The 228,649-nt window shown below is 49.8% G+C and carries 224 protein-coding genes, 9 tRNA genes, 1 rRNA gene, 1 other RNA gene and 11 pseudogenes; 105 read left to right on the top strand and 141 right to left on the bottom strand.

Annotation, left to right across the window (positions count from 1 at the left end; translation table 11 throughout):
* Positions 1-110: 110 nt before the first annotated feature.
* Genes HS1genome_RS10705 through HS1genome_RS10715 form a run of 3 tightly spaced genes read right to left on the bottom strand, consistent with a single transcriptional unit; the run spans position 111 to position 4,434 of the window.
* Complete coding sequence (locus tag HS1genome_RS10705; protein ID WP_126451047.1) at positions 111-890, bottom strand: SDR family oxidoreductase; 780 nt, start codon at positions 888-890, stop codon at positions 111-113.
* 1 nt (position 891) lies between these two features.
* Positions 892-1,485, bottom strand: a complete 594-nt coding sequence (udg, locus tag HS1genome_RS10710) for a type-4 uracil-DNA glycosylase (protein ID WP_126451048.1) — start codon at positions 1,483-1,485, stop codon at positions 892-894.
* A 27-nt stretch (positions 1,486-1,512) separates the two neighbouring features.
* Entirely contained in the window at positions 1,513-4,434 is a 2,922-nt protein-coding gene (locus HS1genome_RS10715) for a COG1361 S-layer family protein (protein WP_126451049.1), read from the bottom strand.
* A 458-nt stretch (positions 4,435-4,892) separates the two neighbouring features.
* On the opposite strand from HS1genome_RS10715, the gene HS1genome_RS10720 reads away from it, so the two are divergent.
* On the top strand, positions 4,893-6,194 hold the full coding sequence (locus HS1genome_RS10720) for a radical SAM protein (RefSeq protein WP_126451050.1): 1,302 nt from the start codon (positions 4,893-4,895) through the stop codon (positions 6,192-6,194).
* Positions 6,195-6,855: 661 nt separating this feature from the next.
* Here the strand turns inward: HS1genome_RS10720 and HS1genome_RS12365 are convergent.
* From HS1genome_RS12365 to HS1genome_RS10730, 3 genes are all read right to left on the bottom strand, one after another.
* Entirely contained in the window at positions 6,856-7,170 is a 315-nt protein-coding gene (locus tag HS1genome_RS12365; protein ID WP_197721491.1) for a hypothetical protein, read from the bottom strand.
* Positions 7,170-7,409: a hypothetical protein gene (locus HS1genome_RS12370; RefSeq protein WP_197721492.1), complete on the bottom strand. Its 240-nt coding sequence runs from the start codon at positions 7,407-7,409 to the stop codon at positions 7,170-7,172. Before HS1genome_RS12370 ends, HS1genome_RS12365 begins: the two co-directional genes overlap by 1 nt.
* Before the next feature lie 115 nt (positions 7,410-7,524).
* Positions 7,525-8,226: an FKBP-type peptidyl-prolyl cis-trans isomerase gene (locus tag HS1genome_RS10730; protein ID WP_126451051.1), complete on the bottom strand. Its 702-nt coding sequence runs from the start codon at positions 8,224-8,226 to the stop codon at positions 7,525-7,527.
* A gap of 914 nt (positions 8,227-9,140) precedes the next feature.
* On the opposite strand from HS1genome_RS10730, the pseudogene HS1genome_RS10740 reads away from it, so the two are divergent.
* Positions 9,141-9,997: pseudogene (locus tag HS1genome_RS10740) on the top strand (NAD(P)-dependent oxidoreductase).
* A 1-nt stretch (position 9,998) separates the two neighbouring features.
* Here the strand turns inward: HS1genome_RS10740 and HS1genome_RS13395 are convergent.
* A pseudogene (locus HS1genome_RS13395) lies at positions 9,999-11,614 on the bottom strand (ABC transporter permease subunit).
* A pseudogene (locus HS1genome_RS10750) lies at positions 11,611-12,299 on the bottom strand (ABC transporter ATP-binding protein). The pseudogenes HS1genome_RS13395 and HS1genome_RS10750 overlap by 4 nt, the downstream one beginning before the upstream one ends.
* Before the next feature lie 703 nt (positions 12,300-13,002).
* Here HS1genome_RS10750 and HS1genome_RS10755 point away from each other — a divergent pair.
* The 3 genes and pseudogenes from HS1genome_RS10755 (at position 13,003) to HS1genome_RS10765 (ending at position 14,887) form a co-directional block, all read left to right on the top strand.
* The gene (locus HS1genome_RS10755) at positions 13,003-13,251 is read left to right on the top strand and encodes a biotin/lipoyl-containing protein (RefSeq protein WP_126451053.1); all 249 of its coding nucleotides are present in this window, start codon (positions 13,003-13,005) and stop codon (positions 13,249-13,251) included.
* Positions 13,241-14,106 (top strand): annotated as a pseudogene (locus HS1genome_RS10760) (lipoyl synthase). Before HS1genome_RS10755 ends, HS1genome_RS10760 begins: the two are co-directional and overlap by 11 nt.
* Positions 14,087-14,887 (top strand): lipoate--protein ligase family protein, encoded by an 801-nt coding sequence (locus HS1genome_RS10765; RefSeq protein WP_126451054.1) that lies wholly within the window; start codon positions 14,087-14,089, stop codon positions 14,885-14,887. Before HS1genome_RS10760 ends, HS1genome_RS10765 begins: the two are co-directional and overlap by 20 nt.
* Before the next feature lie 13 nt (positions 14,888-14,900).
* Here the strand turns inward: HS1genome_RS10765 and HS1genome_RS10770 are convergent, their stop codons facing one another.
* Entirely contained in the window at positions 14,901-15,635 is a 735-nt protein-coding gene (locus HS1genome_RS10770) for a lipoate--protein ligase family protein (protein ID WP_126451055.1), read from the bottom strand.
* 95 nt (positions 15,636-15,730) lie between these two features.
* On the opposite strand from HS1genome_RS10770, the gene HS1genome_RS10775 reads away from it, so the two are divergent.
* Positions 15,731-16,084, top strand: coding sequence for a winged helix-turn-helix transcriptional regulator (locus tag HS1genome_RS10775; protein WP_126451056.1), 354 nt, complete (start codon positions 15,731-15,733; stop codon positions 16,082-16,084).
* A 1,165-nt stretch (positions 16,085-17,249) separates the two neighbouring features.
* Positions 17,250-18,077, top strand: coding sequence for a 3-methyl-2-oxobutanoate hydroxymethyltransferase (gene panB, locus HS1genome_RS10780; RefSeq protein WP_126451057.1), 828 nt, complete (start codon positions 17,250-17,252; stop codon positions 18,075-18,077).
* On the opposite strand, the gene HS1genome_RS10785 is transcribed toward panB, so the two are convergent.
* Positions 18,038-18,952 carry a sodium:calcium antiporter gene (locus HS1genome_RS10785; protein ID WP_126451058.1) on the bottom strand — a complete coding sequence of 305 codons (915 nt, stop codon included), beginning with the start codon at positions 18,950-18,952 and terminating at the stop codon, positions 18,038-18,040. The genes panB and HS1genome_RS10785 overlap by 40 nt on opposite strands.
* Before the next feature lie 54 nt (positions 18,953-19,006).
* Between HS1genome_RS10785 and HS1genome_RS10790 the strand changes: the two genes are divergently transcribed.
* The 3 genes from HS1genome_RS10790 to HS1genome_RS10800 are packed head-to-tail and all read left to right on the top strand — an operon-like array spanning position 19,007 to position 22,170.
* On the top strand, positions 19,007-19,372 hold the full coding sequence (locus tag HS1genome_RS10790; RefSeq protein ID WP_126451059.1) for a DUF2203 domain-containing protein: 366 nt from the start codon (positions 19,007-19,009) through the stop codon (positions 19,370-19,372).
* 59 nt (positions 19,373-19,431) lie between these two features.
* Positions 19,432-21,456, top strand: a complete 2,025-nt coding sequence (locus HS1genome_RS10795; RefSeq protein WP_126451060.1) for a xanthine dehydrogenase family protein molybdopterin-binding subunit — start codon at positions 19,432-19,434, stop codon at positions 21,454-21,456.
* 30 nt (positions 21,457-21,486) lie between these two features.
* A complete protein-coding gene (locus HS1genome_RS10800; protein WP_126451061.1) occupies positions 21,487-22,170 on the top strand; it encodes a hypothetical protein in 684 nt (227 codons plus the stop codon).
* A 56-nt stretch (positions 22,171-22,226) separates the two neighbouring features.
* On the opposite strand, the gene HS1genome_RS13120 is transcribed toward HS1genome_RS10800, so the two are convergent.
* The 5 genes from HS1genome_RS13120 to HS1genome_RS10820 form a co-directional block, all read right to left on the bottom strand.
* Complete coding sequence (locus HS1genome_RS13120; RefSeq protein ID WP_268243626.1) at positions 22,227-22,352, bottom strand: hypothetical protein; 126 nt, start codon at positions 22,350-22,352, stop codon at positions 22,227-22,229.
* A 329-nt stretch (positions 22,353-22,681) separates the two neighbouring features.
* Positions 22,682-22,756 (bottom strand) — tRNA-Val (locus HS1genome_RS10805).
* Between the two features lie 48 nt (positions 22,757-22,804).
* Positions 22,805-23,554, bottom strand: coding sequence for a TatD family hydrolase (locus HS1genome_RS10810; RefSeq protein WP_126451062.1), 750 nt, complete (start codon positions 23,552-23,554; stop codon positions 22,805-22,807).
* Between the two features lie 81 nt (positions 23,555-23,635).
* Positions 23,636-24,940 carry a hydroxyacid-oxoacid transhydrogenase gene (locus HS1genome_RS10815; RefSeq protein WP_229768274.1) on the bottom strand — a complete coding sequence of 435 codons (1,305 nt, stop codon included), beginning with the start codon at positions 24,938-24,940 and terminating at the stop codon, positions 23,636-23,638.
* Positions 24,937-25,752 (bottom strand): N-acyl homoserine lactonase family protein, encoded by an 816-nt coding sequence (locus HS1genome_RS10820; protein WP_126451063.1) that lies wholly within the window; start codon positions 25,750-25,752, stop codon positions 24,937-24,939. The genes HS1genome_RS10815 and HS1genome_RS10820 overlap by 4 nt, the downstream gene beginning before the upstream one ends.
* Positions 25,753-25,955: 203 nt before the next feature.
* On the opposite strand from HS1genome_RS10820, the gene HS1genome_RS10825 reads away from it, so the two are divergent.
* The 3 genes from HS1genome_RS10825 to HS1genome_RS10835 all read left to right on the top strand — a co-directional run bounded on the left by HS1genome_RS10825 (position 25,956) and on the right by HS1genome_RS10835 (position 28,163).
* Positions 25,956-27,284 (top strand): aldehyde dehydrogenase family protein, encoded by a 1,329-nt coding sequence (locus tag HS1genome_RS10825; RefSeq protein ID WP_126451064.1) that lies wholly within the window; start codon positions 25,956-25,958, stop codon positions 27,282-27,284.
* An 83-nt stretch (positions 27,285-27,367) separates the two neighbouring features.
* The gene (locus HS1genome_RS10830) at positions 27,368-27,850 is read left to right on the top strand and encodes a ferritin family protein (protein ID WP_126451065.1); all 483 of its coding nucleotides are present in this window, start codon (positions 27,368-27,370) and stop codon (positions 27,848-27,850) included.
* Positions 27,837-28,163, top strand: coding sequence for a ferritin family protein (locus HS1genome_RS10835; RefSeq protein ID WP_126451066.1), 327 nt, complete (start codon positions 27,837-27,839; stop codon positions 28,161-28,163). The genes HS1genome_RS10830 and HS1genome_RS10835 overlap by 14 nt, the downstream gene beginning before the upstream one ends.
* Positions 28,164-28,250: 87 nt before the next feature.
* Here the strand turns inward: HS1genome_RS10835 and HS1genome_RS10840 are convergent, their stop codons facing one another.
* Together HS1genome_RS10840 and HS1genome_RS10845 are read right to left on the bottom strand one after the other, a co-directional pair.
* Complete coding sequence (locus tag HS1genome_RS10840; protein WP_126451067.1) at positions 28,251-29,291, bottom strand: alcohol dehydrogenase catalytic domain-containing protein; 1,041 nt, start codon at positions 29,289-29,291, stop codon at positions 28,251-28,253.
* A 12-nt stretch (positions 29,292-29,303) separates the two neighbouring features.
* On the bottom strand, positions 29,304-29,732 hold the full coding sequence (locus HS1genome_RS10845) for an SCP2 sterol-binding domain-containing protein (RefSeq protein ID WP_126451068.1): 429 nt from the start codon (positions 29,730-29,732) through the stop codon (positions 29,304-29,306).
* Positions 29,733-29,933: 201 nt separating this feature from the next.
* On the opposite strand from HS1genome_RS10845, the gene HS1genome_RS10850 reads away from it, so the two are divergent.
* Positions 29,934-30,707: a BtpA family protein gene (locus tag HS1genome_RS10850; protein WP_229768273.1), complete on the top strand. Its 774-nt coding sequence runs from the start codon at positions 29,934-29,936 to the stop codon at positions 30,705-30,707.
* Here the strand turns inward: HS1genome_RS10850 and HS1genome_RS10855 are convergent.
* The 6 genes from HS1genome_RS10855 to HS1genome_RS10870 form a co-directional block, all read right to left on the bottom strand.
* A complete protein-coding gene (locus HS1genome_RS10855) occupies positions 30,704-34,357 on the bottom strand; it encodes a protease pro-enzyme activation domain-containing protein (protein WP_126451069.1) in 3,654 nt (1,217 codons plus the stop codon). The two genes, HS1genome_RS10850 and HS1genome_RS10855, sit on opposite strands and share 4 nt — an antisense overlap.
* Positions 34,358-34,671: 314 nt before the next feature.
* Entirely contained in the window at positions 34,672-34,845 is a 174-nt protein-coding gene (locus tag HS1genome_RS12165; protein WP_158613817.1) for a hypothetical protein, read from the bottom strand.
* A 248-nt stretch (positions 34,846-35,093) separates the two neighbouring features.
* Positions 35,094-35,267: a hypothetical protein gene (locus tag HS1genome_RS12170; RefSeq protein WP_158613818.1), complete on the bottom strand. Its 174-nt coding sequence runs from the start codon at positions 35,265-35,267 to the stop codon at positions 35,094-35,096.
* 133 nt (positions 35,268-35,400) lie between these two features.
* Positions 35,401-35,691 carry a TA0938 family protein gene (locus tag HS1genome_RS10860; RefSeq protein WP_158613819.1) on the bottom strand — a complete coding sequence of 97 codons (291 nt, stop codon included), beginning with the start codon at positions 35,689-35,691 and terminating at the stop codon, positions 35,401-35,403.
* Complete coding sequence (locus tag HS1genome_RS10865) at positions 35,681-36,571, bottom strand: thiaminase II/PqqC family protein (protein WP_126451071.1); 891 nt, start codon at positions 36,569-36,571, stop codon at positions 35,681-35,683. The genes HS1genome_RS10860 and HS1genome_RS10865 overlap by 11 nt, the downstream gene beginning before the upstream one ends.
* 9 nt (positions 36,572-36,580) lie before the next feature.
* Positions 36,581-36,796 carry a hypothetical protein gene (locus HS1genome_RS10870; protein ID WP_126451072.1) on the bottom strand — a complete coding sequence of 72 codons (216 nt, stop codon included), beginning with the start codon at positions 36,794-36,796 and terminating at the stop codon, positions 36,581-36,583.
* A gap of 126 nt (positions 36,797-36,922) precedes the next feature.
* Here HS1genome_RS10870 and HS1genome_RS10875 point away from each other — a divergent pair, with 126 nt between their 5' ends.
* From HS1genome_RS10875 to HS1genome_RS10905, 7 genes are all read left to right on the top strand, one after another.
* Positions 36,923-37,459, top strand: a complete 537-nt coding sequence (locus tag HS1genome_RS10875) for a hypothetical protein (protein WP_126451073.1) — start codon at positions 36,923-36,925, stop codon at positions 37,457-37,459.
* Complete coding sequence (locus HS1genome_RS10880) at positions 37,456-38,028, top strand: hypothetical protein (RefSeq protein ID WP_126451074.1); 573 nt, start codon at positions 37,456-37,458, stop codon at positions 38,026-38,028. Before HS1genome_RS10875 ends, HS1genome_RS10880 begins: the two co-directional genes overlap by 4 nt.
* Complete coding sequence (locus HS1genome_RS10885; protein WP_126451075.1) at positions 38,001-39,110, top strand: ATP-binding cassette domain-containing protein; 1,110 nt, start codon at positions 38,001-38,003, stop codon at positions 39,108-39,110. Before HS1genome_RS10880 ends, HS1genome_RS10885 begins: the two co-directional genes overlap by 28 nt.
* 598 nt (positions 39,111-39,708) lie before the next feature.
* Positions 39,709-40,434 (top strand): electron transfer flavoprotein subunit beta/FixA family protein, encoded by a 726-nt coding sequence (locus HS1genome_RS10890; protein ID WP_126451416.1) that lies wholly within the window; start codon positions 39,709-39,711, stop codon positions 40,432-40,434.
* Positions 40,431-41,282, top strand: coding sequence for an electron transfer flavoprotein subunit alpha/FixB family protein (locus HS1genome_RS10895; RefSeq protein WP_126451076.1), 852 nt, complete (start codon positions 40,431-40,433; stop codon positions 41,280-41,282). Before HS1genome_RS10890 ends, HS1genome_RS10895 begins: the two co-directional genes overlap by 4 nt.
* A complete protein-coding gene (locus tag HS1genome_RS10900) occupies positions 41,279-42,487 on the top strand; it encodes an FAD-dependent oxidoreductase (protein ID WP_126451077.1) in 1,209 nt (402 codons plus the stop codon). The genes HS1genome_RS10895 and HS1genome_RS10900 overlap by 4 nt, the downstream gene beginning before the upstream one ends.
* Positions 42,484-42,747, top strand: coding sequence for a ferredoxin family protein (locus HS1genome_RS10905; protein WP_126451417.1), 264 nt, complete (start codon positions 42,484-42,486; stop codon positions 42,745-42,747). The genes HS1genome_RS10900 and HS1genome_RS10905 overlap by 4 nt, the downstream gene beginning before the upstream one ends.
* A 364-nt stretch (positions 42,748-43,111) precedes the next feature.
* On the opposite strand, the gene HS1genome_RS10910 is transcribed toward HS1genome_RS10905, so the two are convergent.
* Both HS1genome_RS10910 and HS1genome_RS10915 read right to left on the bottom strand, forming a co-directional pair.
* The gene (locus HS1genome_RS10910) at positions 43,112-43,900 is read right to left on the bottom strand and encodes a hypothetical protein (RefSeq protein WP_126451078.1); all 789 of its coding nucleotides are present in this window, start codon (positions 43,898-43,900) and stop codon (positions 43,112-43,114) included.
* A gap of 10 nt (positions 43,901-43,910) precedes the next feature.
* Positions 43,911-44,684 carry a tyrosine-protein kinase family protein gene (locus HS1genome_RS10915; protein WP_158613820.1) on the bottom strand — a complete coding sequence of 258 codons (774 nt, stop codon included), beginning with the start codon at positions 44,682-44,684 and terminating at the stop codon, positions 43,911-43,913.
* Between the two features lie 1,162 nt (positions 44,685-45,846).
* On the opposite strand from HS1genome_RS10915, the gene acs reads away from it, so the two are divergent.
* From acs to fdhD, 5 genes are all read left to right on the top strand, one after another.
* A complete protein-coding gene (gene acs, locus HS1genome_RS10920) occupies positions 45,847-47,853 on the top strand; it encodes an acetate--CoA ligase (protein ID WP_229768195.1) in 2,007 nt (668 codons plus the stop codon).
* Positions 47,854-47,990: 137 nt separating this feature from the next.
* Positions 47,991-48,431, top strand: coding sequence for an STK_08120 family protein (locus tag HS1genome_RS10925; protein ID WP_126451080.1), 441 nt, complete (start codon positions 47,991-47,993; stop codon positions 48,429-48,431).
* Between the two features lie 63 nt (positions 48,432-48,494).
* Positions 48,495-51,407, top strand: a complete 2,913-nt coding sequence (gene fdhF, locus HS1genome_RS10930; protein WP_179950423.1) for a formate dehydrogenase subunit alpha — start codon at positions 48,495-48,497, stop codon at positions 51,405-51,407.
* 46 nt (positions 51,408-51,453) lie between these two features.
* Positions 51,454-51,753, top strand: coding sequence for a DUF1641 domain-containing protein (locus HS1genome_RS10935; protein WP_126451082.1), 300 nt, complete (start codon positions 51,454-51,456; stop codon positions 51,751-51,753).
* The gene (fdhD, locus tag HS1genome_RS10940) at positions 51,704-52,447 is read left to right on the top strand and encodes a formate dehydrogenase accessory sulfurtransferase FdhD (protein WP_126451083.1); all 744 of its coding nucleotides are present in this window, start codon (positions 51,704-51,706) and stop codon (positions 52,445-52,447) included. Before HS1genome_RS10935 ends, fdhD begins: the two co-directional genes overlap by 50 nt.
* A gap of 765 nt (positions 52,448-53,212) precedes the next feature.
* Here fdhD and HS1genome_RS10945 read toward each other — a convergent pair.
* The 8 genes from HS1genome_RS10945 to HS1genome_RS10965 form a co-directional block, all read right to left on the bottom strand.
* Positions 53,213-53,857, bottom strand: a complete 645-nt coding sequence (locus HS1genome_RS10945; protein ID WP_126451084.1) for a metal-dependent transcriptional regulator — start codon at positions 53,855-53,857, stop codon at positions 53,213-53,215.
* A gap of 667 nt (positions 53,858-54,524) precedes the next feature.
* On the bottom strand, positions 54,525-54,671 hold the full coding sequence (locus HS1genome_RS12175; protein ID WP_158613821.1) for a hypothetical protein: 147 nt from the start codon (positions 54,669-54,671) through the stop codon (positions 54,525-54,527).
* 22 nt (positions 54,672-54,693) lie between these two features.
* Complete coding sequence (locus tag HS1genome_RS11915) at positions 54,694-54,849, bottom strand: long-chain fatty acid--CoA ligase (protein ID WP_145986058.1); 156 nt, start codon at positions 54,847-54,849, stop codon at positions 54,694-54,696.
* A 521-nt stretch (positions 54,850-55,370) separates the two neighbouring features.
* Positions 55,371-55,520 carry a hypothetical protein gene (locus tag HS1genome_RS12180; RefSeq protein ID WP_158613822.1) on the bottom strand — a complete coding sequence of 50 codons (150 nt, stop codon included), beginning with the start codon at positions 55,518-55,520 and terminating at the stop codon, positions 55,371-55,373.
* 730 nt (positions 55,521-56,250) lie between these two features.
* Positions 56,251-57,630 (bottom strand): hypothetical protein, encoded by a 1,380-nt coding sequence (locus HS1genome_RS10950; protein ID WP_126451085.1) that lies wholly within the window; start codon positions 57,628-57,630, stop codon positions 56,251-56,253.
* Positions 57,631-57,796: 166 nt separating this feature from the next.
* Positions 57,797-58,396 carry a hypothetical protein gene (locus HS1genome_RS10955; RefSeq protein ID WP_126451086.1) on the bottom strand — a complete coding sequence of 200 codons (600 nt, stop codon included), beginning with the start codon at positions 58,394-58,396 and terminating at the stop codon, positions 57,797-57,799.
* A complete protein-coding gene (locus HS1genome_RS10960) occupies positions 58,397-58,999 on the bottom strand; it encodes a hypothetical protein (RefSeq protein WP_126451087.1) in 603 nt (200 codons plus the stop codon).
* 8 nt (positions 59,000-59,007) lie between these two features.
* Positions 59,008-60,033, bottom strand: a complete 1,026-nt coding sequence (locus HS1genome_RS10965) for a hypothetical protein (RefSeq protein ID WP_126451088.1) — start codon at positions 60,031-60,033, stop codon at positions 59,008-59,010.
* An 81-nt stretch (positions 60,034-60,114) separates the two neighbouring features.
* On the opposite strand from HS1genome_RS10965, the gene HS1genome_RS10970 reads away from it, so the two are divergent.
* From HS1genome_RS10970 to HS1genome_RS10980, 3 genes are read left to right on the top strand one after another with little or no spacing between them, the layout of a single operon-like run.
* Positions 60,115-60,564, top strand: coding sequence for an SLC13 family permease (locus HS1genome_RS10970; protein WP_158613823.1), 450 nt, complete (start codon positions 60,115-60,117; stop codon positions 60,562-60,564).
* Entirely contained in the window at positions 60,561-61,217 is a 657-nt protein-coding gene (locus tag HS1genome_RS10975) for a TrkA C-terminal domain-containing protein (protein ID WP_126451090.1), read from the top strand. Before HS1genome_RS10970 ends, HS1genome_RS10975 begins: the two co-directional genes overlap by 4 nt.
* Before the next feature lie 38 nt (positions 61,218-61,255).
* Positions 61,256-61,786 (top strand): transporter permease, encoded by a 531-nt coding sequence (locus tag HS1genome_RS10980; protein WP_126451091.1) that lies wholly within the window; start codon positions 61,256-61,258, stop codon positions 61,784-61,786.
* Between the two features lie 98 nt (positions 61,787-61,884).
* Here HS1genome_RS10980 and HS1genome_RS10985 read toward each other — a convergent pair whose 3' ends face one another.
* On the bottom strand, positions 61,885-62,607 hold the full coding sequence (locus tag HS1genome_RS10985; protein WP_126451092.1) for a helix-turn-helix transcriptional regulator: 723 nt from the start codon (positions 62,605-62,607) through the stop codon (positions 61,885-61,887).
* Positions 62,608-63,662: 1,055 nt separating this feature from the next.
* Positions 63,663-65,123 (bottom strand): MFS transporter, encoded by a 1,461-nt coding sequence (locus HS1genome_RS10990; RefSeq protein WP_229768194.1) that lies wholly within the window; start codon positions 65,121-65,123, stop codon positions 63,663-63,665.
* 128 nt (positions 65,124-65,251) lie between these two features.
* Between HS1genome_RS10990 and HS1genome_RS10995 the strand changes: the two genes are divergently transcribed.
* Positions 65,252-66,034 carry a dienelactone hydrolase family protein gene (locus HS1genome_RS10995; protein WP_126451093.1) on the top strand — a complete coding sequence of 261 codons (783 nt, stop codon included), beginning with the start codon at positions 65,252-65,254 and terminating at the stop codon, positions 66,032-66,034.
* A gap of 89 nt (positions 66,035-66,123) precedes the next feature.
* Here HS1genome_RS10995 and HS1genome_RS11000 read toward each other — a convergent pair whose 3' ends face one another.
* Genes HS1genome_RS11000 through HS1genome_RS11010 form a run of 3 tightly spaced genes read right to left on the bottom strand, consistent with a single transcriptional unit; the run spans position 66,124 to position 68,096 of the window.
* A complete protein-coding gene (locus tag HS1genome_RS11000) occupies positions 66,124-66,633 on the bottom strand; it encodes a nucleoside-triphosphatase (RefSeq protein ID WP_126451094.1) in 510 nt (169 codons plus the stop codon).
* Positions 66,630-67,385, bottom strand: coding sequence for an SDR family oxidoreductase (locus tag HS1genome_RS11005; RefSeq protein WP_126451095.1), 756 nt, complete (start codon positions 67,383-67,385; stop codon positions 66,630-66,632). The genes HS1genome_RS11000 and HS1genome_RS11005 overlap by 4 nt, the downstream gene beginning before the upstream one ends.
* A gap of 24 nt (positions 67,386-67,409) precedes the next feature.
* Positions 67,410-68,096 carry a DUF4234 domain-containing protein gene (locus tag HS1genome_RS11010; protein WP_126451096.1) on the bottom strand — a complete coding sequence of 229 codons (687 nt, stop codon included), beginning with the start codon at positions 68,094-68,096 and terminating at the stop codon, positions 67,410-67,412.
* A 35-nt stretch (positions 68,097-68,131) separates the two neighbouring features.
* On the opposite strand from HS1genome_RS11010, the gene HS1genome_RS11015 reads away from it, so the two are divergent.
* The 4 genes from HS1genome_RS11015 (at position 68,132) to HS1genome_RS11030 (ending at position 73,190) form a co-directional block, all read left to right on the top strand.
* Positions 68,132-69,007, top strand: a complete 876-nt coding sequence (locus HS1genome_RS11015; RefSeq protein ID WP_126451097.1) for an alpha/beta hydrolase — start codon at positions 68,132-68,134, stop codon at positions 69,005-69,007.
* 258 nt (positions 69,008-69,265) lie between these two features.
* Positions 69,266-70,675, top strand: coding sequence for an APC family permease (locus HS1genome_RS11020; RefSeq protein ID WP_126451098.1), 1,410 nt, complete (start codon positions 69,266-69,268; stop codon positions 70,673-70,675).
* Between the two features lie 23 nt (positions 70,676-70,698).
* A complete protein-coding gene (locus HS1genome_RS11025) occupies positions 70,699-72,579 on the top strand; it encodes a 4Fe-4S binding protein (RefSeq protein WP_126451099.1) in 1,881 nt (626 codons plus the stop codon).
* Positions 72,576-73,190, top strand: a complete 615-nt coding sequence (locus tag HS1genome_RS11030; RefSeq protein ID WP_126451100.1) for a hypothetical protein — start codon at positions 72,576-72,578, stop codon at positions 73,188-73,190. The genes HS1genome_RS11025 and HS1genome_RS11030 overlap by 4 nt, the downstream gene beginning before the upstream one ends.
* 3 nt (positions 73,191-73,193) lie before the next feature.
* On the opposite strand, the gene HS1genome_RS11035 is transcribed toward HS1genome_RS11030, so the two are convergent.
* Positions 73,194-74,027 carry a zinc ribbon domain-containing protein gene (locus tag HS1genome_RS11035; RefSeq protein WP_126451101.1) on the bottom strand — a complete coding sequence of 278 codons (834 nt, stop codon included), beginning with the start codon at positions 74,025-74,027 and terminating at the stop codon, positions 73,194-73,196.
* A 278-nt stretch (positions 74,028-74,305) separates the two neighbouring features.
* Between HS1genome_RS11035 and HS1genome_RS12185 the strand changes: the two genes are divergently transcribed.
* Entirely contained in the window at positions 74,306-74,611 is a 306-nt protein-coding gene (locus tag HS1genome_RS12185; protein ID WP_158613824.1) for a ribbon-helix-helix domain-containing protein, read from the top strand.
* Positions 74,612-74,637: 26 nt separating this feature from the next.
* Positions 74,638-75,504 (top strand): inorganic phosphate transporter, encoded by an 867-nt coding sequence (locus HS1genome_RS11045; RefSeq protein ID WP_232018765.1) that lies wholly within the window; start codon positions 74,638-74,640, stop codon positions 75,502-75,504.
* Positions 75,505-75,592: 88 nt separating this feature from the next.
* Here HS1genome_RS11045 and HS1genome_RS11050 read toward each other — a convergent pair whose 3' ends face one another.
* Positions 75,593-76,246, bottom strand: coding sequence for a DUF47 domain-containing protein (locus tag HS1genome_RS11050; protein ID WP_373286776.1), 654 nt, complete (start codon positions 76,244-76,246; stop codon positions 75,593-75,595).
* 775 nt (positions 76,247-77,021) lie between these two features.
* Here HS1genome_RS11050 and HS1genome_RS11055 point away from each other — a divergent pair.
* Both HS1genome_RS11055 and HS1genome_RS11060 read left to right on the top strand, forming a co-directional pair.
* Positions 77,022-78,407, top strand: a complete 1,386-nt coding sequence (locus tag HS1genome_RS11055; RefSeq protein WP_126451103.1) for an MFS transporter — start codon at positions 77,022-77,024, stop codon at positions 78,405-78,407.
* A gap of 57 nt (positions 78,408-78,464) precedes the next feature.
* Complete coding sequence (locus HS1genome_RS11060) at positions 78,465-79,058, top strand: histidine phosphatase family protein (RefSeq protein ID WP_126451104.1); 594 nt, start codon at positions 78,465-78,467, stop codon at positions 79,056-79,058.
* A gap of 170 nt (positions 79,059-79,228) precedes the next feature.
* Here HS1genome_RS11060 and HS1genome_RS12910 read toward each other — a convergent pair.
* The 3 genes and pseudogenes from HS1genome_RS12910 to HS1genome_RS11075 all read right to left on the bottom strand — a co-directional run.
* Positions 79,229-79,363 (bottom strand): annotated as a pseudogene (locus HS1genome_RS12910) (zinc ribbon domain-containing protein); the annotation flags it as partial.
* Between the two features lie 256 nt (positions 79,364-79,619).
* On the bottom strand, positions 79,620-80,984 hold the full coding sequence (locus HS1genome_RS11070; protein ID WP_126451105.1) for a hypothetical protein: 1,365 nt from the start codon (positions 80,982-80,984) through the stop codon (positions 79,620-79,622).
* Positions 80,977-81,699, bottom strand: coding sequence for an ABC transporter ATP-binding protein (locus tag HS1genome_RS11075; protein ID WP_126451106.1), 723 nt, complete (start codon positions 81,697-81,699; stop codon positions 80,977-80,979). The genes HS1genome_RS11070 and HS1genome_RS11075 overlap by 8 nt, the downstream gene beginning before the upstream one ends.
* Positions 81,700-81,770: 71 nt before the next feature.
* Here HS1genome_RS11075 and HS1genome_RS11080 point away from each other — a divergent pair, with 71 nt between their 5' ends.
* The 9 genes from HS1genome_RS11080 to HS1genome_RS11125 all read left to right on the top strand — a co-directional run bounded on the left by HS1genome_RS11080 (position 81,771) and on the right by HS1genome_RS11125 (position 91,700).
* Positions 81,771-82,262 carry a hypothetical protein gene (locus tag HS1genome_RS11080; protein WP_126451107.1) on the top strand — a complete coding sequence of 164 codons (492 nt, stop codon included), beginning with the start codon at positions 81,771-81,773 and terminating at the stop codon, positions 82,260-82,262.
* Between the two features lie 673 nt (positions 82,263-82,935).
* On the top strand, positions 82,936-85,044 hold the full coding sequence (locus HS1genome_RS11085) for a DEAD/DEAH box helicase (RefSeq protein ID WP_126451108.1): 2,109 nt from the start codon (positions 82,936-82,938) through the stop codon (positions 85,042-85,044).
* Complete coding sequence (locus HS1genome_RS11090) at positions 85,004-85,183, top strand: hypothetical protein (protein WP_126451109.1); 180 nt, start codon at positions 85,004-85,006, stop codon at positions 85,181-85,183. Before HS1genome_RS11085 ends, HS1genome_RS11090 begins: the two co-directional genes overlap by 41 nt.
* Before the next feature lie 1,028 nt (positions 85,184-86,211).
* Positions 86,212-86,589 carry a hypothetical protein gene (locus HS1genome_RS11095; protein ID WP_126451110.1) on the top strand — a complete coding sequence of 126 codons (378 nt, stop codon included), beginning with the start codon at positions 86,212-86,214 and terminating at the stop codon, positions 86,587-86,589.
* Positions 86,590-86,706: 117 nt separating this feature from the next.
* On the top strand, positions 86,707-87,246 hold the full coding sequence (locus HS1genome_RS11100) for a hypothetical protein (protein ID WP_126451111.1): 540 nt from the start codon (positions 86,707-86,709) through the stop codon (positions 87,244-87,246).
* Between the two features lie 488 nt (positions 87,247-87,734).
* On the top strand, positions 87,735-87,998 hold the full coding sequence (locus HS1genome_RS11105) for a hypothetical protein (RefSeq protein ID WP_126451112.1): 264 nt from the start codon (positions 87,735-87,737) through the stop codon (positions 87,996-87,998).
* Positions 87,999-88,110: 112 nt separating this feature from the next.
* Complete coding sequence (locus HS1genome_RS11110; RefSeq protein ID WP_126451113.1) at positions 88,111-88,578, top strand: hypothetical protein; 468 nt, start codon at positions 88,111-88,113, stop codon at positions 88,576-88,578.
* Between the two features lie 964 nt (positions 88,579-89,542).
* Positions 89,543-91,255: an MFS transporter gene (locus tag HS1genome_RS11120; protein WP_126451115.1), complete on the top strand. Its 1,713-nt coding sequence runs from the start codon at positions 89,543-89,545 to the stop codon at positions 91,253-91,255.
* Positions 91,242-91,700 (top strand): MarR family winged helix-turn-helix transcriptional regulator, encoded by a 459-nt coding sequence (locus HS1genome_RS11125; RefSeq protein WP_126451116.1) that lies wholly within the window; start codon positions 91,242-91,244, stop codon positions 91,698-91,700. Before HS1genome_RS11120 ends, HS1genome_RS11125 begins: the two co-directional genes overlap by 14 nt.
* Here the strand turns inward: HS1genome_RS11125 and HS1genome_RS11130 are convergent.
* The 7 genes and pseudogenes from HS1genome_RS11130 to HS1genome_RS11160 form a co-directional block, all read right to left on the bottom strand.
* Positions 91,689-93,265, bottom strand: a pseudogene (locus HS1genome_RS11130) (sodium:solute symporter family protein). The gene HS1genome_RS11125 and the pseudogene HS1genome_RS11130 sit on opposite strands and share 12 nt — an antisense overlap.
* Positions 93,262-93,456 (bottom strand): DUF3311 domain-containing protein, encoded by a 195-nt coding sequence (locus HS1genome_RS11135; RefSeq protein ID WP_126451117.1) that lies wholly within the window; start codon positions 93,454-93,456, stop codon positions 93,262-93,264. The pseudogene HS1genome_RS11130 and the gene HS1genome_RS11135 overlap by 4 nt, the downstream one beginning before the upstream one ends.
* A gap of 251 nt (positions 93,457-93,707) precedes the next feature.
* The gene (locus tag HS1genome_RS11140) at positions 93,708-95,039 is read right to left on the bottom strand and encodes an FAD-binding oxidoreductase (protein ID WP_126451118.1); all 1,332 of its coding nucleotides are present in this window, start codon (positions 95,037-95,039) and stop codon (positions 93,708-93,710) included.
* A 31-nt stretch (positions 95,040-95,070) separates the two neighbouring features.
* On the bottom strand, positions 95,071-96,042 hold the full coding sequence (locus tag HS1genome_RS11145; protein WP_126451119.1) for a histone deacetylase family protein: 972 nt from the start codon (positions 96,040-96,042) through the stop codon (positions 95,071-95,073).
* Positions 96,043-96,944: 902 nt separating this feature from the next.
* A complete protein-coding gene (locus tag HS1genome_RS11150) occupies positions 96,945-97,517 on the bottom strand; it encodes a hypothetical protein (RefSeq protein WP_126451120.1) in 573 nt (190 codons plus the stop codon).
* Between the two features lie 40 nt (positions 97,518-97,557).
* Positions 97,558-98,571: a 3-hydroxyacyl-CoA dehydrogenase gene (locus HS1genome_RS11155; protein WP_126451121.1), complete on the bottom strand. Its 1,014-nt coding sequence runs from the start codon at positions 98,569-98,571 to the stop codon at positions 97,558-97,560.
* Positions 98,568-99,864, bottom strand: a pseudogene (locus tag HS1genome_RS11160) (phenylacetate--CoA ligase family protein). Before HS1genome_RS11160 ends, HS1genome_RS11155 begins: the two are co-directional and overlap by 4 nt.
* Positions 99,865-99,912: 48 nt before the next feature.
* Here HS1genome_RS11160 and HS1genome_RS11165 point away from each other — a divergent pair.
* Complete coding sequence (locus HS1genome_RS11165) at positions 99,913-101,685, top strand: S9 family peptidase (protein WP_126451122.1); 1,773 nt, start codon at positions 99,913-99,915, stop codon at positions 101,683-101,685.
* A 5-nt stretch (positions 101,686-101,690) separates the two neighbouring features.
* On the opposite strand, the gene HS1genome_RS11170 is transcribed toward HS1genome_RS11165, so the two are convergent.
* From HS1genome_RS11170 to HS1genome_RS11190, 5 genes are all read right to left on the bottom strand, one after another.
* A complete protein-coding gene (locus HS1genome_RS11170) occupies positions 101,691-103,991 on the bottom strand; it encodes a hypothetical protein (RefSeq protein ID WP_126451123.1) in 2,301 nt (766 codons plus the stop codon).
* Between the two features lie 659 nt (positions 103,992-104,650).
* A complete protein-coding gene (locus HS1genome_RS11175; protein ID WP_126451124.1) occupies positions 104,651-105,484 on the bottom strand; it encodes a cation diffusion facilitator family transporter in 834 nt (277 codons plus the stop codon).
* 74 nt (positions 105,485-105,558) lie between these two features.
* Positions 105,559-107,148: a B12-binding domain-containing radical SAM protein gene (locus HS1genome_RS11180; protein ID WP_126451125.1), complete on the bottom strand. Its 1,590-nt coding sequence runs from the start codon at positions 107,146-107,148 to the stop codon at positions 105,559-105,561.
* Positions 107,149-107,596: 448 nt separating this feature from the next.
* Positions 107,597-107,881 (bottom strand): hypothetical protein, encoded by a 285-nt coding sequence (locus HS1genome_RS12915; RefSeq protein ID WP_126451126.1) that lies wholly within the window; start codon positions 107,879-107,881, stop codon positions 107,597-107,599.
* 622 nt (positions 107,882-108,503) lie between these two features.
* Complete coding sequence (locus HS1genome_RS11190; protein WP_126451127.1) at positions 108,504-109,790, bottom strand: APC family permease; 1,287 nt, start codon at positions 109,788-109,790, stop codon at positions 108,504-108,506.
* A gap of 103 nt (positions 109,791-109,893) precedes the next feature.
* Here HS1genome_RS11190 and HS1genome_RS11195 point away from each other — a divergent pair, with 103 nt between their 5' ends.
* On the top strand, positions 109,894-110,247 hold the full coding sequence (locus HS1genome_RS11195) for a DsrE family protein (RefSeq protein WP_126451128.1): 354 nt from the start codon (positions 109,894-109,896) through the stop codon (positions 110,245-110,247).
* Positions 110,248-110,553: 306 nt separating this feature from the next.
* Entirely contained in the window at positions 110,554-110,928 is a 375-nt protein-coding gene (gene hsp14 / locus HS1genome_RS11200) for an archaeal heat shock protein Hsp14 (protein ID WP_170166200.1), read from the top strand.
* On the opposite strand, the gene HS1genome_RS11205 is transcribed toward hsp14, so the two are convergent.
* Complete coding sequence (locus HS1genome_RS11205) at positions 110,915-112,390, bottom strand: ABC1 kinase family protein (protein WP_229768192.1); 1,476 nt, start codon at positions 112,388-112,390, stop codon at positions 110,915-110,917. The two genes, hsp14 and HS1genome_RS11205, sit on opposite strands and share 14 nt — an antisense overlap.
* Before the next feature lie 546 nt (positions 112,391-112,936).
* A complete protein-coding gene (locus tag HS1genome_RS11210; RefSeq protein WP_126451129.1) occupies positions 112,937-113,866 on the bottom strand; it encodes an indolepyruvate ferredoxin oxidoreductase subunit alpha in 930 nt (309 codons plus the stop codon).
* Positions 113,867-113,999: 133 nt separating this feature from the next.
* Between HS1genome_RS11210 and HS1genome_RS11215 the strand changes: the two genes are divergently transcribed.
* Positions 114,000-114,260 carry a hypothetical protein gene (locus HS1genome_RS11215; RefSeq protein WP_126451130.1) on the top strand — a complete coding sequence of 87 codons (261 nt, stop codon included), beginning with the start codon at positions 114,000-114,002 and terminating at the stop codon, positions 114,258-114,260.
* On the opposite strand, the gene HS1genome_RS11220 is transcribed toward HS1genome_RS11215, so the two are convergent.
* The 3 genes from HS1genome_RS11220 to HS1genome_RS11230 form a co-directional block, all read right to left on the bottom strand.
* A complete protein-coding gene (locus HS1genome_RS11220) occupies positions 114,206-114,967 on the bottom strand; it encodes a dioxygenase family protein (RefSeq protein ID WP_126451131.1) in 762 nt (253 codons plus the stop codon). The genes HS1genome_RS11215 and HS1genome_RS11220 overlap by 55 nt on opposite strands.
* 413 nt (positions 114,968-115,380) lie before the next feature.
* Positions 115,381-117,333 (bottom strand): thioredoxin domain-containing protein, encoded by a 1,953-nt coding sequence (locus tag HS1genome_RS11225; RefSeq protein ID WP_170166201.1) that lies wholly within the window; start codon positions 117,331-117,333, stop codon positions 115,381-115,383.
* 34 nt (positions 117,334-117,367) lie between these two features.
* Entirely contained in the window at positions 117,368-118,573 is a 1,206-nt protein-coding gene (locus HS1genome_RS11230; protein ID WP_229768191.1) for a metal-dependent hydrolase family protein, read from the bottom strand.
* 100 nt (positions 118,574-118,673) lie between these two features.
* On the opposite strand from HS1genome_RS11230, the gene HS1genome_RS11235 reads away from it, so the two are divergent.
* Together HS1genome_RS11235 and HS1genome_RS11240 are read left to right on the top strand one after the other, a co-directional pair.
* Complete coding sequence (locus HS1genome_RS11235; RefSeq protein WP_126451133.1) at positions 118,674-119,432, top strand: ZIP family metal transporter; 759 nt, start codon at positions 118,674-118,676, stop codon at positions 119,430-119,432.
* Positions 119,433-119,521: 89 nt separating this feature from the next.
* Positions 119,522-120,460, top strand: coding sequence for a transcription initiation factor IIB (locus HS1genome_RS11240; RefSeq protein WP_126451134.1), 939 nt, complete (start codon positions 119,522-119,524; stop codon positions 120,458-120,460).
* A gap of 10 nt (positions 120,461-120,470) precedes the next feature.
* Here HS1genome_RS11240 and HS1genome_RS11245 read toward each other — a convergent pair whose 3' ends face one another.
* A complete protein-coding gene (locus HS1genome_RS11245) occupies positions 120,471-121,247 on the bottom strand; it encodes a nicotinamide mononucleotide deamidase-related protein (protein ID WP_229768190.1) in 777 nt (258 codons plus the stop codon).
* 34 nt (positions 121,248-121,281) lie between these two features.
* On the opposite strand from HS1genome_RS11245, the gene HS1genome_RS11250 reads away from it, so the two are divergent.
* Positions 121,282-122,475, top strand: coding sequence for an aminotransferase-like domain-containing protein (locus HS1genome_RS11250; protein ID WP_126451135.1), 1,194 nt, complete (start codon positions 121,282-121,284; stop codon positions 122,473-122,475).
* Between the two features lie 833 nt (positions 122,476-123,308).
* Here the strand turns inward: HS1genome_RS11250 and HS1genome_RS11255 are convergent.
* Positions 123,309-124,178: an MDR/zinc-dependent alcohol dehydrogenase-like family protein gene (locus tag HS1genome_RS11255; protein WP_126451136.1), complete on the bottom strand. Its 870-nt coding sequence runs from the start codon at positions 124,176-124,178 to the stop codon at positions 123,309-123,311.
* A gap of 49 nt (positions 124,179-124,227) precedes the next feature.
* On the opposite strand from HS1genome_RS11255, the gene HS1genome_RS11260 reads away from it, so the two are divergent.
* Positions 124,228-124,560: a helix-turn-helix domain-containing protein gene (locus tag HS1genome_RS11260; RefSeq protein WP_232018766.1), complete on the top strand. Its 333-nt coding sequence runs from the start codon at positions 124,228-124,230 to the stop codon at positions 124,558-124,560.
* 13 nt (positions 124,561-124,573) lie between these two features.
* Here HS1genome_RS11260 and HS1genome_RS11265 read toward each other — a convergent pair whose 3' ends face one another.
* On the bottom strand, positions 124,574-124,969 hold the full coding sequence (locus HS1genome_RS11265; RefSeq protein WP_126451137.1) for a hypothetical protein: 396 nt from the start codon (positions 124,967-124,969) through the stop codon (positions 124,574-124,576).
* A gap of 85 nt (positions 124,970-125,054) precedes the next feature.
* On the opposite strand from HS1genome_RS11265, the gene HS1genome_RS11270 reads away from it, so the two are divergent.
* Entirely contained in the window at positions 125,055-125,759 is a 705-nt protein-coding gene (locus tag HS1genome_RS11270; protein ID WP_126451138.1) for a DUF2192 domain-containing protein, read from the top strand.
* Between the two features lie 26 nt (positions 125,760-125,785).
* Positions 125,786-126,688 carry a CBS domain-containing protein gene (locus HS1genome_RS11275; RefSeq protein ID WP_126451139.1) on the top strand — a complete coding sequence of 301 codons (903 nt, stop codon included), beginning with the start codon at positions 125,786-125,788 and terminating at the stop codon, positions 126,686-126,688.
* Positions 126,689-126,900: 212 nt separating this feature from the next.
* Here HS1genome_RS11275 and HS1genome_RS11280 read toward each other — a convergent pair whose 3' ends face one another.
* From HS1genome_RS11280 to HS1genome_RS11420, 29 genes are all read right to left on the bottom strand, one after another.
* On the bottom strand, positions 126,901-129,543 hold the full coding sequence (locus HS1genome_RS11280; protein ID WP_126451140.1) for an ATP-dependent helicase: 2,643 nt from the start codon (positions 129,541-129,543) through the stop codon (positions 126,901-126,903).
* Positions 129,544-129,591: 48 nt separating this feature from the next.
* The gene (locus HS1genome_RS11285; protein WP_126451141.1) at positions 129,592-130,953 is read right to left on the bottom strand and encodes a glycosyltransferase family 2 protein; all 1,362 of its coding nucleotides are present in this window, start codon (positions 130,951-130,953) and stop codon (positions 129,592-129,594) included.
* A complete protein-coding gene (locus HS1genome_RS11290; RefSeq protein ID WP_158613825.1) occupies positions 130,950-131,462 on the bottom strand; it encodes a ParB N-terminal domain-containing protein in 513 nt (170 codons plus the stop codon). Before HS1genome_RS11290 ends, HS1genome_RS11285 begins: the two co-directional genes overlap by 4 nt.
* Positions 131,425-132,183 carry an endonuclease III domain-containing protein gene (locus HS1genome_RS11295; RefSeq protein ID WP_229768189.1) on the bottom strand — a complete coding sequence of 253 codons (759 nt, stop codon included), beginning with the start codon at positions 132,181-132,183 and terminating at the stop codon, positions 131,425-131,427. Before HS1genome_RS11295 ends, HS1genome_RS11290 begins: the two co-directional genes overlap by 38 nt.
* 13 nt (positions 132,184-132,196) lie before the next feature.
* Positions 132,197-132,270, bottom strand: a tRNA-Pro gene (locus HS1genome_RS11300).
* A gap of 362 nt (positions 132,271-132,632) precedes the next feature.
* A complete protein-coding gene (locus tag HS1genome_RS11305; protein WP_229768188.1) occupies positions 132,633-133,604 on the bottom strand; it encodes an MraY family glycosyltransferase in 972 nt (323 codons plus the stop codon).
* Positions 133,601-134,536 (bottom strand): polyprenyl synthetase family protein, encoded by a 936-nt coding sequence (locus HS1genome_RS11310; RefSeq protein ID WP_373286774.1) that lies wholly within the window; start codon positions 134,534-134,536, stop codon positions 133,601-133,603. The genes HS1genome_RS11305 and HS1genome_RS11310 overlap by 4 nt, the downstream gene beginning before the upstream one ends.
* Positions 134,537-134,583: 47 nt before the next feature.
* Positions 134,584-135,681: a type 2 isopentenyl-diphosphate Delta-isomerase gene (gene fni, locus HS1genome_RS11315; RefSeq protein ID WP_126451144.1), complete on the bottom strand. Its 1,098-nt coding sequence runs from the start codon at positions 135,679-135,681 to the stop codon at positions 134,584-134,586.
* Positions 135,682-135,773: 92 nt separating this feature from the next.
* Positions 135,774-135,983: a hypothetical protein gene (locus HS1genome_RS13245; protein ID WP_126451145.1), complete on the bottom strand. Its 210-nt coding sequence runs from the start codon at positions 135,981-135,983 to the stop codon at positions 135,774-135,776.
* Between the two features lie 198 nt (positions 135,984-136,181).
* Positions 136,182-136,257, bottom strand: a tRNA-Asn gene (locus HS1genome_RS11325).
* A 41-nt stretch (positions 136,258-136,298) separates the two neighbouring features.
* Positions 136,299-136,682: a 50S ribosomal protein L7Ae gene (gene rpl7ae / locus HS1genome_RS11330; RefSeq protein WP_126451146.1), complete on the bottom strand. Its 384-nt coding sequence runs from the start codon at positions 136,680-136,682 to the stop codon at positions 136,299-136,301.
* A gap of 51 nt (positions 136,683-136,733) precedes the next feature.
* A complete protein-coding gene (locus tag HS1genome_RS11335; protein ID WP_126451147.1) occupies positions 136,734-138,386 on the bottom strand; it encodes a glutamate--tRNA ligase in 1,653 nt (550 codons plus the stop codon).
* Complete coding sequence (locus HS1genome_RS11340) at positions 138,383-139,072, bottom strand: phosphoglycolate phosphatase (protein ID WP_126451148.1); 690 nt, start codon at positions 139,070-139,072, stop codon at positions 138,383-138,385. Before HS1genome_RS11340 ends, HS1genome_RS11335 begins: the two co-directional genes overlap by 4 nt.
* On the bottom strand, positions 139,069-140,262 hold the full coding sequence (locus tag HS1genome_RS11345) for an HD domain-containing protein (RefSeq protein WP_126451149.1): 1,194 nt from the start codon (positions 140,260-140,262) through the stop codon (positions 139,069-139,071). Before HS1genome_RS11345 ends, HS1genome_RS11340 begins: the two co-directional genes overlap by 4 nt.
* A gap of 31 nt (positions 140,263-140,293) precedes the next feature.
* Positions 140,294-140,413: ribosomal RNA gene (rrf, locus tag HS1genome_RS11350) — 5S ribosomal RNA — on the bottom strand.
* A 34-nt stretch (positions 140,414-140,447) separates the two neighbouring features.
* Positions 140,448-140,630: a hypothetical protein gene (locus HS1genome_RS11355; protein WP_126451150.1), complete on the bottom strand. Its 183-nt coding sequence runs from the start codon at positions 140,628-140,630 to the stop codon at positions 140,448-140,450.
* A gap of 10 nt (positions 140,631-140,640) precedes the next feature.
* Positions 140,641-141,777: a DUF1512 domain-containing protein gene (locus HS1genome_RS11360; protein WP_126451151.1), complete on the bottom strand. Its 1,137-nt coding sequence runs from the start codon at positions 141,775-141,777 to the stop codon at positions 140,641-140,643.
* A 256-nt stretch (positions 141,778-142,033) separates the two neighbouring features.
* A complete protein-coding gene (locus tag HS1genome_RS11365) occupies positions 142,034-142,705 on the bottom strand; it encodes a hypothetical protein (RefSeq protein WP_126451152.1) in 672 nt (223 codons plus the stop codon).
* Complete coding sequence (gene amrB / locus HS1genome_RS11370) at positions 142,698-143,540, bottom strand: AmmeMemoRadiSam system protein B (RefSeq protein ID WP_126451153.1); 843 nt, start codon at positions 143,538-143,540, stop codon at positions 142,698-142,700. The genes HS1genome_RS11365 and amrB overlap by 8 nt, the downstream gene beginning before the upstream one ends.
* Positions 143,537-144,214: a 30S ribosomal protein S2 gene (gene rpsB, locus HS1genome_RS11375; protein ID WP_126451154.1), complete on the bottom strand. Its 678-nt coding sequence runs from the start codon at positions 144,212-144,214 to the stop codon at positions 143,537-143,539. Before rpsB ends, amrB begins: the two co-directional genes overlap by 4 nt.
* Before the next feature lie 10 nt (positions 144,215-144,224).
* Positions 144,225-144,425: a DNA-directed RNA polymerase subunit N gene (locus HS1genome_RS11380; protein ID WP_126451155.1), complete on the bottom strand. Its 201-nt coding sequence runs from the start codon at positions 144,423-144,425 to the stop codon at positions 144,225-144,227.
* Between the two features lie 8 nt (positions 144,426-144,433).
* Entirely contained in the window at positions 144,434-144,856 is a 423-nt protein-coding gene (locus tag HS1genome_RS11385) for a 30S ribosomal protein S9 (RefSeq protein WP_126451156.1), read from the bottom strand.
* The gene (locus HS1genome_RS11390; RefSeq protein WP_126451157.1) at positions 144,846-145,283 is read right to left on the bottom strand and encodes a 50S ribosomal protein L13; all 438 of its coding nucleotides are present in this window, start codon (positions 145,281-145,283) and stop codon (positions 144,846-144,848) included. Before HS1genome_RS11390 ends, HS1genome_RS11385 begins: the two co-directional genes overlap by 11 nt.
* Positions 145,283-145,633, bottom strand: a complete 351-nt coding sequence (locus HS1genome_RS11395) for a 50S ribosomal protein L18e (RefSeq protein WP_126451428.1) — start codon at positions 145,631-145,633, stop codon at positions 145,283-145,285. Before HS1genome_RS11395 ends, HS1genome_RS11390 begins: the two co-directional genes overlap by 1 nt.
* Positions 145,633-146,421 (bottom strand): DNA-directed RNA polymerase subunit D, encoded by a 789-nt coding sequence (locus tag HS1genome_RS11400; RefSeq protein WP_126451158.1) that lies wholly within the window; start codon positions 146,419-146,421, stop codon positions 145,633-145,635. The genes HS1genome_RS11395 and HS1genome_RS11400 overlap by 1 nt, the downstream gene beginning before the upstream one ends.
* A 5-nt stretch (positions 146,422-146,426) precedes the next feature.
* On the bottom strand, positions 146,427-146,825 hold the full coding sequence (locus HS1genome_RS11405; RefSeq protein WP_126451159.1) for a 30S ribosomal protein S11: 399 nt from the start codon (positions 146,823-146,825) through the stop codon (positions 146,427-146,429).
* Positions 146,815-147,333: a 30S ribosomal protein S4 gene (locus HS1genome_RS11410; protein ID WP_126451160.1), complete on the bottom strand. Its 519-nt coding sequence runs from the start codon at positions 147,331-147,333 to the stop codon at positions 146,815-146,817. The genes HS1genome_RS11405 and HS1genome_RS11410 overlap by 11 nt, the downstream gene beginning before the upstream one ends.
* A gap of 9 nt (positions 147,334-147,342) precedes the next feature.
* Entirely contained in the window at positions 147,343-147,825 is a 483-nt protein-coding gene (locus HS1genome_RS11415; RefSeq protein WP_126451429.1) for a 30S ribosomal protein S13, read from the bottom strand.
* A gap of 391 nt (positions 147,826-148,216) precedes the next feature.
* On the bottom strand, positions 148,217-149,530 hold the full coding sequence (locus HS1genome_RS11420) for an AIR synthase related protein (RefSeq protein WP_126451161.1): 1,314 nt from the start codon (positions 149,528-149,530) through the stop codon (positions 148,217-148,219).
* Positions 149,531-149,563: 33 nt separating this feature from the next.
* Here HS1genome_RS11420 and HS1genome_RS11425 point away from each other — a divergent pair, with 33 nt between their 5' ends.
* The 5 genes from HS1genome_RS11425 (at position 149,564) to dnaG (ending at position 152,962) form a co-directional block, all read left to right on the top strand.
* Positions 149,564-149,827, top strand: a complete 264-nt coding sequence (locus HS1genome_RS11425) for a hypothetical protein (protein WP_197721493.1) — start codon at positions 149,564-149,566, stop codon at positions 149,825-149,827.
* A 1-nt stretch (position 149,828) separates the two neighbouring features.
* On the top strand, positions 149,829-150,224 hold the full coding sequence (locus HS1genome_RS11430) for a secondary thiamine-phosphate synthase enzyme YjbQ (protein ID WP_126451163.1): 396 nt from the start codon (positions 149,829-149,831) through the stop codon (positions 150,222-150,224).
* A 41-nt stretch (positions 150,225-150,265) separates the two neighbouring features.
* Entirely contained in the window at positions 150,266-150,574 is a 309-nt protein-coding gene (locus tag HS1genome_RS11435; protein ID WP_126451164.1) for a hypothetical protein, read from the top strand.
* A gap of 86 nt (positions 150,575-150,660) precedes the next feature.
* Entirely contained in the window at positions 150,661-151,737 is a 1,077-nt protein-coding gene (locus tag HS1genome_RS11440; RefSeq protein ID WP_126451165.1) for a tyrosine--tRNA ligase, read from the top strand.
* A 7-nt stretch (positions 151,738-151,744) separates the two neighbouring features.
* A complete protein-coding gene (dnaG, locus tag HS1genome_RS11445) occupies positions 151,745-152,962 on the top strand; it encodes a DNA primase DnaG (protein WP_126451430.1) in 1,218 nt (405 codons plus the stop codon).
* A 44-nt stretch (positions 152,963-153,006) separates the two neighbouring features.
* Here dnaG and HS1genome_RS13250 read toward each other — a convergent pair whose 3' ends face one another.
* Positions 153,007-153,225 (bottom strand): hypothetical protein, encoded by a 219-nt coding sequence (locus HS1genome_RS13250; RefSeq protein WP_126451166.1) that lies wholly within the window; start codon positions 153,223-153,225, stop codon positions 153,007-153,009.
* Positions 153,226-153,457: 232 nt separating this feature from the next.
* Between HS1genome_RS13250 and HS1genome_RS11455 the strand changes: the two genes are divergently transcribed.
* Positions 153,458-154,243, top strand: coding sequence for a metallophosphoesterase (locus tag HS1genome_RS11455; RefSeq protein ID WP_126451167.1), 786 nt, complete (start codon positions 153,458-153,460; stop codon positions 154,241-154,243).
* A gap of 747 nt (positions 154,244-154,990) precedes the next feature.
* On the opposite strand, the gene yciH is transcribed toward HS1genome_RS11455, so the two are convergent.
* Both yciH and cobT read right to left on the bottom strand, forming a co-directional pair.
* Positions 154,991-155,299: a stress response translation initiation inhibitor YciH gene (gene yciH, locus HS1genome_RS11460; RefSeq protein WP_126451168.1), complete on the bottom strand. Its 309-nt coding sequence runs from the start codon at positions 155,297-155,299 to the stop codon at positions 154,991-154,993.
* 65 nt (positions 155,300-155,364) lie between these two features.
* Positions 155,365-156,354, bottom strand: a complete 990-nt coding sequence (gene cobT, locus HS1genome_RS11465; RefSeq protein ID WP_229768294.1) for a nicotinate mononucleotide-dependent phosphoribosyltransferase CobT — start codon at positions 156,352-156,354, stop codon at positions 155,365-155,367.
* A 1,092-nt stretch (positions 156,355-157,446) separates the two neighbouring features.
* On the opposite strand from cobT, the gene HS1genome_RS11470 reads away from it, so the two are divergent.
* Genes HS1genome_RS11470 through ahcY form a run of 3 tightly spaced genes read left to right on the top strand, consistent with a single transcriptional unit; the run spans position 157,447 to position 160,018 of the window.
* On the top strand, positions 157,447-158,256 hold the full coding sequence (locus tag HS1genome_RS11470; protein ID WP_308423739.1) for an SAM hydrolase/SAM-dependent halogenase family protein: 810 nt from the start codon (positions 157,447-157,449) through the stop codon (positions 158,254-158,256).
* An 11-nt stretch (positions 158,257-158,267) separates the two neighbouring features.
* Entirely contained in the window at positions 158,268-158,729 is a 462-nt protein-coding gene (locus tag HS1genome_RS11475; protein ID WP_420877957.1) for a nicotinamide-nucleotide adenylyltransferase, read from the top strand.
* 41 nt (positions 158,730-158,770) lie between these two features.
* The gene (gene ahcY / locus HS1genome_RS11480) at positions 158,771-160,018 is read left to right on the top strand and encodes an adenosylhomocysteinase (protein ID WP_126451172.1); all 1,248 of its coding nucleotides are present in this window, start codon (positions 158,771-158,773) and stop codon (positions 160,016-160,018) included.
* 455 nt (positions 160,019-160,473) lie between these two features.
* Here the strand turns inward: ahcY and HS1genome_RS11485 are convergent.
* The 3 genes and pseudogenes from HS1genome_RS11485 to HS1genome_RS11495 form a co-directional block, all read right to left on the bottom strand.
* Positions 160,474-161,610: pseudogene (locus HS1genome_RS11485) on the bottom strand (RNA-guided endonuclease TnpB family protein).
* Positions 161,611-161,745: 135 nt separating this feature from the next.
* Positions 161,746-162,084, bottom strand: coding sequence for an Lrs14 family HTH-type transcriptional regulator (lrs14, locus tag HS1genome_RS11490; RefSeq protein WP_126451173.1), 339 nt, complete (start codon positions 162,082-162,084; stop codon positions 161,746-161,748).
* 92 nt (positions 162,085-162,176) lie between these two features.
* Positions 162,177-162,599, bottom strand: a complete 423-nt coding sequence (locus HS1genome_RS11495) for a CoA-binding protein (protein WP_126451174.1) — start codon at positions 162,597-162,599, stop codon at positions 162,177-162,179.
* A 379-nt stretch (positions 162,600-162,978) separates the two neighbouring features.
* On the opposite strand from HS1genome_RS11495, the gene HS1genome_RS11500 reads away from it, so the two are divergent.
* The 12 genes from HS1genome_RS11500 to HS1genome_RS11555 all read left to right on the top strand — a co-directional run bounded on the left by HS1genome_RS11500 (position 162,979) and on the right by HS1genome_RS11555 (position 170,873).
* A complete protein-coding gene (locus HS1genome_RS11500; RefSeq protein ID WP_126451175.1) occupies positions 162,979-163,914 on the top strand; it encodes a HesA/MoeB/ThiF family protein in 936 nt (311 codons plus the stop codon).
* 17 nt (positions 163,915-163,931) lie between these two features.
* A complete protein-coding gene (locus tag HS1genome_RS11505) occupies positions 163,932-164,858 on the top strand; it encodes a hypothetical protein (protein WP_126451176.1) in 927 nt (308 codons plus the stop codon).
* A 3-nt stretch (positions 164,859-164,861) separates the two neighbouring features.
* Complete coding sequence (locus tag HS1genome_RS11510) at positions 164,862-165,836, top strand: SSO0295 family DNA-binding domain-containing protein (RefSeq protein ID WP_126451177.1); 975 nt, start codon at positions 164,862-164,864, stop codon at positions 165,834-165,836.
* Positions 165,837-165,838: 2 nt separating this feature from the next.
* Positions 165,839-166,132 (top strand): KEOPS complex subunit Pcc1, encoded by a 294-nt coding sequence (locus tag HS1genome_RS11515; protein WP_268243624.1) that lies wholly within the window; start codon positions 165,839-165,841, stop codon positions 166,130-166,132.
* 34 nt (positions 166,133-166,166) lie between these two features.
* Entirely contained in the window at positions 166,167-166,679 is a 513-nt protein-coding gene (locus tag HS1genome_RS11520) for a 50S ribosomal protein L16 (protein ID WP_126451179.1), read from the top strand.
* A gap of 13 nt (positions 166,680-166,692) precedes the next feature.
* Positions 166,693-167,691 carry a diphthamide biosynthesis enzyme Dph2 gene (gene dph2, locus HS1genome_RS11525; protein WP_126451180.1) on the top strand — a complete coding sequence of 333 codons (999 nt, stop codon included), beginning with the start codon at positions 166,693-166,695 and terminating at the stop codon, positions 167,689-167,691.
* Positions 167,692-167,695: 4 nt separating this feature from the next.
* Positions 167,696-168,271 (top strand): exosome complex RNA-binding protein Csl4, encoded by a 576-nt coding sequence (locus HS1genome_RS11530; protein ID WP_126451181.1) that lies wholly within the window; start codon positions 167,696-167,698, stop codon positions 168,269-168,271.
* Positions 168,255-168,527 carry a DNA-directed RNA polymerase subunit L gene (locus HS1genome_RS11535; protein ID WP_126451182.1) on the top strand — a complete coding sequence of 91 codons (273 nt, stop codon included), beginning with the start codon at positions 168,255-168,257 and terminating at the stop codon, positions 168,525-168,527. Before HS1genome_RS11530 ends, HS1genome_RS11535 begins: the two co-directional genes overlap by 17 nt.
* Positions 168,524-168,778, top strand: coding sequence for a hypothetical protein (locus HS1genome_RS11540; RefSeq protein WP_126451183.1), 255 nt, complete (start codon positions 168,524-168,526; stop codon positions 168,776-168,778). The genes HS1genome_RS11535 and HS1genome_RS11540 overlap by 4 nt, the downstream gene beginning before the upstream one ends.
* A 31-nt stretch (positions 168,779-168,809) precedes the next feature.
* A complete protein-coding gene (locus tag HS1genome_RS11545; protein ID WP_126451184.1) occupies positions 168,810-169,139 on the top strand; it encodes a transcription factor S in 330 nt (109 codons plus the stop codon).
* Positions 169,140-169,172: 33 nt separating this feature from the next.
* Positions 169,173-169,247, top strand: a tRNA-Arg gene (locus tag HS1genome_RS11550).
* A 636-nt stretch (positions 169,248-169,883) separates the two neighbouring features.
* Positions 169,884-170,873 (top strand): acyl-CoA thioesterase, encoded by a 990-nt coding sequence (locus HS1genome_RS11555; RefSeq protein WP_126451185.1) that lies wholly within the window; start codon positions 169,884-169,886, stop codon positions 170,871-170,873.
* Positions 170,874-170,954: 81 nt separating this feature from the next.
* Here the strand turns inward: HS1genome_RS11555 and HS1genome_RS11560 are convergent, their stop codons facing one another.
* The 6 genes from HS1genome_RS11560 to ffs form a co-directional block, all read right to left on the bottom strand.
* The gene (locus HS1genome_RS11560; RefSeq protein ID WP_229768272.1) at positions 170,955-172,691 is read right to left on the bottom strand and encodes a peptide-N4-asparagine amidase; all 1,737 of its coding nucleotides are present in this window, start codon (positions 172,689-172,691) and stop codon (positions 170,955-170,957) included.
* The gene (locus HS1genome_RS11565) at positions 172,688-176,515 is read right to left on the bottom strand and encodes a protease pro-enzyme activation domain-containing protein (protein WP_126451186.1); all 3,828 of its coding nucleotides are present in this window, start codon (positions 176,513-176,515) and stop codon (positions 172,688-172,690) included. The genes HS1genome_RS11560 and HS1genome_RS11565 overlap by 4 nt, the downstream gene beginning before the upstream one ends.
* 230 nt (positions 176,516-176,745) lie before the next feature.
* Positions 176,746-177,027 carry a 4a-hydroxytetrahydrobiopterin dehydratase gene (locus tag HS1genome_RS11570; protein WP_126451187.1) on the bottom strand — a complete coding sequence of 94 codons (282 nt, stop codon included), beginning with the start codon at positions 177,025-177,027 and terminating at the stop codon, positions 176,746-176,748.
* Between the two features lie 40 nt (positions 177,028-177,067).
* Positions 177,068-177,412 carry a hypothetical protein gene (locus tag HS1genome_RS11575; protein ID WP_126451188.1) on the bottom strand — a complete coding sequence of 115 codons (345 nt, stop codon included), beginning with the start codon at positions 177,410-177,412 and terminating at the stop codon, positions 177,068-177,070.
* A 33-nt stretch (positions 177,413-177,445) separates the two neighbouring features.
* Positions 177,446-178,924, bottom strand: a complete 1,479-nt coding sequence (gene lysS, locus HS1genome_RS11580; RefSeq protein ID WP_126451432.1) for a lysine--tRNA ligase — start codon at positions 178,922-178,924, stop codon at positions 177,446-177,448.
* Positions 178,925-179,590: 666 nt separating this feature from the next.
* An RNA gene (ffs, locus tag HS1genome_RS11585) (signal recognition particle sRNA) lies at positions 179,591-179,899 on the bottom strand.
* Between the two features lie 83 nt (positions 179,900-179,982).
* Here ffs and HS1genome_RS11590 point away from each other — a divergent pair.
* Positions 179,983-180,110 (top strand) — tRNA-Trp (locus HS1genome_RS11590).
* A gap of 234 nt (positions 180,111-180,344) precedes the next feature.
* On the opposite strand, the pseudogene HS1genome_RS11595 reads toward HS1genome_RS11590, so the two are convergent.
* Positions 180,345-181,777 (bottom strand): annotated as a pseudogene (locus tag HS1genome_RS11595) (4-hydroxyphenylacetate 3-hydroxylase N-terminal domain-containing protein).
* Positions 181,778-182,992: 1,215 nt separating this feature from the next.
* On the opposite strand from HS1genome_RS11595, the gene HS1genome_RS11600 reads away from it, so the two are divergent.
* Positions 182,993-183,081 (top strand) — tRNA-Ile (locus tag HS1genome_RS11600).
* 233 nt (positions 183,082-183,314) lie between these two features.
* Here the strand turns inward: HS1genome_RS11600 and HS1genome_RS12925 are convergent.
* A complete protein-coding gene (locus tag HS1genome_RS12925) occupies positions 183,315-183,584 on the bottom strand; it encodes a hypothetical protein (RefSeq protein WP_126451189.1) in 270 nt (89 codons plus the stop codon).
* A gap of 181 nt (positions 183,585-183,765) precedes the next feature.
* Between HS1genome_RS12925 and HS1genome_RS11610 the strand changes: the two genes are divergently transcribed.
* Positions 183,766-184,008, top strand: coding sequence for an Rdx family protein (locus HS1genome_RS11610; protein WP_126451190.1), 243 nt, complete (start codon positions 183,766-183,768; stop codon positions 184,006-184,008).
* Between the two features lie 83 nt (positions 184,009-184,091).
* Entirely contained in the window at positions 184,092-184,424 is a 333-nt protein-coding gene (locus HS1genome_RS11615; protein ID WP_126451191.1) for a DsrE family protein, read from the top strand.
* Positions 184,425-184,427: 3 nt separating this feature from the next.
* Here HS1genome_RS11615 and rimI read toward each other — a convergent pair whose 3' ends face one another.
* The gene (gene rimI, locus HS1genome_RS11620; protein ID WP_126451192.1) at positions 184,428-184,883 is read right to left on the bottom strand and encodes a ribosomal protein S18-alanine N-acetyltransferase; all 456 of its coding nucleotides are present in this window, start codon (positions 184,881-184,883) and stop codon (positions 184,428-184,430) included.
* A gap of 28 nt (positions 184,884-184,911) precedes the next feature.
* Here rimI and HS1genome_RS11625 point away from each other — a divergent pair, with 28 nt between their 5' ends.
* Positions 184,912-185,940, top strand: a complete 1,029-nt coding sequence (locus HS1genome_RS11625) for an mRNA surveillance protein pelota (RefSeq protein ID WP_126451193.1) — start codon at positions 184,912-184,914, stop codon at positions 185,938-185,940.
* 63 nt (positions 185,941-186,003) lie between these two features.
* Positions 186,004-187,029, top strand: coding sequence for a radical SAM protein (locus tag HS1genome_RS11630; protein ID WP_170166196.1), 1,026 nt, complete (start codon positions 186,004-186,006; stop codon positions 187,027-187,029).
* A 3-nt stretch (positions 187,030-187,032) separates the two neighbouring features.
* Here the strand turns inward: HS1genome_RS11630 and HS1genome_RS11635 are convergent, their stop codons facing one another.
* Together HS1genome_RS11635 and HS1genome_RS11640 are read right to left on the bottom strand one after the other, a co-directional pair.
* Positions 187,033-187,581 carry a DUF1122 family protein gene (locus tag HS1genome_RS11635; RefSeq protein WP_126451195.1) on the bottom strand — a complete coding sequence of 183 codons (549 nt, stop codon included), beginning with the start codon at positions 187,579-187,581 and terminating at the stop codon, positions 187,033-187,035.
* Positions 187,574-188,223: pseudogene (locus tag HS1genome_RS11640) on the bottom strand (nucleotidyltransferase domain-containing protein). Before HS1genome_RS11640 ends, HS1genome_RS11635 begins: the two are co-directional and overlap by 8 nt.
* Positions 188,224-188,253: 30 nt before the next feature.
* Between HS1genome_RS11640 and HS1genome_RS11645 the strand changes: the two are divergent.
* Positions 188,254-189,324, top strand: coding sequence for a site-2 protease family protein (locus tag HS1genome_RS11645; protein WP_126451196.1), 1,071 nt, complete (start codon positions 188,254-188,256; stop codon positions 189,322-189,324).
* A 408-nt stretch (positions 189,325-189,732) separates the two neighbouring features.
* Here HS1genome_RS11645 and HS1genome_RS11650 read toward each other — a convergent pair.
* From HS1genome_RS11650 to HS1genome_RS11660, 3 genes are all read right to left on the bottom strand, one after another.
* Positions 189,733-189,807, bottom strand: a tRNA-Val gene (locus tag HS1genome_RS11650).
* Between the two features lie 478 nt (positions 189,808-190,285).
* A tRNA-Gln gene (locus tag HS1genome_RS11655) sits at positions 190,286-190,358 on the bottom strand.
* A gap of 258 nt (positions 190,359-190,616) precedes the next feature.
* Positions 190,617-190,701 (bottom strand) — tRNA-Leu (locus HS1genome_RS11660).
* An 886-nt stretch (positions 190,702-191,587) separates the two neighbouring features.
* Between HS1genome_RS11660 and HS1genome_RS11665 the strand changes: the two genes are divergently transcribed.
* A complete protein-coding gene (locus HS1genome_RS11665) occupies positions 191,588-191,899 on the top strand; it encodes an ArsR/SmtB family transcription factor (protein WP_126451433.1) in 312 nt (103 codons plus the stop codon).
* A 49-nt stretch (positions 191,900-191,948) separates the two neighbouring features.
* On the opposite strand, the gene serS is transcribed toward HS1genome_RS11665, so the two are convergent.
* From serS to hisC, 12 genes are read right to left on the bottom strand one after another with little or no spacing between them, the layout of a single operon-like run.
* Entirely contained in the window at positions 191,949-193,313 is a 1,365-nt protein-coding gene (gene serS / locus HS1genome_RS11670; protein ID WP_126451197.1) for a serine--tRNA ligase, read from the bottom strand.
* Between the two features lie 30 nt (positions 193,314-193,343).
* Positions 193,344-193,742 carry a metal-sulfur cluster assembly factor gene (locus HS1genome_RS11675; RefSeq protein WP_126451198.1) on the bottom strand — a complete coding sequence of 133 codons (399 nt, stop codon included), beginning with the start codon at positions 193,740-193,742 and terminating at the stop codon, positions 193,344-193,346.
* Positions 193,743-193,779: 37 nt separating this feature from the next.
* Positions 193,780-194,157 (bottom strand): phosphoribosyl-AMP cyclohydrolase, encoded by a 378-nt coding sequence (gene hisI, locus HS1genome_RS11680; protein WP_197721494.1) that lies wholly within the window; start codon positions 194,155-194,157, stop codon positions 193,780-193,782.
* Positions 194,154-194,750 (bottom strand): imidazole glycerol phosphate synthase subunit HisH, encoded by a 597-nt coding sequence (hisH, locus tag HS1genome_RS11685; protein WP_126451200.1) that lies wholly within the window; start codon positions 194,748-194,750, stop codon positions 194,154-194,156. The genes hisI and hisH overlap by 4 nt, the downstream gene beginning before the upstream one ends.
* Complete coding sequence (hisE, locus tag HS1genome_RS11690) at positions 194,747-195,028, bottom strand: phosphoribosyl-ATP diphosphatase (protein ID WP_126451201.1); 282 nt, start codon at positions 195,026-195,028, stop codon at positions 194,747-194,749. Before hisE ends, hisH begins: the two co-directional genes overlap by 4 nt.
* Positions 195,021-195,353 (bottom strand): histidinol dehydrogenase, encoded by a 333-nt coding sequence (locus HS1genome_RS13255; RefSeq protein WP_338067376.1) that lies wholly within the window; start codon positions 195,351-195,353, stop codon positions 195,021-195,023. The genes hisE and HS1genome_RS13255 overlap by 8 nt, the downstream gene beginning before the upstream one ends.
* A gap of 26 nt (positions 195,354-195,379) precedes the next feature.
* A complete protein-coding gene (gene hisD, locus HS1genome_RS11695) occupies positions 195,380-196,219 on the bottom strand; it encodes a histidinol dehydrogenase (protein WP_338067362.1) in 840 nt (279 codons plus the stop codon).
* Positions 196,216-196,971: an imidazole glycerol phosphate synthase subunit HisF gene (gene hisF, locus HS1genome_RS11700; protein ID WP_126451202.1), complete on the bottom strand. Its 756-nt coding sequence runs from the start codon at positions 196,969-196,971 to the stop codon at positions 196,216-196,218. The genes hisD and hisF overlap by 4 nt, the downstream gene beginning before the upstream one ends.
* Positions 196,968-197,537, bottom strand: coding sequence for an imidazoleglycerol-phosphate dehydratase HisB (gene hisB / locus HS1genome_RS11705; protein WP_126451203.1), 570 nt, complete (start codon positions 197,535-197,537; stop codon positions 196,968-196,970). The genes hisF and hisB overlap by 4 nt, the downstream gene beginning before the upstream one ends.
* Positions 197,538-197,541: 4 nt before the next feature.
* Entirely contained in the window at positions 197,542-198,234 is a 693-nt protein-coding gene (gene hisA, locus HS1genome_RS11710) for a 1-(5-phosphoribosyl)-5-((5-phosphoribosylamino)methylideneamino)imidazole-4-carboxamide isomerase (protein ID WP_126451204.1), read from the bottom strand.
* Positions 198,231-199,088, bottom strand: a complete 858-nt coding sequence (hisG, locus tag HS1genome_RS11715; RefSeq protein ID WP_126451205.1) for an ATP phosphoribosyltransferase — start codon at positions 199,086-199,088, stop codon at positions 198,231-198,233. Before hisG ends, hisA begins: the two co-directional genes overlap by 4 nt.
* The gene (gene hisC, locus HS1genome_RS11720) at positions 199,066-200,178 is read right to left on the bottom strand and encodes a histidinol-phosphate transaminase (RefSeq protein WP_229768266.1); all 1,113 of its coding nucleotides are present in this window, start codon (positions 200,176-200,178) and stop codon (positions 199,066-199,068) included. Before hisC ends, hisG begins: the two co-directional genes overlap by 23 nt.
* A gap of 30 nt (positions 200,179-200,208) precedes the next feature.
* On the opposite strand from hisC, the gene HS1genome_RS11725 reads away from it, so the two are divergent.
* Positions 200,209-200,802 (top strand): hypothetical protein, encoded by a 594-nt coding sequence (locus tag HS1genome_RS11725; protein ID WP_126451207.1) that lies wholly within the window; start codon positions 200,209-200,211, stop codon positions 200,800-200,802.
* Between the two features lie 626 nt (positions 200,803-201,428).
* Here the strand turns inward: HS1genome_RS11725 and leuS are convergent.
* Complete coding sequence (gene leuS / locus HS1genome_RS11730; protein WP_126451208.1) at positions 201,429-204,299, bottom strand: leucine--tRNA ligase; 2,871 nt, start codon at positions 204,297-204,299, stop codon at positions 201,429-201,431.
* 50 nt (positions 204,300-204,349) lie between these two features.
* On the opposite strand from leuS, the gene HS1genome_RS11735 reads away from it, so the two are divergent.
* Entirely contained in the window at positions 204,350-204,880 is a 531-nt protein-coding gene (locus HS1genome_RS11735; RefSeq protein ID WP_126451209.1) for a cob(I)yrinic acid a,c-diamide adenosyltransferase, read from the top strand.
* Here HS1genome_RS11735 and HS1genome_RS11740 read toward each other — a convergent pair.
* The 3 genes from HS1genome_RS11740 to HS1genome_RS11750 all read right to left on the bottom strand — a co-directional run bounded on the left by HS1genome_RS11740 (position 204,864) and on the right by HS1genome_RS11750 (position 207,259).
* Complete coding sequence (locus HS1genome_RS11740; RefSeq protein WP_126451210.1) at positions 204,864-205,820, bottom strand: TIGR00269 family protein; 957 nt, start codon at positions 205,818-205,820, stop codon at positions 204,864-204,866. The genes HS1genome_RS11735 and HS1genome_RS11740 overlap by 17 nt on opposite strands.
* Positions 205,817-206,101 (bottom strand): DUF211 domain-containing protein, encoded by a 285-nt coding sequence (locus HS1genome_RS11745; protein WP_126451211.1) that lies wholly within the window; start codon positions 206,099-206,101, stop codon positions 205,817-205,819. Before HS1genome_RS11745 ends, HS1genome_RS11740 begins: the two co-directional genes overlap by 4 nt.
* Before the next feature lie 777 nt (positions 206,102-206,878).
* On the bottom strand, positions 206,879-207,259 hold the full coding sequence (locus tag HS1genome_RS11750) for a hypothetical protein (RefSeq protein ID WP_126451212.1): 381 nt from the start codon (positions 207,257-207,259) through the stop codon (positions 206,879-206,881).
* 57 nt (positions 207,260-207,316) lie between these two features.
* Here HS1genome_RS11750 and speD point away from each other — a divergent pair, with 57 nt between their 5' ends.
* A complete protein-coding gene (gene speD, locus HS1genome_RS11755) occupies positions 207,317-207,691 on the top strand; it encodes an adenosylmethionine decarboxylase (protein WP_179950425.1) in 375 nt (124 codons plus the stop codon).
* Positions 207,692-208,618, top strand: a complete 927-nt coding sequence (locus tag HS1genome_RS11760; RefSeq protein ID WP_126451213.1) for an NAD(P)-binding protein — start codon at positions 207,692-207,694, stop codon at positions 208,616-208,618.
* Here the strand turns inward: HS1genome_RS11760 and HS1genome_RS11765 are convergent.
* Positions 208,586-208,804: a PolB1-binding protein PBP2 family protein gene (locus HS1genome_RS11765; RefSeq protein WP_126451214.1), complete on the bottom strand. Its 219-nt coding sequence runs from the start codon at positions 208,802-208,804 to the stop codon at positions 208,586-208,588. The genes HS1genome_RS11760 and HS1genome_RS11765 overlap by 33 nt on opposite strands.
* A gap of 41 nt (positions 208,805-208,845) precedes the next feature.
* Here HS1genome_RS11765 and HS1genome_RS11770 point away from each other — a divergent pair, with 41 nt between their 5' ends.
* Both HS1genome_RS11770 and HS1genome_RS13125 read left to right on the top strand, forming a co-directional pair.
* Complete coding sequence (locus HS1genome_RS11770; protein WP_232018769.1) at positions 208,846-209,445, top strand: UbiA family prenyltransferase; 600 nt, start codon at positions 208,846-208,848, stop codon at positions 209,443-209,445.
* A gap of 119 nt (positions 209,446-209,564) precedes the next feature.
* Positions 209,565-209,696, top strand: a complete 132-nt coding sequence (locus HS1genome_RS13125; RefSeq protein WP_269470934.1) for a hypothetical protein — start codon at positions 209,565-209,567, stop codon at positions 209,694-209,696.
* A 27-nt stretch (positions 209,697-209,723) separates the two neighbouring features.
* Here the strand turns inward: HS1genome_RS13125 and HS1genome_RS11775 are convergent, their stop codons facing one another.
* A complete protein-coding gene (locus tag HS1genome_RS11775; RefSeq protein WP_126451215.1) occupies positions 209,724-210,671 on the bottom strand; it encodes a hypothetical protein in 948 nt (315 codons plus the stop codon).
* A gap of 45 nt (positions 210,672-210,716) precedes the next feature.
* Between HS1genome_RS11775 and HS1genome_RS11780 the strand changes: the two genes are divergently transcribed.
* The 6 genes from HS1genome_RS11780 to hjc all read left to right on the top strand — a co-directional run bounded on the left by HS1genome_RS11780 (position 210,717) and on the right by hjc (position 215,600).
* Positions 210,717-211,475, top strand: a complete 759-nt coding sequence (locus HS1genome_RS11780; RefSeq protein WP_126451216.1) for a GTPase — start codon at positions 210,717-210,719, stop codon at positions 211,473-211,475.
* Between the two features lie 10 nt (positions 211,476-211,485).
* Positions 211,486-211,977, top strand: a complete 492-nt coding sequence (locus HS1genome_RS11785) for a magnesium-dependent phosphatase-1 (protein WP_126451217.1) — start codon at positions 211,486-211,488, stop codon at positions 211,975-211,977.
* A gap of 175 nt (positions 211,978-212,152) precedes the next feature.
* Positions 212,153-213,862, top strand: coding sequence for an acetolactate synthase large subunit (locus HS1genome_RS11790; protein WP_126451218.1), 1,710 nt, complete (start codon positions 212,153-212,155; stop codon positions 213,860-213,862).
* Entirely contained in the window at positions 213,840-214,163 is a 324-nt protein-coding gene (locus HS1genome_RS11795; protein WP_126451219.1) for an ACT domain-containing protein, read from the top strand. The genes HS1genome_RS11790 and HS1genome_RS11795 overlap by 23 nt, the downstream gene beginning before the upstream one ends.
* Positions 214,150-215,154, top strand: coding sequence for a ketol-acid reductoisomerase (gene ilvC / locus HS1genome_RS11800; RefSeq protein WP_126451220.1), 1,005 nt, complete (start codon positions 214,150-214,152; stop codon positions 215,152-215,154). The genes HS1genome_RS11795 and ilvC overlap by 14 nt, the downstream gene beginning before the upstream one ends.
* A gap of 11 nt (positions 215,155-215,165) precedes the next feature.
* Entirely contained in the window at positions 215,166-215,600 is a 435-nt protein-coding gene (hjc, locus tag HS1genome_RS11805) for a Holliday junction resolvase Hjc (RefSeq protein WP_126451221.1), read from the top strand.
* Here the strand turns inward: hjc and HS1genome_RS11810 are convergent.
* The 3 genes from HS1genome_RS11810 to pdxS form a co-directional block, all read right to left on the bottom strand.
* A complete protein-coding gene (locus HS1genome_RS11810; RefSeq protein ID WP_126451222.1) occupies positions 215,583-217,127 on the bottom strand; it encodes an ATPase, T2SS/T4P/T4SS family in 1,545 nt (514 codons plus the stop codon). The two genes, hjc and HS1genome_RS11810, sit on opposite strands and share 18 nt — an antisense overlap.
* 123 nt (positions 217,128-217,250) lie before the next feature.
* On the bottom strand, positions 217,251-217,850 hold the full coding sequence (gene pdxT, locus HS1genome_RS11815; RefSeq protein ID WP_126451223.1) for a pyridoxal 5'-phosphate synthase glutaminase subunit PdxT: 600 nt from the start codon (positions 217,848-217,850) through the stop codon (positions 217,251-217,253).
* Positions 217,847-218,830, bottom strand: a complete 984-nt coding sequence (pdxS, locus tag HS1genome_RS11820) for a pyridoxal 5'-phosphate synthase lyase subunit PdxS (RefSeq protein WP_126451224.1) — start codon at positions 218,828-218,830, stop codon at positions 217,847-217,849. Before pdxS ends, pdxT begins: the two co-directional genes overlap by 4 nt.
* A gap of 297 nt (positions 218,831-219,127) precedes the next feature.
* Here pdxS and HS1genome_RS11825 point away from each other — a divergent pair, with 297 nt between their 5' ends.
* A complete protein-coding gene (locus HS1genome_RS11825) occupies positions 219,128-219,469 on the top strand; it encodes a hypothetical protein (RefSeq protein WP_126451225.1) in 342 nt (113 codons plus the stop codon).
* Complete coding sequence (locus HS1genome_RS11830) at positions 219,466-220,452, top strand: V0D/AC39 family V-type ATPase subunit (protein ID WP_126451226.1); 987 nt, start codon at positions 219,466-219,468, stop codon at positions 220,450-220,452. The genes HS1genome_RS11825 and HS1genome_RS11830 overlap by 4 nt, the downstream gene beginning before the upstream one ends.
* A 346-nt stretch (positions 220,453-220,798) precedes the next feature.
* On the opposite strand, the gene ubp is transcribed toward HS1genome_RS11830, so the two are convergent.
* Positions 220,799-221,113, bottom strand: a complete 315-nt coding sequence (ubp, locus tag HS1genome_RS11835) for a UBP family nucleoid-associated protein (RefSeq protein WP_126451227.1) — start codon at positions 221,111-221,113, stop codon at positions 220,799-220,801.
* 39 nt (positions 221,114-221,152) lie between these two features.
* Between ubp and HS1genome_RS11840 the strand changes: the two genes are divergently transcribed.
* The gene (locus tag HS1genome_RS11840; protein ID WP_126451228.1) at positions 221,153-222,121 is read left to right on the top strand and encodes an aldo/keto reductase; all 969 of its coding nucleotides are present in this window, start codon (positions 221,153-221,155) and stop codon (positions 222,119-222,121) included.
* 3 nt (positions 222,122-222,124) lie between these two features.
* On the opposite strand, the gene HS1genome_RS11845 is transcribed toward HS1genome_RS11840, so the two are convergent.
* Positions 222,125-222,442 (bottom strand): 30S ribosomal protein S25e, encoded by a 318-nt coding sequence (locus HS1genome_RS11845; RefSeq protein WP_126451229.1) that lies wholly within the window; start codon positions 222,440-222,442, stop codon positions 222,125-222,127.
* Positions 222,443-222,491: 49 nt separating this feature from the next.
* Here HS1genome_RS11845 and HS1genome_RS11850 point away from each other — a divergent pair, with 49 nt between their 5' ends.
* Genes HS1genome_RS11850 through HS1genome_RS11860 form a run of 3 tightly spaced genes read left to right on the top strand, consistent with a single transcriptional unit; the run spans position 222,492 to position 224,267 of the window.
* Positions 222,492-223,235 (top strand): TrmB family transcriptional regulator, encoded by a 744-nt coding sequence (locus HS1genome_RS11850; protein WP_126451230.1) that lies wholly within the window; start codon positions 222,492-222,494, stop codon positions 223,233-223,235.
* A gap of 35 nt (positions 223,236-223,270) precedes the next feature.
* Positions 223,271-223,417 carry a ribbon-helix-helix domain-containing protein gene (locus HS1genome_RS11855; protein WP_126451231.1) on the top strand — a complete coding sequence of 49 codons (147 nt, stop codon included), beginning with the start codon at positions 223,271-223,273 and terminating at the stop codon, positions 223,415-223,417.
* A gap of 55 nt (positions 223,418-223,472) precedes the next feature.
* Positions 223,473-224,267, top strand: a complete 795-nt coding sequence (locus tag HS1genome_RS11860; RefSeq protein WP_126451232.1) for a tRNA (adenine-N1)-methyltransferase — start codon at positions 223,473-223,475, stop codon at positions 224,265-224,267.
* On the opposite strand, the gene HS1genome_RS11865 is transcribed toward HS1genome_RS11860, so the two are convergent.
* The 6 genes and pseudogenes from HS1genome_RS11865 to HS1genome_RS11890 all read right to left on the bottom strand — a co-directional run bounded on the left by HS1genome_RS11865 (position 224,241) and on the right by HS1genome_RS11890 (position 227,769).
* Entirely contained in the window at positions 224,241-224,807 is a 567-nt protein-coding gene (locus tag HS1genome_RS11865; RefSeq protein ID WP_126451233.1) for an XTP/dITP diphosphatase, read from the bottom strand. The genes HS1genome_RS11860 and HS1genome_RS11865 overlap by 27 nt on opposite strands.
* Positions 224,770-225,423, bottom strand: coding sequence for a Kae1-associated kinase Bud32 (locus tag HS1genome_RS11870; RefSeq protein ID WP_126451234.1), 654 nt, complete (start codon positions 225,421-225,423; stop codon positions 224,770-224,772). The genes HS1genome_RS11865 and HS1genome_RS11870 overlap by 38 nt, the downstream gene beginning before the upstream one ends.
* Complete coding sequence (gene kae1, locus HS1genome_RS11875) at positions 225,414-226,406, bottom strand: KEOPS complex N(6)-L-threonylcarbamoyladenine synthase Kae1 (protein WP_126451235.1); 993 nt, start codon at positions 226,404-226,406, stop codon at positions 225,414-225,416. Before kae1 ends, HS1genome_RS11870 begins: the two co-directional genes overlap by 10 nt.
* Entirely contained in the window at positions 226,406-226,591 is a 186-nt protein-coding gene (locus tag HS1genome_RS11880) for a 30S ribosomal protein S27ae (RefSeq protein ID WP_126451236.1), read from the bottom strand. The genes kae1 and HS1genome_RS11880 overlap by 1 nt, the downstream gene beginning before the upstream one ends.
* Positions 226,584-226,925, bottom strand: a complete 342-nt coding sequence (locus HS1genome_RS11885; RefSeq protein WP_126451237.1) for an eS24 family ribosomal protein — start codon at positions 226,923-226,925, stop codon at positions 226,584-226,586. The genes HS1genome_RS11880 and HS1genome_RS11885 overlap by 8 nt, the downstream gene beginning before the upstream one ends.
* 38 nt (positions 226,926-226,963) lie before the next feature.
* Positions 226,964-227,769 (bottom strand): annotated as a pseudogene (locus HS1genome_RS11890) (sulfide-dependent adenosine diphosphate thiazole synthase).
* Positions 227,770-228,121: 352 nt separating this feature from the next.
* Here HS1genome_RS11890 and HS1genome_RS12930 point away from each other — a divergent pair.
* Positions 228,122-228,358: a flavoprotein gene (locus HS1genome_RS12930; protein WP_308423709.1), complete on the top strand. Its 237-nt coding sequence runs from the start codon at positions 228,122-228,124 to the stop codon at positions 228,356-228,358.
* The last annotated feature ends 291 nt before the right edge of the window (positions 228,359-228,649 follow it).

The following is a 228,649-nucleotide window of genomic DNA, read 5'->3' on the forward strand; positions in this document are numbered from 1 at the left end:
GTGTTCACTTCAATGGAGTATTACCGTTCAAGGCGTTAAAATGGTTGGGCGTCTAAAAAGAAGGCAATTTCTCTTCTTCAAGAAATAGGAGGTATTATGGGCAGTACTACTTAAAGGCTCGATCTCAAGTATCCTCCGTCTACGGGTATGAGAGCCCCAGTGACGTAAGTGGCAAGAGACGACGCCAAGAAAACGATGACGTTGGCCACCTCCTCAGGAGAAGCTATCCTGCCCAACGGAATGTTCTTTGTCATTTCCTCCTCCGCCTCCTTCTCAGTAATGGCTTTGGACTTGGCCCTGAACTTAACTAATTCCCTCACCCTGTCTGTCATGGCGTAACCTGGCATCACTCCGTTAACGAGGATCCCTTTGGGACCCAGTTGTCTGGCGACGCTTCTGATGAGTCCTGCCAGCGATATCCTCACTACATTGGATAAGTCTAGGTTATCCACTGGTTCCTTGAGGGTCATGGAGGTGGAGAGAACGATTCTCCCTCCCTTGCCCATCACCTTTGCCGATTCTCTCACTGCCACTACGGCGCTCATGAGCAGGAGTCTGAAGGCGTATTCCCAGTCGTCGTCCTTGAGGTCCATTATGGTGCCTGCCCGCGGGCTACCGGTGACGTAAGCCAAGACATCGAGACCTCCTAGTTGGGCTGTCCCCTCCCTTATAAGGGAGGCTACTTGGTCCTTATCTGTGAGGTCGCACCTCATGGACTTCACTGGTCCGTATTTGGAAAGTAAGGTAACGGCCTCGGCTAACCTAGATTGATCGTCGGAGGAGACGAGCACCGTGGCCCCCTCCTCTAAGAACCTCTTCGCTGTGGCGAACCCCAACCCCCTGCTGGCGGCGGTTACAATTACCTTTTTTCCCGACAGTCCCAAATCCATTTCAGATCAGGTACTTCTCTAGTCCTCCTCCTAAGAAAGCTTTCAGTTTTCTGAAGTCGGATTCGAGTTCCTCTTTCAGGGAAGGGTTGTAGAGAGCAGCGGCGGGATGGTAAGTGGGGAAGACCGTGGCGGTTTCTTCCCCTAGCTTAACCTTGAAGGTTCTTCCCCTAACCGACTCTATGGACTTGAAGTTGATCTGGCCCCTCGATAGAACATAGGCGGACGAATGACGTCCTAAAGTAACTAGAATCGTGGGCTTAACCAGGGATATTTCCCGTTCCAGATAAGACCAACACGCAGCCTCTTCTTCTGGGGTGGGTTCCCTGTTCTTAGGTGGTCTACACTTAACTAAGTTAGTTATGTAAACCTCTGTTCTGCTCAGTCCCAGGACATCCTCGATAAGTTTAGTCAGAAATTTGCCCGCCGCTCCAACGAAAGGCCTCCCTTCCGCGTCTTCGTTAGCTCCTGGGGCTTCTCCGACGAACATGGGACATCTTCTAGAGCCCTCACCTGGGACTGCGTTGGTCCTACTCCTCCAAAGTGGGCATCTACTGCAGCCCAATACCTCCGCCCTAAGCTGATCTAGAGTCAACACAGAGAGTCTAGGGTGAGGGAAAAAAACTCACTTCCTCCTCTTATTACTCCCGAAGAGTACTACTCCCACGACTACCACTACGGCCACGACTATGATTCCTATAACGAGAGGGCTGGAGAGTTCCCTAAGTAAAACTTGTGTCAATGGAGGAGAAACATAGACGTTGAAGTCAGAAGCTTGAGCGAACGGCACGAAGGAACCAGTCTGGTTCCACACTGCTGTAACACTCTCGGTATAGGTCCCAGGCGCTATACCGCTCGCCACGTCTATTACAAAGGTGACGTTGACCTCCTGGCCTGGGGCTAAGTCCCCTATGCCAGCTGAACTAGCCGTCAAAGCTGAGAGTGGATTGGAAGTGCTGACATAAGGATAGATTACGTCTGAAGGGTTGAGAATTATTCTAACGTTCTGGGCCTTTGCTTGTCCATCATTTTCTATAGTTAGAGTGATCCCTACCTGGGAAGTACCGGGATTCAAGACTGGCTGATAGACCTTAGTTACTATCACGTTAGCCTTTGGTTGGAGCTTCAACGGATACTGTTGCGAGTAAAGGCCTCCGTCGTAGCTAACTGTGAGGTTAAAGTAGTAAATCCCGGCTTTAGTGTCGTTAGGTATGTTGAATACGAATGAGATGTTTGCCCTACCCCCAGAGGGTAATGCTCCAATTTTGACGGGATTCTGAGAAACGATTTGAAAGGGTGAGGATATAGAGAGCGTGACGTTCTCCGCTAGTGCTGCCCCGTAGTTTACTACGACTGCAGTTATAGGTACGTCGTAAAACCCTGGGAACACCTCGGGCGGGACTGTATATAAGATAGCGGTGAGGTTGGGACTAGTGATAGTCACTGGCAGGAGCTCGGTGACGTTCTGCTGGAAGTAGTGCACTGTGACTGGCACGTAGTAGACTCCGGTGGTGACGTTGGGGTAGACGCTGGCCATGACTGTGCCCACGTTCTCCTGGCCGGCTGGGACGTAACCTACCGTGGCGTTGGTCTGCTGGAGAAGGAGCGGGTACTCCCTGTGCTGGAAGTAGATCGTCACGTTGCTCGCAGTGACCGTGCCGGTGTTCTTGACCACCACCGTGAGCGGGACGTTGGTCTGGCCTGGTCCTACAACGAGCGGGTTGTTGACGGAGCCCCACAGGCTGTCCAGGCTGAGGGTCACACTACCCTCGACGTAGACTGGCAGGAGCTCGGTGACGTTCTGCTGGAAGTAGTGCACTGTGACTGGCACGTAGTAGACTCCGGTGGTGACGTTGGGGTAGACGCTGGCCATGACTGTGCCCACGTTCTCCTGGCCGGCTGGGACGTAACCTACCGTGGCGTTGGTCTGCTGGAGAAGGAGCGGGTACTCCCTGTGCTGGAAGTAGATCGTCACGTTGCTCGCAGTGACCGTGCCGGTGTTCTTGACCACCACCGTGAGCGGGACGTTGGTCTGGCCTGGTCCTACAACGAGCGGGTTGTTGACGGAGCCCCACAGGCTGTCCAGGCTGAGGGTCACACTACCCTCGACGTAGACTGGCAGGAGCTCGGTGACGTTCTGCTGGAAGTAGTGCACTGTGACTGGCACGTAGTAGACTCCGGTGGTGACGTTGGGGTAGACGCTGGCCATGACTGTGCCCACGTTCTCCTGGCCGGCTGGGACGTAACCTACCGTGGCGTTGGTCTGCTGGAGAAGGAGCGGGTACTCCCTGTGCTGGAAGTAGATCGTCACGTTGCTCGCAGTGACCGTGCCGGTGTTCTTGACCACCACCGTGAGCGGGACGTTGGTCTGGCCTGGTCCTACAACGAGCGGGTTGTTGACGGAGCCCCACAGGCTGTCCAGGCTGAGGGTCACACTACCCTCGACGTAGACTGGCAGGAGCTCGGTGACGTTCTGCTGGAAGTAGTGCACTGTGACTGGCACGTAGTAGACTCCGGTGGTGACGTTGGGGTAGACGCTGGCCATGACTGTGCCCACGTTCTCCTGGCCGGCTGGGACGTAACCTACCGTGGCGTTGGTCTGCTGGAGAAGGAGCGGGTACTCCCTGTGCTGGAAGTAGATCGTCACGTTGCTCGCAGTGACCGTGCCGGTGTTCTTGACCACCACCGTGAGCGGGACGTTGGTCTGGCCTGGTCCTACAACGAGCGGGTTGTTGACGGAGCCCCACAGGCTGTCCAGGCTGAGGGTCACACTACCCTCGACGTAGACTGGCAGGAGCTCGGTGACGTTCTGCTGGAAGTAGTGCACTGTGACTGGCACGTAGTAGACTCCGGTGGTGACGTTGGGGTAGACGCTGGCCATGACTGTGCCCACGTTCTCCTGGCCGGCTGGGACGTAACCTACCGTGGCGTTGGTCTGCTGGAGAAGGAGCGGGTACTCCCTGTGCTGGAAGTAGATCGTCACGTTGCTCGCAGTGACCGTGCCGGTGTTCTTGACCACCACCGTGAGCGGGACGTTGGTCTGGCCTGGTCCTACAACGAGCGGGTTGTTGACGGAGCCCCACAGGCTGTCCAGGCTGAGGGTCACACTACCCAGAACTGGTATGGGGACTAACAGTCCCTGTTGGGCCGGAAAGAACACGTTAGTCACGTTCTCTATATAAGATAGCCCCAACTTGTCCTCGTAGACTCCCTGCTTCGCAGAGGCGCTTACACTGAGAAACACCACGAAACTGATCTCCCTTCCAGGTGGCCAGTACGATAGGTAGAAACTAGGTGAACCGTTCTCGTAGTTGTAGTTGCGGAATGGGGAAACGTTGAAGACCGTTACGTTAACGTCAAGGAGAGGGTATGGTCCCTCGTTGATCAAAGTGAAGTTAACGGGGGCACCAGTCTCACCTGGCGCTATTACTCCCTCCACCGGCTCTCCGAAGGCTTGAACGTGTTCTACCTGAGCAGTCGTTTGAGGTACGAAAATCAAGGAGGCCAAAAGAATCGGCACCAACAACATTAACGATCTAAGCTTCATAGCGATCCTGTGGGATACCGATATATCGAATTAAAAATCTATTCCCAATCACGTTTACGAGACTATAGCACCTTCGCACAACCAAACGCTTTCAATCTCTCCTAAACGTCCTTGTCGAGAGTTGCGTTCACGTAGTGCCACCCGAGGACTTCAGTCGACTACCCATGAACCGAGGACGGGCACCTCTCGAGAGGGTGGGGGACGAGGAAGGTGAGGGTGGTGCTCCCCTCCACCGGCCCCGAGGACTTGAGGGTTTGCGATCCCTTAAGGGTGGCCGGGGCGGAATTGGAGGTGGATGAGTTACGCCGCGGGTAAACACCGAAAGTATAGTAACAACTAGAAGGCCGTACCCATTATGCTTCATTAAGATTCCAGAAGCTCTCCCCAACCGGATTAAGCAAGGTTCTTACGTGAGGGTCTGACAGATCGCAATATTATGCATAAAATATTTAGGAGAAATGTCCGAATGTGTGTTCGGATATAACTTGAGATCAGAGGAAGTCTCTCACTTGGAGGAACTGTTCGACAGGTTCCCCGAAGTACCAAAGGAAGTAATACTAAAGGAGACCTTGCTTGTGAATGGGATCAAATTCACTGACAAGGCATTAGAGAAAGGAGGAGAGTACCAGGAGAAGGCATACTACCTTTTCACGTTCGATAAAGACGAACCCTCCATAGTGAGAAAAAGAGCAAGAGTGATCCCTCAGGAGATCTCAGTTTGGGGTGGGCCATGGGGACTAAGAAGAACTGTAATTCAGGGAAGACATTCGGAGAGAAGTCCATTTCTAGTAGATGTAGAAGACGAGAGGACAGTCCTGAGGGTGGGAGAGAGTAGGTTGGCAGACGTATCTTTCGCCCCAAAACCACAGTACTACGGCTCGCTTTTGACCTCAGGTTTAAAGGTGGAGGAAGTTGCTCCTGCCATCTACTGGGGTGAAACAGTGGACGTTACTGTCTTCAGGGTGTGTGAATACTGGGGGAAGGAACAATGCAAGTTTTGCGATATCAATGAGAACTTCAAGTGGTGGGGTGACTTGAGGTCTGGACTAGGTACTAAGGTGAACCCAGAGCTTGTAGCAGAGGCCGTCTACATCGCGTTTAAGTCACCTAACACGAAGAGATACCTGATCACCGGAGGAGCGATGAGAAACCAGCTAGAGGAGTCTCAGTTTTACCTGAACTACGTGAGAAGGACTGAAGAATTACTGGCAGGTAGGCTTCCGCTCAGGTTAAACGTCCAAGCTGTGCCAACCAATATTTTGTCCAAGTTCTACGAGGCAGGTGTAGACTATTACCATCCCAATATCGAGGTCTGGGACTCCAAACTCTTCTCCATGATATGTCCAGGTAAGGATAGGGTAGTAGGGAGAGACGAGTGGATCAGGAGGACGATCGACTCGGTCAAGCTGTTCGGAGTAGGTAACGTGAGCCCCAACTTCGTCGCCGGAGTGGAGGCTGTGAATGCGGAAGGACTACCTCGTAGGTTCGAAAAGATCGATGAAGCCCTAAGATCTACAGCAGAAGGGCTTGACTTCCTAATGAGTAGGGAAGTGGTTCCAAAGTTTGACACGTGGGCTCCAGAGCCTGGATCGATATTGGGGAGGCTGGGAGCCAAGCCACCTAGCGTTGAGTATTACGTTAAGTTATACCTAAAGTATCATGAGATTAGGAAAAGATACGGACTCCCCTACCCGGGTGGCCTGGGTGAGGGTGGGCCTGGAGTGTCGAAGGTTCCAGCCAGTGGGTTCATGGATATGTGATCCCCTATCATCGTGTTACCAAAGATCACAAGAGTTCTCTTGCATGTTTCGAGCATCCTCGCTTATCCGAGGAGGTCAAAGTCCTTTAAGTTGGATTCATAAGCATTTCGCAAACTCGTCGGTAACTGTCTAGAGATAAGCAAATTACTGCTCTCGAAGCGAACCACTTCACAAGAACTACGGCACTGGTTCCCTTTCTCCACGAAAATCAAGAAGTGTACACCCTCGAGCTTCCAGTCACTACTTTTGAGCCAGGCATAAACACTAACAATTCCCTCGGAAGACGAACCTCACCTTCCCTTGACAGGTCTCTCTAACGTTGAAGGTGTTGTGTCTGCCTGTGGATCCAGTATATTACATCTGACGATCTCTTGGTTTCTCCTCCATACCTAATCTCTACATCTAGTAGACGAGAGATTATGGTTTTCATCTTACCGTACCTTGTGCCTGAGGAACTTCCTCTACATTGGCGAGGGATCAGGAGTGAGTGTTGATTGTTCCCACCGCAGCTCGATGTAGCCTCGCATCTTCAATTCTGTCCCCAGCGCTCCTCGGGACGGCGGTCGACATGACCCAAGAAGTATTAACAGTAGTTCCACTAGTACTTTCCGTACACCACAAGGATTTAGTAACAGGAAGTCCTTACCTTAGCTTCTGGGAATCAAATTCCCACAGTTAGAACTGCCATTATAAATATTATAGCTATCTGAAATACTACCTGGCTACCTGAAACATAAACATTTCTCATACCCAGTTTCACGATCTTATCCCTATCCATAGCACCCCGCTTCAGTTCCATAAAGATTCTAACCTCGTTTGGCAATATTATCCCAAAACCCTGGACTGCGAGGATGAGCACTACAATTCCCGCTGCTATGACATAGGGGTTATGCAAAGTAAAGATACCTATGTCCGTTGCTAGGTAAATCCCAGCAGTGATAGCAGTGGCGGCCAAGGAAGGCATGAAGAGAAGCATCAGGGGGTTAACCTCATGATTATCTGGGAACGGGTGGCAGGGTCCAATGACCTTAGGACCCTGCTCATCACCAGCCCCATGAAGAGGTCTATCCCAGTCCAAGTACCACCAGTTATAACGTGCACGTAGTCTAAGAAAAGGAAGTTTCTCCCAAGTACAGCATATATTAGCGCTAATATTGGGACGAAGAACGAGAGCAGAGAGGAGGGTGTGAAAACCCTAATTTGAGAAGAGTCCACGAGTGACTCATAGTCTTCGATATATTTATTTTCATCAGTTTCCTAACAGATAATTTCTTTCCCTGAGAATTTAGGTTGGGATATATAACGTACTAAGGCTAGGCTTTTCGGAACTTCACTTCGAGGATAGAATCGACTTATCGAACTTTTCAGTGAACTCCACTACCATCTCCTGTCCTATAAAAGTGAGCACGTCCTTAGCGAACATCCTCATCATTAGTCCTAAGTCTTCGACTAACACGTACTCCAGTGGAACGTTAACTTTAAGCGAATTCTCTGTCAAGTCTAAACTGAATTTCTCTGGTGCCTCGAGGCCGAACCATCTAGCGAGTAGTGCCTTCACTTTCTCGGCCTTGTCTTCGATGGCTCGCACAACCTTGACCTTATACACTAAGGATTTCCCAGCATAAGGGTGGTTAAGATCTAGGACAACTCTTCCTCCACTCACGCTCTTGACTGTGGCGTACCCCCCGTCTGCCATTCTAAGGAGCATGTTAGGATAGGGATCCACCTTTTGCCTCCTCAACTCACTAAGGGGGACCACCCTCACCTTTCCAGGGTCCCTCTCCCCGAAGCCTTTCTCTGGAGGGACTTCTAACTCAACCTCGTCCCCCACGTTAAGGTTATAGAGTCCTTCCTCTAACCCCTTTATTACCCTATGTTCACCTAGTATAACGAGCTGGGGGGAGTACTTCTTGTCAGATTCGTATATCTCGTTCTTCTTAGCTTCCTCTTCAATAGTAGTGTCAACCACCTTTCCGTTGTCCTTGATCTTCAAAGTATAATCTATATAAATGAAATCTCCGTCCTTGAACAACTTTCCTCAGCGCGAGCTCCGTAGCCCTGAATTTAAGTTTAGCGGAATTGGCCCTTACTGCTCCTACTCGAGGTTCCCCCACCTTAACACCTTAGCACCATCCCACAAGAACTATCTAACCTCATAGACGAGATTTCACGCACTAAGATTTCCCAAATCCTTACTACGATGACTCAGGAAACCATTTCAGACTATGTGGATGTTCCAGCGAACTTGACTGTTCTCTATCTAGAGAGAGTTTATCTTTGAGTGGGTTTAAACTCCCTCACATTGACGGAAGGGACATCCTCACAGTTAGAATTTCCTTACCCCACTAATCTGGACCTCCTTAATCTGTAGCGAAGGTCAAACGGACCATTCTTCGATACGTTCTACGGAGAGGATTACGAAGAGTCTCCCTATAGGTGCGAACCCCAGTCTCGAGTCTGACTTACTCTCAGCCCTGAAGAGTGAGGCTTTCATCATTTTCTGACTTTCTCACCGCCCTGGAAGGGCGATGGTTCCCTCTCAGAGGGATCGTCGTTCCCACCATCGGTTCGGGATTACATGTCTCGTTTGGTGGGCAGTCGAGTGGATCAGAGATCCACTCCCATTTGAAGAGGAGGGGACTTTCATCGCAAAGCTCTAGTCCCTTAAGGGAGAAGAGAGACGATGGTTGCTCCTCCCACAGTCCCATTAAACCTTCGATCGAGCTGGGGAGGAGCGTCGTTAGTACCACTAAGAGAAATTTCACAAAGAAGTATAAATATGAGGGGGCTATCCGTCCCCGCCGTGAAGGGCGAGGCTTTCCGCCCCCTTAACCCCAATTTTTGTAACTTCGACTAAATGCATAGCTCTAAGATAACCGTTAGCTGACGAAGCCCCACCCTCTCGGTCCCCGTAGAGTTAAATTGAGGCCCTCCTCACCACATGTCATGAAAGTCGGATTAGTGGGTCTAGGTGTGATGGGCTGGCCCATCGCAGCAAACCTTGCTTCGGCTGGAAAACTCAGCTACGTGGCCAACAGAACACAGAGTAAGGCGAGGGAATTCGCCACAACATTTAAGGTAGAGGCGTTAGAGATGAGGGAACTTGCTGCCGAGAGTGATGTGGTAATCACCATGCTTTCCGACGACTCGGCAGTCAGGGACTTTGTAAGGAGTGTGCTCGCTTACCTCAAGGGTAAGATCCTCGTAGATATGTCTACAATATCCCCATCTCTCTCAATTCAATTAGCCGAAGAAGTGAGGGGGCTGGAGGAGTTATGTACGATGCTCCTGTCGTAGGAACCTCGATCTTCGCTCAACAAAGGAAATTGGTAGTACTACTTGGAGGTCCAGAAGAGAAGAGAGAGTTGGTCGAGGATCTCCTTAAACACACGGCCTCTGCTGTAGTTTACTTCGGTGGAAACGGGTCAGGACTCTATTCCAAGTTGGTGAATAACTTGATGGTGGGTACCTACGTTGCGGCTCTTGCCGAGGCCTTCAACTTGGGTGTTAAAGCGGGATTAAGCAAGGAGCAAGTAGAGAGGATCCTCACTCAACTAAGCAGCGTTAGGTCGCCCACCTCGGAGTTAAAGGCCCCGAAATTGAGAACCGAGGATTACTCTACGCAATTCGCCACAAAACACATGCGGAAGGACCTAGAGATCGTGCAGGGAGAGGCTCAGAGGCTAGGACTATTCGTTCCCATGTCGTCGCTGGCGCTGCAGCTTTACAGACTCGCAGAAGCGTCAGGCATGGCTGAGCGGGACTTCTCATCTATCTACGAGATCTATAAGAAGAGTAAGTAGCTCAGGCAGCGAATATTCCCTCCTCCATGACGTACTTCTTTCTAGCCAGATCCATCATTCTCCTAGTAAAGAGGATTGAGAAAGTTACCACAACTAGTCCGAACACTAAAGACGCCCAGGCAGACGCGGAGAGGTTTCCGTGGGTGGTCTGTTGATCCAAGAAGGCCATTAGACCGTGATGCACAGTCAAAGTGTAACCCTTGAGGAGATCAGGCCAATATTCGGCTATTGTAAGGCCTCCCCAGATGCTGTCTATGGTGGAGGAGAGCCCAGCGACCATGTAGGGAAATGCGGAGGGTAAAACTATTTTCCTCATCTTCGTCCAAAATCCCAAACGAATGTTCCTGGTCAACTCCCAGTACTCCTGTGGAATTGACTTCACTCCTATCCAGAAGCTGAAGAAAACGTAATAGAAAGCGCTCACGAACCCCATGAGGAGGACGTAGAACTCTGCGGATAGCCAACCTAGGATGTGCGAGAGCCAAGGTAGACTGAATCCAACTAGCAACGGGAAGTAGAGTGGAGCAGGTATGGCGAGGAGTGCCTGCATTACAGGAATTAACAGCCGCTCGGCCTTAGCGTTCACGGCAAGGTAATAGCCTAAGGTTATCGCTATAACAACAGAGACTAAGCTTATCACGGCCACCCTCAGGTAGTCGTATCCTAAGTCTATAAGAAGAGAAGGAGTAAGTGTTATGAGCTTTCCCCACTCAGTCGTAGGAACGGAGATCACCGTGCTCACAGCACCGTACAAGATCGCTCCTAGGAGTGCAAGGGAAATCCCAGCTCCCAAATACCAAGGCCACTTGGAGTTCCTCCGCGAGGATCTCTCCCTGTGGTGTACGACTCTTGCGCCCAAAGCTCTAGAGTACTTGGCTACCCTTATGAGGGGGTACTTTCCATTAAGGCCGAGAGTCTCGCGGAATACCTGAGTCTGAATCTCCCCCTCCTAGCGATGGGAACGTCAGTATCCAACGCGTACTTTGCCACGACGTATTTGCTTAGCTCCCTCAGACCTAAGGTTACACCCGCTACTATCACAGCCATTACCAATATCGAAAGCTCCACCATGGAAGTCTGTCCTCTAGATACGAATGTGTCCACTAGTGTCCCGATGCCGAACGTTCCGTAGCTGACCGTTCCTATACTGAAGACCTCACTAACGGTTATGTAGAAGAAACCATCTGCCACACTAGGGAACAAGTTCGCCGCCACCCGAGGCATTGAGAAGGGTATGTAAGCTTTCACCAATTTTCCTAGTACCCCGTATCTGTAGTTCTCGACAACTTCCAACATTTCCTTAGGGATAGTCTTGTAGGCCTGGTAGATGCCCATCCAAATGTTCCAAACCACGGCTGTGAAGACGAGGAAGTCGGCCGCAAGCTCAACTCCTAAGGGACCCCCTATTCTTTCTACGAAAATGAGGAGCACTATTGGAAAGAATGAGATAACTGGGACAGACTCGAGGACCTCCACCAGCGAGACAAAGACGTTCTCGGCTATCCTGTTTCTCACCGCAATGTAACATAGTAGCCACCCGATCACCACTGAGAGGGCAGTGAGTCCTAAAACCCTAGCCGTAGTGGCTAAGGATGCTAGGATTATCAGAGAAATCAAATTCGCTTCACCTTAACTGGAGTGAGGAGTTTGTAGAGAGAGTCGAGGTATTCCTCGAACTTGGGATCCTTCGGAGACCGAGGCCTTGTTATGTCCACGTTCACCTTACCCACAACGGAAGCGGGAAGACCATTGAGGACGTACACTATGTCAGCCAACTCGAGCACCTCGTTGAGGTTGTGGGAGACGAGCACCGCTGCTTTCAACGTCGTGTCAGAGCTGAAGAGCATCTGGTAGATGTCTTGCCTGAGCCCCTCAGCCGTTAGTTCGTCCAAGTGAGAGAAAGGCTCATCCATGAGAAGAACTAGGGGATCAGCGGCTAAGGCTCTAGCTATTGCGACACGTTGGCGCATACCACCGCTCATCTCTTTGGGGTAGAAGTTTTCGAAGCCTTGTAGGCCGACCAACTCAAGCATCCTTCTCGCTACCTTCTCCGCTTCCCTCTTGGGAACCTTCTTTGCCTTGAGTCCAAGCATTACATTCTCTAGAGCCGTCATCCACGGGAACGTAACTATGGACTGATGAACTAACGCTATTTCGGGCGTGGGTTCGGTCACCGGGTTCCCCATAAGCGTAACTTCTCCTTCGTCCGGCCTCAGGAAGCCCCCAATATCCGTAGGAGTGTGGACTTACCTATACCCGATGGCCCGACTATAGCCACTAAGGCGTCCTCGGGCACCTCTATATCGATGTCCTTAAACACCGTATAAGTACGGTTATAGGAGTACGTTACGTTGGTGGCCTTCAGTATTGTTCCAACCGAACCACCCTTCGACCCTCTTCTCCTTGGATTTCCTTTAAGCTTTTCCTGACGAATTAAGGAGGAGGCGAATCTAGGTGTTTTTATTGATATTATGGCAAGTAGAATACTATGAACTTACCCCACCATCACGGAAGGAGCGTGTCCACCTCGCCATGGAGACTTCCTGCTTCTCGGAGGAACCTCGATCCACGTCCGTAGCGGAGGTTCCGTGGAACCTTTCTGTGAACAGCGTGGAAGGGAGGTCACGGAGGGTTTCCTCTCCACGGGCGTGAGTTCCCCCAGTCCCGAGGGTGCGACCCAGCTCTTTCAGTTAGGTCTGGGAAACACTGGGTTTTTTATCACAAAACGTTTCTACGAGGGGGGCTGTCCACCGTCACGGAAGGGGACTTCCGTCCCCTTGACCCCCGTAAAGTTAAAATAGAGGCCGTCCTCGTCCCTACGCGAGGAGCTTCCATCCCATTAACCCTCGTTAAGATGAGAGGAGCCCTAGGACTCTCCAGTTAACCAGTGAAAGAGGACGTAAAGGTGGAGGAACGAAATTTCACGAGGTTAGACTACGCTTGATGAATGCGCTGCCGGCCTTCACGGAAGTTACGGTTAAATCACCCCTCTGAAACTTGCATAGGTGCTTAGAGAGGTTAAGGTACCGGAGGACGTTTGGCCCAGGAGGAATGACTGGAAGGGACAAATCGTGGCGGTGATGGTTAAGAGAGGTGAACAAGTGGAAGAGGGAGACGTGGTTGCGGAAATCGAAATCGAGAAGGCGGTACTCAGGGTGGAGTCGCCTTTCAGAGGGAAGGTGAAGGATGTGAAGGTGATAGAGGGGGAGACCGTGGGACCCGGAGACCTCATCGCGGTGGTGGATGTTGACTAGTAAGCCCACGCTTAGGGTGAGAGCAGGTCTGGCGAAAGAAATCACCGAAGTTGTGCTCAGGTCCAACGTAAGAACCGTCTGCGAAGAGGCCCTGTGCCCCAACATATCTCAGTGTTGGAGTGAGGGAACCGCGACTTTCATGCTAATGGGGGAGATTTGCACTCGGGGTGCCGGTTTTGTTACGTGATGAAGGGTAAGCCCTCCCCACTAGACCCACAAGAACCGATCAGGTTGGCGAAGGTAGTGAAAGAGATGGGTCTGGACTACGTCACATTAACTTCTGTAGACAGGGACGATTTGCCTGACGGGGGAGCGTCCCACCTTGCGAAGGCCGTAAGGGAGATCAAGGCACTAAATCCCAGAGTGAAAGTGGAGGTCTTGGTGCCTGATTTTAGGGGAGATCTCAATGCCTTAGTAACAGTAATAGGAGCTGGAGTTGACGTCCTGGCTCATAACGTCGAGACAGTCAGGAGGATAAGTCCAACCGTTAGGGACGGTAGGGCCTCTTTCGACCAAAGCCTGAAGGTTTTGAGGGAGGCAAAGAAGGCTGGAGTTCCCCTGACTAAGTCCTCAATCCTCTTAGGACTAGGAGAGAAGGTGTCAGAAGTGATAGAAGCTATGAAGGAACTGAGGGAGGTCGGTGTTGACATATTGGTTATTTCTCAATACCTAAGGCCTGGGTCGAAGCAGGTACCTGTAGCTAAGAGGTATTCGAATCAGGAGTTCGAGGAGTTAGCTAAGATAGCGACGGGCTTGGGCTTCAGGGCTGTCGTGGCGTCTCCCTTGGCGAGGACGTCGTACAGGGCCAAAGAGGCTTATCTGAGGGCGATGGGTATTGCTGAGGATCGTCGTTGACGGCCCGAGGCACCCGGCGTACAACATGGCCATGGACGAAGCCCTCCTCTTGCTGAGAGGTGAGGTCGATTACGATACGTTGAGGATATACAAGTGGTCTCCTCCAGGAGTATCCCTGGGTCGTGGACAACCAGCTGATGCGATCGACTTGGAAGAAATCGAGAAGTTCGGCGGAGTCGTAGTTAGGCGACCTACAGGTGGAGGGGCGTTACTCCACTGGGAGGAGCTGACTTACAGTGTAGTGCTCTCCAAGGAACACCCACTGGCCAAACTCGAGGTGCCCGAATCCGCGGCTGCAATAGCGAAGGGAGTGGCGAGGGCCGTGGAGTCGTTGGGCATTGAGGTCGGCGTTAAGGGAGGACTTGGATCAGGCAAGGACAACTTATGCTATATGAGGACGGGTTCTAGTGACGTCCTCGTAAGGGGAAGGAAGATATCAGGAAGTGCCCAGCTTAGGTTAGGCAACGTTCTACAACACGGAACACTTCTGCTGAACTTTACCCCAGCTGTATGGATCAGGTTAATAAGAACTCCAGGGGCTACACCACAGACCCTATCCTCCAAGGTGACCTCGCTTAGGGAGGTTCTCAGCGAAGTTAAGGAGGAAGTGGTGATTAACGCATTGGTGAAGAGTTTCAAAGAAGTCCTAGGGGAGGAGGGCAGATTCGCTGAACCGAGCAAAAAAGAAGTCGAACTTGCCCATAAGCTCATGAGGACTAAGTACTCTAGGGAAGAGTGGAACTTAAGGGGTCAGGAAAACGACTTCCCGCAGCATAACTAACTCCAATAGACTCTCACTTCCTAAAGATAAAGCTAGGATCCCTGTATTTACTAACTAATTTCTTTGCCTCGGCCACTTCCTCGTCGAGCTCACACTCCTCCGTCCTTAGCCCGAGAAGCTCGGAGAAGGAACTCACCAACGCCACTCGCACTTCCTCCATCTTTACCCTTCTACCCACTAGGTCGATCAGGTTACCCACTCTGTACTTCACCGGATCCGCGGTGGATTTAGCATTGAGCGGAGGGATCCTAAGTAGTCTACGCATCTTATCCAGGTTAGAACTAAGGAGCACGGTTCCGTGGAGGAGGTTTGAGGTGGAAGTGAAATAACCAGCGTTCCCTGACACTTTCCTTCCCTTCACTACTACGTCCGTCTGGTTCCTGACTTCCGGCTCTGCCCCCAAGTTCATCAATGCCTTAAGTACGGCCGTGAGTAGCCTACCGTAGAGTAGCTCTGGTCCCCAGTCCCCGACTAGGCTCCTAGGAACGACTATCGAGTAGTTGAGGTTTCCACTATCGTGGAACACCGTACCCCCTCCACTGAACCTCCTGGCGAGGGGTACACCTTCCCGTCTAACCTCACTGAGATTCACCTCAGCCGATAAGGAGCTGCTAACGCCCATCACCACTGCCTCAGAGTTCATCCAAATCCTCAGAAAAGGCTCAAGGAAACGTCTTACCGCGACCTCGTCGAGGGCTAAGTTCAAGTAGGGATCCTCTATGGACGTGTAGGCTACTTTGAGCCTCAACAATGAATGGGGAGGGAGAAGGAAATTAAAAGGTTCTCCCAGAAGAGTTTTCCATAGGAACGTGAAATTAATAATGTAGTTCGTTACAATCACCTGTGGCTGGTGAACGATTAGAAGAGAAACAGGACGTCTGTCCCATTGTCAGAGCCATAAGGACTTTAGGATCTGAACCGAAGTTGCTGGTGGTTAGGTACTTGTTGGACGAGCCCATGGGTTTTAATCAGTTGCTCCGAGTGACTAGGTTGAGCTCCAAGACTCTAAGTTCGGTCCTAAAGTCGCTGGAGGAAGAGGGGATAGTGAAGAGGGAAGTGGTTAATACGAGGCCGTTCGCTGTGAGGTACTCCCTGACCGAGAAAGGAGCTGACCTTAACACCATTTTAAGGGAACTCGGGAAGTGGCTTGAAAAGTGGGAGCGATTTAGCGCAGACAGTCCGACGGCGACCTCTTGAGGGGAAACTTTATTCTTAGATAAGCTGACTAGTGTTCTGACTTCCTCCCCCACCGATTCGGGGTTACATCCCTGAGGGGCGGTCGAGAGGGTCGGAGGACCCCTCCCGTTCAGGTTAGCCGCCGCGACGTCGCGGTCGTCCTAGCGACCGCGAGTGCACTTAAACCGACGGTGTCCTCCCTTCCGCCTTTCGCTCGCACTTGGGACGTGAGAGGGGATCTGGGGTCGACGCGTTAGACGAGGCCGCGCTTCGTAGCCCTCCACTCGGTCAGGCGCTGGACGGCTACATCAAATACGGTTCGTCGCGAAACTCCCGGTAGTTCGCTCGCGTCCTCGACTGCCGGCTTCCCCTCTCCCGGCCCGAGTTCCTCGGGCCGGAGATCTGGAGGTCGCCGGCTCCCGCCACCCCAGCTTTCGACTCCCTGCGTCGACCGCGCCGTTTACCCTCGCTGGGGGAGCGACCCTAGGGTCGTCGTGCAGATCGCGCGCCGAGAGCGCGTCCCTACAACGGTCCTCGGCCACCTTAGAAGGTAGGTCTAACTCCTACCTCAACGCGACGTATAGCTCCCCCGCGTATTTCACCTGACACTCCCTTCTGGGTCCGGGAAGTTCTCCTTCTACCGGAACGGGGTGGAACGCATCGCTTCGACGTAGTCGTTCGCGGGGGCCAGGAGGGGTTCCGAGGGGTCGATTGACCTTCGCCAAAGATTTTTCACTCCCTTTGAACGCCCTAATTTACAAAGGATCGAAAGCCTCGCCTTTCAGGGCCGGGAATGTCAATTTAAACGTCCTCTTCGTTCCAAACTCCTCGATGTCTTGGAGGGTCGAAGGATCGGAGCTACCGTTTCCACGAAGGTCGCCCTCCCTGTTCCAAACAACAAAGGTCCCCTAAGTGCACGACGCAAACCCGCTGGTGTTCGTACGTAGGGAAGGGCTATTGGAGGGGATAGAAGTCGAGTTCGTCGGGACGGCGAACCACACAGACCGTCGCTTGGCCGCCTCACCGATCTCGGCATCTTCCATAAGCGTAGATGATGTGTCACCTATGTCAGACTTTTGTACAAGAGGGGTAATCCACGTCAAATTCACGAAACATATTGTATGACTCCCCAAGTAGAACATACGTTCTGCAGCAAACTAAAATGTACAAGTAACCACCTCTGGCCATGAACAAGAAGACGTGGAGGGATATTGTGAAGAAAAAGGGGAAGGAGAAGATAACTGTCCTTACAGCCTACGACTTTCCCACGGCCAAGGCGTTGGCAGAGACGGAACTCGACTCTATCCTGGTGGGAGACTCGGGAGGAATGAACGTACTGGGGTACGACTCGACCCTTCCAGTCACCATGGAAGATATGGAGATGTTCACGAGGGCGGTGGCGAGGGCTAGGCCCCCTCAGTTAATAGTAGCGGACATGCCTTTCATGAGCTATGAAATCTCCGTGGAGAGGGCTCTGGAGAACGCCGCAAGATTAGTTAGGTGTGGAGCCGAGGCGGTGAAGATAGAAGGGGGAAAGGAAGTGACGGAAGTGGTTAGTGCCTTGGTGAGGGCCGGTATACCCGTCATGGGACACGTAGGACTTACGCCTCAGAGAGTCCTCAGAATAGGCGGGTATAGGACAATGGGTTCCGAAGTGGATCAGCTCGTAGAGGACGCTAAGGCCCTCGAGAGGGCAGGAGCGTTTTCGGTGGTGGTGGAGAACAGTTACGCCGAGGCTGCTAGAGCGGTGACGGAGTCCCTTTCGGTTCCCACGATATGCATAGGTGCAGGTCCTCACTGCGACGGACAGGTTCTCGTAATTCACGACATCCTAGGAATGAGTGACGTGAGGCCTTACTTCGCTAGGATGTATAGGAACCTAAGGGAGGAGATAAGGGCAGCAGTGCAGGAGTACGTCAGAGATGTGAAGTCGGGCAGTTTTCCGTCTAGTGAAAACTACAAGGAAAGGAAACCTCACCTGAACGCCAAAGAGAACGCTACTAAGGTGACGTAAGCCAATAGAAGTCCTCCAGCTTCCCTAAGCGTCACCTTACCGTCCATCAACGTCAGGGTGAACGCTGCGTTGGCTAGCAATACCGCCCCCAGGTAAACGGAGTAATTCCCCACGGCTGCTCCACCCAGTCCGACGATAGCCAACAAGACGGTCATGTTTTCTATCTTACTGCCCATGAAACTAACTAGGGCCATCGATCCTCCACCTTCGAACCTTGATGCCATGGCGAGAGCACTGAGGCTCTCCTCCATTTCCGCCGCTACAGGGGAGATCAGCATGGCCAGGACTATAGGTGGTATCCCTACGGAGAGAGACGTCTCCTCTATCTGCTGCACGAAGCCTTTTGATAGGAAGATCAGCGCTGCCGCGGCGCTCCCCATGAGCAGCCCCGCCTTAAGAGCGACGGAAGGAGGTATCTGGGACGGCCTCTCCTTCACCCTCCGTACCCTCGTGAATACGTAAACGGCGTAGATGGACACGAAGGCTATGGAGAACCAGACGTTTATCACCTTAGCTAACACTACTGCAAACAACACAACCGAGCTCGCTCCCATGAAAGAGAGTTCGACTCTGAAGTCCTCCCTCATGGTCACAGGCCTCCTCCACTTCAGAAAGTACACTAGGACCACTATGAACGCTCCCAATGTGAGTAGGATGAGGTTGCCGCCAACTGCAGAGCCCAGGGCCACTTGGAGATCACCCCTCATGGTGGCCGATGCCACAAAGATGGTCTCTGGAAGTGAACTGAGCAAACCTAGGAGTACACCTCCAGTGAACCCCTGTCCCAAGTAGTCCTCTAGCATGTCTGCGGCCGCGGCAACTGCCATAGAGGCGGCGCCGAAAGCCACCAAGTAGGCCAGAAGTACGGCCAGCAACTTACATAATACTATGGAAGGCCCTCTTATTAAGCCTTGCAGAGAGAATTTAGTGTGGAGTACCCTTACTTCGACGTGGAGACTGCCAGAGAGTTGCTCCCTTGGCTACGAGATACGCTGAAGAAGTTGAGAGAAATGAAGGTTGAGGTTGAGAAGAACATGGTTGGAGGAGATAGGGTGCTCGTATTGAGGTACTCCATGGAGATCGATCGCTCGCTCAGGGAGATAGTGTCTAAGGGTGTAGTAATAAGAGACTTAGATAAGGGACTTGTAGATTTCCCAGCCGTCGTAAACGGCAGACCCGCCTACCTCTGCTGGTTGATCGATGAAGAGGATGTCTCGCATTGGCATTATGCGGAGGACGGGTTCAAAGGCCGTAGGAGGCTAACTGGAGAGGAAGAAGTATTAAGCCTGAGGTGAACGGAACCCGTCTCGGACCACGGGCCTAAGCTAAAAAGACCACGTTACCATGTGAACGCATGCAGTGGGAAGATTTACCGTTCATCCTCGGAAAGGGAAAGTACCTCGACGACGTGAAGCTTCCTGGAGAGTTGAGTCTTCACGTGCTCAGGTCTCCCTATGCTAGAGCTAAGGTAACATCGTTAGGGGCCCCTAGCAAGTCGCTACTTTTCCTAACGTGGGAAGGTGTGAAGTTCTACATGCCGGCTCTGACGCTGCCTGGTGCTAAGGTCAAGAGGATGCCCGTTCTAGCCGACGGTAGAGTGAACTTCTACGGTCAGCCAGTGGCTGCGATAGTCGCCGAAGATAGATATGATGGAGAGGACGTTCTTGAGGACGTAGGAGCGGATTACGACCCGCTAGAACCTTCTTTAGAACTGGAGGACCCAAAGGTCCAGATACACGAGGACGTCCCAGGGAACGTGTGCAATGAGACCGCACTCAAAGGAGGTGACCTATCAGCGTTCAGGGATGCTCAGGTGCAAGTAAACAGAAGGATCGAGATGGCCAGGGTGGTGGCCAATCCCACCGAGCCTAAGGGGGTCGTAGCGAACTACCACGACGAGGTACTAGATATCTACGTTTCCACGCAATCGCCCTTCCGCGTGAGGAACGACCTCACGGAGGTACTTGGAATACCGCCAGAGAAGGTGAGGGTTTTCTCGTCTGACACGGGAGGAGCGTTCGGCAACAAGACTCCTGCATACCCTGAATACGTGTTGGCATCCATCGCGTCCATCAAACTGCATAGGCCCGTCAAATGGGTAGAGACTAGGAGAGAGCACCTAACTAACCCCACCCAGGGAAAGGGTATGATAATAGATGCCACCCTTTACGCGAAGAAGGACGGAACGTTAGTCGGAGTGAAAGGTAAGGTAATACATGACGTAGGGGCCTATAACTTCACCATCAACGCAATGATGGCATCGTTCCCAGCTAGGCTCATAACTGGGCCTTACGTAATGAAGGCCGCCGAAGTTAAGGCCGTATCCGTCTTCACTAACGCGCCTCCTACTGGGCCTTACAGGGGAGCAGGGAGGCCGGAGGCAGCGCTGGCCCACGAGGCTCTCATGAACGATCTAGCGGACGAGTTAGGTGCAGATCCAGTGGAGCTCAGGAGAAAGAACCTGATAAGGGGAGAGTACACTACACCGCTAGGGAACCGGGTAGATCCAGCAGGCTACGAGGAGGTACTCAGAAGGGCCGAGTCGGTATATAGAGACTGGAAATCCAAGGGGAGGACAGTCTCGTTGGTGGTGTTCTCGGCCTTCGTATCGGCTTCACCTGGGGAGAGTGCCAAGGCAAGGTTGACCCCGAAAGGGGTGGAGATAGTGGTGGGATCTAGGCCTCACGGCCAGGCCCACTTAACGACTTTCACCAACTTGGCAGCTCGAACGCTTGGTGTAGATCCCAAGTTCGTGAAGGTGAGGTTCGCTGATACCACTGAACTAAAGGAGGCGATTGGCACGTTCGGCAGCAGGAGCGCCTCTGTTGGTGGAGCGGCATTGGTGACAGCGCTCACTAGGTTGCGAGAAAAGGTGGGCGATGGGGACTTGATGGAGGCAGCGAAGACATTAGGGGAAGTGGAGGTGGAGGTGTTCTACAAAGCGGATCCCATTTTCTCTCCAGGTGCTTACGTCGTGGCGGTGAAGGTCGACCGCGAAACCTGCTATCCCATGGTCGAAGATGTATTTGGAGTGGATGATGTGGGGAAAGTGTTGAATAGACAGGACGCAGAGGCTCAAGTAATCGGAGGTGTTATGCAAGGCATAGCAGAGGCCCTTTGGGAGGAGGCTAAATACTCTCCGGAAGGCACACCAGAGTTCGGAACTATGGTAGAGGCTGGATTCCCGAAGGCCTCCCAAGCGCCGAGAGTGAAGGTGGAGCTAGTGGAGTTCCCGTCACAGTTACCTCACGGCGCTCGGGGAGTGGGTGAAAGCGGGACTATCGGAGCTATGGCGGGGACTTTCCTGTCATTGGAGAAGGCCTTAGGCGGGAAACTCCGTAAGATACCAGTGCTGCCGGAGAAACTGTGTAGCTCCTAGTTTTTTACCCACCTCCGTTTAGTCTAATAGGTGGAGTACAGGGTAGTAGATTCCGTACCCATTAACAGGATGAGCGACATCGTTTTGGCTACACCCAAGCTCGACGAAGAGTATGCGAACGCTTTACTGTTGAGGGCCGCTAGCGGAGTCAAGATCAAATTAGTTACGTGCGATAGAGAATGGGGCCCTTGGCTGGACAATCAGAGGAGATCCTACGGACTTGTTGAAGAGAACATAGCTAAGAGGGGAGTGGAGAAGTGTAGGGGAAAAGCCATTACCCTTTCGAGACTTTCGATACTCATCCCTTTTATAGTGGTGGTCCTGATGCCGGTTACGTACCTGAGGCTGCCTATTCATTTGCTCGTAGTACCTCCAATGGCTGCACTCGCAGTCGCGCTCCTAGTTGAGCTCAGGAAGCTTTCTAGGGACGCCAGAATTGAACTCCAATTGAAAGTTGAGGGCCTTGAGAGACTGAAAATCGAGATCGGCACGGTACGAGAGGAGATAAGAAGGAGCCTCGAAGTGGTCCAGGCACCTATCTTCACGGGAACGGTGGTAGTGCACTCGGAGGGCGCGTTCTTCACGTCGGCCGACCTCACAACAGTAAGCTTGAAGACGCTATCTGCCTATCAAGAACTAAAGAAGGAGGATGGACTGGATCTGATTCGAGCGATCGGAGAAGGAAAGGTGAAGGAGATCAGCTCAGCCCAGTGAACTTCCCTAGCAGCAATAAATGATCTACTAGACTTGGGCGAATATCTATTCGAGAGCTACCCTGCCGTCACGGTCGGAGCGTCCTGCTTCATCGCTTCACTTCGCCCAACGGTGGAGGGTGGAGTACCACAGACGAGTATCGTCCAGTCTTCGACGTAGAGTCCGCATAGATTGCCGCTCATGATATGGCCTTTAGCTTGAGGGCGTATACATAACATTCTCCCTAGCCAGGGCATCGTATCGACGCTCACCCTGTCTGCGACTGTCTTCGATGCTGGCGTTTAGTTTACTCCCTCGGGGGAGTTCGTTTTATCAACTCTCACTGACTAGCTAGGAGAGGTAGTCGTGCACTCCTTTCACATTTCCTTAGTGGAATTGAGGTTAGGGACGATCCCGAAAAATTGTCAGAAACCCGCCAGAACCCTACAAGAGAGGACGCGTCTCCGTTGGAGAGTTTCACGTCCCCTGGTTCGACCGTGAACTCCTCTCTAGAGGAAAGGCACTAAAATTATGGGCCCGCTGGGACTCGAACCCAGGACCTCCGCCATGTCAGGGCGGCGTCCTAACCAGGCTAGACGACGGGCCCCCTCATACCGTAAATACCAAGGATATATATGTTCTGCGCTACCTTCCTTCAACGTGGTCGGAGTTCCTTGAGTTGGGGTATTAGTGAAAGCGTATTCTTAGATACCACTTCTTCAACATCCTCAAGCTTACTCCCGACCAACGAGGATATCTTCTGAAGTGTCAGTGCTACGTTGCAGGGCTCGTTCCTCACCGACCGAGTTGGACCTAGGAACGGCGAGTCCGTCTCAGTGAGGACGCTACTCAACGGAAGCTTCTTGAGTACTTCCTGCCTGTTCCTGTCTCTGACGAGAACGGGAGGGAACGAGATGAATCCGCCGAGGTCCACTGCCCTCAAGGCGTCCCTCGCATTCCCCTCGAACGCATGGAGAGCAAACCTAACCTCGTGTGATCCTAAGAGATCTAATGCTTCGTTCATTCCTCCCCTCACGTGAATAACGAGGGGCTTTCCCTGTCTCTCTCCAAGTTCCAGGAACTTGGAGAAGACTTCCCTCTGAGCCTTCCTGGATTCGGGCTCCTTCACCCAGAAATAGTCCAATCCCACCTCACTTATCACGGTCACCTTAGATACCAACGAAAGGCTGTCTTCCAACTCGTTCATTTTTTCGGCGACGAACTCTGGGTGAAAACCGACGGCTGGAAGGACGTTCCAATACATGGACGCTAGCTCTAGAGCAGCCAAGTTGCTCTTGAGGTCCACCCCAGCGTTGACAACTACTACGCTGCAACGAGATAAGACCTCGTCTCTGTCCTTTTCGAACTCGGGAGTCTCGAGGTGGGCGTGAACGTCGTAAAGCACAGAGTGAGTCTCAACCAGGAGGTAAAAACGTTCATCTAGAACTCAGAGGACGTGGCTAGGTTCCTAGGCCTACCGGTGAAGCTAACCGCCCTCTAAGGCGCTCCTGAAGATCTCCTCCAAATCCCTCCTCCCTACTTGCTTCGGGGATAGCCCCAGGAGCCTCTGCTGCGCTAGGGTCCCTTTTACTAGGTCCTCCAGGTCTTGCGAGGTGAAGTCAAGTTCCCTCAGGCTGGTGGGGACTTTAAGGGAGCTCAATAGCTTCACGTAATATTCGAAAAGCTGATCCCCGACCCTTCCAGGGTCTGGCTCCATGCCCAAAGCCCTCACCACCGCCGAGAACCTCTCCTCGGCGAACGGGGATAGATACCTGAAGGCGTAGGCAGCTGGGATCGCAGTGCTAATCCCGTGGGGTGCTATGGGGTAGCCAAACTCGTAGTCCTCTGGGTACCACCTCCTCAACATGCCCGCTATCGGGTATGCCATAGCGTGAGGCACGTGGACCCCAGCGTGCCCGAAGCCAATTCCCGCAACGCTTGCCCCAAGAGTCATGTAGTACCTCGCCTCCAAGTCGTATGGGTCAGCATAGGCTCTCTTTAGGTAGCGATGTACCCACCTCACGGCCTCTGACGCGAAGAGGTCTCCTATCGGAGTCGAGCCTGCGTAGACAGGCCTATCGGCGGGGTTGGAAACCGCAGGCCTGGCAGTGTAGGGGTGGGCAGTGAAGGACTCTATAGCGTGATTAAGGACGTCTAGTCCAGAGGAGGCAGTAACCATGGGTGGGAGGGTCACAGTGTTTAGAGGGTCTACTATGGCTATAGACGGTCTCAGATATTGGTTGCTTATCCCAGTCTTCACCTTTAGGCGAGTGACGTCAAATATAGCGACGTTAGTGTTCTCGCTCCCAGTTCCAGCCGTAGTGGGGATGGCTATCATTGGTTTGAGCGGTCCTGGAGGGGAGATACCCTTCCCTATAGGCCTGTTTATGTAGTCGTTCAAGTCTGCAGGGTAGGTGTAAAGTAGGTTCAGAACCTTGGCTGTGTCTATGGTAGAGCCGCCTCCAAGTGCGACGAAGCCGTCTATTTTCATGTCCTTTATTTCCCTGTAAGCCTCAACGAGCTCCGTGTCCTCGGGCTCCACCCTTACATGGTCGGTGATGTTGACCGTCACCCCTTCACTTTCGAGACGCGACCTCACCTCCTCCATCAACTTGGTTCCTCTCAACTTCCTCCCCACAACCAATAGGACGTTCCTGACTCCCAGCCTCTTAGCCTCGTATCCGACTTCCTTGGTGGAGCCGAGGCCGAACTTGACCTGAGGAATATTTATGACGAAAACTGCGTCGTTGAGAGGAGAGTAAGCGAGAAAGGCCGGATCCAACGGGATCACTCTAACCCCTTGGGAGCAGAGGGGAACTTGTTCCATAGTCCTGGGTCGTGACTCAAGACTATCTTGGCCTTCCTAGCCCTCTCTCTGACCTTCAGTTTCCTTATGTAGGAATGCCACTCATCGGCGTCGCTGAGTAGCCAGCCCTTTGCCTCTAGTTCGTACTCCTGAGGGATGTGGAGGTAGTCCCCAGTGAAAGTGTAGTTGTTGCCTCCTCGCGTGGAGACATGCATCACCTGGTGTCCTGGGGTATGTCCACCTGTGAACTCTAACTCGACACCGTCAAGCAACTGGAAAGTCCGGTCGTCTATGGGGACCCAGTTGGCTCCCTTTAGAGGCTCTAGGTCAGCAAGGTCATAGGCCCCACCTTTGCCCTGCCACAGCATGTAGAGGGCATACTCAAGTTCCTTCTTCTGTACTAGGATGGGGACTTTCGCGTCCTTGAAAGGTAGCGCCTGACCTATGTGATCCAAGTGGAGGTGGGAGATCACGACAAAGCTCACGTCACTGGGCTTGATTCCGACCTTCATTAGTTGCCTCTCTATCCTGTTCTCCTCGGAGAACTTAATGATAGGGAACACGTCCATTAGACCCTTGGCGTGAGTCTGCATGGCGTCCGGAGCTATGCCGGTGTCGAAGAGAACGTAGCCATCTTTGTGCTGTACCAGGGCCGCAGTGACTGGTATTTCCACCCACTCTCTTTTCGGAGACTTATTTGAATTGGTCAAAGCGCCTCCAGCTGCCCCAGGCAAGAACCAACCTAGATCTCCTCCCAGCCAACCCAAGTCTAAGAGGTAGATCTTTTCTGCGACCATGCGCAACTATTTCTCATCTGAATAAAAATTTTGTGTTCCATTGTTAACGATATACTAAGTAACAAATTTGAATGACGTGCAAAGTTAGGTAGTACAAAGACGGGGACTAAGAGATAAAGCGGTTGTAATCCAACGCCCATCCGGCCTCAAAGTCAAACTCTCCATTTTTACAAAATATAAGCCGTTCAACGGTACATCTAAGAGTGGCCATCAAGACCATCAATCCCTACACTGGAGAAATTCTAGGAGAGTACCAGGAAGATTCCCTCGCCTCCGCCACGGCTAAGATCGATGAGGTCAGACGAGCTCAGAGAGAGTGGAGGAAGGACGTCGGTGCTAGGCTGGAGGTCTTGAGGGAGGTGAGGAAGAGGCTAGAGGCGAGAGAGAAGGAAGTGGCCAGGTTGATGACGATGGAGATGGGTAAACCGATCTCTCAGAGTCTATCAGAGGTCAAAAAGGACCTGTGGCTCATGGACTACATGATCGAGAACGTGGAGTCGATGCTGGCCCCTGAGCATGTGAAGACGGAGGCCTTCAGAAGTTACGTCAGGTTCGACCCTTTAGGGGTGGTGCTCCTAGTGATGCCTTGGAACTTCCCGACGTGGCAGGTGATGAGGGCTGCCGTCCCAGCCCTGTTGGCAGGAAACGGGGTAGTGCTTAAACATGCTTCCATCGTAACCGGCACCAGCCTGTTCCTGCAAGAAATATTCGATCTGCCGGTCTTCAGGTCCTTGGTGATGAGGGGAGGGAACGTCGAGCCTCTCATAGAGAAGGTTGACGGAGTCAGTTTCACCGGTTCTACCCCTGTAGGTGCTAAAATAGGTGAAATCGCGGGCAGGCATGTTAAGAAGGTGGTCCTTGAACTTGGGGGTTCTGACCCATTCATAGTCCTCCCCAGCGCAGACTTGGAGAGTACCGTTAGGAACGCAGTGTTCGCCAGGTTGCAGAACAATGGACAGAGTTGCATTGCCTCCAAGAGATTCATAGTTCACTCCGACGTCTATGAGGAGTTCAGGGAAATGTTACTGGACCAGTTCAGAGAGGTGAAATCGGGTGATCCTCTGAGGGAAGACACGTTTCTCGGTCCTCTGTCCAGCAGCGAACAGTACGACACTGTAAGAGGGCAGGTGGACAGGTTAAGGAAGGTCGGCAAAGTGGTTGAAGCCCAAGACCTCAGGATGAGGAACTTCGTCCCTCCCACTGTGGTGGAGTCCGCTAGTCCCTTCAACGAGGAAGTGTTCGGACCAGTGGCTCTGCTCAAGGAGTTCAGAAGGAACGAGGAGGCCGTGGAGTTGGCTAACGACACTCCCTTCGGCCTCGGGGCATCCATATGGGGAGACCCAGAAGAGGCAGAAAGATTGATTCCAGACATAGAGGCGGGGATGGTTTTTGTGAACAAGGTCGTGGCATCTGACCCTAGACTTCCGTTTGGAGGGGTGAAGAAGAGTGGTGTGGGGAGGGAACTGTCTAGGTTCGGACTTCTAGAGTTCACTAACGTTAAGTCGGTCTGGGTTCAGCCTAAAGCAAATTAAGGTTAGAAAACGAAAATTCAAGTATAAAGAGGGACAAACTCTTCCTAACTTCCTCTAGGAGGGTAGACTGGGAAAAGTTCCCAATGAGGCTCTACCAGCTCGGGAAGAAGTTATTCTGGGATCCCGCGGACCTTGACTTCAGGGCCGACTCTGAAGATTGGGAGAAGCTGGAATCGCTAACGAGGAAGGCCTTGCTCCAACTCACGGTCCTTTTCGGGGCAGGAGAGGAAGCTGTGACCTGGGACCTCTCTCCCCTCATGTCCGTCCTGACGAAGGAGGGGAGGCTGGAAGAACAAATGTACCTCGAACAGTTCCTCTTCGAGGAGTCCAAACACACTGAGGGCGTTCGCCAGGGCACTGGACTTCGTGGCGCCCTCCTTGGACACTACCTTCTATATAGAAAAAATCCCTCATACCGGAAGATATTCTACGAAGAGTTACCCAGAGCCGTAAACTACCCCGCCCTCACGGACGGGGTCTCTGGCGGGAAAGATAAACTCCCTCTCGACGGATCGGTCTCCAGAGACACAAGTGAGGGCTGCCACAACTTACATGATGGTAGTTGAAGGTGTTCTAGCTGAGACCGCGTACCACGGCTACATAAGGACACTAGAGGAGCTAAAGACCATGCCCACTCTCCTTTCGATGATAAGGAACGTAATGAGGGACGAGTCGAGACATATAGCCTTCGGCACATACCTCATTTCTAGGCTGGTGTCACAATACGGAGATAGGGCGTTAGAGACGTTCATGAAAAGAATGGAGGAGATGACGCCGCTGGCCTTAGGAGTAGTACAGGGCTTCTTCCAGGGCTACGAACAGGCGCCATCTGGGATAGCGGATCCCAAGGAGTATATTAACTACGCTCTCTCAGTTTAGGTACAGGCTATCCGTGATAGAGAGGGCGAGGTACATGACGCCTCAGCAGGTGGGGAAGATGGGCCTGCGTGACTTAGGCGTCAATTCTTAATTCCAATCAACTATAGCCCTGAGGTGCAGACCCTTTTCCAAGTTAGCATAGGCCTCACCGATGCGCTCAGGAGAGTACCGATGAGTGATCAGCTTACTCGGATCTAGCCTCTTGGAGGCCACCATTGTGACTAGCTCTGGAAGGTCTATCCTTGGTCTATATCCCAGGCTTCCTACGATCCTGATTCCTTTGTTGACGAAGAGGTTAGTTGGGACGGAGAATCCAGAGCCCTGACTACCTAGGCCCGTCACCACTATCGTCCCAGCTCGAGAAATCACGTCCATGGCGAGCTGAAGGTCAGGGTTGGGCTTGGTCTCGTAAACTACATCTGCCCCTTCTGGCAACAACTCGTTCACAGCGGACGCCACTTCCCCCTTGGAGGCATCTACTACATGGGTCGCTCCGAGACGCTGCACCTTCTCTAACTTCTCCGGTACTACGTCCACTGCAATGATGGGGTACATGCCCATGGCAGAGGCCAGTTGGACAGCTGACGAACCCACGCCTCCCGTTCCCACCACGACCAAGCTCTGGGAAGGTCCTGCACCCGCGTTTTTCAAGGCGTTGTAGGCAGTTCCGTAAGCGCAACTTATTGGTGCGGCGAGGTGTACGTCGACGCCCTTAGCCAGCGGTATTACTCCTATTTCTGGGACGGCGAGGTAGTCGGCGTGTCCGCCCTGAATTCCCATTATACCTGTCATCCTGCTCAGGGAGGTTCTGCAGTAGTTCTCCTTGCCTGTAGCACAGTACCTGCACTTCCCGCAAGGCAAGATCCAAGAAACGACCACTTGGTCCCCAGGTGAAAGTCCGTACGAGTTGGTTGTCCCAGGGCCCAGGGCTTCCACCCACCCCGAGACCTCGTGGCCTAGGACGAAGCCCTCTTGGACTGGGAGGAGCTCCGATTTGAGGAGGTGGACGTCCGAGTGACACACCCCCGATGCCGCCACCCTGACTAGGATCTCCCCATCGCCTGGTAAGGGTTTCTCTCTATTAACTAGCTTGAGTCCACCTGCTCCGTCGTAGACGGCCGCCCTCATTATTGAGGCCTCCTAGCTCAAGAACTTCGTGCTCAACTTAGTGGTCACCCTCGCCATCGCTACAGCAGCGTTGGTGTACCTCGCTAGGCTCACCATGCTCCCCCTTTTGAGTCTAATTGTTCCTGAGAGCATTGCCCCAACCACTTCGAGTTTCCCCTGTATCACTTTACTCCACGTCGAGTAGTCTGCCTCTAGAACGTAGGGAGCGTCGGGCACCGCTCCAATCGCGAACTCAACCCCTAAACACTTCCCCTCTCTTAGTTGGAGCTTGAGGGCCGCCTTATCGGCGTTGAGTTGTCTGGACAACTCCGTGGGGAGGTTGACGACCGACAATACTACGTCCCACTGCCAGCCCTTCCCAGCGTCGTTATACGCTTTGTCCTCGGAAAGGGCCTTACAATAGGCCTCTGCCCACTCCCTGCTCGGGTAAACCAGGGACATAACTAAATATAGTTAATTGACCTTTTTAATGTTGAGTCAACCCTACGTGAGTTTACTCCGTGGTCACGGAAGGGGCATCGTCGAGGTGGGGATTTACCGCTTCACAGCCCCACCTTAAACGTAGTGTAAGAGCAGAGGGCTCCACTCGCTCAGAGGGCCATGATGCGTAAAGTACTTAAATTGTTCAAGCTCCAAACGAATGTGAAATCAAAGCTTATAATAGGCATGATTCACATGCCGCCACTCCCGGGGTCCCCCAACTCAGTCCTCACGCTGGAGCAGCTCATGGATTACGCAGTCTCCGAGGCAAGGACGCTCGAGGAAGCGGGAGTAGGAGCGGCGATCGTGGAGAACTTGGGAGATTACCCTTTCTTCAAGGACGAGGTACCTGCGGTCACGGTAGCTGTGATGACCCTATTGGCTAGGGAAGTGAGGAAGTCCTCATCACTAATGGTAGGTGTCAACTTACTTAGGAACGCTTGCTCTCAGGCCCTTTCAGTGGCTTACGCGGCAGGAGCGCACTTCATAAGGTGTAACGTGTTAAACGGCGTCTACGCTACCGATCAGGGGATAGTTGAGGGGAAAGGAGCAGAGGTGTTGAGGTTGAGGAAGTACCTCGGAGCTAAGGTTCAGATATTCGCGGACGTACACGTCAAACACGCCTACCCCCTATACAACGTTCCAATCGATATAGCTGCCCAGGACCTAGCCGAGAGGGGAGGAGCTGACGCCGTCATAGTATCTGGGCCTAGGAGCCCCATTCCACCCGACCTAGACAGGCTAAGGAAGGTGAGGTCTGTGGTCAGTAAACCCATCCTCGTAGGAAGTGGGATCTCCCTCTCTAACTTCCGAGACTACTGCAGGGAAGCTGACGGGTTGATAGTGGGAGAGTACGACTTCAAGGTTAATGGAGAAGTGGGAGGGAGGAGCCTAGGCGAGAGTTACGCCAAGTTAGTGAGAGGATGTGGAGACTAGTGCCTCTTTAACGAGATCGTGAGGGCTGTGATAGAGACGGCTAGGGACAGAGCTATCGCCACCACAATTATGGGCATCGCTGAACTAGATGGGACTGTGTTGACGAAAGTGAAGGTGTGGGAATAAGGTAACCCATCACTGACTTCCACCTGTAAGTAGTTGGTACCGTATGTTCCTCTTTGCGACATGTGGACTAAGACTCCGTCCTCAACCTTAGTCACCGTGAAGTTCACAGGTTCTCCATTCAACAAGACTTCGATCACCCTCAGATCAGAGCCATGGACGCTCACAGTAATACCCGTGTTTGACTTAGACAGTGAGAACTGCGGCTCTGGGATCAACGACAGTGACTTCGCTCCACTTAGGTCCACTAGGCTGTAGGTTATGTTTCCTCGATCCTGAGAAAAGGCGTACTGTACGTCCTTAAATGAGGTCAGGGTCATGGTGACGTTCGAGTTAGTCTCGTTGACAGCGACCACAGAGGGACCTAGAGTGGTACCGGAGATTTCAACGGACGAGTTTAACAATTTCATGCTGAGAACATGAGAGCCCACAACGCTAACAGTCGAATTGATGGCATATAGAGTCCCTACGTAGCTGTCGTAGAGTTGTAACCCTGCGTCAGTAACGTTGAGTTCAGGGACGTAAAGCTGATAGATCGAGTAGTTGCCCTCTAGACCCGTCACCAACTGACCCACCACCTGATTTCCGTCAATGCTAACCGGCCCGACGTCGGTGTAGGGAAGGACGTTGACGTAAGTCTGGTTTGAGTAAGCCGTCAGCCCCTGAGGGGAGGAGCCCGATACCACCACGTCCCAAGGTCCGGCCAACGAATATGGAGGCGAACCCTGATAGACGCCTGGACTGAGCACGGAGGGGACTTGGTAGTACCCTACCCACTCGTTAAGTGAGGAGTTGTACTGGAGAGGGAACTCGGTCAACTCACTAACGGCGAGAGTCTCGAACCCTAGGGCAGTAGGCAGTAACGTGGCCGAGAACGCGCCGTACTTAACCTCTGTACCGTTTGAGTAGGTTATGTTAGCGGTGATCCTCACATATTGTCCCTGGAATACTTGGTTAATGCTTCTTACTTGTGTTACAAGAGAAGTTGAAGAGACGTAGAAGGAAAGGTTGTAGAACCCTTCTTGCAACTCCCAAGAGGTTGAAGAGCTGTTTCCGATCGCCCAGAAATTCACGGTGTAGAAGCCTGGAGTGACGTTAGAGGGAACAGTGTAGTTGGCCTCGTATATAAGGGAGGGAGTGAGCTGCATGGGAATCGAAGCTACAAGGACGCCTGAGGGACTGTAAACTCTCGCTGTAAGGTTAACCTGCTGGAAGGTGTTAACCACAGCCAACAAAGTTACGTTACTTCCAGGGTAGGCAGATGGCATGGAGTCCGCCACAGGTGTGTAGACCACTGCGGCCACCTGAAGACCGAAGTAAAGGTAAGTGTATACAGGTGCTGCGGAGCCATTTACGAAGAGTAGGTAAGCTCCAGCAACGGGGGTAAGTAAAGGCAGGAAGCCTCTGTACTGGCCTCCTCCCGCGGGGGCGAGGAACGCTCTCTCTACCGTTCTCCCATGATGCACTAAGTAGGCCTCTAGAGTCTGATCGGCCGCTGGGGAGCCATTGGGGTAGTTAGCGTAGACCGTGATCGCGAGTTTACCTAGACCTCCAGGCTGCTGAACTGGCAGGACCGACACTAGTGACATTCCAGGGCCCACCACAAGATAGGTGAAACCAGATCCGCGAGAGCCGTCATATGTGCCGTTTACCTGTAGGCGAACGTTGGCACCTGGGGAGTTCTCGGGGATCACGAAAGTTCCAACCCAGTAGGACCCGTTGTAAAGTAGGGGTATTCTGCCCATAACGCCGGAAGAGTTGAGGAAGTAGGCCTGGAAGTGACCGGAGGTGACGGGGGTGCCGTCGTAGGTGACGTAGGCCGTCACCTGTACGGCCGAGCCCTGGAGGTACCAAGGAGTGCCGTCGGTGGAGACGGAGATGGAGAGCCCGGGCCTGAGGGAGGAGAGGAGGGAGAGGAGGAGGCCGCCGTCAGGTGTGCCCAGGCCGGTGGTGCCTGGCCCCGGGCCGTAGAGGCCGTTGAAGCCGAAGGTGACGTTGTGGAGGGCACCCCTGACGAGGGGGAGCACCCCGTTCAGGTCCCCGAGTGGGCCGAGCCTGGAGTCCAGGTCCGCCACCACCCCGGCCCAGGTGGGGGCGGCCAGGCTGGTCCCGCCGACGGCGAGGAGCTGTCCCTCCGCCACCACAGCGAGGCCGGTGTAGGGGTCGGCGTCGGCCGAGACGGTGGGAACGGTCACCCCGGGGAAGAGGGTGGACGGGCCTCCTCCAGTGGAGACGTCCTGCCCGTAGAGCGGGTCCACGCTCCAGGTCGTCTCGTAGCCGTAGGTGGCGGTGCTGTTGAGGGCCCACAGGTAGCCGGACGTGACGTTCACGTAGAGCGCGGTCCCTCCCACGGAGGTGACGAAGGGGGAGGAGGCGGGGAAGAGGGCACCCCCGTAGGCCACCGGGGTTCCCCCAGTTGCCCCCTCGTCCCCGGAGGCAGCTAGGAAGGTGATCCCTTCGGCGGAGCCCAGGGCGAAGTAGAAGTTGGCGTAGGGGTAGTTCAATATCTTGCTCTGTGCGGTAGTGAAGAAACCAGACGTGGCGAACTCGTTCTCTGGAATTCCCCAACTCATGGACACTACGTTGGCCAGCTTCTGGGTGACTACGTAGTCTATCGCTTGGAACAGAGCGTTCGAAGTGGCTGAAGGAGCCACCACCACGTCTATACGTGCGTAGGGAGCCATGGAATGCACCGCCTCTACGTCTAGAGCGGTCTCAACGTCCCACCCTGTTAATATGCCGTAGTACGGATCGTAAGGACCAGTTGGTATGACAGATAGATTTGCCGGAGGCAGATGGAAGAGTTTATCGAACTGAGCGACGTCAGAATAGATGTTGGGATCTCCGTAAGCCTCAATCACCGCTACCGTGACGTTACTTTCGTTAGGGGAGATTATGGGTGTAACGTTGTAGGCGCCTTGGAGATCTTGGGGATCGTAGTAAATGGCTGAGAGCACGGCCGGCTCATCCCCCTTCACCATCAATGTTCCATTGTGGAGTCCTCCCAGAACTATGAGGTTCTTCTTAACGTTACTAAAGTTTGTTAGCCCTAGGACAGCGAGCCCCTCCATAGGTCCTCTAAGTATAGGCAAGGAAGTGGGTGCATAGTAGATCTGTCCAGACTGATTGAAAAGGGCCAACTTTACGCTGAAGAGCCCCTCCACTTGCTGGACTGTTCCTGAAGCTGAAACCATGAACCCGTCGGGGCTCACGTAGTTCACGTCTAAACCCGCAGAGTGTAAGTAGGAGATCACGGATTCGAGCTCTCCTCTGGTTGGAGCGAAATACTTCTCCACCTCAGCCCTAGTAAGTGGAGGAGACTGTCTGTTAGAGACCTCCTGGGCCGCCATGAAGACTCCAGAGATGTTCCTCGGAGGTATGAGCACCGTTACCCCGACCTGGGTGGAAGGAGGTAGTTGCCCAACTTCTGTTCCAGACAGCACGGGACCTACGTAAACCGGCGTAGAAGCTAAGGTAGGAACTACGGATAACACGATGAGCGCGAGTAAAAATAGGAACAACCTCATTGTTGAAAAGTATTCGCGCTTCACCCGAAAATAAACCCTTAATTGATCTCTCGCGTTAGGGCTACCCGAGCAAAGGCCGTGGAAGGTGAAGAGAGTCTACATGAGAACTACAACTTTCGGTGGACACTCCCATACTGCTGTGCTGAGGTTGAGGCGTGAATAGATTACTTCCGCTCGTAATCTACACGTCAGCAACCTACGTCCTGGTCTCCCCTACCTTCGGAGTTCGATACTTCTCGACTCACTTCCACTTACCACTCTGGATAGCATTCGCGCTGGTTACCGTACCTTTTTCAGGGAGAGCGCTCGGACTGTCACTCACGGTAAGGTGCCCTTCGGAAGCGGTTCTTCTCTTGGGGGGCCTGTTCCACACTCTCTTCCTTAGCAGCCGATCCGTGGTCGTTCCTAGCTCTCGGGGTGTTAGGGGGCCTCGCGTACGCACTGACTACTGCGTCTGCTGTGGACGCCTCAAAGAACCCTAGCCTCACTACTGGAGATTAGGCCCTAGGGTGGGCCCTGGCGTCTTTCCTCAGTCCGCTGGGGTGAAGGATAGAGTTGTTTCTTGGGAGGATCGGCCGCCTTCTTAGCTCTCTTTAAGTTGTCCACCCCTCGAGTCGGGAGGCCCTCGTTGAAGGGTTACACGCTCTTCTTAGCTGAACTCGCCCCTACCTTCCTCCTCGAAATCAGCCCGGCGAGTTACTTACTCACCGCAGATCTACTTACTAGCGTTCGTCGCTTACTTGATCTTCCCGACGATGGGGAGGGCAGTTCTGTTTCTGGCCTGTTCTGTAGCAGCTCTGTCCTCCTTCTTTCTGTCTACCGCCATTGGACTCGCGCTGTTCGCGTTCGCAGGAGTCGGCATCATTTCGCTTCTCCCCGCTAAGGTCAAGGAGTTTGGATCCACGAACATCGGAGGAGATCTCAACCTGGGAGCAGTGGGCGGGTTGGTTTACCCCACCTTGGTCAGTGCCGTGGGTCACTGGCTCATCCCACTACTGGCCTCCGCGGCCATGTCATGTCTAGCCCTAGTTCTCACTATTCCTCTACTCCGTCCTAAGAAAAGTCCTCAGGGAACCGTCGGAGTTCAAGGTGAAGAAGTAAACTCTCCTCTCTCCACCGCTCTCCACACTTCCTTTCCTCCCCCTGAAGTCTCCTACTATCCTCACTCTGTCGACCTTGCTCCATCCGGCGTCCCTCTTTGCACGTTCTACGAAGTTGGTGAAACCGACTGCACACACTTCACAACAGAAGAATAGCCTAGTTCCCTCAACGTCCCTCCAGACGTTCCCCCAGCTAGCCCCACAGAGGGCGCAGCCACTACCTTCAACCAACAATCTTCTCACCTAGAAGATAGGCCCTCTCAAGCCTAGAAGTCAGGTAGGTGTCGAAGGCTTCTAACGATTTCAAAACTGTAACTTGAGTTTGTTCCTCCACACCTTTCTCCCTCGCCCACTTAGATGCGACCTCTAGGGACTCTTCTGAGTGTTCCACGTCGGCCTCGTACCCCTCCCTCAGGAACTCTCTAACCTCTAAAGGGTACTTACTGTCACTTAGGATGGATGGGTCGAAGTAAGTCATTTTAGCGCCGTATTTCCTTATTTCCTTATGAGCCACCAGTTCTAGACAATGCATAGCTGCCATAATCTCTATCCAGCTCCTAGTCTCTGCTATTCTTCTCCAAGTAAATATGGCGTCCATCGTGCCTCTAAGAGGAGGTGTAGAGAGTATCCTTCCTCTGTCCCACCCGAGGGATTCTCCCATCTTGATTAGGAGCTCAAAGTGTGGTAGTCTACCATCGTAGCCGACGAACTCCTCGCTGACATTCTTCAGCTCCATTCTGTATACATCGTCGTCTTCTGTGCTAGCCATGACGTGGGCCAATGACCTAGCCCACTGTCTAAGAAAGTGCTGATGCTCTAAGACGTAGCCAAGTAGAAGTTCCCTACTTGGCCTTTGCATGGCCGCAAGGAAAGGATGAGGACTGTCGCCGTAGAACCTCCTCACGAACCTGCGAATTATCCAGCTCTTCAGGTCTTTGAACTCGAAGAAACTTCTCAACTCCTCTTCCAGCTCTCCCTCTTCTAGCTTGATTTTCGTTATGTTCCTGTTAAGCCACATCACGTGTCCTACGTCACTTCTGTTTGCTTCTCCGCTGAAATGCGCCGCGGCCCCCCTGAAAGAGCCCAGCCTTACCTCACACACCGGACACAGCAATTGTCTCACCTAAACGGGGAAGTCTGAAGGTAACCTCGACCTAAGTTCGATATATTCGGGGTCGTCTCTATATTTCACCTTGAGGGAGGTCAGCAGCTCCTTAACTTCGTTTGGGTCTAGCCCACGAGCCTCTGAGATCATTCTAACGGTTTCCTCGAAGTTCTCCTTACACGCGTTGTAACAGTTGCAGGCAGCCCTCAGGAGTTCCCTCTCCTTTGGTGTCATAGGTATTTTAGAAGCGATCTCCAAAATAAACCAATCTAATGAAAGCTCAGAAAAGCTGAATTCAACCGACCCCTGGTCGAGTGGACTCACGGAAAAGTTAAAGGTGTAATCGTAAAGCTGATAGGCATGAAGAGGGAGACTAGGAGGCTCATCGTTTATGGAACCGTGTTCTCGGTCGCCTCGTTTGGAGTGGCCGCTGCAATGAGTCTCTCGGCTGGACTTTTCGCAGTTAGTGGACCGGTTGGGGTGTTCTTAGATCCGGTACTCAACCTAACGATACCGTTGCTCTTGGTCTCAATTGGGTTTCAGGTGATAAATGCTAGAGGTGGGCCTATAGTCATGGGTCTTGTGAGTGCCGCCCTGTTCGCGGTGGCCTTCCTTCCCTTTCTCTCTATAACTAACTTGGTGGTGGGCACTGCAGTGGAGGGATCCTCAAGGGTGTTGGGCTATAGAGGTAGGAGGGCCGTCGTTATAAACACGGCCTTAGCTGGAGGGCTGGAGGGCATATTAAGCGTGGTGTTAGGTGCACTATTCATTGGTTACGTTCTACAACCTGATCTTGCGCTCCTCTTCACCGCCGTTTACTTTGTGGAATCAACGGTGGTCGGGTTCGCAGGCAGCTCTCTCGGATCTTACTTGATCAAGAGCGGTGTCCTCAAGTGAAGCTAAACTTCGCGACGCTCCTCGTCTCACTCTCTCTGCTATGTGGGACAGCGGCGTTCACAGATGGACTAGCTCAAGCGGCTTTCACTGCCCTGCTCCACAGGAGGTGGAGGGTGATAGGGGGAGAAGTGTTGATATTGGCGACGTCGTTTCTAGTGTTAACCTCCCTCCACAGAGAGCCTCTCTTCCCATTCGCTCCTAGGTTAGTGACCTACGTGAACTCCTACTTGGCGGCCTCAGATCTGGTTGACAGGTCTTCGATCCTAGACGTGCTCGGAGAGAGGGGAGTCCCTGTGGTAGTTGCGTTGACATACTACCCAACTTTTGCCTCGATCGCTAGGGAGGTGTTCTTAAACTTGAGGTACAGAGGTCTTAGGTTCTCTCCAACCAAATTAGTCCTTCCTCTTCTGGTATTCACGGTAAAGGTGGCTGAGGAGCTAGAGGCGGCCTACGCTGTCAAACTCTACGGCAATTTCAGGAGAGGACAGTTAAAGTTTGGTGAGTTCGACTTCGTCATAATAGTGCTCTCGGTGGGGATTTCGTGTTTGTCGTTGGTGGCGTTGAAATAGACCAAGGAGAGAGGGTGGCCCTCTTAGGTAAGAGCGGCTCTGGTAAAACTAGTCTGATAAGGGCAGCCATATGTCTTAAGGAAGGACCGAGGCCGGTCCTAGACGGCCAGGACTTCTGCTCCAGTCCAGACTACTCTAAAGTGTCTGCAGTCGGTCAGGAACCAGCGTGGCAGGTGTTAGCTGAGAGCAGCAAAGAGGAGCTCTCATTAATATCCAGATATCATCCAGTAGACTTTAAGGTGGCTCAAAACCTGATGGGTCCTTACTTTGATACGCCCTTCAACAGGCTCTCCGATGGATACAAGAGGAGGTTCGTTCTATCGTCTGTGCTCGCTGGCGAACCTAAATACCTCCTCCTAGACGAACCTCTGTCCAACTTAGACGACGAAGCCGTCAAATTAGTGTCATCATCCTTTCCTTCGACCTCCCTCATAGCGGAACACAGGGTTAAGGACTTGAGAGCTTTAGTCCAGAGGGCATACGTAATTGAGGGGAAGGCCAAGGAAATAGAATTAGATTTATTGTGGAGTGAACGCTTCCTTAAGTCTCACGGCCTCCGTGGCTTCAGGGTCTTCAGGGAGAAGAGGCCCCTAGGTGAGGTTCTATTAAGCGCAGAAGTGAAGGGAATCAAGTTAGAAGTCCGGAAAAGGGAGGTACTGTGTATAGTGGGCCCTAATGGAGCGGGCAAGACAACTACAATCAGAGAACTCTCCAGAAAGGGAGTGAGACCAGTCTTCCAAAGTCCAGACTTGCAATTCTTTTTCAGGACGGTCAAGGACGAAGTTGGATCTAGTGAAGCTATGCAGCTCTTTCAGCTTACCGACAAGGCCTCCAGGAGCCCTTATTCTCTTAGTTTCGGTGAGAAAATGAGAGTACTCATGGCCTCAGCGCTGGCGTCAGAGGCTAAAGTAGTGGCCTTCGACGAACCCTCAGCTGGAATGGACGGAGACGCTCTCGTCTCTTTTGTTAAGGCGCTGGAGCTAATGGTCGAGCAGGATAGAGGAGTTGTAGTGGCTACACACGACTCAGACGTAATTGACCTGTGCGATAGTACAATAAGGCTGAGCTGGAGTAGTTGGTAGAATTAAAAAGAAATAATGTTAAAAGGAGCAGAAAGGATGGCTTGCGGAGAGCAACACTCCCTGTAGATAAGGTTAAAAATTGGCCTTGGGTAACTGCTCGGTACTCGTGATAAGGGTAAGCCTCGCCGAGGGTCCTCAGCTAAAGGGAAGTTCGACTGCATGCTGCTCCATCTCAGCCATAGACGGTCAAGTCTCAAATATAAACTCCCTGTGGGGGCCACACTCTAGCGTGGAACCTTGCCCTCACACCCATCAAACAAGATATACTCATGGAGCACCAAGCTACGTCCTTCGGGATGGGATAGCTCGTGTTCTCCCGAATTCCTTATCGATTGCCAGTTATGTATCTCTCCCAATCGGCCTTGAACCTCACTAGGCTAAGAGAGTCCTTCCGTAAGGGCCCCCACCGAATCGCAGTGCATTATGGAGGACCTACCAAGAGTAGATCGACTAACGCGGGGCTGACCCTCCTGAGGTGAGGAAGATGTCGAGGGTGTGGAAAACACGCAGGCGCTGAGCGGTGATGAACGATCCCTTTAACCGAACTCCCTTAGCAGATCTTTTAATCTATATCTAGGTATAGGTGGTCGAGGTAGGTTTGAACTTAGTTGTAGGGTTCAAGGTCGTCCCCGACGAGACCCTTATTAGGGTCTCTGGAGGGAAACTGGACTTGAACGTGGCCACGAAAATTAGCACCTATGACAAGAATGCCATAGAGGAGGCCGTTAGGATCAAGGAGGCCACGGGAGGTAAGATCACCGGGGTCACCGTCGGTAATACAGACAGGAAGGTCATAAGAGAGGCACTCTCCATGGGAGTAGATGAGGTTGTGGCAGTATCGGCACAATACACGGACGTATTAGGTACAGCAACGGCCGTGACGGAGGAGGTGAGGTCCTTAAATCCCGATCTTGTGTTGTTCGGAGAGACCACGACGGATGGCTCGACCTCAGGCCTAGGGCCCATGGTGGCGGAGCTCTGGGGAGTTCCAGTCGTCACTTTCGTCCGCTCGCTGAAGGTAGAGGGTAAAACAGTCAGGGCGGAGAGGTCCCTCACTCCCGTCATAGAGGTGGTGGAGACCGAGTTGCCCGCGGTGATAACGGTGACTGGAGAGATAAACACGCCGAGGATACCCACCCTGAGGCAGATTATGGAGTCCTCCAAGAAGCCAGTGAGAAGTAAGGAGTTCAGAGGGACGCCAGTGGCCTCCTTGGATTCTGTGGAGCCTTACACCGTGCAGAGGAAGAGGGTTGTGATGGAAGGTAAGCTAGAAGAGGTGGTGCCCAAACTCATAGAAGCCCTCAGGAAGGAGGGAGTAATATGATAGTGGTGTTCTCTGAGGACGCGGAGAACTTCAAGTCAGCTGCTGCCCTAGCACAATCGCTAAAAGACTCCATCGTTGGGATAGCAAAGCAGAACATGAAATACACCGATAAACTCTACGTGACTGACTACGACGAGGACTCGGTAGTTGAACTGGCAGTTCGGGAATCTCCAACACTAGTAATAGGAGGTGACACTAAGAGGGACAGGACGGTGGCGGCCAGGGTCGCCGCTAGGCTTAGGGCGGCCTACGCACCGTCTGTCTCCGAACTTTCACTCAAGGGGGACAAGTACGTAGTAAGACGAATAGGTTACAGCGGAGTGGCGGTCGCGACCCTAACTCTCAGCAGGCCTGCAGTGATCACAGTGGGGAAAAGTGACAGGGTGCCTAAGGAAGTTGAGACTCAATTCGTCGAGGTGCCCCAATCCAAGGGCAAGGTCAAGCTCCTAGAAAGGAGAGAGGGTAAGGGGACTGTGGACCTAGGCTCGGCCAAGCTAATAGTCTCGGTGGGGAGAGGAATAGGCTCAAAGGAAAACGTCAAGTACGCCCAGGAGCTTGCTGACGCCTTGGGGGCGGCCCTAGGAGGAAGCAGGCCAGTCACGGCCGAGATGGGGTGGCTCCCTGAGGATAGACAAATCGGCCTCTCCGGAACGAAGGTGAAGCCGAGGCTCTACCTAGCACTTGGCATTTCAGGTCAGCCTCAACACCTGGCAGGAATGAAGGACTCTGGAGTGGTGGTGGCCGTAAACAAAGATAAGAACGCCCCTATCGCGGAGAACTGCGACTATCTGGTGGTAGCCGACGCTGTAGAGTTCTGCAAGGAGATGGTCAAGAGGTTGAAGGGATGAGCTTCGATGCGGACCTTGCCGTAGTAGGGGGAGGTCTAGGGGGGCTTGCGGCCGCAATATCGGCCGCAAAGGAAGGGCTTGCAGTCGTAGTGTTAGAGAGAGGTCCTTACTCAGGCTCTAAGAACGTGTCGGGAGGGAGGATCTACGTCCACTCCCTCTTAAAGCTGGTGCCAGACGCGCTAGAAAGAGCTCCACTAGAGAGGCCGATCACTAGGGAGACCTACGAGGTACACTGTGGAGAAAGGAAGGTCATCTTCACCTTCCAGAGGAGGAATAGGGAAAGCTTCTCTGTTCTCAGGGTTAGGCTAGATCAGTGGCTCGCCAAGGAGGCCGAGGCCAATGGTGCTCTACTTTCTTATGAGACACAGGTAACCGGCGCGAGGAGAGAGGGGGGTGGAATAACCTTGGAGACCAACAGGGGTGAATTCAAGGTTCCCCTAGTGGTCGAAGCTGATGGTGCCACGGCGCCCCTCTCTCGATACCTAGGGATCAGAAGACTCAGGGCTGACCACTTCATGGTAGGTGTTAAGGAGGTGGTGTCTTGGACACCCGACCTTCCGGAGGACGAGGGGGAAGCCAAGGTCGTGTTGGGGCTAACCCCCGGACTCAAGGGGGGAGGGTTCGTGTATACTAACAGGGACTCCCTCTCAATAGGGTTTACGGTGAAGGTGGAGTCTATTCAGGAGAAGCTGGTGCGTACTAGTGAACTGATAGAAGACTTTAGGGAGGCCTTAGGAGTGGAGGGGGAGGTGCTCGAGTATTCCGCTCACCTCATTCCATATGTAGGCTACGGAGGTATGCCTCCCCTGAGTTCTCCCAATCTAATGGTGGTGGGAGACGCAGCAGGAATGTTGCTCAGCGACGGCTTCGTGATAAGGGGAATGGACCTAGCGATAGGTGCAGGAACTATCGCAGGCAAGGTAGCTGCAAAGCTCAGGGAACTCAACGACTACTCTAGAACATACCTTTATGATAAAGAACTGGAGGGAACCTTTGTGATGAGGGACTTGAAGTCCGCTTGGAGGTCGTTCAAGGGGCTCTCCAACCCTAGACTATACGACAAGTACCCAAGTGTTATATGTGACGTTCTGGAAGCGATGTTCTCAGTAGGCGACAGGAGGCTTCTGAAGGTGACAGAGGAGAGACTGAGGGGGGAGGGAGTGGGGTTAACTGATGCGGTGAGGGACCTGCTTTGGTTCGTGTGAGTCTGCTCAAGAGACTCGGACTCAACAAGTACGATGTGGGTAGTCCACACATCCAGGTGAACACCGAGATCTGTAGAACGTGTAGGGACAAGCCATGCGTCTCAGTGTGTCCGGCAGGGACTTACGACCCTCAACCCGACGGCACCATAGTAGCTCACTACGAGAGGTGCCTGGAGTGTGGAGCGGCTCTGGTAGCCTGTCCCTACGGCGCCATAACCTTCAAGTGGCCAGAGCAGGGTGTGTCATACAGGTACGGTTAACAGTGACACTTCCTCCCCCGACGTCCTCGAAAGTACGTGGTGCCGCTCTCGGGCTGGGACTCAACCCATACCCATCTTTCAATTCCTTCTAGGATGCTTCAGTTCCCCCAGTCCCGAGGGTACGACCCAGCTCTCACAGTAGAGGTCGTAGAAATAGTATTTTGATAACCATGAAAAGGTTTATATAAGGGGCTGTCCGTCCTCACCGAAGGGGACTTTCGCCCCCTTAACCCTCGTAAAGATAAGTCATCCATCCCGTTTAGTTTGTTCCATAGTCCACCCAACTACATCTCAGGTGAGAGATATGTAAAGAACAGATGGGGGACAGGAACAGCATGGAAGGCCCTCTACAGTCGAGAGGAGGTCAAATAGGGAGTCCCAACTCCTTCATCTTGGACAGGACCTGATCCTGCGGCCTGTATACTCCAAGGAACGTCTTTCCCACCGGCCTCTCCATCATCTTCTCCCCATCCTCAACAGTCACCGTCAGTCCCTTCTGGACTCCCGAATAAAACTCGAACCTCGTGAACCACTTATTCGGCCTTATCATGGTTACCGTCCCTTCCTTCACCCGTTCACACGGCACTCTCACCATGACCATTCTCCCGTCGACCTGTCTCACCTCAAGTGGGATTGAGTCCATCCTCAGCGCAGCTGCCAGTAAACATAGCCTGGTGTCGTAGGTTGGGAATACGTCACAGTCAGGGCCGCATATCAGATCGTACTTAGGGCTTCTGGCTGTCCTAGGAGGGGCGTAGTCGGCCTTTCCTATCGGCTCTCGAGACATGACCCAGGAAAGCACAGTCACCCTGTTAGGCCTCTCAACTAGAACCCTTATCTCCGGCGCCACCTTTACCTTTCCTTCCCCCGATTCCTCGGCACTTGGCTCGCCGTGAAAGAGGACCGCAGCAGCTACACCATTCTCCCTCAGTGCACCCACAACCTCCATGGAGTCCCCGAGCCACGGGTAAGTGTATATCCATACCCTCTTGAATTTCCTTCCAGCTATGTAGGCCTCCAAGAGCGAGTTCTCGTCTGCTATCACCATTCCCTCCTCCCCTTTAGGCATGAAGAACCCTCCGTACTTCAGGAACTTAACATCCTTCATTGACTCTAGGATTCCGTCCACGACGTGGGACGGTACCGTTCCCAAGACCACAACCTTAACTGTCGTCCCACTCGGCCACTTGTGCTGCGAGATTGTTCACCTCCTCCGGATATTCCTCTGACCTGTCCCCATAGTCGAATAGAGAATCGTCGAAAGGTATGGTCCCACATAGGTCTGCCATTATCCTCTCACAAGCCTCCAAGGCTTTCCTCTGGGCCATAGCCTCTTCGTCTGGAAGTGGACGCACCATGTTGACGACGAGTCCTCTGTGAACTGGAGGAATCAGCTCTGGGTCGGACTGTACGTATTCGGCGTATCTGACCACGGCCTCAATCCCGAACTGCGTCGGGTCAGAAACGTAGAGGTGGGCCACGTCAGCCTTAGTCCACTTGTAGAAGGCCTGTACCTCTAACTTCACTACAGGATCTGAAGGAAGGACGTTAGGAGGATTGTCCACTATAAAGAGATCGTATCCTTCGTCTAAAAGAAGTTCCCCGTAGGCCTTAGAGACGGCCTCCATCAACTCAGGCTTCCTGAGAACGAAGTCCACGCTAGTCTTGAAAGTGTGAGAGACTGGGTAGAACCTCACGACCCCTAGTTTCCCTTTTCCTATGTGCGTGGAGGCGTAGTACCCGTCAGTTCTCCCTTCTAGGACTGAGTTCAACAGGCCCTCATCGTTTGTAACGCCTAGGACCTTCGAGGCCCAACCAATGAGGTCCCTGTCCACTATAAGGACCTTTCGTCCCCTCCTGGCCAGACTCCTTCCAAGTAGGAGCGTAAGCGTAGTCTTCCCCACACCTCCTTTTATTCCGCCCAGGAGGATCCTCACAACTCTGTTTTGCTTTAAACGCTTATCAAATTTCCGGCTATTTTCTATAATCTTCGCCTCGGATCCGCTGCAATGTCATACGAAACTAGGGTTAAGAGCAAACTCCGGCATAGCGAATGAATAGCTTTACTAATTATGCTTAATTAAATTTAGTATTACTAAAGAGTAGAAGAGTAGGCTAAGGTATCTCTTGTGTAGATCGCTTCACCTATATATTTCGAACCTTACAGGGCTATCCTTACATCGGTATTTAAGGAATATACTCCGACCTACCCAACACTAAGAACTTAACTCGACTGACTTTCTCCACGCCCTGAAGGGAGAGAGTCCCCTAATGGATTCCTCGTTTCGATCGGCGGTTCAGGGTTACATCTCCCATTCGGTGAACAGTCAGTGGTTCAAAGCACTCACTCGCCGAAAAGGGATCCGTCGTTGAACACCTTCGGACCCCAAGATTAAGAGTAGGAGGGAAAAGCATGTGGCTCCTCGCTCAATACCATTAAGCTCTCAATAGAGCTGGGGAGGGATGGAGTCGGGGTCACCGTATAATTTTCGAAAACCATTTAAATGAGAGGAACCTCAGCCCCTCAACCCCCAGATTTCTAGACTTCGGTTCATCACTATACCAACCCCCTTGTCATGGAAGGTTTTCCTCCACATTCTCATTACCACCGTCGTTCCGAACTCACATCCCAGACGGATAGTTAAATGGGCCAAAGAAAGATGGTCTGTCAATTTGGTTCCCAAGTATCTTTCAGTAAGGCTGTCGTCGAAGACAAACTGCTAAAGAGATAGAGAGTGGCGACCTCAATATACGAAATTGATCCATGAGTCCAGACCGAAGGACAGATAGAACCACTAAAAGGTGAGCAAGGGGTACAGACTACAATTCGCTTAGAGAGGTAAGGGCTCTCTTTCTCTTATGATTTCCCCAGTCTATATTAGAAATCAAAACGGCAACATATCAACACATTTGAGGAACACCTGAAGCCGACTGTTCTTGACCTTTTTGGGAAATTGCTACGGATAATAACATAATATTATCCATAGAATCATAGACCCCATGATACTGTTCGCATTAGATCTTAAAGCAAATGTGCTGTCCTTTATTCCTACCTCTTCTTAATTAAAACTTTAATTTAAGTCTCTCCTTCTTTACTCTGTGTCCGACACTATTTTGGGAGAACCTCTACCCTTCAATGAGAAAATTGTGTTGAAAAACTGGATCCACAGGAATGTGGACGAGAGGGAATACTTGGACTACCACAGGAAGGCCGTTAAAGAGTACCAGCAACACTGGGAGGTCATTGCTAGAGAATTGGAGTGGTTCAGCCCGTGGACGAAAGTAGTGGAGGAGACGGATAAAGCACATGTTTTTAAGTGGTTTGTCGGAGGGACTACCAACATTTCCTACCTCGCCCTGGATAGACACGCAAAAACGTGGAGAAGGCACAAGCTAGCGTTCATCTGGGAGGGGGAACCGGTGGACGAACAGGGCAGACCTAAAGAGGTCAGGAAGTTCACCTATTACGACCTGTGGAGGGAAGTCAACAGAGTCGCCTACGCCATGAGGACGAAGTTGGGACTTAAGAGGGGCGACAGGATCGCGATTTACCTTCCAATGATACCAGAGCTCCCCATATTCATGTTAGCGGCGGCTAGACTGGGAGTGATATTCACTGTGATATTTAGCGGCTTTACGGCAGAGAACATAGCCAACAGGGTGAACGACCTCAACGCCAGCCTAATAGTGACTGCCGATGGGGTCTACAGAAGAGGAAAGATCCTCAGACTCAAGGAGATCGTGGACGAGTCGTTGAAGTTTACCCCGTCGGTCCAAAGGGTGGTAGTAGTAAGACGTCTAGGTGGAGAGTTGTCCCTCACCCAGAGGGACGTAACGTTGGACGAACTGTTGAAAGGTGTTCCTCCCAATACCTATGTTGACCCCGAGAGAATGGAGAGCAACGAAGTCCTCTACGTGCTATACACCTCAGGCACCACCGGGAGACCGAAGGGCATGATCCACGACCACGGTGGGTACGCTACTCTGCTTCACGCTACTATGAAGTGGGTTTTCGACGCCAGGGACGACGATGTTTACTTCTGTACGGCGGACATAGGCTGGGTGACTGGGCACTCTTATATAGTATTCGGACCACTCATAGAGGGACTCACCTCTGTCATGTACGAAGGGACGTTAGACTTCCCAGCCCCTGACAGGTGGTGGTCAATAGTCGAGAGATATGGCGTCACCATACTTTACACCTCCCCCACGGCAGTCAGAACCTTGATGAAGTTCGGCGACGACTTGGTGAAGAAGCACGACCTGTCAACACTGAGGATAATACACTCGGTAGGTGAGCCCATAAATCCTTCGGCGTGGAGGTGGCTCTTCGAAGTCGTTGGGGGTAGTAGAGCCCCGGTGGGTTCAACTTGGTGGATGACAGAGACCGGAGGAATAATGATAAGTTACTTGCCTGGACTGATGTTGGTTCCCATGAAGCCGGGCTCAAACGGTTATCCTCTCCCAGGTATAGATGTGGACGTTTTAGACGAGTCTGGAAACCCTGTCAAGCCTGGGGAGAGAGGTTACCTCGTCATAAGGAACCCCTGGCCCGGGATGCCAGCAGCGCCCACTGGGGTGTGGGGAGATCATGAGAGGTACGTTAAGACTTACTGGTCCAAGTATAAGGACTTATTCTACGCTGGAGACTACGCTGTCAAGGACTCTGACGGTTACATATGGGTGGCCGGCAGGGCTGACGAGGTGATGAAAGTGTCGGGACATAGAATTGGGACGTATGAACTCGAGTCAGTCCTCGTTGCACACAGGGCAGTCTCGGAGGCCGCTGTAATAGGGGTACCAGACGAGGTCAAGGGTGAGGTTCCCATAGCTTACGTGGTTCTGAAAACAGGGAACCAGCCCAGCGAAGAGATGAGGAAGGAGTTGGTAGACTGGATAAGGAAGAATTACGGTCCAATAGCCACTCCGAGGGCCCTTTTCTTCGTCAATAAACTGCCAAAAACGAGGTCGGGGAAGATAATGCGGAGGTTGATGAGGTCCGTAGCTACGAACTCACCTCTAGGGGACACTACAACCCTCGAGGACGCGAGCTCGGTGGAAGAAGTGAGGACAGCTTACGAGGAATTCGTGAAGTCAATAAGGTGATAAAGCGAGATGCAAACTTACCTATTCGGGGCAGGGAGGAACAAATTTCCTAATATCCTAAGGCAAGGCTTTCACATCGCATTAACTCCTTTCTATAACCCCAAAAGTTAAAATGTTGTCCTAGAAAAACATGGTAGATGGACATCGTTTGGCACGAAATAAAGAATAGCCACGATCCGGAAGTAGTCTACTCCATTGTCTCGGACCCAGAATTCTTCCTGACCAGAGTAATAGAGGTGGACGGACTTCAGAGAGTGGGTGAGGATACTTACTCAGGCAAAGTCACTGGAATGAAGGTTAGAATAACGGTTTACAGGGGGGCGGAGAACACAACCTTCATATTCTACATGGAGCCAACAGGCTTTGCCAGGTTTACGAAGGGGAAGGTTGTCAGGAAGTTCGTGGTGAGGAAAGGGGAATCCTCGGTGTTAGTCGAGTTTGAGAAGCAGCTTGCAGTGGATGCGGTCTGGGACCAAGACGCCGCGCTCTTGAAAACTACCCTAGATAGGGCGGTAGAGGAACTGCAGAGGAACGGCGACGAAATAATAAGAATGGAGAGAGTCAAGAGGAAGATCTGAGTGTCCGCAACACTGATGTAACTCCTACGTAAAACAATAAATCGCCCATTCAAGTTAACTCCCGTGAGGATAGTTGTCGATGGCCATACCCTAGACGTAGAGCAGGGGCCTAACCTCTTGGAGGTACTTCTGAGTGCAGGGTTCTACGTTCCCCACCTCTGCTATAACAAGTTCCTGGGTCCGTTGAAGACGTGCGATGCGTGCGTGGTAGAAGCTAACGGCAGGTTAGTGAGGAGTTGCTCTATACCTGTAGTAGAAGGAATGAAGATCGGCGTTAGATCCACAGAGTCCCTGAGGCTCAGAGCCTTGGATCACTTGCTTCAACATCACCAACTCTATTGCACGGTGTGTGACAACAATCTGGACTGCGAACTCCACGAGGCATTTGTGAAGAGCCGCGTCACGAGGCAGAACTACGTAGACAGAGGTTACGAAGTGGACGATAGCAACCCCTTTTACATCTACGACCCGAATCAATGTATTCTATCGGGGAGGTGCGTTGAAGCATGCCAAGATGTCGTAGTGAACGAGGTAATAAAGATAGACTGGGATAAGAAAAGGGTTGTCTGGAGCGACGGTGCTCCTATTAACTTCTCGTCTTGCGTTTCTTGCGGCACCTGCGTTACGGTCTGCCCTGTGAACGCGCTTATGGAGAAGTCGATGTTAGGAAGGGCGGGATTCCTCACGGGAATGAAGGAAGAAGTGAAGAGGAAGTTGGTGACGTCGCTCAAGGGCGCCGAGTACACGTTCGAACCTATAATGTTCTTCAGCCAAGTCGACGCCAAGCTCAGGAACTCGATAGTTAAGAGAACCAAGACCGTCTGTCCGTTCTGCGGGGTCGGGTGTTCATTCGAGGTGTGGACGAGAGGAAGAGAGATACTGAAGGTGGAACCTAAGCCTGAGTCTCCTGCCAACGGTGTGGCAACGTGTGTTAAGGGTAAGTTCGGACTGTCCTTCGTGAACAGCCGAGACAGGCTAACTAGACCGCTGATCAGGGACGGCGACCACTTCAGGGAGGCCAGCTGGCAGGAAGCAATATCCTTCATAGCTACAAAGCTCTCCCGTATAAAGGAGAAGTACGGACCAGATTCGATAGGCGTGATCGCCTCCTGCACCGGAACTAACGAGGAAGCTTATTTGGCGCAGAGGTTCGCCAGGGACGTGGTTGGGACCCACAACATCGACAACTGCGCTAGGTACTGTCAAGCTCCAGCCACCACTGGACTTTGGAGAACGGTTGGGTACGGTGGGGACTCAGGTTCCATCACGGACGTAGAGGAGGCTGATCTGGTTATCATAGTAGGCTCCAACACCGCCGAGGCCCACCCAGTGTTAGCTGGAAGGATCAAGAGAGCAAAGAAGCTCAGAGGACAGAAGTTAATTGTCGTAGACGTCAGGAGACATGAGATGGCGGAGAGGGCAGACCTCTTCATCACGCCCAAAATAGGAACGGACCTAGTCCTGCTGAACGGTGTCATGAAGTACATTGTGGATCGGGGATGGCAGGACGAGAAGTTCATAAGGGAAAGGACGGTAGGTTACGACGCGTTCGTGGAGAGTTTGAAGCAGTACACTTTGGAGAACGTGGAGGCAGTGACTGGAGTTCCCAAGGAGACTGTGATTAAGGTGGCCACAATGATTCACGAGGCAAAGAGCGTGGTCGCGCTGTGGGCCATGGGAGTGACCCAACACCAGGACGGCAGTGAGACCTCCACTGCCATATCCAACTTGCTCCTACTCACTGGGAACTACGGAAGACCTAACACTGGAGGGTACCCACTGAGGGGACACGCCAACGTGCAGGGGGTGAGCGACTTCGGTGCTCTACCCACCATGATGCCTGGCTACCAACCTACGTCAGATGAAGAGGTGCTGACCAAATTCGAGAAAGCCTGGAACACTAAGCTCCCTCGATCGAAGGGCCTCACTAGCACCGAGATGGTTGACGCAGCTTTGCAAGGGAAGATGAAGGCGATGGTCGTTATGGGAGAGGACAAGCTCAACGCCGACGCGGGTAGAGAGACTGTTAGGAGAGCGCTCTCGAACTTGGAACTGTTGGTGGTGACGGAGCTTTTTATGACGGAGACAGCGAAGCTGGCCACAGTAGTTCTACCGGCCGCTGCGAGTTTGGAGAAGGAAGGGACCTTCGTCAACACTGAGAGAAGGATACAAAGGCTCTACAAAGTCATGGAACCCTTGGGTGAAGCTAGGTCTGAGTTCCAGATATTACTCGACCTCGCCAAAGCCATGGGGAAGGAATTCCCTTACACGAATCCAGAGGACGTGATGGGAGAAGCGGCCCAACTCTGTCCAATATTCGCCGGAGTAGCTTACTCTAGGCTGGAGGGATTCAACAGCCTCCAGTGGCCAGTAAAACCAAGCGGGGAGGACAGTAGGTACTTGTACGCTGACAAGTTCGCCTTTCCAGATGGAAAGGCCAGGTTCTATCGTACTACACACTACGAACCTAGGGTAGAAAACCCAACTTACGACCTAATGTTAGTGAACGGCAGGATGTTAGAGCACTTCCACTGGGCCAACCTCACCGGGAGGGTGAGTGGAATCAAGTACAAGGTGCCAGAGGTCTACTTGGAAGTCTCGCCTCAAGTAGCGGCAGAGAAGGGGCTTAAGGACGGAGACCTGGTGATGGTCAGTTCCTCCAACGGAAGGCTAAAAACTAGGGTGATGGTGACCAATAGGTTAGAGGGAAAGAAGGTGTTCCTTAGCCTTCACGACAGTAAGGAAATGAACGTCAACGAGCTGACAGACCCCATGACAAGGGACCCCACATCCAAGACACCTGCCTACAAGGAGACCCCCGTTTACGTAGAGAAACTTGAGGACTGTGTGTCCTGTGAGCCTCCACTCCCCAAGTGGAACCCGAGGTACGGAAAGAAGACTCCTCAGGTCGGGGTTAACGTGGAACTTAAATGGGGGAGACCAGACTACACGTACAGAGGTGAGTTAAACGAGTGAGGTAGAAGGTGACGCGTTAGAAAGACTCCTTAGATTGGTCGAATTGATGAATCAGAAGGGAGTCCTCTCGTTCCTGGAGGCATTCGTGGAGAGGTGGGATGATGTCTTGGCAGTCGCAGCGGACTGGGTCGCTACGTCCAAGGTCCCCTCAAATGCTCTGCTCCTGTACGAGGGCTTGAACAAGGCTGAGATAGACGGTTCCACTCCCACCCTCAGCCAGATCCTCAGGGAGCTGAACGACCCAGCGGTGAGGAGGGGTCTCATGTTCTTCCTTTCGTTCTTGAAGGCGATAGGGAGTGCAGCGGAGCACAAGGAGGGTAAGAGTCCTCAAACTGGAGGACACTGATCGCTGGGACGATGAGGAGGTAGTTTCAGAGGAGCCGCTCAAGATAGTTGTGAACGGAAAGACGACCTACATGTTGAGCACGCCAGGTGAGGACGAGGAATTAGTAGTGGGGTTTCTTTTCACGTCAGGGACCATCAGTTCGATGGAAGATGTTCATAAAATAGAAAAAGGGAGGGGAGAGGTGAGAGTGGAAGTCAGGGGAACCCCGCCACCTCGGGACTTCGTTAACTCGGCGTGTGGTATGTGTGGCTCGCCAGGGATCTTAGGTTCCATGGTGGTGGAGGACGAGTTCAAGGTGGAGGCCAAGGTCCTCCTCTCCCTCCCGAACAAGATGAAGGAGCGACAAGAACTCTTCAGATCGACTGGAGGACTTCACGCCGCGGCACTTTTCGATAAGAAAGGGAAGCTGCTCTGGATATCAGAGGATGTGGGGAGGCACAATGCCGTCGACAAGTTGATCGGTCACTTTCTCATTCTAGGTGAAATCCCTAAGGGAATACTCCAAGTGAGCGGGAGGGCAGGGTACGAGATAATCCAGAAGGCCGGAGTTGCTGGATTTCCTGTGGTCTCAGCAATTTCGGCACCCTCCAGCATGGCAGTTGAAGTGGCAGAGCTATTGAACATCGCCCTGGTGGGATTCTCTAGAGGAAGTAGACTCAACGTTTACACCCATCCAGAAAGGATTGTATACTAGTATGTACAACAGTTCACTTAAGCTAAAAACACCCCGTTGCCACACATCGTATGTCACTATATGAGTGGGGAGGCAAGGTGTAGGGAGGGTAGGGGAGAAATAAGGGCTAGGGTCATGTTAGCTACGCTTACTTGTCCAATATGTGGACGCAAGTTCGATGAGAGGAGAGAGTTCCTCCTCCACCTGGCCCTCGATGAAGGACTAAACAAATGTCCCGTCTGCGAATCTCCAACACGTGGGTTACTGCTGTTTCACCTTAGGAAAAGGCACGGAATCTCTGTTATTCCCTGAGCTGCAAGTGGTGCTCCGACGGACTTGGAAACGAAGGACGATGCGTGGACAATCATAGGAAGAGAGCTCTTAACGAGTAAACTACTCCCCCTCAAGGACGGGGACTCTTGAGAAGATGTTAAGGATTAACGCTTAATTTTAACCTTACTGGGGGTCGAGGGGCGGAAGACCCCCTCCGTGGGGGGTAGCCCCCTTATGGAAAAGTTTTGTAATGAAGCTCCAACGTCTTCTAGACATCGGCCGTGAGAGCTGGGTCGCACCCTCGGGACTGGGGGAACTCGCGCCCGTGGAGAGGAAACCCTCCGTGATCCCCCTTCCGTACTGTTCACAGGACGGTTCCACTGAACCTCCGCTACGGACGGGGATCTAGGTTCCTCAGAGGTGCGGGACTCACCGCGAGGACGCCCCGTCCGTGAGGGCGGGGTAGTTCACCAACCAGTGATATGTACTAGAGTCTCCTTCGCTAGGTTAACCTCAGGCCCTTTCATCCCTTTCAGCTCGAACTAGGATCTGTTTAGCTAACTCCGTGGGCACCAGAATGTCCCTTCCTTCCTGCATGAGATAAATGAGATCTCCCTCCCTCTTGACCGAGATCGCGCTCTCAGGCCTCAGTCCCAGCTTGTCGGCCCCACGAAGGATCCACTCTTCCTCCTTGAGGATTGCCGAGACGCGATAGGGCCCCGTAACTGCATTTGCAAGGAGTTCTCCATTCATCTTAGCCCTCCCAGAGATGGGATGTCCGTGTGGACAGGTCCTCGGCCTACCGAGGACTTCGTCTATCCTGTCGAGGACATCCTCAGGCCATATGTGTTCCAACCTGTGAGCGAGCTCGTGAGATCTAACCCAGTCCACTCCGAGTACGTCGGTGAGCAGCCTCTCCGAAAGTCTGTGTGCCCTCACTAGCCTCTCTGCTACCCTCCTTCCATCCTCTGTTAATCTCATCCCTCCTTCCCCCCTATCTATCATTCCCATCTGTTCTAACCTAAAGAGCGCCTTACTTATGGTCCCTGGAGAGATGTTGAAAGAGGAGATGAGGTCCACTACCTTGGCCCTTCCCTTACTCTCCTCTAGTTCATATATTTCCTTCAAGTAGTTCTCTAAGGGCTCTGAGAGCTTCAATTTGGTCACTGACTTGAGTTTGGGAGTTAATAGTTTTCATATCTTCATGGTCCATTCAGCTCATCTTTCCTGGCAATCGATTCTGATTAGGCGATTACTTACAGGGTAGCCTAGCGGTTCCGAGGACCTGAAACTCTAAAGGTACCCAGCTTAAACACCTACCGCTCCATGGAAGAGGGAATGAGGACAGTCGCTCAGTGTCCGATCAACATCTTGAGCTAAGGTGCCATCTCTGCTAAGAAGAGTCTCGGGAATTTCGATTTCTGCTAGCCCGCTTCCTCTCTTCTGAATATGGTGTCCAGCTCTGACCTTGACGAAGGCCCACGGTCTCCCCCCTCCTTCTCATCCTTTCGTCACACTACAGCAGCTCCTTTAACGCTCGGTACCTCAGGTGTGACACCCTCTACTACAGTGGACAGTACGTACTCCGCTCTTGATGAGGTCCTTCGCCCTGTCTAATATAGCCACTCCTCCCCCTCTCACTTCTCTCACGTTCTCGGGTCCGAACCAACCATCCACACAGGTCTTGGCGCTCTCATCAGGATTGTTGAATTACCCTCTAAGAAGCCAAGGCGCTTTAAAGCTCACCACCCTCGGTCTCCTTATCGAACCTGAACTCGCTAAGGCTGTGCGGGAGTTGCTGTCTCTACGCTATGCCTGTAGCTATCTAGCCCGTCACCGTTCCAACACCTGCTATGAGTCGGTCGGTGAAACCGTAGATGGACGCCAGTACTATTCCCCTGGCCATAGCTGCGCTCACTAAGCCCGAGAGAATCACCGAAACTGCAGACCAGTACTTTGAGTCCCACCACATCTATACCGGTAGAGAGCAGGCCCTAAAGCATGGTGGGAACCATGGCCCTCCAAGAGACGTTGTACTTTCGGCTCAATAGTGCGTGCTTTCTCGGATCGAACTTACCTACAAGTACGTAGTCGGACCCTGTCATTGTGGCGTAGTAGGAGAGAGCCCAGGACCACAGGTAAACTACCACGCCCTTACGGACGGGGTCTCAGGCAGGAAGATGAAAGAAGGGAATCATGGAGAAAACGACGTCGTTCGGCCTCAACCTAGAATTCCCAGGGTAGCCAGAGAGGAGAGTCAGTATGGACCAACGCGCCAAGACGACTTCCCTGTGCCTATAGGACACTCCCTTAGGTTTCCCTCGTTGCTGCTGAGGTGACGAGCACCGAGGCCTCGTCGTTCTGACTGACGTGTGGGTTGTAGTCCTAGGATCCAGGATCGAGCAGGGAGTTCAGCATCTCGGCAGTGAGCGGGTAGGTGGACTTCCTAGATAAGGGGAGTCTCTGGGCGAGATGTGCGGATTCAGGGTCGTAGAGGAGGATGGAATCTCTAGCATCTTCCACGCTAGAGGCCTACTCCTTCCACGGGCTGCCTGACGTCTACAGGGTGGAGCACTCCACCTGAGATGGGAATTCACCAAGAGAAGTTCTAGGTACTCCAACGTGTTCCAGCCAGCTACCGCGATCCTTTTTGCTTTTAATCCCATTTTATCTAGAGCGTCTGCCGGTTCATCAGTCTCTCCCACGGTTCCCTGTACGTTAAACTCCTCTCCAACTCTAATGTCTTATCCTCATGCCTCCTCACTAGGGTCTGTAGGAACTGACGATCTATTTTGAGGGAGCCCCTTTCATCGAGTGCCATGTTTCTTAGGTACGGTAAGGGTAGTTTAATTCTTAAGTAAAGTCTATGCATTAATTTGCCTTAGCTCTTTGTTAGAGATACTCACTAATATGTCGCGATCGGGGTTCTCACAGTCCGATAATTCCTTGGAGAACGGTTGAGAGGCGAACCCTCTTCCACGTAGACTGATTTTTTGGTTTACGCGTCTTCGTCGATCTTAGACGGCCTCACACGCGGACGTGGGTTTCCGCCCAGGAGGGAAGGCGCGTCCCTCGCCGTCGGTCTCCGAGAAGTCCCACCACCCGATCTGTCAGGACGACCGCCCGGCCGAGGGCTCGATCGCGAATCAAGGTGAATCGAAATGGGGGGATAAACGGTTTGAGAGTGTTGTCTCTAGAAATTTTTAGATGGATATATGAACCCCGTGAGAAGAGACCATTTTTAACGTTAGTTTGACTAGAAACAAATTCTCCAAGTAGAGTTTGGAAGTATAGTCGCCTCAATACGAGACTCATAGAAACAGTCTACCCTTTTCCTCAGGAACCTCCTGACTGTGATCTTAATTAAGAAATTTTTAAAACTATACAATAGAGAATTTTAAAGACTTATGTATGCCCAGGAGAAGCTGGAAGGGAATTGTAGATTTCACTGTCGCAGTACACCTTTAGGGATTACTAAGGTAGGAATTACTAGGCACATAACCCGAGGGAATCTCAAGTGAATTTATTAATAGACCAAGGGAGGTATTCTATCAAAATGCCGTCCATTGAGTTATGGGGATGGGTTGAAACTGGGTAGAGCCGGGTGGTTGCCACTCAAGGTCCAACAGGACGTTATTTCCTTGATTGGAGAATGTGAAGACTATAGTAAAGTTGGCGGGTGAAGTTAGATCGTAGCTAAAGTAGTACTGAGAGGAACTGGACGAACCAGCAACCACGAGTTTTCCATCTACATAGACCTTAACGTACTCTGGATCGTATTTGAGGGAATTAATGTTAGGCCCTCCGTTTATGTTATATGGATAGTCCAGCTTCAAACCCACGTAAAATTCGGTTTGGCCCGAGGCAAGCGGACTTAGGTAGCCAGAGTAGCTAACTGTTATATTTTTACCACTGTAGCCAGAGATTACAACTGGAACCGTGCCACCCCACATTATCGGTATAGGTGACTGGAAATTCGTGGGTGAACCTGCCCCTGATCCCCAGTACAGGTCGTATATAGCTGGATCCATCATGTTTGGTATAGCGGGCTGGAGGACGTTTGTTTGCCCTGGAGGTGGCACTGGTCCTCCGGTAGCTCCTGGAGGAACGGGGGTTGGACCAGGAGGCGTGAGTTGGTTAGTCGTAAATAGCATGGAGGAATTGTAATAGAGGTTATTCTCGGTCCACATGATGACCAGTTGTCCTACGTCTGGGAGGTAGCCTTGATACAGTTGATTAACGAGTTGTGAGGTTAGGGGTTGAGAGTAGAGTAAGGTCATCGCGATCCATCCATTGAACGAATACTGACTAGCTCCAGCTCCGTTAGAACTTCCCTCCAATCCGGTGATGTTTGTTTGAAAGTTTGAAGAGGCCGACACGCTTCCTATATCTAGATAGGATTTCCAACTAGCCAAGGGTAAATTGATGTTAGTGAATCCTCCGCTTACCAACGAACCGTTGAGGTAAAGGCCTGCGAAGCCCGTGGAAGGGTTGTAGACGCCAGCCAGAAAGTTTATAGACGATGGTACCTGGTTTGGGCTCACCACAGTCAACCAGCTTCCATTACTTAGTTGAACAGTGAAGGCGAAAGTGTAATCGTTGGGATTGTTTTGAGGAGGGGGATTGTTTTGAGGAGGGGGAGGTGGATTTCCCTTCATTGGGCCCTGGACTAGTTGAAGGCTTCCACTTCCTGCGATCAGGGCAGCGTCTCCGATCCACGCTATATAACCTCCTTGTGGGGCATACTTCGACAGGTATATGTTCTGATAGATTTCTACTAACCCCAACGTGTTCAACGTGACTGGATATATACTACCTCCTTGGTTTGTCGGATAGGCGTAAGTGGATATAGTTAATCCTTCGTGTCCAGCTGGAGGTACGACCTCAGTTAAAGTACCTGCCCAATCGTTATCGGACAGGTACCCGGTCAAGAAGGTGGAGAAAGGAGGAAATCCGACTGGAACGTTAGGAGGTGTTATACTTCCACCTCCAGAATTCCCACTGCTAGCTCCGGAGGACCCACCGTTTCCACTACCTCCAGAATTCCCACTGCTAGCTCCGGAGGACGAACTTACAGCTATTGTTATGGGAGATCCGTTAGCCAGGAATTACAAGCTCTCCAGACAAAGGATAGTAGTAGTACTTCACAGCGTAGTAGGTAGTCCCCACTTTCGATAGGACCCAAACTACTAGTGAGTAGGTGTGTGGATTGACGTTTAGCTCCGACATTTCTGTGTAGTTCAAGGTAAGAGTCACAGTAGTGTGCGGCTTAATGAGATAGGCTTTCTCAGGAATCGTATTTAGGATTTGACCTGACAACCCATAGACGCGACTCACCAACACAGGAGATAGACCCAAAGCGATCCGTTCAGTTGAGTTGAGTCCTAGTTGAGCCAGATTAAGCGTCTTACCCAAATTCATTCCAGGGGACTGCAACTGATCGTCTGGAATTAGTTGGAAAACAGCATATTCGTTGGAGGGTAAGTTGAACGTGACGGTAACGTAGAAGGACTGAGTCTGCTCAGAAAGGACCGCTGGACTAGCTACTAAGTTGACGTAGTAAGACTCGGCCTGCGCCATCTGCAACGCCGACGTATTTACCGACGTTACACTTAAGATGCTTCCCGAGAGAGCCACGGCTGAAATAGCCATGGTTGCTGTTACAATTATAATTATTAATGTGCTTATAGAGTTCATCTAGCTCACCTGGATTAAACTGGAAGAGTTGGATTCCGCGTACGTACCTATCAGGTAATAGTTGGCTCCAACTTCTGCCACGACCCAGAATACAACATAGTCCCCCGGGGTAGAGAAATGAAATGTAATAGGAACGCCTTTAGATTGAGGAGAACTGGGCGAGTCCACATACGCCTTCACATCTTCGGAGTTCAATTGACGCCCAGACACACTATATATAGAAGACAGAAGTTTATAAGCAGATTGTTCATTAACGATATTCTCCCCTTGAACGTAGACTGAGGAGGGAGGGAGAGAGGAGGAGGGAGAGAGGAACAGAAGGACATAGGGTGAAACGTTTGTGACGCCAGCCACGAGGTAAACTTGAGATGGGTACTGCTGAGAGTAGAAATACGGGAGGACTGTGACGTTATAACCAGTCGACGAAGTGCCAACTATGGGCCCTGCGAGTAGCTCTAATTCGGCCGTGAGCTGATCTGCTTCGTGTTGCTCCTGGACTAAGGATTCTTGATATCCCACTACTGCAGAAGTGAGGCCGAACGCCATCACACCTATTACTACTACCGCCACAAGTAGAATTATAGCCGTTATGGGTGCATCCACTGGGATCACTAAGTGATTGTAGTTGTATTTGCCACAACGTAGGTATAGTATGTCGTATAACCGCTATAATCGACTTGGAAATAAATCGCCAGGAACACTGTGGCATTTGTATTGGTCTTTACTCCACTTGTTGTTAGTGTAAAGATTTGCGTAATAGTGATATTAGTCGCACTAGAGGAGCCTGCTGAGACTGATAAACCCAATGGGGACTCGTTTATATCAGAAAGGAGAGTCCCGTGGGTATTGCCAGTAGATTCGTATAAGGCTAGGAACAGGACGTAGTCGTAGTTAGGAATTTCTATGCTTTGGTTGGAAAAGTCCACCACCTTGAGGTTCTTTAGGTTCACCGTGACATTCAACTGTGACCTAGAAACTTCGCTTACGGAGACCTGCGGAGTTGCCTTTATCGCGAACGCCAAGAGAGGAACACTGGATCTGACTACGTAGGAAGACTCGCTTAACTGTGCCAGTTGCGTGACTTCGCCTGACAGGAACGTATCTGGGTTGACAATGAACTCGTTACCTCTGGAGGTGGTGAAGAGCACCGGACCTCCTCCTTGACCCAAGTCGAGAACTATCACGGGGGTTCCTGCTGAGAGCTGAACGCCGTAGACGTTTCCCCCCGCTAGTTGAGACTGGTAAATCTTACCGTCCACGTAAATCACTGGGCCACCGCTCACCGAGTTTCCCACGTTAACAGGAGAGGGCTTTGCCTGTTGTCCGGTGTCGACCCAGAGCAGGTTAGTCACGTTAAGAGCGGGGTCGAGGTAGTAGTTGCCGGGAGACGTGAAAGCTAATACCAGGTAGTTATTCCCACCAGTCTGATTCAGATAGACCAGCATCTGGTCCTTCACCTCGTCTTGTTCCAACTGTTTCGCCAAAGTGAGCCCCTGGGCCGACTGTTGAGCCTGTTCCTGAACCGAGGGCGTCGACAGTAGAAGGTAAGAGAAAGGAATAAGCACCCCGAGCATTACTATGAGCAGAATGAGAAATCCCACTACCTCAGACAAAGCGGCCTTAGATCTTCTCTTCATAACTAGTTTTGGCTGGCCTGAACATAGCTTTAAACTTTCGCCACAATTTATCTCGTTAATTCCCCCTCCTACGGAAGGCGGGTGAGACGGACGGAGCTCGTGCTATTGGTACTAGCGGCCTCAGTGACTTTGCTTATCACCAGGAGGGTGAGGTACGACGTTGTCGGCCTAATCACTATGCTTTCCTTGATTCTCCTTGGACTGGTAAATCCGGAAAGGGCCTTGGAGAACTTCGGTTCCACCTCGGTGCTACTGTTGGTGGCCCTTATGATAGTGAGCGGCTTCCTGAGCGAGTCAGGCCTGCTCGAGGTGTTAGGCGAGTTCGTCACCTCGCGCGTGAGGAGCGAAAAGGTGGCCGTAGGTTTGATACTTGTGGCCACCGCCTTCATCTCTGGGTTCGTGAGTGACGTGGCCCTTACGCTGAGTTTCCTTCCATTAGTAGTTTACATATCGTCTAAGCTCGGAAGGGCTAGGTCCAAGTACCTCATCCCGCTTTCCTACTCCGCCATCCTGGGGGTAGGTACACGATGATAGGAACCTCTCCTAACGTCGTGCTGGACCAGTTCTGGATAGAGAAGTTCCACTCCGGTCTACCACTCTTTCAGTTCGCCCCGATAGGCCTGGCGGAGATGCTCGCCGGTCTGACAGTCGTAGTACTGGTCGTGGTGAGGCTGATGCCTTCGCTGTCTTCCACCTCCTTGGAGGAGGTTAAGGTAGGGGAATACTTGGTGGAGGTTGGTGTAGACCGAGAAAGCGACTTAGTGGGGAAGAGCCTATCGCAATTGGAGAGGGAACTGGGAGTGAAGGTGGACCACGTGGTCGGGGTGCCCAGGCTCTTCAGGAGCTACGTCTCCTCTGGCGACGTGTTGGTGTTGAGAGTACCCCCAGAGAAGCTACCAATCATCACTTCCCTCAAGGGGGTGAGACTCTCGCCGTCGGTGGAGGTGCCTCAGGGAGTTCCCACTTTCGAGGTCCTTGTTCCTAATGGTTCTAGACTTGTCGGAAGGACGGTGGGTGAGCTCAAGCTAGCTGACACGTACAGGGTTTACGTACTGGGCACTTCAGTGAGAGGCACGGTATACAGGCTCTCCAGCTCGTCCATACAGCCTGGAACAGTCCTACTAGTGGCAGGGAAGGAGGAGGATGTGGCACGGCTAGCCAACGACACTTCCTTGGTCCCCTGACCAAGAGGGCGCCGAAGGTCTTCGATCGGAGGTCCGCCATGTCCGCCTTAATTGCCCTGGTTGCTGGAGTGACAATGAGTCTGGTTGGGTTAAACGTGGCCGTAGCCTTCCTGATCCCAGCGGCCGCGCTAATGATCCTAACTCCGAAAAGGAGGAGGGTCTACGAGTACGTGGACTGGCCGGTGATCTTCTTCGTAGGGTCGTACCTCTCCTTAGGTGACGCGGTAACGTCGTTAGCACCTCAACTGGCGGGGTTCACAGGGGGCTCACTCCTGATCCTCTTTCTTATGGGGCTCGCCCTGGCCAACGTCGTTAACAACGTCGCCGCCGCCGTTATCCTGGGACCAGTGGCCCTCACTTTCCAGGACCCACTCCTGGCCACTACGGTGCTGGCTATGGCGTGCTCCTCGACGTTCCTCCTCCCGTTCTCACACCAGGCAAACATAACAGTTTACAACGCTGCAGGCTACAGAGTAAGGGACTACCTCCTAGGAGGAGCAGTCCTCGTGGTCACGGTCACTGTTCTCACCTTCACTTACGTTGCCCTAGTTCACGGCTCTCTTATCTAGGTCGGAACTCCTAGAGCCCCATAGAGGCCTTCTTCGCAATAAGAAATGTTGAAGGGCTTTGTGAACATCAGCTGACCTCTTCAATGAGACCTTTAGAGTCAAGCTTTCTTGGCTCTGATGTACCTCACCTTTCCACCTTCCCTTACCTCCTGGACGTACCCCAGCTTCACAAGCTTCCTGACCCTCCGGTAGGCAGTAGTCCGAGGCATTCCAGTGGCATCCATTATCTTGGATAAGGTGTCCGCACCCATCTCAACAGCGTCTAAGACTGAGACATCTCGTGGATCCAAGTCCTCGTAGGGAGCGTTCTGCACTGGGGCCTTGCCGAAGAGTAGATAGGCCAAATAACCAGTAGCACCGAGACTGGCAGCTAGGGCCGGGACCAAGAAGAGCTCGAGGTTTAGGGGCGCTTCAGGCACCTGGTACAACACCTGCACATAGGAGCCGTAGAACTTGAGGAAGATACCACTTGAGTTGGCCGAGAAGCCCCTCAGGTCGCCGCTCACGTACTCTACGTTAGCACCTGGAGGGAGGATAAGTGTGATGTTGGCCTGAAAGGGTTCATTCAAGGTGAAGTTCGATGGCGGGAAAGGACCCCTATAGGTCAGGAAGTGAATTCCTGGGGCCTCGAAGGTTACTGTGTAGTTCCTAAACACAAAAGTGGAGTTGGAAGTAATGGCTGTGGAGTTAGAAAAGGGTAGGTAGACTAGGGAGGAGTTGGTGACCAAGTTGAACTGTCCAGAGTAGCTCACGTAAACTGAGCTTGCGAAAGTCACAGAAGCAAAGAGGAACAGCGGTATCAACGCGACCTCGAGCCTCATCCGCGTGCAACTAGCTGTCTGGTTTAAAACCTGAGTTCCTGCTAGTTTGTGGGGTTCCTCAACCTCTTGCTCCTACCACAGCTCACGAGGGACTGAGACTAAACTTACGCAGGAATTTGTGTTCAAGCCGTGAGGACGAGGACCTAAATTTAACTTAACGGGGGTTGAGGGGACGGAAGTCCCCTTCCGTGGGGACGGACAGCCCCCTTATGTAAACCTCTTTACGGTCATCAAAATACTATTTCTACGACCTCTACTGTGAGAGCTGGGTCGCACCCTCTGGACTGGGGGAACTCACGCCCGTGGAGAGGAAACCCTCCGTGATCCCCCTTCCGTACTGTTCACAGGACGGTCCCCCGGAACCTCCGCTACGTAAGGAGATCGAGGTCCCTCCGAGGTGCGGGACTCACCGCGAGGACGCCCCGTCCGTTAGGGCAGGGTAGTTCACGAATAACAAAGATGGAAGTCTTAGTTCTACTCTCAATTGTCTCACAGTGCAATCACATATCATTGAACCTGAAACGGTACCTACGATGGGAGTCGTCCATATCCTGGCGACCTCTAACTCCCTTATTTAGTGCAGTGAGTTCATTTATCGAGGTTCTCATAGAATACCTCGCTAACACCTGACTTCCTCCCCGCCCTGGAAGGGACGAGGGTTCCCTCCCAGAGGGCTCGTCGTTCCCACCATCGGTTCGGGTTTACATCCCTCGTTTGGTGGGCAGTGGAGTGGATCGGGGGGAACCCACTCGAAGGTGGGACTTTCTTCCGTGAAGTCCGGTCCCTCAAGGGAGATATTGGCTGCTCCTCCCTCATTTTCGTTAAGTCCTCGATCGAGCTGGGGAGAGGAGCGTCGTTAGGGTCACAATGTATCCCCACAAAGAAGTGCTTGAATATGAGGGGGCTACACCCCAGTGAAAGGTGAGGCTTTCCACCCCCTCAACCCCTTCTCTGTGCAATTGACAAGGTTTCCCAAGGACGTTCGAACCGTTACAAGGAAATCAGTCCCAAAAACCTAGGCCCTCCGTTCCCACTTATCCTCACAGCTATGAAATCTAGTGGGCTATAACAGCCCTCTCAGTCTCCTTGATCTCCTTGCTAGCCCTAGAAGAAAAGGTGTAGTTCTTGGTCCATATGTTCACTATCAACACCATAAACATAGACACTAACCCAACTACGAATATGTAGTTGAAAGCTGTGGGGGAAGGGAAGAAAGAGACTCCCACCACCTTACCTCCCAACATCAGAACGTAGGGATCTTGGTATGAATCCATTAGGACGGTGGCGACCACGGGGCCCGCTGAACTACCCAGTGTCCTTATGAGCGTGTTCATGCCCAAACCAGTGGTCATAACGTCTGGAGGTAGGGACGTGGCCACCATGTTTACCAGGGGCACTATCACGAAAATCAACCCAAGTGCGGACATTATGGAGTCCAACACTATGTCAAGGGAAGTTGCCCTGTTAACTATGAAAAGGAAAAATCCCAGCATGCCGAAGAGCGTTCCGGCCGTGAGTACTGGTTTGGGACCCACGTTGGACACCATCCTTCCCACCAAGGGTCCCATAACTATCATGGTCAGGGAAACAGGGGCCATGAGGAGTCCACTGGAAACGATATCTAACCCCAGGCCATAAGGGGGAGGGAGTTGCTCGTAATATGTGAGCCCCAAAAACATTAGGAACATCGAAACTCCAGATATGAGACCTGCCACGTTAGCAACCATGACGTTCCTTACCTTCAGGAGGTCAAGCCTCATAAGGGGCTCCTTCGCCCTCTTCTCGTAGGGCAGGAATATCCCAAAGGTAACTAAGGAGAGCGTCAGTAGGGCAAGCTGACTGGGAACTGCCCACCCCACCGATGGACCGTCGCTCAAGTATACCAGCAGCGATGCCATGCTGGCCATGAGGAGTGACGCTCCAACGTAATCTACGCTCTCCTTCGTCCTCGTCCCACTTTCCTTCAACATCTTTGCCGACACTAGGAATAGAGCGAGGGAAAGGAGGAAGGCAGTGTGGAAGGCCCATTGCCAACCTAGGTCCTGGACAACGTAGGCCCCCACTAGAAGTCCAAGAGCGGGGCCTATTCCGATAGCGCCGCTCAATATTCCCTGAGCCGTGGCTATCTCTTCCCTAGGGAAGACGTCAGTTACTATGGAAATCGCGATCGGGAACATAGCGTAGCCAAGTCCCTGAATGGCCCTAGCCCCTATGAGGAAATATATGGTGGGGGAGAGGCCTGCTAATCCGACCGCAAGAATGTAGAAGCCCACCGACACGAGGTACATCCTCTTCTTCCCGAAGCGGTCCCCCATTTTCCCGAAGAGGGGCGATACCACGGCGCCCACGATGAGATAAGCTGATGTTATCCACGCGGCCGTAGTGGCTGTAGTATTGAAGTCGCTCTCTATCTTCGGGAGGGCCGGAACGACCATGGTCTCCACGTAATTTATTATTATTAACATTCCGGCAAGTACGGCCAAGGTAGTAGTCGCGTGAGGGCTCTTGGAGGACATGAATCCAAGCTGAACCGCTCCGTCTTATAACTATTTCGATATATCTTTTTAATGTTAGACTAGACCTGTCCCCTACTCATCAGGACGATGAATCACTTGTTTTTAAGGGAAACAAGGAAGCGAAGATCATGAGTTCGATTAACGAATCGGAAATTAGAATTCAGGGCGAAAGTGGAGAGGTAAAGGTGTACCAAGCTTCGCCGAGCTCTCCAAAGGCGGGGGTGATCGTCGTTCACGAAATTTGGGGCCTCGAGGACCACATAAGGGATGTGGCGAGGCGCTTCGCCAAGGAGGGCTACTTAGCCGTGGCCCCCAACCTCTACTCCAAGGAGGGTGAACTGCTCAACCCTAAGAACATAGAGTCGGCCATGAGCCTAGTATGGTCAGTGCCTCCAGAGAGGAGGAGGGACCCTAACATGGTGCAAGAGATCCTGGGAAAGGCAAACGAAACCCAGAGAAAGGTGGTGGAGACGTTGGTAGTGAACAGGTCGTCCTTAGAGGAAAGGATGGTAAAGGACTTGGCTAGGATCTACGACCACCTCCACAGGGAGGTCAAAAAGGTGGGGAGCGTGGGCTTCTGTATGGGAGGAGGACTCGTCTTTCAGTTAGCGACAGAGGTTCCGATAGATGCGACGGCAGTCTTCTACGGTGCCAACCCACGTCCAGTGGAAAAGGTTGAAAACATCAAGGGAAAGGTGATGGGGCTCTACGCTGGAGAGGACCTCTACATAAACTCCGGACTGCCAGAGCTCATGTCGGCGGTGGTGAAGTACAAGAAAGACTTCGAGCTCAAGCTCTATCCAGGGGCTGTGCACGCTTTCTTCAACGACACCCGACCAACTTATAACGAGGCTGCAGCTAGGGACGCCTGGGAGAGGACGTTGAGGCTGTTCAGAGGTGCTCTGGCTTGACAGAGACTGTCCTGGACTGCTTCGTGACGTGGGCCACCACGTTAGAGAAACTGAAGAAAGAGGGAAAGTTGAAGGACGTCGAGGAAGTCCTAGGATCTACTGCCGAGGGCCTCCCTCAGTCTCGCGACGAGAAGGGAAGTAAGTGAGGCCCTATTATTTTCCGTAACCACAATTCTCTCGTACTTAACGTCGAGCTGGACATTTCTGTGCACCGCACCTATCACAGGCATAGTGGAGGAGAGGGCCTCGACTATGGCCTCCCTGAGTTTGGGCACCTTCAGCTCCATCGGTCCGACCTCGTCTAGAACTAGAACGTCGGCTTCTCTCAGGGCTCTCCTCACAGCGAAGAGGCCGAGTTCCCCAGCATCCTGGAACAGGGAGTACCTTCCGACGGAGTTTCCCCCCTCTCTGGCTAACCACACGCTCTCGCCTGTTAGAACGTCCACAATTCTGAACCCCACTCTCCTTCCCTTCTCCCTGACTTCAGGGGTTAGGAAACCTCCGAACTTGGCCTCTCCCCTCATTGTCTGAACTACGTTCAAGATCACCGTGGTCTTTCCTACACCAGGCCTACCAGTTAGCAACGTCTTCAACTTCAAGTACCCACCAGGAGCTGGCCGCTGTCTATCACCAACGTCTCCCCAGTAATAGTGGGTATCTTAATCAAAGCCATCACGGCCTCGGCTACCTCTTCCGGCGTCACAACCCTTCCAAGGAGCGTATACTTCCTAGCGAACGTCTCTTCGTCTACACCAAGCAAAGTGATTAGGCTATCCCCCATCTTCGTCTTCACTACGCCGGGTGCGACCGCGTTCACCCTGATGCTTGGTGCCAGTTCCCTCGCCATGGCCTTGGTGAGGGCTATGAGTCCCTCCTTGGCAATGCTATACACCGATAGTCCCCTGAAGGGTATCATGCCAGCTATTGAGGAAACGTTGATCACCACTCCTTCCTTCATTACCTTCGCAGCCTCTTGAGAACAGTAAATTGCGGAGTTCAGGCTAGTCCTCAGTACCTTGTCTATCAACTGGTCGTCGAGCTGAAGGAACTCCCTATATATGCCTAGGCCTGCGTTATTCACTAGGACATCGATGGTGCCGAAAGTCGCGACTGTCCTCTCCACAACCGACTTACATCCTTCCCTTGTCCCGACGTCGGCTAGGATCGATAATGCCTCGGCTCCCACTTCTCGAAGCGCCCTCTCTGTCTCCTCCACTTCCTTAACGCCCTTCTTGGCGTTGACCACCACCTTGGATCCCTCACGGCCCAAGGCCAAGGCTATCGCCCTCCCTATTCCCCTGCCAGAGCCCGTGACCACGGAGACTTTCCCTCGGACGGTGAAAAGAGTCACGAGATGAACTACTTGCGGGGACTTTTAAGAGGCCATCAGGGAATTAACGTCCTTCACCGACGAGTAGAGCCAGTACGCAAGGAAGAGGCCTGCGGTAATTACGGACAAAAGGACGTAAATGGCCAAGCTCCTCTCGGGGATTTCGGCTGCAGAACCCTTGAACTCCACCGAGCTCAAGTAGAGTTCTCTAGCGGAGGAGCTGACGTGATAGAGGACGTAGATGAGGAGGGCGAGGAAACCCAAAGACACAATTGTTCCGTACTGGTCTCCTAGCTCTATTGAGTATAGGGAGAGAAGTTGACTTGACAGGCCCAGGCCCACAAGAACCACTGACATCTCAAGCGGATCCCTAAGGGAAATCGAGTCTAGCTTGGCCTTAGCGGCCTCCGCGGCCAGTGGATCCTCCTTCTTCAATGAAGAAAGGAGGAGCGACTTCACCGAGCCTAGCGAACTGAGACAGTAATAGGTGGAGAATCCCACAACGCCGAGGACCGAGGTCTCAATCGCGAACGAGGTAAAGAGGACTGGGAGGAGTTCAGGCAAAAGCTGGGCTTGGACCTCGCTGGCAAGTGTGGCTGGATTAGTGGAGGAAATGGCCAGCGACTGAATAAGAGAGAGCTCCACTCGAACAGTAAACACTACGACGTAGATTTGGACAGCCACCAGGGCGAGCCAAGCTGAGGCTGGAACTACTGGACTCAGCTTCTTCACATGGGTTAATTTCTCTGTTCAATGTATTAAAGGCAGTGTCCTCAAGCGGTAGGAGACTAGTGGAGGTGTGGGACAGTGCTTACCGAGCCCTGAGGGGTGGAAGATGGAGTGAGCTGAAAGAGCTCTCGATGAAGGGGGAGGAACTATTTCCCTACCTCAGGTGGAGGTTTACCATGTGGAGGGCCGTGGCCCATCTCGAAATGGGAGAGGAGACTGAGGCGGCGCTAGCGCTCTGGGAAGGGGCGAAGAAAGGACTTTGGTGGAACCCAGAAGACCTAGCTAGAATTAAGGGGAGGATGAGCGACGGAAAGTTAAGGGCCCTTATGGAAAGGTTGGAGTCTACAAGTAGGAACTTCCTACTCAAGAGAGTCCCTCCCGTGGCAGTACTGAGGAGGGCCGGTTCGAGCGTCTGGTTAATGGTGCTACACGGGAGGGACGGCGGAATAGACGAGGAGTACCCCAGGTGGGAAGCGGCGCCAGCCAACTTGGCCTTCGTTCAGTCCTCCCAACCATTCTCTTACGGAAGCTACTGCTGGGACGTGCTCCAAGAGGCAACAGCGGAAGTGTTGTGGTGGTGGAGGGCGCTTAAGGGACTCGGTCAGGTTGTTGTGGCAGGCTTCTCGCAGGGAGCCAGACTTGGACTTTCGCTGGCCTTGAAAGGGGAAATGGATACTGAAGCTTTCATAGCGGTGTCTCCAGCCGACAACGATCCGATTGCACCTAAGAGAAGGATGAGGGTCATAATAATGGTTGGAAGGAACGACAAGAGAAGGCCCCGAGCTGAAGAACAGTGCAGCATCATAAACGAACAAAGAGGGACCTGTTGGCTAGTTCTGTTCGAGGGAGGACACCACTATCCTTCTGACTTCGAGGAGCTTCTGAGGATTGCACTGGACAGAGTACTAGAGTGAAGTGGGTAGAGTTTCACAGTGTATGCCCTAGCTCTCTGCTCGGAGAAAATGAGTTCCACGATTGATCGTGGAGTCAAGGGTCCCTATTATTGGACATGTTCTAATTCTGACGAAAGGTTCAGGTCAAGAAGTAGTTTACAGATAGGCGGCACTTGGGAAGACTTGAATGTCATGTATAAGTAGTATTCCACAAGTACGATAGAGCTCCTCGAAAATTATTAAAGCCTAAACGTGTTGTAGGTAGCTTACGTAGGGTCTATGGAAACCGCGACTGAGGAGTCACATCGAGACGCGCCGAGTCCGCTCAGGAGGGAACTGGATTTCAAGGACATTTTCTTCCTATCCCTAGGCGGACAGGCGCCATTCCTGAGCATGTTAACGTACGTCACGGCCGTGTTCACGTTTAGCGGGAGTTTCTCCCCCATAGTTATGGTTGTTGCGACCGGGATAGTGTTCGTTAACGGAGTAGTTGTCTACAAACTCTCCACGAAGTATTCTTCGGCAGGAGGGTACTACACCTACGCAGTCCACTCGCTCTCCAAGACCCTAGGACTGGAGACGGGATGGATATACCTCTTTTATTCCGTTCTCTATGGTGCAGCCTACGTCGCTGGGTCTGCCTTCATAGTAAACTTCGTTCTGGGGGTACCTACATGGATCGCCATATCGATTCCCCTGATCCCCTCAACGATCTTCCTAGTAATGGGGGTGAAACCGTCTACGAGGTACGCAATAGTGGCAGCAGCCATGGAACTAGCCGTTTTGGTAGGAATAGCTATATTTGCCCTCAAATTGGCAAATTTCGCCTTCTACGTTCCAGACCATCCTCCCACTTCTCCCATGCTGTGGCTGGCCATCTTATTCGGAACTGGAGTTCCCACTGGTTACGGCTCAATAACCCCGGTCTCTGGGGAGGTTAAGAACGCAAAGAGGACCGTGGGCAAGGCGGCCTTGGCTGTAATACTGACGGGTGGGCTACTTATGTCCCTAGACGCATACGGGATAGCGGACGTGGCAATGAGGACGGGCTCACTCTCGTCCATATTGGCCTCCAAGATCCCCATTTTCGAGGTATTGGGGAGGGTCTTGGGGCCTTTAACCATACCACTCCTCCTCTTCGTCGCAATAAACGACGGAGTACTGGCAACTCTGGCCTTCATGACAGCGTCATCAAGGACCATGTTCGCAATGGGTTGGGATAGAACTCTCCCGTCCTTCCTGGGAAAGGTTAATGGAAACAAGCCGCTTAACGCGATCTTAGTGACAATAATGGTGTTCGCCGCCGTAGTAGTGCCCTCCGCCTTTCTACTCGGACCGTACGGAGCTTTCTTAGCTCTAGGTGCAGCGGCGGGTCTAGGAGGTCTCACCGTACACCTCTCCGCTAACTTCAGCCTACTGAGAATAAGTACGAAGAGGATTGAGAAGAGAAAAGTAGAAATGGCGGTAGCGTTGGCAGCGGTCGCGGTGACGGCAGTAACTCTGGGTTTCTCGCTGACGTCAACAGAGAGGGTGCTAGCTGACACCTTCCTCGGGTGGGTGATAGGAGGCTTCCTTTATGGAGAAACTCTAAGGATGAGGAGGAAAGAGGAGATAAAAGGGGAAGGAGGGGAAATCAGGCGTACCAACGTCTCCCGCAATAAGAATTTAGGATCAAAGCAACGTTTATAATTATTAATTGAGACGCACCTTTCATGCTTGAACAGTTGGCCCTAGCCGCATCGATGGCTGCCTTTTCGTGCTACCTGATATGGGAGGTCAAGAGGGGTTACAGGCTAGATGTGGCCCTGTACTTGGCGGGCATGATGATTGCAATGAATTTAGGAGCCTACCTATACCTATTGAACCCACAGTGGGTCACATACGTCCTGTTGGGTAACTCGGCCTATATGTTCTTCGGCCTAGCGCCAATAATTTACGGAAGGAGGATAAAGTACTCAAAGGCCTCGGTAGCAACCTTCGTAGTACTCATGAACGCGGCGGAGCTCTCCATGGGTGCCCTGTTCTTCACTTGGACCACTGGTCAGCCATCCACTTTACTCAATGCAGTTGAAAACTATTGGTACATAGGTTCAATGGCAGTGGAGATGGCCTTCTCACTAACTCTCGTAGAAAGCACCCAATTGAGGAGATACTTACTCTTCCTGCTGCCTATATCTGTCGTCTCCCCCGTGGCCTTCGTTCGGAGTCGAGAGTTCGTAGAACTTACGATCTGGTCCTCAACGGTCTTAATGCTCCTAGCTACGGTGGTGGTCTACGAGACGCTCTACAAGGAAAGACTAAGGGCCACACAGGACACTATGACAACGCTTGAGGTCATGACGATCTTCACGGCAATGATGGTGGGCGAGTTCTACTACTACCTAACTAGTTCGTGGATAATCTACGACGCCTCTATGATGACTTCCATGGTTTGGTTTGTCTACAGATCTATTGTGGGGCCTAACGGGAAGAGGACTAACTACACGAGGGACGGGAGGTGGACCTTCACCTTCATTCTTCTCACGTTTGTCATGGAGTGGTTTATGGGAGGGGTACTCGACTTTGCCAGCGGGGTCCTACAGCCGGGGTTAGCCGGTTTCACCAACTCCCTAGCGCTGGGGTGGGTCCCAAGCCTCTGGGGAGTTCCCCTAGACTTCCTATCCCTTGTCTCCACGGTTACTGGCTCGCAGTGGTTCCTGATAATGATGGGAACGGAGATGGGTCTCCTCGCCGCCTTCAGGCTGAAGGAACTGAAAAGGTTGGAGAACAAGGTCCGCGTCTCCCTAATGATCGCTGCCTACGCGATCTACACAATTTTCCTACCTTACTTCTCTCCAATATCTTCGAGACTAGCATTCATTCCCTACATGTGGAGCATGGGGTTGGGAACCTTAGGACCAGTGACCAAGGACTACCTATTCGGCATAGTGGGGACATACGCGGTCTCCGCTCTGCTGTCCTTTCTGTTCGGATCCAGGCAGATATGTTCTGTCACCTGCACAGCGCCGCTGATGTATCAGGGGACGTTCTACGAGTCCCTCAAGACCTTCAATAGAACCTCTAGGCTAGGGAAGAAGACCCTAGGATCTAGGCTTAGACCGTGGTTCAAGTGGGTGGCCTCAGTTGTTTGGGTGACCCTCCTAGTTGCGGCCCTCATGTCCTTTCTCAACCAGGCTGGGGTAATAGACTTCACTGTGGCTGGGACTGACATCACAGTCTTCCTCTATTCCTTCTACTTCAATTTCCTGTGGTACGTTGTGTTCGTGTCCATACCTTTCTTCGGTACCTACGCTTGCGCCACACAGGGGTGGTGTTCGTGGGGGACCTTCAACCAGTTAGTTGGAAGAGTGGGACTCTTCAGGCTAAGAGTGAGGGATCCACAGCAATGTATCACCTGCGAATCCAAAGCCTGCGCCAAAGCGTGCCCAGTGGGAAACACCGACATGGCAGGACACTTCATAAGGGAGGGACGGTTCAGATCGATGAGGTGTGTAGGAGTGGGTGACTGCGTTGAGGCCTGTCCTTACGACAACATCTTATTCTACGATGCAAGACACTGGATTAAGGAAAAGATAAGTCGGTGGTTCAGATGAAGGTGGTTCTACTAGGAGTGGACGGGTATAGTTACGGTGAGTTCCAGAGATGCAAGCCTCAAGCCACGCTGACGCTGTTCAACTCCGCTTTTCGAGGAGTGGTGGTGAACACGGGTAGCCTTCACCCATCTCCAAGCTGGGAGTCGATCCTGAGGATGAAGCCAGTTAACAGGGAGGGTTTCCTTAAACAGGTAGATTACTTGGAACTTCCAGCCATGTCCTCAGCCACGCTCGTTAACATCCCGATCACAGACCCCACTACTGGAGAAGTGAGTGTCCCCTACGACGGTTCCGTCGGATACGACGAGGAGATCTCCAAGGTGAGGGAGGCCGTCTTGCGAAGCGACGGAGCAGTAATAGCTGGAGTGACGGCTCTAGGGAGGTTAAAGCCCAGCGATCCCTGCTCCATCTATCAAGCCATAGACAAGCTGGTTAAGGACATCGCTCTAAGGGCGGACGACTTCGTCCTGTTTTCGCCCTTTGGGGTCAGAGACGGAAAGGTGGAAAAGTACGGTGTGTACATCTCTACCAGGCCCAGACCCGAAGAGCACGATACAGTAAAGCTTTGGGAGATCGGTACGACTTTCCTCGAGGCTGTCCGCGGAGAGTAAAGGTTAGCAGGTATAGTAGCACTTCAAGGCTAGATTGAGGGCGGCGTTAAAGTCCCTGTCCGCTACGTACCCACAAACAGGACACTGGAAAAGGGAACCCGTCAGTTCACCTTTCCTGTAGCCACAGTTGGAACATATCCTTGACGTATTGAGCGGACTCATGCGCTTGTACTTCACCCCGTGGTTGTACATGACTCGCTCCAATGTCTCTTGTACTATCCTTAGCGACGTTCCCATCCTTCCGGTGGTCTCCCTTAAGTTCTCAAGGGCAACCGTCTTAGGGTTCCACGATGCAATATACACCACCACGTCCTCCAGCATCTTCTCAACCCTCTGCCTCAGACCTCCCACCCTGGCGAGGCCCTGAGGTTCTCCAAGAAAGCGCATGAACTCCATGTTCAACTTCTCATCTCCCCACATCCTTGTCTTGACTGGCCTTCCATTGGTCACCGCCACTGCGGTAATAAGGTGTCGCAACCCTATGTCTATTCCCACTACGGTCTGAGGCCTCTCGAAAACGAGATAAACCTTGACACCCTGAGAAAGGTCGATCACTGCACCCAATGGCTTGTCCTTCCTGTCTGTGCTCACCATGCACCCTAGGTCTTTCACTAAGTAAGGGTTGTTTCCCTCTATTGGGAGTGGACCGAGCCTAGGTGGCGCTCCATTAATGACCAAGGAGAAAAGCTGTTTAGGCATGCCGTCAGGGGGGCTGAGGCCAGACGGTGTTCCGCTCTTCCTCAGTACACCTAGGTAACTCCTCAGGTACTGCACGTCAGAATATATCTTCCTCAGCTTTCCTAACTCCACTATCTTGCTTTCAACCAGTTCCTCCATATGTGAAGGTGACAAGAGAAGACATAAAAATTTGGGACCTACGCTCTCATAGTCTTAAAATCGAACTTGATTTTCCGAATTTGACGACACTGACTCTCCTATCAGTTAAGGACATAAGAGTGAAAATACAGAAAAATGAAAAGCTTGTTAACATGTTCGACCTTAATAAGTTCGACTTTCTGTCGAAATCGGAACGGGGTAAGTGAGGGGAGAAACGTAGTTAGGTGGGCTATTCATAGAGGAAGCCTTATATGAAGCAGACCTCACCAGAGATTATTATGGAGAGACCTAAATTCTCTAGCGAGACCAACGATCGAGGCGGGGACAAACAGAAAGACGGAACCAACAACACAGTGAGTACAAGTGGTGGGAGGAAAGGACGGGAGGTCAGCAAGAGAGAAATAGTGATAGATAACGATGGCACAACAACAGTCTCGTTCAAGTTTGACAAAAGCTACATCGAATACTTGGAGCAAGTGAAGGAGAGGTTGCACTTCACTAACATGAGCGAGTTTCTTAGGAACGCCATAGAGGAATACTTGGAATTCCTGAAAAACGATAAATCCGAAGACTCGGCGAAGTAAAAGTACGGGAACGTGGAGAAGGTCTAATGTTACTTGAGTCACTGATCTTCGCGTTGGGTGCTATTGCCTCGTTCTTCGTAGGGGGAAACAACATCTCTCCCTCGCTAGGAATACTGGTATCAACGAACGTAGTTAAGAGGAAGGCCGCGTACTTTCTCGCGGCACTCTCAATATTTCTAGGAGCATCAGTGGGGGGCCTAACTATGAGCAAGAGTGTGAGGGGAATAATTGAAGGAAAGGAGGGTTACACCACATTCATTATACTTTCAGTATTACTCTCCTGCACTGCGGCGTTCTTCTACCTCAACAGAATCGGAGTACCTTCCTCCTTGACCCAGATGCTCTACCCATCCCTCGCTGTTCTCTCTCTACTCTCTCGAGAATACGTTTACTTCGACTGGAGGGCGTTCTTCATCGCCCTCATCCTCTGGATCCTAACGCCTGGGATAGCAATAGGCACCGTGCTTGGCCTCTATCTTTGGATGAGGAGAGCCATCCACTCGGAAGCGAGGCTCTTGAGGCAGCTAAGACTCTACAAAGTCCTCATTTTAGGAGCTGGGTTACTGAACGCCTTTGTGCTGGGGGCCAACGCCATAGGACTCCTAGCTTCAGCTGGGAGCTTCTCCACTCCCATTTACGTTACGTTGCCCTCCTATGGAATGGCAGCGGCCTTGGGAGTCTACGTGGCCTCCAAGAAGGGAGTACTAACCATGGGGTTCAGGTTAACTAGATTAGGATATTTGGGAGGAGTATCTGCTGTCATAGGAAGCTCAGCTGTAGCGGAAGTTCTCACGTTATTCGGTATACCAATTTCCGTCACCCAGACCATGGTGGGGGGGATAATAGGATTGGGGTTCAGGGGACTGGACAGGACGTCAAGAGACAGATCTTGAGGTTGATGAGGGGCTGGGCAGTTTCACCAATATTCGCTATCATAGTCTCAATAGCCACCTTTGGTGTACTTAAGGCAGTACTGGGATTTTAGGACTTCAAGGTCGCGTAGAACACTTCTACACTCATTGTAGCCTCTTCCATGTAGTCCAATATGTCGTCCATGAAAAGGATCACGTCCTTCAGCTGGAGGATGCTTATGACATCTGTCTGGGACTCCAGCTCATATAACCTCGTCAGAAGGGAGTCCTTAATTTCGTCCCCTGATCTTTCGAGGATCTGTATCTCTCTACCAGTCTTTATGGCCTCACCTATGTCGCTCGACATCTGTGATACCATTATGGAGAGCTTCGACGATGCTTCCTCAACTAAGGAAAGGTACGCGTCTATCTGCTCAGTGAGCATGGTGAGACACTTCTCCGAGACCTTCCTGAAGGTGAGTGCCCTAGCCGTGTCCTTTACAGCCTTAGAGGTGTCGTAAATGGCCTGGCTTAGCATGACCATGGATTCCTTAAAGTCGGGGAGAAAAGCCTCTCCGTAGAGGGAGGAGAGCACTTCTTCCCTTACCATGGCTATGTGTTCGTAAATTGTCTTGATCCTAACCATGTCACCTACGTAGGCGTCTCTATTGCCCTTCTTCACGTTGCTGTAGGTCTCCCTTAGTTTGGAAACCGCAGTTCTTACGTCCTGCGTCATCACTTGAAGCTTCTGAAACACAAGGTCCTCCTTACTGAACTTGAACAGCTGCATACGAACTACGTAGTTTGTCATTTCAAGTTAAATAGTATTTCGCAAGAACTCACTGGTTAGTACATTATATTCTCACTCGATCTGTTGGAACGATTTTCATCCGACTTCTTCTCCCATCATCGGGGATTTCCTTACCTGTGGGTTCCTCCTTCACACCTTCCTTTCTAGACTACCTCTCACTTGAGCAGTGGGTAGATCTCTGACCCACAGTTTGGGTTGTGAGTTACCTCACTGAACACCAGTGGACCTCGAGGGGGATGACTCACCGCTACTTCCTCAGCTCTTTCCTTAGTCGGACTAGGAAATTAGGTTGTTAACGTTAGCTAAACAATTAACTCAATTATTTAAATATAATAAAGATTTAAAGACAGTTAAACCACCAATCACTGCCTTTGAGGCTTTCCGCCCCCTTAACCTAAGTTCTGTAATGTTACGTTAGTTACATCTCAGTGAAGACTCTGTTCGTAAGGTAAGACAGTCTACTTTCTCTCCAACTGTTTCACTAGTAGCTTAGTCTTCCTCAAGGAAGGTCTCCAACTCACACACAACTCTCAGATTATGGCGTGTCGAAACGTAGTTTTCCTACAATTGAAGCTGCTATCTACAATCCAGAAGATTCCTAGAGACCAAATTTCCGTCGAGGAATCTAGATCTTACGGATTTCGAGGGGTCCGACAGAGATCCGACGGAACCAACATTTTATCATGAGAGTTTGCACTATAGCCTCCAAAAATAAATAATAGCATTGTTGGAAATATAGGTGATAATCATGACAGAAGAGAGAGAGTATGTGGAGACAGACCTACTCCCTAGGTTGGATAGGCTTCCTTGGAGCAGGTGGCACTGGAAGGTCTTCCTCATTCTGAGTGGAGGGATGTTATTAGAGGGGCTGGTCCTGTCGCTTGGAGGAAGCACCCTTGGGACCGTAGAGAAACTCTTCTCTCTGACAAGTACAGAGGCCGTGGCTCTCACTCCTGCCTTCCTCGTGGGTGAACTCGTGGGTGGGGTAGTTCTAGGTACACTGGCCGACATTAAGGGGAGGAAATTACTATTCCTCACAACCATGATGTTCATCATCGTAGGATCTCTGCTCGCGGCAGTTTCTGTCGATTACGCAATGCTGTTAGCGTCCAGAGTGATCGCTGGTTTAGGAATAGGAGGTGAACTAGGGGCAGCCATAGCTGCTATGGAAGAGTTCTCTCCTCCCAGAAACAGAGGATTCGTCGTAGGTACAGGAAATGGAGTGATGTTCGACTTCGGAACTTTCATTGCGTCTTTCGTGGGTTACTTCGCGATCAGTAGCCTTCCTCTCTCTATTGGATGGAGAGTAGCTTTCCTCTCTGCTGTGGTCTTAGCCTTGGTGATATTAATAGCTAGACTCGATCTCCCCGAGTCAGTCAGATTCCTAGTGACCAAAGGAAGAATCGCTGAAGCGCAGGCTCTTGTCGAAAGGGTGGAGAAGGAAGTCGCTTCGACTAAGGGTCAGCTACCTCCTCCTGGGGGAAAAGTGAGAGTCCGTGCCAGAGAAGAGAGGGCCACCCAGAGTTTCTCCCTTCTCTTTAAGAGGTACGGCAAGAGAGTTGCCCTAGCGTGGACCCTAAACTTCAGTGAGACATGGCCCTATTACGCTGCGTTCTCCGTCTTTCCTCTTATATTCATACACGACTATCACGTTCCTAGCGGAAGTGTAGGGCTTGTGCTAGGCGAGATCCTCGGGGCTGGTGTGTTGGGAGTCCTCACCATGGCTTATCTCTTAGACTCCTTGGGGAGGAGACCGGTCCTTATCCTTTCCTATGGGCTATCTGGTGCTTTGGCTGTGATCCTCGGACTAGTAGTGAGCAGGTTGTCCTTTACTGCATTCGTTGCCTTCCTAGCAGCACTTGAGTTTTTCACCTACGCAGCCGCAGCTCTGCTATACCCTCAGATTGGCGAAATGTTCCCGACCGAGGCCAGGGGCTCTGGACTTGGAACTGCAATTGGATTCGGAAGGTTGGGAGGTATAATAGGCCCATTCGTTCTACTCGCACTAGAACCCTTAGGGTTAGACTTAGTCTTTGCCGTAACTGGGGTGGTGCTGTTCGCAGGAGCGATAGCTGAAGCCCTATTGGGGCCTGAACTGAAAAGGAAGCCCCTGGAAGAAGCCTCGAGGCTGTAAACCCTCACTAACTCAAGTTAAAAGTTAGTCTGGGCTTTTTATAGATGGGATCTATGAATGATCATTTACTTCGTGAGACATGGAGAGTCGGAGGCAAACATTAAGGGGATTTACCCTACCGACTCCACCCCCCTTACTTCACGAGGAGTAGATCAAGCAAGGACTGTCGGCAAGGTCCTAAGGTCAATTAAGGTAGACTCTGTCATCTCCAGTCCCGCCCTGAGGGCGACACAGACTGCTGAACAGATAGCTCAGGAGCTAGGGCTTAAAGTGGAAGTGGACGATAGATTTAGGGAAGTAGGTCTTGGTTCACTTCAAGGAAAGAGCCTGAGCGTTTCGCCAGAGAGGGACGTGGAGTTGATGGACGAATACTACGGCGATGGAGCGAAGTATGGAATAGAGAAACTGAACCAGCTCCAAGTGCGCATACTTTCTGGAGTGACGGAGATCCACTCTACGGGTAAGAAAATTGTGGTGATAGTCTCGCATCAGGCCCCGATAAGGGCCGCAATTGCCCTTGCGCTAGGAAGTGCTGGAAAGTGGCTTGCTAGAATTCCTGTAGAGAATGCCTCTATCTCCATCATGAAGTTCGACGGTGGAAGGTTCTCCTTGGCTTGTGTGAACTGGAAACCTGTTGAGATGTACTCGTGATCTAGCGTTCAACTTAGCGAGGAGGTGAAGGTCGCTCGAGGTGCCCCCTCTGGAGCGTCGTTAGACGTTAAGGTGGATAAGTCTGTAAACCACCCCGTCCTCACGGGCGGGGCTTCGGGGTTTCCGGTACCCTTCGCGGTGCACCTTCATCCCCCCTTCGGGTTGTTTACCTACCCCCGACCCGTACCTCTCGTTGAGGCACGGGCTACGTTGATCGACGCGTTCAAGTCGCGGTTACGTACCACACCGCACTTACGTCTGTATTCCCTTCCGTCCGTGCGGGCAACGTGCCCGCATCTGTGACAAGTTCTTGATGTTCTAGGACTACGTTTAGTTCATGCCTCTTCTCTTCATTAGGGTTTAGGATTTTTCCTCGTATTGCTATCTTTACTTCAGCTTTCAGGGAACGTCCCAGATCTTTTCATGTCTGTTTTGATATTTACACTTATACTCCCCGCCCGTAAGGGCGGGGTCTCTGGTGAGTAAGATGAAAAACTAAGTTTGTCACATCATTAACTAGCCCGCCTAAGCTCTCATCTGATAACTCGCATGATCCCTTACTCAGATGTAAAGGAGGGAAAGCGACCTCGATCTGAGAATTAGCCAGAGTATAGCGATTGCCAGCACCAAGCTCGCCACAACTATAGACAAACCAAAGGCGTAGATTAAGTACAGCACGACGAAGTCCGCGACAACCAAGGGGAGGTAGCGGAGGATGAAGTCGAAGGGTCTCATGAACAGGATTCCCTTGCCAGAGAGGAGCGAACGTATTGATGTAAAGAGGAGGAGAGCTGAAGAGGCCACGTAAAACGGCGCAAACTCCAGTTCTAGAACCTGAGACGCTGCTAATGACGCCAACGCGAACACCATGTAAACTAACGTGATGAAGACGATCTTCCCGGCAAAGAGCTTCCTCAACCCATCATTAACAGAGACCATGAGAGGAAGACCCTTGACGTCAGTGAAGACAGTTAACCCAGGGACGAAAGTGAATAGAGATATACCATAATAGATCCCGTAAACTGAAAATCCGCGTTCCAATACGAAGACCGATAACAGCCCTAGAACTGGAGCTGCGAGTATTCCACTCGCTTGGGGAACCTTCACCGCTCCAATCATCTCTTTCTTTATTAACGCAACCAGCAACGATCTCTTCCTCAACCTTGTTTCGCTCATGGAAGACTTCACCCTCTGGACCTCGTAGAACCCGTTTACTGACCTGTAGGCCAGGTAAACAAGAAGGGCCGCGTAGAGGAGAGAAAGGGGAAAGCCCTCACTGAAGAGGAAAGGGGCCACCGGGAGAAGAAACGGAGAGAGAGAGCTACTACTCAAGGTGAACTCGGGGATGAGGAAAGCCGATAGAAAGAGGACGACTGCAACCAAGGTCCTCACTACACCTAAGGAGCCGACTCTAGTTCCCAAGAAGAAGGAGAGAGTCACCGCGAGGGAAAGGAAGAAGATCGACTGCAGGAATGCCTGCAGCGTGAACAGTGATGGACCGGTGAGGAGGAACTCTATCAGTGTAGGCAACAAGAGTACAGCGCCGAAGGGAACGTCAAACATCCTTAAGACTGAAGTCAGAAGGGCCATGTTAACCTGCTCCCTACTCATGGGAAGCTGAACCAACACTTCCCTGAGGTTACTGTTCTTCAATCCGTAAACTACATTTATTCCATAATTCATCAACATGGCGAACGTGAAGAAGGTGGCGACGTAAAGTTCCTTGATACCCTCACTCCTGCTCACACTTGCCAACAACAGACTGGGGAGAGAGAGTACTACAAAGACGAGGGTAGTGGTGAGCTTCATCATAACCTGCTGTCTATAGAGGTTTGACATCCTGAAGCTACGTCTAAGGCCGAAGCTGGAACTCGTATAGGCGGTGAAGAGTATCTGGCGCTGTATCGCATTGGTGAGCTTACTCAAGACCCTTGAGTACCTCCCTGAGGCTTTCGTCTAGGCCGGTAGTTGTTAGGAAGAAGTCCTCCAGGCTCTCTCCGTGTTCCCTTAAGGTGGAAGGAGTGGTTTCGCTCACTAACTTCCCCCTGTTTATTATGCCTATCCTTGTGCACATCTTCTCGGCTATCTCCATAACGTGTGTTGAGAACAGCACTGTCCCCCCTCCTCTAACCTGGTTGGTAACTATTTCCTTCAGAAGTTTAGCTGAGAAGACGTCGAGGCCGTTGAAAGCCTCATCGAGTATGAGAAGCTTCGGCGAGTGCATGAGAGCCAGAACTATGGCAACTTTCTGTCTAGTCCCCATAGAGAGTGTATAGAGAGGTTGGTCAACGTTGGAGAGATTGAAGGCCTCCACCAGTTTTTGAGCTGTACTAAGGTCGTTCAGACCCCTCAATGCTGCCATGAACTCTATCAACTCCTTGGGTTTCATGTACTCAAAGAACGCCACTTGTTCCGGCACATACCCTATGAGGTTCTTAACTACAGGTTCTTTGGCGTTGACGCCATAAACTTCTATATATCCCTCGTAAGGGACGGCATCCATTATGGCCTTCACAGTGCTCGTCTTCCCCGCACCGTTAGGGCCGAGTAGACAGTAGACCTCTCCCTTCGCCTGAAATGTCAATCCGTCCACGGCAAGGACGTCACCGTATCTCACCTTAAGGGCCTCGACCTTAAGCACCTGTCACAATTACCTAGCTACCCTAATATTGTTTTGCGAAAGTTTAATACGAACCTTCCTTCACTGACCTAGTGAAACCTAGGACGTTGGGGTTGGTTGCCCTTATTGTCATAGTACTGGGGATCGTGCTGTTCGTTTATGCTGGCTATCTGACTACAACGTCCACAGTACTTCCTCACTCTCCTGCAGCGTCTCTCATCCTTAAACCGGGATCGGGGACTTACTTCCCTGCTACCTTCAACTTTACCTACACCATAGTGAGCCTGATAAGCAACTCGAGCTCTCCCTTCAGTGTCTCGGTGGAAAACGTGAGCTCACTGGTAAGGGAAGAATTCGTCCAGAACGCATATTTGCTAGTGTTAGGGAGAAATGCAGTAGGGCTAAAGGTGGAGGACAACCTGTCTTATCCTATAGAGCTCAACTACACCTACACTCCTCTGACTAGTGCTGTCGAGGGCCAATTCACTGCCATAGCCGCGTCAGCTTTCTTATCCATTGCCGCGTTAATAGTAGGTGGCATAGTGGGCCTAGTGGCCCTCGCTCTATACTTAAGGAAAAGGTGATGATCCCAGCGCTCCCTGATCGATGAGGAGGAGTTCGATCTCTGAGGGCTATCGATTAGTGAATTGGATAGAAATTGCACCTATAAGGTGTATCCTTGAACTCCACACCTGCAAACTTACCCCGCCCTCACGGATGGGGTGTCCTCGTGGTAGGGATTTCCTACTTCTTTCCCTCACCTTGCCCAGTCCTGAACTTTGGATCGTCCCAGTCCGATCGGTCGGTACATATGACGTTGGATGGGCAGTGGTGTTCCTTGATGACGTTCGCTTGGAGGCGTCTCGGCGACTCACTCCGTCTATGACTGCCATCGAGATGTTGTCTTGCGGGCTGGTAATGTGAACTACCCCGCCCTCGCGGACGGGGCATCTCCCGGTGGGGATTTCCTGCTTCCCGGAGGAAGCTCGATCTCCTTACGTAGCGGAGGTTCAGTGGAACCTTTCTGTGAACAGTACGGAAGGGGGATCACGGAGGGTTTCCTCTCCACGGGCGTGAGTTCCCCCGGTCCCGAGGGTGCGACCCAGCTCTCACAGTAGAGGTCTTAGAAATAGTATTTTGATGACCGTAAAGAGGTTTACATAAGGGGGCTGTCCGTCCCCCACCTTATGGTAGAGGTCTTCCGCTTCCTTTGGACCCCCAATTATAAAACCTTGAGAAGACAAGGAAATGAAGGGATTGAGTTCGCTAAAGTGGACCACAGTAGACGAGTTGGAATTAGACGAAAAAGTGAAGGGCATCCTTAAGGAGAGAGGTGTGATTAGACTTAACCCTGTACAGACCGAGGCGATCAAGAAGGGATTACTAAAGGGTAAAAGGCTTCTAGTAGCTTCTCCCACAGCATCGGGTAAGACGCTAGTTGCAGAGCTCGGGATGATATCACATGTAACTAACGGAGGAAAGGCGGTTTACGTAGTACCTCTGAGGGCATTGGCACAGGAGAAGTACGATACGTTAAAGAGTTGGGAGAAACTAGGAGTCAAGGTAGGGATCACGTCCGGAGACTATGATAGTGATGACGAGTGGCTCAGGTACTACGACATTGTGGTGTCCACATACGAGAAACTTGACTCTCTCTGGAGAAGGAGGGCAACGTGGCTGTCCCAAGTGAACTACTATGTCCTAGACGAGGTTCACTACATCAACGATGGAGAGAGGGGGCCCGTGATAGAGGGCATAACAATAAGGTCTAAGAGAGCCGGAAACTTGCTGGCGCTCAGTGCCACCGTGAGTAACTACGTCGAGATTGCCGACTGGCTGGGGGCAGAACCGGTGGTCATTGACTGGAGGCCTGTCAAGTTGAGGGAGGGGGTTCTTTTTCCAGAAGGGAGAAGATTTAGGGTCCAGTTCGATGATGGTTCGATCGAGACGGTAAAGGGGGTAGACCCCATAGTAGCATTCACCCTGAGGTCGATCGAGGCCGGAGGGCAGGTGCTCATATTTAGGAACTCTAGGAGGAACGCTGAGGCAACTGCTAGAAGGGTGGCCGAGTTCTTAGACGAGACTGAGAACGACCTGACGTCGGCCCTAAATGAAGAGGACGTAGTGAACGAGGAACGGGAAGGGCTAGAACCACTGTTAAGGAGGGGGGTTGCATACCATCACGCTGGCCTAAGTAAAAGAACTAGGGACCTTATAGAATCGGCGTTCAGAACTAGGAGGCTTAAGGTGATAGCTGCTACTCCAACTCTAGCTGCTGGAGTCAACCTACCAGCCAGAACTGTGATAATAGGTGACTACCACAGATACAACAGGAAGGTGCTTGGTTTTCAGGAGGAGATACCAGTAATGGAGTACAAACAGATGAGTGGGAGAGCTGGTAGACCTGGCTTCGACGACAGTGGGGAGGCGGTGATAGTTGTGAGGAACGCTAGAGAGGCAGAGAGAGTGATGAAGAAGTACGTCCTTTCACAACCGGAGGAACTCAAGTCAAGGTTGGGGTCAGAATTAGCTTTCTTCTCCTTCGTATTGGGCGTGTTAGCGTCTGACGGCCCCCTGACAGAGATGGAGTTGAGGAAGTTCGCCTCGGAATCCCTGATGACGCGAGAGGTGTTAGAAAGGTACCTAGATAGGGCCATCAACTGGTTGACTGAGAGAGAGTTCGTGAAGTTGGGGAGAAAGCTTTCTCTAACTTCCTTCGGAAGGAGAGTAGCCGACCTCTACGTTAACCCGTTCACCGCGGATCTAATAAAGGAAAAGTTGACGAAGAGCGAGTTGGGATGCAATTTGGCTTACCTTCAGTTGCTGGCGTCCACCCCTGATGCTCCAGTGGTATCGGTTGGAAGGTATGAGGAGGATCGTTTATACGACGAACTAGACTGTGAGCTCATGGTGGAGGAACCCGAGGACGAGACAGAGAGGTACGAATTTCTGTCCTCCTTGAAGGTAGGTCTAATAGTGAGGGATTGGATAAACGAGGAGCCGGAAGAGAAGATCTTGGAGACCTACAACGTGGGAAGCGGTGATCTAAATGCCGTGGTAGAAACGATGGACTGGCTTACATACAGTGGTCATCACGTCTGTAACGTGCTCGGGCTAAGTGAACATGCGAAGAGACTGAGTCTACTAAACGCTAGAGTCAAGGATGGAGTGTCGGAGGAACTTCTAGACCTTGTGAAAATAAGGGGGGTGGGGAGGAAAAGGGCTAGGCTCCTTTACGACAGTGGAGTGAGGAGTGTGTTGGACGTTTTAGCTAACCCAGAGAAAGTGAAGTCGATACTGGGGGCTAGGCTGGGGGAGAGCGTGATTGAACAGGCTGCAAGAGCTCTTACTGGACTTCATAAGTAGAAAAGAAGGAGAAGAAGTGAGAGTCTCCTCCGATGAACAGACGCTTAGGGAGTTCTCCCTTATTCTGAAGGCGTTGGGACAGGAAGTAGAGTTCAAGAAGGGGGAATTAAGGTACGTCAAGAAAACCAGGCTCTCATAGATACGACGATAAGCTACGCATCCTCGCGGAGGAGGCTATTAGTTTCGTACCATCACCTCGACATAAACGATATGACTGCTGAATGAGGTGAGGTACCTGGGTGGCTTCTAGCGTTTCTACTTTAGGATTCATCCGTTGCTCAGAGAGTGTCCATACATGAACCATTACCTAGGCACGTCTAGACACTTCCTACTTGGCGTCGAGACGGATCGGCAGAGCCGGATTCGAGCTAGTAAAAGGGGACTACTATCTCCATGGGGTCTACTATCCGTTCCCTACTCCGTCCAACGTGAATTCACACCGCTCTGACGGACGGGGCTTCCCGCCTCGCGATGGGTTCCTGCTTCTTCGCCCTACCTCCCCCAACGGCTAGAGGGTTCCACAGGAGAGGGCCTTCCTGGCCCCGATCTCGATCGGTCGGTGCCCATGAAGGGCCGTCGAATGGGGCGGAGGCGTACTTCGCGGACCCTCGCTTCGACGCCTCTCGGTGACCATCGTTAATGTGATCTCTACAAACGTTATTTAAATATGGGGGCTGTCCGTCCCCCACCTTATGGTAGGGGTTTCCCCAACCACCATTGAACATAAAGTGATTGTGCAGACACAAGACTAATGGGTTCTTAGGTAGGACTTTCTTTACTGATTGTGAAACCAGAGATCTCCCTAGATGAGCCCTTCTTAGAAAAAGGAAGACCATAATTTGCGGTAGTCAACAGTTTCCGATAAGTCGTAAAATTTATATTATTGTTGGCAAACAGGACGACAACCCCACCAGATGGAGTGTAATTATCTCAACTAGGTATGGTGGAAAACTGAAGACATACGGTTCTATCTACAGCTGTGACGTACCACGGGTGTAGGTCTGGGTCATCCCGCTAAGGGGGCGGAGGATCATGAATGGGTTCCCCCCAAGACTCTGGTGAAGTTCAAGGGCCGAGGATCGACCTCGAATATCATGAAATCCTAAGAAGCCCAAACCTCCAGAATCCCCTTACTTTATAACCTAACAACCGGAAACTACCACCACATTGCTTTCAGTGATTTTGGTTGTCATAGAAGCCCTCTTAGCTCTCTTTGTTTCGTGGTTGGTTGCCTCTATTCCAGTCTGGGTGGGAGCTAAGCTCTTCTCAGCTTCGGCTTCTATAGGAAAAGCCATGGTAGCGACTTTGGTGGCGTTGATAGTCTTCTTCCTGTTAGTTACGATAACATCCCCTCTTCTATCTACCTTCAGTCTGGTGGTGGGCTTTTTGGGCGTTTTACTAGTATTCAAAGCCATTTTCAGTGTCGGATGGGGGGGAGCCCTAGGAATAGCGTTCTTTGCGACTTTGGTGGCGTTCGCCCTAGTTTTCCTTTTAGGACTCATGAGTGTGTTTCTACATCCATCCATTATTCATCATATACCTTGAAATAGAAAGCCGTTTAGTTAGTCATATTTTAGGAGCTAAAGAACGAAAGGAAACTGATGAAGTTGGCATTAGGAGGTGGGAGACCTGATTTTTAACCCACTTCTCGAGAAACATTGAGTGGAGTTTCAACTGAGAGCTCTTCGTAACGGCTTTCTAGCTGGTGTTTTCCTCTGGTGGTTTCCACTGGTGGGACCCTCGATAACCGGTCTAGTTATAGGTTTCACTTCAAGGCGCAATCCAACCTCTTGGCTCTCGGCAGCCTTGGTGTCGGTTACGCTTTCTATATTCACTACGTTGGTTTACGTTTATATTGTAAAGATACCTTTACTTGGGAACTTTCTACCCTTCGTGGTGGTTCTCTTCAACGCCTTAGGGTCCTCTATTTGTGTGAGCTTAGCCTACCTTATACCTAGAAGGGCCACTTTCAGTTCCATAACTCCCACTGGAGTGGTTACTGAGTTCTACGTGAGTAACCTGGAAGAGTTGGAGATGGTACTTTCCAACTACGTTGACTTGTCCACTTGCTCACAACCTCGCTATACTATGAAAGAAGATAGAATGGAGGTCAAGAGAAGCTGTCAGGGTTTCGAACTCTCTTACCAAGTAACGAGGGAGGGATCGGGATACAGAGTGAAACTTAGTGTGAGTCCGTCCTAATTTTCACACTCGTATTTCTGAGCCAGATTCCCCTTATCTAGATTTATCTCCCCTAGGGTTTAAGGGGGAGGAAGCCCCTCCCGTGAGGACGGTCTCATTCGAATATCAACCTTGATGACACTACATCTGACACCGGCACGGACTAAGTGATCGGTTAGAGACCTCTGTCGAAGCTCGGGTAAATCAGGTGCACCTACGCGCCAACTAACGGTCCCATGCGGGCCACAATCGAGTTCACACTGGGCCTGGACGGCCTTCCTGCCCTGAAGCTTTAGCCTCCACCGTTGGGCTAGGTGTTCGACGAGGCAAGAAGCCCCCGTCAGGATAAGGGTAGTCCACAGAAAGGCTATGAGTTGAAAAGTCTTTTTGCTCGTACCCAGAAGTCTGAGAGCTGAGTTACGGTAAGAGCAAAATACTATGGTGGTTTATGTAAAGTTTACAAGTTTTTTCCACCTCTCCTTAAATTTTAATGTGAATCAGTTTAGATTATGAGGGGCACGTTAGCGGTCCGGTGTCCTGGTGCTGACTTAGTAAACAGGATATACGACAATTCAAAATCTCATTTAGAGGTAAAACATGTCCCCCTCAGATCTATTTCCTCCCTCAGTAATCTCGTGAAGTTTCTCGTTAAGGGAGGGGAAAAGGTGTTGGTAGTGGTCCCGTCCGATTATGAATCAAACTTACATGTTGAGGCCACAGTCCTATTATGCGATGAGTTGAAGGATGAGGCGGTGATCTTGATATGGAGGTGACAAATTCACGCTTCCTCTAACTCTCAGCCACACGCTCGTCTTTCTCCTTTCTCTCACCTTCTTACTGATATTTTGGTTAGGATATAACCAAGAGTCTAAGCGTCTTGCTCAATTGGAGAAGAAAGTAACATTAGCGAGGACAAGCGAGTTCCTCAAGTCAGTAATGGACCTCTTCACAGATAGCGAGACTTCAACCTTGCTCGAGGAAGCCGTGAACTACTACACGGTGGTGAAGTCCAAGGATAGATCTGAGGTCGTAGTTGACGCCGTTTCGGAGAGGATTGGGAAGATAATAGCAGAGATTGATAGTGTGTTATCGAAGGCAAAGGCTGTGGACCAAGTAAACCAAGAAATGTACAAGTTCAGGTTAGTTGCCAAGTTCATGGGTGCCCTACTCATTTCGGGGGTGGTTCTAGGGGTGGTTTCTCTCCTAATCCCTCCCTACTTAGCTCAGTTCAGCCTTTATCTCTACGGGTTGCTCACTTTTTATGTAGCCATGGCGCTGACGTTTCTAAGCTACTTGCTCTACAAACAACATCATATCAGGGCCTTCTTGAGGAGGATCTCTTCTGGCACCTAAAGGTTTGAAACCCTCATTCTTTTCGACACCGGTGGAAAAGTTGAATGGTAGCGTTACATAATTTAACCTATGTTCGGTATAGAGTAAGTGCTAGTCTACGTGGCCTTCGAGGACGGAGAATCGTTCTCAATATCTGATAATGGAGTGATTAAGAAAGCTAAGGGAAACCCCTCTGTTTTAGTCGTAAGAGAGTTGAAGCAAGAGATGTTTTCCTTTGCTATAACACAGAAGGTGAAACTGTTCCAGTGTCAAGATGAGAGAGAGCAATGCTTAGAGAAACTTGTGAGAGTTCTCTTTCCGTATTGTAAATCATGTAAATTCCAGTAAATACCTATGAATGTCCTGAGTTTCTCGTTCCAGAACTCACCCTCGAATCATATATCTCGTTATCCTCAGCGAACCCAATAGTTTGTATCGTCCGTTCTAGTGGACTTAAACTGTGGAGCGTAAAAAGCAATGTTGGTAGGCTTACGAATGTATAAAAATTTTTAATAGTTTCTTATTAAACTTTTTAATTAACTTAATGGAACGTCACCTAGAACAGGGTTCAACGAGATAGGAGATGAGAATCATTTGTCCCGCGAATTCTCAGATATTTCAAGGTGAACTCTTAAGAGCGTTCTTTGACCGGCAATGACCAATAAATATTGAAGACGGTCTCGTACCAAACTCGTGCCTAACATTACGTAGAAAGCTATCAGTCTCCTAGCGAAGTTCTCCGTATTTCCATTCCTATGACCTCTGAGCCTCATTCTCAATTATGTAATTAGCGATAAGATGAAAGTTGAAAACGGTGGATCGCTGTATAGCTCAGAGCAAACTTCATGCCACTAGTTGTTCCTAACGTTTCTCTGGAGACCTTCAAACCTTTTCACCGTCCTCCTGTGAGTAGATGTTTTAGAGCCTAAATAGTTCGGAGGTAAAAATTTTAGTCTATAACTATTATTCTTCACTGTGGTCATGGTTGGTCGAGTATAAGTGGATTGCACTCTCCAACACCACGATTGGGGTGCTGATGGCCAGTATAAACGGGACGATAATCTTGATCTCCCTACCCGCGATCTTCAGGGGCATAGCAATAAATCCGCTTACGTCGTTTCAATATCTCCTCTGGCTTCTGTTCGGATATAACATAGTTACTGCAACACTCTTGGTCACCTTTGGCAGGCTGTCCGACATGTATGGCAGAGTGAGACTCTATAACCTAGGCTTTGCGATATTCACTGCGGGCTCGATCCTCCTATTTCTCACTCCTAACAGTGGCGATACTGGGGCCCTCGAACTGATAATCTTCAGAATAGTCCAGGGAATAGGCGGGGCCTTCCTTTTCGCTAACAGTGCGGCCATAATTACCGACGCTTTCCCATACAACCAGAGGGGGACCGCCCTAGGAATAAACCAAATAGCAGCCTTGGCAGGTTCTTTAGTCGGCCTGATCCTCGGGGGTATCTTAGCCACCATATACTGGAGGTATGTGTTCCTCGTAAGTGTCCCAGTTGGGATACTTGGAACTGTGTGGTCTTACCTAAAGCTAAAGGAGACCTCAACTAGAGTGAAGCAGAAGTTGGACGTCTGGGGAAACGTGACCTTCGCGGCTGGACTAACCTTCCTCCTCCTTGGAGTAACCTACGGACTCCTACCCTATGGGTCATCCATCATGGGCTGGGGAGATCCTTGGGTAATTGCATCCATGGTGGCCGGTGTGGGACTCCTAGTGGCTTTCCCCTTCGTGGAGTCACACGTGGAGCAACCCATGTTCAGGCTGGAGCTGTTCAAAATAAGGATGTTCGCCGCGGGAAACATAGCGGGTTTCCTTAGGTCCGTAGCTTACGGAGGAGTGATGATAATGTTGATCATTCTTTTGCAGGGAATATGGTTGCCGCTCCACGGTTACAGTTATCAATCCACTCCCTTCTGGGCCGGAGTCTATACTATACCACTCCTCGTCGGATTCGTAGTGATGGGCCCTATAAGTGGTAGACTGTCGGACAAGTACGGGGCGAGGGGTTTCGCCACCGCTGGGATGTTCATAGTGATGGTCTCGCTGCTGGCGCTCTCCACTCTCCCCTACGACTTTAACTATTTAGAGTTCGCAACCATACTATTCGTAATGGGATTGGGCAATGGGTTGTTTTCGTCTCCAAACACCGCGTCCATAATGAATGCTGTCCCCCGGCAGCACAGGGGGGCTGCCTCCGGAATGAGGGCAACCCTCCAAAACTCAGGGCAAACGGTCAGTTTAGCCATTTTCTTTACGATCATAATAACTTCACTGGCAGGCTCGCTACCGTCGGCTTTAGCTGCCGCTGTCAGTTCCTACCATCTTCCAGCATTGACATATGCGATGGAGCACATCTCTCCGACTGGAGCTCTCTTCGCGGCCTTCCTAGGTTACAACCCAGTTGGTGCTATCCTCCAGTCCCTCCCATCATCTACGGTCTCCACCCTTTCTACCAACACGATCGCATACCTGACAAGCAACACCTTCTTTCCTACAGCAATAGCACCGAGTTTCATGAACGCTCTGAGACTATCGTTCTACATCGCGTCGGCCATGGCAGTAGTGGCGGCCGTAGCTTCTCTACTCAGAGGGAAGAGGTTCGTTTACGAGGAAAGCCAGATGGAGGGAGCAGCGAGGACTGAAGGGAGAACGGGTGAAAGGAATGGAAGGACTTGACGCGTTAAAGATATGGGACGATCTTTTCAGATCCTTCAAGAGGGTCTTGAGAGAGGCCGAGAAGAAAATATCTGCAGTAGGCCTAACGTGGACAGAATTCAGGATTCTATCACTCATCTGTGGCGAACCTAAGTCAATGGCTACCTTGGCCAACGAAACTATGCTGAGCCCAGCCGCTATCACCAGTCTGATCGATAAACTGGAATCCCAAGGTTACGCTAAGAGGATTAGGTGTGCTACAGACAGGCGATTAGTGAAGGTGGAGTTAACGGAAGAGGGTTTGGCACTCCTGTCCAAGGCGAGGGAAATTCAAAGGGCATACATCGAGTCAATCTTACCCTCGCTCGCTCAAGAACTACAGGACGTACTTATGGAAATAAACGAGTGGGAGAGAAAGCGGCCCGCTCAACAATTACAAGAAAAAGGATTAAAGCTATCTGAGTGAGAGTAGCTCTTCGTTCTTCACTTTGTCACTCGGCCTCCACCCGGCTCCGTACGCTATCCCGCTTCCGACCCCTGTCACTAAGAGGTTTATGGCAAGGGCCAATAGCGCTATATATATCGGTCCCAGCGGAGTGTTGTAAACTGACGAAATCAGAGGGCCGAACTTATTCGCGTAGAGTTCCATCAGAATGCCCGAAAGCACTCCTAGGCCCCAACCCGCCAGAGCGGACTTCGGTTCTAACTTGTTGGTGTACAAGGGCAAGAATACTGCCGGTAAAGTTTGCGTAACTAGGACACCTCCAAGTAGCTGCAGTTGTATTGCGTATGTGGCTGGGACAACGAATACGAAGGCCAGAGCAACGAACTTGAAGACAGTGGATATTATCTTAGCCAAGGCAGTCTCTGTCTTAGGTTTGAGTTTGGCGAACTCCCCTATTACGTTCCTCACGAACAAGTTCGCCACCGCTATTGCCATTATAGCTGCAGGTACCAGACCTCCAACAAATATTCCCAAGAATGCTATGCCTACAAACCAATCAGGCATGGTGTAGGCTATTAGAGCGGGAACAGTTAAGGCCCCGTTGTGGAAGTGAAGGACCAGATCTAAGGCTCCGGGAACCGAGTAAACTAGGATCCCGAAGAGAACTATTATCGCGAGCCCTATCCCGTAAATAGGTAAGAGGGAAGTTCCAAGCTTCAGTTTATCTCTGTCCTGTGAGCTCAACGCACCGTTTATAGCGTGAGGATACAGGTAGAGCGCCAAGGAGCTTCCTATAGCGAGAGAAAGGAACGCTGCGGCCAATTTGGAGTTGGGTATGTCTAGGTAAGGTATGGCTCCTGACGCTTTATTGAGTGCCTTATTGACAGTCGGTGAGAGTAGGCTGGCCTGCTGGAAAGCGTGAGCGAATCCACCAGTAGTCAATGGCACTACCACTATTACGACAACCACAGTGAGGAGGATTAGTACATCCTTAAACACCCCGTGAGCACCGCTCCCCTCAGTCCACTAGTTATGGTGTACGCCGCTAGGACTACGAATGCTATGATTAACGCTATCTCAGTTATCTCCTTTGCAGATGCTGCAAGGTTGAGGCCCAGGAGAAGAACTGTGAGCACGGCCTCTAGTCCAACTATCTGTAACGCTATGTAAGGCAATTCTGCCACTATTCCCGTTAGTGCGACAGCTACAGCGAGGCTCCTACTGTTCATCCTCTCTTTAATGAAGTCTGACGCTGTGACGTATCCCCTATTACGGGAGACCGTCCACAACCTAGGCATGGTGAGAAGCGCTACACCGAAGGACGTGCCCACGTAAGGGACAGCGAACCAGTAAAGGGAGCCCTTCGCTAAGTAGCCAGATGGCACAGCTATGAAGGTATAAGCGGTGAATAGGTCAGCTCCTAGGAGGAACCATACCAACAGAGCTCCGAACCTCCTCCCACCTAGCCCCCACTCGTTGAGAGAGCTCAGGTCCCCTCTCCTGAACCTAGAAGCGAGGAACCCCAATAGCACAAAAACTACGAAGAGTCCTACGAATACCCCCAACGTAACTGAGTCCACGTTCACGGCCTACCCCTCGTGATGAGAGAAGCTATTACGTAAAGTACTCCAGCCACTACGAGGAGGACCATTTCGTACCAATAGAAAAAAGGTAATCCTCCCAATGAGGGTTGAACACCGTCGTAGGTGCTTATGAGTCCATACAGTAAAAACGGTAATAGACATAGAACCACATATGCTACGCTTCTACCGTTCATCAATGTTTGGAGGAAGACTATCCTTAAATAACTTACTTTTTCAAAAGTGGGGGTTGAGGTGACCCGCCCACGGCGACCCTCATTTAAACGTCAGTTTTTGGACAATATATTAACGACAGTCACCGACGCGTTAAGCGTAACCTAACCCATGACGTAGGGCTCCGCCCCACTTACCGACCTCACCATTTGTCAATCTCGGAACCTTCGCCCTTCAGGGTGGGGAGGAGGTTAGCCATAACTGCTTTCTGTCCTCATGTAAGACGCCGACTTGCTGCTGCCGCCTCTACGTACTTTCCAGGATTAAGGATTCCCTCTGGGTCGAAGAGCCTCTTAATCCCGAGCATTAGGGACAGGACCCTCTCCCCGTTACTTCTGAGGACTTGTTCCCTCATGACGTTCACCTTCTGCACTCCCACACCGTGTTCGCCGGTAACTGATCCGCCCATTTCCACGGCCATCCTCGCCACTTCCTCAAACAGTTGGGTGGCCGACGCATCTTCCCTTACCATTATGTTGGGATGGAGGTTCCCGTCTCCTATGTGAGCGATAACTGGCATTCTGACCCCATACTTAGTCTCCATCTGTTTCAGTTTCATCATGGCCTCAGGCAACTTAGATACGGGAACTACTACGTCCTCTGCCAAGAACTTGGCTCCGGCGGCCTCGGCCTTAAGAGCTATCGCAGCCTGAGCCCTCAATGAGTAGAGCTTCTCCGCTTCCTCACCCTCGGCCATCACTAACTCCTGCGAGTTTACCTTAACCACGTTTAACACGTCGTCTAGCTGATCCTCTTCGACAGCTATCAGGAGGACTCCCCCCTCAGATTCCTTAAGTCCAGCTGACAGGTGTCTGTTCAGGGCCTTGATCACGTCTACGTCCATGTACTCCGAGAATTCAGGGAGCACTCTAGCCTTCCTTAGCCCCAATATCACGTTGGCTGCGGCTTCGCTATCCCTTAGGAACGCCATCACGGTGATCACCTTTTTTCTAGGCAATGGAGTGATCCTAAGCCACGCCTCGGTCAACACTCCGAGAGTTCCCTCACTACCCACCATAAGATGGACTAGGTCGTAGCCGGCCCTGTTTTTCCTTAAAGGTTCCCCAAGCTTCACAGCAGTCCCGTCGGCCAACACCACTCTGACTGCAAGTACCCACTCCTTGAACGACCCATATTTCACGGCCCTCATCCCACCAGAGCCCTCCACTACCGCACCTCCCACCGAGCATAGGAACGAACTCGCTGGGTCTGGAGGAAGAAAGAAACCCTTTCTCTCCAGTTCTTCGTTTAGCCTAGCTAAGTTCACTCCGGGTTGCACTCTCACGTACCAGTCCACATCGTTTATCTCGAGGATCTTGTCCATCTTCGAAAGGTCTAGTAAGATGCACCCTTCACAACTCGTAGCACCGGTCAAACTTGTCCCCGCTCCCCAAGGCACTAGGGGGATTCTCCTCTCCCTGGCATACTTCACCACCCTTACCACGTCCTCTTCGCTCCTTGCGTAGACGATCAGGGTTGGACGGAGCTTGTAGCCTGCGAAGTCTTCCCTCTCCCTTTCCTCTACCTCAAGCCCCTCAAGATCCATAGTACTAACTAAATTGAGATATTAAAAACGTTCAGAGTTTCCATCTCTCCCTGAGGTGGTACTTTGTCTCTTCTAGAGATCTCGTGAACTTCATCTTCACTTCACTCTTCGACTCTTTGGGTCTCGGCTCCTCTGGCTTTCTCTCCACTCCCCTAACGAAAGCTGGTAGACCTCTACGTAACCCAACTGAATAGCCTCCCTCCAACACCGCGAACCACCTCCTCTTTTCCCTTAGTCCACCCAGAGCCTCAAAGGAGGCCTCGGTGAATTCAAGGGAAGCTAATCCGTCCCCAGAGAAGCCGTCGAAGCCAGCCGAGAACCCAACTACGTCTGGTTTGAACTGATCAAGGAGAGACTGGATGAACGGAATTACCTCTAGGACGAGATCGTCTCCTCCACCGGGCGGGAACAGGATGTTAACCTTGGTGCCTTTACCTTCTCCGTCTCCTGTCTCGAAGGGAAAACCAGTTCCAGGGTAGATCGTGCTAGGATCTTGATGCAGGTCAATGTGAAGGACCTTAGGGTCCAAATAGAAGATCTCTTGCGTTCCGTTACCGTGATGGACATCGAAGTCTATTATCGCAACTCTTCCTTCCGCTTTGGAGGCGGCGTAGGCTATATTGTTAAATATGCAGAAGCCCTGAGTTGGAGCTCCCATCGCCCTTCCATATCTTCCAGCGTGATGTCCGGGAGGCCTCACTAAAGCTATCCCCTCTACTTTATATGCGGTGAAAGCTCCCCCTAGAGCCATCAGGGCGGATTCGTAGGTGAACCTATTAGTGTAGGTGTCAATATCTATTTGCTCTTCAGCCTCAGAGGCCCTTCTCACCATTTCGACGTAAGTCCCGTCATGCACCTCTAGGGGATCTCCAGCTCCCTCCGGACTCAACACCTCCACCTCACCTAAGGCATCTAAGGCCAGCTCTAACCTCGTGCTATTCTCTATGTGAGGAAAGTGGGGTGGATCGTGTTTGGAGTAGATCGAAGAGTAAACTACCTTCATATTCATCGGGCTGCCCTTGCGAGTTATAGGGATTTGGGCCTATGGTTCTGCTTGCTGTTCAGAAGCTCTCATTTAGTCACCTCTGGCTACGAAAGGCCTGCGTTTACTCACGGTCAACCCTTTATTTTATCGGGGGACGAGGGGAAGGGATACAACTTCCGTGAGGATGGATAGCCCCCATATTTAAATAACGTTTGTAGAGATCACATTAACGATGGTCACCGAGAGGCGTCGAAGCGAGGGTCCGCGAAGTACGCCTCCGCCCCATTCGACGGCCCTTCATGGGCACCGACAGATCGGACTGGGACGATCCAGAGTTTAGAACTGGGCAAGGTGAGTGAAAGGAGCAGGAAATCTCTATCGCTAGGTGAGAAGCCCCGTCCGTCAGAGCTGTGTGAGTTAACCAACCAGTGAGTAAGTAGGGGTCAGACTTTCCTAGGGTTTCATGGAATTTCGTATCGACCCTCGTCTTCATACTCCTTGTCCCGCTCCCCAAGCCTAGGTTAGGGAGTGTGGACTACCAGCCGCGATATAGGGAGTCTGATCTAACCCGTTTTCCTCAGGTTGCTCCTCGAGTCCATAGTAGAGTTCTCCTCTACGTGATAATATTAACGTAAAAGTTTATAAAACTCAGATTATTGAAATCACTTAGGTTCTAACGTTATCCCAGTTAATCCCTAGGGTACTACGAACTCCGAGGAACACGAAAAAGTGGTGGGGGAAAGGCGCACGGCACCGGCTCGCTTGATAGCGTTAAAAGGACTAGGCTCGCTAAATCACATCAAATGACAAAAAATTTACAGCTTATCGGAAACTGTCGGCAACGGCACTAGTTGCGGAGAATGAAACAGGAGTCTGAAGTTACTATTTTAATCAAGATTAAAGATAAAAAGCTATGTTGCTTAAGCAAATTGTGTAAAGGACGGCAGGCTAGAGTTCATAAAGTGAACGTTCTCACTCAAGGTAAGCCCTAGCTTGTAGTTTTCACTGGAGTTACTAGGGGAGTGTTGAAAGCCGAGGAGGGCTAGGGCTATTGCGGCTGGGATCGGGACTAGACTAGCGTTAATATATTCTCGTTGCCTAGAGAGTATGATTACGGTTACTGGGGCTGAGCCTAACAACCTCTCCACCTTAGAGGCCTCACTTACGTTCCTAGGGAGACCTACAATAATGTAAGTGTGAGTTCCACTAGTTACCAACACCTCGTGGCCAAACTCTTTAGGAATAGTGGCCATGGCCACCATAGGCTCTCCATCGACCACCACCCCGGTCACATTAATAGGTCCACCTCTGAGGGAAACATTTACCTCCATCATCATTAACGGTACGGTCGAGTAGTTAGTTGGCACAAGCGAGACCCAGCCTACTCCCACTCCCACCATATGCTCCCTTGGAGTATGGGAGGATATCATGAATAATCCCAAACCTGCTAGAACGACGGCCACAATCAGCAACAGGACGGGCAAGTTACGCATTTCGCTATCTAAGAACACTCCAATAAAAATGGAGCAGTTCTCAGGAAAGGCCCAACCTCTTAGAGAGAGTGATTATCCCTTCCTTGAGTCCCAGTCCCAGTCTGGTTCCTTCGTCTACCTCCTCCTCTGTGACGATCCCTTCTCTAATTAACCATTTCCCTTCTTCGAACGCAGGTCTAACAATTTCCTTCGGATCTGGTCCTCCCCCTACCATCATAATCCTGGGTCTAGAGGCCCAGTTGTAGAATCCGGCACCGCTCTTGGTGCCTTTCTTTCCCTCCTTAACTAAGGTCTCCACTGGTGGGCATTCTAGCCTAAGTCCCCTCTTTGCTACTTCCTTACTTATGCTTAGATTGAGGTCTAGGCCGGTGTAGTCGAGGAGCATGAAAATACCCATAGGAAACCCGAGCTCGTAGTATGCGACGGAATCTATCTGTTCCACAGTGTACTTACCTAGTAGTCCACACGCAGCGTTGAATATCCTGAAAAGTATCCTATTGACCACGAAACCTGGAACGTCCTTCCTAACGGGCAGGGGGGTCTTTCCCAACCCCCTCACAATATCTATCGCACGGTTAAAGTAAATCGGCCCGGTATTGTCTCCCCTTATAACTTCTACTAACGGCATCAAGACAGGGGGATTGAAAAAGTGCATTCCAACGAACCTCGCCGGCATTCTAACTGCCCTAGAAAGCTCGGTGATAGGTATGGAGCTAGTGTTGCTCGCTATAATCGATTCGTCATTTGCCTCTTCCGAGGCCTTCCTTAGAACGTCGATCTTAACGTTGAAGTCTTCGAACACAGCCTCTAAGATCAGGTCGTCTCCCCTTACAGCCTCTACTCCAGGCAGGACCTCTATCCTCGACATCACCTCTTCGACGTCCTTGACCTTCCCTTTCTCGGTAAGCTTTTCTACAGACCACCTGATATTCCTTAGGGCCTTCTCTATTTGCGACTTATCCACGTCGAAGATGCCCACTCGATGTCCAGCTAGGGCGAAGACCTCTGCTATGCCTGATCCCATCTGACCTGCACCTAAAACCCCTACCTTCATCCCTTCACCACCCTCTTGGCCTTTCCCTCATACCTAGGCAGAGCTCCAGGTTCTACGAACTCCACCTCGACGTTAACGAATGTCGCCGCACTCAACTTGGATTTAACTACTCTCCTGAGCTCTTCTGAAGGCCTGGAGCATTCCACTCTTAGCTTGAGTGAGGGGGTATTGTCGGAAACTAGGAGCTGGTGCTCACCCAACTCGGGGAAGCTCATGACTATCTCGGCCACAGCAGTTGGATAAACCTTTACTCCCTTGTAAAATATAACGTCGTCGATCCTACCTTTCATGATTGATATACGAGGGTAAGGAAGGTCGTCTGGCTCCTCGAGCTTGGTCTCGTCTCTAGTTCTGTACCTAAGGAGAGGCACGGCTTCTCTATTCAGGGTCGTAAGTGCTATTTCACCTTCCTCTCCTTCGCTCAACACCTCCCCTGTTTCCGGATCCACTACCTCCACCACGAAGTGGTCAGTCCAAATGTGCATCCAAGCGTGGCGATCCTCTGGGCACTCCTGAGCTACACCAGGACCCATGACCTCGGTGAGGCCGTAGATCTCCCTGGCCGCTTCTTTCAAATCTAGTTCTCTTTCTATCCTAGATAGAGTCTCTGGAGTCATTGCTTCAGCCCCTGGGATAACTAGTCTCAGGTCCAGTTTTTAGACCTTCTTTTCTCACCCTCTCAGCGATAACCAGCTCGTAGGAAGGGGTGCCAGTTATTACTGTGGCCTTGAAGTCGACCATGGCCTTTATTAGGGCCTCGGTCCTTCCGGCTCCCCATGGTATCACCTTAGCTCCTATCCTCTGGCCCTCCATGTGCAGACCTATGCCTCCCGTGAAAAGTCCGTAGCCGTAGACGTTAGCTATCACGTCATTGTTCGTTACTCCTGCAGTCCTTAGGCATCTAGCCACTAGGTCCCTCCAAGTTTCCACGTCCTTCGCGGTGTAGGCCCCCACGCTCGGGACGCCTGTCGTCCCGCTTGTCATGTGCCATCCCACTAGCTCCTCGAAGGGTACGGCGAGGAATTCTCCGCCATAAGGGTACCCATCCCTCCTGAGTTCTTCCTTAGTCGTGAAGGGTAACTTGTGGAGGTCGCTCGGACTTCTCAGTTCGTCCGGCGAAAGTCTGGCCTCCTTCATCCTCCTTCTATAGAACGGACTGGAGTTCCAGACCCTCTCCACTAAGGCCCTAAACCGACTTAACTGGACCTTCTCGATCTCCTTCACGCTCAGTCCCTGCGGATCGGTCTCATCCACCGTGAAATATCGTCTAAAGCAAAACAATAAAGTTTCCATAAAAAGGGGGAGGCTCGCGCCTTTTTCTTCAGTTTCTCAAACCTCTTAATGGACCCCAGAGAAGCCTATCGGATAAGGGTAGCCTCAGATCCCTTCACGATCAGGGGAAAAACACTCTTTACCATGACGTGGATTGAGGGATCGAAGTATAAGTCCTCCATATTCTCATTCGATGGTTCGAGGGTAGAGAGGCTGACCTTCACGGGATCAGAACGACTGGGAAGGATCTACGACAACTCTTTCTACTACGTCCAAAATAGAGAAGGGAAGGACAGGTTAATCGTGGTGGAGGCGGGAAAGGAACCTAGGCAGTTGTTTGAAGCGTGCAATATCAAGAAGTTCATGCCCACTCGAGACGGATTGCTCGTTATGGCCCAAGAGTGTGCAGATCTCAAGTCCCCTTACTACGCGAGGAAAGTGAAGTACAAGTTTGATGGGCGTGGACTGCTAAGGACACGTGACTCCCTCTACTACGTGGGAGAGGAATCGAGGAAGTTGGTGAGTGGAGAGTTCGATGTCGTGGATTTCTCTCACTCGGGAGGGAGGACAGTAGTTGTCACGACTGAGGGAGACGACGACGTTGGACTCCAGGATGTCTACGATCTCGATTTGAACACTGGAGAAAGAAGGAAGGTGACCGACGGTTCAGGAATCGTACTGGCAGTGGCACTTTCTCCTTTAGGGGAACTCGCTTACCTTGGCCATAGAAAGGGAAAGGCACCTTGGGCCTCTAATGAGGTTATCTTCCCTGAGAGGGGAAGGAGTTACTTATGTGGAAACAATTGCGGTAGCAAGGTCCTTTCCGACCTCTTCGATTCTACTACAGACAAACTGCAGTGGACAGATGCCATCTATGTAGTAGGGCAAATAGGTGGAGACGCCCTTCTCTTTAGGATAGACGACAAGCCCGAGGAACTGACAGAGCGTGGAATGAGCGTGAGGGGATTCGACGCCTCAGATGAGCTGGCATTGGTTTACAGTACTCCCCAGAAGCCTTCATTGCTCAAGTTCCACAGCGACTACGATCCGAATCCAGGCGTCAAGGGACTCTCCCCTATCAACGTTAAGGTTGGGCAGATCGAGGGTTGGTTAATAGAAGTGTCCAAGGACGCCCCGACCATCCTCTTCGTCCACGGCGGCCCTCACATGGCTTACGGGTCAGCCTACTTCGTGGAGTTCCAATTCTTCGCCTCCAACGGCTTCAATGTGGCGTACGTTAACCCTCGGGGGAGTCAGGGCTACGGTGAGGAGTTCGCGAAGGTCTGTGTGGGAGATTGGGGTGGAGGTGATATGAATGACCTCATGAACTTCGTTTCTCACCTAAGGGACAAGGAGGGGTTAAAGGGTAAGTGGGGAGTTACCGGAGGTTCCTACGGTGGCTTCATGACCAACTGGATAGTCACCCACTCCAACCAGTTTTCAGCTGCTGTGTCAGAGAGGGGGATATCGAACTTGCTCAGTATGTGTGGAACCAGTGATATCGGTTTCTGGTTCAACGCGATCGAAAGCGGGATAGACGACCCGTGGAGTCCAGAAGGTATAAGGAAGTTGATGGAGATGTCTCCAATTACATATGTGTCTAGGGCGAATACGCCCGTGATGCTGATACATGGCGAAGAGGACTATAGATGTCCTATAGAGCAGGCTGAGCAGTTCTTCGTTGCTCTGAAAAGGAAAGGTGTAGAAGCTGTACTTGTTAGGTATCAAGGAGATGGGCACGAGCATGCTAGGAGGGGGAGGCCAGAAAATATGGTAGATAGACTTGAGATCAAATTAAAATGGTTTAGAGAAAAACTTAATAATAATAAAAAGGAAAAATAAAGGAATTAATAGTAATACCCTCCCGACGAACTCCCAGAGGATGAGCTGCTAGGCGAGGTAGTGGCCGGTAAAGTGAGCACCCAGGGTACTGGCTTAACGAATATCAGGTTTATTACGACACCGTCTCCTAGTAGTATTGGAACGTGGAATATGTACGTCTTCCCGTTCCAAGTCCACATGTTAGCTCCTTGATCTGGAGTTATCATCACTGTGATGAATGGTTTGCTGGCGGTGTAAGAGAAGGTTACATTGCCATTTATTGCATAGGCGAAGACGATGGAAGGAACTTGTCCTGCCTCAGGAGCAGTGACGTTCTGCGGCGCATAGAATACCACGGAGAAGTTGTAGTCGCTCAAACTCCCCGAAGGTGTGGTTATGGTGGTTCCGGGCTGTATTACAACCCACGTGTTCCCCGCATCCACTACGCCTCCCTGAGTTCCGTTAATCTGATACGTGTATGCAGCTATGGGGGTCAAACCGTAGGCCTCCCCTATCTTCACGTATGTCTGAGTGGGTATGTGTCCTATGGGATGGTTAGCAGATTCGAATACCCATATCACCGGCTTGAAGAAGACTGTATTGACCATAACGTCCTGACCATATATCCAGACGTCTGGGAACTTATATGAACCACCAGTGTAGACTGTTCCATTGAAGCTTCCACCAAACCACGTCCACGAGGTCCAAGTTGATGGAGCCCCCATGACGACGGTTATGACGCCATCCGGAGCCCCAGAGGCGTTGACTAGAGATATGGTCGGAGTTATTTGACCATCAACCTCGAAAGCGTAAGCAAAGAGAGGCGTTAGGTAGGGCTGTAGACCTGGGTAACTAACTCCCTCCATGCTGAAAGTCACCAAAGAGAAGTTGTACAGGTCCTTCATCGATCCCCCCACTTCTGCATAGGTTCCAGGCTTCACTATCGCTATTAGGTTGCCTACTTGGAGGACAGCGCCCTGAGTCGCGTTAACTTGGACTGTCTGAATTCCATTTACTATAAACGTCGGTGTGTTGGTGTATCCAGGCGCGTCGGAACTGAGTGGAACCATGGAGGAACTCATCGTTTCGCTGACTATCTGCCATCTTGCTGTGGTAGTGTTGTACTGCAGGTTCGCGGTGACATTTAAGTGAATGTCGTATATCATAGGGAAGTTGGGCTGTCCCGCGGCTACAAAGCCAATGAACGCACTGTCGTTAGCCGTCACTATGGCCTGTGCTTGGGAGGGCGATAGAGTCACCGATACCATGGGTCCTACTGTAGAACCGTTGGGGAGCAGGTTCTGTGCATACATCACCGCGAAAATAAAGTAAGTGTCCCACTCTTGGAATAACCTGGTGATATTGGAGCCTGTGTAGCTACCTGTCTTGAAGACAGGGGGTAGGGAGCCTGACAAGGTCAGTGTAGCTCCTGGAGCGAAGCCAGACGATATTACGTTGGCAGGGAACTCGGCCCCCATCGCGTTCAGTTGGGATAGAACTAGCTCGGTTGCCTGAGCTGCTTGCATCGAGTGTTGAGAGGGATAACCCGCTATCACAGTGGAAGGCGGAACTTCATTTCCTATCCACGTTAAGTGAGTTATCTTTCCGTTGACCACCTCTACAGTTACAGATGCGTTGAATACCTGAAGCAGAACTGGGTCGTTTAGGGGAGCCACGAAATACTGTACTACTGCAGAAATGGTGTAGACGTTACCGCTCCTGGAGAAGGTTGGCAATGCAGTGGTATAGAAGTAAACCGTCTCATACGTCCCGAAGAACTGGGAGAGCCAAGAGCTATTGAATGTGTTTAACGTGTATGTGCCAGGGAAGGGGACGCCTGTAATGTTTGCGGTGAAGTTCGACGCCAAGAACGGTGTTACGTCTTCCGGCGACTCTATTGCTATCCCATCAAGCATCTGAAAGAATGAGGATAATGACGTTCCTAGTGTGGAGGCATTGACTGACTGCAGGGCATTGTACTTTTGTTGTAAGGCCGCGTAAGCTGACTCAAGCGAAGCGTACTCTGAGGAAAGTTGAGAGTAAGAGGAGTTAAGTGACTTGTAATTTGACTGCAGAGAACTGTAAGATGAGCTGAGCGACTGATACTTCGCCATTAGCGAGTTGTAGGAGCTCATTAGGGACTGGTACGAACTGTTGAGTGAACTCAGCTTCGATTCTGTGGAGTTTACCTGAGTGGAGAGGGAACTTATCTGGGACTGAAGTGAAGAGACCTTTCCGAGGGTCATTCCATACTCTACGAACCCTATTGCTGCTACTACCACTAAAATCACGAGTATTACCCCGAAAACTACCGTCTTCGTGTCCATGTTCTCTACCATCGAGCGTAAGACTACACCATATAAACTTTTTCCAAGATTTAACACATCAATGACTCTATTTGATGTGATGGAGAACCATTTTTTTCAAATAACTGACAATCTGGGGGTATGTGACCTGTTGTTCTGATATTGGTAGAATGGATTATATATCTTATATTTAAATTGAATAAAAATTTAAAAGTAAACTTCTTTTTTATTTTCTGATATTCTGCTTTGGTCAACTTCTTTGGTCCAAGAAGAATTACTCCCCCAATTTTAGAGTAGGAAATTCGCGAAGTCGAATTAGGTAATGAAAGAACGAACCAAGCACATCTTCTACCGAACGATGTCTCATTCCTCTATTCGGAACCACTTCCATGTTAACCAACGAAAGGATGGCATTCACAGTCAACATGTGGTCTCACCGCAGCCTGGTGAAGGTAATCGAGAGTGAACTACTTCGCCCCTATGGACTACATGCTTGCGGCGAGAATTTCCTGCACCTCCGAGCGACTTCGATCCTCATTTGTAGTGGAGTTTCCATAGAGTCCGTTCCGTGGTGCCCAGCGACCTAGTTGTCTCCTCGAGTTCGAATGTAGAAGTTTTTCCACGAGAGGTTTCCTCGAGGAGGAGTTGCGCCCACTTAACTCCTTACTTTTTAATTCGCGCTACTCTTGACTTAGCTCCCTACGCGAGCTAGTTGCGTGAGTTCCCGTTGGTTCAAACTGTATGGTAACGTGATTAATGCCGTAACTGGTCAATAGCCTCTCCACTTCCGTCCTCTTCTCCTCCAATTGGCTTAGGGTCGATTTCGGATCCTCTTCAGCGTGGAGGGTCGCAATTATCATGTGATCACATATGGTCCACACGTGAACATGATGAACCCCAGGAAGGATAGTCCTAATTCGATTCTCCACTTCCTCAACATCTACAGGGGACCTCTCCATCAGAACATTGAAGGATGTCCTGAGAGAGCCAAAGTTCAGGATAACGAAAAGTAGTGCCAATGCTGCAGAACAAAGGGGATCAAGATAGAACTGTCTCGTTAGCAAAATAACGAGGCCGGCAAGTGCGCCCACTGCATACTGTATGAAGTCCGAGATGGAATGAAGCACCAACGCCTTCTGTTCAAGTCCACCCTTACCTCTCGTAATAGGGGCTATGAGAAGGGCCGCGGCGGTCGAGAGAATTAGTGTTAATGTCGGAATGTCATGTATCCCAAGATCCAAGAAAAGAAGGGAGATCCCTACTGAGGCGACGCTTCCAATTATGACTGCCCCACCGTTCGCTAAGGCAGAAAATATCTCCAAACGATGTAGGCCGTATGTGTAGAGACGCTGATCTTTTATGGAGACTAGGGCCAGCGAGGAAAAGGAGATTGTAAGTGCGTCTAGCAGAGAATCAAACGACTCAGTTAGGAGAACGGGACTCCTCCCGTAGAACGAACCAAATACCAGTGTGAGGAAAACGCACCAGTACAGAATAGCTCTCGTAGATCTCAACCGATCCCAAGAATAGTCGGGACGGTGTGGTTTATACTTATCTCAAATCCTGCTTGAAGTTGTTCTTCGGAGCTTCACAACTTCTTGAAGGTCAAGCGCGTGAGCCAGTAGATCGACTTGAGTACACCTACAGTGTTGTTGAGATTAAGTGTCGAATACTTCAGGGAGGATTCGCCCTTGGTGTCTCTCAGTTCCTTAAACACCCATTCTATGCTATCAAACACCCTATCTATCATGTACTGTACCAACCGCTGGGCCACCTTGTTTCCCAGTCCTCCCGTGAAAGTAGGTATAGAGTCCCTTATGACCTTCAAGTTCCATCTCCAGCTTATGTAGAGCAGGTCCCAGTACCTAGCCGGAAGTTTCTTTAAAGAGGGAAACGGATTGTCCCGGATCATGGTGTTACCCATTGGTACCACTGGAAGTGGAAATATGTAGGTCTTGAATCCGTGGTCAATTATTGACTCCACCAACCTTATACTTTCCTCTACGTCTTGGTCGTTTTCTTCTGGGTAACCTATAGTCATCGTGTAGCAAGGGTAAATGTAGCTCTCGTTCATCACTGCTGTCGCCTTTATCACCAGATCTCCCCAGTCCCCAATACTCCACGGAAAAGCCTTCGCCCTCATGTACTTACGAAGGATCTTTTCACTCCCAGTCTCCAGTCCTACAACTGGAGCCGCGGCCCTCACCCTGTCGTATCTAGAGATCTCCGCCATGGATTTAACCGTCTTTGGACTGTCCATCACCGCACCTATTGATATGTGAGGAAACCAAGCACCATCCATACCGGCGGACATGGTAGTCTGAAACAGCTTCACTACAGCGTCATGATTCACCCTTAGCTTACTGGATCCATAAAGGAGGATATCGTCAGTGACGAACTCAACCCTCTCCGCACCACCGCGCTTATTGACCTCAATCTCCTTTTGCACGTCCTCGAGCGGAATCGATAAGAAGGTGTCGGGAGTTATGGAACAGAACCAACACCCTCTAGGACATCCACGAGTAACCTGCACCTCTCCCAGTCGCGCGGGATTGACAATGGTCGGTATTTCACTAACCTTAGGCTTCCTACCCTTCACCGCTGGCGGTGGTGTTCTACCCTCCAACACCGACTTTACTAGGGGGGGAAAGTCTAGCTCACCGTGGCCGTAGAATAGCGTGTCTATCCAGACAGGTCTCTCTTTCTCCAATTGCCAAACTCCAGGTCCACCCACTATGACCTTGAAGCCGTACTTTGCCTTCAATTTCATTACTTCCTCTCCTAACTCCCTAAAGAGCTCGGCAGTCCACGTAGGTCCCCCACCGAACAGCATGGAAAGTTTCATGCTCACCGGCTCAAGGCCTAGGGGATCGTGAACCGTCAATCCCAACACCTTTGTCTGAGGGGACACTACGTGCTTGAGTTCGTCTGGGGGAGTCACATATACTTCGTCCTCTGAGAAGCCTGCTCTCAATAGGGAGGCCTCCACTTTCCTGAGGGCATAAGGAGCGACTACAGCCTTTCCTCCCCTTGACTTGACCCTGGGAGTGAAGAAGACCTTCACGAAGGCCTGTGGAACTAGCCTGCTGGGCATGCAAGCTACATAACCCATTACGCTGGAGCCACCGTAGTCGGTGAAGGAACCTCTATCTGCGGTAAGAACGACTGTAGCACCCATAAACCTTCATTTACGTGAAGAAGTAATAAATTTCCACATAAGGTGGTATAAACAACAACTTACACAGAAACAGTGAGCGAGGGGAATGTAAATGCTAGTTTAGCTAACTAAAGATTTATAAATTCATTTCTAGTCATAAAGAGTGGGAAAGTCCCATAAAGCCCTTTCGAGTAAGAGGCTCATCTCCAAGAACCGATTCAAGCCGAGTCGAAGCGGCCTAAGATAGCAAGCACCTCAAGAACTTAAGGACATGTACGCGAAGCTAGAGAAGCGGTTCGCCTGCAACTACCACGTCATCGTGATGAGGGACATACGAGTTAAACAACTGTTCTACAAGTCCTTAAGATCTATGAGAAAGAGATTACGATAGGTCTCCCTTCCACGAACTTGGAACTGTGACGAAGTATAAGGTAGGGAAGTACTGTGAGAGGTTTAATCCTGGTAGATCCTAAACACACTTCGAGGAATTGTGCCAGATACAGCTGACTTCCTCCCCGCCCTGGAAGGGACGAGGGTTCCCTCCCAGAGGGATCGTCGTTCCCACCACCGGTTCGGGTTTACATGTCTCGTTTGGTGGGCAGTCGAGTGGATCAGAGATCCACTCCCATTTGAAGAGGAGGGGACTTTCATCGCAAAGCTCTAGTCCCTTAAGGGAGAAGAGAGACGATGGTTGCTCCTCCCACAGTCCCATTAAACCTTCGATCGAGCTGGGGAGGAGCGTCGTTAGTACCACTAAGAGAAATTTCACAAAGAAGTATTTAAATATATAAGGGGGCTATCCATCCCCGCCGTGAAAGGCGAGGCTTTCCGCCCCCTTAACCCCAATTTTTGTAACTTGAAGGAAAGACCTAACTTTGAAAGATCACGCCTCCACAAATGCCTTGTGAGGTCGGGTAGCTGACCAGAACTACAACGGTCCTCTTAACGTCCTGAAGAGGTCGGAGATAAGGCAGCTCTCATTGGAGCTCTGCCCTCTACCGTTAAGCAAGGTGGGGGCAATGAGGAGGAAGCCCCGCCCATGGAGACGGGGTAATTAAGTCTGACATAAGCCTCCATTAGCGGCCATGCCAAACCAACTCGTGGGGGCTTTCTAAAAAGGGGTGGATGAGCAGGAAGTTTTCGAGGGAGTCAAGTAAGGGGCCTGTCATCCCTTCTCGATATTTAACCAAGGCCTTTCCCGAGCTCCCCTCCCAAGATAGGCACTCATTTTAAATAACAGAGACAACTCAATTTAATCTAAGACAGTAAAGTAATCCCCCATCTAAGTTAAGCTAGAGTCTAGCATCCCCTTTGGAACTTTAGGTTAAGAGGCCATCCACGAGTAGAGCAGCCAGGCACCCTTAGAGCCTCATAGCTCACTTAGGCTGTTCGGTTACAGAGATAATATCTAGAGCCTCAGCGTAGAGAAATCCCAAAATCACCCATCCAAAGAACACGTCCTGAATAGACTTGGGTATTTCAGGTAACGAGAATAAGAGAACCCATACAGAGACTCCAGTCGCCACCAATGCTACGCTAAGCTCCACTACTCTCTTCCATCCCTTCATCAGAGACATTCTAAGCAAGGAGAAGTTGGCCGACAAATGTATTAAGATGTTACAGAATCCAGCTAACGCTCCAAGAGCGAGGAACGTGTAGTAAATTCCGAGCCCCAAGGCCATCAAAGTGATCGTTGCCACGAATATTCCACCTACAACGCCTTCGGCCAAGAACGGTCGACCCTTGGTCTCCTTAGAGAAAATGTAAGGAAACCTGCGATCCTCCGCCATTGCTTTAAGTGTTCTAGAGCCGGCCAGCACATAAGCCATACCCCCCATCACCCCGTCGCTAAGTGCTACGAAACCTAGCCCCAACGTCCCTAATGGACCCAATCGCTGAAGAATGTAATCCACGAGATTTCCGGTGAAGCCTATCTCTCCTAGACCGTAGAAGAATAAGGTGGCCAAAACTCCACCAACTAACAACACCGCTATCGCAGCCCTGCCTATAGTGGTTTTAGCGTTCTGTGCTTCACCTCCAAGCGGTGCTATGGAGCCATAGCCGGTAGGTATTCCTAGACCAAATATAACAGCTGCTGCTAGTTTGGTAGGAAAGGAGATTGGATCGTAGAAAGCCCACCCAGACTCGTGCATGAAAAACAAGGATAGTCCTATTAACACCGCCATCTCCACTGTGGACATAACTAAAGCATAAGTAGCGGAAGTTCTAACACCTGCCAAGACCAAGGAAATGGCTAAAATCGAAACACTTAGCGCTAACACCCATTGTGCAACCCCAGTCGTCACGTACAGCACGTAGGCCCCACCAGCCAAGAGAGTACCTCCGTAAGAAAGGGCATAGAGAAGGTAGCTCCATCCCGTTTCCAGTCCCAACCTCGATGTGAGGGAATAAAAGGCGTAAACGTAGTATCCACCTCCTCGCTTAAATCTCTTTGAAAGGTAGTAAACTACAAGTCCGTTAAACAACACAACTATTGTAGCGATGAGCATTGCGAAGGACGCTGCCCTTCCGGCCTCGGCCACCATGACTGTCCCAAAGGTGAGAAGGGATATGAAAGGGGCTTGCCCCCCAAACGAGAGGAAGAAGAGCTCGCGAAAACCCAACTTTCGTGAGTTATGGGGGACTACCCTCTCTTTTTCCATTATCGATAATACGAGTGTACAATGAATTTATGCGTTATGTGTCCTGTTCGCTGGTGCATTTCAGCCCAAACTTTAAGATCAGTGGAAAGACATTTTCCTTGAGATGTCCAGGTTAGCATTCGTCCTTTACACAGACCCAGAACAAAGGAGCGAGTTGGTGAAGGCTCAACACGCCCTTCAAGCGGCTATTCAGCTCAAGAGGAAGGGTCACGATGTTAAGGTATTCTTCGACGGTCTTGGGGTAAAGGTGCCCTTGCACGAGAAAACAAGGGAACTTGTAGACGAGGCTATGAAGGAAGGTATCGTAGCAGGAGCGTGCGGATACTGTGCCTCGCCACCTCACGTTAACGTGACAGAGAAGGTGAGAAAGGCTGGCCTCCAACTCGTCGGGGACGAGAGTCGTCATAGGGACATCTCTATGTTTATGGACGAGGGATACCAGCTTGTTATAGTCTGACTTCCTTCCACGCTGGTGATTAATGTAGATTCGGTTAGTCGGTTTTCAAATCCAACTTGAGATTACGCCGCGATAAGTGATGGAGCTCAGAGCTGCTTTAGGAGACTCTTGAGTACGAGAAATATTGATTTCCCTGTCAGACAAAGGAGGAATGACATCAGCATGATTAGACATTAACTTCAATACTGGAAAGCGAGGCCCCGTTCTTCCGATTTCTATTCGAACAACAGAGACCTTTTCACGAGGGTAGTTTACTTCATGAAAGATCTTTTTAAATGTGAGCGATGAGTAGTTATTATGGTGAGCATAGTGGACCTGGTAAAGAAGGAACTGGCCAAACAGGTAAGCGATCTCACTAGAGAGTTCTACGAGGAGGTGTATCCACCTGTGGATCTCTACGAGGAGGGAGGTTACCTCACAGTTAAAGCCGACTTGGCCGGGTTCAAGAAAGAGGACATCAACGTGAGGGTCGTGGGACAAGATACGCTTGTAATTTCTGCATCTAGAGAGTCTAAAAAGCAGGGAGTAGAATACCTGACCCAAAGGCCAAGGAAAGTGGAGAGGCACGTCAAACTGCCAGTGAAGGTGGCAAAGGACGCTGAGGTGATCGGTAGGTATGAGGATGGTGTGCTCACGCTGAGGATACCAGTCGAGGGCGCAGTGAAGGTCAAGATCGAGTGAAGACGAAGGACAATCCTAACAATGCAAGTAGAATTGAAAGGACTTCGTCTCTTGTCAAAACGTAAAGGACCACCGCTCCCACCATTACAATCTGCGGAAGATAGTTCCTACTCCTTTTGCTTCCTACAATTACGGGAGTTCTTCTCTGGGTCAAGAGGGACAGCCTGAGACGGTTCGTTAAAGTGCTTACTACATCCCTGACCTCCTCTTCCATGGCCTCTCTAGCTAGTCCCTCGTCCTCTAAGAATTGGGTAAGGACTCCTATGAAGTCGAAGCTCGGATCTATTGTCCTACATATTCCCTCCAACTCGTTAGTCATCCTCATGTAGAGAACCATCTTCTGAGGTAACCTCAAAGGAAACTTGTAAAACACTTGATCGGCCAGCTTCATGAAGTCCTGTAGCTCCATCTCGTCCACCTGTATTCCTTGCATTGACTTCATGAAAAGGCCTATGCCCTCTGCCAGAACCTCCCTATCTGCCTCTGGCTGGATAGCACCTAGTTGATCTAAAATTCTGACTAGACCGTACGGGTCTTGTCTTATCAAGTTCACATACGCCCTCACCAAGTTCCTCCTAGTGATTCTATCGAGTGAGCCGACCATTCCGAAATCGTAAAGTATTAAGTTACCTTCTTTATCCACTGCCAAGTTGCCTGGGTGTGGGTCAGCATGGAACAATGGTTTCTCCAATAACATGGTCATGAACACTTGGAATATCCGGTACGCGAGTTCCCTTCTATCCACAACTTTGGACGCCTCATCTGAAGTGACTTTATAGCCAGGTAGATACTCCATAACTAAAACGCGTTTTGTGGCCCTCACCACCTTGGGGGTCCTGATCCTGCTGAAGTCGCTGAGTTCGTCGGTTATCCTTTTAATGTTCTCAGCTTCCTTCACATAATCCATCTCTTCGAATATCCTCTTGGAAAAGTCGTCAACTATCACCTTGACCGACTCTACTAAAGAAGTGTCAAAAACGAACCTAAGATAGGGCAACAGGGCCCTAACTATCGCAATGTCCTGCTCCACCAACTTTCTGACATCGGGCCTAAGCACCTTTATGGCGACTTCTCTGCCATCTCTCAATCTCCCCACGTGGACCTGTCCCAAACTGGCTGAAGCTATGGGGACTTCCTCCACACTATCTAGATCAGGAACGTCATTAATTATAGCACCCTTAACCCTTTCGAAAGGCTCTGGTGTGACTTCGTCCTGGAGTCGTTGGAGCTCCTTGAGGTATGGCTCGGGCATAACATCGGCCCTGACGGACAGAAGTTGCCCAAGCTTAATGAAAGTCGGACCTAACTCCATTATGGAGTCCACGAACTTCTTAGCCTCTCTCCTCATCTCTTCCTCCGAAGGTTGCTTGTCGTTTAGTATGTCTCTTCTGAAATCTCTGTACCTCAAGACTCGAGGGAGCATCTTCTCGATTATCTTCAGGGTTCTTCCGACAGGCAACATATGCCTCTACTTATTTAACACGACCGTAAAAAGTAATTAGAAATGTTGTCTCACTGTTTACTTATGCAGCGGGCAGAATTTATATGGACGACGAAACTTAAAAGATTCACAGTTGACAGTTTTCCAGTATTCCACGTTCAGGGGAATATCTTAACTGGATGGGGGCGTTTGCCTCTTATGGAACCCTCTTATGGAACTAGGAACTTAGGAAATGCTAGAGAAATGGGCTTCGTAGGGAAGTCAATAGAGAAGAACCAATAATACCGCCGAAAGCTCACCAAACAACTTGTCCTCACGTTAAGCTAACCTAGTTACCATCGTAAACGGGGTCCATAAGAGGGTTAGACTCTACCGTGAACTACGCCGTCCTTACGGAAGGGACGTCCTCGCCTCGAAGATCTCCTCCTTCCTGAGGAAACCTCGATCCTCCTTCACCATAGCGGAGGTCCAGAGGGGCCTTCTGAAACTCACCGCGTGGAAGAGGGGTTAAGGAAGGTAGTTTTTCCACAGACTTCAGTTCCCCAGTCCCGAGGATACAACTAGCTTTTACAGCCGAGGTCTAATAATTGTGGTCCAGATCTGGCATAAAATCGATTTAAGCTGCATTTTCACCACTGGTTCCAATTCCTCCACCACTGCTACCCTTCTAGTTCTCTCAAGTGCCTTCAGAATTAGCCTCTTTGGCAAGGGTACGGGGGTAGAAAGCTTAAGGATCGACGCTTTAATTCCCATGTCCTCCAAAGTTTCTTTCACGTAAACGTACCCTATACCGGAGGCCAAAACCAACACTTCACCTTCTCCCTCGAGCTCGCTCATCTCTTCCACCGCTTCCTTTGCCACCTCCCACCTCTTCAGCTGCTCCTTTCTGTTCCTCCTTGCATTCTCTGGAACTAACACATACCTAGAGGGGTCCTTTCTGGACTTTCCTCTCACTGGCTCAGCAGGAGCGAGTAGTTCAACCGGTTCCCTGACATGGCTCACCCTAGTGTTCGTCCTCAACATTACAGGTTGCTTAAGTCGAGCACTGAGCTCGAATGCCTTGAAAGTAAGTTGATGAGCACTCTTAGGATCGTATGCTTCGACAATTGGGATAAGGAATTGTAGCGCGAAGTACCTATTGTCCTGCTCGTTTTGAGATGACCACATCGAAGGATCGTCGGCCGACACTAGAACCAGGGCTCCTTCAACACATGTATAGGAGGAACTTGAGATAGCGTCGGCGGCCACATTGAGTCCCACATGTTTCATCGAGGCCATGGCGTAGGCTCCCGTGATAGCTGCACCGTAGCTTGTCTCGTAAGCCACCTTCTCGTTAGTGCTCCACTCAATGTAGACCTCCTTACTAAACTTAGGGATAGACTCCAAGATCTCAGTGGAAGGCGTGCCAGGATACCCGGTTGCGACAGAGACGCCTGCTGCCACAGCCCCAGCGGCTATAGCTTCGTTACCTAAAACGAGCCTGATCTCTGTCTTCATTCAACGGTCGCAACGATTTAAACTTTATAAATATTCGTTGGATGAGTTATCCTCAATGTTAAAATTTAACACGTGCAACATGAACAAGTATACGCCATTTCCCTTTTAAAGCAATATCGACCAAGCTGAGGGCATGAACAGGAGAAACGCATGGACCGAGTTCAAAAGGGAGGTTATGAAGGGAGAAGGGAAGTGGATTCCAAGAAGGCTTGAGAGGGTGAGGAAGTTAATAGAGCAGGACCCTAACGTGAGCATGGTTAAGTGTGCTGGTATCCTAGAGACGGACGCAGTGGTACTCAACAGGTACATCTTCAGCCTCATGAGACTCAGGGTCGGACCTCAACCACCTAAGTCTACCGCTAACATACTAACGCCGGACCAAGGAACATCGTGAGCTATTACCTTAGCTCCGTTAAGACCTGAAGCGCCAAGGGCCACGTAGAGGGGCCTTAGCAGTCCTTCAGGTTGAGCTGCATTCCATTCTGGCCTAGACTCCAGATCCAATACCGATGGATCTCCTCGTTCAAGTGCTTCAATTAGGATCGAGTCAAACTTAGATTTCTTCGGGGGTGTCTTGAAGTACATCAGATCGAGTCTGTGGGTAGGAGATCCTGTAGCGAGGAGGAGTACTCTTCTCCCGGCTGAGGCTAGAGCAATCGCCTTACCCAAAGCTAGGTGCTCACTTATTGGGCCAGTCGTGATGGAGATCGCTACCGCCTTAACGCCCTCTGGAAACATGTACATTAGGGGGATCCACGCACCATGATCTAGTCCCCAGCTCTCATCTTCCCTCACCGGTACACCTTCACTCTTGGCCCTTCTAACTATATCCTTCGCGAGTTTAACGTCATTCTGAGCAGAGTAACAGTATTGATACAACTCCGCTGGGAAACCGTAGTAGTCTTGAATGCACTCCAATTTCTCCTGTATTTCCACTAAGTGTACACCGTCCCAAGAGACGAAATGAGGACTGACCACGACTACAGTCTCAGGATCAATGCTCGTCTTAATTTCCTTTCCTAGTCTCGATAGAACACCCTTCCAAGCTACATCCTCCACCAGAATAGTAGGTGAACCATGTGAGGCAAATATACTCCGCATGAGACTAAATGTTCCCCTAAGGAAAATAAGAGAGTAAGTGTAGTGGAGTAAAGTGTCAAACGTGAAAATTTCTTAAGCCTCGCTACTTCTCTCCGCACTCTCAACTCATCGTTTTATTGTGAGTTATACCATATCCACTGGTGGACCTAGGGTCTTCTGAAGCCTTAACGACACACTCAACTCCTGTCCTGGGTGTTTACGTAGTTCAGTACCTCTCATTAACGCAAGGAGTTACAAAGGACCGAAAGCCTCGCCCTTCAGGGCGGGGAGGAAGTCATAGACGTGTTGTACTCAGGATTGCGAACGACCCTGAGATATGACAACCAGACCCCTTACCGTTAATGTGTGTGATCATAAGAGGGGAGAAATTAGAGGAAAGTATCGGTACCTGAAAAGTTAGGTTAGTCTAGAAGTCAATGAGAGAGCAATGTTCTCACCTTCTCAGCTTCGTAGACGGGTAGACTACAGGTGTTACCTACACAGACATAAGCCCTGGAACCAGTGCCGTAAGAGAGCATTGCCCTCAAGGGAGGTGGGAGTTCGTCCTTCCTGTCAGGTGTAACTCTTTCCACCAACTTCAGAGGGTGGTAAATGGAGAGAGCAGATCTGTGAAGCGAATCGGCCTTGGAGTCTCCCTCATCAATCACGACCACGTGAGCCGCTCCCCTCAGGATAGCGTCAAGTGATCCTGCTACACCCGCATAAAAGGGGGGATTAGTGAGTATCCTGGAAGTTATCACCTTTGCGATAGAAGGGTCAAACTCGACCTTACCTCCTATCCACAACTTGATCCACGTCTTGAGAGCTATGGAGTTGGGGGACTCGTTCGGAGTATCAGCCATCGTCACTTCGTCGGAACGTGCAGAGTCCACGAAGCCTTGCGAGGTCTTGAAGGAAAATAGCCTGTCCCACACCCTGAGGGCCGAGTCTAGGTAATTAATGCGACCTGTCACCTCATACGCTGATAGTAAGGCCGACGCCGAGGCGGCGTAGTCTTCCATGAGGGGTTCTCCTCCACCTAATCTCCTTCCTGCGGAATTCAACTTATCGATCACTCCTAAAGCCTCCCTCGCACCTTGCCCTAGAATCACGCTTGTAAGCAATAGGGCTTCTCCGATTCTCGAGTTCGTGTAAGTGTAAAGGTTGTCGTCCACGTTAGGCTTCTTTCTACTCTCCTCCCTGTACTTACGAAGTCTTTCCCTAAGTTCGCTCAACTTCTTTTGGGCCTCGAACTGGTCTGTGGATAGTCTCCTGGTTAGCTCGTAAAGGCTAGCAGACCTTTTCAGGACTTTCCTTCCCTCGACCTCTGGTGACGCTCTAAAAGAAAATAACCAAATCCCTAATTGAAAGTCATCTCCTAGGGCTTCCTGAAGCTCACCCTCTGTCCATGTGTAATACTTTCCCTCCACTCCCTCACTATCGGCGTCTAAACTGTTGGCGAATCCACCCTCGACCTTCATATCCCTCAGGAGAAAGGATGAAGTCATAGAGATGCAATCAAGGAACTCAGGATCCTTTGTCTCCAAGTAAGCGCTAAAGTAGTCTAGGAGGAGCTCTGCGTTATCAACCCCGAGTTTCTCGAAGTGAGGAACCCACCACTCCCTGTCTACGGAGTACCTATGGAAGCCTCCTCCTACTTGGTCGAATATACCACCGAAGTACATCTTAGTTAGAGTGAAGGAGACCAACTTCCTGTAGGAATTGTCACGTGTTCTGAACCACTGGGAGAGCAGTAGCTCATCTACAGTGGGGTGAGGGAATTTCATGCCGTTCCCCAAACCTCCCTCTTCAAGGTCAAAGTTGGAGATGATGAAGTTGATCACCTGGTCTACGACTTCGGGTGTGGGTTCAAGCTCCTCAACCTCCCTCGACTCAGCGAGAAAGCGGACTACGGTGTTGGCAGCTACGTTCAACTTCTCTCTCTCTTCTTTCCAGATCTTCACTATCTGCCATAGGAGCCTCTTGAAACCAACTTTACCGTACATGTCCTCGGGAGGAAAGTAGGTTCCTCCGAAGAACACTTTACCTTCTGGCGTCAAGAAGGCCGTGAGAGGCCAACCTCCCTCTCCTGTCATGGCAGACACGGCCTGTTGGAGCTTCCTGTCCACGTCGGGCATCTCATCCCGATCAACCTTTATCGGAATGAAGTACTCGTTGAGGATCCTAGCAACCTCTGGATCGGAGTAATTCTGTTGGTCCATCACGTGACACCAGTGACACCAGGAGGCTCCTACGTCAACTAGGATTGGCTTATCCTCCTCCTTAGCCTTTCTAAATGCCTCTTCAGACCAAGTGTGCCAGTCGACCGGCTGATCTGCACTTTCCCTTAGATAGGTACTCGTAGCGTTGGCTAACCTGTTCACGATAGACCAATGGACTTCGCACTCTAAAAAGGTAGTCTTAATACTGCACCCACCGAGCCAACTCCCTCAACTGAGGACCATTAATTGCCCTCCCACGGATCACGATGTACTCTAGGTTATCCGGCCTCAGGTCGGAGGGATCTTCTACCTTCTTAAACAAAGCCAAGTCACCCCACTTACCTACCTCCAGCGAACCTCCCCTCAGTCCTAAGCAAAGGGCTGCGTCAAAGGACGCTGCCCTAAGAGCTCCCTCTAATCCCAAGAACTTGGCCAGAAGGACGATCTCCCTGTAGTTCTCTCCATGTCTACGACTTGAGGAACCCACGTAGTCCGTACCAGCAATTATGGTGACTCCATTATCCCTCGCTATCTTCACATCTTCCTCCATATGTTTCCTGATCAGTTCGCTTCTAGCCTTTCTGACCTCCTCGTTCATTTTTCTAACCTCCAGGCCCACCTCGTAGGTGGCGAGAGTGGGCACGTAGCAGATACCTTTCCTCGCCATTTCCTTCGCTAACGACTCGCTCAGTCCCAATCCATGCTCTATTGTATCGGCCCCTGCGTCCAAGGCGTTCCCTATTGCCTCCTCCCCGTAGGCGTGCATGGCCACCTTCAGGTCCGCCCTGTGGGCTTCATCAACGATAGCCCTGAGCTCCTCTAAGGTGAAGGCAGGTTTGATCTTTCCCCCCGACGAGAAAGCCCCTGAGGCGTAGACTTTTATAACGTCTGCTCCCTGCCTTACACATTTCCTCACGGCCTTTCTACACTCCCATGGGGAGTCGCAATAGAACGAGTAAGAAATGGATTGTCCCATTTCCAGCGGCAAATCCCTGGGATCGTCGTTTCCTCCAGTCTCAGCTATGGAGTAACCAGAGGCGACTATCCTTGGGCCAAGTAACCTACCTTCTTCAATGGCCTCAGCAAGTCCCAGTGCACACTTACTTCCCAAGTCCCTCACTGTAGTGAAACCAGCAGACAACAGTCTAATGGCGTCACCTACGCTCCTCGCAGTCGCTAACGTCTCAGGCACTAAATTCCATTCCAGGAGCCTATCCTCCTTCACTCCAAAGAAGTGAACGTGAGCGTCAATTAGCCCCGGTAGAATAACGTAGTCCCCGGAGAGGCTCTTCTCTCCATTTGAACGACCCACTCTTTCTATCTCACCGCGTTCTACCCTCACCTCAACGTCCTCCCTAAATGACCTCCCGTCGAAGGCTTTCCCCGATACTATCACCGAGTCCACAAGGGAATTCGAAAACTAAGGTATTTAGTCACACATCCCTTATCCTCATTCTTTTACGACCTATCGTAAGTCTTTTTAGAGACGGTGAGAGAGCTACTTGATGATGATTAACAAAGACGTGGAAGTGATTGGGTTAGCCACAGTAGTGGGTTTCTCGATTTTTGCAACGTTTCCACTGACAAGACATACAAACTTAGACCAGAGAAAGGTGGAATTACTTAACGGGGCGGCCATGGGAGTCCTGATATACCTATTGATGGATGTGTTCTCTGGAACCTACTTGCTGGTCGGGGAGAGCGATCCTCTGCCAGAAACTATCCTCCTTTTGGGGATTGTTCTCTCGTACTTAGGATTTCACCTACTTTCCTCGGTCAGGCCGAGGAGGGTGGGTCAGGCCTATCAATCAGCTCAACATGTGTCAACTCTGATAGCCTTGGGTATAGGACTACAAAACTTAACGGAAGGTTTGGCGCTGGGAGGATCCTTCAGATTGGGACTCTCCTCCATAGTGTTACCCTTAGTGGTGGGATCTACCCTGCAGAACGTGACAGAAGGCTTCCCAATCTCGGCCCCTTTCCTCACAGAGAGGCAGAAGCCAGCGGCCAAAACAGTCGGAGGACTTTACCTCTTGGGAGGGGCGCCTACTCTAATTGGCGCAATTTTCTCTTACTTAGCGGCCTCCACCATCCTTGTGGCTTCCTTCAACGGAATAGCCCTAGGAAGTATAATATACGTCTTGATGGAGATGTACAGAGGAACTGTAAAAAGGACCCAACATTTAGGTTTGAGTCCTCACCTTACCTCAGTTGGATTGGTTTTGGGATTCACCGTGGCTTTCCTAGTCAACATGTTTCCATAAGAACGGGATTACGTGCGCTTGATAGAAAGACTTATATAGTACAGTGTAGAAAGATTTATAAATGGAATGGCTTATTCTTTTAGTTTCGAATGGAGGTGAGGGAGTTGACTGAAGAGAAGTCGGAAGGAACTTTGCAGCCTTGTCCACAGGACAAGATAGTATTCGACTACGAAAGAGGAGAGTACATCTGTGAAGAGACCGGTGAGGTAATAGAGGACAAAGTAATAGATCAAGGGCCCGAGTGGAGGGCCTTCACTGCTGAGGAGAAGGAAAAAAGAAGTAGGGTAGGTGGACCTCTCAACCAAACGATACATGACAGAGGTCTCTCGACTATGATAGATTGGAGAGATAAGGACGCCATGGGTAGGTCTTTGGAGCCTAAGAGAAGATTGGAAGTCCTAAGGTGGAGGAAGTGGCAAATCAGGGCGAGAATTCAGAGCAGTGTAGACAGGAACCTAGCTCAGGCCATGAATGAACTGGAGAGGATCGGTAACCTGTTGGGCCTCCCCAAGTCTGTCAAAGACGAAGCGGCCACCATATACAGGAAGGCGGTGGAAAGGGGACTAGTTAGGGGGAGAAGTATAGAGAGCGTGGTTGCGGCCTCCATATACGTTGCCTGTAGGAGATTAAAGGTGGCCAGGAGCCTCGACGAGATAGCCCAGTACACTAAGGCTAACAGGAAAGAGGTCGCTAGATGTTATAGGCTGTTGCTGAAAGAGTTGTCCATTTCCGTGCCAGTTAGTAACGCTCGGGACTACATAACTAGAATAGGGGCACTACTCAACCTCAGCGGGGCATCTATGAAGTATGCTGCAGAAATCTTGGAGAAGGCCAAGGATATGGGACTGACAGCTGGGAAGGACCCAGCTGGATTGGCAGCCGCTGCAATATATATAGCGGCGTTGCTTCATGACGAGAGGAAGACACAGAAGGAAATAGCCCAGGTAGCTGGTGTTACGGAAGTCACGGTGAGGAATAGATACAAAGAGCTAGTTCAAGAGCTTAAATTAGAAATTCCACAACAGTAGAATTTATTGTTTATTCAACTATTCCTCCCATCTTCGCAACTATTTCTCTTAGCTCCTTTTCACAAGATTCGAGTCTATTGAGGAGCTCTTCTCTATCTGGAGAACTGCCCGCAATCTGAACCTCTAGATATGGATCCCCCACTTCCCTACCTTTTGGATGAGTCTTTATATATAGATTATACTTCTTGACCCGAGAGATAACGTGTGGGGCTAACACGGATTCCATTATTCCCCTAGCTTTGAAAGACCTTTCCGCATAGACTACGCTTGGCCTTTTAACCAGATATCGATTCAGGAAATTCTCTAGAACGCTTTCCATTTCGCGAGGCACTCCAGGGGTTGCCAAAATTTCTGTGTGCCCTATCCGAAGATATATGCCGGGTGCTACTCCAGCATCGTTAGGAACTGGGACTGCTCCTTCAGGCATAAAGGCCATCTTCCTTCTTGCCGGCGTCACTTCTATCTCGCCGTACTTGCTCCTTATTTGGTCTAGGGCATCACTGTTCTCCACTAGTCCCCTCCCCAAACCTAGCGCTATACCCTCGGCGGTCCTATCATCGTAAGTTGGACCCAACCCTCCAGACACTACCAACAGTGCTGGGGACCTAGCTAGGACTTCTTTGACCACCGAAGCAATTTCCTCGACTTCGTCCATTACAGCTGTTATTCTCCTCACCACGAACCCCATGGAAGTGAGCCTACGTGCTATGTGAGTAGCGTTAGTATTTGTAGTGTGCCCGTTCAGAAGTTCGTTACCTACAGTCAGAACTTCCGCGTTCATCGACATAAGCTATAAAATCACCAAGAAAGTTATAGGCTTCATGGAGTTGGAGCGCTTCTTCTCAGAGCAAGTGAAAGCCATGAGGTCCTCAGAAATAAGGGACCTCCTGAAGATCACAGAGGGCAGGGAGGTAATTAGTCTCGCTGGCGGGCTTCCAGATCCTTCTACTTTCCCAAGAGAGGACATAAAGAAGATTGCGGAAGACATCATGGACAAGAATTGGGAACGGGCTCTGCAGTATACTGCCACAGGAGGAGTGGAGGAGTTCAAGAAACAACTGATTTCACTGTCCTCGCTTCGGGGAATATCTAAGATTAGAGAGGAAAACCTCTTCGTTACAGTGGGAAGTCAGGAGGCACTCTATATGCTGGCTAACTTGCTGATCGACCCAGGTGACCAGGTGGCGGTTGAGATGCCAACCTATCTAGCTGCTTTGAACGCGATGAGGCTCAGGAAACCTAACTTCCTCGGCGTGGAACTCACCGAAGAAGGTGCTAACCTCGACCAGTTGGAGGAACGTGCGAAGAAAACCAGAGGCAAGCTGAAGCTGTTCTACACAATTCCAACGGCACAGAATCCTGGAGGCGTTACAATGGGACTAGAAGGGAGGAAAAGGCTCCTGGAAATAGCCAGCGATTACGATTTCCTAGTAGTGGAGGACGATGCTTACGGATTCCTAGTTTTCGATGGGGATGCTCCTCCCTCTCTTAAGGCACTGGACACGGAGGGAAGGGTAATATACACTTCAACGTTCAGCAAGATCTTGGCCCCTGGCTTCAGGTTAGGCTGGGTGGTGGCAGAGCCCGAGGTGATCTCCAAGCTCGAAATGATGAAGCAAAACGTAGATCTACACACACCGTCCTTCACTCAATATATAGCAGCCGAGGCCATAAGACGAGGAGTCATACAGTCTAATTTCCCAAAGGTCAGGGCCATATACAAGAGGAAGAGGGATGTAATGCTAGATAGCCTAGAGGCCCATTTTCCAAAGAGCGCCAGCTGGAGTAGGCCTAAGGGTGGAATGTTCGTTTTTGCCAAGGTCTCGGAGAAGCTAGACACGGGAATCCTTCTGGAGGAGGCGTTGAGGAAGGGAGTGGCCTATGTGCCGGGTGCCAGTTTCTATCATGACTTCTCCGGAAGGAACACAATGAGACTAAACTTCAGCTTCCCGCCCGAGGAGAAGCTAAGAGAAGGAATAAGGATCTTGGGAGATCTCCTCAAGGAGAAATTGTAGATTTTCAAAAATATAGATTTTCTTCCCGCCTTTGGAATGCCCTTAACGCTCATTTTCTTCGCAATCTTTTCGTGGGACACGTCGAGGCGAACAGCGGTTAAGAGGGTCCACCTCTGTCTGGAAAGAACGTGAGGACCTTTGACTGCTGGGGGCAGTCGGGTGGCTCAGAAGACTCCCACATGAAAAATGGGACCCTCATTGCATAGCTCAGATCGCTAGAAAGAGAAAGGGAGGTATGCTGGATGCATCTCCCTTAGTCTTGTTAAGTCCTCGATCGAGCTAGGGAGGATGGTCGGTAACATCACTAATAGGTTTCCTGAAAAACTATGTGAACTACCCCTCCCTCGCGGACGGGGCATCTCGCGGTGGGGATTTCCTGCTTCCCGGAGGAACCTCGATCCCCGTCCGTAGCGGAGGTTCAGTGGAACCTTTCTGTGAACAGTACGGAAGGGGGATCACGGAGGGTTTCCTCTCCACGGGCGTGAGTTCCCCCGGTCCCGAGGGTGCAACCCAGCTCTCACAGTAGAGGTCGTAGAAATAGTATTTTGACAACCGTAAAGAGGTTTACATAAGGGGGCTGTCCGTCCCCACGGAAGGGGACTTTCGCTCCCTTAACCTCCGTAAGGTTAAATGAGGGCTTTTCGCCCCCTTAACCCTTCATTGTAAGTTAACGTTGGTACTCACCCTCAGTGAGCTTAAGAGCAGTGACGGTCTGCGAAAATGGACTAAGTTAAAGCTATATCTCCACCGTTAAGAGCGAGGTTCACTATTTCATTATTTTTACTTACTTTCATGAAGTCAAATGGTCTAGAATTTATATTGTATGGAGAGAACTATAGACCTCCTAGCTTGTAGAGGGCCCTTTTGAACTCTACCACCACGGCCGGCTTAGACGTAGGAATGGAGGCTAAGACGTCGTCCGAGAACCCCACAACCGACTCGAGTACCTTCGCGATCCTCTTAGAGCCAAGGAGGTGGGAAACGTAGGTCGATGGTTTGGGAAATATCTCTAGTGTGTTTTTGAAGAGGTTTAACGGCCAAGTCCTCGAAAACCTAGGTAGAATTACTCTAGGGGCATCTAGTGCAGATAGAGAACCCCGAATCCAACTCTTCATCGAAGAGAGAAGAATGGCATCCCAATCACCACTGATCTGTCCCACCTTCTCCACTCCCTCTAACGTCAGAGGCACAGAACCTTCTGTGAAGAGCCCCACCTTGGATGCCACATCTGGAAGGAGGGCCGCGGCCAACATGCCCGTCAGACCTCCTCCCACTATTAACACCTTGGAGTCCCTGACCTCAGATATGATCTGCTCAATCAGGCTTAGGTGAGGATAAAGTAAGTACTTCCAGTCTGCACTGTCTGGAACCTCGACCACTACATCGGATGGAACTAATGCTTCCTCTGCCATCACCCCGTCGATGTCGGTCCCGAGGCCACCGTAGGAGTTAGAGAAGGGAAAAACCAAAACCTTCTTACCTTCGAGCTTCTTTGAGACCTCTAACCCAGTAGCACTGACCCTAGCTAAGGCAGTAGTGCCAAGGATTCTCCATGGCTGAACCCATAGCAATCCCAAGAAGACCGCGTTCTCAACTCCATCTAATAATACCAACTCTGGAGAGACCAAGAGGTGGTCCCTTAATACCGGTCTCTTCACCACGTCCCTAGCGGTGATACTCTGGTCAAATATTATCGCCAACATCTATCTGCTCACCGACGTAACCTCTAATAAATGCGACTACGATTGTATAGTGTTGAAGATCCTGCACAACGTAAGTAAAGAAGGTAGGAGACAGATCCTAGAGATTCTTCTAAGAAAGAGAAGCAGAAGCGAGGTGGCCTCAATGTTGGGTGTGACTCCTGCTGCTATAACCAAGTACCTAAAGGGTAATACACATCCAAGCGACGAAGTCCTGAGGCGTTGCGTGGATTTCGCCGACGAGGAGGAGAGATTTGAGATCAAGAGAATAATTCTAGATGATATTACCTCATCACTTAAGGAGTTTCTTGGTGAAGAAGGAGAAGAAGAATTATCGATTATCCTTAAAAATCTTAAGGATAGGTCCTTGAAGCTCAAGGCTTGATACTCTAGGTCCCTCACTCCCTTCTTGGTTCGTAGAGAGGGCAGGCGATACATAGATCTGGGAACTTAATTACCGATACTCTCTTTGCTCCGTCTGTGATCTCCACGGCGTCCTGAGGAACACCTAACTTCTCAGGTTCACTAACGTGCCAGGCCCCGCATATCCCGCTGTTAACGTGCTTACACCTTCTAGATTTCCACAACCCTTGCGACTTCGCCACAGCCCTCCACGATAACTCTCTTTCTAACTGCAACACCATTGACTCCAACTTCTCTAGAGTCGCCTTCGACCCTGATAGGTCGCCTTGTTGTCTCTCCATGACTTCCTTAAGTGCCTTAATTTGCTCCTTTAGCGCACTTAGCTCACTCTCCAGCTCTGAGGCCGATACAAGTGACACACTTGAATACAAGCTCTCTTCTAAAGCTTCCACGAACATAAACTTCAACCATTTTACTCTTTTAAATACTCCTGCCAGAAAGATAGGGTGATACGTCTTGGTGAAGGAGGTTTACAGGGACAGGGTGAGAATACTAACAGAGCTGTGGGCAGACGTAAATAGAGAGTGGGAGACGATGGACAGGGAGGCCCTTCTAGAGGAACTCAGGAGGAGATATGAAGAGGAGAAAGTGAGGCCTCTCAGAGGGTTCAAGGCCGAGAACATTTATGAGAAGGAATTAATAACGTTCTACGTAGTAGGAAGAGATGGACTCGGCCTATTCGAAGAGTCCAAGGAGGTTTTCGAGAAATTACTCTATCAAGAGCTAAGATACGAGGAGATCGCCAGTAAAGTTCTTAGGAACTCTATGGATGAGATCAGGCCAATCGATGGAGACACCTTGTCTCGTGCGTTAAGACTCATCATGGTCAGAGTCCTTCTATCGTTCTCCAAAGAGGAGGAACTGTTTCAGGCCCTTAGGAACCTAGATGGAAGTGGAGATCCTGAGTTCACTCACACCGCTAAGAGCTTCTCTAGGTTCTACACCGCCTTCAAACTAGCCGAGAGTATGAGTGAGGGGGCGTTCAGAGACAGACTCAGCGTAGAGGCAGCTAAGAAGGCCATTGCCATAAGTATAGGAATTTCCTATCCTTCTCCTCGAAACAGCTACATAGCACTCATAGCCTCCGAGGTATTCAGAGTAAGTCATAAAGTACTTTCCAGGGTCCTCGAGCTAGAAGAGGCCGACAACAAATCTTTTTAGCTATCTACAATTATCATTTTGAGACCGTGCACAACCTTTCCCTCACTCAAAGGGAGATTCTCATTGCCCTAATCGACCTTTACAACAGACAGAAGAAATTGATAAAAAGCAAGGAAATAGCCGACGTGATATCAAAGGATGAGGGGACGGTTAGGAACATAGTTCTAAGCCTGAAGGTCCTTGGACTGATAGAGTCAAAGCCTGGCCCCAACGGAGGATACATGCCCACGTTAAAGGCCTACGAGGTAGTGAAGAACCCCAGCGTAACTCCAGTCTTCGATAAGTTGACGGTTTACAAAGGCTCCACAGAGACTGGAATCAAGGTGAATAACATCGAGCTCCTCGAGATCACTAATCCCTCGTCAAACAAGGTATTACTCGGAGTGAGCGGGGAACTCGGTAAACTGAAAGTAGGTGAAACTATTAGAGTCGGGCCGACACCCTACACTAGGCTGGTGATCGAAGGTCTGATAATTCATGTGGACGAGGAGAGGAGCCAGGTGCTGGCAGACCTGATAAGGATGGTGAGCATACCCAAGGAGAAGGTGAAGAACCTACTCAACAAGAGACTAATTACTTTGAGGCCTGACATGAGCCTGAAGGAGGCGGCTTCCATCTTCTACAGGGAGAAGATCAGGGGAGCTCCTGTAGTGGACGACAGGGGGAAGATAGCGGGAATAGTGACAACGGCAGACATGATAAGGGCAGTAATGGAGGAAAGAATAGAGGAGCCGGTGAAGTCCTTCATGCGTGGTGAGGTGATAACGATCAAGGCGGAGGACGATGTCCTAGACGCTGTCAGGAAAATGATAACATATGGCGTAGGGAGGTTACTCGTAGTGGACGAACAGGGAGGCCTAGTCGGAATAGTAACTAGAACAGACATTCTTAGGAAGATAGCAGGACTAGAGGGAATATGGGGAGTGTAAGAGAGAGATGCGGTCTAGTAGTTGGTGGAAAGTTCTACGAGCTCAACAACTTAGCGGGGACTGAGGGCGAGTTCCTAATGGACCCTGTGGAAGTATTGGCAATATCTAAGGGAAGAGAGATAGGGGCAATAGTTCATACCCATCGCTGGTCTCCACTTCCTAGCCGTAAGGATGTAGAAGGAATGATGGTGTGGAGAGTACCGTGGGTAATTTCAAGTCGAGGCCTCGTCAGAGGCTTCAGGCTCGTCGATACTAGTGTACTTGAGCTGGACGTCGAATCCCTTCTGTCTAAGGAAGTCTATGACCTTATCGTGAAGCTTTCTCAATAAGTCCCTCTTGTCCTCAGCTAGGACTATGTCCCCATACTCCTTGAGTAGCATGTTGTGGGCAAACGGGCTGGGAACGGAGTTCGGCCCCACGGCTTCCACCCTTATCTTCCCTTCCTTAATCCCAGAGAGCACCCACCTGGCCTTGGCGATGTCCATGTAATCCTCTAGTATTTCCCTTATAGTTTCTTTAAGTACGGGGAACTCGTCTAGCTCCTTGATCACGTCAAGTACTGCTTGGACTCTCATCTGTCTTCTGTCTATTCTGAGTTCTGTCCCCTTGTAGTTCCTCAGTATCATGAAAGACCTCTCGGCGCAGTGTCTGAACCTACGCTTAAGCATCTCAGTTCGCATTATAACCCTACTTAGGACCTCGTATAGACTTGAGGGGTCCAACTTCATTAAGGCCTGTTTGGGGTCGTAGTTGGCTTTCTCTGGGAGAGTTATCACGAACCCGTTGTCAGTGACGGACAACTTGACGTCTACTCCCAGGTCGTCAGTCACGACGCTAGCCACTGCCCTAGATAACGCGTCAACAGTTCTCCTACCGTACAGTGTGTGGAAAACTAGGTTCCTCCTACCTTCTTCATCATCGTAGACCTCTATTAGAACGAGATCATCCTTTGGTACCAACCCGCCGGTGAACAAATATTCCTCCAAGATGTACCTATATATGGAGCGCGCTGCCCAGCTTGACACTTTGTAACTTGACTGGAGGTAGGAGACTACCTCTTCCTCGTCCTTTCCTTGCTTTATCATGTCGGCGATCGTCCCCCTGAACTTGCCCACCTCTAGAGCGGAGTCGAACGCAAGAGGAAGCATCTCTGAAAACCAACTGGGTACCGTCGGCCTCTGCCCCTCCGCGTCTCGCACCAGTATACCTTGCCCTCCCCTGCTTCCCAAGAACTCGTACGTTCTTCCACCCAGTACAAATATGTCACCAGGCGTAAGTAACTCAACGAACTCCTCTTCCAAGTTCCCCACATACTTCCTTCTTTCTGTGAAGACGGGTACGTGGGCTTGATCCGGTATGGTGCCACTATTCATGTAATACATCATTCTGAGAAGTCCCTTAGGCCTCACCTTTCCGTTCTCATCTATTCTCAATTTAGCGTAAATCTTCCTCTCCTCGAGTCCGAATTTGCCGAGGAGGTAGTTCAGAACGACATCGAAATCCTCACGAGAGAGGGTGGAGAAGTTGTAACTTCTCCTCACAAGGTTATAGAGTTCGTCTGCTGTGAGAGGCTCAATTAAAGAGCTTAGCATTATGACCTGGGACAAGACATCCAAAGGATTCATTGGTATGTGGACGCTATCTATCTTTCTGTCACGGGCGAGCTGGGCCAAGACCGAACACTCAACTAAGTCGTCCCTGTCGACTACTATTATCCTGCCTTTGCTCTCCCTGCGAATGTGGTGGCCAGCTCTTCCTATTCTTTGAAGTAGCCTACTCACACTCTTAGGACTACCTAGAAGAACCACTAAGTCCAAATATCCTATGTCTATTCCTAGTTCGAGGCTTGTGGAGGAAATAACGGCCTTGAGTTCCCCTCTTTTCAACTTCTCCTCAACTTCCAATCTGATGTCCCTACTCAGACTACTGTGGTGAACGCCTATCTCCTCTGGGGTTATTACACCATCTAAGGCCTTGGCCAACTTGTATGCTACTCTCTCAGTGGCGCTCCTAGTGTTGGTGAAAACTAAAGTGGTCCTATGCCTCCTTATGAGGTCCGCCATGGTTTTATATATCCCGCTCTGCACTTCGCCCTCGTCGGCCCTAACTAAGTCTCTAACTGGCGAGACGACCCTAATGTCGGCGGGCTTGACAAATCTAGCGTCAACGATCTCCACATCTTTCCCTCCCAAGTACTTAGCTACCTCAGTGAGGGGTGAAACGGTTGCGCTCAGGCCTATTCTCACTACTGCCCGCCTTACAACCAAAGACTCGTAGACTTCGATTAGTCCTGATAAGTGAGCTCCCCTCTTGTTGCTGGCCAACTCATGGATCTCGTCCACTATGAGCCATTTGACGTTGGATATTACCTGTCTGAACCTTGGGGAGGCCAAGGCTATACCGAAAGACTCGGGCGTAGTTATGAGGATGTGGGGAGGGGTGCGCAACATCTTCTGTCTTTGATAGCTGGGTGTGTCCCCAGTTCTCACAGCCACCCTTATCTCGGGAATTGAAGCAGCAGAACGTATCTCCATTAAGGGCTCTAGGAGGTTTCTTCGCATGTCGTTCCCTAGTGCCCTTAATGGAGATACGTAAAGGGCGTAGACTCTGTCCTCAAGCTTACCACTCTCTCCTAACGCGAAGAGTTCATCCAAAACTGCCAAGAATGCGGAAAGTGTCTTTCCAGTACCTGTTGGACTGGAAATTAGAACGTTTCTCCCTTGCTTTATCAAAGGTATAGCAGCACGTTGTGGGGGAGTGAAGGTCCCGTACTTTCTAGAGAACCAAGAGGAAACGTAAGGCCTGAGGGTAGATAGGATTTCCTGATCCTCCCTAGTAACTCTGGGGACGCTCATTATTAGACAAGTGTACAGACTCACTCGGTTTAAAAGAAAGAATACGCATTACTCCCTGAGGTGCTTATATGGAGTGTAGAGGTAAGGGAAAGCGTAGTATAGAAGCCAAAGGCCAGGCAGGAACTCAAACCTCATGATATAAACTATAGAGGAGGCAAGGAAAGCTGCTCCGAATAAGAGCATGACGTAAACTATCCTCGTCCTCTCCGGTCTCCCCTTCGGAGTCACGACGTATTTCCTTCTTTTGCTAAAGGCTCTAAGAGTCCACATAAATATGAAAGGCGATATTGCCACAGTGTATGCGCTTAGTCTTCCTAGTCCTAGTAAAGAGTCCCTCCAGCCGAATCCTTCTCTTCTAGAGAGTGCGAACACAAAGGAGCTGTAAATGCCCAGTAGGATGAGCCAGATGGTAAGTAAGGCTGCGAAAACGTAACCGAAATTCTGCCAAGGGGAGAGCACAGCCAATACAATTGCCCCAATAAAGGTTGTAACCACGGGGATGTATTGCATCATGTAGAAGAGGAGGTCTAGCTTCTGAATCAGCGTAGTCTCGCTATTCATTAACTCACCTAATTTCCTAGAGAGAACCTCCATACTACCCATAGCCCACCTAGTCTGCTGTACGTAGTAAGCACGTAAGTTGTCTGGGACCTCTACCAACACCTCGCCCTCACTGGCACAGATCTTCATCCCCCTTGATATCATTCTCGCTCCAAGATCTAGGTCGTCCTGTATAACGTCGGGATCCCAGCCTTTAACAATGAGCAATGAAGTCCTGCGGTATATAGTACCACTGCCTACGGGAAATATCTTCATCCCTGATAGATACCTGCCCAGTAGGAGGGAAGTGGAGCCAAAGCTCGTTGTTGTTATCAGTGCCTTAGCGAGTACGGAGTCTGAGTTGCTGTACCCCTTCCAGGTTAATGTGACTGCATCACACTGTTCCCGTTCCATTTTGCTCACAGCCTTTGCTATGGAGCCTGGCAGGACCCTGGAGTCAACGTCTAAAGTCAGTATCAACTCGCCCTTAGTCTTCCAGAGTCCATAGGCCAAGGCAGCACTCTTGTACCCTCTCCTCTCCTCCCTACGTAAGAGGTGAACCTCTAGCCCAGGAGGAATCCTCAATTCCCGCGTTAGGGAATCGAAGGTTGTAGGATCGTCGTCCGAGACGACCACCACCTCTAACTTGTCCAATGGGTAATTAGAAGAAGAGAGGTTCTCTAAAAGTCCGTTCAATGTCTCAACGTTCTCACCCTTCACTGGAACTATCACTGACAGTGTTGGCCACCTGGGCTGAGGCGAATCTTCTTCACGCCCCTTCACTCCTCGCACATAGTATAAGGACTGTCCAGCCCAGAGACCTATAGGAGGCAGGAAGAGCAGTAAGGAGATTAGGAGGCCGGGGCTCATGTAATGGGTACAGGATCGTGCTGGATTATAAAGTCATAGACGTGTCTCGTAGTCTTTGGTGGGAAGACTAGCCCTTTCCTAGCCACCGAAATTACGTCTTCCTTAGAGAGTGAGGGTGGTTCCAACTCTCCCCTCTCTACAACCTTCACTACCCTAACATTGAGGGTCGAGAGGAAACGTTCAACCCAATGTAAACGCCAGAAGAGAATGTAAGAGGAGGAGCCGCACATTTCCACTCTCCCCAGCCTAGCGCACCACTTTCCTCTAGAGGAATTTGCCCTCATTAACTGCCTAGCCACCTGTGGGTTGCTCACGTTCCTGTACCACTTTCCTACCTTTACACTGCTCTCCCTATAGTCTACCAACAGAGCTGGCACTCTGTCTAACCCGAGCGAAATCGCTACAGCCCTTCTATGATGGCCGTCCAACAGTAGGTCGGTGTTCCAGTCAACTATTAGAGGTGTCATCCGCCTAGAGGCCAATACCGCCTTCTCCACTCTGGCGAACACTGCGAGATCTACGTCCTCGTGGGGTAGAAGACGTCTTGGACTCACCCACCTGAGCTCTCGCGTAGTCACAGCAGTTGGATAGGGGACACCTATCGCATAAAGGTTTGCCGGCCTTGCAAATGTTTCTTCCATGTTGTATGAGAACTAGGTGTAACCTGAGATACTCGTTTTCTATAACTAAGGAAGATAAGGCCTTAGATATGGCGGTATAGGTGGGATTCTCGCCTACCATGCCCAGCCTTATCGATATTCTCCTAATGTGGGTATCAACTGGAAAGAAGGGATATCCTCTACACGTCAAAAGAACAACGTCGGCTGTCTTCTCCCCAACCCCTGGCATTGAAGTGAGCTCCTCTCTCGCTCGCTCCGGAGGGTAATTGAGTACGACGTTCAAGTCGCCGCCATACTTATCCAAAACAATTTTGGATATTTCTTTAAGTCTAACACTTTTAAGCCTATGGAGTCCCGCCACCCTAAGGGCTTCCTCCAAGAGTCCCAAGCTGGCCTCATAGATCTTAGAGGGAGTGACACCGACCTTCAGCTCCAACGAGTAATACGCCCTGAAGGCTGACTTGTCCGTGGAGTTCTGAGAGAGAATAGTGGCCACAAGCACCTTGAATGGGTCTCTACTCTCTAACCAGACCTTAAGAGATATGAAGTCCTTAGGCTCTAGGTTATAGTAGTGCAACAACCGCATTAAGGCCGAACTATCGCAAACCAACTGATCACCTCAGTGGGGCCGGCGGGATTTGAACCCACGACCACCAGGGCCCAAGCCTGGCATCCTACCAAGCTAGACGACGGCCCCATTGGCTCGATAACCCGTCTGAATTTAACCTTATCGGATGTACATCTCAACTCTCCTGAACTACCCACCCTTACAGATTTAACTTCTCTAGATGAGATCTACTTCTAGGAAACGACTCCGATCCTCCTTTATCAATGGGCGCTGGTTCTTCGAGTCTCTCCGCAATTCTCCAGATGAAGGTTACAGAGTTTGCCCTCCATCTAGGCCAACCCCAGTCGAGAGAGTAAGACCAAGCACCTGCAACTGGGCCCTAAATAACTTTATTCGTGAGGAAAACGTTTCTATGATGGCCATCCCTCACGGAATGGGACTTTCGTCTCCTAACCATGATTATTAAGGTTAAAAGCGAAATTTCGCCTCCTCTACCTAATAACGATCACTGTCGTCTGTAGGTACACTGCAATCAACGCAAAGATCAACTCAATTCCCCACAGGACACCCACCACCTGTGGTTCACTGAACCTTCCCATCTTCATCACTATGTGGGTCAAGGATTGAGGTTTACCAGTCCAAGAGAGCTTTCCGTTAGGTTGAGGGATGCCGAATGATATCCCTCTGAACTTCGTTCTAGCCTTCAGAACGAACTCCAGAACGTAAGGTACATAGAGGACAGCCAACGCCGTGAGCATGTAACCTGATATCCCTAGGGCTCCTAGCAATGCCCCTATGAAGTAAGTACCAACGTTGCCGGGGAAAACCTTAGCCGGATACCTGTTAAAAACCAGGAAACCAACTAGACAGGCTATAAGTACCGTTGAAAGCAGCCCAGCGACCTGCGGATAACCGTGCTGCCTAAGACCAATGAAGGCGAATGCAGCAGCCATCACTATTCCCATTCCGGCCGAAAGGCCGTTGAGCCCCTCGAGCATATTGAAAGCGTTGGAAGTGATTGTCAAAGCAGCAGGAACAACAAGCACGTAGTAGACTAGGCCGAAGTTCACCGGTCCCACAAAGGGAATAGAAATTGTGGAGTGACCTAGGCTAGCCAAGGATATGGGGACGGCAGCAAAGAGAGGAGTGAAGGCCCTTACTGACTGCCTTATATTCAAGAAGTCGTCCAGGACTCCGAGGAAACCGACTAAAAGAGAAGTTAGGAGTATCGGCTCTACGATTAGTGAAAAGGAGAAGTTAAGAGCGAGAAGTGCGAAGGAGCCGGCGACAAATCCCGCCACTATACCCACCCCCCCGAGGAGGGGGACGTCGGGCTTGTCGACCTTGTTAATATCCTTCCCCGTTAGACCATGGGCCTTTGACGCATTTATCACCCACATAGTCGAAAGTATCGCAACGAACAGGGCAACCGAATCAGAGACTAATACGTATAACCATTTCACTTCCTTCGCCTCACTACTAGGGTCGCTAGATCCCTGAGGAATTGTGCCTGGGGCCCCGACGCAATGTTCAGTGAATCAAGGGCAGAGAGTGACTTGTTAGAATACTCCTCTGCCAGTTTCAGCGCATAGTTTAGAGACAGATCACGTAACACGTTGGCGGCTGCAGCCAACTCATCTCTCGAGCTAGACCTATTTCCTAGGGCGGTTAGGATGATCTTTCTCTGTCGTTCTGACCCTTCATGAAGCGCCTTTATCACTAGTATGGTCTTCTTCCCTTCCCTTATGTCACTGAAAACAGGCTTACCTAGCTCCTTTTCGTCTCCTGTGAGGCCCAAGATGTCGTCCGCTATCTGAAACGCTATGCCCAAGTTGATCCCATATTCCCTAAGCTTTCTTAACTTGTCCTCATCCGCCTCAGCCAACACTCCTCCCAACTCTGCTGACGTAGCGAATAGCTCTGCCGTCTTCTTAGAAATCATATCGATATACTCAGCCTCGGTAACGTCACTCCTGGACTCAAACTCCATGTCTTTAGCCTGTCCCTCTGATATGACCACAACCGCCCTAGTAAGCGTGTCAAGTGCTCTTAGGACTGTCTCGCTACTCTTGCCTCGCAGGGCCATCTGGATCAATTGATACGACTTAACGTGAAGCAGGTCTCCCGCCAATATGGCCATGGGAACTCCCCATAGGACATGAACAGTAGGCTTGCCCCTTCTAAGCTGGTCCTGATCCATTATGTCGTCGTGGACTAAGGTAAAGGAGTGAAGAACTTCCACCGAAGCTCCAGCGTAGAGCGCTTTCTCCCTCTCGCCTCCCAATATATCGCTCACTGCTACGAGGATCAGCGGACGGAGCCTCTTTCCTCCTCCTAGTAAGGTGTGTCTGGCTGCCTCATAGAGCGGTCCTCTGCCCTCTAAAACAGAGAGCATTGTCGCATCTACTTGTTTTATTAGTTCGTCGACATAGGACTGGTAGTTCAAGCTCTACCGGCCCTGACTTTTGTGTACACAGATAAATCTAACCCTCTCGACGTTACCCAGTCCCTGAGTTTCCCGCTTATTACTAGGGGAGTCTTCTTGATGTCACGTACGTCTTTCGCCCCTACGAGGAAGGAAGCCACTTTGAGTTGAAACTTGAAGTCCTCCACAAACTCACCGAGGGCCTCGGCCCCTTTCACGGCGGCCCTCATCGCTGGTAAAGCCATCCCTACTAGGTCAGCCCCTAGAGCAAGGGCTTTAGCTCCATCCAGACCGTTCCTAATTCCCCCACTACCTATGATAAATGAATCAGGGGCCGCGAATCTAGTCTCAATTATAGAAGCAGCAGTAGGAACGCCCCAACCCTTGAACACGTCGGCGCTCCTCCATTTCCAGTTCCCCCTTCGTCTGCCCCTGAACATTTCGACGGCAACCCAGCTAGTGCCCCCAGCACCCTGTACGTCAAAGTGAGTCACACCTACTCTCCTAAGCTTAGAAACCGTCTCCATGGCCAGACCAGTCCCAGTTTCCTTCACTATCACAGGGACACCTAGTGACTTAATCACTTCGCTTAACACGGTTAATAGTCTATCCGAGTAGTCTGGCTCCCCCTCAGGCTGAAAGACCTCCTGAGCAGGGTTGAAGTGCACCGCTATTGCGTCCGCCTCGACCATTGAGATCGCTTCCTCGAGTTCTCGGACTCCGTAACCTCGTAGTAGTTGTGGGGCTCCTATGTTGGCAATTACTGGAATATCCCTCGCTATCCTTCTAACTACGGCGAAGCTCTCTCTGGTCTCGGATCTTTCTAGTGCTACCCTTTGACTCCCAACGCCCATTGCTATTCCGGTCTTTTCCGCTGCCGTAGCTATGATTGAGTTGAGTCTGCCAAGCTCCTCAGTTCCACCTGTCATTCCAGAGATAACGATCGGGGCTGATATTTTCTTCCCGAGAAAATTTGTCGATATGTCGATCTCCTCAAATGAGAGCCCAGGTAATGCCTGATGGACCAGATCAACATCGTCGAACATAGTATTGACGTGTCCTTCAACGTCCTCGTAAAGGCAAATTTCCACATGTTCCGCTTTACGATTAACTATTGAAAACCTAGGTCACCCAGCCAATATGGAGAAGGTTTCCTCAAAAGTGTTTCTAGCTTGGGTCTTTTCTCTCATTGACTCATTCAACAATCTTAACTGACTTCCTCCCCGCCCTGGAAGGGACGAGGGTTCCCTCCCAGAGGGATCGTCGTTCCCACCATCGGTTCGGGTTTACATGTCTCGTTTGGTGGGCAGTCGAGTGGATCAGAGATCCACTCCGATCTGAAGAGGAGGGGACTTTCATCGCAAAGCTCTAGTCCCTTAAGAGAAGGAGATAATAGCTGCTCCTCCCTCAGTCCCATTAAACCTTAGATCGAGCTGGGGAGGAGCGTCGTTAGTACCACTAAGAGAAATTTTAACAAAGAAGTATAAATATGAGGGGGCTATCCGTCCCCGCCGTGAAAGGCGAGACTTTACGCCCCCTCAACCCCCCTCTCTGTAAGAAACTTCTCGATATTACAAAGATTCGACCAGCCGCCTCACCGCTTATCCTCCTGATCTGGCGCCGCGGGGAGGACTCGAACCTCCGACCGCCGGGTTAACAGCCCGGCGCTCTACCGACTGAGCTACCGCGGCCCGACGACGGTGATTCCCCACCACTTAAAAAATTTGCCTTGTTAGCTTTCCTGCTTCCCCTTGAGCTCAGAGGCCTTCTTTACAATCTCGTCAACTATGTCCTTCCCTTGGCCTGGGTCAATAATGGCGACCGCTGCAGCTGGAACTTGAAGGCCAGCTGCCTCCCCGAGGGACTTCTTTGAGGGCACGAATATATATGGTATCTTCTTCTCATCACATAGAATAGGAAGGTGCATCACTATCTCTTCTGGTTGGACGTCTTCTGCTATGACCACCAACTTGGCGTGGGTCCTTTCCACGGCCTTGGTGGCCTCATTGGTTCCCTTCTTTATCTTCCCTGTCTCCTTCGCCCTCTTAACTGCCTCCAAGATCCTGTCGACTAGCTCCTGGGGAACCTCAAACTTCACGTAGGCTGGCTTGGACATTTCCATTTCCTCCTTAGCTCACGTAGTAAGATTAGCCGTGGGTTTAAAAAATCACTCATGGGAGTATATCAAGGTGAGGGGGTCCTCAGCGTCGACCCTGGCGAATCCCTTCCTGACTAACTGCACTATTTCGCCCTTCCTAAGTTGGCTGAGGTACCTCTCCCCTAACCCCTCTATTTCTCTATCAGAGAAAAGTATCCTGACCTTCAGGGCTTCATTACCGTTGACCCAGTGAACTATGGGGTAACCCATCTCTCTAGCCTCCTCCACTCCGCCCTCGACTTGGAGCGCCTCTTCCCCTTCTATTTTCACGTTGACTAGCCCCATAAGCCTCACCGTGCCCTTCGCATCTTCTTTTTCCAATATCAATAGATCGCCATCTCTAAGCTGTAGCCTCCTCGTTTCATTCTTCAATACAGGAACTTCGGCACTGACGTCACGGCCCCTGTAAATTAGGTGCAGAGGCTCTGTAACTGCCATGACTCGCTTGGCTATGGGGTCTAGTTTCTTTCTGTTTATGGCAGCCACGTTCTGCATGCTAATCGTAGCATCAGTGATCTTGAGGCCCACTTCGAGAATAACTTCGATAATGGTCTCGGGCAGTATGCCCCTTCTCCTTAAACCAGCAAGCGTAGGCGCCCTGAAGTCGTCGCGGCTCCCAGTCCTCAACTTGGATTTACTCATGGTGAAGCCTGCTAGTTTCACCCTTCCGAACTCCATGACCGTTGGATACTCCCACTTCAGGTAGTTGTATATCCATTTCTGTTTCTTAGCGTTGCTCATGTGTTCCCTAGCTCTGAAAATGTGTGTTATGCCGAAGTCGTGGTCGTCCACCGCGCTCGCTAGGTTATAGGTAGGCCAAGCCCAGAATCTGTCCCCTACTACAGGGTGGGGGTTCTTCTTGACGTCGATAACCCTCATCAGAACCCAATCACGTTGAGACGGATCTGGATCGTGCAGGTCCGTCTTAAGTCTCACAACCGCCTCACCCTCTTTCCTCTGACCTTCGGTCATTTCCTGGAAGAGCTCAAGGTTCTGTTTCAGAAAACTTTCCTTGTCGTCCAGAGAACTTTCCCTGTGAGGACAGGCCTCTGACTTGTCTCTATATTTATTGAAATCCTTCCCACACAGGTCAACGTAGGCAAAGCCCCTGGAAATCAGTTCCTTCACTACCTCGTAATACCGTCTCATTCTCTCTTCGGAGGAAGCTCTAACCTCGTAGTCCCACTTTATCCCAAGCCAGTCGAGGTCTTCCCTTATCCAGTCATAAGCTTCCTTTATCGGTCTCTTAACTTTCGGGTCAGTATCGTCGAACCTCAGGATGAACTTACCTCCAGTACTACTCGCGTAATAGAAGGAAAGAACCGCAGCCCTAGCATTGCCCAAGTGGAGCGGGCCGTCTGGGTTGGGTGCGAAGCGAGTAACCACTGGTCCCTTCACCTTTGGAAGTTCCTTCCTCTCCTCTTTTCTCTGTGGCAACTGGTATTGGGAGAGCGAGTACTTCTGCTCCTCCAAAGACATGGAGTTAACCTCACTCACAACTTGGGCCACAATTTGGACTACGTCCTTGGCCCGAGACCTCATGTCTGGTCTTTCTCCGAGGACCTTGGATACTACTGCCCCCGTCACTGCCTTGCCATTATGCTCCACAGCATTCAGAAGAGCGTATTTAAGGATCAGTGGCTTAAGCTCCTCAAAGCTCACGACGTAACACCCCTCTCTCTAAGGACGGCATGCACCATTTCCACGACTCCTTTTCCACTCTTACTTCTAGTGATCATGATTGAACTCTCCTTAAGATCCTGAGTCGAGTTAGCCAAAGCGACTGGGTATCCTACCTCCTTGAGGAGCTCGATGTCAGTACTGGAGTCCCCTATGGCAGCCACCTGTTCCCTCTCGAGCCCGGACAACTGAATGAGTCTTCTCACTCCCAACGCCTTGCCCTCACTGTTGACGGATATGTGCACTGCGTAGCCACTGTACCTCAAAGTTAAGCCGTGAGAGGAGGCCCACTTCTTCGCTTGATTCGTGTCGAAGTCATCCCGTAGGTAAAAAGCATAGTCTGATTCCCTGTAGGGGTTCTGCCAGCTCTGCGCTAACCCAAATGTGTCTGAGAACTCTTGCGCCAACTTCCTCTCCAACTTCTCGCATAATCTCTCGAAGTGTTGAAGGTAAACGACGCAACCGTTCTCAGCTACTACTCCCCCTGAAAGACCCATGTACTGGTGGAGACCACGCAACACCGGGTATGAGTTGCCACTGACCAATCCCACTTTTATTCCCATTTTTTCAGCGAGTCTAAGTGCAGCCACGGCATCGAGGTCCAGTCTGTAAGTGTCCCTATCTTCAGTTAATGTTCCATCTACATCAGCTAGGATCAGCCTTATCATTTGAGCACTTCCCTAGCTCTACTAACAAACTGGTGGTCAACATAAATTCTTCGAATGAGCATAGATTCCGGCATCTCGCTAAGTATGGTTTGAGAAAACTCCGAGAGCTTCTTCTTTCTGCTTTTGGTCGAAACTAGTATGCTGTCTTTTCTCATGACCCTTATTCTCTCCTCGAATGGGTAAATGGAATCCTGTGGGACTCCAGCCCTCTCGAGATCCGAAACTAAGGTCCGTATATCACCTTTAGACTCACGGTAAGCCACCTCCTCGAAGACTACCTTAGGCCCTCTCCTGTTGAGGAACCCGTTTATCAGGTTCTTCACCTGTTCTGGTACCTCTTCATCGTAGAGAGAACCGTAAAGTCTAGAAAACATCCACTCGTCATCCCAAATGTGGAACGTGCCCGAGGAAATCATTTCCCTCACTCCTTTTAATGTCTCAAGTCCAGGGCAACAGTGAGGTAAAATCTTCTCGTAGATCTTCCTGAGCAATAACTCGTAGCCTAAGATAGTCTTATGGTAGTACACCGCTTGGTACATGTGGAGGCGTGCAACGTAGAAGTTCTCCAAGCTCTGAATTCCCTTGTCCTTAATTACTACCTCTCCTCCTTCGTAGGAGACCGTGTCCAGCAGCCTGTCTGTGTCAACATTGCCCAACGAGACACCAGTATGTTTCGAGTCCCTGATCAGGTAGTCTATCCTGTCTGCGTCAACGTCACTATCTATTATAGGAGAAAGAGGACTGTACCCATCCAGAATACCAATGATTTGGGTGGTATTTAAGGAATGTCTCTGAAACACTTCGACGAGGTCTTGGGACTCCTTTAAGGCCATCTCCCTAATACTCTCATTACTTCCCTCCTCACCGTATCTCGACAAATAAAATCCTTCTATCGCATGGCTGAAGGGGAACTGACCGAGGTCGTGAAGAAGTGCGGCAATCCTGAGGTGTTCCAACTCCCCATAGTCTATCATTCCTTCATTAAGCATCTTGCGACCTATCTTATCTGCCACAAAAAGAGTACCCAAGGAGTGACTGAATCTGGTGTGAGTGGCACCTGGATAAACTAAGTAGGCTAGGCTAGTCTGTCTTATCCTCCTTAGGCGTTGAAATATCTCAGCATCTACGATATCCGTCTCCACTTCGTTTAAGTCTATGTATCCATGTGTCTCGTCAAATATCTTCTTCATTGAATGAATAAAGCCGAATTCAATTATAAGTCCATACCGGCTCCGGCAGGTTGCGGGTCCTCACGGAGTCCCACTACCAGCCGAACGTGAACGGCTTAACTTCCGGGTTCGAAATGAGTCCGGGTGTTTCCCGTTCACCATGGCCGGTTGGACAATATAACCCTAACCCAGCCCCCTTAAAAAACTTACTTCCTTCGAACTTCCTTCATATAAATACCTGCGATGTAGAGCTTCCCGCCGTCTTTCGGACAGGTTCCTTCGACTTTCATCACATAGTCTCCCTCCTTGTATTCCCTCTCAGCATTGTAATCGCAGCTCATGCACTTCACCACTGTGATTGTGGACGTTTGGGTCTTCTGCTCTGACACTCGTCCTCCCTCACTGAGCGACGCCACTCGTATTGCCCACTCCAACTACAACTACGGTGTCCCCTTCCTCTGTCCTTTCCTTTATTATCTGTTTCGTCATCTCCACGACAGGATCTACCGCTTCATATATTTCCTTCTTCATCTCAATTATCGCTTCGTCCATTCCCATCTTCACTATTAGGGCATCTATTGGAATCTGATACTTCAGCGCTACTCTCTCAATCGCTATCTTTTCAGGACCTGGGTCACCCATAGCTACCCCAGTCCCCTCGGCTATACTTCCTGTTTTCTCCCCCTCTAGCTTCAGGGCAGCGTCAACCGTTATTATCCTTTTTACTCTTCCCTTGTTTTCCTCCACAACCCTCTCTACCGCCTCTCCAGGAGTTCCAACCGTCGCCATCGGTCCCTCTGCTTTTATCACTATTAGTCTCCTTCCCTCATAGTAGGTCTCTCCAGCAATGGTCTCGTCACTCACCTGCCACTTCTTTTCGGAGTTAAGGAGGAATCTAGAAGCCACCATAGGTCCCAACGAATCTCCAACTGGTTTCCCTTCTACGAACGTCTTATGAGCCCTGTCGTACGACTCAGCTATCTTCACTAGCATGGGCACAACCATTTGAAGTTGGAACAGGAGATAGAAGTTGTTCAATTTCTTGGCCTGGATTAGGTAGTGCCTCACAACCTTGTAAACCATGTTCAGGGCATTTGTTATCTCGGCCGATACCTCAATTTTGCTTACTGTAACTGGATCTGCGTTGGGCACAGAGAGTTTAATCATGCTCTTGACTTTCCCCTGGCCTGTCCTGAGGAGAAGCCTCATTCTACCTATTATATCTGTGGGTTCTATGCTGACAGGGTCTATTACGAAGATCTCCGCCAGCCTTTCTGTCAGTCCTTTCGGGTCCTTTGCTCCCTTTTCCTTCAGGAGTTTCTCCGTGGTGTTCCTGGCGTCGTTGGCGTACTTCTCCAGAACCATAAGGCGTTGCTCTATTTCTCTAGTTATGAAATAGGATTGAAACCTCTGACCGACTCCAGGTAGGAACAATATCACGTAGAACAGCATAAGTACGAAGAATGGTATGTATGTAGAGAGTAGGGCAGAAGTTGAGCCCTGAGCGGCCGCTGCGGCTAACGCAATTAAGGACATACAAGATACACTTTAACGATCCACCCGGACATAGCCAAATTAAGCTTTTGCTAACACCGAATTTCTCGCTCTGTTGAGCTCTGAGGAAAAGAAAGGCAATACCTAGTGGTTCTGAGGAGGATGAAAGTTTTAAAACGTTGCCGTCTACAGTCGATGTCTTTCCATCAGCCAAACGTCTAGAAGGAATTGAAAGGTAAACCATAATCGATTAGTGTGCTTAGTATGGTGTATGAGACCTCGAGGAAACGCAATCCCTTCAAGCCGATGAGGAAGTCAACTCTTGGATCTCGAGGAGTGCCGCCTCTTTTCCATCCCACACCCATTTAAGCCAGCTGTAAGGTGGAGAGACTACACCATAGATAGAGGTCCAAAGTCCATTCTCCACTATATTGAGTTCCTTCCTACCAGTTTCCGCTAACTTGATCGTAACTATCCCAGCGAGGTGGACAAGGGAATTATCGAGAATTAAAGGATCGCCTACTGGGTACCACATAAGAGGTCTTACTTTGTAAACACGGACATCGACTGGCACAGGATCTTCTCCCTTTCGGTAGAGTATGGGGGACTGGTACCTTTGAACCTTTCTGAGTCCCTCAACATACGGAGAATCCATCAGCGCGCCGTCTAGGAGTTCCAGCATCTCCCAGATCTCTTTCTCCTTTATAGGTAGTCCACACTCTTCGCGAGCTCTCTTCACTATTTCTAACGATAACACTATGTAACGGCTGAGTTTCGGTAAAGGCCCTCTCAGGTTAACCAATGGTTTACACTCGAATCCAGACGCCTCCCAAAACATGGAAAGAAACTCACTGACCCCCGAGGGTTCCTCATAGATCAGCTCAGCCTCTGCATATGCCCATGCTAAAAGAATTGGGTTATTTACGTTTGGCAAATAGAGTCCAGACAGGACTAAGGGAACTTTAATCACTGAATTTCACTGCGGAGTATCCAACTACAGAGTTCTTATCGCCCGAGGTATCTCCTGATGTGGCATGCTTGAGGAGTCTGGCCTTCTTTCCCAACTTCTTGGCGATTCTCATCACTACCATAGTGGGTCCATAGCCACACATGGTAACTCCCATTTCCTCTACTACACTATACAAACCTCTGTAGTCCAGACTCAATATCTTATCTAACGCTAACTCGTCCTTTTTCAACGTCTCATCGTGAGGGTCGTAATGATTCAGGTCTGTGCTCGCGAGGACCACTACGTTATCCTCCTTAAGTTTCATGAGTCTCAGAATACCCTCCGAGATATATTCCGCCACTTCTGGGGTCTGCATAGATATAACTATTGGAACTATCTTGAATGACGAACCGAAAATGAATTGAAGGAAAGGTAACTGAACCTCAATTGAGTGTTCGTATAGATGTGCCCTTTCATCTAGGTCCATAACTTCACTTTCATGGGCAAGCCTGATGACTGCCTCGTTGTCCACTTCCACTCTACCCAATGGCGTTTCCCATTCCCCATTCGGATAAACAGAAACATAAGATCCTAGTCCAGTGTGGTTCGGACCCAGTATTACCACTAGTTGGGGGGAATTCCTAGCCGCTAACTCGGCATAAACGTGGGCAGCAACGGGCCCACTATATATGTAGCCAGCATGAGGGACGACGTAAAGATTAGTTGGGCCACCCTCGAATATTCGAGGGAAGAACCCTGGCCCTACATTATGGGTGAAACACCAAGATATTCTCCTCCTAAGTTCCTCAGCGTCATCCTCGTAAAAAGAGCCAGCCACTGCTGGCCTTCTTATCATTGAGCTACTTTCACCTCGAACTCATCAACAGAGACAGGCAACTCGCCATCTGGAGCTAACTCCTTCCTCTCTCTCAACACCTGTCTCGCTAGGGCCCAGTATAGTAAGGCCAGTGACTTCCTTCCCTTGTTGTTGCAGGGAATCAAGATGTCCACAAAGTCCACCTTTACGTCAGTATCTGCAAAGGCCACTATGGGTATTCCCACCTCAGAAGCTTCCTTAATGGCTTGCATATCCACCCGAGGATCCGAGACAACTAAGACTTCAGGTTCAATGTAACTGGAGAGGTAAGGGTTGGTAAGCGTTCCTGGAACGAATCTTCCCACGATACTCTTTGCCCCTATAACCTCAGCGAACTTTTGAACGGGGGTGAAAGCGTACTGTCTGGCCGCAACGGCTAGAATTGAGGAACTATCAAACCTGGAAAGGAACTTAGCTGCTACTCTCAACCTCTCATCAATTTTTCTTACGTCCAAAACGTATAGGCCCTCAGGTCTGACTCTATAAACGAATTTCTTCATAAATGAGCCGCAACTATGGGTCCCTATGTGGACTCCCACTGTCAAGTAATTCTCCAGAGGTACTAGGAGCTCTACTTCTCCTCCCTTCTCACTTCTCTGAAGCTCTGCCTTCTCTTCCTCCGTTAGCCTAGAACCCTTTTCCTCTTCGGACATCATAATCGCCTCATATAGGTCTGGTGTAATGCACTAGCTCATGGATTATATCTACGTAGGAAAGAAGCATACGTCTGCAACAAAGCCTCTTAACACCTAATTCGTCCAACGCCTCCCCTGGCGGCACCCCTACCTCCACTTTCGCTTCAAAGGCCTCCCATTTGTCACCTACTACTGCTCCGCAGGTGAAACATCTAACCGGTACGATCATTCCATAATTCACCTATAGGACTTCTGCCTCCATCTTCTTGCGCTATACCTCATCCATTTTTCAGACTCGGTTCTCCTCGGGTCACCTGCTAACATATATCTATCGTAAGACCTATACAGGTTCTCCAGCTCTTCGTCTCCTGTGAATCGAACCAACGCTCTAGCCAAGGCCACTCTGGCTGCCTCCGCCTGACCCATTATCCCTCCCCCTTGGACTTCAATGTAGGCGTCAATGGATGACCATCTATCTCTTCCTAGTAGCAGAAGAGGCTCCATGATCTTCAATCTGGCCACCTCTATGGGCATTAGCTCTACTGGTACCCCATTGAAGAAAACTCTCCCCTTTCCAGGTATCACACGACACCTGGCGGTGGCCTTTTTCCTGGTCGCACTCCCTACGATACTTTTCCCTTGTTTCTCCTCAGAGCTCACTCTTCCACCCAAGCTCCCTTGTTAACTCTCCAACAGTGACATACTTACCTTTAAGCCTATCGACGTGGGCTTCTGGAAACTTCACCTTCTTCCTTTCCACATATTGCTCTGGGACCCCTACGTAAACTTTGAGTTTCCTGTACATAACATTACCAGACGGATTGTCAGGCAGCATCCCCCTGACTGTTCTCTTCACTAATGAAATGGGATTTCGTGGCCTCCTGATACCTTGCCTAGAGGGGTTAAACATTGTCCTTACTCCCATGAGCAATCTATATCCTGCCAAGACTCTGCTCAATTCTCCACTTATGACCACCTTCTCCGCATTAACAACAATGATTGTTTTACCCTGCTTTAACTGCTTTACTATCATGGTTGCCATTCTACCGAGGATCTGTCCTTCTCCATCCAATACTAATTCCTCCATCACTTCACCACCTTCACAGCCTTAAGATCCTTCACCTCACTTAGAGCGCGGGTCAAGGGGATCGCTCTTCCTCCTACGGACTGGATCTTCGATACAGCTGACCTAGAGAAATCGAAGGCCACTACAACAATTGGATGATCTACTTTCCCAGCTCCCAAAACTTTTCCTGGTACTACGCCTACGGCTCCCTCAGGTAGGAGTTTGTTTACCTTTCCAACATTAACCTCAACTCTCCTTCTGGATGACACTGATAATTCCTCCGCTACTTTTCTCCACACCGGTGCATGTTGCTTGCCCAATTCATAAATTAATTTCCTTAGCACCACGTTGGTGCTACCGCTCTCGACCATCACGTGTTCACCTTTTCCTTCAGCTCCTCTAACTTACGCTGAATACTCCTGCTAGCTTCTATTAAAATTCTTTGAGGTTTCACCGAGCCTACAGTTTCCAACCTCAGAATGAACTTGTTAGGAACTGAACTCACTCTTATTTTCCCTTCACAATACTTGAGACATTCTTCACATAGAATGCAGGAGCGTTCATTCTTCACGCCAAGCTTACCGTTATTCAAAGAGAATACACCTGCTGGACACACCTTATAGGCTTCCGCACACTCGCCTAGGATCTCCACCTTGGGGTAGTATCGACTCACAGCTACTGCAACTGGGCTGAACTTCACGTGTTCTTTACCATACCCTAACCTTAGCCTCGCTTCTAGGGACACCTTCTGACCAGGACCTAAGAGGACTATGGGAATATCGTTCGAGGTTGGGACCACAGCAGGATCTTCCGACTTTATGTCTCTAGAGTATACCATGATCGTCGCTCCCCTACCTTCGGCCTCTAGGTAGATCTTACTGTAACACTTCTCACACCCCTCAACACATTCCGCACACTCCTCTGGCCGTCCATAGTGATCTATGGCCTCGTCACTGGTGAATGGAATAAGCCCAAGCCTATGTGCTAGGATTTCGTCGTAAAGAGGGCTGTTATTCTCTATGAAGTATACCTCGTCTATAGCCATAACTGGCACATAAAGCATTGATGCTCTTCTTATAGCATTAACGAAGCCCAGGGGATACCCTTCAACTTCCAGTTCCACCGAGGTGGGAGTGAGTTCTAAAACTTTCACCGACATTTTTCTTACACTCTTCTACCACGTCTGCCGCCAGGTCTCCTGATAGTATCGTGGGGGACTGGGGTGACATCCTCTATTCGTCCTATCACGAAACCTGACCTTGCCAATGCCCTGATAGCAGGTTGAGCACCCGGACCTGGAATCTTCGATCCGTAGCCTCCTGGCGCCCTCACTTTTATGTGCACAGCCATTATGCCCCGATCTATGGCATCGGACGCCACCTTAGACGCAGTCAACATTGCTGCGTAAGGAGAAGGCTTCTCCCTGTCCGCCTTTACCATCATTCCTCCGCTACCTCTGGCTATTACTTCTCCACCCGTAACGTCAGTCACAGTTATGATAGTATTGTTTTGAGAGGCGTAGATGTGAGCGTAACCCCACCTTATTTCTCTTCTACTGGACATCCTTCTTCACCTCCACTGGCGGGTTTGACTTGAAAACACTTGTGGGATAGAAGTCTACCACGTCACCTCTCTTCACTATATAAGATGGGGAGGTTACCCTTACACCGTTTACTGTTATATGACCATGAACTATGAGCTGCCTAGCTTGATATATTGTTCTACTGAGTCCGTTTTGGTAAACCACTGTCTGCAGCCTCCTCTTTAGCAAGTCCTCTTCGGTCAAGGCCAAGACGTCACTAACTGTCAATTCCTCCTTGTCAGATAGACCTAACCGCAACACTTTAGCCGTCAGCTGTTTCTCTCTAGCTGCGCGTTCAGCAGGTGGTAAGGCCAATAGACCTCTCGCCTGCAACCTTAGGTTCTTAACTATTGTTCTCGCGAGGTAGATCTCTCTCTTATTTCTTAATCCATAAGTTCCCAAAAGCGATTGCTCACGCGTTAACTGTTCCTTGGACCAAGGAGTTGAGGGTCCCTCCCATTTTTTCCTAGCCCTCTTAGGATCTCCCATTTACATCGCCTACTTACTCTGCTGCTGTTGTTGCTGTCCCTGTTTACTTCTCCTGACTCCCACGGTACCTCCTGTTCTTCCTGTGGTCCTAGTTCTCTGTCCGCGTACCTTTAGACCCAAAGAGTGTCTAATCCCTCTCCAGCTTTTCACCTTCTTCTCCCTTTCTATGTCCTCTCTGGCATAGAAAAGGAGGTCAGAAGTTACTAAATGAAGATCTGTTCCACTCTCGTAGTCGGATCTTCTGTTATACATCCAGACAGGAAGCCCCTCTATCCTTTTCGAGGAGACCAAAGCTACCACTTTCTTTATTTCGGCATCTGTAAAGTTACCAAGCCTCTTGTTGGGATCTAGACCAGCTTTAAGGAGTATCCCCTTAGCTGTGTTGTAACCGATGCCCTTGACCATGGCCAATGCATAGGCTGCCTTATATCTGCCATCAGTATCCTGGCCGAAGAGCCTCACAATGTATTTGAACTCCTGACCACTTGACATTGCGACACCGTTCACAACCTCCTACGTGTCACTGGTTTTAAATTTAACAGAGGCCGAGCTGAGGTTTGGACTCCATTGATTTTCACGAATTCGTGTTTAATCTTCAAGCCCTTGGGCTTCCTCAGGTTCACAGGGAAACCAGTTCCTTCTCCACCCCCTTAGTGGGGCGATCCCGCTACCTGTGACAACGCTAATGGGAAGTAGGCGCACCTCCGCAGACGTTCAGAAGAGCGTTTGGGTGCTCGACCTGGCTGAACCCACACCTGGCGCTCGAAGTTGTTACCAGCCTTTCCAGATACGTACAGGCGGCGGGGATACGGCTCCTAAAGGTGAGGTACGAGACTAGTTTCGTCTAGTTTTTTCCTGTCAGAGATATTTTGCGTGAGAGCCATTAGCCAACATTTGAGGGGTCTTTCCTCCCCTTAACCTCAGAGGAATTAAGTAACGAAGAGAACCTCTTTTTCTTTTCAAGTGAGGCAGCCAACGCTTTAGAGATTAACATATTTCTAGCTGTCCGATCGTACTTGGAACTGTTGCCTATTACTTTCTTCACTGGGGTGTAGGGAGATTCCCTGAAGTTAGGACTAAGCTCCCTGAGCTTTCCATCCTCTTCCACATACATTGGGAAGCCGATGAAGTTCTCAACTCTTCCTACGACGTCTGCCTTAATTCCCCTAGATGAAAGTTCTCCTATTATGAGATCTGGATGTTTTGTAAATATCATTATCGAGTCTATTGAGATTCCATAAGGATCCACATTAACATCATCCATGAGTCTAAGGACGTGGGGATCTATCAAGGACCTGAAGATTTCAGGGTAGATCACCAGTGAAGTCGATGTTAGCCTCGAAACCTCAAGCGCATCTCCCCTTATCCCTCCGTTAGTGACATCTGTCATGGCATCCACGTAATCTAGCAGCCGATCTCTCACCAACTGACACGACAATAGATCGTACAAGTTAATAGTGGCCTCTACTACATCCGGTCTGCCGTGATAAATAGCTGTGGCTGTAACTGTTCCTCCTCCATGACCCTCAGTCATGACCACGTAGTGGCCGGGCTTCACATTTGCTCTGCCGAGCGGTTTGGGAGGCGCCTTAGCAATAGCTCCCACCCCACCGCTTATCCTTTCCCCTATCACTACATCGCCTCCTATTCTGAGCGTGCTTCCCGCGAGTATCCTTATCTTTAGGAAATCGGTCACAGTCGTGACTCCAGCCTCGAAGTCAAACAGCATTGAGACGTCGCTATCGTCAGACAGGTGTATGTCAACCAACACCCCCAGTGGCCTTCCTCCCTTCACCATCACGTCCCTGAGGGCCGCCCTAGTAGCATGGAACCCAGCTAAGTAAGGAAAAAAGCTCAACCTAGAATGAATTCCGTCTACGGAAACAAGGACGTCCTCAGCTAGACCAGCGTCGTCGAAAGAACGAGGATCTGATCCTGAGGCCTCAAGTAACGCCGAGTGAACGTCGTAATCTCCGACACCTCTAGACCCTAATCCGGCCTCTCCTGCCCGTAGACCTACTGGAGAGAAGGAGAACTGGTTAGAGCTCCTCGAGTTCCTAACCTCCTCCACTAATGCTTCGATGAAGGGATCTCTTCCCTGGACATTTCCTCTATAAATAGAGATTAGTTTCGGTAATTCATTGAAAGGATCTCTTCCAGAATCCAGAAGACGCCTAGTTATTCCTTCAAGATCCATACCGTTAATAAATGCGACTATAAAATATGGGTTGTGGGAGCGCCAATAGTTGCTCAAGGAGAACCTACGGTGGTAGAGTTTGAGACTGAAGGGGAGATCCCCTGGGTCACCATAAAGTTAAAGGACGGCTCCGTCCTTAAAATGAAAGTTTTCGTTACGGGAGTAATACGCGTTGGAAACGACCCCAACACTGGACTTCCCATTTACGCAATTCAGACACAACCCGTTATACAGAACGTAAAGATCCCGAGCGAACTAATCAAAAAGCCCGGAAGGGGATCAAACCCCATGACCTAAATTGAAGGTCGAATTCGAGGTAAACACTTCCTCTAGACTGCAGGCCATAGATATTACTAACGAAGTAAACGATAGGCTTAAGGGAATTGAAGATGGAGTAGTTCTTCTCTATGTAAAGCACACCACATGCGGCCTCATAGTGAATGAGGCCGAGGAGGGGCTGATGAGTGATTATGTGAAGTGGTTAGGAAGAGTGTTCCCAATAAACGGGGACTATCTCCACAATAGAATTGACAATAACGGCCACGCACACCTCTCGAGTGCGATTGTGGGAAACTCGAGACTCTTGCCGGTGAGTAACGGGAAGTTGGATCTAGGAACTTGGCAGCGCGTGATATTGTTAGAGTTTGACGGACCTAGGAGAAGGGTAATAGGGTTGAAAACGGCAATGAAGTAAAGCTTTTTTCCCGTCACTGCAGTACACCTTGTGGTAATTTAATGCCCCCTCTACTTTCGTTCTCACTCTCTCACAGGTTAAGCGAATGTGACGATGAGGAGTGCATAGAACAACTGGCAGATGAATATATTGAGTTCCTAAGGAGAGGAGGAGAGGATTCAGGTTGGGTAGAAGAGAGGACCGAAGACGAAGCAGATTTCGACAAGTCATTTCTCTTCATTGAAGCCCTTCTCAAGAGGGTTATTGAGACCGATATAGAACCCCAGGTCCTTTTGATGTTGTTGGAGAGGGACCTCGGGGAAAGTCACCCCGTCGTCCTCATACTTAAGGAGGAGCTGGAAGGAGAGTAGTGTTTCCGTTCCGGAGTGCGGCAGTGCCCGGGACTCATTACTTTTTATTACGGGAGTTAAAGGGTATTTAGTTAGGGGTTTCACATTTGGATGTAAACGAGCGTTTACGTTTGCTCACGCGCAACCTCGAGGAAGTAGTAACCCTTGAGGAGCTCAAATCCAAGGTAAGTACGGGGGAGAAGCTTAAGGGTTACATTGGGTTTGAACCAAGCGGGCCTTTCCACCTTGGCTGGCTCATCTGGGCAAGGAAGTTAAGCGACATGCAGAAGGCGGGAGTACAAATGAATGTCTTAATTGCGACCTGGCACGCATGGATAAACGACAAGATGGGAGGAGATATGGATAAGATAAAGCTAGTAGGAAAATATACGATAGAAGTCCTGGGGCAAGTGGGAGTAGACACTGCGAGCTTGAAGGTGCTTGACGCTGAGAACTTCGTGGAGGACAAAGAGTATTGGAAGCTAGTTCTCAACGTCGCCAAAAACACGAGCCTAGCGAGGATGAAAAGAGCTATGACTATAATGGGGAGGAAAGCTGAGGAGGCCGAGTTAGATACGTCCAAACTAATCTACCCAGCAATGCAAGTTTCCGACATCTTTTACATGGACTTAGACTTGGCATTGGGGGGAATTGATCAACGTAAGGCACATATGCTGGCTAGGGATGTGGCGGACAAACTTGGAAAGAAGAAGGTAATAGGAATGCACGTTCCTCTTCTAGTTGGTCTACAGGGAGGAAGTAGGATGAACTTAGAAGAGGACGAGGCACTGAGCACGGTGAAGATGAGCAAGTCAAAGCCAGAGACTGCTATATTCGTCCACGACTCTCCGGAGGAAGTAGAGAGAAAGATAAAGATGGCTTACTGCCCTGCTGGACAGGTAGATGGTAATCCCATACTCGGGATAAATAGGTACATCATATTTGGGGAAGATGGAGAGACGCTCACGGTGGAGAGACCCGCAAAATACGGAGGTGATGTAAAGTTTGAAAGTTACGAGGAGCTTGAAAGAGCATATGTGGACGGAAAGGTTCACCCCCTAGATCTTAAGGCAGCCACGGCTAGGAAAGTAAATCAGATCCTTGAACCTGTGAGGAAGCACCTCTCCAATCGTTCTGAGTTCGACGCACTGATAAGGAACATAGTGTCTAACGTGACTAGGTGACATTATGTTGAAGTACAACGTTGTTTTCAAATTCGAAGTCGACGGCATAGTTGACAAACCAGACATAATAGGTGCCATATTCGGACAAACCGAGAATCTCTTCGGGGAGGAGTTCGACCTAAGAGAGCTCCAAGACAAGGGGAGATTGGGAAGAATAACGGTTGAGCTCAGGAGGAGGGATAATAGGACTGAAGGAGAGGTCGTAATACCCTCAAACCTGGACAGGGTTGAAACAGCACTTATTGCATCAATGATAGAGAACGTAGATAAGGCAGGCCCCTACAATATCAAGTTCCAGCTTGTGGAGATCCAGGACATTAGAGCAGAGAAGTTAAAGAAGATCATAGACCGTGCTAAGGAGATACTCTCCACTTGGAGTAAGGAGAAAACCTTAGACATAAGAGAGGTATTAAACGAAGTCACTAGCTCCGTCAGAACTGGGGAAATCATAGAATACGGTCCAGAGAAGCTCCCTGCTGGGCCCAACGTCGATAAGGATCCCAACCTCATAATAGTGGAAGGAAGGGCAGATGTCATAAACTTGCTCAGGTACGGCTATAAGAATACCCTAGGAATAGAGGGAGCTACAGGGAGGATTCCCGAGTCTGCCATAAGACTCTCGAAGCAGAAGAAGATGGTCATCGCGTTCTTGGATGGAGATCATGGAGGGGATCTCATCCTTAAGCAACTCATTAACTCAGACGCCAGAATAGACTATGTAGCTAGGGCACCACAAGGGAGGGAAGTAGAGGAGCTGACAGGAAAGGAGATAGCCAAGGCCCTCTCCAACATGATGCCCCTAGGTCAGTACCTCAAGAGGCAGGAAGCTAAGGCTGAGGTTAGAGAAGCCAGAACGGCCACACTAGCACAGACTGTGCAGCCTCAAGAGGTGGTAGTTCAGGAACAGAGGCCAGAGGAAGTGATCACCATGCCTAACACTGTCCTAGAGGAGGTAAAGAAGCTCCCTGGCACTCTAGAGGGTATAATCTTCGATGAGTCGTGGAATCCTGTTGAGAAAGTGCAGGTTAGGGACATAATACCAAAGCTGGAAAACGGAGGGTCCAACAACGCCACCTACATAATATTTGACGGGGTGATAACGCAGAGATTACTTGAGCTGGCATCGGAAAGAAATATCAAGCTTCTAGTAGGAGCTAGAGTTGGAGGATTGACTAAAAGGCCTAAAAACGTGAAGATTCTCACCTTTACCGATATGCTTACATAGTGTTTTTACGTTTTCCCTATTGTGGCGGCTCTTACAGGTGGGTTTTAGCGGATTTTCCTGACTTCCTCCCCGCCCTGGAAGGGACGAGGGTTCCCTCCCAAAGGGATCGTCGTTCCCACCATCGGTTCGGGATTACATCCCTCATCTGGTGGGCAGTCGAGTGGATCAGAGATCCACTCCCATCTGAAGAGGAGGGGACTTTCACCCATTACGTCTAGTCCCTTAAGAGAAGGAGATAATAGCTGCTCCTCCCTCAGTCCCATTAAACCTTAGATCGAGCTGGGGAGGAGCGTCGTTAGTACCACTAAGAGAAATTTTAACAAAGAAGTATAAATATGAGGGGGCTATCCGTCCCCGCCGTGAAGGGCGAGACTTTCCGCCCCCTCAACCCCAATTTTCGTAAAATGGCTTAGCCGAGACATAGCTCCTTTAAGGTCTTACGAGCATGGTATTTGGTTAATCCTTGCTTTAAAGCAGGTGATTGAACTTACCTCCATGGAGTGGAGCGAAGTAAGGACCTTGATTAAGAAGGCGACAGAGATCATGAGGGAACGAGGACCATTATTGAGGATGGAAGCTAGAACAGTGGGATTTGTTGGAGATACCCATACAGCTCTCGACGTCACAGATAAGGTGATCAAACACTACTTTCCGTTGTTGGACAAGCTAGTATTTCTAGGAGATTACGTTGACAGAGGAGATACAGGGGTGGAGAATCTAGTACAAATACTCTCCATATTTATAAAAAATCCTGAAAAGGTTATAGTACTTAGAGGAAATCATGAGAGTCCTCTCACCAACCTGTACTATGGCTTCTACAGTGAAGTAACGAAGAAGTTCGGAAGTGATGCGTACGTGGAGTTCGAAGAACTTTTCTCCTCGATGCCCTACGCGGCCTTAGTAAATAAGGTACTATGCGTGCACGGAGGACTATCAAATGGGATCAGGGACGTAGAAGAGATCGAAATGTTACCTTCATATGACATCAATCCCGACGATCCACAGGCGTTCCAAATTCTATGGAACGACCCCAGGGAGGAGGTTACTGGCTTTGTACCAAGTGAGCGAGGTGATGGAGCCTTCCTGTTTGGAAGGGATGTCACTGAAGAGTTTCTAACCCATAACGACCTTACGAGGTTGATTCGTGGCCACGAGGTAGCTGACGGTTTCAGGTTCGATATGGATGGCAAAGTGATAACAGTGTTTTCGAGTAGGTACCATCACATGTCTGCAGGAATGCTAGTCATGTCCGGGCAGAGCCTTACTAAGATCTATCTCTAGTCATCTCTACTTCTATATGCTGACTTCCTCTCCGCCCTGGAAGGGGTTCTACTGCAAAGGTGTCGTGGTTACCACCGTCGGTTCGGGATCGCGTCTCCGGTGAGCGGTGGGGGGGGGGAACTCTTCCACGTGAAAAGGGGACTTTCGTCGCTGAGCTCCAAATCTCTTGAGGAGGGAATAAGGAAGAATGTTGTTCGTCTCTCTCCCTAAGTCCCGTTGAGGCCCCAGTGGAGTTGGTGGAGAGACGTCGTTGGTATTTCTGATAGATGTACGGAAAAACTAGTGCAAGGGGGCCATCCGTCCTCACTACGGTCTTACGCCCTCTTAACTCCTTTTTTGTAACTATTTATGGAAAGAGCGCAAGGATCCTTAATTGTTCCTGGGATTAAGCCGTAGAAAGTTAACGCCAGGACATATACCCTAATTAAGCTAAAGAACAGTGAGCACCTAGTGAAAATAGACTAAGAAGCTAAAGTTATATCTTAGTTCATGAATGGTCTAGCCCTTTCTAGACCTCATTTCTAGATAACGAGTACCTAATGTGGTATTAGGAATGGCACCTCCACAGTCGTGTGCACTTACATGCATACGAGATCCAGATCGAGATTATAACACTTGCATGTTAACTTTCACACATTGCCAAATCACTTTCAACTGTCGTGTGAATAAGAGCTATATTTATTTCGCGCTACTTTTGATTTTTCACTGATGAGCTCCTCATGATCTAGAACCTTAACTCCAAATTTTCTACTCTATTACAAGGATGTTGGAGTATGGGAATCCCATACTTACAAGAATCTCTTTGATTCTTTCCCTATGGTCTCCTTGAAGTTCTATCCTGTTGTTTTTGACCGTACCGCCTGTGGCGAGCTTTGACTTGAGGTCTGATGCTATTTTCTTCAAATCGTGATCTGAGCTATCTATCCCTTCAATTATTGTAACGTCCTTACCATATCTTCTCTTCTCTAGTTTTATCTTAATTAATTGCTCCTCCTTATTTAACTGCTCACAGACCTCAGGAGGTAGCCCTCCACACAGACTTGTATCTTCAGCCATCTGTAAAATCCAGCTCACGTCCCGATCTTTTGAACTTTTCTGTTGAAGAAGGTCACCAAGCTATCTCAACTCACGTTTAATTTCGTTAGCATAATATACTCTCGTTCTATGGACTCTATAACTCTTTGATGCCCGAACGCGGAAATAGCCATGTAACTTAATCCTCCAGCCCCTACCCCTTCCTTAACATACCCTTCTTCGTAGGCTCTTAGTCCAGGGAACTTAGAGTCAGAGAGGTCTAGGGTGGAGTTGCTCACCTTCACACCTAATTCCTTAGCGAGTCCAAGGAAGTCTGCTGACGGGTCTTCGACTACCCATTTTGTCGTAATTATTTCTACTTCGTCTATGGGAAAGGAAAGTGCCTTCAATATCGCGACTACAGCAAGCATTTGTGTTCCCCCCGCAAGGACCTTCCTTCCCTTAAAACCCGCCATTAAACCAGCAATTGCCGTCAGCACAGGGTCCGTTAAAGCCGCAATTCTAGGTAACAACTCTTTGGGAGCATTGGCAATAGCTTGAGAAATGACCCTTCTCTTCAGTTCCTTTGGATTATGAGGAGAAGTAGAGCTGGTTCTATCTCCAGCTTCATATCCTAGTCCCACTAGAGTCGCTGCCGCCGTAGTTGTTCCTCCTGGAATAGATTCGCCAACGATTAGAGAACCCACGAAATCCAGGGATGCTCCCAACTGTTTGGCCATACCGAAAATTTCCTCAAATTCCTCCTTTAGGAAAGCACGTTTCCTAATGTCCCTGCCAGGAGTCTCTCCTACTCGAAGATATGGAACCTGAGGGTTTATCCTTGATCCAGCATTTACAACCAAATGAGGTATTCCTAGGAGCTTTATGGATGCCCTAGAGATTATGGCGGGCGTAGGTATTCCAGAAGGAGTTACTGGGATCCCTACTATACTCTTCGTAGAACCTGTGAGGAGATATTCGGCATCGGCAGCTGGTGTGAACAGAGTCAGTTCTGGAGACGCCCCGGCCAACGTAATTCCAGGTATGAGACTAGTATCGGTAGTTCCTATTACAAGTAGGAAGAGATCCAAATTCACCCCACAACTCGAGAGATTAGGAATTGACTTATAAAAAGGGAGCCTTAGAGCTGGGTTAACAGTCCTAGAGGTTTGGAGTCCCCCTCAGGGCTATTTCTGAGTTCTTGGTTTACCACCCTCAATTTCATCATTTCATTGCTAATGGCAGGAAGCCCCCTCAATTCGTCTGCGGTAGAACAGCTAACCTAGTCTCAAAAGCGAATTCCTCTCCCAGGGTTTCCTCAGCCCACAGCTCTTAGGGAATTTGGAGATACGGATTGGAACGCGCTTTATTGATGTGTCTAGTTCGAATCCTCCCATTGTGTTTTTTGTGAACTACCACGCCCTCGCGGACGGGGCGTCCTCGCGGTGAGTCCCGCTCCTCGGAGGAACCTCGATCTCCTTACGTAGCGGAGGTTCAGTGGAACCGTTGTGAACAGTACGGGAGGGGGATCGCGGAGGGTTTCCTCTCCACGGGCGTGAGTTCCCCCAGTCCAGAGGGTGCGACCCAGCTCTCACGGCCGATGTCTAGAAGACGTTGGAGTCTCATTACGAAAACGTTTCTATGAGGGGGTATCAGTCCCCACGGAAGGGGACTTTCCCCCAACCCCCTCGCTGTGTTAAATATAAGGGGTTGTCCGTCTCTCACTACGGTCTCCCCCCTCAACCCCAGATAGAGATAAAGTCCTTTTAACTTAATGGAACCAGGAAGCGAAAGTTCCAATTCCAGAGGGAAGGCCCATTATAGAAACGTTTTGCACACGAAAATAGTTATCTAGAGCCTTGCTATAAGAGCTAGGTCGTACTCGTTCGGCTATAGTTCCGGCGGAGGATGAGCCCTGCAATCCCTCTTTAGCGGAGAGGGGGTTCATAGGACAGCTCGATCAGCCTTCAACTCAGGTTAAGGGGGATCGGAGTCGTTTCTGGAAGTAGGAAGTTCCCGCCGCGAGGTGGAGCCTAGTCCTGAGGCCGAGGTTGTTTACTGGGTAACCATGCTTGGATGAAGCCTAGGGATAGAGGATAACACAAGGGAGTATTCACAGAAAATTCGGTAAGGAACAACCTACGTTAATCGAAAACATCTTTTTACTTGGAAGGGGACTCTTCATCTCCGTGGGACGAGAAATAGCTATTCTAACAGATTTTGGTACAGGCGATAACTATAACGGTGTAATGACAGGCATAATCAGAAAGATTAACAGGGAGGCCACGATAACTTACATATCTTCAGAGAGCAAACCGTTTAACATTTACGCCGGGGCCTATCTTCTATATACTTCCTTCCAGAGTTTCAGGAAAGGAACCATATTTCTTGTTGTCATAGACCCAGGAGTAGGCACAAATAGGAGGGCTTTACTTGTGAGAACTAGGCATTACTACTTCGTGGGACCAGATAACGGTGTTCTATACCCTTCGATTCAGAAGGATGGATTGCTGGCCGCCTACGAACTAACAAACCCCCACATCCACCTTGGCCCTCAAATTTCATCTACTTTTCACGGCAGAGACGTCTTCGCTCCAGCGGCGGCCTTTAAGTCGTTGGGAGTTCCCGATTCCTCACTAGGTTCGCCAGTAGATCCTTTTAGCTTGCTCAGACTGGAATTCACAGAAGAACAGAGAGGTGACCTGAGATGCGGAGTAGTACTCTTCGTAGATCACTTCGGTAACGTAGCCACTAGCATAACACACTTGCCTGAGCTGGGGGACCCTATTATTTCCATAAACGGCGTCCAACATAAAGCGAAAAAGGTAAGGACTTTCGGTGAGGGATTACCTGGGGAACTAATAATCTACAAAAACAGTTACGATTTCGTGGAGTTAGGAATTAACAAGGGAAACGCTAATAAGGTGATTGATACAAGGGAGGGCGAGAGTATTTGCTTAGGGGGTTATACCCAGGGAGATTTCAGCCGTTCCACCTAGGCCACTTAAATGTGGTCAAGTGGGCCCTGGATAGAGTCGACGAGCTCGTGGTATTAGTTGGTAGTGCCCAAGAGAGTCACACCCTTTCTAACCCCTTCACAGCGGGCGAAAGAATAGAAATGATAAGGATGGGACTAAAGGAGTATGGGTTGGATGAACGAACAATCGTGGTGCCTATATCGGATGTCTTGATGAATAGTGTGTGGGTCTATCATGTTAAGATCCACGTTCCTAAATTCGGTAAGGTCTTCGCCCGCAATCCGCTGGTTCTCAGGCTTTTCAAGGAGGCTGGATACGAAGTTGAAATGCCACCTCTCTACAATAGAGAAAAATACAATTCAACAATCATCAGAAAATATATTATAGTTGGCGAAAATTGGTCCGAACTAGTTCCGAAATCTGTGCACCGTTACATCGTTGAGGAGATACATGGAGACGAGAGGTTAAAGGACATAGCGGGCTCGGACAAGTGAAGGGGAAACGTTATTAGACAGACGTCAGAGAAGCGAGACCTATGTATAAGGTAAAGGACATCAAACTAAGTGACAGTGGCAGGAAACAGCTAGAGTGGGCAGAGAAGCATATGCCGGTTCTCATGTCAATCAGACAGAGATTTCGGAGCGAACTTCCCTTGAGGGGAACAAGAATATCGGCTGTACTTCACGTTACGAAGGAGACGGGAGCTCTAATGCTGACTCTTAAAGCGGGAGGAGCAGAAGTTAAGTTGGCAGGAAGCAACCCCTTGTCTACTCAGGATGACGTGGCGGCTTTCCTGGCCTCAGAAGGGATAGGAGTTTTCGCATGGCGAGGTGAGTCTCTGGAAGACTACTACCAAAACATGGTTGAAATAACGAGGGATGGGGCGGATCTGATCATGGATGATGGGGCGGATCTGCACAGCTTTATGCATGAGAAGTCAAGTGAAGGTGGGGAAGTCCTAGGCGGAACCGAGGAGACCACCACTGGTGTTAATAGGTTGAAGGTCATGGAGGAAGAAGGAGTACTCAGGTATCCCATTATTGCCGTCAACAACGCTTTCACTAAGTACCTCTTCGATAACAGAATAGGAACTGGTCAAAGTACGGTAGATGGAATATTAAGAGCGACCAACGTCTTGCTAGCTGGTAAAACAGTTGTGGTGGCAGGCTATGGATGGGTAGGAAGAGGGATAGCGACTAGAATGCGTGGGATGGGAGCTAAGGTAATAGTAACAGAAGTGGATCCCGTGAGAGCGTTGGAGGCCACAATGGACGGCTTCGACGTCATGCCAATGAGTAAAGCGGCCCGCCTAGGTGACTTGTTTGTTACGGCGACAGGAAACAAGGGAGTAATAAGAGAGGAACACTTGAAAAACATGAAGGACGGTGCTCTGCTTGCCAATTCTGGACATTTCGACGTAGAAATAGATGTAGCGGCCCTAAGGAGAATTGCAACGAAGAGAGAAACCCTTAGGATCGGACTCGAGAAATACGTTCTACAGGACGGTAAGACATTGTACCTACTTGCTGAAGGTAGATTAGTAAACTTGGGAGCCGCAGAGGGACATCCGAGCGAGGTAATGGATATGAGTTTCGCCAATCAGGCCTTGGCAGTAGAATATCTGGTGAAGAATAAAGGCAAGTTGGAGAAAAAAGTGTATAATGTTCCACCTAACATTGATAACTTCGTAGCCGCTACTAAACTGAAGACCATGGGAGTGGAGATAGATGAAATGACGATGGAACAGAGAGAATATGTGAAGCAATGGAGATACGGCACCTGACTTTCGTTTGTCTCTACACTCTCATTTCGTATCACATTGATTCGCGATCGAGCCCTCGGCCGGGCGGTCATCCAGATCGATTGGCTCGTGGGACTCCACGGAGTCCAAAGGCGAGGGACGCGTCTTCCCTTCAGGGCGGAGCTCAAATCCGCGTGGGAGGTCGTCGACGTTCAATGAATTTTCCCATGAACTATCGCGGCCTCGTGGACAGGTTGTCCTCGCCTCGAAGATCTCCTCCTTCCTGAGGAAACCTCGATCCTCCTTCACCATAGCGGAGGTCCAGGGGACCGTTCTGAAACTCACCGCGTGGAAGAAGGGTTAAGGAAGGTAGTTTTTCCACAGCCGTTAGTACCGACAGTCCCAAGGATGAGACCTAGCTTTTACAGCCGAGGTCTGAGGATTATTGTTACTTTTCGTTCTGACTTCCTCCCCGCCCTAAAGGGCGAGGGTTCCCCTCATCGGTTCGGTTTTACATTTCTCATCTGAGGGGCAGTAGAGAGGGTCAGAGACCCCCTCCCATTCAAGTTCACGATTGCGACAACGTCACGGTCGTTCTCGTAACCACGCGAGCACTTAAGCCAACGGTGAGCCACTTCCTCTATCGTCTTTCTACCGCACTTAGGGCAAGTCACGGAAGAGTAACTAACGAACTCAACAATCGCGTTGTGCTCCGTTGCTTGCCAAGAAATCCAGTACTGAACGCGGCGATATCGCATCAAGTAGAGTTTATCGTGAAACTCCTTCGATGGTTTATCCACGTTCTTTACGAGGTTCCTGAGGTTCTCAAGCTTAATTACGTTAGCGCCTAACCTCTTGGCTTCATCAACGATCCACTTTCCAACTTTCCTAGCTAAATCCTCCATAATTCTCTTGGCTTTTAGGTGAAAAAGTACGGATCCTGTTCAGTATCTTCTTGTTCTCCTTCCACCTTCTCGGGTACTTCCTCTGCAACCTCTCGGCTAACGACTTCCAATGAACTTCTTCGAGACGAGTCGGTATCTTAACGTAGTGTGTGTCATCCTTTCCAACGACTATTTCGTTCACGTTAACGTCCACCGCAACGCTTGATTTGGGCTCAACTCTCTCTTCCTCTTTTTCAAAGACTACTTTGAGGAAAGCCTTGTCGCCCTTGACTACTAGCCTCCTTCGTGCTCCAGCTAGCGTACTCCCTCAGGTTTCTGGGATAGCCTAAGACTGGGAGTTCACCAACGCCAGCGATCCTAACGGTCGTTCTCTCGAAGTTCACGTTATAGCTCGCTTTAGGTGTTGGCCAAACGGTTGGCTTGTATACTCTAGGGAAACGTCCTCTTCTCGGATTGCTAAACCAACCCTTGTACTGAGAGGGCGTCACGATAGCAGTCCTCGGCGACCTCTGAAGGTAGGTTGTACTCCTCCCTCAACCTCTTATACAACGCCTCGTGGACACTTGATAGGACTCCCTTTTCGTTTGAGTTTTCCGCGTTCTCTTTCGACCAGAAGAGGGCGAAACGTAGTGCTTTCACGTAGTTGTTCACGAGGGCCAGGAGGGGTTCAGTGAGGGCGACCTTCGTCGAAACTATTATTCTGATCGCTTTTTTACCCCTCATAGCCATCATGAAATTTAAGAAAAAGAAGCGTTTAAACTTTCATCCCCGCCCATAGAAGGGGCGAGGCTTTCGTTCCTTTGTAATCATAAATTACCTTTCCTTAACTCTGTTTACCGTACAGCATTAGTCTTCCTAAAATATTTACATCAGAGCTATACGCTTAACACACTGATCTAGATCTTTCTTGACCTTACTCATCAACCCATCTATAGTGGAATAGACATACTTCGGTCTACCTATTTTTCTTCCTTCTAGTCTCTTCCTCACCACAAGTCCCAGTTCCATCAAGCGTTTAAGACTAGTTTCTACAGTGGTTTTGCTTAGTCCCATAATTTTAGACATCTCTTCCGCGTCGATCGGCTTACTTAGCTCAACTATTCTTATTAGACATTCGACGTCGGTATCACTCACCTTATAACAACATTTCACAGGGTCCCTCAGCTCCCTTAGTCTTACGGGATCTTCAACCTCCGTTTCCACAATAATTACATCCTTTCCACGCTTTAAAATTTTTCTATTTTAGGTAGCTTAGGCTTTAACTTCACAAACAAACTCTAATAGCATTAATCAGCCTAAACTCCTATTAATCTTACATACTCTTTATACATACATCGATCTTGAATAAACGTAAAACCAACTTCCTTGGCTTCCTTGGCGGCCTCGTCGTCCCTTATACCTTCCTGCGCCCAAATCACTTTAACGTCCCCTCTTTCTCGTCTTCTCGAAATCGCTTCGTTTACAATGCCTCTCAATTCAGGTGAAGGTCTGAACACTTGGACAATATCTATGTTTAAGGGTACCTCCGATAGCTTGGAGTAGCTTCTTCTCCCCAATATTTCATTAACTGTGGGATTAACGGGTATTACCTCATACCCTCTCTCTATAAGGAACTTAGGAACATAATGTGATGGTTTGGCTGGATCCTTTGAGAATCCAATCGTAGCTATAGTCTTGTAAGTCTCAAAAATTCTCCGGATCTCATCGTCGCCTACCATAAAGTAGGTCAAGAAAGCCGACTATTTAACTATAACCGATCTCTCTCCGCCCTGGAAGGGGTTCTACTGCAAAGGTGTCGTGGTTACCACCGTCGGTTCGGGATCGCGTCTCCGGTGAGCGGTGGGGGGGGGGGAACTCTTCCACGTGAAAAGGGGACTTTCGTCGCTGAGCTCCAAATCTCTTGAGGAGGGAATAAGGAAGAATGTTGTTCGTCTCTCTCCCTAAGTCCCGTTGAGGCCCCAGTGGAGTTGGTGGAGAGACGTCGTTGGTATTGCTGAAAAATATCTAAAAACCATATATTAAATAAGGGAGACTATCCATCCCAGCTGGGGGCTTTCCGCCACCTCAACCTCAGCTAAGGTAAGTGCAATTGGGGAGATGGAGAACGTAGATTACAAACAAGTTAATTTTCAAGCAAGCCTTGTGAAAGTTGTGGAGAGGTATAGTAGACAGGTACTGGCACTAGGACTGGAGACTCAGGAGAAGTTGAGAGAAATTAGTATCCTCGTGGCAGGATGTGGAGCTACTGGCTCTCATGTGCTCGAGCTTCTAGTGAGAATGGGGGTAAGAGAAGTTTTAGTAGTTGACCCAGATATCGTTGAACTCAGTAATCTGCACAGAACCTCCCTCTTCAAGGAGGAAGACGTTGGATCGCCCAAGGCCAAAGTGTGTGCTAGAAGGGCAACAGAGATCAATAGCGAAGTGAGCATAAAGCCTTTCGTCGATATGATTGATCAGTCTAACGTTCTGAAGTTCGTAAAAACCGTTGACTTCGTATTTGATGGGCTGGACTCCATGTATTCCAGGTTGATCTTGAATGACGCCGCAGTACAGCTAGGTAGGCCTTTGGTCTACGGTGGAGTAGAGGGAGAGTACGGAACAGCATATTTAATAGTCCCACACAGGACGGCATGCCTCTCATGCTTCGTGGAAGGGGAGCAGGGTATTGGGTCTTGCGAGGTAATTGGGACTACGGGACCTATAATAGGTCTAGTGGCCAGTCTCGAAGTTCAGCTTTTCCTCAATTATCTAAGGGGAATTGAGGGAGTTGGTCTGACTTACATAGACGGCAAAAACCTCGAGATCAGGACCGTACCCATCTCCAAGAACCCGAAATGCCAGGCTTGTTCCTTGGGCCTCTTCAATTACCTCGGCAACAACTTTAATCCCCAACATTGTGGAATTACAAGGGTTTCTGAACCTAAGAATGAAGTTCCAACTTTCGTTAAGGACGAGGTTAAGGTGTTCGCCTCACCCGCAGGCAAAATAATATGCTACGGTTCCACCTGTTTCAACAAACTTCAAATACACTGAGGACGTAATGCCCTATAGTGGATAAGAGGGTAATACTATCGGCCGCCCTTATTCCTTTCTTTATCATCGTCTACTCTCTAGTGACCCGCCTCAATATCATTGCTACGATAGAAGGGATAAGACCACTCGTTCTGCTATCCTTCTTCGCTGCCTACTTGGGCCAAGTAGCCACACTGAGCACTAGAGACCTAGTTATAACGAAGATGGTGAGCGGAACTAGCCTTCGGTTCACTTCTACATTTAAGGCTAGACTGACTGGGAACGCAGTAGGACTCGTGGTTCCAGGATGGATAGGACCTGATCTATCGAGAGCCCTCAGGTACACAAGGGATGGAGTGAGACTACAAGACGCTCTCACGACTTCCCTGTCTGAGGCGTTTTACGATGTAATGGGTATGTGTGTAATGTTCACTGCACTGTTCTTTGCATTGGATAGGGTTCCGCTCTACATTCCTTTCTTGCTCATAGCATTGGCAAATATAGGAGGATGGCTTACAGTATTCGCCTACTTCCAGACTAACTCCCAGGTTAACTGGTTGGAGGCCAAGGCAATACAGTTCATGCCTTACAAACGACTTATTTCAAGTATATACGAGACGGTTAAGGGGAATTTCACAAAACCCATCGCTAAATTGAAGTACTTCGGAACGTTGTTAGCCCTCAGCAGCCTTGGATGGACGGTAAATGTTGTGCCCTTCTGGTACTACACAAACTCGGCCAAAGCCGCCCTGTTCACTGGCTTCCTCTACTTCGTCTCTGGACTTGTTCCCATTCCAGCCAGTGCTGTTGGGATACCGGAGATCTCCCTGAGTTTGGCCCTTCCTGCCGGCTCTGTAGTTCAAGTTGTTGTCATAGAAACTCTATGTGTGGCGAGTGGCTTCCTCTTTCTACATGAGGTCAATTTGAATGAACTTAAAAGAGTAGCTAAGGAGATCGAAAAGTAGCACATGGAGAACTTCATCGCTCCCACCCAGGAGGAGCAAGCGAGGGAGGCCATATCCCATTTGAAGAACGTTGAGTTGGTGAAGCTATCTATCCCTTACGATCCCGATGCAATGACGTTCAGTTTCCTGGTGTCGAAACTAGTGAAGCGCACCTCGATCTCTTGGCGAGGAACAGAAGGAGACGTCATCCTTAGGAAGGGTGAGAGAAAGACGATAATGATCTCTGGGACGGTATACGACATAGGGAGATCTTCCTTTAGCTCTCTGGTTCCAGTTTCATTCGAGGACGTCGAGGCCCAACTTGCAGCATTCAGCGCCTCTTGGATGATAGAAAGGAGGGAAGCTACACAGTGGGAGCTGAAAATTGTAAGGGGGATGGAGAAAGGCGGAGTTAAAGTCGAGAAGGGGCTCAGACTTCCTGCCTACAACGACATTCCACTCTACTCTTCCATACTCATGAGTGTGAACCCCTTACTGATGTCTATTTCAGGAAATAGAGAAGCGTCTCTGAAACTGGTGAAGGAAGTGGGAGGAGACGAGACGACTTATCTGAGGGACTTATCTGAGGAACGGTTGAAGAGATTAGTCGAGAAGCTCTCACAGTTCACGAACGAACAACTGATATCAACAAGGATCTTCGTGAATGAAAAGGACGTAATGGAGCTCGGATTGGGACTTCTCTACTTCTTCGACGTGGAGGGGTCCACCGTTCCTTTCAGGATTGTCCATGTCTCTGGATACTCAAGGTATTTGATCTCTAGGTATAGGAGGGAACTAGTAGGGGGGTTCCAGTTAGAATGTAGGAAAGAAGGAGGAACGTTGGTAGTGAAGACGGGATTAAGGTCTCCGCTATTTGCAGAAGTTGCTTGTCCAGAGAAGGGGGAGCAGGTCCTGTTGGAGACTCCGTCTGGACTTTTCAGTAGTAGGTATTTCCTAGAGTTCGAAGGAGAGGGGCTGGTGAGGGTAAGACGATCGTAGAGTTGGAAATCGACTTCTTAACGACGCATGGGGCCGAGATAGGACGAAGCTTGGAGGTAGACAACGTTGACTTACCAGCTGGGATGGTAATTAAAATAAGTTACGATAGTGAGAGATTGAGAGTGTTTCTCAGATGTGAAGGAAGATCAAAGGCACTCCTCACATGTAGGAACACTGCAGATGAAATTTTAGAACATGTGAAAGTAATTGAGGAAACACTAGGGGAGGAGACCAACGAGTTGAAGAAGAGAGCGGAGAAGCAAGAGGAGGACATTGAGGGAGAGGAAAGTGATTAGAAAGTTTTAAAGGTATAGGTGGCGGGAAGAACCTATGCCGCTTAGACCAGGGAGATGCTATAGGAAGTTCTCTGGCCCACCATATACGAGGAGAGAGTACATTCCCGGATTTCCCATGCCTAAAATAACTAAGTTCACCAGCGGCTCTCCCCACGGTGACTACGACTACGAAGTCAGATTGGTCACAGTACAAAAGGGGCAGATAAGACATAACGCGTTAGAGGCCATGAGGACCATAACTCTGAAGACCATGGCATCCAAGGTTGGCAATGAGACAGACTTCTTCCTTTGGGTGCTGAAGTATCCGCACCACATAATAAGGGAGAACAAGATGATGGCGTTCGCAGGGGCAGACAGATTACAGGATGGCATGAGACTTTCCTTTGGAAAGCCAATAGGAACTGCTGCAAGAATAGAAAAACTGGAGGAGCCCATAATTATCCTTAAAGTGAAGAAGCAGCATCTAGAGGCAGCAAAGGAGGCTCTAACCATAGCCGCAATGAAGATGCCTCTGAGAAGTAGGATAGACGTCGTAAAAGTGAAGTGAAAGATGATTCTGGATGTATATTTTAGAAGAGCAGAGACTTAAGGAGGAAATAAGGAGTAGAAAAGCCAAGAGAGTGTTGCTTCAGTTTCCAGACGGCCTAAAGCCGCTCTCCACCGAGGTAGTTCGGAGGTTAGGTGAATTACTTCCCGAAGTGGAGTTCTTGACCTCAGGCGAGCCGAGTTTTGGGTCCTGCGATATAGCGGAAGACGAGGCCAGGTTACTTAACGTAGACCTGATAGTTCACTTTGGACACACTCCCTACACCTGGTACTACCCCAAATTCCCTACGCTATTCGTTGACGCCAAGAGCACCCTTACTGTGACACCAGAGGAATTAAACGAACTCAGGACAGCTATAAGAAGGAGGGAGGCTAGAACTATCTCACTAACTTCCACGGTGCAGCACAGCGACGTGCTAAAGGAGGTTGCAAATTATTTGAGGAGCGAGTATGAGGTGAAAATAGGCAAACCGTCAAATCCGTTCATGTACGATGGGCAGGTGTGGGGCTGTGACTATAAGGCCGCAACTACTGTGAATGCTGACGTATACATCAACGTCTCAGGTGGAGAGTTCCATTCGCTTGGACTCGGATTGGCCACCGGTAAACCCACCTTGAACCTCGACCCCTACACGGGAACCGTGAAGGACGTAACGGAAGAGGTGTGGAAAGTACTGAAGGTCCGATACTCGAAAATGTACAAGGCCATGGAGGGCACCACATGGGTAGTAATCCAGGGGCTTAAAGTTGGACAGAATAGGCCACTCATGGTGAAATACCTAGTGAGCAGCCTCGAGAAGAGAGGGATGAGGACGTTTACGTTCACGTCGAAGTACCTCACAAAGGAGAGTATAAGAAACTTCGACAGAAGCTACATAGACGCATATGTGGTAACGTCGTGCCCGAGGCTCCCAACTGACGACTTCTACGACTTCGAGAAGCCCGTGTTGACCCCGGGCGAGGCGAAGATGATAATAACCGGTAAGATGGAACCCTACATATTCCCGTGGTGAGTATATGGACCAAGGAAACGTTGTGCTTCCTGGCACCTACTTGTCGACCATAGAGGAGTTCATGCCAGGAGACGGGACATATGAGAAAGAAGGGGCCGTCTACGCCGGCGTAGTGGGAAGGACGTTCTACGACATGATAAACAGAAAGGTGAACGTCATATGCTTCAAAAGGAACTACATCCAGGTCCTGAGGAAGGCAAAGTCTCTCCTTGGCATAGTTATGTCGGTAAGCGAAGATCAGGCCCAAGTCTACATAGTGGCGGCTGATGACACCCGTTTCGTTAGACCTTTCTCTGGAGTTCTTCATGCTTCTCAGGTCTATCAAAAGCATGTGGACCAAATAACTCAAGGTGTGAGAACTGGTGATGTTATAAGGGCTAGGCCTATGTCAACTGTTGTGCCTGTCCCACTAAGTATAAAGGCTAAGGAGTTCGGCGTTATCCTCGCATACTGTTCTCAATGCGGCAGTATTATGAAGAGAATAGATGATGACCACGTCAAATGCACAAAGTGTGGTCAGGTGGAAACGAGGAAACTATCAAGCTTTGGTATGGTGAGGAGGCATGGAAGTCAAGGTTAAGAAGACTGGAATAAACTACGCGGAAGTGGAAATAGAAGGAGAGGAACACACTCTGGGTTCGCTACTAGTTGACCTCCTACTTAAGGAAGACCACGTGAAGATAGCGTCATACTCCCTGCCGCATCCACTCGTGGAGAAGATAGTGATCAAGATCCTGACAGATGGAGAGATAGAACCAAAGGTTGCCTTAGAAAAGGCCATAGAGAAGGGTATTGAGCTGAGTAAGAAATTTCAAAGAGACGTAGAAGAAATTTGAAGAGAGGCACCAGGGTTGGGATTCTAGTAGAGGGGAGTACTTTCTTCCTCTGCGTATTTAGAGGGTTTTTCTTGGAGGCATTCTTCATCGGAGTTTCGAAGGCGGACGTTCTTTCTAAACTGGAGGAAAGTGGAGTAACCAAGGAGATCAGTTATTCCAATTTCGGTTTGGGAAGGGAATATTCTGGAGAGCTGATAGAACGCTGTGTTAGGATAGCCGAAGGACTGAAGGAAAAACTAAAAAACTATTGAACTCGAAGTGTAGTTCTATCGGTGTGTAGTTATGAAGTTCTGCCCAAAATGTAAGACAATGATGAGCCCAAAGAAGGTAGACGGCCGAACCACGTACAGATGCCCCAAGTGTGGTTACGAGGAAGAAGCAACTCAGAGCCTCACCATAGTGACTAGAGTCAGACATGACGATAAAGAAAAGATGTTGGTATTAGATGAGCAGGTGCCCGCGGGAAGCCAAAAAATGAAGGGAATAATCTGTCCAAGCTGTGGTGGAGATGAGGCCTTCTACTGGATGCTTCAGACTAGGAGCGCTGATGAACCTATCACAAGATTCTACAAGTGCACTAAGTGCGGTAAGGTATGGAGGGAATATGAGTAAAACGTTAAAGACCCCCTAAATAGTAGCTGTAGTGGACCCGTAGCTCAGCCAGGACAGAGCGCTGGCCTTCTAAGCCAGTGGTCGGGGGTTCGAATCCCCCCGGGTCCGTGAATTTAGGTTCTGGGGTAGGGAGCTTTTCACTTCACGGCTTACGATTAGCCTAGACACACCCACAATAACATTATCCGAGACTTGACGAATTAATGTAATTAATTGATTTAAAATTAATAAAAACGACCTATAATACTACCTAACTACAGACCAGAGAGCTGAATTCTCGAGGAACCAATTTCTTAGTCAAATCTTTAGCTTCCTCCTTGCCCTGAAAGTCTTTCCTCCAGGAGTTTCGTCGTTCCCGCCATCAGTTCGGGTCTAGTTTGGTGGACAGTAGGTGGCCCAGATGACCCACTCCATTCGAAATTAACGAAGGAACCTTCATCGATTTCATCTGATTCTGTCAAAAGGTAGGATTGGGGGTTGATCCTTCCTCAGTTTCGTCGAGTCTGGAGGAACGTCATTAGCTTCAATAAGATCGTACATAAATAGTGATATATAAATCGTCGTTCCCGCCCTAAAGGGCGGAGCTTTCATTGACTTGTAAACCCTTGCTCCTCGAGTTGGGACTAAAAACGAAGGAGTGTGCCTAAAGCGAGAAGTGACGGCCTTGGATTCCATTGTCGATCTTTCCCACAACTTTAGCGGGGTCTGGCAAAATTGATTAAAGGTTAGAGATAACGTGAAGGTATGCCCACAATAAGGGAAACCTTGGTGGAATCTTACCATTTAGTGAATCCAGCAGACGCTAATCCTCTAGGTATCCTTCACGGAGGACATATGATGGATTGGTTAGTCAATGCTGGCACTTTAACAGCATCGAGAGTGGCTAGGGGGGAGGTCGTGCTAGCCTTCCTAGACGACGTCTTCTTCATAAGACCAGTACATGTAGGCGACATGGTTAGAATTAAGGCATGGGTGGAGTATGTAGGCAAGTCGTCAATGGAGGTGGGAGTGTTGGCGGAGGCTGGAAAGAACAGTAGTAACTTCTCAACTGCTACTCTATCCTACATGGTTTTCGTGGCCGTGAGTCCACGTGGAGAGCCACGTGAGGTAGCGACCAAGGTTGAGCCTGGGAGGGATGAAGCCCTATATGAGGCCGCCAAGAATAGATGGCTAGAGAGGAGGGCTAAAGTAGCAGACAGAAGGGCCAAAGCTGAGGAGGTTACTCCGCTGGCGCCAGACTCAGAGTGGAAGGTAACGTCTTACAGGATCGTCCTCTCTTCCGACACGGTTTACGGGAACGCGATGTTCGGAGGAAGACTCCTGAAGATATTGGACGAACTTTCAGATGTGGTGGCGTCGAGGTTCGCCCAAGGGGTAGTAGTAACTGGAAATGTCGACAACATGAGCTTCTACTGGCCCATGAGGGTTGGCGATATTGTAGAGGTAACGACGGCACTGAACTACGTGGGGAAGACCTCAATGGAGATCGGAATAAAGGTGATCTGCGAGGATCCGTACACCGGCAGGAGACATCACGCCACTACTAGCTACTATACATTCGTCCATCTAGGCTCAGACGCTAGGCCGGCCCCAGTTCCACAATACGTCCCGAAAACAGAGGATGAAAAGAAGAGATGGGAAGAGGGGAAGCAGAGAAGTGAGCAGAGAAGGAGGAGACTAGAGGAGGTGAAGGAGATAATCGAGAAGGGAGTCTTCATTATGCCTTCCAATTAAGTGAAGACGGTTTCAATTTCAAGCTATCTATAAGTATCTTAATCAAGCAGAGAACTTGGATAAGTAAAACTATTTTAAAAGTTATATTATATTATAATTATTATGATATAAAATCAAGTAGCCCGAGGTGTTTGTGGTGCTATTCTGTAGACCAATGGCGAGGAATGATTGTTTATATCCCTGTCCGTTAAGTAGGTTCAGTGCAGTCAGAGCCTTGGTTGTCATGGCGTTATTTGAGGTGAGAGAAACTAATACGGCCCCACCGTACTGGTTTATCACCTCTAGTACACCAGAGAAGCCCCCTACTACGCTCTCGTTCTCTTTCATAGATACGGTGAAGTTGTATCCATCGATGACATACTGACTGAAGTAGCTAAGGGAGAGATCTATACTCCCGTTCTGTAGGTACGAGACGTTGAAGGGAATTGCAGTTGGCGAAGTTATAGGGGTAGAGAAGGCAACGAAGTCCATCCTTATGGGGTACGAGATTGCGTAGTTCAAGCTAGCATTGATGATACCTCTATTAGAGGAGACCTCGTGGAAGGACTCATCGAGCTCGGCGTATTGGAAGTAATTGTTGAACTGTTGAAACGCCTGAAAACTTCCCCACTGTCTCACGAAACTAGTTTCTTCCCCGTGCAAGAACCTGAGTATTGCTCCATACTCGATCACATAGTGCCCGTCCTCTTGATAGTATGTTCCTGAGAAGCTCCCTTGAAATATGGGAGCCGAGTCCATGAAGCTGGAACCATACTTAGTCAGTTTAGCGCTGATCATGGGATTTGAGGGGTTGTTCCAAAGCAGCAGCACGCCGGCGAGGTCCCAATCGAAGGCGTTAGAACCGCTTAGGCTACTGGCCTCCCTCAGGTTGGTCACACTCACTGAAAGGGTGGGATGGAGGCTTAACGCTAGGAGCGGTGTGAGTTCAATGAAGTAGCTGGAATGGAAGGACAGGGTGTTTATAGATGTTACGGGCCTCCAAGCGAACAGGTCGATCCCCCCGGTGTAGATGGTCTCAAAAGGGTTAAGAACGCCAGCTATAAGGGAGTCATACCTAACTACAATGCTCCTTGTGGCTGGCTCGTTGGTGTACCAGAACTCGTCTAGTCCTCCTCCTTCTTCGTAGAGAAGGAGGAGGTCCCTGTAAGTGCCGTTGGGAATGGTGATGTTTTGAGAGTAGGAGGGACGAGAGGGATTCAGAACGACGTAGGAGTAGTTCATGCTGTTCACAAAGAGTGGAATGAAATCGTTTGGAAGTCCTTCCGGCTTAGCTCCGGGATAAAGGTAAAGGGTAGCGTTGACTTCGTATATACCAGTAATATTAATTGACTTGTCTATATAGTTTGGGATCACGATCTGGAAGGTAACGTTCCCCTTCAGTAGGTTCTCGAAGAGTGTCAGGTCGGCCTCAGCAGTGGAGTTCAATATCTCTTGAGTTGAACCCCAGAACACTGGTACTCCGTTCGCGAAGACGTAGGCTGCTCTATCGAACTGGGCCCCGTCGGTCTCCCTCACTGAGACGTTAAGCAAAACCATCGAGTAGTTTCCAGCCGGAATGTGCACCTTCCTTATAATAGGGGCCAATCCTGTGTTAGTCACTGCGGCGTTCCTGGCTATTACCACCTCGATGGGAGTAACGTTAGGAGGATGCAGCCCGTAAGCTTCGAAGGAGTAGTACATAGGGTCGTAACGGAGGACACTGGAAGAGGCTGTGACGTTGAAGAAGAGCCGCGGAGTGTAGGAATGAGAAAAGGACGCAGGAACAGCGGGGGCTGCAGTTAAAACTACGAAGATCAATAGTACGAGCCACCTCATCATTCCCGCCTCCTCAAGGTGGAGACAGAGGCCACGATCAATCCCACTACTGCCAGCACTAACGTTAAGTAAAGGAGAGCGTCTGTGAACCCTATCTTCGAGCTTAGATCGGAGAGACCACCGAAGATGGAACTTATCTGCACAGCAGTACGGACTTGATGGAACGAGTTGAACAGGGTGAAGTTGAGGTAGTACTGGACACCGTTCGAGGCCACAACCTGAAGGATGTACTCCCCGTCGGGTTCGATCGTTGCGTTAAAGGGCACAGTGAGCTGAACTCCATCGGCTCGCCTAGAAGCCTCAAATGGGATTGGAACCCCATCTAGCATTACAGAGAGGACCCTGACTTGAGGACCAAGAACACTGAAGTTGACGTAAGATGTGGGAGAGGTCAGATTAAACTCAGCCGGCCTTATTGTCGGAGGAGGCAGAGTAGATAGATTCGAAACGTGGACGAAAGAAGTTCCATGCTCTTGGATCTCGCTGTTGCTTTGATTGAAGGCGTAAGATAGGTTAGAGAGGGTGGAGGAATAAAGTTGGACTGTGGAGTTTAGTGCAGTTATTCCGACCTCAGAATTGGATATCTTGGAGTCGAACATCAACAACTCGGACCCGATCAGTTTCACGGAGGAGAGCAAAGAGGAGACTACAGTGACGGTGGAGTTACGTGCCTCTAACTTCCCGACAACTACGTCGTTCAGGGTTACGTTGATACCGTTCACATCTAGAGACGGTATGTAAACGTCACTCATGGAGATGCCGCCAGTTAACGGGTAAGCTAGAGGTACGTTGCTCTCGTTGAGGGAGGAAATAGTTTGTGGTCCTATGTAGGTGTAAGGCATGACGTTGAACTCTTCTCCTGGTGTCACTAGGTTTGCCCCCAACGGTGTGGAACCTGAGATTACCACCTGCCACACTCCCGACAGCGAGGAAACGGACAATCCTTGATACGGACCCTCATTGAGAATGGAGGGAATGACATACTCCCCATTCCATAGCTTTGTAGTGCTATTGTACTGTAACGGTACCTCCACTTCTCCGCTAATTAGTGGGGTTTCATAGCTCAGCTCCCTAGGCAACAGGATGGCAGAGAAAGTACCGTACTGGACAGGCGTTCCATTGGAGTAAGTGATGGAGACTCTCACGTCGATGGTCTCTCCTTCATAGACTAGGGGGTCAACGTGGACTTGATAGTTGAGGGCCTCTGTGGAGACGTAGAATGAGAGGTTGTAGAGCCCTAGCAGTTCACCTGTAGAGGTATTGGCCTCTGCCACGAACTCCACTGTGTAGAACCCAGGTGTAAAGTTACCCGGCACAGTGAAGTTGGCCTCGTGGTATCCAAAGAGATTGAAGACTCCGAATTGGGTTACGTCGGGAGCAAGGAACATGGGAACCGCTGCTACTAACTTTCCTGAGGAAGAATAGAAGTACGCAGTGATATTAGAAGTGAACAAACCTAATCCGCTAGGTTGGTATGCCGCAGCAAGCAAGGTGATAGTCTCTCCAGGGGACGCAGAAGCCATCGCTCCGTTCACTGGTGTGAGAATGTAAGCCAGCATTTGAAGTCCGAAGTAAACGTAGGTGTACGCCCCACCGAGGGAATTATTAACGAAGAACAAGTAGGAACCCTGTGGGTCCGTAGAGGGCAGTAACCCTTCTCCTTCATACAATCCCTGGCCTATCGGTAGGAGAGTCACGTTCAACACAGTTCTTCCTTGTCTAACTAAATGCGCAATTAGAGTGGAGTTATCGATCGGAGTCCCGTTTGGGTACATCTCGTAGGCTACGACTTGGAAAGGTTGGTTCACTTCGAGAGGAGGTCCGTAAGGGTAGGGAACCGGATATACAATTGTAACGCCAGCACCTACTTCTACGTACTGTATTCCAGAGCCACTTAGATTATTGTAGGTTCCGTTGACCGTCAACCTCCACATGCCAGGAGAGGCGTTGAGAGGAATCGTGAATGAGGAAGTCCACTCCAGGTCAGTTGAGTTGAACAGTAGTGGAACCCTCAGGGTGTAGCCACGACCGTCAGAGAAGTAGGCCTGGAAGTGACCGGAGGTGACGGGGGTGCCGTCGTAGGTGACGTAGGCCGTCACCTGTACGGCCGAGCCCTGGAGGTACCAAGGAGTGCCGTCGGTGGAGACGGAGATGGAGAGCCCGGGCCTGAGGGAGGAGAGGAGGGAGAGGAGGAGGCCGCCGTCAGGTGTGCCCAGGCCGGTGGTGCCTGGCCCCGGGCCGTAGAGGCCGTTGAAGCCGAAGGTGACGTTGTGGAGGGCACCCCTGACGAGGGGGAGCACCCCGTTCAGGTCCCCGAGTGGGCCGAGCCTGGAGTCCAGGTCCGCCACCACCCCGGCCCAGGTGGGGGCGGCCAGGCTGGTCCCGCCGACGGCGAGGAGCTGTCCCTCCGCCACCACAGCGAGGCCGGTGTAGGGGTCGGCGTCGGCCGAGACGGTGGGAACGGTCACCCCGGGGAAGAGGGTGGACGGGCCTCCTCCAGTGGAGACGTCCTGCCCGTAGAGCGGGTCCACGCTCCAGGCCGTCTCGTAGCCGTAGGTGGCGGTGCTGTTGAGGGCCCACAGGTAGCCGGACGTGACGTTCACGTAGAGCGCGGTCCCTCCCACGGAGGTGACGAAGGGGGAGGAGGCGGGGAAGAGGGCACCCCCGTAGGCCACCGGGGTTCCCCCAGTTGCCCCCTCGTCCCCGGAGGCAGCTAGGAAGGTGATCCCTTCGGCGGAGCCCAGGGCGAAGTAGAAGTTGGCGTAGGGGTAGTTCAAGGTGTAGGATGGAAACGTGGTATAAAATCCTGTCATTCCGAACAAGTTCTCTGGAATTCCCCAACTCATGGACACTACGTCGGCTAGATCAGCGCTCACCACGTAATCTATTGCCTGATAAAGGGCATTGCCGGCGTTGGAAGCAACCACCACGTCTATGTGTGCGTAAGGCGCCATGGAATGCACTGCCTCTACGTCTAGAGCGGTCTCAACGTCCCAACCAAAGATGTAGCCTAAAACTGGGTGATAAGGCCCTATGGGGATGACAGTTATGTTGGTTGGAGGGAGGTGGAACCTCTGATCGAAGGCCTGTACATCTTGAAGAAGTAAGGGATCTCCATACGCATCTATCACAGCGACTGTTACATTACGTTCAGTTGGAGATATGATGGGAGTAACGTTATAAGCACCTTGCAGATCTTGTGGCGTGTAAACGTCAGCGGCTATCGGGAAGGCTAGCGGCATCGAGTTGGGTAAGTCAACCCTCGAGATCAACCCTTTCTGAATTTTGCCCAACACGATTAACTGAGGTCTTATCTCGCTGTAGTTATCTAGTCCTACTATTATCGTTCCCTGAAGGGGGCCTGGAACCTGAGGTGGAGATGAAGGTGCGTAGTACAACTCACCTGCTCTATCATATAACTCTAATCTTGTCTGGAATAGGCTCTCCACTACTCGCGCTGGGGCCTCGACCATTAGGGAGAACCGGTCAGGACTCTGGTAAACTACAGTGAAGCCGTTAGCCTCCAAGTAGTTCAGAATCGAACTGAACATGGAGGCAGGTGGAGAGAACTCCTTGAGGACCTGAGAACGATTCAGCGGTGGGGCCTGCTTCTGAGACACTTCCTGAGCGTAAATGAGAAGTAGGGAGTAATGCCTAGGTGGAATAAAGATAGATAAAGTTACCGGAACGTCCAGCGGTAGGGAAGCTGTCACGTTTCCACTCAGCTCTGGACCCACGTATTGTGCCACAACGATGTTGGGTATCCATGGGTAAGACATGGAAAGAAGAAAGAGAACAAATATGACCAAACCCGCTTCTCGTTTCATCTGAGTTCACTATAGTGCGCTCACTAGTGTAAATCTCTTTCTCACATAGTTTTCGCTAAACTGGTAATGAAACTTTGCCTGTGCAGTTGGTAGAGAGTTTAGTTGACGATGCTCCCACCACTAATCCCAACTCCCTCCTTAGAGGGTTGGACGTGTAGTTTACCGGTCGTTTACCATCTTCCGTCATTTACCTAAAACTTTACTGGGGTGCAATAAGATAACCGTTCTATTTAAGAACCCAACGAATTCAATCTCTCGGCCAACCGAAAGTCCAAGTCGGTCAGTCCTCCTGCGTCGTGGGTGTAGAGCTCAACTATTACCTTATTGTAGTACACACAGACGTCAGGATGATGATCCATCGAGTCGGCTATTGGCGCCACCTTTCTGATGAACTCGACGGATCCGTCAAAGTCGCTAAATGTGAACTCCTTCCTCAACTTGCCGTTAACAAGGGCCCAGCCAGGGAGGTTAGAGAGCCTAGCCCTTACTTCTTGGTCAGAGAGCTTTTCCATGCACACATAGCTGTCGGGATGGGTTTTTACTGTTTCTGAACTAGTCGAGTAGGTCCAGCTCCTCTAACCTACGCCTCACAAGGTTTATTGCGCACTCTAACTGAGTGTGGGTGAGGGACTGTTCCCGAACTAAATCCCCCAAGGTGATTAGGGTGCTCTTTATGTCCTGAGTGTAATCGTTATCACCATACCGCCGCAGTAATTTGTCTCCCAACTCCTCGAAATTCTCGGAACTCACACCTACAATGGACTGAAGGGCTTCCCTCAGGTTTTTCAGACCTTCATCTAGATCTCTCGCCTGCGCAGCCCTGAGTGCTCTGTCAAATAGTTCTAAAGTAGGGAACAGGGATCTGGCGTACTTAAGACGGCTTGCGTGATCAGCCATAGGTCCCAAATAACACTGCGCATTAAAATAGACTTATTCGTTAATGGTGCGTGAGCTGACCATGGGGAAAGGAATAACCTCCTTTATTGACATGTTGCCCGTGGCCAGCATGACTAACCTGTCTATCCCGACACCCAATCCCCCGGTAGGTGGCATACCGTAACTTAACGCCCTTATGAAGTCCTTGTCGTACGGATGTGCCTCCACATCCCCTCGTCGCATCATCTCTTGCTCGTCCTGAAATAGCTTGGCCTGTAGAACAGGGTCGTTGAGCTCTGAGTATGCGTTGGCCACCTCCACGCCGTCCACGAATAGCTCAAACCTCTCTACCAGCCCTGGCTTAGATCTGTGAGGCTTGCAGAGGGGTGTTGTTTCAATAGGGTAATCCAGCACGAAAGTCGGCTCGACCAACTTTGGAGTAACGAACTTATCGAAGAGCTTCTCTATCATTAGACCTCTCAAATACATTCCTCCTCTTGGTACAAGTCCGTTCTTATTGACAATCTCTTTCAACTGCTCATCGCTCAAGGACTCAACATTAACCCCTAATTGCTCCGAGAGAGCTTCATACATCGTCACTTTCCTGAAACTGGCGTCCAAATCTAACTGAGCCTTACTGACTGGTGCTGTTATAATGTGCTCCCCTGTTATTTTCTTTAGAACGGTCCTTATCATCTCCTCGGTAAGCCTCATTATGTCGTTATAGTCGGCGTACGCCCAATAGAGCTCCAATAGTGTGAACTCTGGATTGTGAGTGACGTCTATGTCTTCGTTTCTGAAGACCTTTCCTATCTCGAACACCTTGTCGAAGCCACCCACAACTAGCCTCTTCAGGTACAACTCTAGAGATATCCTAAGGTACCAGTCCTCGTTTAAGTAATTCACGTGAGACTTGAAGGGTCTTGCTAGAGCTCCTCCGTAAACGGGTTGGAGGATCGGGGTGTCAACTTCAATGAAGCCGGCGGCTTTAAGGAAATCCCTAATCTCAGCGATCAGCCTGAACCTCAGTTCCATAGCTTTTCTAGCTGATGCGTTGTATAGGAAGTCCACGTAACGGTGAGCATATCTGAACTCCACTCCCAGCGAGGACCAGTCTGGTGGATCCAATAGCGCCTTCGTCAGAAGTTTCAAGTCTCTAACTAGGAGAGTCAGCTCGTTCTTCATAGTGTAAAATAGGTCCCCTCTCACTCCCACTATGTCTCCCCTGTCTACGTATTTCAGCGTCCACTCGTACTTTTGACCGAGTTCATTGACCCTAAGGTAAAGCTGAATCCTCTCTCCATCATCGAATATGTCGATGAAACTCGCCTTACCGTGAACTCTGACGTTAGCTATCCTCCCAGCTGTGGATACGTCATTTACGAAGGGTTCTCTAGACTTCTCTGGAAACTTGGAGGCTAGTTCTCTTAGCTCTTTTATCGTATGAGTTAGCTGAAACTTTGGGGGATAAGGATCAACTCCTTGTGCCTTCAGCTCCTCGAGGATCTTCAGTCTTCTCTCATCCCAGTTCACTTTGACCTCCAAACACTCTGAAGGCTTAGCATTTTAAACGCTTCCAACGACGCAAGAAAATCGCTCGCATACCTTGCCTGGGTAGATGACGGCCATTATTTTGGGAACTATTTAACAAGAAATAGGGTGTCCTCGCCGCAGTTTGGCATTCCTCCTGGAGGTGGTTCCCACGGCCGGTTCTGGACTTCATCTTGGTTGGATGGGCGAGTGAGGAGATATCCCAAGCATAATGAGGACTCGTTTGCTGGCTCCATGATTGATGCTCCTCCTGACTTGACAGACAGTCAGGGACCCAGGAAGAAACGCTGACTCCGTTGAAAATGAATTTCTTGAACAAATGGATGGCCGTCCCCGCCTTTAAGGGAGAATCCTTCAGTCAGTCTTTTGTAACCTAGAACGTGACCTTCAATTAATTATAAAGTATAAATAAAATATTTTTATAATGTTATATACTTTCTATATAATCTCTTGATGGATCAATCTTTTAAAGAACTCATAAATTCGAAGATTAATGGATTTTTCTCATCTGATGTTCGAACAAGTAATGCCAATTAGGAAGTTTAGATAGCAAGTGATTTTGTATCGACTGTCGTGATGCTCCTGAGGACGTGATGATTCACCGAGTCTCTGTTCAGGTCTTGGCCTCGTTCTTAACAGTCATATGAAGGGCCGGCCCTCCTCACCCATAGGACTACCCCGAACAGCCTTATTCCCAACTCGCCTCAGGTCGTAAGACCAGTGAACGCCGACGTCCAGGTACGGTTGCTCCCTTCCGGGCCTGGCCGGTTCCCCCAGTAAGTGTGGTAACTTCCCTCCCTTCGGAGGGAGTTCCACAGCCGTCGAGCCCCACTGGGCGACCCTCATAGCTACGCTGGGGACTATTCGAGGCGAACCCCATAGGTGAGGAGTTACTGGTGCCCGCTTTACGCCAAGCGGGTTACAGGAGCTGGCGAGACCCCCCACCCTTCCCGACCCGACTCTTCATCAAAGAGCCGCTATATAAGTTAAGCTTTTTAGCAGAGCTGAAGCCCTCAATACTGAACTTGATGACCTATAATGGGCCCGTAGCTCAGCCAGGCGGAGCGCTGGGCTCCAGATATGCATTGGGTCTGTAGACCGAAAGGGATGATAGGTATCTGGAAAAGGAGAGACCCAGTGGTCGCGGGTTCAAATCCCGTCGGGCCCATTACAATTATAGATTCTCACTACTTCGATTTCTATACCTCACTGTCCTCTCAGAGAAACCATGATATCTTCTTTCTAGGCTATGGATAGGCTTTTCTCTATCTGGACAAAAATTATGGCATGGATTTCACCAGGGCACTCATATGGAACTTACGGGTAGGCGGAGAAAGGATATTCTCACTTCTTCCCCACTCTAGACCATTAGGTGGGTTAGTGGATAGAAAAAGGGATAGCCTCACTTACTCCTCACTCCAGCCACTTTAGAGACTAAATCCTCCGCTGAGCGGAAATTATACTCCCTATACATGGCGATCTTGCTGGCTGCCATGGAGCCCTCCGCGTGGATCATACCTCCTAGCATGTAACCTGTTATAGGTCCTCCGACCATTTCTCTGACTAGTCTCATGAGTTTAAACCTCTCCTCCCCGCTAAACTCCGCGTTCCCCTTCATATACTTCTCTATGTAGCTCCGAGTCTCTGGGTTCTCGAAATCCAAAGTACTTGGCAAGGTGGACACGAGCCCCCAGCTACATCTATGAGGTCCCTCACGACGTCGTGGAAGTGTGAATTGGAGTAAAGCTTCCCTACATTAGTATAGATAGGGTTAGGGATGGCCATGTCTCCCACCTTAACACAATCTACTGCAGCAGTCCTTGCTGCCATATACATCACCTCCCTGTACATCACTATGTCTACAATGTCGTCTCTCACATGGGGAGCGTCTTCAACACCATTATATCTGGCAGCCAACTTGGAGAGGCCAATGTACATGTCGGCCATGGCTGTTCTGTAGGATAGGGCGGTGAACCTATGATATAGAGCAAAGAGATTGGCAAGTGCTCCAGCTTCTCTGTGGTCCCTATATAGAAAAACCCTCTCCCAAGGAACAAAGACGTCATCCAGTATGGTTAGAGTCTCCAACTCGACGTGTCTAGAGGCGTTGGGAGCGTCATCCTTTGAGGGAAGACCTTCAATTTCCATTATAGGTCTAACTATCATTTTCAATCCATTACTGTTGGCTGGAACTGCGAAAGCGATGGAATAGTCGGCATCTTGCTCACTCATAGCTCTGCTGGGAATGAAGATGATCTCGTCAGCAACGGCGGCCTGAGTAGTATGGGCCTTAGCACCTCTCACAACAATCCCGTCGCTACTCTCCCCTACTACTCTGACGTAAAGATCTGGGTCAGACTGTTCGTGTGGTCTCTTAGATCTGTCGCCTTTAACGTCAGTTTGAGCTACAGCTAACGCTAAGTCCTTAGTCGCAACCTCATCTCTATACTTCTTCACCCTCTTCAGAAACTCCTCCTTTCCTTCCGTTAAAAGCTCCCTGCCTATTAATAGGAGAGCAAATATGGCATCGGAACCGATAGCCTGAATGATATTAAATACGCCTCCACCACTCCTCGTGGACTCTTGAATTATTCTCGATCTATACCAAAGGGTTTCCGAGTCTGTGGGAACTCTGAAGAACCCACTTATCTCTCCAAGTTCAGGATCACTATACCTGAAGGTAGGATCGGCTAGTTTCAATTCGTAAAGGTGAGCCGCATGAAGGGCAGGTACCTTGAGTGCATCATGTTCGACTATGTTATTGATTCTCTTCCCCTTATAGAACACATTTCGTCCATCGTTAAGACCATTCAGATAGTCTTCCGGCGTTCTCATAGGTTCACTAAGCGAGTATGTAACCTAGAAAGCAAAATAAGTTTCGACGAGGAAATGTTGAGCAGGGAGGGGGAAGGAAACTCCAGTCCTACCCTCTCCCCCATTTCATCCCGGCTACGCGGTCGAGAAACACCTCTCACAGGACCATAAAAAGTTTGATCTTCGTAAACTTGCTCTACTCATAGCCTTAGGTCGGTGTGTTTTATCTTATGCCTTGACTCATACTCTTAATTACTTCTAATTCAGTCACGAGCGCTCCTCTACAAGGAATTAACACACTCACCCTTAATTCCTTGAGGTCCGACGAAGGATATCAGACTTCCATCACCTCATTTAATCAAATTGAGGAAGTTTCTCCAACACTACGTCGTCTTCAATGCTCCTATCAATAACTTTACAAACCTTCGATCTCCACCCTCGTGATCAGTGCTGATCATCAAATAGCGATCAAAGACTTCAACGAGTCTTTCAGTGACTCAACAAACCTTCCTAAGCCCCATTTTCCTGGAAGAGATAATAGAAGGAAATCCGACTTCTTCCTCGCCCTGGAAGGGTCCCTTTAAGGTGATTCCCTTCGTCGGTACTGAGTTACATTTAGCATCTGGTGAGCAAATGAGCGGGTCGGAAGCACCACCCCCTTCTCATGTGGTGAGGATCCATAGGTGATCTGGATCCAGCAAGTTAGGAGATAAGTAAGCCGGTACCCCTTCTTAAATCCCACTGAGTCTTGTAGGAGTATGGGGAAGCACCTTCAGGATCGCCGAAAAATTCTCCATGAATCAGCCACTTAACTCCTTCCATAAGGGCTCTCCATCCCATTGAATCCTCGTCTTCGTAAGGCAAGGGACTTTCCTAAATCTTCAATAGGTTGTCTCTTGGGTGTTTCCACGAACTTGATAACTCCAGATCAATGGACCGTATGATGGACCGTACGTCTTAACTGGCCGCTCCTATTTTCTACCGTTCTTTTCTGTTGCTCCAGTTGCAATCCTTAAGGGGAATTTACCCACTATAACTTCCGGACTTGATTCTCCAGCTAAGTTATTTGCTCTTATTTGTGGAATTTGGTCTCCTCTGTTTCTCTATCTCTCTTCATCGGAATTCCTGCTCCCATATAACGCCTGCCTTAAAACTATGCCCCTGAAAATTTACGTCTGGAGACTCGGCCCAAGATCGAGGGTTAAAGATAAATAGTAGACCTATATGGTGAATGATGGGCCCGTAGCTCAGCTAGGTAGAGCGCTCGGCTCATATGGCGTACCTGAGATACCGAGCGGTCCGGGGTTCAAATCCCCGCGGGCCCATCGCTTGGCTATATGTGATTTAGTTGCCAGTTAAGGAGAGTCGTAAGTACATGGTGACGCTGAGCAGCATGAGCTTCTTGCTCCCTCAAGAGTTCCTCCTATAGGCTTGGGTTACATCCCACTTCCCAGAGTTGCATAATATCCGTACAAGTGTGCATGGATCAAGGTCGCCAGAAGGGATGGACAGTCAAGCGTTAGATTTGGAGAATATCCATCAGTGAGAACGGAGGTAGTTAGTACTTTAAGCCCGTACTGACTTCCTCCCCGCCCTGGAAGGGACGAGGGTTCCCTCCCAGAGGGCTCATCGTTCCCACCATTGATTCGGGTTTACATGTCTCGTTTGGTGGGCAGTCGAGTGGATCAGAGATCCACTCCCATCTGAAGAGGAGGGGACTTTCACCCATTACGTCTAGTCCCTTAAAGGAAATTGAAGCCACTGCTTGCTCCTCCCTCAGTTTCGTCAAGCACTCGATCGAGCTGGGGAGGAGCGTCGTTAGTACCACTAAGAGAAATTTCACAAAGAAGTATAAATATGAGGGGGCTATCCGTCCCCGCCGTGAAGGGCGAGGCTTTACGCCCCCTCAACTCCCGACTTTGTAACGCGTATCCGCTTCGTAACAGCTTTAAAGTACACCTAAATTAAAAGAAAAAGACACTTATTAGTGGTAACACGTAAGAGCTTCCATGCCTATAGACATAAAGATAGTTTACTGCAAACCTTGCGGGTTCCTTCCTAGGGCACTAGGGCTAGCGGAAGAACTCCTCAAATATTTAAGTGATATAAACGTCACCTTAACTCCTGGGAGTAACGGGATCTTCGACGTTTATGTTAACGGTGAACTTCGATTCTCCAGATATCAGAGCCGGAGATTTCCTGAGCCCAACGAGATAATAGAGATGGTGCAGAGAGCATCACCGCAGCCCTAATAAAGAGCTTCCGGAAGAGCTTTAAGAGTACGAGAGAGGTTTGTAAGGTAGCTTTTTATTTCAGTAAGTAAAACACTTCTCTCATGCCGAAGGTGTTGTTCCTCGTAATGTCAGGAGACGAGAAGGCACAATTGGCCATAAGGATGGCATACAATAGTTTGAAGAACAAGAGGTTTGAGGACCTGAAAGTCCTCTTCTTCGGACCTAGCCAGATGTATATAACTAAGTTAGAGGGAGAGCCGAGGCAGATGTTGATGGAGCTCATACAGAACCACGCCGTCGACTCCGCATGTGTAGGGGTCGCCACGAACATGGGCATAAAGGAGAAGCTGGAATCTATGGGAGTTCGACTCGAACCGGCTGGGGAGAGAGTATCCCACTACGTTAACCAAGGTTACGAAGTGATTACCTTCTGAATCTTACTCGACTCCTTTTCTCCCCTTTAGATCTTTAACCATGATAAATGCGTGCTTACCCCTCCCATAATAGCCCACCTTCAAACCCACCACATAGTACCCCAAGCTCCTGTAGAGTCCTAGGGCGATCTCGTTACTGACTCCAACTTCCAAAAAGGAGTAAGTACAACCTAACCTACCAAACCTCCTATGTAGTTCCCCAAGAAGGGACTTACCTAGACCGGCTCCCCTGAACTCCGGCTCCACGGCAAGAGAGATAACATGTCCCCTCCACCTACCTTGCATTACTCCCACGGCATAACCCACAACCTTTCCGTCTCGCGCTACCACGAACAGGTTACCAGATATGAAGAGATAGGCTTTGAGAAGGGCTAAAGGGTAGGGATCCTCGAAGCTCCTTCTTTCAACCTCATAGACCTCCTCTAAGTCCGAAAGGGAGGCATTGTCTATAATTACCAATTCGTGGAGTAGTGTCGGGAAACGGTATATGAGAATTTTGGAGTTAGATGAAAAGCGAGGAATAATGAAGTTAGTCGCTGAGACTGAGGATGATCTGTGGGTTCTCTATTTGAGCTTGGAGAAGGGAGACGAAGTCATCGCGGCTACTACCAGAGACGTGAGCATAGGAGGAGAGAGTAGGAGAGTCCCCATGGTAATCTCAATCAGAGTAGAGAAGGCCGAATTCCAACAATACACCAACAGACTTCGCATCCACGGTGTAATACTTGACGCACCAGAACGTTTTGGAGTGAAGGGCCAATACCACACCATTAACTTGGATCTGAATAGGGAAGTGGTGATAATAAAGGAAAAATGGCCTAAGTACATCATAGAGAGGATCAAGAGGCAGGCAGAGAGAGCAAGGAGGGTCCTATTGTTGCTAACGGACTATGACGAATACCTGATAGCCGTTCCAATGCTTCAAGGTCTCAAGATCCTTGTGGAGGCGGAGATGCGTCCACCTAACAAAGAACAGTCTCAGGTGGAGGAAAATTTAGAGATGGTAGTGAGAGACGCTACGTCGTTCGCTTCCACGTACTCTTCTGAAGTAATAGTGGTGGCCGGACCTGGAAACTTCAAAGATCTCGTGGCACAGAGGCTAAGAGGCAAGTACTCAGTTTATGTGGAACACGTTCACAGTGCCACCAGAAACGGCCTTAGCGAACTCCTCAGGAGGGACGTGATGAAGCTCGTCATGAGAGACTATGAGATAAGCGAAGGAGTGAAAGTCTTCGAGAGAGTGAAAGATCTGATTGGAAGAGGTTCTGGCCTAGTAACGTACGGGAAGTCTCAAGTAATGGAAGCTGCCACACTAGGCGCCGTGAGTGAATTGCTAGTTGTGGAAGACCTGCTAGCAACCGAGGACGTCGAGGGGAGGAAGTCAGCTGAGAAGATCATGGAAGAGGTCGAGAGTAAGGGAGGGAAAATATGGATAGTCCCCAAAGATTCTCCAATTTACCACCAGGTAAGAAACCTAACTGGTGTGGTTGCCACCTTGAGGTTCCAGCTAAACTGACGTCTATTGGAGATGGGAAGTATATTTTAACCCCACCAGTTCACTTCACTCTCAGCAGTAGAGTTGAGACAGTTACTGGGAAACAAGGAAATCGCCCTCCACTATGGGGAGCTTCCACTCGGTTGTAAGCTATGCAGAGAGGGGGCGAAATTGGTAGTGTTCGTGACGGGGCAGTGTTCAGACAGCTGTTACTATTGCCCAGTGAGCGAGGAGAGGTTCGGAAAGGATAGACAGTTCGCTAATGAAAAGGAGGCCACAAGTCTTGAAGACTACGTTATGGAGGCCTACAGGATGAACGCTTTAGGAGCGGGAATAACTGGAGGAGATCCCTTACTTTCTCTAAATAGAACCATATTACTCATAGAGAAATTGAAAGAGGAGTTTGGCTCAGGATTTCACGTGCACCTTTACACGAGCGGGAGGTACGCCACTCGGGACGCGCTGCTGGAGCTCAAGAGAGCGGGACTTGATGAAATAAGGTTCCATCCCACTAGGGAAGAGTTTCTAGACGCAGTGGAGAGGGCAGTAACAGTGGGACTAGAAGTGGGGCTTGAGGTGCCTGCGTTACCGGGTGATGGGGAAAAGATAGTAAAATTGGCAAAGTGGGCCGAAGAGAAGGGGGTCAAATTCATCAATATAAATGAACTCGAACTTAACGAGAGAAATAGTGGACCTCTGAACTCAAGGGGACTAAGGATATCACACGGGTTAGCAGGAGCCTCAGGGAGCTACGAGACTGCACTGTTTATCCTCCAAAAGTTGAGGGACTCTAAACTAAATGTGCACTACTGCAGCTCAGTCTACAAGGACGTGGTGGAGACGCGGACTAGGTTCATTAGAATCGGAAGGAAGGATAGGAAACCTTACGAAGAGGTGAATGGCGAAGGGTTACTAGTGAAGCTCTTCATAAGGACAACAGATGAGAATAGTTCGTTGGAAGAACTAGGCGAGAAAACGGAGGAAGGGTACTACGTGTCACAAAAGTTCCTTGAAGACATAAGGAAGGAGTTAGGAACTCGCGCCGAGATTTGGCTCATAGAAGAGATGCCCGACGCTAAGAGACTCAAGGTGAGCGAGAGGAAAGTGTGAACCTCAACGGGAAGCTTGAAGTTCCCTAAGCTTAGCTCTTATCCAGTCCCTGACCTCCTCCCCGTCGTACTCCCCCTCCAGTTCCTGCAGCCTGTCCGAAAGTTGCCTGGCCCTATCGGCCAGATTCAGTGGGCGATTGCCCTGCAACTTAGCGGTCCCTTCATTGCCTCCCTCTGGGAAGTACCAATCCTTAAACCAAGTGAAACCAGCCTGAAGCATCGAGAAACCTAGAGGAGTGATGAGCGGGTGGACACCCCTGTAAAGCATTCGTAGAGTCGCTGGATCTCTCACATACGTCACGAATAACCGTCCACCTGGAGGTAAAAAGTCGTGTACTAAAGAGAAGAACTGGACCTCTACGCCGACTTCGCGAACCCACGGATAATAATCGATCTCCAGCCATGGGAGATACTCTGCTCTTCCCTGGAACCAAACTACGTTCCCCACTAACTTACCATCAAGCAGAACCTGAAAACTCAGCCGCCTATTCATTCCAGTGGGAGTAATAGGAGTAGAGGTCAGATTCATGGCCCCTATCTTCCCGCTAAGCATCCAAGGCCCTCCTGAAGAACTTACTTCTCTTGCTTAATTTAGCTATGGCCTCCTCGAAGGTCTCGTCCCCTAGTTCATACTTAAGGAAAACGCCAGTGTGACCAGTTAACCTCCTCCTAAGCAACAGTCGTTCCCTAGACAGGACAGTTGAAATTGAAGTTCCTGTTAACTTACTCACGTACTCCTCGTTTCCCTCGACGGGGATCTCCTCATGGCCTTCTCGATTGGGCACTATCATCACAAGCCTCTTATTGACTCCTGGCTTTCTCACATTCTTCTTTAGATCCTCGTAGTCCACCGTCCCCCGAAGGCAAAGAACTCGTATTCCTTTGAGGAAAGCTCGGAGAGGGGAAAGGATATGACTTCGAGTTCAGCCGAGTCCAATGAAATATATGCTTTTGGAGTTGACGAGGGTGTGGCCTGCACGATGAATTTATGGTGTCCAGTTAACCGATCTAGCCAGAGTATGTTGGGTCTCAAAACAGCTATGTCGATGTCGCTGTGTTGGTCGACGTCTCCTCTAGCTACCGAACCATAGACTACTGGTTCAAGCTGTTTTATGCCCTTCTCCTCAATTATCTCTATTGCTCGCTCCCTCTTTGACCTCAAAAGGGCCCAGTGGGAGGGAGAGTACTTCATCATTGTTTAAAGAACCTCACGAGATTTAACCGTATGGTACCTTTTTTGGAGGAAGCGCTCGCATTCGTAAGTGCGTGGGGCCTCCTCTACGCGATCTGGAGGGCGCGCAGACTGTCCCTAGAGCGTAAGGGACTACAGATCTATCCATTCCTGATTATATGGAAGAAGGCGTCTAGAGATCAATGGTTTCCCGGCTTCTCACGAGGTAAAGGTTACAGGGCTTTCGAGACCATATCAATCGGCCTCGCAGTCCTTTCGATGACGTTGGGTATCTACCTCATTCTGTACACGTTGTTCGAACTATCAGTCCTCAGACCTCAGGCACAGGTAGTCAAGCTCGAACCCATTATACCTGGGGTAACAGTTAGCCTCAATCAAGTTCCTTACCTGTTAGTGGCATTAGTTCTCTCGATCTCTCTTCATGAACTTATGCATGCGCTTTCATCCACATCCCAAGGAATTAAGGTGAAAAATGGTGGATTGATCCTGCTGGCCATCTTCCCTGGGGCGTTCGTGGAACCCGATCAAGACGACTTTTCATCCAAACCGCTGGCCTCAAAACTTAAGGTGATATCGGCAGGGATAGCAATCAACTTGGTTCTTGCAGCAATCTCACTTGCCCTACTATCTATGGCAGTTTCGATGTTCTCACACGGGGTCCTAATAGTAAGAGTTGTAGGAGGCTCCCCTGCCCAATACGCAGGACTTAAGTCGGGAGATGTTATCGTGAAGGTGAACGGGACTGCGATTAACTCACCCACCCAATTAGGAAAGTTGACGTCTAGCGGATTGCCCCTAATCCTCACAGTGATAGAAAATGGGCACATTAGCTCTATCGCTGTTACGCCGGAGAACGGAAAAATAGGAGTTTACATCACGGACTACTTCGCTCCTTCGATAGCCGGCCCCATAGTCGACTTGTTGGATTGGCTGTTCATAGTGAACTTCAGTTTGACGATGTTCAACGGTGCACCTCTGATAATTACGGACGGGGGGAAGTTGTTGACCGAGCTCCTCAGACCTATTGGAGGAGAGAATGTGGCCTACGTGGTACAGACAATGCTTCTCCTCGCTTTCATCCTGGCGATAGGACTCTCTATCTAGGTCTCCGTGTGTTAAGAGAACCCTCAAAGGGTAATTTAACCTAGTGGAGTAAAGGGAACCGAAGTTCCCTTCCTGAGGGGTGGATATCCCCTTACAACATACAATTTTTGTGCATAAAATTATAATTATAATATAGATCCCTGTTGTAAGAGCTATGTCTTACTCTCTCGACCGGGGTTAGCTTCAATGGGGGGCGAACTCTGCAATCTTCCTACGGAGAATCACGGAAAGGCTCGAAGAACCTGTGGCCACTGGTAAAGGGGGATCGGGTAGCTCTGGGAAGCAGGGGTAATCGAGAGATACCCCGGCCAGTTAGGCTGGGTAGTTCACCGAATACCACAACACTACATAACTTCATAACTTCCTGTGTGCTTCATATTCGGCGGAAAGAACGTCTTACTCAGCTAATGGGCCCGCTGGGACTTGAACCCAGGACCTCTGCCTTGTAAGGGCAGCGTCCTCACCAGGCTAGACGACGGGCCCATTTAGTCAATTGCAGAAAGACGACTTGAGATTGAGTATTAAAAACTTCTGCGACCTTTTGAGACTTTGACATCTCACCGCCTTGGAATTGTTCCCTCCAAAGCAGTCCTCAACCTTGGGTTCGGGTTTATATCCAGCGTGGAGCGGGCAATCTGATGGTTCAGAGTACCATCCTCTCTAGTGATGATACATAAGCGATCTGAATCTGGTGAGTGGGAATATTAGCTCACCAGTGCCCTGCTTTTACTCCCATCAACTCGTCAGCTAGGCTGTAGAGTTAATAGTTCAGTGAGAGCGAATTTAATAGAATCAGATTCAACTTTACAAGGAGCTGTGGTTGCCTTGAAGGACGAGCTTTTCTTTTTCTAAGATTAAGAGACAACCCCTTTCGGAATGGATCCTTGTTTAGTGTCTTGCTAAGGGAATCCAACCTATTACCACAACCGAGGACTTCCATGAATATATGGGTTCCCTGAGATAGCCGGGCTGGGATTCGAACCCAGGTCCCAGGGGCCAAAACCCTGGATCCTTGACCGCTAGACTACCCGGCTATCGAGTCTGAATTACTTTTCCACATCTTAAAGATTGACGCTCGTTTATCCAGAAGTGAATCGGAAGAGGTCTAACGTCTACTAAAGACCAGTTTGATGGTCAAATATATAGAAATCATTCTGAATAACCCTACCCGCCCAGCACTACATAATCGATAGTAATCTTTAGTGAGAGACTTAAACTCCGTCATTCCAGAGTCCACAGACTTATCTCCTCAGATTAATACATATTCGACGTTAAACGTGAAAATCTTTAGGTGCGGGGGATGGGACTTGAACCCACGCAGGCCTACGCCATCGGGGCCTAAGCCCGACCCCTTTGACCATGCTCGGGCACCCCCGCACACTGGGAGTCATTTCTCCTTTCCGCTTTTAGCTCTTACTCCACTGAATAGGGAGAGCAGTGTTGAAAAGGCCCAAACCACGAGGCGGATAACCTTAATCTAACTTAGGCCCATAAACCTCAACGGTAAACCGATTGTTCATGGATGTTGATTTCACTTTCTAGGGAACTTTTGATTATAGTGTGGCTTAGTCTCCTTTAGAGCTACGCGGCTTCACTTTGTGCTCGACCGTTCAACTTCTCCTAGGATAATGAAGAGGCGGGACCGCTGTAGTAGAGCTCCACCTTCAAACAAGTAGCGAACTAATCTTAATCGGTGGATCGGAAATCGTGAGGAGGCCAGCTAGTCTCTCGCTGACCACCTAGAATGAACTCTCCTTTCTGACACCCTTCACTCGGGTATTACGATTAAGGGATAAAGACCTTTAGCTGGCTTACTCCCCGCCCTGGAAGAATCATCCTCCAAGGGGCTCATCGTTTCCACCTTCGGTTCTGGATTACATCTATCGAGGGGGCAGTCGGGTGGCTTAGAGGATCCCCCACTTGAATAGAGGGGGGACTTTCGTCGCTGAGCTCTAATCCCTGTGGGAAGAGAGATGAAAGAGAGATGCTAGTTGTTCCTCCCTCAGTCCTATTGAGCACTCGGTCGAGCTGTGGAGGGGCGTCGTTGGTATCGCGGAGAAAACGTCTGAAAAACCATTCTATAAGGGAGCTGTCCCCCTCCCTTATAGAAGGGGACTTTCGCCCCTCAACCCCCATAAAGTTAAATATAGTCAGGAGGCGTCCAGTCGGTATGACATTTCGCTGTATTTAGAAGTCCTTTTATTGGGGATCAGTAAGATAGTTACATGTGGCTGATACTGTCCAAGAAGTCGCCATAGAGGAAATGGTTTCGCTTTTCTCTGCATTAGCTGACACTACTAGACTAGGAATCGTCTTGTTCCTTTACAAGAACGGAAGTGCGACCGTGCAAGATATATCAAAGTCCCTCTCAAAGTCCCAGTCTCTAATATCTCATCACTTAGCCTGTCTTAAGAACTGTGGAGTAGTATCTTACAGGAGGGAGGGGCGCTTTATATACTATTCCCTGAACGGGGTCGGAATAAGGGAAATAGTGAACATCGCCCTTAAGCATGTGGCAGACTACGGAAGATCCATACTGGCATGTGAAGTTATAAAAGGAGAAGAACCGACGTGATTTCAAAGGAATTAGTATAATGACCTCCCCCTCTTTGGACACTTTACGATCAAGGCCTTCCCTTAGATGGCCTGAGTACTTCCTTAGGAGCTGCCTCGAAATGTTCCAGATATCTTCTGAGGACTCTTGGAATTTCCACTGTTCCATCTTCCTTCTGATAGTTTTCCAGTATAGCCGTTATTGTTCTCGTGGTGGCCAGGGCTGTGCTATTCAAAGTATGAACAAATCCCTTTTCCCCCGTCTTCTCCACATACCTTATCTTCAGTCTGTAGGCCTGCCAGTCGAGACAATTGCTGCAACTCACCATCTCCCTGAACTTTGCCTGCGCGGGCATCCAAACTTCTAAGTCGTACTTCTTAGCTGCACATGCACCGAGATCTCCGGACGCTATGTTAATTACTCTGTAGGGCAGGCCGAGTTCGCTAAACATTTCCTCTGAGTTAGAGATTAACTCTTCGTGAATCTGCCAACTCTGACTAGGGTCGGAGAAGACGAACTGTTCCACTTTGTGGAATTGATGTACTCTGAAAATCCCCTTCAGGTCCTTGTTTGCTGCTCCGGCCTCCCTTCTGAAGGCTGGGCTGACCCCTACTAGCCTAATCGGAAGGGAGGATCTCTCTATGTTCTCGTTGGAGTAGAGAGCAGCCACGGGATGTTCGGCCGTAGATATAAGGTATAGGTCCTCAGCCTCGACCTTATATATGGCGTCCTTGAACGTGTCGAAGTCTATTATGGCTTTTACTACGGGACCCCTGAGCATGTAGGGAGGTAGGACCAGACTGAATCCTTTCCTAGTCATGAAATCCACTGCGTAGGCTATCAACGCCATATCTAACCAGACTAGGTCGTCGAAAAGGTAATAGAACCTCGAGCCGGCCACTTCCCCAGCCTTATTCGTATTGCCGAGCTTCAGCACGTTTTCCAACATATCAGCGTGAGGACGGGGCCTCCATTGAAGAACCTCATAGTCCACTTCAGCACCGTTTAACTGTGCCTTGAATGCCTCCATGTCCTCCTTGAAGACCTTGAACCTCCCGTGAAATCTTACGGGAATGCTGGCACTCTCGTCTCCAACAGGGACAGACTCATGAACTATATTTGGTAGGACCATTAATGCCAGCTCCCTCTCCCTCTCAATCTCCTCTAGTTCTTTCTCCTTTTGCTGTAACTCCTGCAGGAGGCGCTTCGCCTCTTCAATCTTCGTCTGTCGGAGTTCTCTTGGAGAAGAGGCCACCTCCCGCGTGATTTTGTTGTGCTCATGCCTAAGCCTGTCCACTTCCTTTAACATAGACCTCCACCTTTGATCAAGCTCGGCTGCCTTGGTCGCTAAAGACTCGTCCATTAGGCGCTTCCTCATTTCACTCTTGAGTCTATTCACATCACTCCGCAGCAGTTCTAGAACGCTCCATGACATGAGGTGAGCTACGACCTACAGGTAAAAACGTTACGCCCTCTGCTCCTCTATCGGCATGCCGTAAGTCTGGACCCACATCTCCACTATGTCGTAACCATACATTTTCTTGAACTTCTCTCTGCCTTGGGCACTCATTTTCATGGGATTCCACTGTGTTTCCATGTCCACATCCACTTTGACATCAGGAGCCGGAACACTTTCCCTTATAACAGCGTCAACGGTATAGACTAAGTCGTCGATGACAGGGCATCCCGGGGCCGTCAGACCAATCTTTATGTAGACCTTCCCATCGTCTTCTATCTTCAGATCGTAAATTAGACCCAGGTTCACAATGTCAACTGGGATCTCCGGATCGTAGACCTGAGTCAACGCGTCCATTATCTTGGCCTTCCACTCTTCCTTGTTCACCTGTGCATTTGAATGTGACATAGTAGATAACCAAATGGATTCTCTCTTCGGCCTAATTTCAATGTTTGCTCGATCTGTCGGCTGTCAGCTCGCCGTACCCACGGTAGAAGCAGCTCCTATTCATGGTGTGACAAGCCGGTCCCTTGGGCTCCACCTTAAATAAAACTGCGTCAGCGTCGCAGTCCACCTTGAAGTCTACCAATAACTGGTAATTTCCACTGGTCTCGCCTTTCAACCAAAGGGAGTGCCTGCTCAAGGACCAGAAGTGAAGCAAGCCCGTAGTGAGTGTCTTGAAGAGGGCCTCTCTATTCACACTGGCGACCATCAGAACTTCCAGACTGTGGTTATCTTGAACTACAGCAACTACAGTTCCTTCCTCATGTCGGTAGTTAAGAGATTCGACGATCCTGGCGGCCTCTTCCTTTGAGAGCCTCAACGTTTCAACCACCTCATTAAGTTGTCAAGAAAGAGAGAGCCACTGGCTCCGCTCTTCTCAGGATGGAACTGAGTGCCAACCAAACTATCCTTCTCTACTACAGCTGGGAACTTCACACCATACACAGAGAAACCCCTCACATAATCATTATCGACGTCGTACGCTGCGTAACTGTGAACAAAGTAGAAGTATTTGCCCTCCAACCCCTCAATTAGGATAGAGGGCTTAGTCTCAATTAATCTGTCCCAACCTATGTGAGGCAACTTGGGAGAGTTAACAAGCTTGTCCACAACGCCCTTTAGCCAGCCTAGCCCCTCACTCCTGCCGCCCTCGCTCCCCGACTGGAACATTACCTGCATTCCCAGACATACCCCGAAAAACCTCGAACCACTCTCCTTGAGTTCGTTGAGTTGATCTCTCCTCGAGTTCAGGAACTTGGAGACTGCGGAGAACGCACCTACACCGGGAAACACGAGGAGATCGTAAGAGTTCGTTAGCTCTGTGCCAATGTCCACCTCGAGGCCCTTCCTTCTGAGCGCTGAAGATATGCTGAACAAATTTCCCACACCGTAGTTCACCACTAGGGCCCTCACCTCATCCGCCTCCTTATCTCTGCATAGACTTCCTCTGGACTAATATCGTTCATTGCCATAAGGACTAACATGTGGTAGAGGAGATCTGCTATCTCACTGACTGTCCTTTCCTTTCCCTCAGAGAGCGACGCCACAACCACTTCTACGGACTCCTCGCCCACTTTTCTAGCCACGTAGCCCTTACCTTTCCTCCACAGTTCTACAGTGTAGCTACCCTCTGGCTTCTCCCTGATTCTTTGGAGGATCGTGGAGTACAGTTGGTCTAGAACCTCACTCATACCTAGCACCTATGCTCCTTCCGTGCCACATGAAGCCTTCGTAGTTTGCGATGTCAACGGCTGCAGACCAAAGGTCCTTCTCAATGCCTTTAGCTCTCACGACAGCTCGTTGCTTTAAAAAGTCGTAAATGGAGAGACCTCCTCTAAAGCGTGCCCACCCAGAAGTTGGTAACACATGACTTGGACCTGCGCAGTAATCCACTAGGGCGGGTGGTGTGTCGCCTAGAGTTACGATGCCGGCGTTCCTAACTTCAGAGACGTAAGCCTCTGCGTCTTTCACATGAAGCGATAAGTGTTCTGGAGAAAGTGACCTTGACAGATCAATAGCCTCAGCAAGGCTGCTTACCTTAACTAAGTGATAGCCATTCTCGGGGAGCCACTAGATTGGATCGCTCTCTCAACCTCTTTTAGAACTGCCTCGGAGGTGCTCAGAAGAACTAGAACTGTATTAGGCCCGTGCTCAGCTTGTGCAAGTAGGTCATGTGCCACTAGTCTGGAATCAGCACTCTCGTCAGCAACTATCACCAACTCCGTGGGCCCCTCTATTCCATCTATTCCCACCCATTGACTCACCAATAGCTTAGCTGCCTGAACAAATAACCCCCCAGGGCCGACAATTTTGTCTACCTTGGCCACACTCTCTGTCCCAAAGGCCATTGCTGCTATGGCCTGCGGGCCTCCTAGTCTGTAGATTTCCCTCACCCCCATTTTCTTGGAAATATAGGCGACAGCAGGATCTAGACCGGAAACGGATGGGGCGGAGGCGACGTAAAGCTCATCCACTCCCGCCACAATAGCAGGGACACCTGTCATGAGCAGGGTTGAAGGGTAAGAATTCCTGCCTTTGGGTACGTAAATCCCGACCCTGCGAATGGGCTCCCACACTAGATCGATCACTAGATTAGATTGACTTATTCCTTGGTTAGGAGGCTTAGTTTGAGAGTGGAAATCGTAAAGGTGCTTGAATATAACGTCTATGTCGGTTGCTATTCTATGTGGTAGCTTAGCTGAGGCTTCGTCAATTTCCTCCTTCGTTGCCTTTACCGTGCTTAACTTCACGCCGTCAAGCCTCTCCGTTAGCTTAATGAGAGCATTGTCGCCGCCTTGGCGTACTTCATTAACTATGGCCCTAACCTTCTCTACGTAATCGCCGATGTCGCTTCTTCTGTCAGGTAAGGTATGATATATCAAGGCCTGACCTCAACTCCATATGACAAGAGGAAGCGTTTTACAGCAGACACCGTGGTCACTCCATCGTGAAACATGCCCGCAGCTAATGCAGCGTCAGCTCCTCCTTCTGTTAAGACTTGGAGAATGTGTTCAGGTTTCCCTGCGCCTCCACTGGCGATTACTGGAACGTTAACTGAGGAAGTCACGGCACGCGTTAACTCCACATCATACCCTTCCCTAGTACCGTCTCTATCTATGCTAGTCAAAAGGATCTCCCCGGCTCCCAACTGAACCACCTTGGTCCCCCACCATACTACGTCCAACTCTGTGGCCACGGAGCCGGACTTCACGTGCACCTTCCAGCCGCTGGAGCTCCTTTTGGCGTCTATCGCGACTACTACAGCCTGTGAGCCGAACTCTCGCGCTATCTGGGTGACTAAATTTGGGTTCTCTACTGCGGCGGTGTTTAGACTCACTTTGTCAGCCCCAGCGGAAAAGAGGGAACTGGCATCCTGAACGGACCTGACACCTCCCCCTACGGTTAATGGGATGGAAACGACGCTGGCCGCTGACTTAACGGACTCTAGGAGGGTCCCTCGCCCTTCCACAGTCGCCGTAACGTCTAGGAATACTAACTCATCTGCTCCTTCCTCCTCGTAGCGTGAGGCGAGCTCCGCTGGATCCCCCTCATCCCTTAGGTTCAGGAATTTTACCCCCTTAACCACTCTCCCCCACTTCACGTCCAAGCATGGTATTATGCGTTTGGTCGTCATAGCATCCCCTTCGTACTGAAAACTCCCTCTTCGGTTTTCCTAGTTGCCTGGTAAAGAGCCATCCCCACTGCTTTGAAGCCCGCCTCTATTATGTGGTGGACGTTGCTTCCGTCCAGCTGCCTTAGATGCAAGGTGACTTCGGCCCGTCTTGCTAAGGTTTTCATGAAATGTTCTACGTTTTCTGTCGACATTCCCCCTATATTCTCTCGCGACAAGTCTAATTTCACGAAACCTTCTCCCCTACCTGAGATGTCCACCGCAGCCAAAACCAAAGCGTCATCCATGGGTACCACAACGCTGGCGAAGCGAGCTATACTTGCTCTGTCTCCCAACAGTTCCCTCAAAGCATCTCCCAATACGATAGCGCAGTCCTCGACCACGTGGTGGTCGTCGTAACCTAGTTTATCGGTAGCTGACAGAGTGGCACTGGTCCTCATGTAGAACAGTAGGGTGTAAAGCATGTGATTTAGAAAGGGGACAGGTGTTTTCACTTCAATTGGGCCTGGAGAATCTATATCTATCGACAACTCCACCACCGTCTCTCTCGTCTCTCTCCTCCTGCTCAGCGATCTAGACGTCTACTACACCCCTCAACTTCCTGTCATGAAAGGCCATTCCTAATAAGACCGCATCAAATCCAGCACTCTTGATCTTAAGTAAGTGTTCCATCGTGGAGACCCCGCCCGCATATTCCTTAAGCCCACGGAGGCCTTTAGCTACGATTAAGGCGCCCTCGTCCACCCCGCCCTCGGTTCCCTCAGTTCCGACGTGAGTCAGCACAGTTCCCTTCACATCCATTTTGCCTACCTTGGATATGGCCTGATCGAGCGAGATGCTGGATACTGTCCACCCCCGCGTTAATATTCGCCCGTTAGCGTAGTCCAATGAAACTAAGACCTTATCTTTTCCAATTTCCCTCGTTATATAATCAAACTTCTCAGGATCCGTGAAGGGCAAAGTTGAAAACACTATAGCACTCGCACCTGACTTCAAGTAAAGGTTAGCTCTATCTAAGCTTCTCACACCTCCACCAACTTGGATCCACTTGAAGGGGAGTTTGAGAACTTTGAGTAGAGTGGCACTGTTGTCTCCTGTTCCAGCTGCGGCATCTAAGTCGACTAAGTGCAGTGAATCGTAACCTTCTTCTAGGACCTCTCGTGCTACCTTCATCGGATCGCCTACAACTAATCCCGTCCCAGGAATCCCCCTCACTCTCTTAACAACCAATCTACTGCTGACGTCAAGTGCAGGAATTACTTTCACCTTATCACCTTCTCTATGTCTACTATGAGTATGTCTTTGGCTCCCTTTCCTCTCAGAGTAGCCACCACTTCAGGTAAATCCCTCTCATCAACCACAGTTATCACCTCCCAAACATCTCCACGACTCAACCTAGTTATGGCTGGAGCAAGCATGGCTGGTAAGGAGGCTAAAACTTTGTCCAGATCGTCGTTAGGCACGTTCATGAGGATGAGCTTCTTCCCGCGTGCGGTTATTGTGCCCTTTATCATTGTTAGCACCATGTTGACCTTGTCTGCTTCGTCGCTCTTCATCCAATTCTTGTTACCTATCACTACCGCATAAGTCTCCATTACGTCGTCAACTGGATTTAGCCCATGCAGCCTCAACGTGGTCCCAGTATTGGTAACATCTATTATTCCGTCGGCGGCGTTAAGGGAAGGCATGACCTCTGCAGCTCCACTAATTTTCACTAGTTTGGCTTTAATCCCCTTCCGCTTCAGATAGTCCGTAGCTATGTTCACGTACTTGGTGGCTATCCTTATCTCTCTGTCAATTTTAGTAGGATCCTCGATGTTCCAACTGATCGGGAGGGCAAGGACCAGCTTGGCCCTACCGAAATCGAGCCTGACTAGTTCCTCCACCTCGGCTCCAGACTCTACTACATAGTCTAGACCGGTCATTCCGAGTTCCGCGGCCCCAGCCTCCACGATGTTTGGAATGTCTTCGGTGCGAACCATGACTAATTGGACTCCGTCCCAGCTAGTGGGTAAGATAAGTGCTCGGTCGTCAGACGCGAGCGGCCTTATACCTACAGCATAGAGGAGATCCAGGACTGGCCTCTGCAGTCTACCCTTATTTGGAACGGCTATCTTCAAGGATACCACCTAGGGAAGTCACGAGAATGCGGTTCTCTGCCTCGGTTCCCACAGTTATTCTGTAAAGGTCCTTTCCATATTTCCTTATGGCAATTCCCTTCGACAGTAAAGGTGTGAGTATGTCTGTTTCCGATCTCACTAGGAGGAAGTTGGTCACGGACTGATAGACCTTCAAACCGAGGCTCAGTAGCTCCCTCCTTAAACGCTCCCTGTTCCTAGAGACCTCATCGGCCACTCGAAGGGCGTAAGACGGGGACTCTAGAGCGGCTATCCCCGCTACTAAACCAGGCAAAGCCACGTCAAATGGAGTAGAGACTTTCATCAAAGCGTCCACGATCTCCCTGTCGGCTATCAGATAACCAACTCTGAAGGCGGCCATTGAGAAAGCTTTGCTCATAGTTCTTAGTGCTATTACGTTAGGGAAGTCCTGCACCATTTTGGCCACAGTGTACTTCGAGAACTCGTAGTAGGCTTCATCTATGAGCACAAGGCCCTTTGCTCTGGAGGACAGTTCCTCAATCAGTTCTCTCTTGGCTTCCAGCATTGGAGAGCCAGTTGGATTGTTCGGATCGTCAATTGCCACTAGATCAGACTGAGCGGCCAAGGTGTATAGGGAAGGTAGATCCTCCTTCCAACTATCGCCTTCTTCCCTTAGGTTCACCTTAAGTAGCCGCATTCCGGTTGCTGCCGAATAAACCTCGTACATACTATAGGAGGGCGAGTTTATAGTTACAGTGCTCCCTGCTGCAAGGAAATTGTAGAAGAGCTGTCTGATGCCACCATCCCCCCCTGGAGAGGGATAGATGTTGGAGGGCTCCACTCCGTTATATTCCGCGGCCAACCTCCTGAAGCGTTCTGTTAAGTCCGGAGTGGGATACCTATTTCCCCTATCCAGCCAACTACTTACTGCGTCCAACACGAACTTGGGGGGAGGATATGGAGATTCGTTGAGATGTAATCTTAATGCGTCCTTAAAGTCGGTGAAGTTGTAGGGCTTCGCGCCCCTCAAATAGGGTTTAATCAGATTCCTAACGTCCTTCTTCGATGCAATAAGCCTACCCTCGGCGGTGAGACAGACGAAAAGATAAATAACGTTTTTGCTCCCGAGGACTCAGTTACAATGCGCCTACTGGAGTTGTTAGCGTCAAGAAAGAGCTTAGTGAGGTCTTACTTTTACTCAGTCAATTTAATGCTACTATTCAAAGTAGGAGCCATCCTGGCCAAAACTAACGACGTGTGCATAATTAACGAGCACAAGATAAGGTGGAACTTGGCTCCTGTCCTGGAATTCAATCCTAGGTGCGTAGAAGGTGCGAAACTCCTCGTCTTCGAGGCCGAGAGTGAGCTAGAAGTACCACAGGAATTCTGGCTAGCTACTTCGCCCAAGAGATTGAAACTTCAGGCTGACGTCGTAGAGGTTGTGAAATTAAGTGATGGCTCCTTCAAAGCAACTCTAGCTAACGAGCTTTTCAATTTTCGTATAAGTGGTGGCCAATTGCTCGAACTAAAAATGGGGAGTGATGAGGCCGAAGTCCTTCGATTACTGGAGGAGTGGGGAGGTGAGGCCGAACTTAAAGACGTCGTAGCGGTAGCATCGAAGCGATGTGGAATGACAAGGGATGCCGTCAGAGAAGTAGTATGGAGGCTCAAGGAGAAGGGATATCTAGACTTGATTGGGAGGCTAGTGAAGAAAAAGAACATGAGGGAAGGGTAAAGCTAAAGTCCCCAAACTTACGTAGTGAGAGCTAATTAGGCCACAGTTGTGGGAAGCCCTAGTCAACAGCTTCCATTAAACTGTGGTTTAATATTTTACAGTTAAGACAAAATAATGCCACAGCAAATGGGGGTAGTCGTACCGACAAGGTCTAGTGGTTTGGAGGTGTTCGGATCTTCCCACTTCCTCGGGACGACATAGAGATAGGTCCAGGTCACCTTCACCAACTGGGCTGAGAAAGATGAACGCTCCCAAAGACTTCGGTGAAGCGCTAGACTGAGAATTGCAAGTTCGCGAAAAATCAATGAAAGCCCGAACCCTAGAGAACTAAGCTCCACACTTTCCTAAGAAGACTGCATTGTGTTTACCCGCGGCGTAACTCACCCACTTCCAATTCCGCCCCGGCCACCCTTAAGGGATCGCAAACCCTCAAGTCCTCGGGGCCGGTGGAGGGGAGCACCACCCTCACCTTCCTCGTCCCCCACCCTCTCGAGAGGTGTCAGTCCTCGGTTCGGGGGTAGTCGACTGAAGTCCTCGGGTGGCACTACGTGAACGCAACTCTAGACAAGGACGTTTAGAAGAGATTGAAAGCGTTTGGTCGCGCGAAGGTGCTATAGTCTCTAACTTTACCCTTTAGTTAATAACATTATGGCTGGTTTCATGGGCAGAGAGTCCTTCTTAACGCCGTGGACTTTCATCATGGAGGCTTCGTAGGCCTTCACGGCCTTCAGTCCAGTTTTCATTGCTATGTAGCTGGAAAACTTAGATATAACACTTAACTCGTCTAAATTAATTGCCAATACCTTTTCCCTCAGCTCCACTTTCATTTGAGAGGCCTGTTCTATGACTCGCCTCAACAAGTTAGCTGACTCCCTGTCATGTGGTCTCATTTCTTTCATCAGCTCTCCAAACCCCTTGCCTTGCTTCAGCTCTAAAATGACCTTCCTCAAGAGCTCCCCTTTGTCACGTTCGGCCACATATATGGAAGCCTCCTCAGCACGACCACCAACCACGTTCATAATAGACTTTATGTCGTCTATTAGAGAATGGATGTATTCCACACTTAGCTCGCTCTCTACGTCCACTAAGGAGGATTCCATTACTGGCCACTTTTCGGTATCAAGCAGAGTCCTGTGACCTAAAGAACTCCAGATCTCCTGCGAGATGTGAGGGGCAAGAGGAAAGAGCATTTTAATCCATGTTTCAATAAATTGCCTTAATATTTTCTCGTTAGGACCTCTATTAGCGGCCTTCACCATGTCTAGGTAGTCCTCTACGTAGTATCTCAACTTATACACCAACGTATTCATTACTTCCCTAAGTCTCAACTGCTCCATGGCCGTGGTGACATCTCCTACGGCTAATTGGAGCTTACTCATCAGCCATCTCTCAGGTACGTCAACCGTCTCTGACCCTGTTATTGACCTTGAGAATTCGTAAAGCCATCTGAGCTGTTCTAGGACGCTTTTTGCGTCCGAGTCTGTGAAGTTGGAGTCTGTCCCTATCTCGGCTCCTCCCAGTACAGTCAACCTAACCGTGTCCGCCCCGTAAGTCCTTATTGCCCTCCTCAAGGAAAGTATGTTCCTCAAGGACTTGCTCATCTTCTTCCCCTCATAAAGCACGAAGCCGTTAACCACGATCTGCTTGGGCCAGAGCTCCCGCGGGAAGATGGCTGCGTGATTGAAAATGAAGAAGGACAGGTGATTTGGAATGAGGTCCTTGCCGCTGTGTCTAGAGTCGAGTGGATACCAATACAGGAACTCGTTCCTCATTTTAGAGAGGACATCTTCTGGTATGGCTGATCGCTGGGACACTTGTTTAACGTCCCCCTCCCCCAATAGTAAGTAGTCCCACACCTCTGGAGTTAATTGTGTGGCCCTAATCCCAGCGTCCCTCATTGTTTTCACAAATGTGTAATAAGCCATATAGATTGTAGAGTCGCTTAAGCTCTCAATTATCCACCTCTTATCCCATGGAAGTGGAGTCCCCAACCCCCTAGTCCTCGCGCAGGCCCTCTTCTCTAACCACTCGATTGAATACTGGAAGTCCTTCCTGACTTCCTCAGGCAACAATCGCATTTGAGCGAGGAGCTCCCGTGAGAGTTCCTTCCACTTTTCGTTGCCATAATCCAAGAACCATTGATCCTTCAGTAGTTTAACCACAGTCTCATTGCCACACCTGCAGTAGACTGGCCTATTCATCATTTCATAGATCCTCCTTCCCTGCCCTTTTCTAATTAGGAAACTAGTTAACATCTCCCTCGCTTCTTTCACCGACGCTCCTACCAGCTTGCTCAATTCTTCCCTGTGTTGAGGGGCTGCGAGCTGAAGTACGTCTGGAGACATTTTTCCTCTGTGGAACTCCGTCTTATAGACCTCTTCAGTCAACTTCTCCAACTCTTCCTTACCCTTTGGTGGGTGTTGATCGACTAACTTCACAGCCAAAGGGACTTGCTCCCCTGGTACGTCAATTACCTTTATAGGGGTTACCTTGAGTCCCTTTTTCTTTATATAGAAATAATCGAAGGGCGCATGCGCTGGTACGCTCATCACTACCCCTGTTCCCATCAGTGGGTCAACGAATTCCGCCTGGATCACTGGAACGAACATGTTGGTCAACGGGTTCTTGGCCTTAAGCTCTAGAAGCTTAGAGTGATCTACTTTATCGACTATTCTCAGGTCATCCACTTGGAATGCGAGTTTCTGGGCAGCCTTCTCTGCCATTATGAACTTCTTTCCATCCATCTCGACACTGACGTACTTTTCTGAGGGGTTGATCCAGATGCACACGACCCCCAACACAGTCTCTGGCCTCAGGGTCGCTGCCGGAAGTATACCACTATCAGTTTCGAAGTAGATAAGCGTGAATTCTCCGATCTCTGGCTCAACATCCCCCTTCGTGTCGTGCATTCCGACCGGTAAATTATGCACTGGACACCAACCCACTGGATGCGTGTCCTTCACAACGAATCCGCGTTCACTAAGTTTCTTGAACTGCCACGTGATGAAGCTCGAGAACTCTGGATCTATAGTGGTGAACTCCCTCCTCCAGTCTAGACTCATTCCCATTTCGGTGAGTGCTGCCTTTATCTCATCCTTGAAGTAGTTAGCCATGAACAGGGGGTCAGCGAGCATTGATATCTTGTCAGGTGGAATGTCGTAGATGGACTTGAAAATGTCAATCAGTTCCCTATCCCCTCGTGCGATGTCGTCGGCCATTGTGATAATCGGCGTCCCCGTGAAGTGAAACCCGAGAGGAAAGAGGACGTTATATCCCTTCATCCTCATGTACCTTGCGTAAACGTCTGCTGTACCATATGTTCTCGCGTGGCCTAGGTGAGGGGGACTGTTGGGATATGGGAAAGCAGCAGTCAGAAAGAACTTGGGTCTTTTGGGGTCGGGCTCCGCATCGTAAACTTTTCCAGAGCTCCAGACGGTCTGCCACTTACTGGCGATTTCCCTGAGGACCGAGACGAAGTTGGAGGAGACCTCATTCATTGAGTGAGACTAACAGTAGCATATTTTAAGTCATTAGTGAAGTACTACCAGTGTTCACTAGGTCTGGAGATGACGGCACCACCTCCGTCAAGGATAAGAGAATAGGGAAGGATTCGCCAGTGGTGGAATTCCTAGGTGAGGTAGACGAACTAAATTCCTTCCTAGGATTTGCACTCAGCTCCCTCACATGGGAGGACATGCGACGTGACATTGAGAGAGTCCAGTTCGAACTATTCCAACTAGGCCAAGATGTCGCCACAGAGGGGGAAAGAGCTTCCTTTTCTGAGGAGAACGTTAAGTGGATAGAGGAAAGAACGATCTACTACAGAAAAGAGAGCGGCCCCGTGAGGCTCTTCGTGATCCCTGGGGGAACGGAACAGGCAGTGAGACTTCACTTAGTTAGGACAATAGCCAGGAGAGTGGAGAGAAAGTTGGTAAGGTTAAGTCGGGAAGTGAGCGTGAACCGCTGGACAATAGTTTACTTGAACCGCTTATCTTCGATGCTGTTCTCTATGGCCGTAGTCGCCAACAAGAGGAGTAATAGTCAGGAACGATATTTCGATATCAATAGATACTTTTAGACAGCATGTCTAAAAGTCCGCTCTTCAACAGGAGCTCGCAGTTTTTGCATATTTCCCTATTAAGGCTAGTAGGTTCCCCACAAATTCTGCAGAGGGGAAGTGAGGGAAGCTGTCCTGAAGAGGAACGCATTTTCTCAGAAAGACCATCAAAGACGTCAAGTATTTTCAGAAGGGAGCCAGGGGAAGTCGACTCTAACTGATAGAGAAGCTCCCTTACCTTAGCCCTGAGAGTAGGCTTCGTAACCATGTAAGGGCATTCCACGTCCTGAAACTTGTAACCGCTCAGTTCAGCGTACATCGTGGTTTCCCACTCATATATCCTTCTTAGAGGTTTCAATCTGGGGACGAACCTGTCACTTAGTCGTAATGGTGAATTGCCAAACCTGATCAACCTCTCTACGTCTCCCCTTAATAAATTGATCACTATAGTCTGCACTTCGTCGTCCAAATTATGGCCAGTAACAACTGCGTCAGCGCCAACCCGTCTAGCTGCGTCATTGATCAGCTTCCTTCTGAAGCCTCCGCAGAAGGTGCATGCTGAGACGTTCATGTTAGAATGGTTAGCTGCGGTCATCATGTCATCCAACGTGTAACCGACGGATTGCTTGAAGCTACTCTTTATAATGTTATAGATGCCAGTTAAGGATATCAACTGCTCAGTCTGGTCTTCCCTATTATATCCTCTTATTCCCTCCTCTATGGTAAACGGGACTAGCGATTCTCTATCTATCAGCCGCCTCAGTGTGTCTAACAATACGAAACTGTCTTTCCCCCCAGACACCGCGACCAAGATCTTCTTGGTCCTGTCTAACCCGAGCTTGGTTACCTCGACCGCTACTCTGGCCCTGACATCCGAGAGGAAGCACTCCTTGCAGAGCTTCCTCCTCGTATGAGGCTGAAATACTCTTGGCTCCCTAATCCGACATGAGTCGCAACTCATTTGGGTCTCCTTCCTTCAACTAATTTAGTGCCGCTGGCCACTTCATCTATGCTGTGAATAGCGCAACCAGTATCGTCAAGCAATCTTTTAACAGCGCTGAAGTTGATGGCCTCCCCCTCTACAACTATCATGAGGCCCATTGTTTCTACGTCCATGTCTGTCACAGTTATGTTGACACCTTCTACACCCTCCAAGGAAGAGATTCTCTCAGAAAGTTCAACTATAGATACTCCCTTAATCGGTTTGAGTACGTCTAACGTTATCCTCCTTATTCTTCCCATGCAACTGCAACCAAGCGTAGATCCATTGTTTCTAAGATAAAAACTGCTCTACAAAGGAGCAATCCCTCTTGAAACCGAATTACTCGCTCCATCGAACGCAACACTTGATGACGATAAGAATCTTATACTTATGGGCTTCGTCGAAAGGAGATTCGACCTCCTCCTCCAGTGCAAATAGTGAAGGCCACCAGAGGTCTCTATGGGTGCTACTCCACCACACCGCTATCTACAATGCACTGTCCACAATGTAAGATGAGGAGGTTTCCTGATCACCAATACAACGATTCCGACGCCTTCCTGAAAATATTCAGGGCACCATTCAAGTCGGAATAAAGTTCGCAACCCACAGGACAGTGGGCGATGTCTCTGGGTCGTCTTTTGACTCTAGGACAATGAAAAGCGCAGTGTTCTGGAGTATTATATTCACTTGCTTCAAACAGTTTTGTCCTCTTATTCCTCAATTCGACTTCGTACCGCTCCTCCTACGTTGTGAGAGTAGGGTCGCTCTCACTCCTTAATTTTCGAGGAGTTATCCAGAAGAGGTTAACGTACACGGAGTATATTTTGAAAATTTTCCAGCCTTTTAAGGTGAGGTTTGCCTATTGTTCTATATAGTGAGCCACAAGGTCTTCAGAAATTGTGCAGGAGACTGAGGACAGCCGGAACGAATCCGTCAAACAATTCCTCTCCCCCCGCCGAGGCGGCTCGTGGGCGACGAAGGGGCCCACCTGAGCGTCTACGCTGTTCCGGGGAGAGTTCGTCGGTCTCAGCTCGCGCTCAGACCGACAGGAGGCCTCCACCGCTTCCCTCAGGGGGTGACGTCCCCTCAGTCCATTGGACACATAGCACCTCGTCGTCGACGGCGGGGGCACCCCCGGGAGAGGACGTACCACCCGGTCTAGGCGAGGCCGCTCTCGTCCTCCACCGGGGATTTGCTCCCTCCACCTGCCTGACCTCTCCCACCGCCCGCTTCCCCGGGTTCAGGCCGGGTGCGACGGACTCCGCTAGCCGAGTGGACTCGGGGGTTCGACACTTCCCGTCGAAGTTAGTTGGGGATCCCTCGTCGGGGAGGTGGTCGAGTCCCCTCACCTTCGTGGCGCCCTCCGGCTCGAAAGTCGTCCTCTCGAAACGAATTGTTAGACACAGTCGCTGCAACACTCTAAATACTTAAATAGGGGGGGCATAGGGGTTATATTTTGTCGGGGGGCCAACGTGATGATGGGGGCTAGGGCTCTGGATGCTCCAAAAGTAATAGGAAAACAAGTGTTTGGAAGCCTCTACGAGTGCGACGTAGAAGCTCTGCGTGACGAAGAAACAATTAGGGAAGTTGTAATCAGGGCAGTCAGCGAAGGAAATATGACGTTGCTTGACATAAGGGGCTGGAAAATTGGGGAGGGGGTAAGCGTTGTCGCAATAATATTGGAGAGTCACATAACGGTTCACACTTGGCCAGAGTATAGGTTCGCTACAGTCGACGTCTACTCCTGTGGTGCACACACCGATCCCGTGGCCGCTTTCAAGTACATCGCAACCAAGTTGAACGCGAAAAGGTTTAGTATGAACCAGACTGACCGGTCATCTGATTTCTAGATGTTCATCGTAGTGGGCGGCGGACTAGCAGGACTACTTACTGCCGAGAAATTACGAGAACATGGAAGGACGATCGTCTTCGACAGGAGAAGAAAGCCTGGAAAAGAGTGTACAGGAATAATTAGCAGATCGACCCTGGCAAAACTTAACGTTGGTAAGGAATACGTGGAAGCAGAGTTCAAGGAAATCGAACTGAAATATGGAAAGTACTCCATTCTAGTGAAAACGGATGTAGTTAGACTAGATAGACAACGATTAGAAATGGATCTCGACATGAACTTTCGAGTGATCAGGCCGGTTAACGCAGTGATCAAGGAAGACTGCGTCGTAGCCAGCAACGAGGTGTATAGAGGAAGGATAGTAAGGGCTTGGGGATGGAAGGGTAAAGCGAGGTGGATCAGGGGAATAGAGTACTCCGCCGAGCCTACCAATCTAGACCATATATTAGTCTACTTCGATCGGAGAAACGTGGGTGGTTTCTCGTGGATAGTTCCGACACCGAGTAGGACCCTAGTAGGAGCAATATCCTACACCGACCCTATTTACTTCCTTCCTCATCTGGAGAAAAGAAGATTGGAGGTCCATGGCGGCGCTATACCTAGAGCTAAACCACGTTTCAACCTAAACGCTGAGATAGGTGATGCGACAGGATTGATCAAGACATTCACGGGAGGCGGAATTTACGGCATAGCTGCCCTACTGGAACCCCTAGTAAAGTGGATCGCTTTAGGTGACCCCTCTCAGTATTTTCAAACCAGAAAATCCCTAATTAAAGAGGTGACAACCCAATACAACATCACACGTTTCATGGAATGGACTTGGCCTACCTTGCTTTCAGCCTTCCGACTAATGAAAGACAGAGAGTTCAAGGTGGGAGACGAGTTTGATTTGCACTCAAGGCTTTTCCGATTGCTTGTTCCGTTTTGAATCCCTCACCAGGTTGAAACAGCCCTCTCCTCGCTCTATTATTCCCATCTGAAGTAATGCCTCTATGACTTTTTCTGGCTCCTTAACTCCTTCCGCCATAAGTTCCCTGACTGCTATTAACTCGCCAACAGATATATTTTCTTTAAAATATTTGATCGCTAACTCTATCTCTTTCTCGGTTGCCATAGTTAACGTTTAATTACACTCCCCTTTATGGTTCCATAAAGTTGAAAACGAAGAGGCTACTCCAACTGGTGAGAATACAGAACGTCATAGGAGCTGCTGTTGGGGATTTAATGGGATACGTGGTTTTCACGTCCTGGCGAATAGAGTGGAAAACGCTCTTGATCTCAATGGTTGTAGTTGCCTTAGTAGCAGGAGGTGGATACGTCATTAACGATATCAGGGATGTAGAAATAGATAAAGTGAACAAGCCAGAGCGTCCTTTACCGTCTGGGGAAGTCAGTTTGAGAGAAGCTAAAGCGATAACGCTAATATCTTTCTTAGGAGGTGCCTCCCTCTCAGCGCTTCTCGGACCTGTACCGTTCACAATAGCTTTGTTGACAATATTCCTTCTCGTAAGCTATGCGCTGTGGTTAAAGAAACAGGGGCCAGTTGGAAACTTAGTAGTCGCACTAACCACTGCCCTATCCATATTCTTTGGCGGGATTTCGGTTTCAGTTAACGCCCTAAGTTCAATTACGCTTATGATACCAGTAGTCTATTCGTTCCTTTTGACCCTTGGGAGAGAAGTGGTTAAAGGTGTAGAGGACTACAACGGTGACTACGCCCACGGCGTGAAGACACTAGCAATAAGGCTGGGGTAAGGCCGGCTTGGAACACTGCAAAAGGACTGATATTGTCAACGGCACTAATTTCTCCCTTACCTATTCTCTTTCACTACAATTTGGCTTATATAGTGTTACTTTTAGCCTTTCTCTTCTATGTGGTTAAAACGTTGACGCTACCTCCCTTGATAGAGAACGCTGCAAGAGGTAGCAAGTACTTGAAGGTAGCAGCTCTAATCGGCATAGCCGCGTTCATCCTAGGAAGTGTCCCGTTCGTCTTTCCTCATTAACGACTCCGCCAGTTAGGGCGGGGTGATTCACACAACTTTAGTTACTGCCTTCCTGAGGCTACCCCTTATACCAACAGCTCTAACTACTAACGATCCCCTAACGTCCCTACTTAGGGGAACTGTAACGACGAGGGAGGAACGAGCGCTCATCTCCCTCACCACTTTGTAACTTATGGTTATTCCGTTATTGAGTACGCTAAGCACTACTTTGTCCAAGGGAGAGTCGCTATTGTTAAACACTTCCAACTTGATGTGCTCAGCCGTCCTCTCAGCTTCCAGACCTAACTCCACCTCAGGCTCCGTTACCTCCATCCAGTACAATAAAGGAATCGCTACAGTGCTCTGAGCCGACTCCCCAAGGTGAACAAGCTTGAACCCGTCCGTCTTCGGAACTTCTATTTCGTTTGCTTCACCTGGATCCAATGCCAAGTCGAGCACTCTATCTCCCTCAAAGGCCTTCAGTCTGGTCCTGCAGTTACTTCTCAGGACCACATAGCCTGTCCCTTTTCCCCTGATCGCATATTCCTCCCCAGCTCTAAGCAACATACTCCCGGCTTTAAGGCTGTACTTAGTGAAGAATCCTTCTCCCCTGAATATGGAAACAACGCTGAGCTCAAGTAAAGTTAGCTCTGTTCCTATAGAGCTCAGGCTCACTTCGTTCCTCCCTTCCTTTACCACCGGGGTTATGTCGTATATTACGGACGAAAACGTTCTCCCTCCCATTTGTTGCTCAATAGTCGGACGAAATTCCCTTGTCAACGAGAAGTCGTTTATCCACACTCTCCATTTCGGAGAAACGATAGAGTTCCTTTGTAAATTTATCACCAAATAGGTCTCAGCGGGTCTCTTCTCCAGCGTGAAGGGGTAAGTCTGGTTCCTCCCTCCCCTTAACGAAGTGGACTCTATATACGTCACATGATCTAGGAAGCCATCAATGTCTCCTTCACTGAAGGTTATTAGTTCTCCAACTGGCATATTACTCACCTGCACTTACGTTGCATTAAATAAAGGTGAAGGTAAATGAAGCTCCTATTACGATTGCTAAGTAAGGCAGACCTTGCTGTAGAAGTCGTAGACGTGAGAGAACCGCTTCTAACACACTCTAGGTTTATAGAGGCTAGGGTCAGACAGTCAGAAAGGAAAATACTGATCGCTCTAAATAAGGCGGACCTTGTTCCGAGGGAGGTTGCTGAATCGTGGAAGAAACACTTCGAAAGGGAGGGACTAAGTGCCGTCTATCTTGCCGCCACGGGTCACATGGGAACTAAGTTCCTCAGGGCAGAAGTGCAGCGACTGTTAGGAGGAAAAGGAGAGGTGGTCTTAGTAGGCTTCCCCAAAACTGGCAAGTCCTCAGTAATAAACGCTTTGAAAGGCAGACACTCCACCTCTACCTCAAAATTTCCCAAGTCGCCGGGGTTTACAAAGAGAGTCAATAGGTTTAGGGTGGGGAATCTAACATTTTACGATACTCCTGGTACACTTCCTCCAGATGGAGATCCGTTCGAGAAGACAATTAGGGGACTCCCTGTGGAGAAAATACCCGATCCAGTACTCCCAGCGATTAGGATATTGCGAACCGCGATACTTCTAAGTGAGAAAGAGTTAGTGAGGAAGTATGGACCGTTTCGAGGGCCTGAGGAATTACTTGAATTAATAGCAAGAAAACGGGGCTGGGTTTACAGCGAAGATGGAGAACCCAACGTAGAAGAGGCGGCACGGGCGGTAATAAGGCAATATCATGAGGGGAAAATAACTTATTACACGTTTCCTCCGACGTAGGGAACTAGAAATGGTAATCAAGGCTGTAGTTTACGACGCTGATAAGACCCTCTGGAACCATCACAACATATCGGAGTTGGTTGAGCCAATGAGTGTGTCTGGAGACGTCCTAGTTGATGGAAGGGGAGACAGGGTAGTCGTCTTCCCAGGTGTTAGAGACACACTGAAGACTTTGAGGGAAACGGGAATTATGTTAGGTCTTGCAACGTGGAACTACGAATCCGCCACTAAGAGAGTCCTTTCCCTACTAGATTTAAGGTTCGACGTTGTGGTATCTAAAGACTATCCGTACAAGTTCATGATGTTGATGGAGTTCTTAATCAGAGCCTCACAGCTCGGAATGCGAATAAAGCCGGATGAAGTGTTATACGTCGATGACAGAAGGGATCACTTCGGTTACATCTGGTTTCACATTGGAAAAGTGAAGTGTCTTGAAATGTGGAAAGACGTCAAGGAGCACCGAGAAATCCTGAAAATGATTGAGAATGAACCGAATAGTTAGCAGCTTATATCTATAGGTGAACGCCGTTAGAATGTAGGAAAAACTTATAACGGATATCACAGGGTTATGGTTGGGACCAAACGTGACCGGTGAGTTCTCTCTCCAAGTATAATATGTCTCAAAGGAAAAGCCTCTGCGCCTCTAAGGAACTACTTAGTGGGGAGGTGGAGAGGCCTTGACTAACGGAGCTAAACTGACGATAGATGCGCTGAAGAGAGAGGGCGTGAAAGTGATCTTCGGTATTCCCGGGCTCACTAATATGCCTCTCTACGATGCGTTCCTGGAGGATCTTCAGAGCGGGGAGCTAAGACATGTGCTAATGAGACACGAGCAGGCGGCTGCACATGCTGCAGACGGCTATGCGAGGGCCAGCGGAGTTCCAGGCGTGTGCACTGCCACTTCTGGACCTGGAACTACTAACTTGGTCACAGGAATAATCACGGCGTTCCAAGACAGCTCTCCAGTGGTTGCAATAACAGGACAGGTCGTCAGACAATCAATAGGTAAGCTGGCATTTCAAGAAGCCGACACGCCTGGAATCTTCGCGCCCATCACCAAATATACTGTCCAAGTTAGGAAGGCCGAAGACATTCCTACATGGATAAGAAACGCCTTTTACATATCTACAACGGGGAGGCCTGGTCCAGTCCTAGTGGACATTCCTAGAGACGTTCTCTTAGAGGAAGTTAATGGAGAGCCGGTTGTTAAACCTTTGAGAGGTTACAGGCCCTTTAAGAGCAATGTGACGCTTGAGAAAATCAAGGAAGCTGCCAAGTTAATGATCAGTGCAGAAAGACCTGTCATCTTGGTGGGAACAGGTGTTGTATGGGCTAACGCTACACAAGAGGTATTGGAGTTAGCAGAAACACTAATGGCTCCTATAGTTTCAACCTTACCTGGAAAGTCTGCAATACCGCACGACCACCCACTGTACGTGGGCCCAATGGGCTATTATGGGAGAGCTGAAGCTAGTAAGGTGGCACTAGAAGCAGACTTGGTAGTTGCGATAGGTGCTAGAATAAGTGATAGAACAGTGACTTCTGGAGAGGAGTTTAAGGATGGGCGAAAGATAATAATGGTGAACATAGACCCCACGGATGCGGAGAAGGCGGTTGGTATAAACGTCACCTTAAACGGAGATGCTAAGTCCATAGCGAGACAGCTACGGGAGGCCTTGCTGATAGTAGGAAAACGCAATGAACGCTCAAGCTGGATGAGGAGAGTGAAGGAATTGAAGGAGTACTATTCAAAGTTCTACTTCGAAGACGATGGAAAGAAACTGAAACCTTGGAGGATCCTGAAGACCTTGAGGAACAGTATACCAAAGGACGCCATAGTGACCACTGGAGTAGGACAACATCAAATGTGGGCAGAGGTTTTCTGGGAGGTACTTGAACCTAGAACGTTCCTATCGTCGACGGGAATGGGCACCATGGGTTTCGGACTCCCCGCAGCCATGGGAGCTAAGATGGCGAGGCCTGAGAGGACTGTAGTTGACATAGATGGCGACGGATCCTTCCTGATGACCGCGACCAACTTAGCCACTGCTGTAGACGAGAACATACCGGTGATCTCTATCATAATGGATAATAGAACTCTTGGTTTAGTGAGGCAAGTTCAAGATCTATTCCAATCAAGGAGAATAGTTGGCGTGGATTACGGAAATTCCCCAGACTTCGTGAAGCTAGCCGAGGCCTTCGGAGCGATGGGATTCGATGCATACACCTACGAGGACATAGAGAGATCGGTCAAGGTGGCGATGGCTGAAAGAGTTCCAGCTGTAATAAGAATACCCATAGATAAAGAGGAGCTAGCCTTACCTACACTTCCCCCTGGAGGAAAACTGTCGCAGGTGATTGTGAGTGATCCAAGAAAAGGTAGTTAGAATAACGGCGGTATATCGAGACCCAGGTGTATTAGAGAGAATAATGGGGACGTTGAGGAGACTGTGGGTAGACTTGGAGTGGATGAATGCTAAGGTTTCAGGGGACACCGTGGAGATAACAATGAAACTGAAGGAGAGTAAGAACCAGAAGTTAGCCATTCTGAACCTCAGTAAGACGGTAGACATAGAGAGGGTAGAAGTTCTAGAGAATGATACGAGCCAAGAAAGCGAAACATTGATGGGAAGACTACCTATATATAAGAGAGTAACTGCATACGAGTGGGGAGATGAAGTTGGCTAAGATCTATACTGAGAAGGACGCGGACCTTTCCCCCCTGTTAGGAAAGAAAATAGCCGTACTCGGATACGGAAGCCAGGGGAGAGCTTGGGCACTTAACTTGAGGGATTCTGGTATGAACATTATCGTGGGTCTAGAAAGAAAGGGAGAGTCCTGGAAAAGGGCAGAGCAGGACGGGATATTCCCTCAGCTAACTGAGGACGCTGTACGTGAGGCTGACGTGATAATTTTCCTAATACCAGACATGGCCCAACGAACTGTTTACTTGGAAAAAGTAAAGCCTATCATGAAGAGCGGGGTGGACTTGGTTTTCGCCCATGGCTTCAACATTCACTATAAGCTAATAGAGCCTCCTCTAACGTCGGACGTCTACATGATAGCACCTAAAGGCCCCGGTCCGACTGTCAGGGAGTATTACATGCGTGGAGGAGGAGTACCAGCACTTGTGGCAGTTCATCAGGACGTGTCAGGTTCGGCTCTAAAGAAGGCTCTAGCAATAGCCAAAGGGATAGGAGCTACTAGGGCAGGTGTGATAGAGACTACATTCAAGGAGGAGACAGAGACTGATCTAATTGGAGAACAAACGGTGTTAGTTGGAGGAATTTCGGAACTACTGAGAGCGGCCTTTACAAACCTGGTGGAGTTAGGTTATCAGCCAGAGGTAAGTTACTTTGAAGCTATAAACGAAATGAAAATGATAGTTGATTTAATATACGAAAAGGGCATTACCGGCATGATGACGGCTGTCTCAGACACTGCAAAATACGGTGGTCTCACGGTAGGTAAAAAACTAATAGACGATAACGTAAAAAGGAAAATGAGAGAAGCGGCTCAAAGAGTGAGGGACGGCTCCTTCGCTAACGAATGGATAGAGGAGTACAACAAGGGGATGCCGACAATGAAATCCATGCTAGAGGATCTGAAGAATAGTAAGGAAGAACAAGTTGGAGCAGCGCTAAGGGAATTAGCCCTCAGGGGTAAGCCTAAGTCCTGAGGGGCTAGGAGTTGAGTGAAAGGAAGAGGAGAGGCTCGACAGTAGAGAGATACATAGTCAACAGGTTGACAGCGAAAGGCTTCGCCTGTCTTAGAGCACCAGCCAGTGGCAGTAAGAGGAAGCAACCAGTTCCTGACATAGTGGCCCTGAAGGATGGGGTGATAATTATTATAGAGGTCAAGAGCAGAGCAAGCGAGGAAAACATCTACGTGAACAGGGACCAAGCGGAAGGTATAACGAAGTTCTCGGAGAGAAGTGGAGGAGAGCTCTTCTTGGCGATAAAATCACCTTCTGGAATTCGATTTCTCGATTTCAGTAAGCTGAGGCAAACTAGAGGAGGAAATTTCGTCGCGGATAAGAATTTAATCTCCTCCGGTATGTCGTTAGAGGACCTAGTGCGTCACGTGGAATCTAAGCTAGTTAAGAAGCTAGACCTCTTCGCTTGAACCGTTCTCTGCTACTTGGACTCTTATTCTGACCCCAAGCTTCTTCTCGAGTTTCCTGAGCCTACTAGCAACTTTATTGTACCTAGAGGTCTCACTGCGCGGAAGGGAAATAACGTACTCTCCTCCTTCGAACTTGATCACTGCCCTAGGGACGTACTTCGAGATGATCCTGCCTACCTTATCGTGTTCTTGTCCCCGTTGGACATCCTTAACTCTGACTATCATGGTCTGTTCTCCAAATACATACATTTCATACTCAACAGAGTCCGTCAGGAAGTCCCTCACCTCTACCACAGGCCTAGCTAAGTCGGCCTCTCTGAGGCCTGTAGGTATCTTCACCACCATGTTCAGAGAGAACACCTTGGCCACTTGCCCCTTTTCGATGAAGACCACTGTGTCAACTATGTTAGGAACGGTTCCCAGATCGTTCCTGCTCAAGAACCTATGAATAGCGTCAATTGGAGTGGTGGCGTGAACTACCCCTATCATTCCTATTCCCGCTAACCTCAAGTCTATGAAGAGCTTGAAATCCTCGTCGTTCCGCATTTCATCATAGACAGTATAATCTGGCCTACTTAACAACAAGATATCGTGAAGTTCACCCACTTCCGCATAATTCTTAGAGTACTGGGTTATCTCAGATGGAAGGTCCATGTCCCGCGGAGATTCTACAGTCTTAACTACCTTCTCCATCTTCATGTAATATTCGGCGAGTGCTTGAGCAAAGGTGGTCTTACCCATTCCTGGAGCCCCGGCCACAAGTATGCCCTCGGCTTTCTCCTTAAACCTAGTTACCAATCTCTCGTCCAGCCCGTAGTCCTCCAAGCTCTTTTTCGTCACCGGTCTAGTAACCGTCATCTCCCACCCGTCACTGAGAGGTGGTCTCGTTACCACTATTCTATAGTTCCCCAGCTGAATCACAGTTGAACCTTTCCTCTCTATTTCTACGAACGAACTCCTAGTCAATCCAACCGCTAAGACAACTTCCGATAGCATCCTCTTAATCTCTCCAGCAGTCACAGGGTTTTTCGTAACCTCTAAGAATTGCCAGTTACCTGGACTGCCCCTCTTGGCCTTTATGGTAGTCCCTTCCTTAATATGAAGGCTCATCGTATTTGAATCGAAGAGGTTCTCAAACGGGATCTCCGCCTGCTTGGGCGAAATAAGCACACAATCCACCCCCAACACGGCCGCGGCTTTAGCTTGAAGGGGGTCAGCGGTGACTAACGTAGTCCCATGTTTCATGGAGTATCTCCTTAATACGTCGTTGAGGTCCCTCCCGTCACCATCCCACACTACCTCGAACGGCATGAGGAATCTCTCTGTGACGTCCTTCAGGAAACCTAGCTCCTCCAACGCGATTTCGCTAGTCACTAATCCTCTACTCACATCATTCCACAACTTCCTCACAAGGGCTCCGTGGACCACTATTCTACCTACTAGTCTACCCTCTCTCACCAAGCTCGTTACTCCAGCCAAGAGGGCGGACCTATCTATTAGGAAAGCCTTATCATAAGAACTGCTCAAGGTTCGATTTCACCGCCCCGTTGCTCATATTGTTCGCGCTCAGTATTAAAGTGCCTCACCAAGAAGACAGATCTCTAGGAAAATCTCGATTGAAAATATTGAATAGGGAAGGAGTCTCGAGATTCACCTTTTCACGATCTTGAGGAAGTACTGATGCACAGCATAGCTGGAGGATAGTTCTGGGTGAAAGGTGGTTGCCAGAGTGGGCCCTTCCTGCACCATTACAGGTCTTCCCTCCAATTCCGCTAATATCTCCGTATTTCCCCAGACTTTGACTATCGCTGGAGCCCTTATGAAGGGGACGAGCACTTTCTCCGCACCTATTCTACTCATGTCGAGGGTTTCTTGGAAGCTCTCCCTCTGCCTTCCGTAGTAGTTCCTTACAACCGCGAAGTCCATTACCCCTAGCGTGGGCTGTTTTATTTTAACCTTAGAGTCCGAAGTCTCTTTGGCTAACATTATTGCCCCTGCACATGTTCCTAGTACAGGTAGTCCATCGTGAATCGCAGTCCTCAGGTCTTCGAGTATTCCCATCCTCTCCGCAACTACACCAAGAGTAGTACTTTCACCTCCTGGTAGAACTATTCCTTCCACAGAGGTTAGGTCCATCCGTTTCTTTACGGGTATCACTTCCCCCTCCAGCCCAGATGTAGAGAGTGCCTTTCGAAGGTGGTGTGCATGCTCCTCGAAGCTACCCTGATAAGCGAGGATCCCGATCCTCATGAACCCCTCACCTGAAGAAGCTCCTCGGGCCTTAGCGTCTTTACATCTATCCCCATCATAGATTTCTTTTCGCTTATCATTTTCTGGGCCTCCAAGACTACTTCTGGATCTTCCCAGTTAGATGTGGCTAAAACAATAGCCTTTGCTCTCTCCTCCGGATCCTCGCTCTTAAATATCCCAGAGCCTACGAACACACCGTCAGCTCCAAGCCACATCATCAGAGCGGCATCGGCAGGCGTGGCTATCCCACCTGCCGCGAAATTGACTACCGGTAGCCTTCCAAGAGTTGCCGTAAGCTTGGCCAACTCATATGGTACTTGAAACTCTCTAGCCTTCTTGGCAACCTCCTCATCGGTCAACGCCTTTAGTTCGCCGATCTCCCTACTAATTATCTTCATATGCTTCACTGCCTCACTGACGTTACCAGTTCCAGCCTCTCCTTTAGTCCTAATCATTGAGGCCCCCTCATATATCCTTCGAAGTGCCTCGCCTAGGCTCCTAGCTCCATTAACGAAGGGCACGGTAAACTGCCACTTATCTATATGATGTTCTTCGTCAGCTGGAGTCAGGACCTCACTCTCATCTATCATATCCACTCCTAATGCCTCAAGCACCTTAGCCTCCATGTAATGTCCTATTCTCACCTTGGCCATTATAGGTATTGTTACAGAATTCATGACCTCCTCTATTACTCGGGGCTCGGCCATTCTGGCTACCCCTCCACTCTTTCGAACGTCATAGGGTAGTTTATCCAAGACCATAACTGCAGTCGCTCCAGCGGATTCGGCTATCTGAGCTTGAGAGGGGTTTGTTACGTCCATTATAACTCCCCCCTTCTGAAATATGGGGAAGGCGTGCTTCACTAGGATTGTTCCTTTCTTCAAGGGCTTAGGCTCAGATTTCCCAGAAGCTTCTCTGAGCTCCGCTAACTTATAGAAGAAGCTCTCTATCTCCGAAAACTCCAGGGGGTAGTACCTCATATCACCTTGAATGAAATCAAACTAGCTAAAAAGTATTGGCAGGTGTTAGTTGTATAGCTGACTAATATCCGTAATATAGCCCACCCGAGAGGACGGAGCCCACTTCACTGCTCACAAATTCATACTGTTTAACACGTGCAATGAAACAGGAATTATCTAGAAAGGACCAAGGAGATGATATCGACGTATGTACCTAAAACTCTAATGCGTCTCCAGACTTCTCTCCTGTAGAAAATTCAACAGAACAGCTTCCACATCATCAAAGGTTTTAAGCAAATTCCTGCGGAGTTCCTTACAGTGAGCCGATTGAGCCAACGGAAGATAGGAGACTACGTGCAAGCCATCAGTAAGTTTGAGACCGGTGTAAAAGAGTTAGAGAGATCTAGTAGCGAGGACGCCAAGAGATTACTCACCGAAGCTGAGGCCCTCTCTTCCCAGTTTGAGGAAGCGGCCTCTAAGGCCATTGATATAATAGCAGAGTCCATCTCTAAGGAAGAGAAACAAAAGATAGATCAGCTCAGGAAGATGTTTCTAGATCAAAGGCAGAAACAGTTAGCCGAAATAAAGAGGAAAGGAGAGAAGAATCTAGATAAGGCCGTCCAATTTCTTTTGGAGCAAGTTAAAGGTGCTTACAGGTGAGCGTCAATACATACCTCACCTCGATAGCGAGACTTCTCAAGTCTAAAACCCTCTCTCGTTCTTTAATGGATGAGCTGCTGGGAAGTGGTAGCTGGAAGGAATCGGCCAACATATTAAAGGAGCGGGGTATCTTACCTGAAGTAGGACAGAACCTAGAGGATACCGAAGCGATTGTGAAGAGGCACTTTACTAGTCTAGGAAGCGAATTAAGGAACTTTACACTATCTTCCAACATTGGAAAAAGAATAGCAGACCTATACTATTACAGACTCACTTTGAACGATCTAAAGTATTTGGTGTCGTCAGTCTACAGTAAAGTGAAGGTGGAGAGGAGGATGATACTTTCTGGAGATCAAAACCTCTTCTCTGCTGCTGAATCCTCACCAAATAGCATAGATGAACTGTCAACGTTACTAAGGGGGCAGATTTACGGTGAAGCGCTAGAGTACGCCGCCAAAAGTGGGGCCAGAGATCTCTCGGCCCTTAACTCATCCCTAGATCTCTTCTTTATCATAAGATTGAGCTCCACGATCAACGAAATGCGTGGGGACTGGAAGGCGAAAGCGGATCAGTTGACTTGTGGATATAGAGACTATTATGCCCTAAGTATGGCGGCTACTCAAAGGGTTGCAGTCTCAACCGAAATCTACTGCAAGGTATCACCTGAGGTAGCTAAGGATCTCGCTGCAGCCTCTTCCCAACAGGAAGGAATCGAGATAGTTAAACGCACGGAATATGGAAAGGGGATTCAAACCACGACTTTAGCTGCTGCACTGGCCTTTGTGGAACATGAAGCCAAAATCCAGGCTCGAAAGGCTGCTAAGGCAGTGTTCATGGGGGATCCGTTTACGCCTCTGTCGGTTATGGCTGCACTAGAACTGATTTCACTCGATCAAGAGGACATCATAAAGCTATTTAATGCACAGGCTTTGGGATTTCCTTCAAATAAAATAAAGGAACTTTTGTCGTTTGAGTTCATCTAATTTTTGCTTTAGCCAAAAATCTATGGCTTTCCGAACTATTGGGCCAAAACTAATTATGTCGATAGTTTTGCTCCTATGATCCTTAAAACAGGCTTTAGGGTGGACGTCTACTTCCACACTTAGTGGTAGAATCCTGACTACGATTGAGCTGGGATAGCCGGCCTTGAGGAAGAGGGACTGGGAATACTAATCTCCACTTTCATCCTAAAGTCTTGTAAAGTCCAGCACGGACTTACCCCTCGCCCTGCAGGGGATTGTTGATCATTTACCTTTAGAAGAGTATTGATCAAAAACAAATGATTTAGCCTTTCATAAAGAATAAACATCTAAAGCTTTAGATCAGGACCTACAATACCTCACAGTTTTCACCTACACATAACAGCGAAATACGAGGAATGTAAGGAGGATCAGGTAAACTACTCAGAGGTTTCTCCGAGCCGACGTAGTTCCATTTCAGTTTCCCATCCCTCCTCCTAAGAACATACCAATAACGTCCAACGTAAACATACTTCCTACCGTCCCTCTTGTAGACGAAGTGGACAGGTTTCAGGTAGACTCCTTTACCTCGGATATCCTCATTATAGGCATATATACGTCTCTTTAGCTCACCAATGTAAGTTAAAAGTAGGTCCTCCTTCAACTCGGGATGAATTGTAAGCATGGGTAGATAAATTAACGAGAACTCCAAAGGTGTATGATCGTGAAGTACAGAAGAGTTGGTAATACCGAGCTTGAGGTTTCAGAAATAGGAATAGGGACTTGGTCCATAATAACAGACTGGTGGGGTGCGGAGGTGACTAAAGCTGAAGAAGTATTACGTAGGGCTTATCAACTTGGTGTGACCTTCTACGACACAGCGGACTACTACGGCCAGGGTAAAGGAGAAGAGATCTTGGGCAAAACTCTGTCCACTGTAAGGGATAAGGTCGTAATTTTAACAAAGATAGGATATAATTTTTATAGTGGAGACCATAGAAAACAGGATTTCACAAGGGACTATTTAGAGGAAGCACTTTCTATGTCACTAAAGAGGCTCAACACAGATTATGTGGACGTATTAATGCTGCACAACCCGAGGCTAAACGTGATCAAAGATGTCGAGGTCTACGAGACAATGATAGAGTTCAAAAGGGATGGAAAAGCGAGAGTTGTGGGAGTAGCACTAGGGCCGACACTTGGATGGAGAGAGGAGGGGCTGCAGGCCATTGGAATGGGATATGAAGCCCTTGAACACATATTTAACCTCATAGAAAGGGAGCCAGGTCTCACGTTTCTACAACACAGCGGGATCGGACACTTCGTCAGAGTTCCTCACGCATCTGACGTCCTAGACGAAGAGAGATGGGAGATGTTGAGCAACAAGAAATTGCACAGAGCGTTGAAAGATAGCGCTTGGGTTCTCAAGGCCTTAGAGGAGATCAAAAACTACCTGAAGGAACATCCCTCTCCTCCACTATATCAGTTAGCCATACAATACATTCTAACCCACAATGCTGTGAGCTCAGTGATCCCCAACATGACTTCAGTGCATGACGTGGAGAGGTTCACGAGACTGAGTGAACTAGAGGTGCTTGACGAGGAAACTATGAGGACCTTGAACACTCTCTATGAGAAGAAATTGAAACCGTTGAATCTGGAGAGTGAAGAGGAAACCTTAGCTTATAAATAGCGTTCAAGCTGCGACATACACAGCTGTCCTTCTGTTCTTAGCTAGGAGCTTCACAGTGCCCTGCTTCTCCAACTGCCTAAGAAGTTCCTTCGCAGCGCTTATGCTGACATTCAGTTTGGCGGACAGTTCATAAGGAGTTACAGCCTTCTGCTTCTGTATCTCCTCTGAGGCTCTCTTGAGGCTTACTTGTTCCGATGTCATTGTTGTAGAAGCGGCCTTGCCTCCTCCCTTCTGCTTCTTCTCCTTCTTAGTCCCCTTGTCGTCCTCCTCCTTAACTCTCTTCTCTAAAGTGGATATAGGTTTTTTCTGAGTTCCTCCCACTTTCTTTCACCATTCAACGTATAAAGGGCCGGTTGATTAAATAAACGTTGTGGGAGAGGAAGTAATCAACGAGATCCTTGGAAGGGTGTCTAGGTTTGCGTCCTTCATGGGAGTATCTAGGGGAGAGCTAAGAGCCTACACCTCCCTGCTAATCAACGGGAAGATGTCAGCGAGGGAGCTATCAGACAATTTGGGAATTTCGTATACAAAAATTTACTCACTACTGAATAAATTAGAGATGAGAGGGTGGATAAGGAAAGTGGAGAGCAAGCCAAACAGATACGAGGCAGTATCTGTAAGGGAAGTGTGGGCCAAAATAAAGGGAAGTCTAACTGATAGACTTAACCAGTTCGAGAAGGAATTCATCGATCCTTTATCTTCAGTCCTCGCGGCCCCTTCTTATACAGTGTCAACTATAAGTGGCGGAAAAGTAATGGAGGTATTAACTCAGCTTCTATATACCCCATCAAACAGATATCTAATAGCTTTTTCCTCAAATAGAGTAATAAATGACGAAGTTGTGAAGGGGGTAGTTAACGCATCATATAGGGGAGAAACGAAGGTGATAGTAACTAAGGATGTTAGCGCTGATAGACTGAAGGGAGTAAACGTGAGGGTGATGGACTCGATGTTTGGCAGTGGAGTGATCACTAGGGGAACAATATTACTGATGATAGAGTCCTCACCTACGGTGCTGGGAATAATGTCTAGTCACCAGTACTTAGTGGAAATAGGGACGGTGTACTTTGAGTATTTATGGAGTAGGGCCAGTGAAGTGCGGAGTAGCAGTTAAAAGGACAAACAGAAAGAAGATTCTCTTTGAGGTATATGAAGATAATTACAATAAAGGTACCTGAGAAATATCTTGAAGCCATAGATGAATTAGTCAACACTGGGAGGTACAGCTCTAGAAGCGACGCCATAAGGAGCGCAATAGGAGACTTAATAAGAAAGGAGCTATGGATTGAAAGCTGAGATGATGAAAGCTGGTATTTTTGAGCTGTGATGCGAGACACCAGCCCTGAAGGAAATGAAGGTAAGTGAAGGAGAAGAAGTACTTTTATACGTGGACGAAAGGAGGAAATATCTCCTCCGAGTTGAGAAAGGAAAGTACCTATCTACAGATAAAGGAAAAGTGAAGTGTGACGAAATTATCGGGTTAGAGTACGGAAGTCGGTTAAAGTTGTCCAAAGGGGAAGCGTACGTGCTGAGACCGACCGTAGCGGACCTATACAGAGGAGGATTAAGGCCGTCGCAGGTAATATACCCCAAGGACGTCTCCTACATGATATTCTATTCAGGTATAGGCCCAGGTTCTAAGGTAGTAGAAGCCGGGACGGGCTCCGGTTACCTCACGGCGGCCCTAGCCCACTTCGTGGGAGATGAAGGGAAAGTTTACAGCTATGACGTCAGGGACGACATGCAGAGAAACGCGGAGAAGAACCTAAGGAGGCTAAAGCTATCTCACAGAGTAGAACTAAAGAGAGGCGACGTGAGGGAAGAAATAACGGAGAGGGAAGTCGATGCTGTGTTCTTAGATATGCCAGATCCTTGGAACGCCCTAAAATCGGTTAGAGTCGCACTTAAGCCAAGCGGCCACCTCTCAGTTTTCGTCCCCACTCTAAGGCAAGTCGAATTAACTTACTTGGCCATGGGAAGGACAGGCTTCACCGATCTCAGAGCTGATCAGCTCATCCTCATGGAAATTAGGGTCAAAGAAAACGCTACAAGACCCAAGAATGTTGGAGTTATGCACACGGGTTACGTAGTTCTAGGGAGGAAAGTTCAGGCCGATATTTCAGCGCCTGGGAGCATAGAAGTCTAGGAACTTGGAGAAGGCCACGGCCCTGTGAGAAAGTAAGTTCTTCGTTCTGACGTCCATCTCGGCGAACGTAAGCTTGGAACCTCTTGGGATGAAAATTGGGTCGAAACCAAAGCCTCCTCTTCCTCGAGGTGACAGAGCTATTTCGCCTTCCACTTTTCCCTCGAAGCTCACTACCTGCTCGCGATCTACGTAAGTTATCACGGATTGGAAGAATGCAGACCTATCCGTCCTATCTCTAACAAGGTCTAATATTCCCTCAATGCCGATTGTTTTAAACACGTAACTGGAATAAGGGCCTGGGAATCCGTTTAGCGCCTCCACAAAAAGTCCAGCATCCTCCACTATTAACGGCCTCTGTAGTTGCGAGAACGCTAACATTGCCCCCGTTCTACTGACTTCAAGCAAAGAGTTGGCCTGAATTTCGACTTTACTGAGGTTAGCGAACTCAACTTTTATTCCCCTGTCCTTGGCCAGCTCAGCCAGCTCAAGGAATTTGTGTCTATTAGCCGATACTATACTTAGCTTTCCTCTCTCTGACATATCTTCCCCTCCTCCTAATTTCCGTAACTTTTTCGCGAACTTTGTCCCAAGAGCCGGTAACATTGTCATAACCTTGCGAGAAGCCATGGAGGACCTCGGAGGCCATTGCCGGATGCACGCTTTCCAAAGAACGCATAAAGACGTGTACGTCGACTCCCAGATCCTCCAATTCGAAGGATCTCTTAGCAAGCCCGAAATCTATCACGAAGACATCGGTTCCCACTACAAGAAAGTTCTTGGTGTTAAGATCCCCGTGAACTATACCGCTAGAGTGCAGGATACCCACCAATTTGCCCACCTCATTACCCAAGAATTTGGCGTCCATTTTCCCTTCCATCAGAGATTCCATTAGAGTTGGACCTTCCAAATACTCCATGAATATACTGAAGGAAGGAGGTTCGACATAAAGCAAGGCCGGCACGTCAGCTCCTGCTTCTAACGCGCTCAACATTATCCTTGATTCCTGTAAGGTTCTTTCCCTGTTTATCCTAAGGTCTAGAATTGGGTACCTATACGGCTTGGAGAGCCTCCTCTTCAGAACACATTTAACACCAAATATCCTGCACTCGTAAATCACTGACTCGGCACCTCTGGACATCTCCCTAACTATCTCCAAACTATATCCACCTCGTCTACCCTCCAGCGAGGCCTTATGTGGGATTCCTCAATGTTCATTATGGCGCCATGCTTGGCCATCTGCAGTCCTGTATAAGCTATCATGGCCCCATTATCTCCTGCATAGTAAGGAGGAACTACTTTTAGCTCAACTCCCCAACTGTCGGCTAGGGAGTTCAGTTTCTCCTTTAGACTGGCGCTAGCAGCAACGCCGCCCACAACAAGGATCTCTTTCTTTTTAGTTAGTGCTAAGGCCCTCTCAACCGCTTCCAACAGGACATCGAACGCAACCTCTCTTAAACTAAAACAGACATCTCCTCTCCTGTGAGACTTCAATGCCTTCAGTGCTGCTGTCAATATCCCAGAGTAAGATACATCCTGCCCCTTTACTACGTACGGTAGGTCTATGAAGTTCTCTCCTTCCTCCGCACAAATATCTATCATATGTCTCCCGTTGATTATGTAGGGAGGAGCAAGCCCTGCCTCTCGCACGAATGTATCAAACATGTTCCCAAGAGCTATATCTAATGTCTCTCCAAATGTCCTGAATCTTCCCTCTACCAGACTAGTGATCACCGTGTTACCGCCTGAGAGGTACACCACCAGTGGATCTTGAGCACCAGTTGAGAAGTAGCCTATCTCTATGTGTGCCACACCATGATTCACTCCCACAAGAGGCTTCCTATATTTGAGGCTCAGCGCCCTAGCAAGTGTAGCTCCAACTCTGAGCGCTGGACCTAAGCCAGGACCTATGGAAACCGCTATATAATCAATTTCCTTTATAGTTAGTCTGGCTTCCCTCAGGGACTCCTTCACGATTTTCGGGGCGACCTCGGCGTGATGATGAGAAACCTCACCTGGTCTCATTCCTCCCTCTCTAGGTACAAACGTATCTTTAACATTAGAAAGAACGTACGGCGAATGATCCGCTACTACTCCAACACCTAACGTGTGAGCTGTAGATTCAATGCCTAATACCTTCATCACTTACCCTTCTTTCCTACGAACTCTGTATAGCCACACTTGCCACAGGCCCACCTTTCGTTCGGTTTCAGGTGATGGCCCATTACGCTTCCGCAACGAGGACATTTCTTGTTTTTTAATTTTATCTTCTCGTCTGAGATCTCGTAGTACGTCCTTACTATCGCCTTAGTCTCCTGCTTAGCCACTCTTACCACCTTTCTTTTGCTTGGTTCCAGCGTCCCTATCTAACACATGCTTGTATTCGTACAACTTCAGCTTTTGCCCATCTTCATACATGTTTACTCTCACCTTGCTTACCCCAGCCCCATAGGACGTATCTATTCTCCTTACTACTATCCGATCCGTCTTAGCATTGAGTACTTTAGACAGTCCATCTATTATTTCCTTCCTACTGGGGGTACTAGCACCTATGTGAAACAAAGTTACAACAAGTTCCTTTCTCCCTATCACTTTATTGTCCATCTCTAGCTCTACTACTCCCTCAACCTTGTCTGAGATCCTTACTTTGACTTCAGACATCAACCATCAGCTCAGATCGCTAGAATAAGATACTACTATTAAGACTTACGGAGGTCTTTGATTATTTCCTGCGCCACTTTATATCCGGAAAGTACCATTCCCCCGAAGATCGGACCCATCCTAGGTAAGTTCTTCACTTCCGTGACTGACATTCCTGCGGCATAGAGACCAGGCGCAACCATTCCTGTATTGTCGTAAACCAATTGCTCGGCGGACTCCGAATATGCTGGCCTCTCGCCGGGGACTACTAAGTTGAGTTCAGGGATCTTACGTGAGGCCACAGAGATTACCTCGGCGTCATGCCCCGTAGCATCCACAACGGCCCTAGCCGAAACGAAGAGTGGATCCGTGTGGAGCGATGCCATCTGGGTGGCTGTCCACTCTACCGCTACACCCACCACTCTCAACGGCTCTTCTCTAAATATTACGTCATCTACTGTTATACCGTGAACAAACTTAGCCCCAGCATCTATAGCGGCGGTAGCTAATTTAGCCATAAACTCCGCCGAGTCGACCACGTAGACTCCCTCATCGACCCTGGTCAGCCTTATTCCAAAAGATTTCAATAGTTCGTCAGCTGGACTCTCGATAACTATCCTGTGAAAAAGCATTGCTCCACCTCCTATCCCCCTCCAAAGCTAAGCCTTCTCTCAAAGAGAACGGTCCTTAATCCCTCCTTGGCCAAGAAATGAGCAGCTGTCATACCTGCAGGACCTGCTCCCACTATAACTACGTCACTATCAACTATTTTCTCCCAGTCTTCCATTGTGGACCTGATAATGTACCTACTAATTGCAGCTTCGGTTACGCGCTTAACCTTGTCCCCATTTTTGACAATTGGCATAAGATAGGCCTATAGAAGCAGATTATAAACTAGCTTATATATGAATTTGAGTGAATGTAGAAGGGGAGAGAGTTGCCGTTCAAGATAGAGTCCCAAACCCTTACCCAACACTGTTCGCATTGTGGAACCACTATAAGGTCCAATCCCATAGTGGTTAAGACTTGCTGCAATAATAAACCATGGGTGTTTTGCAGTAATAGGTGCTACACGGCGTGGCTAGCGGACTGGACGCGAAAGCAGGAACAGGTGAAGGGAAAAGGAAGACAGTTGTTGTAGGACTGACCCGGTTCAAGCGGAATATTATACGGGATAAGGACGGTAGAGGCGCTGAGACATGCCCAAGTAAAGACTATTGTATACACGGGAGGCAATCAAAGTAGCTAAGGTAGAGAATGACATCGGTCTTGAGAACGATTTGCGAAAGGTTGCTGATGAAATTTACTCGGAAGGAGAAATCGAAGCCCCTACCTCCAGTAGCAGTTACAGAGTTGACGCTATGTCAATAGTACCGTGCAGTATAAGGACACTGGCTGAAGTCACTTCTGGAATAACCTTAACCTATTCAGTAGAACCGCTGCCAGCGTTCTAAGACCCAGAAAAAGTTGGTGCTAGTCATAAGGGAAACTCCGTCAGGTGCAATAGAACTGAGCAATACTCTGAAAGTAACCAAGGTAGGAGGAATAATTGTTCCCGGCTCACCTGGCTTTTATTCTAAAGCCCAAATCGGTAGACGATATGGTAAATTTCGTTGTAGGAAAAACTCTAGATATGATTGGATATCGAACACTCGTTATATAATAGATGAAAGGGACAAACGAGCAGTGAAGCACAAAGGTGAGCTACTGAAGCAGAGAACAGAGCCTCAAGAGCTTATAGTAAT

Origin of the sequence: Sulfodiicoccus acidiphilus (assembly GCF_003967175.1) — an archaeon.
GTDB classification, from domain to species: Archaea; Thermoproteota; Thermoprotei_A; order Sulfolobales; family Sulfolobaceae; genus Sulfodiicoccus; species Sulfodiicoccus acidiphilus.

Coding starts and splice junctions, on each gene's coding strand:
- HS1genome_RS10705 (WP_126451047.1), bottom strand. CDS start 890: ATGGATTTGGGACTGTCGGGAAAAAAGGTAATTGTAACCGCCGCCAGC.
- HS1genome_RS10715 (WP_126451049.1), bottom strand. CDS start 4,434: ATGAAGCTTAGATCGTTAATGTTGTTGGTGCCGATTCTTTTGGCCTCC.
- HS1genome_RS10720 (WP_126451050.1), top strand. CDS start 4,893: ATGTCCGAATGTGTGTTCGGATATAACTTGAGATCAGAGGAAGTCTCT.
- HS1genome_RS12365 (WP_197721491.1), bottom strand. CDS start 7,170: ATGCTTCTCTTCATGCCTTCCTTGGCCGCCACTGCTATCACTGCTGGG.
- panB (WP_126451057.1), top strand. CDS start 17,250: ATGAACAAGAAGACGTGGAGGGATATTGTGAAGAAAAAGGGGAAGGAG.
- HS1genome_RS10795 (WP_126451060.1), top strand. CDS start 19,432: ATGCAGTGGGAAGATTTACCGTTCATCCTCGGAAAGGGAAAGTACCTC.
- HS1genome_RS13120 (WP_268243626.1), bottom strand. CDS start 22,352: ATGAGCGGCAATCTATGCGGACTCTACGTCGAAGACTGGACGATACTC.
- HS1genome_RS10820 (WP_126451063.1), bottom strand. CDS start 25,752: ATGGTCGCAGAAAAGATCTACCTCTTAGACTTGGGTTGGCTGGGAGGA.
- HS1genome_RS10830 (WP_126451065.1), top strand. CDS start 27,368: ATGAGGCTCTACCAGCTCGGGAAGAAGTTATTCTGGGATCCCGCGGAC.
- HS1genome_RS10835 (WP_126451066.1), top strand. CDS start 27,837: ATGATGGTAGTTGAAGGTGTTCTAGCTGAGACCGCGTACCACGGCTAC.
- HS1genome_RS10840 (WP_126451067.1), bottom strand. CDS start 29,291: ATGAGGGCGGCCGTCTACGACGGAGCAGGTGGACTCAAGCTAGTTAAT.
- HS1genome_RS10845 (WP_126451068.1), bottom strand. CDS start 29,732: ATGTCCCTGGTTTACCCGAGCAGGGAGTGGGCAGAGGCCTATTGTAAG.
- HS1genome_RS10855 (WP_126451069.1), bottom strand. CDS start 34,357: ATGAGGTTGTTCCTATTTTTACTCGCGCTCATCGTGTTATCCGTAGTT.
- HS1genome_RS12170 (WP_158613818.1), bottom strand. CDS start 35,267: ATGTTCGTGGATCCAAACTCCTTGACCTTAGCGGGGAGAAGCGAAATG.
- HS1genome_RS10870 (WP_126451072.1), bottom strand. CDS start 36,796: ATGACACCAAAGGAGAGGGAACTCCTGAGGGCTGCCTGCAACTGTTAC.
- HS1genome_RS10875 (WP_126451073.1), top strand. CDS start 36,923: ATGAAGAGGGAGACTAGGAGGCTCATCGTTTATGGAACCGTGTTCTCG.
- HS1genome_RS10895 (WP_126451076.1), top strand. CDS start 40,431: ATGATAGTGGTGTTCTCTGAGGACGCGGAGAACTTCAAGTCAGCTGCT.
- HS1genome_RS10900 (WP_126451077.1), top strand. CDS start 41,279: ATGAGCTTCGATGCGGACCTTGCCGTAGTAGGGGGAGGTCTAGGGGGG.
- HS1genome_RS10925 (WP_126451080.1), top strand. CDS start 47,991: ATGGACATCGTTTGGCACGAAATAAAGAATAGCCACGATCCGGAAGTA.
- HS1genome_RS10935 (WP_126451082.1), top strand. CDS start 51,454: ATGAATCAGAAGGGAGTCCTCTCGTTCCTGGAGGCATTCGTGGAGAGG.
- HS1genome_RS12175 (WP_158613821.1), bottom strand. CDS start 54,671: ATGTGGTGGGACTCAAAGTACTGGTCTGCAGTTTCGGTGATTCTCTCG.
- HS1genome_RS12180 (WP_158613822.1), bottom strand. CDS start 55,520: ATGGCACTCGATGAAAGGGGCTCCCTCAAAATAGATCGTCAGTTCCTA.
- HS1genome_RS10955 (WP_126451086.1), bottom strand. CDS start 58,396: ATGAACTCTATAAGCACATTAATAATTATAATTGTAACAGCAACCATG.
- HS1genome_RS10965 (WP_126451088.1), bottom strand. CDS start 60,033: ATGAAGAGAAGATCTAAGGCCGCTTTGTCTGAGGTAGTGGGATTTCTC.
- HS1genome_RS10975 (WP_126451090.1), top strand. CDS start 60,561: ATGATAGGAACCTCTCCTAACGTCGTGCTGGACCAGTTCTGGATAGAG.
- HS1genome_RS10980 (WP_126451091.1), top strand. CDS start 61,256: ATGTCCGCCTTAATTGCCCTGGTTGCTGGAGTGACAATGAGTCTGGTT.
- HS1genome_RS10985 (WP_126451092.1), bottom strand. CDS start 62,607: ATGAGGCTCGAGGTCGCGTTGATACCGCTGTTCCTCTTTGCTTCTGTG.
- HS1genome_RS10990 (WP_229768194.1), bottom strand. CDS start 65,123: ATGTCCTCCAAGAGCCCTCACGCGACTACTACCTTGGCCGTACTTGCC.
- HS1genome_RS10995 (WP_126451093.1), top strand. CDS start 65,252: ATGAGTTCGATTAACGAATCGGAAATTAGAATTCAGGGCGAAAGTGGA.
- HS1genome_RS11020 (WP_126451098.1), top strand. CDS start 69,266: ATGGAAACCGCGACTGAGGAGTCACATCGAGACGCGCCGAGTCCGCTC.
- HS1genome_RS11025 (WP_126451099.1), top strand. CDS start 70,699: ATGCTTGAACAGTTGGCCCTAGCCGCATCGATGGCTGCCTTTTCGTGC.
- HS1genome_RS11030 (WP_126451100.1), top strand. CDS start 72,576: ATGAAGGTGGTTCTACTAGGAGTGGACGGGTATAGTTACGGTGAGTTC.
- HS1genome_RS11035 (WP_126451101.1), bottom strand. CDS start 74,027: ATGGAGGAACTGGTTGAAAGCAAGATAGTGGAGTTAGGAAAGCTGAGG.
- HS1genome_RS12185 (WP_158613824.1), top strand. CDS start 74,306: ATGGAGAGACCTAAATTCTCTAGCGAGACCAACGATCGAGGCGGGGAC.
- HS1genome_RS11045 (WP_232018765.1), top strand. CDS start 74,638: ATGTTACTTGAGTCACTGATCTTCGCGTTGGGTGCTATTGCCTCGTTC.
- HS1genome_RS11055 (WP_126451103.1), top strand. CDS start 77,022: ATGACAGAAGAGAGAGAGTATGTGGAGACAGACCTACTCCCTAGGTTG.
- HS1genome_RS11060 (WP_126451104.1), top strand. CDS start 78,465: ATGATCATTTACTTCGTGAGACATGGAGAGTCGGAGGCAAACATTAAG.
- HS1genome_RS11105 (WP_126451112.1), top strand. CDS start 87,735: ATGAGGGGCACGTTAGCGGTCCGGTGTCCTGGTGCTGACTTAGTAAAC.
- HS1genome_RS11125 (WP_126451116.1), top strand. CDS start 91,242: ATGGAAGGACTTGACGCGTTAAAGATATGGGACGATCTTTTCAGATCC.
- HS1genome_RS11135 (WP_126451117.1), bottom strand. CDS start 93,456: ATGAACGGTAGAAGCGTAGCATATGTGGTTCTATGTCTATTACCGTTT.
- HS1genome_RS11140 (WP_126451118.1), bottom strand. CDS start 95,039: ATGGATCTTGAGGGGCTTGAGGTAGAGGAAAGGGAGAGGGAAGACTTC.
- HS1genome_RS11145 (WP_126451119.1), bottom strand. CDS start 96,042: ATGAAGGTAGTTTACTCTTCGATCTACTCCAAACACGATCCACCCCAC.
- HS1genome_RS11150 (WP_126451120.1), bottom strand. CDS start 97,517: ATGCGTAACTTGCCCGTCCTGTTGCTGATTGTGGCCGTCGTTCTAGCA.
- HS1genome_RS11155 (WP_126451121.1), bottom strand. CDS start 98,571: ATGAAGGTAGGGGTTTTAGGTGCAGGTCAGATGGGATCAGGCATAGCA.
- HS1genome_RS11165 (WP_126451122.1), top strand. CDS start 99,913: ATGGACCCCAGAGAAGCCTATCGGATAAGGGTAGCCTCAGATCCCTTC.
- HS1genome_RS11170 (WP_126451123.1), bottom strand. CDS start 103,991: ATGGACACGAAGACGGTAGTTTTCGGGGTAATACTCGTGATTTTAGTG.
- HS1genome_RS11180 (WP_126451125.1), bottom strand. CDS start 107,148: ATGGGTGCTACAGTCGTTCTTACCGCAGATAGAGGTTCCTTCACCGAC.
- HS1genome_RS11190 (WP_126451127.1), bottom strand. CDS start 109,790: ATGGAAAAAGAGAGGGTAGTCCCCCATAACTCACGAAAGTTGGGTTTT.
- HS1genome_RS11195 (WP_126451128.1), top strand. CDS start 109,894: ATGTCCAGGTTAGCATTCGTCCTTTACACAGACCCAGAACAAAGGAGC.
- HS1genome_RS11205 (WP_229768192.1), bottom strand. CDS start 112,390: ATGTTGCCTGTCGGAAGAACCCTGAAGATAATCGAGAAGATGCTCCCT.
- HS1genome_RS11210 (WP_126451129.1), bottom strand. CDS start 113,866: ATGAAGACAGAGATCAGGCTCGTTTTAGGTAACGAAGCTATAGCCGCT.
- HS1genome_RS11215 (WP_126451130.1), top strand. CDS start 114,000: ATGAACAGGAGAAACGCATGGACCGAGTTCAAAAGGGAGGTTATGAAG.
- HS1genome_RS11220 (WP_126451131.1), bottom strand. CDS start 114,967: ATGCGGAGTATATTTGCCTCACATGGTTCACCTACTATTCTGGTGGAG.
- HS1genome_RS11235 (WP_126451133.1), top strand. CDS start 118,674: ATGATGATTAACAAAGACGTGGAAGTGATTGGGTTAGCCACAGTAGTG.
- HS1genome_RS11240 (WP_126451134.1), top strand. CDS start 119,522: ATGGAGGTGAGGGAGTTGACTGAAGAGAAGTCGGAAGGAACTTTGCAG.
- HS1genome_RS11245 (WP_229768190.1), bottom strand. CDS start 121,247: ATGTCGATGAACGCGGAAGTTCTGACTGTAGGTAACGAACTTCTGAAC.
- HS1genome_RS11250 (WP_126451135.1), top strand. CDS start 121,282: ATGGAGTTGGAGCGCTTCTTCTCAGAGCAAGTGAAAGCCATGAGGTCC.
- HS1genome_RS11255 (WP_126451136.1), bottom strand. CDS start 124,178: ATGTTGGCGATAATATTTGACCAGAGTATCACCGCTAGGGACGTGGTG.
- HS1genome_RS11280 (WP_126451140.1), bottom strand. CDS start 129,543: ATGAGCGTCCCCAGAGTTACTAGGGAGGATCAGGAAATCCTATCTACC.
- HS1genome_RS11285 (WP_126451141.1), bottom strand. CDS start 130,953: ATGAGCCCCGGCCTCCTAATCTCCTTACTGCTCTTCCTGCCTCCTATA.
- HS1genome_RS11310 (WP_373286774.1), bottom strand. CDS start 134,536: ATGCTCTCTGTTTTAGAGGGCAGAGGACCGCTCTATGAGGCAGCCAGA.
- HS1genome_RS13245 (WP_126451145.1), bottom strand. CDS start 135,983: ATGGGACTGAGGGAGGAGCAGCTATTATCTCCTTCTCTTAAGGGACTA.
- rpl7ae (WP_126451146.1), bottom strand. CDS start 136,682: ATGTCCAAGCCAGCCTACGTGAAGTTTGAGGTTCCCCAGGAGCTAGTC.
- HS1genome_RS11340 (WP_126451148.1), bottom strand. CDS start 139,072: ATGATAAGGCTGATCCTAGCTGATGTAGATGGAACATTAACTGAAGAT.
- HS1genome_RS11345 (WP_126451149.1), bottom strand. CDS start 140,262: ATGAAGAAGATATTTGACGAGACACATGGATACATAGACTTAAACGAA.
- HS1genome_RS11360 (WP_126451151.1), bottom strand. CDS start 141,777: ATGTCCTTAATTGCGTTAGCCGCAGCGGCCGCTCAGGGCTCAACTTCT.
- amrB (WP_126451153.1), bottom strand. CDS start 143,540: ATGATAAGAAGGCCAGCAGTGGCTGGCTCTTTTTACGAGGATGACGCT.
- rpsB (WP_126451154.1), bottom strand. CDS start 144,214: ATGTCCGAAGAGGAAAAGGGTTCTAGGCTAACGGAGGAAGAGAAGGCA.
- HS1genome_RS11380 (WP_126451155.1), bottom strand. CDS start 144,425: ATGATCGTACCGGTTAGATGTTTCACCTGCGGAGCAGTAGTAGGTGAC.
- HS1genome_RS11390 (WP_126451157.1), bottom strand. CDS start 145,283: ATGGAGGAATTAGTATTGGATGGAGAAGGACAGATCCTCGGTAGAATG.
- HS1genome_RS11395 (WP_126451428.1), bottom strand. CDS start 145,633: ATGGTCGAGAGCGGTAGCACCAACGTGGTGCTAAGGAAATTAATTTAT.
- HS1genome_RS11400 (WP_126451158.1), bottom strand. CDS start 146,421: ATGTCGGTGAAAGTTTTAGAACTCACTCCCACCTCGGTGGAACTGGAA.
- HS1genome_RS11405 (WP_126451159.1), bottom strand. CDS start 146,825: ATGTCCAGTAGAAGAGAAATAAGGTGGGGTTACGCTCACATCTACGCC.
- HS1genome_RS11410 (WP_126451160.1), bottom strand. CDS start 147,333: ATGGGAGATCCTAAGAGGGCTAGGAAAAAATGGGAGGGACCCTCAACT.
- HS1genome_RS11415 (WP_126451429.1), bottom strand. CDS start 147,825: ATGTCAAGTGGTCAGGAGTTCAAATACATTGTGAGGCTCTTCGGCCAG.
- HS1genome_RS11420 (WP_126451161.1), bottom strand. CDS start 149,530: ATGGATCTTGAAGGAATAACTAGGCGTCTTCTGGATTCTGGAAGAGAT.
- HS1genome_RS11435 (WP_126451164.1), top strand. CDS start 150,266: ATGCCCCCTCTACTTTCGTTCTCACTCTCTCACAGGTTAAGCGAATGT.
- HS1genome_RS13250 (WP_126451166.1), bottom strand. CDS start 153,225: ATGGGACTGAGGGAGGAGCAGCTATTATCTCCTTCTCTTAAGGGACTA.
- HS1genome_RS11455 (WP_126451167.1), top strand. CDS start 153,458: ATGGAGTGGAGCGAAGTAAGGACCTTGATTAAGAAGGCGACAGAGATC.
- yciH (WP_126451168.1), bottom strand. CDS start 155,299: ATGGCTGAAGATACAAGTCTGTGTGGAGGGCTACCTCCTGAGGTCTGT.
- ahcY (WP_126451172.1), top strand. CDS start 158,771: ATGTATAAGGTAAAGGACATCAAACTAAGTGACAGTGGCAGGAAACAG.
- HS1genome_RS11495 (WP_126451174.1), bottom strand. CDS start 162,599: ATGGTAGGCGACGATGAGATCCGGAGAATTTTTGAGACTTACAAGACT.
- HS1genome_RS11500 (WP_126451175.1), top strand. CDS start 162,979: ATGGAGAACGTAGATTACAAACAAGTTAATTTTCAAGCAAGCCTTGTG.
- HS1genome_RS11510 (WP_126451177.1), top strand. CDS start 164,862: ATGGAGAACTTCATCGCTCCCACCCAGGAGGAGCAAGCGAGGGAGGCC.
- HS1genome_RS11520 (WP_126451179.1), top strand. CDS start 166,167: ATGCCGCTTAGACCAGGGAGATGCTATAGGAAGTTCTCTGGCCCACCA.
- dph2 (WP_126451180.1), top strand. CDS start 166,693: ATGTATATTTTAGAAGAGCAGAGACTTAAGGAGGAAATAAGGAGTAGA.
- HS1genome_RS11530 (WP_126451181.1), top strand. CDS start 167,696: ATGGACCAAGGAAACGTTGTGCTTCCTGGCACCTACTTGTCGACCATA.
- HS1genome_RS11535 (WP_126451182.1), top strand. CDS start 168,255: ATGGAAGTCAAGGTTAAGAAGACTGGAATAAACTACGCGGAAGTGGAA.
- HS1genome_RS11545 (WP_126451184.1), top strand. CDS start 168,810: ATGAAGTTCTGCCCAAAATGTAAGACAATGATGAGCCCAAAGAAGGTA.
- HS1genome_RS11555 (WP_126451185.1), top strand. CDS start 169,884: ATGCCCACAATAAGGGAAACCTTGGTGGAATCTTACCATTTAGTGAAT.
- HS1genome_RS11560 (WP_229768272.1), bottom strand. CDS start 172,691: ATGATGAGGTGGCTCGTACTATTGATCTTCGTAGTTTTAACTGCAGCC.
- HS1genome_RS11565 (WP_126451186.1), bottom strand. CDS start 176,515: ATGAAACGAGAAGCGGGTTTGGTCATATTTGTTCTCTTTCTTCTTTCC.
- HS1genome_RS11570 (WP_126451187.1), bottom strand. CDS start 177,027: ATGGAAAAGCTCTCTGACCAAGAAGTAAGGGCTAGGCTCTCTAACCTC.
- HS1genome_RS11575 (WP_126451188.1), bottom strand. CDS start 177,412: ATGGCTGATCACGCAAGCCGTCTTAAGTACGCCAGATCCCTGTTCCCT.
- HS1genome_RS11610 (WP_126451190.1), top strand. CDS start 183,766: ATGCCTATAGACATAAAGATAGTTTACTGCAAACCTTGCGGGTTCCTT.
- HS1genome_RS11615 (WP_126451191.1), top strand. CDS start 184,092: ATGCCGAAGGTGTTGTTCCTCGTAATGTCAGGAGACGAGAAGGCACAA.
- HS1genome_RS11625 (WP_126451193.1), top strand. CDS start 184,912: ATGAGAATTTTGGAGTTAGATGAAAAGCGAGGAATAATGAAGTTAGTC.
- HS1genome_RS11635 (WP_126451195.1), bottom strand. CDS start 187,581: ATGCTTAGCGGGAAGATAGGGGCCATGAATCTGACCTCTACTCCTATT.
- HS1genome_RS11645 (WP_126451196.1), top strand. CDS start 188,254: ATGGTACCTTTTTTGGAGGAAGCGCTCGCATTCGTAAGTGCGTGGGGC.
- HS1genome_RS11665 (WP_126451433.1), top strand. CDS start 191,588: ATGGTTTCGCTTTTCTCTGCATTAGCTGACACTACTAGACTAGGAATC.
- serS (WP_126451197.1), bottom strand. CDS start 193,313: ATGTCATGGAGCGTTCTAGAACTGCTGCGGAGTGATGTGAATAGACTC.
- HS1genome_RS11675 (WP_126451198.1), bottom strand. CDS start 193,742: ATGTCACATTCAAATGCACAGGTGAACAAGGAAGAGTGGAAGGCCAAG.
- hisE (WP_126451201.1), bottom strand. CDS start 195,028: ATGAGTGAGGTTCTAGACCAACTGTACTCCACGATCCTCCAAAGAATC.
- hisF (WP_126451202.1), bottom strand. CDS start 196,971: ATGACGACCAAACGCATAATACCATGCTTGGACGTGAAGTGGGGGAGA.
- HS1genome_RS11725 (WP_126451207.1), top strand. CDS start 200,209: ATGCGCCTACTGGAGTTGTTAGCGTCAAGAAAGAGCTTAGTGAGGTCT.
- leuS (WP_126451208.1), bottom strand. CDS start 204,299: ATGAATGAGGTCTCCTCCAACTTCGTCTCGGTCCTCAGGGAAATCGCC.
- HS1genome_RS11740 (WP_126451210.1), bottom strand. CDS start 205,820: ATGAGTTGCGACTCATGTCGGATTAGGGAGCCAAGAGTATTTCAGCCT.
- HS1genome_RS11745 (WP_126451211.1), bottom strand. CDS start 206,101: ATGGGAAGAATAAGGAGGATAACGTTAGACGTACTCAAACCGATTAAG.
- speD (WP_179950425.1), top strand. CDS start 207,317: ATGATGGGGGCTAGGGCTCTGGATGCTCCAAAAGTAATAGGAAAACAA.
- HS1genome_RS11760 (WP_126451213.1), top strand. CDS start 207,692: ATGTTCATCGTAGTGGGCGGCGGACTAGCAGGACTACTTACTGCCGAG.
- HS1genome_RS11765 (WP_126451214.1), bottom strand. CDS start 208,804: ATGGCAACCGAGAAAGAGATAGAGTTAGCGATCAAATATTTTAAAGAA.
- HS1genome_RS11775 (WP_126451215.1), bottom strand. CDS start 210,671: ATGCCAGTTGGAGAACTAATAACCTTCAGTGAAGGAGACATTGATGGC.
- HS1genome_RS11780 (WP_126451216.1), top strand. CDS start 210,717: ATGAAGCTCCTATTACGATTGCTAAGTAAGGCAGACCTTGCTGTAGAA.
- HS1genome_RS11785 (WP_126451217.1), top strand. CDS start 211,486: ATGGTAATCAAGGCTGTAGTTTACGACGCTGATAAGACCCTCTGGAAC.
- ilvC (WP_126451220.1), top strand. CDS start 214,150: ATGAAGTTGGCTAAGATCTATACTGAGAAGGACGCGGACCTTTCCCCC.
- pdxT (WP_126451223.1), bottom strand. CDS start 217,850: ATGAGGATCGGGATCCTCGCTTATCAGGGTAGCTTCGAGGAGCATGCA.
- pdxS (WP_126451224.1), bottom strand. CDS start 218,830: ATGAGGTACTACCCCCTGGAGTTTTCGGAGATAGAGAGCTTCTTCTAT.
- ubp (WP_126451227.1), bottom strand. CDS start 221,113: ATGCTTACAATTCATCCCGAGTTGAAGGAGGACCTACTTTTAACTTAC.
- HS1genome_RS11855 (WP_126451231.1), top strand. CDS start 223,271: ATGAAGATAATTACAATAAAGGTACCTGAGAAATATCTTGAAGCCATA.
- HS1genome_RS11860 (WP_126451232.1), top strand. CDS start 223,473: ATGAAGGTAAGTGAAGGAGAAGAAGTACTTTTATACGTGGACGAAAGG.
- HS1genome_RS11865 (WP_126451233.1), bottom strand. CDS start 224,807: ATGTCAGAGAGAGGAAAGCTAAGTATAGTATCGGCTAATAGACACAAA.
- kae1 (WP_126451235.1), bottom strand. CDS start 226,406: ATGAAGGTATTAGGCATTGAATCTACAGCTCACACGTTAGGTGTTGGA.
- HS1genome_RS11885 (WP_126451237.1), bottom strand. CDS start 226,925: ATGTCTGAAGTCAAAGTAAGGATCTCAGACAAGGTTGAGGGAGTAGTA.